This is a genomic window from Aliiroseovarius sp. Z3 (genome assembly GCF_029105185.1).
GTDB lineage: Bacteria > Pseudomonadota > Alphaproteobacteria > Rhodobacterales > Rhodobacteraceae > Aliiroseovarius.
On sequence record NZ_JAFMZK010000011.1, the window covers coordinates 1 to 181,350 of the forward strand.

168 protein-coding genes and 6 pseudogenes are annotated in these 181,350 nt (G+C 59.7%); 108 read left to right on the forward strand and 66 right to left on the reverse strand.

What is annotated here, in order from left to right; all coding sequences use genetic code 11:
- Window positions 1-518 (forward strand): IS21-like element helper ATPase IstB (gene istB, locus J3R80_RS16410; RefSeq protein WP_275394878.1); only part of this gene is annotated, 518 nt, incomplete at its 5' end.
- A 217-nt stretch (window positions 519-735) separates the two neighbouring features.
- On the opposite strand, the gene J3R80_RS16415 is transcribed toward istB, so the two are convergent.
- The 3 genes from J3R80_RS16415 to J3R80_RS16425 all read right to left on the reverse strand — a co-directional run bounded on the left by J3R80_RS16415 (window position 736) and on the right by J3R80_RS16425 (window position 4,790).
- Window positions 736-3,747: a lysozyme inhibitor LprI family protein gene (locus J3R80_RS16415; RefSeq protein ID WP_275394879.1), complete on the reverse strand. Its 3,012-nt coding sequence runs from the start codon at window positions 3,745-3,747 to the stop codon at window positions 736-738.
- A gap of 213 nt (window positions 3,748-3,960) precedes the next feature.
- The gene (locus J3R80_RS16420) at window positions 3,961-4,293 is read right to left on the reverse strand and encodes a TfoX/Sxy family protein (protein ID WP_084354084.1); all 333 of its coding nucleotides are present in this window, start codon (window positions 4,291-4,293) and stop codon (window positions 3,961-3,963) included.
- Between the two features lie 8 nt (window positions 4,294-4,301).
- Window positions 4,302-4,790 carry an SRPBCC domain-containing protein gene (locus tag J3R80_RS16425; RefSeq protein WP_179141525.1) on the reverse strand — a complete coding sequence of 163 codons (489 nt, stop codon included), beginning with the start codon at window positions 4,788-4,790 and terminating at the stop codon, window positions 4,302-4,304.
- A gap of 59 nt (window positions 4,791-4,849) precedes the next feature.
- Here J3R80_RS16425 and J3R80_RS16430 point away from each other — a divergent pair, with 59 nt between their 5' ends.
- On the forward strand, window positions 4,850-5,293 hold the full coding sequence (locus tag J3R80_RS16430) for a helix-turn-helix domain-containing protein (protein ID WP_275394880.1): 444 nt from the start codon (window positions 4,850-4,852) through the stop codon (window positions 5,291-5,293).
- 228 nt (window positions 5,294-5,521) lie between these two features.
- Here J3R80_RS16430 and J3R80_RS16435 read toward each other — a convergent pair whose 3' ends face one another.
- The gene (locus J3R80_RS16435; RefSeq protein WP_275394881.1) at window positions 5,522-7,021 is read right to left on the reverse strand and encodes a hypothetical protein; all 1,500 of its coding nucleotides are present in this window, start codon (window positions 7,019-7,021) and stop codon (window positions 5,522-5,524) included.
- Between the two features lie 156 nt (window positions 7,022-7,177).
- On the opposite strand from J3R80_RS16435, the gene J3R80_RS16440 reads away from it, so the two are divergent.
- Window positions 7,178-8,677, forward strand: coding sequence for a winged helix-turn-helix domain-containing protein (locus J3R80_RS16440; protein ID WP_275394882.1), 1,500 nt, complete (start codon window positions 7,178-7,180; stop codon window positions 8,675-8,677).
- A gap of 212 nt (window positions 8,678-8,889) precedes the next feature.
- Here J3R80_RS16440 and J3R80_RS16445 read toward each other — a convergent pair whose 3' ends face one another.
- Window positions 8,890-9,612 (reverse strand): hypothetical protein, encoded by a 723-nt coding sequence (locus J3R80_RS16445; protein ID WP_275394883.1) that lies wholly within the window; start codon window positions 9,610-9,612, stop codon window positions 8,890-8,892.
- A 207-nt stretch (window positions 9,613-9,819) separates the two neighbouring features.
- Here J3R80_RS16445 and J3R80_RS16450 point away from each other — a divergent pair, with 207 nt between their 5' ends.
- The 3 genes from J3R80_RS16450 to J3R80_RS16460 all read left to right on the forward strand — a co-directional run bounded on the left by J3R80_RS16450 (window position 9,820) and on the right by J3R80_RS16460 (window position 13,043).
- Window positions 9,820-10,698: a LysR family transcriptional regulator gene (locus J3R80_RS16450; protein WP_275394884.1), complete on the forward strand. Its 879-nt coding sequence runs from the start codon at window positions 9,820-9,822 to the stop codon at window positions 10,696-10,698.
- A 326-nt stretch (window positions 10,699-11,024) separates the two neighbouring features.
- Window positions 11,025-11,657, forward strand: coding sequence for a tyrosine-type recombinase/integrase (locus tag J3R80_RS16455; RefSeq protein ID WP_275394885.1), 633 nt, complete (start codon window positions 11,025-11,027; stop codon window positions 11,655-11,657).
- Window positions 11,658-12,410: 753 nt separating this feature from the next.
- Window positions 12,411-13,043, forward strand: coding sequence for a tyrosine-type recombinase/integrase (locus tag J3R80_RS16460; protein WP_275394886.1), 633 nt, complete (start codon window positions 12,411-12,413; stop codon window positions 13,041-13,043).
- A gap of 205 nt (window positions 13,044-13,248) precedes the next feature.
- Here the strand turns inward: J3R80_RS16460 and J3R80_RS16465 are convergent, their stop codons facing one another.
- Entirely contained in the window at window positions 13,249-14,013 is a 765-nt protein-coding gene (locus J3R80_RS16465) for a DeoR/GlpR family DNA-binding transcription regulator (protein ID WP_095587535.1), read from the reverse strand.
- Between the two features lie 258 nt (window positions 14,014-14,271).
- Here J3R80_RS16465 and glpD point away from each other — a divergent pair, with 258 nt between their 5' ends.
- From glpD to J3R80_RS16535, 14 genes and pseudogenes are all read left to right on the forward strand, one after another.
- Window positions 14,272-15,870 carry a glycerol-3-phosphate dehydrogenase gene (gene glpD / locus J3R80_RS16470; protein ID WP_095587536.1) on the forward strand — a complete coding sequence of 533 codons (1,599 nt, stop codon included), beginning with the start codon at window positions 14,272-14,274 and terminating at the stop codon, window positions 15,868-15,870.
- Window positions 15,871-15,883: 13 nt separating this feature from the next.
- A complete protein-coding gene (locus J3R80_RS16475; RefSeq protein ID WP_191285024.1) occupies window positions 15,884-16,972 on the forward strand; it encodes an ABC transporter ATP-binding protein in 1,089 nt (362 codons plus the stop codon).
- Between the two features lie 11 nt (window positions 16,973-16,983).
- A pseudogene (locus J3R80_RS16480) lies at window positions 16,984-18,118 on the forward strand (ABC transporter ATP-binding protein).
- 72 nt (window positions 18,119-18,190) lie between these two features.
- Entirely contained in the window at window positions 18,191-19,060 is an 870-nt protein-coding gene (locus J3R80_RS16485) for a sugar ABC transporter permease (RefSeq protein WP_191285025.1), read from the forward strand.
- 3 nt (window positions 19,061-19,063) lie between these two features.
- Window positions 19,064-19,915 (forward strand): carbohydrate ABC transporter permease, encoded by an 852-nt coding sequence (locus J3R80_RS16490; RefSeq protein ID WP_095587540.1) that lies wholly within the window; start codon window positions 19,064-19,066, stop codon window positions 19,913-19,915.
- A 24-nt stretch (window positions 19,916-19,939) separates the two neighbouring features.
- On the forward strand, window positions 19,940-20,212 hold the full coding sequence (locus J3R80_RS16495) for a DUF2160 domain-containing protein (RefSeq protein ID WP_095587541.1): 273 nt from the start codon (window positions 19,940-19,942) through the stop codon (window positions 20,210-20,212).
- An 88-nt stretch (window positions 20,213-20,300) separates the two neighbouring features.
- The gene (locus J3R80_RS16500) at window positions 20,301-22,013 is read left to right on the forward strand and encodes an ABC transporter substrate-binding protein (RefSeq protein ID WP_095587542.1); all 1,713 of its coding nucleotides are present in this window, start codon (window positions 20,301-20,303) and stop codon (window positions 22,011-22,013) included.
- 105 nt (window positions 22,014-22,118) lie between these two features.
- Window positions 22,119-23,597 (forward strand): glycerol kinase GlpK, encoded by a 1,479-nt coding sequence (glpK, locus tag J3R80_RS16505; protein ID WP_095587543.1) that lies wholly within the window; start codon window positions 22,119-22,121, stop codon window positions 23,595-23,597.
- A gap of 2 nt (window positions 23,598-23,599) precedes the next feature.
- Window positions 23,600-24,607 (forward strand): class 1 fructose-bisphosphatase, encoded by a 1,008-nt coding sequence (locus J3R80_RS16510; protein ID WP_275394887.1) that lies wholly within the window; start codon window positions 23,600-23,602, stop codon window positions 24,605-24,607.
- A gap of 15 nt (window positions 24,608-24,622) precedes the next feature.
- Entirely contained in the window at window positions 24,623-25,690 is a 1,068-nt protein-coding gene (gene fba, locus J3R80_RS16515) for a class II fructose-bisphosphate aldolase (RefSeq protein WP_275394888.1), read from the forward strand.
- Window positions 25,687-26,826, forward strand: coding sequence for an iron-containing alcohol dehydrogenase (locus J3R80_RS16520; RefSeq protein WP_095587546.1), 1,140 nt, complete (start codon window positions 25,687-25,689; stop codon window positions 26,824-26,826). The genes fba and J3R80_RS16520 overlap by 4 nt, the downstream gene beginning before the upstream one ends.
- A 318-nt stretch (window positions 26,827-27,144) precedes the next feature.
- Entirely contained in the window at window positions 27,145-27,741 is a 597-nt protein-coding gene (locus tag J3R80_RS16525; protein WP_275394889.1) for a DUF6088 family protein, read from the forward strand.
- A 2-nt stretch (window positions 27,742-27,743) separates the two neighbouring features.
- Window positions 27,744-28,751: a nucleotidyl transferase AbiEii/AbiGii toxin family protein gene (locus tag J3R80_RS16530; RefSeq protein ID WP_275394890.1), complete on the forward strand. Its 1,008-nt coding sequence runs from the start codon at window positions 27,744-27,746 to the stop codon at window positions 28,749-28,751.
- Window positions 28,752-28,963: 212 nt separating this feature from the next.
- Window positions 28,964-30,121 carry a hypothetical protein gene (locus J3R80_RS16535; protein WP_275394891.1) on the forward strand — a complete coding sequence of 386 codons (1,158 nt, stop codon included), beginning with the start codon at window positions 28,964-28,966 and terminating at the stop codon, window positions 30,119-30,121.
- Between the two features lie 84 nt (window positions 30,122-30,205).
- On the opposite strand, the gene J3R80_RS16540 is transcribed toward J3R80_RS16535, so the two are convergent.
- The 5 genes from J3R80_RS16540 to J3R80_RS16560 all read right to left on the reverse strand — a co-directional run bounded on the left by J3R80_RS16540 (window position 30,206) and on the right by J3R80_RS16560 (window position 36,159).
- The gene (locus J3R80_RS16540; protein ID WP_275394892.1) at window positions 30,206-31,930 is read right to left on the reverse strand and encodes a hypothetical protein; all 1,725 of its coding nucleotides are present in this window, start codon (window positions 31,928-31,930) and stop codon (window positions 30,206-30,208) included.
- Window positions 31,927-33,450, reverse strand: a complete 1,524-nt coding sequence (locus J3R80_RS16545) for a hypothetical protein (protein ID WP_275394893.1) — start codon at window positions 33,448-33,450, stop codon at window positions 31,927-31,929. The genes J3R80_RS16540 and J3R80_RS16545 overlap by 4 nt, the downstream gene beginning before the upstream one ends.
- 34 nt (window positions 33,451-33,484) lie before the next feature.
- Window positions 33,485-34,581, reverse strand: a protein-coding gene (locus J3R80_RS16550; protein WP_275394894.1) for an IS3 family transposase whose coding sequence is annotated in 2 segments (ribosomal slippage) — window positions 33,485-34,332 and window positions 34,332-34,581 — 1,098 coding nt in all. Because the reading frame shifts where the segments join, the coding sequence is not laid out codon by codon here.
- A gap of 454 nt (window positions 34,582-35,035) precedes the next feature.
- Window positions 35,036-35,746, reverse strand: coding sequence for an RES family NAD+ phosphorylase (locus J3R80_RS16555; protein WP_275394895.1), 711 nt, complete (start codon window positions 35,744-35,746; stop codon window positions 35,036-35,038).
- Complete coding sequence (locus tag J3R80_RS16560) at window positions 35,743-36,159, reverse strand: antitoxin Xre-like helix-turn-helix domain-containing protein (protein WP_241188390.1); 417 nt, start codon at window positions 36,157-36,159, stop codon at window positions 35,743-35,745. The genes J3R80_RS16555 and J3R80_RS16560 overlap by 4 nt, the downstream gene beginning before the upstream one ends.
- Window positions 36,160-36,759: 600 nt before the next feature.
- Here J3R80_RS16560 and J3R80_RS16565 point away from each other — a divergent pair.
- A complete protein-coding gene (locus tag J3R80_RS16565) occupies window positions 36,760-37,128 on the forward strand; it encodes a phosphoglycerate kinase (RefSeq protein WP_275394896.1) in 369 nt (122 codons plus the stop codon).
- A 124-nt stretch (window positions 37,129-37,252) separates the two neighbouring features.
- Complete coding sequence (locus J3R80_RS16570) at window positions 37,253-39,118, forward strand: ParB/RepB/Spo0J family partition protein (RefSeq protein WP_275394897.1); 1,866 nt, start codon at window positions 37,253-37,255, stop codon at window positions 39,116-39,118.
- A 280-nt stretch (window positions 39,119-39,398) separates the two neighbouring features.
- Here J3R80_RS16570 and J3R80_RS16575 read toward each other — a convergent pair whose 3' ends face one another.
- The gene (locus J3R80_RS16575; protein ID WP_275394898.1) at window positions 39,399-39,605 is read right to left on the reverse strand and encodes a DUF6429 family protein; all 207 of its coding nucleotides are present in this window, start codon (window positions 39,603-39,605) and stop codon (window positions 39,399-39,401) included.
- A gap of 400 nt (window positions 39,606-40,005) precedes the next feature.
- Here J3R80_RS16575 and J3R80_RS16580 point away from each other — a divergent pair, with 400 nt between their 5' ends.
- The 6 genes from J3R80_RS16580 to J3R80_RS16605 all read left to right on the forward strand — a co-directional run bounded on the left by J3R80_RS16580 (window position 40,006) and on the right by J3R80_RS16605 (window position 44,922).
- Window positions 40,006-40,344 (forward strand): DUF736 family protein, encoded by a 339-nt coding sequence (locus J3R80_RS16580; RefSeq protein WP_275394899.1) that lies wholly within the window; start codon window positions 40,006-40,008, stop codon window positions 40,342-40,344.
- A gap of 209 nt (window positions 40,345-40,553) precedes the next feature.
- A complete protein-coding gene (gene repA / locus J3R80_RS16585; RefSeq protein ID WP_275394900.1) occupies window positions 40,554-41,735 on the forward strand; it encodes a plasmid partitioning protein RepA in 1,182 nt (393 codons plus the stop codon).
- A gap of 2 nt (window positions 41,736-41,737) precedes the next feature.
- Entirely contained in the window at window positions 41,738-42,709 is a 972-nt protein-coding gene (gene repB, locus J3R80_RS16590; RefSeq protein ID WP_275394901.1) for a plasmid partitioning protein RepB, read from the forward strand.
- A 272-nt stretch (window positions 42,710-42,981) separates the two neighbouring features.
- Window positions 42,982-44,277, forward strand: a complete 1,296-nt coding sequence (repC, locus tag J3R80_RS16595) for a plasmid replication protein RepC (RefSeq protein WP_275394902.1) — start codon at window positions 42,982-42,984, stop codon at window positions 44,275-44,277.
- 55 nt (window positions 44,278-44,332) lie between these two features.
- Complete coding sequence (locus tag J3R80_RS16600; RefSeq protein WP_275394903.1) at window positions 44,333-44,590, forward strand: type II toxin-antitoxin system ParD family antitoxin; 258 nt, start codon at window positions 44,333-44,335, stop codon at window positions 44,588-44,590.
- Complete coding sequence (locus J3R80_RS16605; protein WP_275394904.1) at window positions 44,587-44,922, forward strand: type II toxin-antitoxin system RelE/ParE family toxin; 336 nt, start codon at window positions 44,587-44,589, stop codon at window positions 44,920-44,922. The genes J3R80_RS16600 and J3R80_RS16605 overlap by 4 nt, the downstream gene beginning before the upstream one ends.
- On the opposite strand, the gene J3R80_RS16610 is transcribed toward J3R80_RS16605, so the two are convergent.
- Window positions 44,917-46,035 carry a tyrosine-type recombinase/integrase gene (locus J3R80_RS16610; protein WP_275394905.1) on the reverse strand — a complete coding sequence of 373 codons (1,119 nt, stop codon included), beginning with the start codon at window positions 46,033-46,035 and terminating at the stop codon, window positions 44,917-44,919. The two genes, J3R80_RS16605 and J3R80_RS16610, sit on opposite strands and share 6 nt — an antisense overlap.
- Before the next feature lie 126 nt (window positions 46,036-46,161).
- Here J3R80_RS16610 and J3R80_RS16615 point away from each other — a divergent pair, with 126 nt between their 5' ends.
- The 6 genes and pseudogenes from J3R80_RS16615 (at window position 46,162) to J3R80_RS16640 (ending at window position 51,123) form a co-directional block, all read left to right on the forward strand.
- Window positions 46,162-47,034, forward strand: coding sequence for a DUF1403 family protein (locus tag J3R80_RS16615; RefSeq protein ID WP_275394906.1), 873 nt, complete (start codon window positions 46,162-46,164; stop codon window positions 47,032-47,034).
- Between the two features lie 2 nt (window positions 47,035-47,036).
- Window positions 47,037-47,631, forward strand: a pseudogene (locus J3R80_RS16620) (SMC-Scp complex subunit ScpB).
- A 191-nt stretch (window positions 47,632-47,822) separates the two neighbouring features.
- The gene (locus J3R80_RS16625) at window positions 47,823-48,287 is read left to right on the forward strand and encodes a helix-turn-helix domain-containing protein (protein ID WP_275394907.1); all 465 of its coding nucleotides are present in this window, start codon (window positions 47,823-47,825) and stop codon (window positions 48,285-48,287) included.
- Window positions 48,284-48,859 carry a PIN domain-containing protein gene (locus J3R80_RS16630; protein ID WP_275394908.1) on the forward strand — a complete coding sequence of 192 codons (576 nt, stop codon included), beginning with the start codon at window positions 48,284-48,286 and terminating at the stop codon, window positions 48,857-48,859. The genes J3R80_RS16625 and J3R80_RS16630 overlap by 4 nt, the downstream gene beginning before the upstream one ends.
- A 252-nt stretch (window positions 48,860-49,111) precedes the next feature.
- A complete protein-coding gene (locus J3R80_RS16635; RefSeq protein WP_275394909.1) occupies window positions 49,112-50,008 on the forward strand; it encodes a zincin-like metallopeptidase domain-containing protein in 897 nt (298 codons plus the stop codon).
- Window positions 50,009-50,292: 284 nt separating this feature from the next.
- On the forward strand, window positions 50,293-51,123 hold the full coding sequence (locus J3R80_RS16640) for an AraC family transcriptional regulator (RefSeq protein WP_275394910.1): 831 nt from the start codon (window positions 50,293-50,295) through the stop codon (window positions 51,121-51,123).
- Between the two features lie 180 nt (window positions 51,124-51,303).
- On the opposite strand, the gene J3R80_RS16645 is transcribed toward J3R80_RS16640, so the two are convergent.
- Window positions 51,304-52,029, reverse strand: coding sequence for a hypothetical protein (locus tag J3R80_RS16645; protein ID WP_275394911.1), 726 nt, complete (start codon window positions 52,027-52,029; stop codon window positions 51,304-51,306).
- Between the two features lie 331 nt (window positions 52,030-52,360).
- Here J3R80_RS16645 and J3R80_RS16650 point away from each other — a divergent pair, with 331 nt between their 5' ends.
- The 11 genes from J3R80_RS16650 (at window position 52,361) to J3R80_RS16700 (ending at window position 75,987) form a co-directional block, all read left to right on the forward strand.
- On the forward strand, window positions 52,361-52,561 hold the full coding sequence (locus J3R80_RS16650; RefSeq protein ID WP_152456230.1) for a hypothetical protein: 201 nt from the start codon (window positions 52,361-52,363) through the stop codon (window positions 52,559-52,561).
- 70 nt (window positions 52,562-52,631) lie between these two features.
- Window positions 52,632-52,991, forward strand: a complete 360-nt coding sequence (locus J3R80_RS16655; RefSeq protein WP_275394912.1) for a DUF2958 domain-containing protein — start codon at window positions 52,632-52,634, stop codon at window positions 52,989-52,991.
- 643 nt (window positions 52,992-53,634) lie between these two features.
- Complete coding sequence (locus tag J3R80_RS16660) at window positions 53,635-54,207, forward strand: hypothetical protein (protein ID WP_275394913.1); 573 nt, start codon at window positions 53,635-53,637, stop codon at window positions 54,205-54,207.
- Window positions 54,200-56,116 (forward strand): relaxase/mobilization nuclease domain-containing protein, encoded by a 1,917-nt coding sequence (locus J3R80_RS16665; protein WP_275394914.1) that lies wholly within the window; start codon window positions 54,200-54,202, stop codon window positions 56,114-56,116. The genes J3R80_RS16660 and J3R80_RS16665 overlap by 8 nt, the downstream gene beginning before the upstream one ends.
- A 14-nt stretch (window positions 56,117-56,130) precedes the next feature.
- Window positions 56,131-58,026: a type IV secretory system conjugative DNA transfer family protein gene (locus tag J3R80_RS16670; protein WP_275394915.1), complete on the forward strand. Its 1,896-nt coding sequence runs from the start codon at window positions 56,131-56,133 to the stop codon at window positions 58,024-58,026.
- A gap of 1,007 nt (window positions 58,027-59,033) precedes the next feature.
- Complete coding sequence (locus tag J3R80_RS16675; RefSeq protein ID WP_275394916.1) at window positions 59,034-70,286, forward strand: hypothetical protein; 11,253 nt, start codon at window positions 59,034-59,036, stop codon at window positions 70,284-70,286.
- Window positions 70,287-70,306: 20 nt separating this feature from the next.
- Window positions 70,307-73,726, forward strand: coding sequence for a hypothetical protein (locus J3R80_RS16680; protein WP_275394917.1), 3,420 nt, complete (start codon window positions 70,307-70,309; stop codon window positions 73,724-73,726).
- A 988-nt stretch (window positions 73,727-74,714) separates the two neighbouring features.
- Complete coding sequence (locus tag J3R80_RS16685; protein WP_275394918.1) at window positions 74,715-75,038, forward strand: metalloregulator ArsR/SmtB family transcription factor; 324 nt, start codon at window positions 74,715-74,717, stop codon at window positions 75,036-75,038.
- Complete coding sequence (locus tag J3R80_RS16690) at window positions 75,038-75,460, forward strand: SRPBCC domain-containing protein (protein WP_275394919.1); 423 nt, start codon at window positions 75,038-75,040, stop codon at window positions 75,458-75,460. The genes J3R80_RS16685 and J3R80_RS16690 overlap by 1 nt, the downstream gene beginning before the upstream one ends.
- Window positions 75,457-75,822 carry a DoxX family protein gene (locus J3R80_RS16695; RefSeq protein ID WP_275394920.1) on the forward strand — a complete coding sequence of 122 codons (366 nt, stop codon included), beginning with the start codon at window positions 75,457-75,459 and terminating at the stop codon, window positions 75,820-75,822. The genes J3R80_RS16690 and J3R80_RS16695 overlap by 4 nt, the downstream gene beginning before the upstream one ends.
- A gap of 18 nt (window positions 75,823-75,840) precedes the next feature.
- The gene (locus J3R80_RS16700) at window positions 75,841-75,987 is read left to right on the forward strand and encodes a hypothetical protein (protein WP_275394921.1); all 147 of its coding nucleotides are present in this window, start codon (window positions 75,841-75,843) and stop codon (window positions 75,985-75,987) included.
- Here J3R80_RS16700 and J3R80_RS16705 read toward each other — a convergent pair.
- From J3R80_RS16705 to J3R80_RS16720, 4 genes are all read right to left on the reverse strand, one after another.
- Window positions 75,964-77,454, reverse strand: coding sequence for an ISL3 family transposase (locus J3R80_RS16705; protein ID WP_275394992.1), 1,491 nt, complete (start codon window positions 77,452-77,454; stop codon window positions 75,964-75,966). The genes J3R80_RS16700 and J3R80_RS16705 overlap by 24 nt on opposite strands.
- The gene (locus J3R80_RS16710) at window positions 77,382-77,546 is read right to left on the reverse strand and encodes a hypothetical protein (RefSeq protein WP_008335458.1); all 165 of its coding nucleotides are present in this window, start codon (window positions 77,544-77,546) and stop codon (window positions 77,382-77,384) included. The genes J3R80_RS16705 and J3R80_RS16710 overlap by 73 nt, the downstream gene beginning before the upstream one ends.
- Window positions 77,547-77,796: 250 nt before the next feature.
- On the reverse strand, window positions 77,797-78,357 hold the full coding sequence (petA, locus tag J3R80_RS16715) for a ubiquinol-cytochrome c reductase iron-sulfur subunit (protein ID WP_088652793.1): 561 nt from the start codon (window positions 78,355-78,357) through the stop codon (window positions 77,797-77,799).
- A gap of 103 nt (window positions 78,358-78,460) precedes the next feature.
- Window positions 78,461-78,985: a hypothetical protein gene (locus tag J3R80_RS16720; protein ID WP_017468346.1), complete on the reverse strand. Its 525-nt coding sequence runs from the start codon at window positions 78,983-78,985 to the stop codon at window positions 78,461-78,463.
- 186 nt (window positions 78,986-79,171) lie between these two features.
- On the opposite strand from J3R80_RS16720, the gene J3R80_RS16725 reads away from it, so the two are divergent.
- On the forward strand, window positions 79,172-79,627 hold the full coding sequence (locus J3R80_RS16725; RefSeq protein WP_254702075.1) for a cyclic nucleotide-binding domain-containing protein: 456 nt from the start codon (window positions 79,172-79,174) through the stop codon (window positions 79,625-79,627).
- A 5-nt stretch (window positions 79,628-79,632) separates the two neighbouring features.
- Here J3R80_RS16725 and J3R80_RS16730 read toward each other — a convergent pair whose 3' ends face one another.
- The 7 genes from J3R80_RS16730 to J3R80_RS16760 form a co-directional block, all read right to left on the reverse strand.
- On the reverse strand, window positions 79,633-80,085 hold the full coding sequence (locus J3R80_RS16730; RefSeq protein ID WP_012187045.1) for a DUF411 domain-containing protein: 453 nt from the start codon (window positions 80,083-80,085) through the stop codon (window positions 79,633-79,635).
- On the reverse strand, window positions 80,082-80,993 hold the full coding sequence (locus tag J3R80_RS16735) for a sterol desaturase family protein (RefSeq protein WP_275394993.1): 912 nt from the start codon (window positions 80,991-80,993) through the stop codon (window positions 80,082-80,084). Before J3R80_RS16735 ends, J3R80_RS16730 begins: the two co-directional genes overlap by 4 nt.
- A gap of 6 nt (window positions 80,994-80,999) precedes the next feature.
- A complete protein-coding gene (locus J3R80_RS16740; protein ID WP_012187043.1) occupies window positions 81,000-81,986 on the reverse strand; it encodes a cation diffusion facilitator family transporter in 987 nt (328 codons plus the stop codon).
- Between the two features lies 1 nt (window position 81,987).
- Window positions 81,988-82,650: a VTT domain-containing protein gene (locus J3R80_RS16745; RefSeq protein WP_275394922.1), complete on the reverse strand. Its 663-nt coding sequence runs from the start codon at window positions 82,648-82,650 to the stop codon at window positions 81,988-81,990.
- Between the two features lie 3 nt (window positions 82,651-82,653).
- On the reverse strand, window positions 82,654-83,103 hold the full coding sequence (locus J3R80_RS16750; RefSeq protein WP_012187041.1) for a DUF6010 family protein: 450 nt from the start codon (window positions 83,101-83,103) through the stop codon (window positions 82,654-82,656).
- Between the two features lie 161 nt (window positions 83,104-83,264).
- Window positions 83,265-83,750 carry an ion channel gene (locus tag J3R80_RS16755; protein ID WP_275394923.1) on the reverse strand — a complete coding sequence of 162 codons (486 nt, stop codon included), beginning with the start codon at window positions 83,748-83,750 and terminating at the stop codon, window positions 83,265-83,267.
- 40 nt (window positions 83,751-83,790) lie between these two features.
- The gene (locus J3R80_RS16760) at window positions 83,791-84,264 is read right to left on the reverse strand and encodes a rhodanese-like domain-containing protein (RefSeq protein WP_275394924.1); all 474 of its coding nucleotides are present in this window, start codon (window positions 84,262-84,264) and stop codon (window positions 83,791-83,793) included.
- Between the two features lie 188 nt (window positions 84,265-84,452).
- On the opposite strand from J3R80_RS16760, the gene J3R80_RS16765 reads away from it, so the two are divergent.
- The 7 genes from J3R80_RS16765 to ccmI all read left to right on the forward strand — a co-directional run bounded on the left by J3R80_RS16765 (window position 84,453) and on the right by ccmI (window position 91,141).
- Window positions 84,453-85,175 (forward strand): response regulator, encoded by a 723-nt coding sequence (locus J3R80_RS16765; RefSeq protein WP_275394925.1) that lies wholly within the window; start codon window positions 84,453-84,455, stop codon window positions 85,173-85,175.
- Entirely contained in the window at window positions 85,175-86,641 is a 1,467-nt protein-coding gene (locus J3R80_RS16770; protein WP_275394926.1) for an ATP-binding protein, read from the forward strand. Before J3R80_RS16765 ends, J3R80_RS16770 begins: the two co-directional genes overlap by 1 nt.
- A complete protein-coding gene (locus J3R80_RS16775; RefSeq protein ID WP_275394927.1) occupies window positions 86,577-86,882 on the forward strand; it encodes an SHOCT domain-containing protein in 306 nt (101 codons plus the stop codon). Before J3R80_RS16770 ends, J3R80_RS16775 begins: the two co-directional genes overlap by 65 nt.
- A 65-nt stretch (window positions 86,883-86,947) precedes the next feature.
- Window positions 86,948-88,948, forward strand: a complete 2,001-nt coding sequence (locus J3R80_RS16780) for a heme lyase CcmF/NrfE family subunit (RefSeq protein ID WP_275394928.1) — start codon at window positions 86,948-86,950, stop codon at window positions 88,946-88,948.
- An 8-nt stretch (window positions 88,949-88,956) separates the two neighbouring features.
- On the forward strand, window positions 88,957-89,523 hold the full coding sequence (locus J3R80_RS16785; protein WP_275394929.1) for a DsbE family thiol:disulfide interchange protein: 567 nt from the start codon (window positions 88,957-88,959) through the stop codon (window positions 89,521-89,523).
- Window positions 89,520-89,993 carry a cytochrome c-type biogenesis protein gene (locus J3R80_RS16790; RefSeq protein ID WP_009807484.1) on the forward strand — a complete coding sequence of 158 codons (474 nt, stop codon included), beginning with the start codon at window positions 89,520-89,522 and terminating at the stop codon, window positions 89,991-89,993. Before J3R80_RS16785 ends, J3R80_RS16790 begins: the two co-directional genes overlap by 4 nt.
- Entirely contained in the window at window positions 89,990-91,141 is a 1,152-nt protein-coding gene (gene ccmI / locus J3R80_RS16795) for a c-type cytochrome biogenesis protein CcmI (protein ID WP_008327282.1), read from the forward strand. The genes J3R80_RS16790 and ccmI overlap by 4 nt, the downstream gene beginning before the upstream one ends.
- A 28-nt stretch (window positions 91,142-91,169) precedes the next feature.
- On the opposite strand, the gene J3R80_RS16800 is transcribed toward ccmI, so the two are convergent.
- A complete protein-coding gene (locus tag J3R80_RS16800; RefSeq protein ID WP_275394930.1) occupies window positions 91,170-93,299 on the reverse strand; it encodes a protein-disulfide reductase DsbD domain-containing protein in 2,130 nt (709 codons plus the stop codon).
- 283 nt (window positions 93,300-93,582) lie between these two features.
- Entirely contained in the window at window positions 93,583-93,885 is a 303-nt protein-coding gene (locus tag J3R80_RS16805) for a DUF2933 domain-containing protein (protein ID WP_106165395.1), read from the reverse strand.
- Window positions 93,886-94,042: 157 nt separating this feature from the next.
- Between J3R80_RS16805 and J3R80_RS16810 the strand changes: the two genes are divergently transcribed.
- From J3R80_RS16810 to J3R80_RS16840, 7 genes are all read left to right on the forward strand, one after another.
- Window positions 94,043-94,603: a L,D-transpeptidase gene (locus J3R80_RS16810; protein WP_106165396.1), complete on the forward strand. Its 561-nt coding sequence runs from the start codon at window positions 94,043-94,045 to the stop codon at window positions 94,601-94,603.
- A 28-nt stretch (window positions 94,604-94,631) separates the two neighbouring features.
- Entirely contained in the window at window positions 94,632-95,090 is a 459-nt protein-coding gene (locus tag J3R80_RS16815) for a cytochrome c (protein ID WP_007803401.1), read from the forward strand.
- 369 nt (window positions 95,091-95,459) lie between these two features.
- Window positions 95,460-96,053 carry a cytochrome c gene (locus tag J3R80_RS16820; RefSeq protein ID WP_007803403.1) on the forward strand — a complete coding sequence of 198 codons (594 nt, stop codon included), beginning with the start codon at window positions 95,460-95,462 and terminating at the stop codon, window positions 96,051-96,053.
- Between the two features lie 2 nt (window positions 96,054-96,055).
- Window positions 96,056-96,973, forward strand: coding sequence for a cytochrome c (locus tag J3R80_RS16825; protein ID WP_275394931.1), 918 nt, complete (start codon window positions 96,056-96,058; stop codon window positions 96,971-96,973).
- A 44-nt stretch (window positions 96,974-97,017) separates the two neighbouring features.
- Window positions 97,018-98,412 carry a multicopper oxidase family protein gene (locus J3R80_RS16830; RefSeq protein WP_275394932.1) on the forward strand — a complete coding sequence of 465 codons (1,395 nt, stop codon included), beginning with the start codon at window positions 97,018-97,020 and terminating at the stop codon, window positions 98,410-98,412.
- Window positions 98,409-98,891: a cytochrome c gene (locus J3R80_RS16835; RefSeq protein ID WP_275394933.1), complete on the forward strand. Its 483-nt coding sequence runs from the start codon at window positions 98,409-98,411 to the stop codon at window positions 98,889-98,891. The genes J3R80_RS16830 and J3R80_RS16835 overlap by 4 nt, the downstream gene beginning before the upstream one ends.
- 1 nt (window position 98,892) lies before the next feature.
- Window positions 98,893-99,624 (forward strand): DsbA family protein, encoded by a 732-nt coding sequence (locus J3R80_RS16840; RefSeq protein ID WP_275394934.1) that lies wholly within the window; start codon window positions 98,893-98,895, stop codon window positions 99,622-99,624.
- A gap of 42 nt (window positions 99,625-99,666) precedes the next feature.
- Here J3R80_RS16840 and J3R80_RS16845 read toward each other — a convergent pair whose 3' ends face one another.
- Window positions 99,667-99,867, reverse strand: a complete 201-nt coding sequence (locus J3R80_RS16845; protein ID WP_007803412.1) for a heavy-metal-associated domain-containing protein — start codon at window positions 99,865-99,867, stop codon at window positions 99,667-99,669.
- A 152-nt stretch (window positions 99,868-100,019) separates the two neighbouring features.
- On the opposite strand from J3R80_RS16845, the gene J3R80_RS16850 reads away from it, so the two are divergent.
- Window positions 100,020-102,530 (forward strand): heavy metal translocating P-type ATPase, encoded by a 2,511-nt coding sequence (locus tag J3R80_RS16850; protein ID WP_275394935.1) that lies wholly within the window; start codon window positions 100,020-100,022, stop codon window positions 102,528-102,530.
- 12 nt (window positions 102,531-102,542) lie between these two features.
- A complete protein-coding gene (gene cueR / locus J3R80_RS16855) occupies window positions 102,543-102,941 on the forward strand; it encodes a Cu(I)-responsive transcriptional regulator (RefSeq protein WP_038008399.1) in 399 nt (132 codons plus the stop codon).
- A gap of 21 nt (window positions 102,942-102,962) precedes the next feature.
- Here the strand turns inward: cueR and J3R80_RS16860 are convergent, their stop codons facing one another.
- Window positions 102,963-103,727 (reverse strand): glutaredoxin, encoded by a 765-nt coding sequence (locus J3R80_RS16860; RefSeq protein ID WP_012187037.1) that lies wholly within the window; start codon window positions 103,725-103,727, stop codon window positions 102,963-102,965.
- 12 nt (window positions 103,728-103,739) lie between these two features.
- Window positions 103,740-104,576 (reverse strand): DUF305 domain-containing protein, encoded by an 837-nt coding sequence (locus tag J3R80_RS16865; RefSeq protein WP_012187184.1) that lies wholly within the window; start codon window positions 104,574-104,576, stop codon window positions 103,740-103,742.
- A 179-nt stretch (window positions 104,577-104,755) separates the two neighbouring features.
- Between J3R80_RS16865 and J3R80_RS16870 the strand changes: the two genes are divergently transcribed.
- The 4 genes from J3R80_RS16870 (at window position 104,756) to J3R80_RS16885 (ending at window position 108,059) form a co-directional block, all read left to right on the forward strand.
- Window positions 104,756-105,337, forward strand: coding sequence for a L,D-transpeptidase (locus J3R80_RS16870; protein WP_275394936.1), 582 nt, complete (start codon window positions 104,756-104,758; stop codon window positions 105,335-105,337).
- Window positions 105,338-105,435: 98 nt separating this feature from the next.
- On the forward strand, window positions 105,436-106,725 hold the full coding sequence (locus J3R80_RS16875; protein WP_275394937.1) for a multicopper oxidase family protein: 1,290 nt from the start codon (window positions 105,436-105,438) through the stop codon (window positions 106,723-106,725).
- 140 nt (window positions 106,726-106,865) lie between these two features.
- Window positions 106,866-107,351, forward strand: a complete 486-nt coding sequence (locus J3R80_RS16880; RefSeq protein ID WP_100931433.1) for a disulfide bond formation protein B — start codon at window positions 106,866-106,868, stop codon at window positions 107,349-107,351.
- Window positions 107,352-107,393: 42 nt separating this feature from the next.
- Window positions 107,394-108,059, forward strand: a complete 666-nt coding sequence (locus J3R80_RS16885; RefSeq protein ID WP_275394938.1) for a L,D-transpeptidase — start codon at window positions 107,394-107,396, stop codon at window positions 108,057-108,059.
- 87 nt (window positions 108,060-108,146) lie between these two features.
- Here the strand turns inward: J3R80_RS16885 and J3R80_RS16890 are convergent, their stop codons facing one another.
- Window positions 108,147-108,704 (reverse strand): hypothetical protein, encoded by a 558-nt coding sequence (locus tag J3R80_RS16890; protein WP_343075834.1) that lies wholly within the window; start codon window positions 108,702-108,704, stop codon window positions 108,147-108,149.
- A 397-nt stretch (window positions 108,705-109,101) separates the two neighbouring features.
- On the opposite strand from J3R80_RS16890, the gene J3R80_RS16895 reads away from it, so the two are divergent.
- From J3R80_RS16895 to J3R80_RS16915, 5 genes are all read left to right on the forward strand, one after another.
- The gene (locus J3R80_RS16895) at window positions 109,102-109,713 is read left to right on the forward strand and encodes a calcium-binding protein (protein WP_228069711.1); all 612 of its coding nucleotides are present in this window, start codon (window positions 109,102-109,104) and stop codon (window positions 109,711-109,713) included.
- 141 nt (window positions 109,714-109,854) lie between these two features.
- Window positions 109,855-110,241 carry a DUF302 domain-containing protein gene (locus J3R80_RS16900; RefSeq protein ID WP_103911580.1) on the forward strand — a complete coding sequence of 129 codons (387 nt, stop codon included), beginning with the start codon at window positions 109,855-109,857 and terminating at the stop codon, window positions 110,239-110,241.
- Between the two features lie 96 nt (window positions 110,242-110,337).
- Window positions 110,338-111,258, forward strand: coding sequence for a prolipoprotein diacylglyceryl transferase (gene lgt, locus J3R80_RS16905; RefSeq protein WP_243614084.1), 921 nt, complete (start codon window positions 110,338-110,340; stop codon window positions 111,256-111,258).
- Window positions 111,259-111,336: 78 nt separating this feature from the next.
- A complete protein-coding gene (locus J3R80_RS16910; RefSeq protein ID WP_275394939.1) occupies window positions 111,337-113,682 on the forward strand; it encodes a copper-translocating P-type ATPase in 2,346 nt (781 codons plus the stop codon).
- A 48-nt stretch (window positions 113,683-113,730) separates the two neighbouring features.
- On the forward strand, window positions 113,731-115,056 hold the full coding sequence (locus J3R80_RS16915; protein WP_275394940.1) for an APC family permease: 1,326 nt from the start codon (window positions 113,731-113,733) through the stop codon (window positions 115,054-115,056).
- Between the two features lie 7 nt (window positions 115,057-115,063).
- On the opposite strand, the gene J3R80_RS16920 is transcribed toward J3R80_RS16915, so the two are convergent.
- Window positions 115,064-115,708, reverse strand: coding sequence for a hypothetical protein (locus J3R80_RS16920; RefSeq protein WP_275394941.1), 645 nt, complete (start codon window positions 115,706-115,708; stop codon window positions 115,064-115,066).
- Window positions 115,709-115,817: 109 nt separating this feature from the next.
- Here J3R80_RS16920 and J3R80_RS16925 point away from each other — a divergent pair.
- From J3R80_RS16925 to J3R80_RS16935, 3 genes and pseudogenes are all read left to right on the forward strand, one after another.
- Window positions 115,818-115,937, forward strand: a pseudogene (locus J3R80_RS16925) (IS5/IS1182 family transposase); the annotation flags it as partial.
- Window positions 115,925-116,647 (forward strand): annotated as a pseudogene (locus J3R80_RS16930) (cytochrome c biogenesis protein CcdA). The pseudogenes J3R80_RS16925 and J3R80_RS16930, both read left to right, overlap by 13 nt.
- Before the next feature lie 193 nt (window positions 116,648-116,840).
- Window positions 116,841-117,506, forward strand: coding sequence for a L,D-transpeptidase (locus J3R80_RS16935; protein WP_007803448.1), 666 nt, complete (start codon window positions 116,841-116,843; stop codon window positions 117,504-117,506).
- Window positions 117,507-117,553: 47 nt separating this feature from the next.
- On the opposite strand, the gene J3R80_RS16940 is transcribed toward J3R80_RS16935, so the two are convergent.
- Window positions 117,554-117,826: a hypothetical protein gene (locus tag J3R80_RS16940; RefSeq protein ID WP_012187176.1), complete on the reverse strand. Its 273-nt coding sequence runs from the start codon at window positions 117,824-117,826 to the stop codon at window positions 117,554-117,556.
- 192 nt (window positions 117,827-118,018) lie between these two features.
- On the opposite strand from J3R80_RS16940, the gene J3R80_RS16945 reads away from it, so the two are divergent.
- Window positions 118,019-120,373 carry a cation-translocating P-type ATPase gene (locus J3R80_RS16945; RefSeq protein WP_275394942.1) on the forward strand — a complete coding sequence of 785 codons (2,355 nt, stop codon included), beginning with the start codon at window positions 118,019-118,021 and terminating at the stop codon, window positions 120,371-120,373.
- On the opposite strand, the gene J3R80_RS16950 is transcribed toward J3R80_RS16945, so the two are convergent.
- Complete coding sequence (locus J3R80_RS16950) at window positions 120,367-120,630, reverse strand: hypothetical protein (protein WP_224888552.1); 264 nt, start codon at window positions 120,628-120,630, stop codon at window positions 120,367-120,369. The genes J3R80_RS16945 and J3R80_RS16950 overlap by 7 nt on opposite strands.
- A gap of 108 nt (window positions 120,631-120,738) precedes the next feature.
- On the opposite strand from J3R80_RS16950, the gene mntR reads away from it, so the two are divergent.
- The gene (gene mntR, locus J3R80_RS16955; RefSeq protein WP_275394943.1) at window positions 120,739-121,197 is read left to right on the forward strand and encodes a manganese-binding transcriptional regulator MntR; all 459 of its coding nucleotides are present in this window, start codon (window positions 120,739-120,741) and stop codon (window positions 121,195-121,197) included.
- A 261-nt stretch (window positions 121,198-121,458) separates the two neighbouring features.
- Here the strand turns inward: mntR and lnt are convergent, their stop codons facing one another.
- From lnt to J3R80_RS17005, 10 genes are read right to left on the reverse strand one after another with little or no spacing between them, the layout of a single operon-like run.
- Window positions 121,459-123,030: an apolipoprotein N-acyltransferase gene (lnt, locus tag J3R80_RS16960; protein ID WP_275394944.1), complete on the reverse strand. Its 1,572-nt coding sequence runs from the start codon at window positions 123,028-123,030 to the stop codon at window positions 121,459-121,461.
- The gene (lspA, locus tag J3R80_RS16965; RefSeq protein ID WP_275394945.1) at window positions 123,027-123,500 is read right to left on the reverse strand and encodes a signal peptidase II; all 474 of its coding nucleotides are present in this window, start codon (window positions 123,498-123,500) and stop codon (window positions 123,027-123,029) included. The genes lnt and lspA overlap by 4 nt, the downstream gene beginning before the upstream one ends.
- Before the next feature lie 4 nt (window positions 123,501-123,504).
- On the reverse strand, window positions 123,505-124,287 hold the full coding sequence (locus J3R80_RS16970; protein ID WP_054540603.1) for a ZIP family metal transporter: 783 nt from the start codon (window positions 124,285-124,287) through the stop codon (window positions 123,505-123,507).
- 22 nt (window positions 124,288-124,309) lie between these two features.
- Window positions 124,310-124,768: a DUF411 domain-containing protein gene (locus J3R80_RS16975; RefSeq protein ID WP_275394946.1), complete on the reverse strand. Its 459-nt coding sequence runs from the start codon at window positions 124,766-124,768 to the stop codon at window positions 124,310-124,312.
- A 3-nt stretch (window positions 124,769-124,771) separates the two neighbouring features.
- The gene (locus J3R80_RS16980) at window positions 124,772-126,145 is read right to left on the reverse strand and encodes a M23 family metallopeptidase (RefSeq protein ID WP_275394947.1); all 1,374 of its coding nucleotides are present in this window, start codon (window positions 126,143-126,145) and stop codon (window positions 124,772-124,774) included.
- The gene (locus J3R80_RS16985; RefSeq protein WP_007803468.1) at window positions 126,142-126,768 is read right to left on the reverse strand and encodes an SCO family protein; all 627 of its coding nucleotides are present in this window, start codon (window positions 126,766-126,768) and stop codon (window positions 126,142-126,144) included. Before J3R80_RS16985 ends, J3R80_RS16980 begins: the two co-directional genes overlap by 4 nt.
- Window positions 126,768-127,235, reverse strand: a complete 468-nt coding sequence (locus J3R80_RS16990) for a copper chaperone PCu(A)C (RefSeq protein WP_028288644.1) — start codon at window positions 127,233-127,235, stop codon at window positions 126,768-126,770. The genes J3R80_RS16985 and J3R80_RS16990 overlap by 1 nt, the downstream gene beginning before the upstream one ends.
- Before the next feature lie 25 nt (window positions 127,236-127,260).
- Entirely contained in the window at window positions 127,261-127,920 is a 660-nt protein-coding gene (locus J3R80_RS16995) for a thioredoxin domain-containing protein (RefSeq protein ID WP_054540605.1), read from the reverse strand.
- Window positions 127,917-128,339 (reverse strand): disulfide bond formation protein B, encoded by a 423-nt coding sequence (locus J3R80_RS17000; protein ID WP_007803474.1) that lies wholly within the window; start codon window positions 128,337-128,339, stop codon window positions 127,917-127,919. The genes J3R80_RS16995 and J3R80_RS17000 overlap by 4 nt, the downstream gene beginning before the upstream one ends.
- A 5-nt stretch (window positions 128,340-128,344) precedes the next feature.
- Complete coding sequence (locus J3R80_RS17005) at window positions 128,345-128,947, reverse strand: SCO family protein (protein ID WP_275394948.1); 603 nt, start codon at window positions 128,945-128,947, stop codon at window positions 128,345-128,347.
- Between the two features lie 177 nt (window positions 128,948-129,124).
- Here J3R80_RS17005 and J3R80_RS17010 point away from each other — a divergent pair, with 177 nt between their 5' ends.
- The 7 genes from J3R80_RS17010 to J3R80_RS17040 all read left to right on the forward strand — a co-directional run bounded on the left by J3R80_RS17010 (window position 129,125) and on the right by J3R80_RS17040 (window position 133,009).
- Window positions 129,125-129,553 carry a helix-turn-helix domain-containing protein gene (locus J3R80_RS17010; RefSeq protein ID WP_007803476.1) on the forward strand — a complete coding sequence of 143 codons (429 nt, stop codon included), beginning with the start codon at window positions 129,125-129,127 and terminating at the stop codon, window positions 129,551-129,553.
- An 82-nt stretch (window positions 129,554-129,635) separates the two neighbouring features.
- Window positions 129,636-130,256, forward strand: coding sequence for a cation transporter (locus J3R80_RS17015; protein WP_008327361.1), 621 nt, complete (start codon window positions 129,636-129,638; stop codon window positions 130,254-130,256).
- Between the two features lie 69 nt (window positions 130,257-130,325).
- On the forward strand, window positions 130,326-130,889 hold the full coding sequence (locus J3R80_RS17020) for a transglutaminase-like domain-containing protein (protein ID WP_007803479.1): 564 nt from the start codon (window positions 130,326-130,328) through the stop codon (window positions 130,887-130,889).
- A complete protein-coding gene (locus J3R80_RS17025; RefSeq protein WP_007803480.1) occupies window positions 130,879-131,844 on the forward strand; it encodes a cation diffusion facilitator family transporter in 966 nt (321 codons plus the stop codon). The genes J3R80_RS17020 and J3R80_RS17025 overlap by 11 nt, the downstream gene beginning before the upstream one ends.
- Window positions 131,816-132,127 (forward strand): STAS/SEC14 domain-containing protein, encoded by a 312-nt coding sequence (locus J3R80_RS17030; RefSeq protein ID WP_007803481.1) that lies wholly within the window; start codon window positions 131,816-131,818, stop codon window positions 132,125-132,127. The genes J3R80_RS17025 and J3R80_RS17030 overlap by 29 nt, the downstream gene beginning before the upstream one ends.
- Window positions 132,128-132,479: 352 nt before the next feature.
- The gene (locus tag J3R80_RS17035; RefSeq protein ID WP_275394949.1) at window positions 132,480-132,710 is read left to right on the forward strand and encodes a type II toxin-antitoxin system CcdA family antitoxin; all 231 of its coding nucleotides are present in this window, start codon (window positions 132,480-132,482) and stop codon (window positions 132,708-132,710) included.
- Complete coding sequence (locus J3R80_RS17040) at window positions 132,710-133,009, forward strand: CcdB family protein (RefSeq protein WP_275394950.1); 300 nt, start codon at window positions 132,710-132,712, stop codon at window positions 133,007-133,009. Before J3R80_RS17035 ends, J3R80_RS17040 begins: the two co-directional genes overlap by 1 nt.
- Window positions 133,010-133,265: 256 nt before the next feature.
- Here the strand turns inward: J3R80_RS17040 and J3R80_RS17045 are convergent, their stop codons facing one another.
- Window positions 133,266-133,934: a LuxR family transcriptional regulator gene (locus tag J3R80_RS17045; protein WP_275394951.1), complete on the reverse strand. Its 669-nt coding sequence runs from the start codon at window positions 133,932-133,934 to the stop codon at window positions 133,266-133,268.
- A gap of 182 nt (window positions 133,935-134,116) precedes the next feature.
- On the opposite strand from J3R80_RS17045, the gene J3R80_RS17050 reads away from it, so the two are divergent.
- Together J3R80_RS17050 and J3R80_RS17055 are read left to right on the forward strand one after the other, a co-directional pair.
- Window positions 134,117-134,803 carry an acyl-homoserine-lactone synthase gene (locus J3R80_RS17050; protein WP_275394952.1) on the forward strand — a complete coding sequence of 229 codons (687 nt, stop codon included), beginning with the start codon at window positions 134,117-134,119 and terminating at the stop codon, window positions 134,801-134,803.
- A gap of 144 nt (window positions 134,804-134,947) precedes the next feature.
- Window positions 134,948-135,148 (forward strand): hypothetical protein, encoded by a 201-nt coding sequence (locus tag J3R80_RS17055; RefSeq protein WP_275394953.1) that lies wholly within the window; start codon window positions 134,948-134,950, stop codon window positions 135,146-135,148.
- Here J3R80_RS17055 and J3R80_RS17060 read toward each other — a convergent pair.
- Window positions 135,142-135,642, reverse strand: coding sequence for a hypothetical protein (locus tag J3R80_RS17060; protein WP_275394995.1), 501 nt, complete (start codon window positions 135,640-135,642; stop codon window positions 135,142-135,144). The genes J3R80_RS17055 and J3R80_RS17060 overlap by 7 nt on opposite strands.
- Window positions 135,643-135,888: 246 nt before the next feature.
- Here J3R80_RS17060 and J3R80_RS17065 point away from each other — a divergent pair, with 246 nt between their 5' ends.
- The 15 genes from J3R80_RS17065 (at window position 135,889) to J3R80_RS17135 (ending at window position 147,773) form a co-directional block, all read left to right on the forward strand.
- The gene (locus J3R80_RS17065) at window positions 135,889-136,221 is read left to right on the forward strand and encodes a hypothetical protein (RefSeq protein ID WP_248411101.1); all 333 of its coding nucleotides are present in this window, start codon (window positions 135,889-135,891) and stop codon (window positions 136,219-136,221) included.
- Window positions 136,193-136,807, forward strand: coding sequence for a lytic transglycosylase domain-containing protein (locus tag J3R80_RS17070; RefSeq protein ID WP_275394954.1), 615 nt, complete (start codon window positions 136,193-136,195; stop codon window positions 136,805-136,807). The genes J3R80_RS17065 and J3R80_RS17070 overlap by 29 nt, the downstream gene beginning before the upstream one ends.
- Before the next feature lie 19 nt (window positions 136,808-136,826).
- Window positions 136,827-137,108 (forward strand): TrbC/VirB2 family protein, encoded by a 282-nt coding sequence (locus J3R80_RS17075; protein ID WP_275394955.1) that lies wholly within the window; start codon window positions 136,827-136,829, stop codon window positions 137,106-137,108.
- A gap of 42 nt (window positions 137,109-137,150) precedes the next feature.
- Window positions 137,151-137,429, forward strand: a complete 279-nt coding sequence (locus J3R80_RS17080) for a VirB3 family type IV secretion system protein (RefSeq protein WP_275394956.1) — start codon at window positions 137,151-137,153, stop codon at window positions 137,427-137,429.
- Window positions 137,419-139,794, forward strand: coding sequence for a type IV secretion system protein B4 (locus J3R80_RS17085; RefSeq protein WP_275394957.1), 2,376 nt, complete (start codon window positions 137,419-137,421; stop codon window positions 139,792-139,794). Before J3R80_RS17080 ends, J3R80_RS17085 begins: the two co-directional genes overlap by 11 nt.
- The gene (locus J3R80_RS17090; RefSeq protein ID WP_275394958.1) at window positions 139,785-139,979 is read left to right on the forward strand and encodes a hypothetical protein; all 195 of its coding nucleotides are present in this window, start codon (window positions 139,785-139,787) and stop codon (window positions 139,977-139,979) included. The genes J3R80_RS17085 and J3R80_RS17090 overlap by 10 nt, the downstream gene beginning before the upstream one ends.
- Window positions 139,979-141,085 carry a lytic transglycosylase domain-containing protein gene (locus tag J3R80_RS17095; protein WP_275394959.1) on the forward strand — a complete coding sequence of 369 codons (1,107 nt, stop codon included), beginning with the start codon at window positions 139,979-139,981 and terminating at the stop codon, window positions 141,083-141,085. The genes J3R80_RS17090 and J3R80_RS17095 overlap by 1 nt, the downstream gene beginning before the upstream one ends.
- Window positions 141,082-141,846 (forward strand): type IV secretion system protein, encoded by a 765-nt coding sequence (locus J3R80_RS17100; RefSeq protein ID WP_275394960.1) that lies wholly within the window; start codon window positions 141,082-141,084, stop codon window positions 141,844-141,846. The genes J3R80_RS17095 and J3R80_RS17100 overlap by 4 nt, the downstream gene beginning before the upstream one ends.
- Complete coding sequence (locus tag J3R80_RS17105; protein WP_275394961.1) at window positions 141,843-142,229, forward strand: hypothetical protein; 387 nt, start codon at window positions 141,843-141,845, stop codon at window positions 142,227-142,229. Before J3R80_RS17100 ends, J3R80_RS17105 begins: the two co-directional genes overlap by 4 nt.
- Complete coding sequence (locus tag J3R80_RS17110) at window positions 142,229-143,257, forward strand: type IV secretion system protein (RefSeq protein ID WP_275394962.1); 1,029 nt, start codon at window positions 142,229-142,231, stop codon at window positions 143,255-143,257. The genes J3R80_RS17105 and J3R80_RS17110 overlap by 1 nt, the downstream gene beginning before the upstream one ends.
- Window positions 143,258-143,262: 5 nt before the next feature.
- Entirely contained in the window at window positions 143,263-143,919 is a 657-nt protein-coding gene (locus J3R80_RS17115) for a type IV secretion system protein (RefSeq protein WP_275394963.1), read from the forward strand.
- A 3-nt stretch (window positions 143,920-143,922) separates the two neighbouring features.
- Window positions 143,923-144,642, forward strand: a complete 720-nt coding sequence (locus tag J3R80_RS17120) for a TrbG/VirB9 family P-type conjugative transfer protein (protein WP_275394964.1) — start codon at window positions 143,923-143,925, stop codon at window positions 144,640-144,642.
- Between the two features lie 2 nt (window positions 144,643-144,644).
- Window positions 144,645-146,054 (forward strand): TrbI/VirB10 family protein, encoded by a 1,410-nt coding sequence (locus J3R80_RS17125; RefSeq protein WP_275394965.1) that lies wholly within the window; start codon window positions 144,645-144,647, stop codon window positions 146,052-146,054.
- A 19-nt stretch (window positions 146,055-146,073) separates the two neighbouring features.
- On the forward strand, window positions 146,074-147,072 hold the full coding sequence (gene virB11 / locus J3R80_RS17130) for a P-type DNA transfer ATPase VirB11 (RefSeq protein WP_275394966.1): 999 nt from the start codon (window positions 146,074-146,076) through the stop codon (window positions 147,070-147,072).
- 275 nt (window positions 147,073-147,347) lie between these two features.
- A complete protein-coding gene (locus J3R80_RS17135; protein ID WP_343075833.1) occupies window positions 147,348-147,773 on the forward strand; it encodes an SOS response-associated peptidase family protein in 426 nt (141 codons plus the stop codon).
- A gap of 72 nt (window positions 147,774-147,845) precedes the next feature.
- Here J3R80_RS17135 and J3R80_RS17140 read toward each other — a convergent pair whose 3' ends face one another.
- The 8 genes from J3R80_RS17140 to J3R80_RS17175 form a co-directional block, all read right to left on the reverse strand.
- Window positions 147,846-148,697 (reverse strand): TniQ family protein, encoded by an 852-nt coding sequence (locus J3R80_RS17140; RefSeq protein WP_275394967.1) that lies wholly within the window; start codon window positions 148,695-148,697, stop codon window positions 147,846-147,848.
- Complete coding sequence (locus J3R80_RS17145) at window positions 148,694-149,575, reverse strand: TniB family NTP-binding protein (protein WP_275394968.1); 882 nt, start codon at window positions 149,573-149,575, stop codon at window positions 148,694-148,696. Before J3R80_RS17145 ends, J3R80_RS17140 begins: the two co-directional genes overlap by 4 nt.
- Window positions 149,576-149,587: 12 nt before the next feature.
- On the reverse strand, window positions 149,588-151,201 hold the full coding sequence (locus J3R80_RS17150; RefSeq protein ID WP_275394969.1) for a Mu transposase C-terminal domain-containing protein: 1,614 nt from the start codon (window positions 151,199-151,201) through the stop codon (window positions 149,588-149,590).
- 103 nt (window positions 151,202-151,304) lie between these two features.
- The gene (locus J3R80_RS17155) at window positions 151,305-151,589 is read right to left on the reverse strand and encodes a hypothetical protein (RefSeq protein ID WP_275394970.1); all 285 of its coding nucleotides are present in this window, start codon (window positions 151,587-151,589) and stop codon (window positions 151,305-151,307) included.
- Entirely contained in the window at window positions 151,586-152,938 is a 1,353-nt protein-coding gene (locus J3R80_RS17160) for an HlyD family type I secretion periplasmic adaptor subunit (protein WP_275394971.1), read from the reverse strand. Before J3R80_RS17160 ends, J3R80_RS17155 begins: the two co-directional genes overlap by 4 nt.
- Before the next feature lies 1 nt (window position 152,939).
- On the reverse strand, window positions 152,940-154,919 hold the full coding sequence (locus J3R80_RS17165) for a type I secretion system permease/ATPase (RefSeq protein WP_275394972.1): 1,980 nt from the start codon (window positions 154,917-154,919) through the stop codon (window positions 152,940-152,942).
- Window positions 154,920-154,943: 24 nt separating this feature from the next.
- The gene (locus tag J3R80_RS17170; protein WP_275394973.1) at window positions 154,944-156,986 is read right to left on the reverse strand and encodes a hypothetical protein; all 2,043 of its coding nucleotides are present in this window, start codon (window positions 156,984-156,986) and stop codon (window positions 154,944-154,946) included.
- Between the two features lie 92 nt (window positions 156,987-157,078).
- A complete protein-coding gene (locus J3R80_RS17175) occupies window positions 157,079-159,727 on the reverse strand; it encodes a hypothetical protein (protein ID WP_275394974.1) in 2,649 nt (882 codons plus the stop codon).
- 768 nt (window positions 159,728-160,495) lie between these two features.
- On the opposite strand from J3R80_RS17175, the gene J3R80_RS17180 reads away from it, so the two are divergent.
- From J3R80_RS17180 to J3R80_RS17190, 3 genes are read left to right on the forward strand one after another with little or no spacing between them, the layout of a single operon-like run.
- A complete protein-coding gene (locus J3R80_RS17180; RefSeq protein WP_275394975.1) occupies window positions 160,496-161,269 on the forward strand; it encodes a response regulator transcription factor in 774 nt (257 codons plus the stop codon).
- A 3-nt stretch (window positions 161,270-161,272) separates the two neighbouring features.
- Entirely contained in the window at window positions 161,273-161,794 is a 522-nt protein-coding gene (locus J3R80_RS17185) for a hypothetical protein (protein WP_275394976.1), read from the forward strand.
- 57 nt (window positions 161,795-161,851) lie between these two features.
- Window positions 161,852-163,756, forward strand: coding sequence for an AAA family ATPase (locus tag J3R80_RS17190; RefSeq protein WP_275394977.1), 1,905 nt, complete (start codon window positions 161,852-161,854; stop codon window positions 163,754-163,756).
- Between the two features lie 56 nt (window positions 163,757-163,812).
- On the opposite strand, the gene J3R80_RS17195 is transcribed toward J3R80_RS17190, so the two are convergent.
- Together J3R80_RS17195 and J3R80_RS17200 are read right to left on the reverse strand one after the other, a co-directional pair.
- Window positions 163,813-164,826 (reverse strand): TAXI family TRAP transporter solute-binding subunit, encoded by a 1,014-nt coding sequence (locus J3R80_RS17195; RefSeq protein WP_275394978.1) that lies wholly within the window; start codon window positions 164,824-164,826, stop codon window positions 163,813-163,815.
- Window positions 164,827-164,917: 91 nt separating this feature from the next.
- Window positions 164,918-167,041 (reverse strand): hypothetical protein, encoded by a 2,124-nt coding sequence (locus J3R80_RS17200; RefSeq protein WP_275394979.1) that lies wholly within the window; start codon window positions 167,039-167,041, stop codon window positions 164,918-164,920.
- Window positions 167,042-167,189: 148 nt separating this feature from the next.
- Between J3R80_RS17200 and J3R80_RS17205 the strand changes: the two genes are divergently transcribed.
- Window positions 167,190-167,447, forward strand: coding sequence for a hypothetical protein (locus J3R80_RS17205; RefSeq protein WP_275394980.1), 258 nt, complete (start codon window positions 167,190-167,192; stop codon window positions 167,445-167,447).
- Between the two features lie 17 nt (window positions 167,448-167,464).
- On the opposite strand, the gene J3R80_RS17210 is transcribed toward J3R80_RS17205, so the two are convergent.
- The 3 genes from J3R80_RS17210 to J3R80_RS17220 form a co-directional block, all read right to left on the reverse strand.
- Window positions 167,465-167,803, reverse strand: coding sequence for a hypothetical protein (locus J3R80_RS17210; protein ID WP_275394981.1), 339 nt, complete (start codon window positions 167,801-167,803; stop codon window positions 167,465-167,467).
- Between the two features lie 325 nt (window positions 167,804-168,128).
- A protein-coding gene (locus J3R80_RS17215) for an IS3 family transposase (RefSeq protein WP_275394982.1) occupies window positions 168,129-169,480 on the reverse strand; the annotation gives its coding sequence in 2 pieces (ribosomal slippage) (window positions 168,129-169,144 and window positions 169,144-169,480; 1,353 coding nt in all).
- Window positions 169,481-169,532: 52 nt separating this feature from the next.
- Window positions 169,533-170,258, reverse strand: coding sequence for an alpha/beta fold hydrolase (locus tag J3R80_RS17220; RefSeq protein ID WP_275394983.1), 726 nt, complete (start codon window positions 170,256-170,258; stop codon window positions 169,533-169,535).
- Window positions 170,259-170,340: 82 nt separating this feature from the next.
- Between J3R80_RS17220 and J3R80_RS17225 the strand changes: the two genes are divergently transcribed.
- Window positions 170,341-171,408 (forward strand): AraC family transcriptional regulator, encoded by a 1,068-nt coding sequence (locus tag J3R80_RS17225; RefSeq protein ID WP_275394984.1) that lies wholly within the window; start codon window positions 170,341-170,343, stop codon window positions 171,406-171,408.
- Window positions 171,409-171,769: 361 nt separating this feature from the next.
- Here the strand turns inward: J3R80_RS17225 and J3R80_RS17230 are convergent, their stop codons facing one another.
- The 6 genes from J3R80_RS17230 to J3R80_RS17255 form a co-directional block, all read right to left on the reverse strand.
- Window positions 171,770-172,141: an Hpt domain-containing protein gene (locus tag J3R80_RS17230; RefSeq protein ID WP_275394985.1), complete on the reverse strand. Its 372-nt coding sequence runs from the start codon at window positions 172,139-172,141 to the stop codon at window positions 171,770-171,772.
- An 11-nt stretch (window positions 172,142-172,152) separates the two neighbouring features.
- Window positions 172,153-173,136, reverse strand: coding sequence for a response regulator (locus tag J3R80_RS17235; protein ID WP_275394986.1), 984 nt, complete (start codon window positions 173,134-173,136; stop codon window positions 172,153-172,155).
- A gap of 229 nt (window positions 173,137-173,365) precedes the next feature.
- The gene (locus tag J3R80_RS17240) at window positions 173,366-173,755 is read right to left on the reverse strand and encodes a response regulator (RefSeq protein WP_191285328.1); all 390 of its coding nucleotides are present in this window, start codon (window positions 173,753-173,755) and stop codon (window positions 173,366-173,368) included.
- A 30-nt stretch (window positions 173,756-173,785) separates the two neighbouring features.
- Window positions 173,786-175,156 (reverse strand): HAMP domain-containing sensor histidine kinase, encoded by a 1,371-nt coding sequence (locus tag J3R80_RS17245; protein WP_275394987.1) that lies wholly within the window; start codon window positions 175,154-175,156, stop codon window positions 173,786-173,788.
- Window positions 175,157-175,608: 452 nt separating this feature from the next.
- Window positions 175,609-176,250: a thermonuclease family protein gene (locus J3R80_RS17250; protein ID WP_275394988.1), complete on the reverse strand. Its 642-nt coding sequence runs from the start codon at window positions 176,248-176,250 to the stop codon at window positions 175,609-175,611.
- A gap of 223 nt (window positions 176,251-176,473) precedes the next feature.
- The gene (locus J3R80_RS17255) at window positions 176,474-178,207 is read right to left on the reverse strand and encodes a glycosyl transferase family 90 (protein WP_275394989.1); all 1,734 of its coding nucleotides are present in this window, start codon (window positions 178,205-178,207) and stop codon (window positions 176,474-176,476) included.
- Between the two features lie 623 nt (window positions 178,208-178,830).
- Between J3R80_RS17255 and J3R80_RS17260 the strand changes: the two genes are divergently transcribed.
- From J3R80_RS17260 to J3R80_RS17300, 3 genes and pseudogenes are all read left to right on the forward strand, one after another.
- A complete protein-coding gene (locus J3R80_RS17260) occupies window positions 178,831-179,766 on the forward strand; it encodes a zincin-like metallopeptidase domain-containing protein (RefSeq protein ID WP_275394990.1) in 936 nt (311 codons plus the stop codon).
- Window positions 179,767-179,839: 73 nt separating this feature from the next.
- Window positions 179,840-180,229, forward strand: a complete 390-nt coding sequence (locus tag J3R80_RS17265) for a DUF3768 domain-containing protein (protein WP_275394991.1) — start codon at window positions 179,840-179,842, stop codon at window positions 180,227-180,229.
- A 154-nt stretch (window positions 180,230-180,383) separates the two neighbouring features.
- Window positions 180,384-181,226 (forward strand): annotated as a pseudogene (locus J3R80_RS17300) (ParB N-terminal domain-containing protein); the annotation flags it as partial.
- Window positions 181,227-181,228: 2 nt separating this feature from the next.
- Here the strand turns inward: J3R80_RS17300 and J3R80_RS17275 are convergent.
- Window positions 181,229-181,350, reverse strand: a pseudogene (locus tag J3R80_RS17275) (ATP-binding protein); the annotation flags it as partial.

Below are 181,350 nucleotides of genomic sequence, written 5' to 3' on the forward strand. Positions count from 1 at the left end.
CGTCGCTCAACAGGATGATGGTGCTGGAGCTGGCGCGCTGCGAATGGATCGAACGCAAGGAGAATGTGATCGCGCTCGGTCCCTCCGGCACCGGCAAGACCCATGTCGCCCTCGGGCTGGGACTGGCTGCCTGCCAGAAAGGATTGCCTGTCGCCTTCGTGACCGCCGCAGCCCTCGTGCACGAGATGATGGAGGCCCGCGACGAAAAACGCCTCCTGCAACTCCAGCGCAAACTCGCCAAGGTCAAACTGCTGATCATCGACGAGCTGGGATTCGTCCCCTTGAGCAAAACCGGCGCCGAGCTTCTGTTCGAGCTGATCTCACAGCGCTACGAGCGAGGGTCGACCCTGATCACAAGCAACCTGCCCTTCGAGGAGTGGACCGAAACCTTCGGCACCGAACGCCTGACCGGCGCGCTGCTGGACCGGCTGACACACCACGTCAACATCCTCGAGATGAACGGCGAAAGCTACCGCCTCAATCAAAGCCGCGCCCGCCTCGCCGCCGCTAACAAATGAACCTCACAGAATTGGCCTGACGGCCAATGCGCCTTGGACCGGGCTTGCTATATGAGGGCCGCACGCTCCAAGGCGCTCGCCCCAAACTGGCCGACTTTTGCTCCGCCACAATGGCCGAATTTTACTCCGCCGTTGACAAATGACCGTTTATTGCGCTCACACGAATGTCTCACACCCGGAGCACACAGGGCGAGGACGGATCATTTGCTGATGGAGCTTAGCGCATGTGCCGCAACCTACATTCGTTCCAGATCGATCCCGCCGGTGATCGCTCGCCGGAAGCACCTGGCACCAGACGCTCTCGGAACGTGTACCAGTCGTTCATCGCCAATCTCAGCTCAGCTTCCGGCAACCGATCGCGGAACCCGTTCGCGGTACAGTGGCACCGCGCCAAACTATCTCGCTCGTACAGGTTCGCGGCATAGCACGCGTCCTCCAGGCGCACGTAAACACCCGGCCCCGGCGATGGATCGCTCTCTGCCTCGAAGACACCTTGCGGAAGAGCCACCGGGGGCCGTTCCTCCACGCTGGCAAGCAGCACCTCCCGCAATTGTTGCGTCACCGGACCGTCGCATCCCCCGATGGCCACCAGTCGCGCAGCATCCGCCGCGGCCCCGGCACCGATAGCTGCGGCCTGCCCCAAGCTTATCCGCCCTGCCGCCAAGTCCTGCGCCGTTGCCATGAGCCCCGTCGCATTCCCTGCAGCCTGCTTGGGTTCCCGCGTCCATGCGTAGTACTCCGCGAACTCGGGCAGAAGCATGAGTGTGCTCGTCTCACTCGATCGACTAAACTCGACCCCGAGGAGGTTCCGCACGACTGTCACAGTCGTATCCGAGAACGGCACTGCATCATCTGGCAGAAATGCCCTGCACCGCTGCTCGAGCCCGATGTGGAACCCAGCCACGTAATCCCGCAGGATCGGCGCATCGCGCCGTAGCCGATTTCCCTCGAACATGGCCCGCGTCGCGCGCGAGTTTTGGAATTGCGCGTAGAAGCCCGGCTGCTTGTAGATCAGCCCGCGCTCGTACACCTCCGACGCACGCTTTTCTTCCCTCTCGCGACCTTCATCCGCACGGCGCTGGCGTTCCGCCAACCAGTACGCCGCCTGTTCCTGAGGTGTCATCCGCGCATTTATGTGTTCCTGAGCTTTATCAGCGATCTGCTGCCAAGATGCTTTCGGGCCAAGGTATGTAAGCGCAAAGGTTATCGGATCGATGGGACGCGGGCGTCGGGCTTCGACATTGTCTTCAACGATTCGCCACAAATTCTCCGGTATGGGGTGTCCCAGCCGAACGTGGTAGATTCTTGTCCCCCGCGTCCACTCTCTTTTCTTCGCAATCTCGGTGAACGCCGCGATGTCACTCTCACGATCATCAGGCAAAAGCGTCGCGGCATCTACGTCGTGGACCGCAAGCACATGGCCGGGCGACCGCTGATCCGTCGTCACGTCATAATACGCCGTATTCCCAGCGATATACATCAACGTTCCGGAGAAGCCGTGTGATTCGACTTCCGCTGTTGCTGCCGCTGGATCGGCGGCGAGCGCAGCGACAGCTTCGGTCGGAGGCGCCTCGGACGCAGGCTCCGGTGCACCTAGGCTCGCGAGGTACGCTTGGGCTTCCGCCATCACGCACGTCATATCCTTTTGACAAGCTGTGCGTCTGTCTTGCCAAGTGCGGTGACGCTCCCACGCTACCGCCTGCTCTGTTGGTGGCATTCCTGCTGTGGCTGCGTAATAGGAATCTGCGACGCGTCGATCAAACCGCGCGACCTCCGGATTCCGGCAGATTTCGCTTTCCACCACGCCACGAAACAATCCCTGACAAGCGTACGACGGTTCATCGGGGCCGGCAATGCCTCTGGCGCAGTGGGACATAATTTCGCGGAGCGGTCTCGACAAATTGGAAACCGGGATCGACCGAATGACCTTCGTGCCATCCGTCGTCACGTCAATTGAAGCATCTTCAGGCGGGCTCTCAAGTCCACGAACGGGGGCTCGCGGTAAGTGGACAGTCGAAATCCTCGCATGCCATCCTCGATCAAGTGGAAGCTTTATCCGATCCACGTTCTTAAGTGAGATCGCGTAATAATCGCCCGGCACCTCATCCCAGATCGCATCCGAGACATCCATTCTGAGCGACACGCTGCTACTACCACCCGCCTCTGCACATGAAAGGGTGAGTTCTCGAGTTTCACCGTCTCTGTAAGCTGTCATCGGACCATTTGGTCCGCCCGAGAAGTACCAGCCCAACTCGGGCACGCCCTGCGCCTCAGGGATCGGTGCGGCTTCGGCTTGCGCCTGTGTCTGCGAAGTCATCAGGGGAACCTGTTCTGCGGGTTTCCGGTTGGGCGTTACAACCCGCGCAGTCTCATTCTGTTCCAGCGCCGGTGTCGCTGCGGGCGCTACGACCTGCTCGACGCGCGCTGGCACCTCAGGCACCGGCACACCGGCAAAGGCCGCAAGCTGGCCGATCCGAGTACGCGTCTCGGCCTCGATGCAGAGAACGCTGCCGACGCAGGCCTCACGGTTCTCGATGAAAGACCGTTGCTGCTGCACTAACGTGTCCGGACTCTGCGCCTTGGCCCGTGCCGCGCGGAATACATTGGCCAGGGCACGGTCCTGCGCCGCCAGAACCGGATCAGCGCAGATCGCCAGCTCCACCGGCGTCGCCGCCTTAGCACAATCGAAACTCGGCCCCTCCGCCATGTCCTCCTGCCCGATCAGGCGCGTACAGAATTCCCGCAAGTCTGAAAGCGCCCGGCTCGATCCACTGAGCGAAAAGACAGCGACCGTCCCGTCACCCGAAAGCCGAACACTGCCCCCTGCGGCCAACCGGTCCAAAAGCGGCGAGTTCAACGCGACGTTCGCACCAAACGCTTCATCGGCGGGCGAATAAACCATCGGCGCTGTGCCCACGGACTGACCGTCCACAAAGATCGTCACCGGCACTTGCCCCGTCGCAGCTCCGCCCATCCCAAAGAAGAGGTTGAGAACGCCCGGCTCATGAGGCCGGATGCCTTGCCTGGCCGGATATGCCGCTAGATCGGCACCTGGCCGTGTGCATTCCAGCCGCAGCGATTTGCCATTCGCTGTCGCTTTTGCCGAACCGCGCAGCTGGTGCTCGCCGGTCGCGAACTCCCACACTTCCTGCGCAGTGGCTGTTTCCCAAATGAGACATGCAGCGAGCGCTGCTCCAAAAACTTTAAGTCCGCTCAAATTGTTCTCCATAATTCTACTGACAGCATGAAATTTTTCGTTATGCGGTGTAAAGTAGTCACTTGCGGGTTCTGAGGGCGGGGTGCGTCCCGTTTGACGGATACGCAAAATGCCAAAAAAGACCGTTTTTGGCGCATAGGTTCTGTCAGGGGGTTTGTGTCCGGCGAGCGGGACAGACCTTGCGTTGACCGCTATTGCAAACGACAGAACAGTTCAGCCAGCGGGCTACTTCGCGGGAAGCGTGGATACGAAGGTTCGACCGCGCCTGATCCACCGATGTAGTGCCTCATCGGTGCCGATGCCGGGAGGATCGACAAGCACGAAACCACGCGGTCTTCGCCCGCCGGTCATCTCCATGGGGCGAACATGCTCTTCCGCCAAGGCCGTATCATAACCATCCCGCCCCACTCGGACCATGAGCGCATTGCCGGTCACTCCGCAGCACATATGATCGCCGATCATGAAGCACAGCGCCCCCATCATCTTCTGCTCGCGCAGCTCGCCCGCGTCTGACAAAGCGTTCCGGACACGGGCAGCAAGGGCTTCATCATAGGCCATGCGCAGCTTCAACGTTTCTCGGCTGCGATGATTTCTTGAAGCCGCATCAGGCTGGTTTCCCAACCGGCGCGGGTTTTCTCGCATACTTCAGCGTTTGGCAGTCCGCTATGCCGTAGCGTTAGTTGCACACCGTCTGATCGCGGCTCCAGCTCGTAGGTCAGCATCGCGGGTTCAAAGGGAGCGCCGACAGCCTTCCAGGTCTGCACGAGCCTGTTTGGCTCTTCGAAGACCACGAACTCTCCTTCAAGCTGGTAAGGTTGACCTCCACCGACGCCTGCGGCAGCCCAACGGCCGCCTTCCCGGACATCGCCGCTCCATTCCTGAGTGTTGAATACGCCCGGTCGGACCCACCAGTTGCAGATCTCCTTGGTTGTGAGCGCTCGGAACAGGCGCTCAGGCGAGGTTTCGAAAACTCCAGAAGCTTCGATTTCGCCTGTCTTCGGGTCTGTTGTAGCCCTCACCTCATCTTGAGCGTCGGGTGCATCGGCATCTGCCATGTTCATTCTCCTTTTCGACATTGATTGCAGACTACAAGTGGTAGTACGGTTTCGTAAATATGGACAAAAAGGATAGTATGGGATTTCCTATGGCGCTTGATAGCGACACCCATAAGGGGCCAAGCGTGTCCCTTCTGACCGGTCTCGACATGACCCACATCTCGCTCTGCCCGGCCATCGCGTTCAACAAGATCGTGGGAGGGCGCTACAAGCTACACATCCTGTGCGTCCTCCATCGTGGGCCGCAGCGGTTCGGCGAGATCGGACGCTCATTGGTCAAGGGCGGCTTGGGCAAACCAGTGACACCGCGCATTCTGAGCCGAGAATTGAAGGACATGACTGAGCTGGGCCTGATCGACCGGCGGGAGTATCCGGTTGTGCCGAAGAAGGTCGAATACTCTCTCGCACCGAGGGGCAAGGCTCTGCTTCCAATCCTAGCGGAAATCGTCCGATGGGGAGCGACCGGCGTCCATGAAGAGATTCTGGAGATTCCGAAACAGTGACACTACACGACAGGCGGACTCCTTGCCACTAGCCTCGTTTCTGACCTTCGCCGCGCCGCAAGATGTGCCAAAACTCAACCGTTTCTGTCACCGGCGGAAAGGACCGCTTTTGGTGCATTGTATTGGCTAGGGGTTTTTGTCCGCACCTTGGGATGAAGGTGAGATTGAGTACGGCACCGGCCTTCAGACGGCAGGTGCGGTTTTGATAGCCGGGGCAAAGGTGATGCGTCAGTTAGCCGAGGCTTCTTCTATTCCATAAAGGGCCCGGCTGCGGTTTGGAGAGATGACCAGCGCGGCCTCGTAGGCCGTGACTGCGCCTTCTTGTTCTCCCAACATCAAAAGCATGTCCCCGAGCTGTTCGCGCACCGGCAGAACATGGCTGGGTGTGACCGGCGCCTTGCCAACAGAGTCCTCGGTATCGGCGGCGGCCTCCATCGCTGCACGTGCTGCGCCGCGATTGCCAGCTCCGTACGCCACCCAAGCCTCCACCGCTCCGATCTGGGCGTCAGCCAATGTGACCCAGTATCCCATTCCGAGCTCCTCCATGACAGCGCGCAGTTCGGCCAGGCGCGCCAAAGCGCTTTCTGGGTCGCCACCGCTTCGCGCTGCGCCAATTCCTTGCGCAAACGCCACGATGGCCAGCGCATGGGGATAGCGCTGCCATTCCAAGCCGTCATACGGGATGTCCGGCAGAGCGGCGGCAGCCTCCCAATTCTCCTGTTCCAGCGCCAACCTTGCTGGTGCCGCAGCAACGGCGTAGGCGGTACCGAATACGTCTTCCATGTCAGCAGTGCCGAGCAGTTCAGCGACAGTGTCGGCGGCCTCGTCGGCGAGGCCAAGCTGGAGTTGCGCGTATGCGAGGTAGTCGAGCGCATGGGGATAGTGGTTTGACACTGTCCCGTCGATTGTCGGTTGCGCAAGTACCGCGTCGGCAGAGCGGCGGTTGAGATCGGCCGACTCTTCCCAACGACCGAGGCGGGTCATGATGTGGGCAGGCATGTGGAGCGCATGCGGGGTCTCAGGCGCAAGTGCGAGATAAGCCTCGACGAAGGGTAGCGCGGCCTCGGCCATTAGCGGTGAGTCGTAGGCGTGGATCAAGTAGTGGAGTGCGCCAGGGTGCTCGGGTGCCTGTGCGTACAGGCCCTCCAACAACGCTCCGGCCTCACGCTGCGCCTCCAGCCCTTTCGGACCCGGCCTTGCCACGGCAAGCATCGCGAGCGCGGCGAAGGCAGCGGCATCTTCGTCCTCGGGGTGATCCTCATGGACCTGCCTCTGCGCCTCGGCCCAAGCAGCGCGGCGGTCCGGATAGGTCTCCAGGTTTGGATCGTAGAACCGTACTACGGCATTGATGTAGGCGCGCTCGCGTGCCGTACCGGGATCGAGCTCTGCTGCGCGTGCGATGGCGGCCAGTCCGTCTTCGCGCTCCGCGGGCGACTGAATGCCCGGCCAAAGCGGGTGGAAGTTGCTCATTGCGATGCCCCATTGGGCCATCGCACAGGAAGAATCTGCCACGGCAGCGGCTTCGAACCGCGCTTCGGCCATGCGATACATCATGTGATGAAGCAGCAGGAGCCCAGTCGCGAAGTCCTCTTCTGCAGCTTGTGTGCAACTGGTCTCGAAGGTCACCACGCCAAGGTCGGCGTTGGCATCCTGAGCAGCAGCGGGTTGTTGGAACGCCAGCATCGCCAGCAGGGAGACCGAGGCGAAAGGAAGTTTCTTGAACGTCATAATATGTATTCCCAAATTGCAGCCTTCCTACCTGAACGCAGATTCGACTGGGCCGAAGGCTTTGACAGCGACTACAAGACTGTAGGGGAGGCCTTTTGCGCGAATGGTAAAACTTTGGTAAAAAGCCGAGGGAGGACTGCACGAAAGGGTCCGACGATGGCACCGCTTCAAGTTGATCTTTCCGGGCGCAGCGTCGTGCTGCGCGGTCGCGAGATCGCGCTTCGCTCAAAGACCTTTGACCTCTTGCGCGTACTCGTTGAAAGTCGCGGCCAGGCAGTCCCGGCCGAAGACCTAAAGAATCGTGTTTGGCCCGACCGGATGCCGTCCCGAGATACCCTGAAATCGACGGTTCAGCAGCTTCGACTCGCCTTGGGCGAAACGGCACGCAGGCCGGTTTTCATCCAGACCAAGCGGGGCTTTGGGTATGAATTTGTCGGTTCAGTGTCACTGACTTCAAGCCCTTTAACAGGACGACCGGACCGTGCATTCTCTGTCGCCGTCCTCTTGGAATATACCGATTGCGCGGACTTGGGCGTCATCGGCATTCTCAAGACACGCCTCGAGGACGAACTGAACCGGTTTGAGACGCTCCAGATACAATTCTCAGACTGCGTGAACTCAAGGATTCGGACGTTGAGCGAACTGCGGTTGGCTGGTCACCGGGTCGGCGCGGATTTCGTCATTGTGCTGAGGGCTTTTCGCAATGACCCTGAGTATCCGGCGCATGAACTTTTCCTGCAGGTCGTGCATGGCCACTCCGGAACAGTCATCTGGAGCCACCGCATCAGGGCTGATTCTAACAGGCTGTGCGAAGTCTTTCCAAGCGGCGTAGTCGCTCAGAGAGTTGAGAAAGAGGTTGTTCAATACGCAAATAGCCGATCTTCGCGAAGAGCGCCGCGCACTGCGATGGACTACTGTCAAATCGGCTTTGCGGTACAACCCGACAACAAAGGATTGAACGAAGAAGCACGGTGTGCCTTCGAGATGGCCTTGTCTTTGGATAATGGCAATGTTCTTGCCTGGTGTGGACTGGCCGAAACGCATTTCAATGATGCGTTTCATCAATATACCGAAGATATTGATAAGTCACTCGATACGGCGCTGCGATACGTTCAGCGGGCGACACGGCTGGGACCCACGACGAGCCGTCCTGCGTGGATTATGGGAAGGGTTCTTCAACTACGGCATGAGTGGAGACTTGCAGAGAAGGCTTTTGCGCGCGCCATCTTTCTTAATCCCAGCGACTCTGACGCGCAGTCGATGATGGGCTCCTTCTTGCTGCATGCAGGACGATCAGCCGAGGCTGTTCCCTTTCTGCACCGGTCAATCGCACTGAATCCGATCCACGAAACTAGGGCGTTTTGGGCTTTAGGCGCTGCTTTTTACAATCTGGGCCGATACGAGACAGCAATCGAAAGCCTCGATTCCATTTTGATCCGGCGTCCCAACTTTACTCGTCCCTACAGGCTCGTCGCGGCGTCGTTCGCCATGATGGGAAGGCCCGGTAGAGCCAGAGAAGTTACACGAACACATCTTGGTATGGACCCGAGCAACACCCTCTCTTCTGCGGAAAGTTACATGGAACGGGCTACCCGTAGTCGACGTGATATCGATCACCTTCTGACCGGTTTTGAGAAAGCCGGATTTCCGACTTAGCCAGAGATATAATTCATGCCAGAACTCATACGTTTCTGGCACCAGCGATAACCACCGTTTTGGGTCATACCTTCTGGCAGGAGGTTTATGTCCGGTGTGCGGACGGAGCGGGCGTTCGCTGCGCTATGCACGAACGTCCGCTTGCACCGCTTGGCTATCACGTGCGACGTCCGCCGCTGGACGCCGGGCAACGCTTCGATGCGGGGTTGGCCCTATTTGATAGCGACGACGTCGAAGTTGCGGACGTTGGCGACGACGCCGTCCTCCCAGCCGCCTTCGACCAGCGTACCGGCCTGCTCGTTGAGCAGTGCGGCGACCTGTCCGGCGAAGTGGGCGGCGCGCCCGTCCTCGTCTGCGAAGGCGTCGAAAATGCCGAACGTGTTCGCGTCATACTGGACCGCGACCCAGAATAGCGTGCCCGGCTCCGTCTCTTCGACGATGGCGCCGCCCGACGTCAGCAAATCAGCCAACGCATCCGCCTGCCCCTCCGCCGCGCGCAGGGCGATGTGGGTCGCCGTCGTGACGTCCTCGAGATCGACCGGCTGGCGGGCCGACAGGATCGTGCCGTTGTTGATGTTGGGCACCACGCCGCCGTCCCAGCCGTCGACGACCCAGTCGGCAGCGTTCGCGTTGATCTCGGCCGCGACCTGCCCCTCGAAATGCGCTTGCTGGGCCGCGGCGTTCACGAAGACGTCGAAGATGCCGACGGTGTCGTTGTCGCGCAGGCCGAACCAATAGGTCGTTCCGGGCTCGCCGTTGCGCACGATCCCCGCCGCCTCGGGGAGGTAGGCCGTGAAGGCGTCGGCCTGCGCCGTCACGGCGGGCATGGGGATGTAGCTGACGGGCTGGCCGGGGGCGATTTCCTGGGCGTGGGCCGATATGGCAGCGGCGGAGACGGCGAGGGCGCCGAGCAGCGGCTTGATGCGGGTGGTCATGGGATCTCCTCTCGGATGGCGGACGCAGACACCTTTATGGCCTCCGTCGTCCTTGGCCCGAAGATGAGGCGCAGGCCCGCTCGGCGCCAATCCCGATGCCCTATCGTTCGATAATCAGAATGTATGGACGAAGTCGTCTTTTGCCTGCTATGTCACCTTGTAGCGCACCACACGACCGGCATTCCATAACGATGAACGAGACCGCAGATGGAGATGAACCAAGTCCGCTACTTCCTCGCCGTCTGCCGCCACCGCAACTTCACCCATGCCGCGCAGGCGTCGAACGTGTCTCAGCCGGCGCTGACGACGGCGATCAAGAAGTTGGAGGAAGAACTCGGTGGGGTGCTCTTCCTGCGCGACCGGTCCGGGTGCCGCCTAACGTCCCTCGGCGATCTCGTCCGACCGCGTCTGGAGCGACTGGTGGCCGAGGCCGCCGAAGCGAAGGCCCAGGCCGCGCGCCACCTGCATCTCGACCGGGTACCGATCGTCATCGGCTTGGGCGAGACGATCGGGCAGTCACGCGTCGTCGACGCGGTCGGCCGCTTCCGCCGACAGGTGCAGAAAGCGGATGTGGAGCTGATCGTAGACCGAGCGGACGCGCTTGTGTCGGGGCTGCAAGACGGCCGGATCGACGTCGCGATCACCTCCGGCGGCGAGGTGCCCGATCTCTACCGCGCCGACGACCTCTACGACGAGGGCTACCGCGTGGTGATGGCGGGAGACCATTCCCTCGCCGCCGACGCGTCGATCACCCTCGCGCAGCTAGCAGACGCCGATCTCCTTGACCGGCCCAACTGCGAGATGCGCAACGCGCTCCACGCGGCCGTGGCCGAGCGGGACCAAGACCTCTACGCCGCCTATCGGTCCAACCGGGTCGACTGGCTGCTGAGCTTGGCGCGGAAGGGCGCGGGCGTCGTCGTGCTGCCGGAGACGGCCATTCCCGACGAGCCGGGCCTTATCAGCCGCCCGATCGTTGACGCGCCGCTCACGCGCACGGTGCGCGCGTTGCGCTACCGCCATCAGCCGTCCCGCCCGGAGGTCGAAGGCCTCGTGCGGGATATGCGCGCGTCCCGCAAGGCTCGATAGGGATCAGCGGCTCGCGAAAATCTAGGCGCACCCGTGCTGTCCCATTCAGGTGCGCCCGTGTGCGACGACCGAGTCAAACGGTTCGTGCTTTGCACTAGCTTCCTTGCCGGTTTCCTGTACGCTTCGGCGTGCGGGTCCAAAGCCATATGAAACTTCATGCTGCATCGGCGGCATGATCCGCCGAAGGCGCCCCTCATACTCAGCGCAGCATCAAAGAAAGTGGGCTCTGACCGGACCTCGGAGACAGTGCAGCATCTTGTTATATGCTGGCCTGGTCAACGTCGGGTTGTCGTTTTGGGAGGGCATGGCGGATCGGAGGATCAGTCATGGAAACACCAAACTTACCTGCCATCCGCGCGCTTCGTCCTGCTTGGAACAAGGGCCGCATCGTCGGTCAAAAGCGCCCCCTAAAGCCGAAACATGTCTGGGCGATCCGCGTGAGACTTGAGCTAGCGGAGAACCATCGTGATCTAGCGCTATTCAATATGGCAATCGACAGCAAACTCCGAGGTTGCGACCTGGTCAAGATGAAGGTCGTGGACGTGATGGCTGCGGGTCAAATCAAAGAGCGCGCTTCGGTTCTGCAAAGCAAGACCCAGAAGCCAGTACGCTTCGAGATTTCGGAAGGTACTCGTGCCTCGGTCGAGAAGTGGATGGAAGACGAGCTGATGGTTGGGTCCGAATACCTTTGGCCAGGCCGCTTTCACGAGCGGTTGCACATCTCAACACGCCAATATGCGCGGATCGTCCGGGATTGGGTCACATCGATCGGACTTGAGGCAAGCGCCTATGGGACCCATTCGATGCGGCGGACCAAAGTTACTCAGATATACAAGAAGACGGGTAATCTGCGTGCCGTTCAGCTCCTTCTAGGCCACACCAAGATGGACAGTACAGTCAGATACCTCGGCGTCGAACTTGAGGATGCCCTAGCCATAGCCGAAGCCATTGAAATCTAGAAACTTGGGGTCGCCTTCACAGGCGGCCCAAAGCCGACCTTGACCGGCGTTATCGTAGCCGCATTGCAGCTTCCCCAGAGCAGCCATTCATGTACCGCGCAGTATCCTGCAGGCCTGGACGGTCACTTTGCGGGACTTTGCTGCCGTTCATCCACCTCGCTCAAATGGCTGCTTTACGAAGTCGGGACAGCAACGGTCGCTCTCGCCGCCGGTCTAAACGTTTGAGTTTTTGCGTTTAAGGCGCTCCAGTAAGATACTGCACTGGCCTCATCCTGTTCGTGGAAGTAGGAGTTTGTGTATGATCGCTATCCAATCCTTGAGTCAGACTATCTTCCTTTTTTTAGCATTCGGGCTCCCTGTGCTCGCAATCGGATTGGGACTGTATATGCAGCCACGTTTGTTGGCCGCGGCATTTGTTGGCCAGTTTGCGATAATGATCGTTTACCTGAGCACGCTCTATTACTTAGTCGAAACTGGAAGGTATCCCAGAGCTACTGGGATGGAGGGCATTGCCTTGTTTGTTGTGCCAGCAATTTACATGGCATCTGTATTTGTAAGCACGGTTGTTTACTTTGTCGCAGCTTCAATTTCACGGCGACGGCGAGGCCGATGATCGCCATTCGGGCAACACGCAGCATTTGTGACTTTGGGCTCTCTCCTGCCATCCGAGGCAGCGCAGCATCCTGTGGTACACTATTTCTGTCAACGTCGGGTTGTCGTTTTGGGAGGGAATGGCGGATCGGAGGATCAGTCATGGAAACACCAAATTTACCTGCCATTCGTGCATTGCGCCCTGCTTGGAACAAGGGGCGCATCGTCGGACAAAAGAGACCACTGAAACCGAAACATGTCTGGGCGATCCGAGTCAGACTGGAGCTGGCGGAAAACCACCGCGACCTCGCACTGTTCAACATGGCGATCGACAGCAAGCTGCGAGGCTGTGATCTGGTGAAGATGCAAGTCGTCGATGTTATGGCGTCGGGCCAAATCAAAGAGCGCGCTTCCGTTCTGCAAAGCAAAACCCAGAAACCAGTACGTTTCGAGATTTCAGAAGGCACTCGAGCCTCGGTGGAGAAGTGGATGGAAGACGAACTGATGGTCGGATCCGAATATCTTTGGCCAGGACGGTTCCACGAACGTCTGCACATCTCAACCCGTCAGTATGCTCGCATTGTCCGGGACTGGGTCACTTCAATTGGACTAGAAGCAAGTGCTTACGGCACGCATTCCATGCGGCGCACCAAAGTCACCCAAATTTACAAGAAGACAGGCAACCTTCGCGCTGTTCAGCTCCTGCTGGGCCACACCAAGATGGACAGCACAGTCAGGTATCTTGGAGTCGAACTTGAGGATGCTCTTGCCATCGCTGAAGCCATTGAAATCTAGGGCAGATGGGCCGCCTTCATGAGCGGCCCATAGCCGCCCTAGTGCACCTCCTGAAAATGCTGCGGTGGCAACCCGCTTTCCTGCCATTCGCTGCATATGAGAAGCTATAGATATGCCAATGAAAAACGGAAAGCTGCGGCCGCAGCTGGCCACGTCCCGCGTTGCGGCGCCTTCCCGATTTCGGGGCGCGCTATGGCATGCGGCGTTACTGATCAGCGACGACGATCTTTGTCCGCCACGCGTCACATGACGCAGCCAAATCTCTGGGCAGCGGCCTATCCGTAAAAAATGTGTCGATATCGGCGAGCGACGCAATCCGCGCCGGGGCGCTGCGCGACAGCTTTGACTGGTCGGCTACCAGATAGGTTTTGCGGGATTGGCGCAGGATGGCCTGGCTGACGGTCACTTCCTGAATGTCGAAATCCAGCAAATCGCCCTCGACGTCGAGCGCGGAACAACCAATCACCGCCAGATCGAATTTGAATTGGCGAATGGTCTCCGTGGCCAGATTGCCGACCAGACCGCCATCGGCGCGCCGCAGCTGGCCACCTGTCACGATAATTTCGCAGTCCCTGTTGCCGGCAAGAATGTTGGCCACGTTCATATTGTTCGTGACCACCATGAGGTTTTCATGATGCATCAGTTCCTGTGCGACGGCCTCGGTTGACGTGCCGATATTGAGAAACAGCGAAATGCCGTTGGGGATCTCGGCGGCACAGGCGCGGGCCATGGCGCGTTTTTCTTCAGCTTTGAGGGCACGGCGCTCTTCATAGCCGATATTGGTCGTGCCTGACGGCAAGACCGCCCCGCCATGCACCCGTTCCAGCCGACCCGCATCGGCAAGGTCGGTCAAGTCTCGGCGAATGGTCTGCAGTGTAACGTCAAAATGCCGGGCCAGCCCTTCGACCGTCACCTTGCCTTCACGACGCGCGATCTCAAGAATTTCGGGATGGCGGAATGTTTGCGACATGATCTTCCTTTTCACCAATGTTCGTTTGTGGCCGGGTCCATGCCGGTTTGGGGTAGGAGAATCGCGAAAAACGAGTGAAAAGGCAATAAAAATTCTTCTGTTTGGCGCTGTGCTGGCTGTAATCGCTCGGATTTACGCCAGATAAGCCTTTGATAAACGGGTAAAAGTGTAAAACCGAACACAAACGAAAAAATAGTTGTTGCGATATGTCGGTGATTTCGCCACAAATGTGGCACAACGCGCTTGGAGGAGAATCGCGTGGAACACCCGAACGATACGGAAATCACTGACCTGTTCATCATTGGTGGCGGCATCAATGGCTGCGGTATCGCCCGGGATGCGGCGGGCCGTGGGCTGACGGTGGCGCTGGCCGAGATGAACGACCTTGCTTCCGCCACATCTTCGGCGTCGACCAAGCTGTTTCACGGCGGGCTGCGCTATCTCGAATATTTCGAATTCCGGCTGGTGCGCGAGGCGCTGATCGAGCGTGAAACACTGTTGAAGGCGATGCCGCATATCAGCTGGCCGATGCGTTTTGTGCTTCCATATCATAAGGATATGCGTTTTGAGTCGGATACGCCAACCTCGAAACTCCTCAGCCTGTTCATGCCCTGGATGAAAGGGCGTAGGCCCGCATGGCTGATCCGGCTGGGGCTGTTCATGTATGACCATCTGGGCGGACGCAAAATCCTGCCCGGCACGGCAACGCTGGATTTGACCGGCACCACCGAGGGCGCGCCGCTGCAGGATCGCTTTGCCAAAGCCTATGAATATTCCGATTGCTGGGTCGAGGATTCGCGCCTTGTCGTGCTCAATGCCCGTGACGCCGAAGCGCGTGGTGCACATATCATGACCCGCACGCAGGTGGTCAGCGCGACCAACGAAAACGGCATCTGGCGCATCGAAACGCGCAATACCGAAAACAACCATCTGCAAACCTTTTATGCCCGGATGCTGGTAAATGCCGGTGGTCCGTGGGTTGGCGACATCATCCAGACCAAAGTGCGGCTGAACTCGCGCGAAGGTGTGCGGCTGGTGCGCGGCAGCCACATCGTGACCCGCAAACTCTACGATCACGACAAGTGCTATTTCTTTCAGGGCACCGACGGGCGGATCATCTTTTCGATCCCCTATGAGACCGATTTCACCCTGATCGGCACCACCGACGCGGAACATGCCGACCCGTCGGTCAAACCGGAATGCACGCCCGAGGAACAGGACTACCTGCTGGGCTTTGCCAACCAGTATTTCAAACAGCAACTGACCCGCGATGATGTGGTCTGGACCTATTCCGGGGTGCGTCCGCTTTATGATGACGGCGCTAGCAGCGCCACGGCGGCGACGCGGGACTATACGCTAAAGGTCGATACCAGCGCGGGCGCGCCGGTGCTAAATATTTTTGGCGGCAAGATCACAACCTACCGCCGTCTCGCGGAAAGCGCGATGGACAAAATCGGGGAGCACCTGACGCTGGCCAAGGGCAAATGGACTGCGGGCGTTCCCCTGCCTGGTGGCGATTTCCCGGTGGATGGCGTGGCGGGCCTGATGGCCGATCTGCAATCCCGTTTCCCGTTCCTGAGCGATTTCTGGGCCAGGCGGCTGGTACGCGCCTACGGCACGGAAGCCTCCGACATCCTTGGCAATGCGGAGCAAGCTTCTGATATGGGTCAGGATTTTGGCGCCACGCTGACTGAGGCCGAGATCGCTTGGCTTATGACACATGAATATGCGCGCACGGCAGAAGACGTGATCTGGCGGCGTAACAAACTGGGACTGCGTTTGAGCAAAGAGCAGGTCCAGGCACTTGACGACTGGATGGCGCAGCGCCGCCATCCATCACCCGCGGCGGCGGAATAAGGAGGAGGACCTGATGACGCTGGAACTGAGAGGCGTATCAAAGACCGTCGAGGGGCAGACCCATATCTTCCCGACGGATCTGACGCTGGAAAAAGGCACGATGAATGTGCTGCTTGGACCGACCCTGTCGGGCAAGACATCGCTGATGCGGCTGATGGCCGGGCTTGATGTGCCCGCCACGGGGCAGGTCTTTTGGAACGATCAGGATGTGACCGGACAGCGGGTTCAGGATCGCAAGGTCGCGATGGTGTATCAGCAATTCATCAACTACCCGTCGATGAGCGTGTATGACAACATCGCCTCGCCGATGAAGCTGATGGGCGTGAACAAGGCCGAGATCGACACCCGCGTGCGCGAAACCGCGGAGTTGATGAAGCTCACCCCGATGCTGGAGCGCAAGCCGCTGGAGTTGTCAGGCGGTCAGCAACAGCGCTGTGCGCTGGCGCGGGCGCTGGTCAAGAATGCCGGTCTGGTGCTGCTCGATGAGCCGCTTGCGAACCTCGACTACAAGCTGCGCGAAGAGCTGCGGGTCGAGATTCCGAAAATTTTCGAAGCTTCCGGCTCGATCTTTGTCTACGCCACCACGGAACCCGAGGAGGCGCTTCTGCTGGGCGGCAATGTCGCCACCCTGTCCGAAGGCCGCATCACCCAGTTCGGCCCGACCCCGTCGGTCTACCGCCAGCCGGTGGATGCCACCACGGCGCGGGTGTTCTCGGACCCGCCGATGAACTTCCTGCCGATTTCCAAGACCGGCAACCGGATCATGTTCGGCGACGGTCAGAGCGCGGCGGCGACAGGCAAGCTCGCGGAACTGGCCGATGGCCGTTACACCGCCGGGTTCCGCCCGAACCATCTGGAAATCAATCAGCATTCTCCGGATGTCATGCAATTCGCCACCAAACTGTCGGTGACCGAGCTGACCGGGTCGGAGACCTTCGTGCATCTCGACCATTTCGGCGAGCGCTGGGTCGGTCTGATCCATGGTGTGCATGAGCTGGAGCTGGGCGCGCGGCTCGATGTCTGGCTGGACCCCCGCCATGTCTACATTTTTGGCGAAGACGGCAAGCTGGTGGCACCTGCCGCTTATGCGCTCGCGGCCTGAGGGAGGGAACCATGGCCAAGATCACACTTGATAACCTCGCGCATTCCTACCTGCCCAATCCGGGCAGCGAAGATGACTTTGCGCTGAAGGAACTGAACCATGACTGGACCGACGGCGAAGCCTATGCGGCTGGGCTCGTCGGGCTGTGGCAAGTCCACGCTGCTCAACATCATCTCGGGGCTTTTGCACCCGAGCCAGGGCCGCATCCTGTTTGATGGCAAGGACGTGACACACGCCCCCACCGCCGAACGCAATATTGCCCAGGTGTTCCAGTTCCCGGTCGTCTACGACACGATGACCGTGCATGACAATCTTGCCTTCCCGCTGCGCAACCGTGGCAGGGACGAGAGCTATGTCGCGGAGCGCGTTCAGGAAATCGCCCGCATGATCGGCATGGAAGACATGCTGCGCAAAAAGGCGCGCGGTCTCACCGCCGATGCCAAGCAAAAGATTTCGCTGGGCCGTGGCATGGTGCGCAAGGACGTGAACGCGCTCTTGTTTGACGAGCCGCTGACCGTGATCGACCCGCATATGAAATGGGAACTGCGCACCCAGCTGAAGCAGCTGCACCATGATTTCGGGCACACCATGATCTACGTCACCCATGACCAGACCGAGGCGCTGACTTTCGCCGACAAGGTTGTGGTCATGTATGACGGTCGCGTTGTGCAGATCGGCACGCCCGAAGAGCTGTTCGAGCGTCCCGAGCATACTTTCGTCGGCTATTTCATCGGCTCGCCCGGCATGAACGTGATCCCGGCGCGGATCGACGGCAACAAGGCCTATGTGAACGGCTCCTATGTCGAGCTCGCGCAGGGCTACAAGCCGCTGGATGGCAAGGTCGAGATCGGCGTACGCCCGGAATTCGCGCGCCTGTCGCAGTCCGAAGGCCTGCCGGTCAAGGTGCGCCGTGTCGAGGATGTGGGCCGTCACAAGATCATCCGCGCCGAGTTCTTTGGCAGCGATATCAATATCATCGCGGGCGAAGACGACCATATCAGCGCTGATATGAACCGGGTCACATTCGATGCGAACCGCGTCAATGTTTACGCCAATGACTGGCGCGTCAACGGGAGGCCGCGTGATGGAGGGCCGTCCGATCCTGACACCGCAACAGATCATGGAACGCCAGATCCAAATGGTTGACCGTTTCCTCGATCAGGCATCCGCACAAATCGCGCGCCCCGTGGCGCACTCGTCCGGGGAGGGGGCGAAGTAATGGAAAAGACAGTCAATCAAAAGGCATGGTTTCTCGTCTTGCCTGTGCTGCTTCTGGTGGCCTTTTCGGCGGTGATCCCGCTGATGACCGTGGTCAACTACTCGGTTCAGGACACGTTTGGAAACAACCAGTTCTTCTGGGCCGGGCTTGAATGGTTCGAAGAAATGCTGCGCTCGGAGCGCATGTGGGACGCGCTTGGCCGTCAGCTCATGTTCTCGGGCATCATCCTGGCCATCGAGATCCCGCTGGGCATCTTCGTGGCGCTGAACATGCCGAAATCGGGCTTCTGGTCGTCCTTCTGCCTCGTGCTGATGTCGCTGCCGCTGCTCATTCCATGGAACGTGGTCGGCACGATCTGGCAGATCTTTGGTCGCGTCGATATCGGCCTGCTGGGCTACACGCTGGACGCGCTTGGCATCAACTACAACTACACGCAGGACATTCTAGCGGCCTGGGTCACGATCATCGTCATGGATGTATGGCACTGGACCTCGCTTGTGGCGCTGCTGGCCTTTGCCGGTCTGAAGTCGATCCCCGACGCCTATTATCAGGCGGCCAAGATCGACCAGGCGTCGCGCTGGAAGGTGTTCCGCTTCATCGAACTGCCCAAGATGATGGGCGTGCTGATGATCGCGATCCTCTTGCGCTTCATGGACAGCTTCATGATCTATACCGAGCCGTTCGTCGTCACCGGCGGTGGCCCCGGCAACGCAACCACGCTGCTGTCGATCGACCTCGTCAAGATGGCGCTGGGACAGTTCGACCTTGGACCGGCCGCGGCCTTCTCGATCATGTATTTCCTCGTGATCCTTCTCATCTCCTGGGTGTTCTACACCGTGATGACCAACCTCGAAAAGCGGGAGGGCTGATCCATGGCCGATATGACCGTAAACCAATTCTCATCCCGCGGGCTGTCTCTGCCCAAGATCAACAGCAGTCTCGTGGTGATGACCCTCTATCTCCTGTTCCTTCTGCTGCCGATCTACTGGCTGCTGAACATGAGCCTGAAGACAAACACCGAGATCCTGAACGAGTTCACTCTGTTCCCGCGTGACCTGACATTCGCCAACTACGCCACGATCCTGACCGATCCGGCCTGGTACATGGGCTATGTGAATTCGCTGATCTACGTGACGCTGAACACGGTGATCAGCCTCGCGGTGGCGCTGCCTGCAGCCTATGCCTTCTCGCGCTATCACTTCATGGGCGACAAGCACTTGTTCTTCTGGCTCTTGACCAACCGGATGGCACCGCCCGCGGTTTTCGCGCTGCCGTTCTTCCAGCTCTATTCGTCGGTGGGCCTCTTTGACACCCATATCGCCGTGGCGCTGGCGCACTGCCTGTTCAACGTGCCGCTCGCGGTGTGGATTTTGGAAGGCTTCATGCGCGGCGTGCCCAAGGAGATCGACGAGACCGCCTATATCGACGGCTACAGCTTTGGCGCCTTCTTCGTGAAGATCTTCACGCCGCTGATTGCCAGCGGAATCGGGGTCGCCGCGTTCTTCTGCTTCATGTTCTCATGGGTGGAACTGCTCTTGAGCCGCACGCTGACCACCGTGGATGCGAAACCCATCGCCGCGATCATGACCCGGACCCAAGGGGCATCGGGCATCGACTGGGGCGTGCTGGCGGCTGCCGGTATCCTGACCATCGTGCCCGGCGCGCTCGTGATCTACTTCGTCCGCAACTACATCGCCAAGGGCTTTGCCCTGGGTCGCGTGTAAGCCTGAAGAAAGGGAGGATTTCCAATGGACTGGATGGCATGGACCTGGCCGACCGCGATCTTCTTCGCCGTCATCGCCTCGCTGCTGATCACCTTCACGGTGTTGGCCATTAAATTCCCGGAAACGCCCCGCACGGGCATTCTGCGGATCGAAACCACGAGGGGCGACCGGCTCTTCATCACCCTTCTGGGCTCGGCCTTTATCAATCTGGCCTGGCTCGGGATCGTTGGGGCGCAACAACCTTACGCCCTCATCGTCTGCCTGATCTACGCCGCCGCGGTGTTCCGCTGGGTGTAGCCACAGGCACCCGTGGCCGGGACAGGAGGAGACCCGTCCACGTCTCGAACTTCCTCATTCATCGGTTCAAAATGGGAGGACAAAACCAATGAACCTCAACCTCAAATCCACCACAGCGGCGCTGCTGGTCCTTGCGGGACCTGCCTTTGCCGACATGGACGCCGCCAAAGCGTTCCTCGATGCGGAAATCGGCGATCTGTCGTCGATCAGCCGCGCCGAGCAGGAAGCGGAGATGCAGTTCTTCATCGACGCTGCCAAGCCGTTCGAGGGCATGGAGATCAAAGTCGTTTCCGAGACCATCACCACGCATGAGTACGAATCTCAGGTGCTGGCCCCGGCCTTTACCGCGATCACCGGCATCCAAGTCACACATGACCTGATTGGCGAAGGTGACGTGGTCGAGAAGCTGCAGACGCAGATGCAGTCGGGCGAAAACATCTATGACGCCTATGTCAATGACTCCGACCTGATCGGCACCCACTGGCGCTACCAGCAGGTGCGCAACCTGACCGACTGGATGGCAGGCGAAGGCGCGGCGGTGACTCTGCCGACCCTGGATCTGGAAGATTTCATCGGCCTGAGCTTCACCACCGGTCCGGATGGCAAAGTCTACCAGATGCCGACCCAGCAGTTCGCGAACCTCTACTGGTTCCGCTATGACTGGTTCAATGACCCCAAAAACCAAGAGGACTTCAAAGCGGCCTATGGCTACGATCTCGGCGTTCCGGTCAACTGGTCGGCCTATGAGGACATCGCGGAATTCTTCACCGGGCGCGACCTGTCGCATCTGGGTGTCGAAGGCGAAGTCTTTGGCAACATGGACTACGGCAAGAAAGACCCCTCGCTAGGCTGGCGCTACACCGATGCGTGGATGTCCATGGCTGGCATGGGAGACGTGGGTGAGCCCAACGGTTTGCCCGTTGACGAATGGGGCATTCGTGTGAACGAAAACTCCCAGCCGACCGGTTCCTGTGTGGCCCGTGGCGGTGCAACCAACTCTCCGGCAGCTGTCTACGCAGTGGAAAAAGCCATCGAGTGGCTGAACAAGTACTCGCCGCCCGCCGCCGCAGGCATGACCTTCTCCGAGGCAGGCCCGATCCCGGCCCAGGGCAACGTGGCCCAGCAGATGTTCTGGTACACCGCTTTCACCGCCGACACGGTCAAGCCGGGTCTTCCGGTGATGAACGAGGACGGTACGCCGAAATGGCGCATGGCACCCAGCCCGCATGGCGTCTACTGGAAAGAAGGCCAGAAGGTCGGCTACCAGGACGCTGGCTCCTGGACGCTGATGCAATCCACCCCGGTGGATCGCGCGCAAGCCGCGTGGCTCTATGCCCAGTTCGTCACCTCCAAGACCGTGGACGTAAAGAAATCCCATGTGGGTCTGACCTTCATCCGCGAATCAACCGTGCAGCATGACAGCTTCACGGAGCGTGCCGACAAACTGGGTGGTCTGGTGGAATTCTACCGTTCCCCGGCACGTGTGGCATGGTCCCCGACCGGCACCAACGTTCCGGATTACCCGAAGCTGGCCCAGCTGTGGTGGCAGAATATCGGTGATGCTATGTCCGGTGCCAAGACCGCACAGGAAGCACTGGACAGCCTTTGCGCCGACCAGGAGCGAGTTCTTGAGCGTCTGGAGCGCGCCGGTATCCAGGGTGACATCGGTCCCAAGCTGAACGAAGAGATGGATGCGGAGCACTGGTTCGCCCAGCCCGGCGCCCCTTACGCCAAGCTTGAGAACGAGGACGAAGAGCCCCAGACCGTCAGCTACGATGCGTTGATCGCGTCCTGGAAGTAAGCCTTCCTCCCCGGTCGGGGCCCTACGGGGCCTCGGCCAATTCAATCCCCCACAAACTCCGCACCGGTTCGGTGCATCGCTACATCGCTTTAAGGAGAGGCGGTCATGACCCATATTCTGGCCATTGATCAGGGCACGACATCGACGCGGGCGATTGTGTATGACGCGGCAATGCAGGCCGTTGCTTCGGCGCAGGAAGAATTCCCCCAGTATTTCCCCGACAGCGGTTGGGTCGAGCATGACCCGGACGATCTCTGGGCGACCACGGCGGCGACCTGCCGGGCGGCCATCGAGAAATCCGGCGGAGCCGATATTGCCGCCATCGGCATCACCAACCAGCGCGAAACCACGCTGGTCTGGGACCGCGCCACGGGCAAGCCCATCCACAATGCCATCGTCTGGCAGGACCGGCGCACCTCGTCCATGTGCAAGGCGCTGAAAGCCGATGGGTTCGAAGAGGTGGTGACAGACCGCACCGGGCTGTTGCTGGACCCGTATTTCAGCGGCACCAAGCTGGCGTGGATACTCGACAACGTTGAAGGTGCCCGCGCCCGGGCCGAGGCCGGAGAGCTGGTCTTTGGTACGGTCGATACATGGCTGGTCTGGAACCTGACCGGCGGCAAGCAGCATGTCACCGACGCCACCAATGCCGCGCGCACGATGCTGTATGACATCCGCAAAGGGCGCTGGTCACGGACGATTTGCGACCGGCTGAACATCCCCATGTCCATGCTTCCCGAGGTGCGCGACTGTGCCGCCGATTTCGGCGAAACGCGTGCCGATCTTTTCGGCCACCCGATCCCGATCCTGGGCATCGCGGGTGATCAGCAGGCGGCCACCGTGGGTCAGGCCTGTTTCGAACCGGGGATGTTGAAATCCACTTATGGAACGGGCTGTTTCGCGCTGATCAACACGGGCGACACGCCCGTTCGGTCACAAAACCGGCTGCTCACCACCATCGCCTATCAGCTGGACGGCAAGCCGACCTATGCGCTGGAAGGCTCGATCTTTATCGCCGGTGCCGTGGTGCAATGGTTGCGCGACGGGCTGAAGATCATCCGCGAGGCCAAGGAAACCCAACCGCTGGCAGACGTCGCAGATCCGGCTCAAAACGTGGTGCTTGTGCCGGCCTTCACCGGGCTGGGCGCGCCTTATTGGAACGCCGAATGCCGCGGGGCGGTGTTTGGCCTGACCCGCGGCTCTGGGCCTGAAGAGTTAGCCCGCGCGGCGCTGGAAAGCGTGGGCTACCAGACCCGCGATCTTCTGGCAGCGATGCAGGCGGATATGGGCGGGGCAAGCGACGCGGTGCTTCGGGTCGACGGCGGCATGAGCGCCTCGGATTACACGATGCAATTCCTCTCTGACATCATCGACGCCCGCGTGGACCGGCCCAAGGTGCTGGAAACCACCGCCCTTGGCGCGGCCTGGCTCGCAGGCAGTCGCGCCGGGATCTATCCCGACATGGACGGCTTCGCCGCGACCTGGGCGCTGGAGCGCAGCTTCGAGCCGTCGATGAGCTCCGAGGACCGCGACCGAAAATATGCCGCCTGGCAACGGGCCGTGAGCGCGACGATGAGTTTCTGATCATGTCCGAACCGATCACCCTGCGCCGCTTCCTGACCCGCTATGCCGAGCCCGGCGGGCTTGATCCCAATCTCATTTTTCTGATCGAGGATATCGCCTCGGCCTGCCGTGTGATCGGCAACCGGCTGCGCAGCGCGGCGTTCGAAGGCAATCACGGCCTTGCCGGGGACACCAATGTGCAGGGCGAAGATCAGAAAAAGCTCGACGTGATCGCCGACGAGGTCTTTGCCCGGATCTGCGAAAGCTCGCCGCGTCTTGCCGCGCTGGTCAGCGAAGAGCGTGAAGACGCGGTCTGGCTCAAGGAGCCGGAGGGCGGCGATTATCTCCTGTTCTACGATCCGCTGGACGGATCCTCGAATATCGACGTGAACCTGTCGGTCGGCTCGATTTTTTCGATCTGTACCGTGGGCACGGATGGCGACCGCGATGTGCTCAAGGCTGGGGACGCGCAGCACTGTTCGGGATACGCGATCTATGGCCCGACCATGATGCTGGTCCTGACCGTGGGCAGCGGCGTCTACGGGTTTTCCTGTGAATACGGCACCGGCGATTTCCGCTTGACCCATCCGCGCATGACGATCCCGGCGGAAACTTCCGAGTTCGCCATCAACGCCTCGCGCTATCGTCTATGGGACGCACCTGTGCGGCGCTATGTGGATGAATGCTCGGCTGGGATGACCGGCCCGTGCGGGCGCGATTTCAACATGCGCTGGACCGCGTCGATGGTGGCCGAGGTGCACCGTATCCTGACGCGCGGCGGCGTGTTCCTCTACCCGGTAGATGACGGCAACCGCGCAGCAGGTGGAAAACTGCGTTTGCTCTACGAGGCTAGCCCGATGGCGCTTTTGGTGGAACAAGCGGGCGGCGCCGCCACGGACGGCCATAGTCGCATTCTCGATCTTCAGCCCACGGGCCATCATCAGCGCGTGCCGGTCATCCTTGGTTCCGCCAACGAGGTGGACCGAATTGCACAATATCATACTGCGGACGCCGGTTCGGCCGCGTCCTGAGGAAAGGACCCTCCCATGGCTCTCGTATCCCTTTGTCAGCTGCTCGATCACGCGGCGGAACATGATTACGCGCTGCCCGCGTTCAACGTGAACAACATGGAGCAGATGCTGGCCATCATGGCAGCAGCGGACGCCACCCAAAGCCCGGTCATCATGCAGGCCAGCCGGGGGGCGCGCGCCTTTGCCAATGACATCGTGCTGTCGCATCTGATCCGTGCCGCGATCGAGCTTTACCCGCATATCCCCGTCTGCATGCATCAAGACCACGGCAACGCGCCAGCCACCTGCCTGTCGGCGATCACCAACGGATTTTCCTCGGTCATGATGGATGGCTCGCTGAAAGCCGATGGCAAGACACCGACCACGTTTGAAGAGAATGTCGCGGTGACGGCCAAGGTGGTCGAAATGGCGCATCTGGTGGGTGTGTCGGTCGAGGGGGAGATCGGGCATCTGGGGTCGCTCGAAACCCTGCGCGGCGAGGCGGAGGACGGGCACGGGTTCGAAGGGGCCTTGTCGCGTGAACAGCTCCTGACCGACCCGGAAGAAGCGGCCAAATTTGTGCGGCTGACCGGCGTCGATGCGCTGGCCGTGGCCATCGGGACATCGCACGGAGCCTACAAGTTCACCCGCAAACCCGATGGCGAGATCCTCGCGATTGACCGTTTGCGCGAGATTCATGCACGCTTGCCGGACACGCATCTGGTGATGCATGGCTCTTCCTCGGTGCCGCAGGATTTGCAGGATATCATCAACGCCCATGGCGGCGAGATTGCCCCGACATGGGGCGTACCGGTCGAGGAAATCCAGCAGGGCATCCGCTATGGCGTGCGCAAGGTCAACGTGGATACGGACCTGAGGCTGGCGCTGACCGGCGCGATCCGCACAGTCTTTGCCAAACATCCCGGTGAGTTCGATCCACGCAAATACCTCGCCCCCGGGATCGAGGCCATGTCCGCCGTCTGCCGCGACCGTTTCGAGCAATTCGGCAGCGTGGGCCATGCGCCGCGGATCAGGCCCATCGCCTTGTCAGACATGGCAGCGCATTATGTGCGCCAGGAAATCGGGAGCACCACCGCCGCATGACGGGTTTTGCGCTGACCGCTCCGAACCGCACGATTTTCGGTCGTGACTGTCGTGTTACGACCGCGGATGAGATCGCACGGATAGGATCCCGTGTGTTGCTGGTTCGGGGAAGGTCGGTCTCCTGGGTTGACGAACTGGCAGCGGAATTGACCCGCTTGGGCGGTTCCCTGAAGATTGTGTGTTCAGCCGGAGAACCGGATCTGGACGACGTCCGTGATGCCGTTGCCATCGCCCGGGATCACAGGGCGGAGTGCATTGTCTCGGTCGGAGGCGGAGCGATAATCGACTTGGGCAAGGCAGTTGCCGGGCTCTGCGTGAGCGAGGGCGATCCCGCGGAATATCTTGAACAGGGCAACGCATCCCCGCGACAGCTGAACGAACCGTTGCCTTTCATTGCCATGCCGACAACCGCCGGAACCGGAGCCGAAGCGACGCGGAACGCGGTGATTGGCGTTCCTGAACTGGAGGCAAAGATCAGCCTTCGCGACCCGCGCCTCGTCCCGGACCTGGCGATCGTGGATCCCGCACTGACTGACGGGTCCCCCAAAAGTCTGACGCTGGCGAGCGGGCTGGACGCGATCACCCAGTTCATCGAAAGCTATCTGTGCAACCGGGCCAATCCGGTGACGGACGCCCTGTGCGAGGCCAATATCCGACCGGCCATGGCCGCATTGCACAGGCTGATGGAAGGCGAAGATCCTCAGGCACGGGACACAATGGCGCGCGCAAGCTTTCTCAGCGGCATTGCGCTGGCGAATTCCGGCTTGGGGATCATACATGGTCTGGCCTCCGTCATCGGTGGGCGCGGTGCCCCCCATGGTGCTATCTGTGGCCGACTTCTGGCCCCTGGACTGACCGTAAATGCCGAAGCCCTGACGCGCCTATCCGCGGACACTGTGCGTTTTGACAAAGTGAACGGGTGGCTGGCCGATGGGCTTGGCGACCCCGGCGGGAGCGGAGCATCGGCCCTGCATTGCTTTATCGAGTCCAAAGGATTGCCGAGTTTGTGCGATTTAGGCATTGCCGAGTCAGAATTCGATAGTATCGCAAAGCTGAGCGCGTATGCTTCATCCACCAAAGCAAATCCCGTTGCGCTTGAACACGCAGACATCTGTCGCATCTTGCAAATCGCCTGAACGATGGGATCAAAAAGCAGCCCGTGAAAATTCGCATTGGTATGATTGTTGTCTCGGTCTGCTTCACGGGTCAGCCCGACATTCGAATCCCATTTCATACCGAAGTCACCGTGAATGATAACTTGCCTGACGAACGCATCCGAGTAATGGCGATATAGATCTCCCGGGAGATCAATGTCTGCTTTGACGATCCCCTCAGGTGCATGCTGCGAAGCGGCGAACGACCGGATTCCGCCCGTTCGAGACGGTTTTGGATGAACTTCCTCCAACATTGACTTTCAGAAAAACATATATTAGTTTCTGACAAGGAGGTAAGTCATGATCACGTCGAAGATCAAACAACGCATCATCGGAAAAGGCCGCGGCGCAATCTTTGCACCGTCAGATTTTCTGGACATCGGGTCCCGCGCCAGCGTGGATCAGGCGTTGTCGCGTCTGGCGGATCAGGCGGTGATCCGACGCCTGACGCGGGGGCTCTATGACTATCCCAAGAAAAGCTCGCGCTTTGGCTATCTGTCGCCGTCCGCGGACGATGTCGCGCAGGCTGTGGCTCGCAAGGACAACCAGGTCCTGCAGCCCTCCCCTGCTATGGCGGCCAACCAGTTGGGGCTCTCCACCCAGGTGCCGTCCAAACCGACCTATATGACCGATGGCCCAACACGGGTCAAAACAATCGGTCGGCAGGTGATCCAGTTCCGCAATGCCTCCTCCAAGACGCTAGTTGGTGCCGGCCAGAAAACCGGTGCCGTGTTTCAGGCGCTGCGTTATGTCGGCAAGGACCGGGTCGACGATCAGGTGATTGGCAAGTTGGCACGCTTGCTTGATGACAAGGATAGAGCTTTGCTTTCCAAGCAAAGCAAGCATGTGCCCGCTTGGATGCATCCTGTCGTGCAGCAGATCGTTGCGCACGCCTGAGTATGGATCAGTTTGCCAACGACACCCCTGAACAACGAGAAGAGGCCTTCCAAGAGGCCGCGGCGCAGCTCGGGATGTCCAAGGCTATCATTGAGAAAGATTTCTGGGTCTGCTGGTCCCTGAAACAGCTCTTTGCCCTGCCCTCCTTTGGCGATCACATGATTTTCAAGGGAGGGACATCTCTTTCCAAAGCCTATGACGTGATCCACCGCTTCTCGGAAGATGTGGATCTATCCCTCGATCGCGCACAGTTGGGTTTTGAAGGTGACCGCGATCCTGAAAACCCGGATTTATCCGGAAAGAAACAGAAACAGCTATTGCAAGAGTTGCAGGATGCGGCCGAGGCGGAAGTCTCCGGGCCACTTTTGGCTGAAATACAGGCCGCTTTCGATGCCGGTCTGGATCAGGGTTTCTCCCTGACAGTTGACCCAGGCGACGCACAAACCCTGCTTTTCGCCTATCCATCCTTGTCGGACAGTGCCGGCGGTTACGTCAAACCCATTGTTCGCTTTGAGTTTGGGGCGCGGGGCGTCCATCTTCCCGCCGAGGTCAGAGAGATATCGTCTTATGTTCATCAGGCCTTTCCCGACCTGCTGGGATCAAGTGGGGTGGATGTGAACGTGTTGGGTGTCGAGCGGACCTTCTGGGAAAAGGCAACGATCCTGCACATGCTATATCATCAGGATGCTGCTAAACCCCTCGCTGACCGGATGTCGCGCCACTACTACGACATGGCTCAGCTCATCGGTCATGAGGCCAAAGAGAGTGCTGTCGGCAGCCTTGATTTGCTGCAACAAGTCGCGCATCACAAATCGGTTTTCTTCAAAGCCGCTTGGGCCAACTACGAAGACGCCAAACCAGGGTCCCTGAGATTGATGCCGAATGCGGAACTTACCGCCGCTTTGCGACGGGACTATTCCGGCATGCGGGAGATGATCATCGGACGCGCGCCGGCCTTCGATGACATACTGGGTGCAATTGAAGCTTTTGAGGCTGAAATCAACAGCTGAACAATTGGTCTGAATTTAGTCTGGGACAATTGGAAAGGAGCCTTGACGAAGGTGGGGATATCCTGCAGGTTGAATTCGGCCTCTAGTGCATGCCAGTGTGCCCGCCACGCAAAGCTACGCAGCACTTCATTCATAAATGAACAACCCAGACCAATTTCGGGATCTGGTTAGTAGCGGGCACCTAGTCGGATCCCTATTTTGGGAACTGAACAATGACTACGAAAACTAAAATCGATCAACTGAAACTCCTGGCTAAACGCTATGCGCATGCCACGCGCTCTAACCACCGTGAGGCGCTTGATGCGATTGCCTCTGAATTGGGCTTTCCGCATTGGAAGGCGCTCACGGTCAAGGCCAAGCAAGGCTGGATGCCGAGCGAAGAAGAGCTTGCCAAGGCCGATACCTTTGTTCGTGAATTCTTCCCCTCACTTGGAGGCAAGCCGCAATTCATTGAGCAAAGCATGTTGCGACCAGTCAGCGAGCCGATCAAAGCCGGCGAGATTGATGGGCATGCCTATCAACTCTTTGAATCCTTCGGTGACATTCGCATGGAAGGCAATGGGTGGCGCATCCTTATCGGAGAGGCGGATTTCTCGCAGCCCGTGGTAGAGATCGAGACGACACACAAAGAGGCCAGCCCAGCCAATAACCCGGGCTTTGTCGAGAAAGCGCTTGCGATTGCGGAAGCACAGGCCTTGAAAATTCGTGCAGCCATAGCGTCTGATTGGCCTCGGCGCTCGACCAGACCAAACGCCAAAGGCGAAGTCGTTCACCCGTTAAACGATGACCGGGCCGCGGAATGGTATTGTCTTCACTGCGATGGCAAAATCACGGGGGCTCAAATTGCTGAAAACCTTTGGCACTGCCCGAGTTGCGGTGCGTCTCCTCTGAATATCTTCACATCGCCGTGGTGGTTGGAAGAAAGCGATGAGGAGCCAAAAGCTGTTGAATGGGTTGATGGTCGGACGCTGCCCGAGCCTAGGATCGACGTGGTGGATTCCAGACCAACTCTGAGGTTGGATGAGGAGAGTATTTCCTTGCTTCTACGGATCGCGCTTCTTGAAGATGCCACCAACTCGGGAGAGCGGCTCGGTGCTTTGTTGGCTGAGATCAGTGTCGATGATGAGAACGACGCTTGGATCACCTTCGATGAAGATCTTTGGCCTGAAGACAAGGACCCCGGTGCGGCCATAGCGGTTGCCGACAAGCTTGGCATCGAGCTCGAGCTTGCGATGACCTGTATGACGTTTCCGTTCACTTGGCCGGGTTTGGGACACGTGACTGCCAGCACCAGCGAGTATCTCGGGCATCTTCTGGATGCGTACGCAGAGCATGGGGTGATTATTCGTAACAATGATGATCACGAGTGATTGAGCGTCACTTAGCTCCACCGGCTCTGTCGGTGGAGCTTACAGGATCCATCTCGGGTCCGCATTGTGAGGTTTTGTTTTTCTCTACGCCTGAGGTTTTGTCTCGCTTTCCCTCTCGGTGGCGTTCTCAGCTTGAAACCAAAGATGTGGCGGAAGTGGGAGCCGGTGGTGACGGCAAGCCATCAGCAACAAGGGTACCAACCCCCGCTGAATTGCCGACATTTCATTGAGTGCTTTGAAGTTATCGACGATCTCGTCGATCTGGCTTCCCAAAGAACGACTCTGCCCCTCCAGCTCCATCATCGGAACGGGGATTGCGATGCCCTGGCTTGTTCCCTGCCGCCAGAAAAACTCTTCCGACCCATCTCGCGGAACCCAGACTTGCTGTGTCATGTCAGGAAGCTCCTCTGCGATGGTTTTCTCCAAAGCGGCCAGTTGTTCAATTTCTTGAATTCGCTCCAAGGAAACTTTCAGAAAAGGCACAAGAACGCTGCCCTTGGTGGATTTCTTGAAATACTCATCGCTTAAATTGACCGGATGGCGAGCCAACTCGCGATAGTCCTGAAAATGGGTGGGCCACGATTTCCTGAGCCGATATCGGTAGTTCAGGCGCGTTGCGATCTCCACCACATAGCCAGAGACATTCGGAACATCCCCTCCCCCTTGGGCCAACAGCATGAGCATGCCGATTTCGATATGGTGATCATCGCGGAGCGGTGTTGTGAGTGTTGGGTTTTGATTGATCAGCGACACAGCAATGTTCTGACATTGGTCTCGTAGTCTCAGGTGCTGCTCACGTTGTTTCCCATCCGATTTCACACCTATGAAGTGATGCCATAGCCCAAGGAGTGCGGAACGCCCCATCGCTTCAAAAAGTGCAAGGTTGATATCAAGCTCCGAACCCGACCGTACTGCGCTTGATACCGCGTGCTTTTTATCCGCATGCGGTCCAATTTTCTCAACGATCAGTTTCTGACCGATCGTTAGGTAGAGTGAAAGAACATGATCGACGATTTCAGAGCGTGCTTTGCGTTCCTTTTTCTTGGCACTAGCACTCCGATTGAGCACATCCCAAGAGTACAGTAAGGCAAGTTCACTGCACCGGTAGGGCGCTTCCAAGTTCTCAGCCTCAACACCGTTGCTTACCAAAATCCAGAGACAGATAACCAGTTGGCGAAGGCGGGTTGTGCCTCGGTGGTCGTCCTCGATTTCTTCGGTCAGCTCATGTATCAGCTCTCGGAAATGTCGATATGACGTGTCCGGCTCGCTGACCATTGCCACGGCCTTCTGAAAGGCCACTCGGCGATCTACATCCAGAAGTTCTCGATTGAGAAGTCCGGACAAAATCAGGTTCGCCAAGCGATCCCCATTCCATTCGCGGTAGCGTATCGTGTCCGTTGTGTTCTTTTCGACGTAGCCTCGCCAATACGACCGAACGACTTCCTTGAGCTCACCTCCCATGCAAATGCAGATCGAAATCGGGAGCTTGGAGTACTGTTCGGGGATACGATTTGGAATATAGTCGTAGCGTATCTCATCCAATGAGGGCATGACATCCTGAGGCTTGCCTCCGTTCCAATCCGTTCGCCCCAAATCGCCAGACTTTATCAAGAAGAGGTGCAGCGCTTTCTCGCCATCTGCGTCCGGGTCGGGGCCGACTGCCGCAACATCAACGCCAGCCTGTTTCGTTCCGCGTCCAGGATGATGAATGACCTCGTACCCGATTTCACTGAGCAGCTGCGGCAGCAGCACATCAAGCTCATCTCTTTCCTTGAGACCTTGAACATATTGCCGAACGATCAGCTTCATTGTTCAACCATCCGTTCGTTGCGAAACTGATGTAGCAGCATGTCCAGCCCAATGGGATCAACAAATATTCCCTTTGGTAGCTCGGAGCTTATGCTGATCTCTGAAAAGGGCATGGTCTTTTGTTCCAGTTCTTCGGCACTCGTCATGATGTTGAAGGCAGACCTGTCACCATAAAGCAGGTGCTGCGTTGTAAATAGATCAGCGAAAATAGACCGTCGTCCGGCCTCATCACGCGTGCGTTCAGCTTCTTCCATCTTTTGGAAATCAACCACTGCACACGCGCTTTCACTTGGCTCAAATTCGACAATTTCGCGGGCTTCCCTGCAACCGTCCCAGACTATTTGTGCGCGTTGCAAAACCTTCTCGATATCTGTGCGGCTGGTTTCATTGTCTTTGGCAAATGCCTCGAGCCAGTCCTTCAGAGTACCACTGTAGCTCAGCAGCAATGGATCGTAGAGAAGGTCGATTGCATGTTGCTTGGCTTCAGGTTGGCCACGCTCCAAAACGGCGACAGAGAAGGCCGCTGCCGTCATTGGATGGATAAACAGATAGCCAATTGCTTTTCGGCACAGAAAGATCTGCTCATCAGCGGTTTCCGGAAGTGGAATTTCATCGACTGCGAATACAGGGGCAATTTGGTTGATTTCAGAAATGGCTTGGTTAAGGGCGGCACAGGAGAAAAAGCTACCCGAAGACAACCAGTCCGTCGTCAACCGAGCAAGTTGTTCTGAGTTTCCTTGGGTCAGTTTGTGAAAAAATGAGTCCAGCGCATCACTACCAATGGCACCTTTAGAAATGTCGATGATCGCGCGGGCGGCAGAACTCGCACTCTGAATCTCGTTTCTATCGACTAGCTTCGACAAAGCCATGTCGATTTCATCAATGGTCCCCTTGTTCTCGGGCTTCACGGAAGCGAGTTGTCGCAAGCACTTGCCTGTCTCATCTTCGCTCATCTCCACTTGGTGCCAATTCAACAACGACGCTGCTAAATGGATAACGTGGTCATCGATTGAGGCGAAGAGCTTGTCCAGAACGGGGAGGAGCAATGAGCGATCTACGTCTTTATCTTTGGCGACAATGTCGTAGATGGCTCTAGTGATACCACATGATGTCTTAATGTCCGCTGCCAATGCTAGGGCAATGGTTTGTTCTACGGCGGCGAGGACTTGGTCCGCGTTCAAGTGCATGCGCGACAATGCCAGGACACCAGCTGTTTGTTCTTCTTCGCTACGATCAAGGCAAGCGACTGCCTCGTCGAAATCTGCCTTGGCTTGCAATGCGAACACCAGGTGAAGGCGGGCCAGTTCGTTCCCGTCTTTAGCTAGCTGAATGACTTCGTCTGATCGACTCGGGTCCACTTCACACCATTTTCTGAAGGCAGCGTTCGGTTGATTGGCGGCAAGGTCAGCGCCGCCTGTTTCGACAAGAAATTGAACCAGTTCAGTTAATTCGGATGGTGCTGTTTGAAGAAGGGGAATGACCTCACACAGGATCTGACCTGAGCCCCAAGTTTCCTCCACCTCACGGAGAGTCCTTGGGTTTGATTTGATGGCCTTACGCGGCCCGTTTGTCCATGTTCATTTTCTCTGCAAATTCCGTCGGTGTCAGGTTTCCGAGCGCCGAGTGTGGTCTGTGGGTGTTGTAATCCTCCTGCCATGCTTCCAACACTTCCCGAGCTTCGGCCAGTGAGCTGAAGAGCGTTTCGTTGAGGCATTCGTCGCGCAGCTTGCCGTTGAAGCTTTCGATGAATGCGTTCTGGGTTGGTTTTCCCGGCGCGATGTAATGCCAGTCGATCCCGGTGTCCTGAACCCACCGCAGGATGGCCATGCTGGCGAACTCGGTGCCGTTGTCAGACACGATTGTTCCCGGCATCCCGCGTTCGGAAATGACCCGGTCCAGTTCCCGCGTGACCCGCAAGCCCGACAGGGATGTGTCGGCGATCAGTGCCAAGTTCTCACGGGTATGGTCGTCTACCACGGCAAGGATGCGGAACCGGCGGCCGTCGGTGAAGGCGTCTGAGACGAAGTCCAGGCTCCAACGCTGGTTCTCACCATCCGGCACAACCATCGGCTTTCGCGTGCCCAGAGCCCGCTTCCGACCGCCCCTGCGAAGCACTTGTAGCTTCTCTTCGCGATAGATCCTTCTGAGCTTCTTGTGGTTCACCTCGAAGCCTTCACGCTGGATCATGACATGGATGCGACGATACCCGAACCGGCGGCGCTCTTTCGAAACCCGCTTGATCGCATCACGCAAATCCGCGTCTTCGGCCCGGCGGGACTGATAGCGCACCGTCGACCGATCCACGTCCAGAGCAGAGCACGCCCGACGCTGGCTCACCTGATGGACCTCCACCAGATGCGCCACCGCCTTCCGCTTGGCATCGGGCGTTACCACTTTTTTGAGTTCACATCCCGAAGCATGGCGTTGTCCAACATCTGTTCCGCCAGCAGCTTCTTCAGCTTGGCGTTCTCTGTCTCAAGCGCACGCAGCTTCTTGGCATCTGACGGCTCCATCCCGCCATATTTGGATTTGTATTTATAGAACGTGCCCTGGCTAATCCCATAGCGCCTGCACACGTCAGCAGTCCGCTCGCCTGCTTCCTGCTCCTTGATCATCTGGATGATCTGTTCGTCGGTGAATCTCGTCTTCATTTATCCGTCCTTAAGTTGGGCGGACTCTACACAAAACTGGAGGAGATTCAGGGGCTCAGGTCAGATCGTTTGAACTTCGAAGAATCTCGAGCCTTCGAGCCCTGCCAGAAGCTCTCGGTCCTCCTGGGTAAACAATCGGTTGCGCTTTGATGCAGCGACCGCGATCGCATCGACTAGCTGCTCGTCTTGGTATGCCCCCAGCGAAAGCTGGCAAACAAATCCCATAAAGCCGTTTGTGCCGATTTCGGCTTCAACTTGATTAGGCTTGAACTGTCGGTTCCTTCGCAACCGCGATATCTCCTTAGATTGTGTATTGGAGTTCTACTGCACCCTAGGTGTAGTTCCGCGGCCTATGGGTGGCAACTGTATTGGCGGGCCTGTTGATGCTGCACTGCTTCGGCTACCGGCAAGTTCACGAGGTTGCCTCACCTTTGAACTACAGATCAATTTACGGCTAGCGTTTGGTCATGACGGGCGCGGGATCGCCATCCCACACGAAATCCCAAGTCGCACCTTGCCGGACATTCTGCACGAGATGCGGGCGTAGTGCGACAAGGCATTGTCCATCTGGCAGCCGTGAGGACGGGTAGAGGATTCCGTTGCCGTCGGAGCCGAGAACATCGCGGGCCAAGATTTGGCCTGCCGGGTAGGCGACTGCTGGGTCGGCGTGCAATGCGGCTGTGTCTGTGTCTGTGTCTGGTGCCAGCTCGTGGAACTGAGATGTGAAACCGGCAAATAACTCCCTGTACGACGTGAGGTTGTCGAACACACCGGTCGCCTCAAGTTCGCGTGTAAGATGCCAGGACACCTCTGCTTGGGCCGTCTCGACCGCACACTCGCCGTAGGACGCATACCACGCCCCCCGGTCCGGGCCATTGAACCTGTTGCCTGTCGGGCGGGTATAGCAGAATGCCGCATTCACCAGCGTCCAACCATACCCGGCGGCCTCGGTCAGAAGTTCACCAGGATGAAGGCCGCCCGGGATCGGCAAGGTAACGGACCGGCGCGCAGATGTCAGCCCTTCGATTTCCTCGAGAATCGCTAGGTCATCGTCATCATCCGCCAGTGGTGCCATCGCGGGCTCGTCGATATAGGCAGTGGAAATCAGCCGGACAGTATTGGGATCTGTGAATTCGACCTGTGCCAGGTCACTTGCTCTGATCACACGCCACCTCGGAGCGCATCGATATGCTGGCGCATTTTCATCATCGCCGGAATGCCGCCTTCGCACATGATCTGAACCGGGGTCTTGCCGTTGAAGCCCGGGCCCGCGTTCGCAGTCTTTGGCCAGCCAAATGTGAGAGGGCCGTTAAACAGCAGTCTCAATCCCTTGAACAACCCGATCAGCAAGCTTGCTCGGGTGACCTTGTCTTGGTCCAGCACACCCTTGTAGGTGCCAGCCTTCATGCGCCCCCAGGTGGCTGTCGGGACATCGAACAGCATTGCTGCTTCCGCATTCGACAACCCCCAGGCATCAGCGGTCCGCACAACGCCTTTGATAATCGCGGCGATCTTGTCTTGTTGGTCAATTGGTTGGACATATGCCGGTTGAGGCGCATTTTGGATGGGTTCAAGCATGAGTGCCTCCATATGAGTAGAATATACATATCATATGATGAGGTATTGTCAATATCATTTGTAGTGCGTGCGTTGCCTTATGGGTTTGGCACGCCAGCGCTCTGGCGCTGACCAGGCTCTTGGCTGCGCCCGGAGCCGCGTGACTCGCGTCTTCGCCATTCGGTAGCGATCCTTCGTGCATGTCTCGGATGAGATCGCGGGTAAGGCCGCGATCGCTTGAACCAACGGTCAGCCAGGTCTCCGCTCCGCCCTGACCGGGCTGGCAGGTTTTCAATGTTGAATTCCGTCTGCCATCCGGCCGGCGCCCCGAACAGGGGCTCTGGTGTCGCGTTCCGCGCCAGCCTTCACGGGAGAAATCCGGTGCCTCCCACGCGGGGCGCGCGGGTCCCTCCCGATTTCACCGCTCCGGCCCCCTGTGTCGGGCCGCCGTCCGGCCGCCGGAGGGCTGCCGCCCTCCCCTGCTCTGCCCAGCCGAAAAGCACGGGGGCTTTTCGGACTGACAGATCAGTCGAGGTCTCCGCCACTGGCGGAAGCGGATAGGGCCGAGAGGTCACATAAACAAGATGCCGCGCCGCTCCCACTTTGAGAAGGAGACTGGCCATGGGCCTTGATCAATACGCATATGTCAAAACCCCCGAGAGCGGCGAGGAGGGCGAAAGCCCCAAATTCGTCTGGCGCAAGCATTCCAAGCTGCAAACCTTCATGGAAGCGCTCTACACCGAGCGGACCGGGCTTTCGGCGTCCGATCTCAATTGCGGTGAGTTGAAACTGGAAACCGCCGACATCGACACGCTGGAACAGGCTGTGAAGGAACGCGCCCTGCCCCATTGCGAGGGCGGGTTCTTCTATGGCCACCAGTTCCAAGACGAGCAGGCCTCCGAATACCGCGACTACGATCTGGAGTTCTGCGCATGGGCGCGGGCTGAAATCGCGCGAGGGTCAACCGTGATCTATTCTTGTTGGTGGTGACGCCATCGAGGCCGGAGTCTCGCGCGTTCCGGCCCCCCCTCCCCTACCCCATCTAGAAAACCAGCCGCCGAGCGCCTGTGCCGCGCTCCGAGCGGGCCTGATTTCCATCCAAAAGGACAACCCAATGACCAAGCAACAACCCATCCAAGCAGACACCACCACCGCTGTGATCCTGCAAATCCCCTTGGAGACGCTCTACATCTCCAATCTGAACCCGCGCAAAGCCGTTTCCGAGGCGCATATCGAAAGCCTTGCTGACAGCATCGAGCGCTTCGGCCTCATCCACAATCTCGCTGGTCTTATGGACGAGGACGGTAAAGTCGGGATCGTTGCGGGCGGGTGCCGCCTCCGCGCAATCCAGATGATTGCGGAGCGGTCCAACACCCATCCCTTCGCCACGGTGCCGGTCAAGCTGGCCGCTGATGTTGCCGAGGCCGAGGACTGGTCCAGCGCCGAGAACGCGGCCCGCGAGGACATGATCCCCGCAGACGAAATCCGCGCCTTCGGTCGCATGAAGTCGCGCGGGGCAAGCGTGCCGGAAATCGCCCTTGCCTTCGCCGTGACCGAGGCTCGGGTCTATCAGCGACTGGCATTGGCGGGCCTGCCCGCGCCCGTGCTGGACGCGCTGGCGGCTGGCGAGATCAGCCTCGGCATCGCCAAGGCCTTCACCCTCTCTGACGATGAAGCGCTCACCCTGAGCCTTCTGGATCAGGTCAAAGGCCAAGCGATCTCAGAGAGTGCGATCAAGAACGCGCTGCATCCCGATGCGATCAAGGCCAGCGACCGCCGCGCCAAGTTCGTTGGCATCGACGCCTATGAGGCCGAGGGTGGCACGGTCACGTGCGATCTTTTCTCCGAAGAGGCCTTCCTCGTCTCCCCTGCCCTTCTGGATCGCCTGTTCACCGAGAAGCTGGAAACAGCCCGGGCCGATCTGGTCGAGACGCAAGGTTGGGCATGGGCCGAGGCCCGACCCGAGGCCTGGCTCAACTACTACGAGCTCGATCAGATGAAGCTGGCCCGTCTCTATCCTATCGAGGGCGATCTGACTGAGGAAGAGACGCAAGAATACGACGAACTGGCAGAACTGGCCAATGGCGGGGTTCTGGACGAGGAGGGTGAAGCACGGCTCTCCGAATTGCAGGTCCTTCTCGACGGTGACTATTCCGAGGATCAGAAAGCCCATGCGGGCTGCATCATTCTCGTGAACGGCTCGGGCAAGGTTGAGATCACTGCCGGGCTGGTCCGCCCGGAAGATAAGAAAGCCGCCATCGAGGCCGGTGTCCTGCAAGCGCCACAGACGACCAAGTCTGACACCCCGAAATCCCCTTACTCGCAAAGGCTGGTAGCGGATATGCAGGCGATCCGTCTGGCCTCGGTGCAAGCGGCCCTTCTGACCAAGCCGGAACTGGTTCTGGACCTGTTGGGTTTCGGGTTGTCGAAGGCATCGGGCAGTTTTGAGAGCGTCTTCGGCCTTCGGCTGGATCGACCCACCAACGTGCCGAGTGTGGTGGATGGCTTCACCCACGAGCCGCGCCTTGAGCATGGGATCGATGCCAGCGAATACTGGCAGAAAGGCAGCCGCGTTGATGACCTGTCCGAGGCCTTCACCGCTTTTCGCGAGGACGGCAAGAAAGCCCGCAATGCCCAGATCACAGAAGCGATCGCCCGCACCCTGCCCTATCGGGCCGGTGGCGCGGAGTTCTTTGACCTGATCGCGGACGAAGCCGGGGCCGAAATCCGCCAGCACTGGACGCCCACGGCGGAGAATTTCTTCTCGCGGGTGTCAGCCGGTCGTCTGGTCGACCTGCTTTGCGAGTTCCTCGACTGCGATGCCCGCGATGAACGGGTTGCGGGTTTCGCCAAGCTCAAGAAGGCGGAAAAGGCCCAGAAGATGGATAAGCTCGTGAGCGACCCCACCACCCAGAAACTCATGGGGCTGACCCCCGACCAAAAAGCCAAACTCGACAAATGGGTGCCCGACTGCACCTGACGGCTCCTTCGTGGGGAGACCCAACTGGCCCCGCATCACGCGGGGCTTCTTTTTTGCCAAGTGATTGTCCAGGAGCAGGGTCTGGAAAATTGTCCGGCGGCGGGGCAAAGAGACAAGCCCCCTGCCCCGCCGCCGGACCGGCGCTGTCCGCGTGGGAGCACCGCCTGGGCGGTGCGGTGGGTCAAAAGCCTCGTGTTTTGAGTGCTGATCTTTCTGTTCTGTTGCTCGAGAGCTTGAGCGATTCAGTCAATGCTCTTGTTCAGCCTTTGCCGAATTGCTCTTACAGTGCACGTTTGGCCAGTTCCAGGCCCTGCTCTGTCAGAACGAGAGACTTTGCTTTACTTGCCGGGTTTTCAATCAGGCCTTTCTGAAAGAGCCGATCCGAGATGTCCCAGTCTATCCCCTTCCAAACCCGCGACCCGTCATGAAGTGTCAGGCTGAGAATGGCCAGTGCGGCAGCATCCAGTTTGTCGATGTCTATGTCCATGGCCTCCACCCGTTATTCACCATTGTCATCGCATTTGATGGCGAAACCGGTGTTGGCGCAACGCTACACATTCGACGCCTGGTCTCGTTCCGTAGGTTGTCGCGCTTTTGACGCGGCGACTTTCGGCGCCTTTAGCGGCCTAGTCATCGAAGCCGTTTCTGGCATGAAGTGTGGTGTCTGCGAAGCTCCTTTGTCCTGTGTTGCATGACATGCTGGTCGCAAGGTCTGTCCTGAACACAAAGGGCGGTTGCCGGAATTGTCCCCTGCCCCTTCGGGTCATTCCTCGCGGAACAAAATTCAGGCCCCCTGCCCTTCTCCGCTGCGCGCCGCCATCGGTGTGTTCAGGCCTTTGGCCCTTGCCGGGTGACCATCATTGCAACACCAGAAAAGGAGCAAAGCAATGACCCCCAACTGCATCAAATTCGAAAGCGCCGATATCGAGTCCGCCAAAGGCGTCGGGTCGATCTCCACATTGACCTTTGACATCGACATCACCGTCGAGCCCGTCGCGAGCGACAATCCGATGGCGCCCACGCACCGTGTTCTCGGCCGCTCGCCACGCGGTCGTCTGGTTGAATGCGGCGGTATCTGGAAGAAGCAGAACCGTGACACCGGTGCTGACTACTTCACCATGAGCATCCGAGACTTCGGCTTCAACGCCAATCTGGGCAAGGCCGCAAACCAGGGTGATGACACGGTTCAGGCGGTTATCCCTTGGGGTCCGAAGGAGGCTCAATAAGCTCTGCGCCGGGCCTTGTGAGGCCCGGCGGTCCTGTCTCACGCGCGCTGTTAACAGCTGTTAACTCCGCATTGAGGCCATAGCTTCCCTAGTGCGCGGTCTCTTGCGAAGCACAATCTGTGGACAAAATCCTTGACTTAACAAGGTGAATCACGGCCTTTAGAGTCAAGTTGCGCAAATAAGCGCGTTCGAGCAGAGAAATAGCAACCATGTTCCAGACGGCACCAATCGAAGCGGCGTCTCAATCCGAGCTTACAAGCCAAATAGCAGCACGTCTACACACTGCGCTTACGACGCATCTTCAACAAGCTTATGCTCCTGATCAGCGCAAGGATTTGAGATTATTCAGTGCTACAGAGACTGCCGAACTCCTTGGCGTGACGGGTCAGTTTTTGCGCAAGTGCCATAGCGACGGGTCTTTGCCTGAGCCTCAAGTGATCAAGAACGGGCGGCGCTTTTATTCCGGCGAGGAGATCTTGGAAGCACGTCAATCACTGGAGGCAAGCTCTCGCAAGCCCGGCAAGTACCTCCCTGGCCGTCGAGAGAGTGACAAGCTTCAGGTGATTCAGTTGATGAACTTCAAAGGCGGGTCTGCGAAGTCTACATCTGCCATCCATCTTTGCCATTACCTCGCTCTGAGCGGGTATCGTGTACTGGCAATTGATTTGGACCCGCAAGGAAGCCTCACTGGCTTTTGCGGAATTCAGACGGAGTTGGAATTCGAAGGCGCTTCGATCTATGACGCATTGCGCTATGACGATCCGGTACCGATGTCTGAAGCTATCGTGGAAACCTATTTCCCTGGATTGCATTTGGCGCCTGCCCGTCTCGTGCTGAGCGAATTTGAGACTGAAACCGCGGTCAATGCTGGACGTGGCGTTGCGTTTTTTGAAAAGCTCGACCAGGCGATTCAGTCCGTTGAGGGCGACTACGATGTGGTGGTCATCGACAGCCCGCCAGCACTTGGCTTTCTGACGCTGACAGGTCTTTACGCAGCGACTTCCGTGATCGTGCCGATGACGCCGAGTATGCTCGATCTTGCCTCGACACAGCAGTTTGTCGAAATGACGTCGGCTTATCTCGGTGTGATCGAGGACACCGGCGTCAAACTTGATCATGATTTCTTCTCCTTTCTCATTACACGAGATGATCCGAGTGACATACCCAGCCAGCAGATCGTGAGTCTTATGCGCGCGCTCTTCCAGGATCGTGTCGTAGGCGCGACTGGCCTGCGAAGTACGGCAATCGGCGATGCATCGATGCTCAAAATGTCGATCTATGAGGTTTCACGATCCGAGATGACCCGGTCAACTTATGATCGGGCAAAGAACAGTATGGATGCAGTCGGTGCGGAGATCGCAGGGATGCTACAAAAGGCATGGGGACGGTAATCATGGCGATGGGGAAAAACAAAACCGGCATAATGGCAGCGATCACAGCGGCAAGTGAAGCAACTAAAGAGGGCGGCTCAGAGAGAGCCCACCGAACCTTGCCGAAAGGCACTATCGGGTCTGTCCGTGCTGGACTCGGCGGGATTCAGGAAATCGACACGAACTTGATCCTGGCCTGGGGCCCAAAGGACCGTTTGGATATCGAGTTAACAGCTGTTAACAGCGAAGCCCCGCACGATTCCATTCAGGACCTCGCAACCAGCATCGCCGAAGCCGGACAGCAAGTCCCAGTGCTTCTGCGTCCATCAAAGGATCGTGACGGGCATTTTGAAGTCATCTATGGCCAGCGCCGCATTCTTGCCTGCCGTCATTTGGGGATTCCCGTGCGGGCCTTGATCCGGACGCTCGATGATTCCGACGCCTTGATGGCGAAGGGCCTCGAGAATGCGGGCCGTGCTGAGCTGAGTTACTATGAGCGTGTTCGGTTTGCTCAAGCGATCTTGGAGCAGGGCTACTCGCGAGCTGAGGCATGCCAAGCTTTGGCGATCAGCAAGAACACCCTTTCGCAGCTAGAGCGCATCAATCGCTTGGTACCTGTTTCAGTTGGGGAAGCCATTGGCGCGGCTCCTGGGGCGGGGCGTCCGAAATGGACCACGCTCGCAACCGCGTTTGAGAAAGGGCAACTCTTGGAAGAGAGTGTGCTGGAAATTCTTGAACAATCTGTAGAGCTCGACTCCGACGGACGCCTGGAGTTCGTCCTCAAGGATATTGGCAAACGAGGCAAACAGGAACGTTCAGTTGAAGAGCGCTCCCCCGTTCCCGGTGTGCAGATCAAGAGTGGAAAATCGGGTCTCTCAGTGACCGTCAAGCGGGTAGGGGAGAACACAAGATTCGCGAATTGGCTGGATCAGAATCTGGACCAGCTCATTCAAGATTCCTTCGATCGGTTCCAATCAGAGAACCACGAAGGATAGTGGCGGTTAACAACTGTTAACCGCCAAGATGGAGGCTCTGAGCAGAAAGGAGGACGGCACAAAAGAAAAACCCTCGAAACCGAAGTCCCGAGGGCTGCTGCGCACAAGGCGCGATTTGTTTTGACACTACAATCCTAGCAGCCTGCGATTCGCTAAACAACGAAAAACGTCTTCGGGCGAACAGGTTTTCTGTGCCTAGACAAAAAATGAAGAAATTCAACAATGCTCCGCATGGAGTGACTGGGACAGTCATGCCTCAGAACGGTGGAGGTATGTCCAATATCAACCAACCCTCGGGATGGCGCAAAGCGACGGCCGGACTTGCTGTCGCTGAACGGCACGCGCAGGCGGGCGAACAAGCAGCCGTGCCCAAGACACAGGCCTTTGTCGCCGTGAAACGCGTTGGTGCGCATATAGGCCTCAAGGCCGGCGACATGCTGCTTCTCGATACGCTTGGGGCGTTCACGCAGGCCCAGGACTGGGAAGAGGGGCAGCGCCCGATCGTTTGGGCATCCAACGCCTATCTGATGGAGCAAACAGGCTTCTCGCTCTCGGCGCTTAAGCGCCATGCGCGGCGCCTGGCCGAGATCGGCGTGATTTCCTTCAAGGACAGCCCCAATGGCAAGCGATGGGGTCACAGGGACGCGGACGGGCGCATCATCGAGGCCTATGGCTTCGATCTGTCGCCGCTCTCGGCGCGTGTCGAGGAGTTCGAGCAGCTCCAGGCCGAATTGCAGGCCGAGCGCGAGCTCTGCCAGCGCCTGAAGCGGCAGATCACGGTCGCGCGCCGGATGATCCGCGCCCGGATCGAGGCGGCGTCTCACGCGGCGCTGAGAGGGCCCTGGGCGCACCTGTCAGGGATGTTCGAGGATCTTCTGGACCGTCTCCCACGTCGGAACACGGGTTCTGGGACGCTCGAGCGGCTCCTGACATGGTTCCAAGAACTCCAGGAGCGCGTCGAGGCGGCCTATCTCAAGGCTGTTCGTGCGGATGAGGTTGTGGAAAACACCGCTGAAACTACCAAACAAGCCAGTGAAAAGACTCAAGAAATGAACCCCAGGGAGGTCAATTCTGAACCACATATACTAATTACAACCAAACTTAATCCTGTAACCTGTAATCGCTCAGAAACTGAGCAAGCGGCGGGCGTGGTGCCCAATGCGCCACCGGAAGAGCAGGTGGATAGGGAGTTGGAAGATTGGGTTGCCGAGACGCGTAAGAAACGCGGTGCAGCGCTCGATTTGCCGACCGTGATGCAGGCTTGTCCTGAATTCGCGTCCTGGGCCCGCAATATGGGCGGATATTTGAAGGATTGGGGTGACCTGCACCGTGTTGCTGGGCAGTTGAGGCCGATGATCGGGATCTCGGAGCATGCCTGGAACCTCGCTCAGGACCGGCTTGGGCCCCAGATCGCGACAGCGGCGCTGGTTCTGACCTTCGACAAGCATTGCGCCGGCGAAGTGGCGTCCCCGGGTGGATATCTGCGGGGCATGGTCGAAAAGGCTGGGGCAGGGGAGCTGCACCTCGAGCGCAGTTTCTATGGCAGGCTCAGTGGACAGGCAGCATGAAATATTGATCGGCAAAGAGCGTTGGCATATATTGCCAATAAAGGAGGCCCTTAACATGGTAACGCGAAACGTTGTTCTGACCGAGACACAAGACCAGCTTGTACAAGCTCTGGTGGCCTCTGGGCGTTATCAAAATGTGAGCGAGGCAATGCGTGCCGGCTTGCGACTGCTCGAACAGGACGAAGCACAACTCGCCGATATCCGGAACGGACTGCTTGAGGGTTTGTCGCAGGCCAAGGCGGGTGATCTGGCCGAAGGAACCGGGGAAGACGCGGTGCGTCGGGCCTTCGCGAAAGTGCGCGCTTCCTCATGAATCGATCCTTCCGGCTGACGCGCCGCGCGGAGGCTAGTCTGATTGAGATCGCCAGATGGACGATCGAGAATTTTGGACCCAGACAGGCCGATCTTTACGAGGTGGCACTGCTCGATCGCTGCCAGTTGATCCTGGAGGGGCGGGCGCATAGCCGGAGTTGTGCGGTTCTGGTCGATGATGCTGCAGACCTTCGGTTCACGAGGGCAGGGGAGCATTTTCTGGTCTTTCTAGATCGACCGGAGGAAGTGATCATCGTTGATATCCTGCATTCCCGCAGCGAACTTCCACGCCATGTCGCGGCGCTGGTGGCATTGAGGAATGACATATCATAGTCCTGCGGCCTTGGTCAGGTTCACCCGGAAGCGGTCACGGCGGCGTTGATAGCGGCGGGTCATCTCGGCAGAAGAATGTCCGAGCTGCTTCTGGACATAGCGCTCATCGACCTCGGCCGAAGAGGCCAGCCCGGCGCGGAGCGAGTGACCGGAAAACAACGCTATTCGCTCTTTCTCGGGGAGTTCCGCGCGGATGTCGGATTTCAGGACGGTGCTCTTGATGAGGCGGGCGACGTGTTTGTCGGAGAGGCGGGTGTCCAGAGCCTTTTTGCCATCGCGGGACGTGCGGGTGAAGACCGGCCCGAAGTCGATCTTGGCGAAGTGCAGCCATTGTTCCAGCGCGTGGACGGGGCAGGTCTGTTCCGAAGATCCACGGCTGATCTCAACCTCGCGCCAGCCGGTCTTGGCGTTCAGCGTCAGCACCGCGCTTTCCTCGAGGATCTCAATCCAACCGCCGCTGTCGGGAGTATCGTCCTTGCCGACATCCAGGCTGACGATCTCGGACCGGCGCAGCCAGCCCGCATATCCAATGAGCAGGATGGCCCGGTCCCTGAGCCCGCGCAGATCGAAGCCGAGCGTGCCAATCATCGCCAAAATATCTTCGGGCAGGATCGCTTCCTTCTGAACCGGCGGGCGCGCGTGTTTGCGTTTGATCCCGGCCAAAACGGTGGCGATGTGACGATCCTTGCGGTCGAGCGTGAACCCGCGCTGTGCGTAGTTCCAGGCGAGACCGGATAGACGCCGATCGATCGTACTGACCGACAGGGCAGGGGAGCCATTGGTTGGCGCTGCCAGGTCGGTCAGGTAGAGCCCGATCATTTCCGTTGATAGGGGCAGGGGATCGGTGCCCTTCAACCTGCACCAGCGCGCGAAATGCTTCCAGTCCGCGGCGTAGGCCTTGTCGGTGTCCTCGGCCGTCGTGGCCTTGGCGTAGTCGCGGGCGGTGTCGATCAGCCGATCGAGAGTGCCGGAGCCGGCGACATGAAAGGGCAGAGCGATGGCATCGCGGTTTGAGCGATCTCTCTCGTCGACCTGAGCATCATTGATCGTATCGGAGGGCACTGAGCTCGGTTTCTCGGCGTCTGAGGGCTGATTTTCGGGTGTTTTGCTCATGCTTCTGAGCCTAGCGCTAAAATGACCGATAAGGCAATCTTATTGGACGTAATGAGGCGCTGTAGGGTGGGGCGGTTTGCACATCATATTGTGGACGAAAGCGCCGCCATGAGATAGTGCTGTGGCATGACCTATGCGCTCGGCGACTTCGATACCCTACAGCAGATGCCCTCCTGGGTCACCTCGGCGCGGGCTGAAACCCTTGAAGATGCGGCGTTTTTGTCGGGCGCAGCGCTGAGCCATCTGCATCTTGTGTTGAACCGGGAAGAGGTCCCCCAGAGCTTGTTGCGCTCGCGGCTGGCCCTACGCGCGGCGGAGGCCTGTGTTGCGCGATCAGGGCGCTCGGAAAGGGCAGGGGAGTTGCGCGATGCGATTGCGTTCCTGCAACCGGGGGATCATCCGGGTCCGGCCGGGGAAACCTACCTGGCCTGGCGGCGCGCAGTGGAGCGACCGATCTCGGTCAAGGCGCTGCATCGGGCATTGCCCGAGGTCGAGGCAGGGCAGATTGCCGAATGGTTGGATGCGGGCCACGGCGCGCCAATCAACCGCGCGGCATTGGTGCTGGAGACCGTTTTGACCGATGCGCCGCGACAGGAGGTTCCGGCATTGATCCTGGCGGAGGCTGCATTGGCACCGGCACTGGGTTGGGATCATGTGGTTTCATTGCTGGCCACCGGTTTGAAACGCGCCGATTTGAGCAAGCGTGGTGAGGATTTACGGCTAGCCTGTCATCACGCCGTGATGACATCCGCCATCGACGCTGCACGCTTGGCGGCAGATTTGGCGCGCCGGACCGCGTATTTGAAAGCGGTCGCGCCGAAGCTGCGGGCGAAGGGGGCAGGAGAGTCCGTGCAGATGTTCCTCACGAGGGACGCGGTTGCGCCCTCGACGCTGCCTTTACCAGATCGGGCTGCGCGGCGGCTCTGTGATCGGTTGGTGGGCCTCGGTGCGATACGCGAATTGACTGGGCGCGATACATTCCGGCTCTACGGGGTTTAGAGATGGCCAAGGATCGTCCCGAGCCAGAACTGGATCGCGAGTTGGGCGACCTGCCGCCAGAGCTACGCTGGCGCGAATGGATGCGCCGGATCGAGGCGGTGCTCTTTGCCAGTGCGTCGCCAGTGCCGCGCGAGGACTTGGCAAAAGTTGTAGGGCAGGGGGCTTCGGTCGATCTTCTGGTCGAAGATCTCACCGACGATTTGGAAGGTCGCGCCTTTGAGATCGCGGAGGTGTCCGGCGGATGGATGCTGCGTACGCGAGCGGCTTATGCCCCGGCTATCCGCGCTGCGGCAGATGTGGGTGAGCAGCACTTTGACCTGAACGAGTTCGATGTCGCCGTGCTGGCCGCCATCGCCTATCATCAGCCGATCACACGAGACGGGCTGAAGGACATCTTCGGCAAGGAGATCAGCCGCGATTTGTTTGGGCGGCTGCATGCGCGTGGGTTGATCGGAACCGGGCCGCGCGCCCAGACGAGGGGCACCATATACGTTCGTGACGACCGAGCAGTTCCTGATGGCCTTCGGTTTGAAAACCCTCGCTGACCTCCCAGACCGGGAACAGCTTGAGGATGCGGGAATGGCTGCGACTGGTTGAGTGCAAAGGCCCTCCAGAAACCAAGTTTGCTGTACAGTAAATTTGGCCGATACAGTGAATCTATCGCGATGTCGTCAGCGAGTGCTGCATTCATACAATGGCAACGAGTTTCGATTATTTCGAGTATTGCGATTGTTTTGAATAGTGGATACCCTATGTCCAAAGCTAGAAACCTAACCCGGAGAGACAAGATGAACGCCCTCAGGAAAGAGGCGTTCTTTGATCGCTTGCCCGACGAAGTTGAGATCAAGAACGCTGAACAACTCAGAACGATTGTAGCCTCCCAGATCAAGGAAGGTGAACCAACGACGCTTTCCCTCGCCCTCGAAGGTGGTGAGGTCCAAACTGTGACCCTGGCGCCAGCGCTGACGGCGTCTTTGCTCGAAGTGCTGCGACTCGTTTCCAGCGGTCGTGGGTTCCGGATGATCCCCGTTGAGGCCGAATTGACAACGCAACAGGCAGCTGACCTCCTCAACGTGTCGCGCCCGTTCCTGGTCAAGCTTCTGGAGGAAGGCGAGATTCCGTTTGCGAAGACCGGTCGGCACCGGAGAGTGCGCGCGGATGATCTCTTCGCCTACAAGGAAAAGCGAGATGCCTCCCGATCGGATGCGCTCGGCGACCTTGCCCGCATCGACGCCGAGGAAGGCCTTGTATGAGCCGATACGCGGACCGGTTCACGGCCCTTCTTGATGCATGTGTTCTGGGCGGTGCGCTCCGTCGCAACATGCTGCTCAGCCTGGCCGAGGCAGGGTTGTTCCGGCCGCGCTGGAGCAGTCGCATTCTTGACGAAACCCAGAAGGCGATTTCCGAAATCACCAAGGGTGCAACAGATGGGGCTCCGCAGCGGGGAGCAATTGAAGCGGCCTTCCCTGAGGCTCTCGTGACGGGCTACGAGGTGTTCGAAGACAAGCTCGACCTTCCCGATCCAAACGACAAGCACGTCCTCGCTGCTGCGATTTCCACATCGGCTTCGGTGATTGTGACGGACAACCTCGCGGATTTCCCAGCTGACGCTTTGATGCCGCACGCCATCGACGCAATCTCTGCGGATGATTTCATCGCAGACACGATCGAGCTTGATCCGTCCGAGGCGATCCTTGCCCTGAGACGCATGCGCGAGCGTTTCAACAACCCGGCCCTTGATGTTGCGGCGCTCATCCACAAAGCCGAGGCGCAGGGGCTGCTTCAGGTTGCGACCATCATGGACGAATACCAGGCCTTGCTTTGAGCAGCGGGCACACAGTTCGTGAAAGCCCATGGTCTACACTGACTTGGCTTTCAATCAGGCTCCTTACCATAGTCCTCCCCAGTCCCATCCCCGTGCGAGCAAGGGGATCGCGGGTCTGGCGGACGCCGCCGACCGCGCAATGGTCTGCCCGCTCCATTCGCTGACGCTCCCGTGTTGACCATGCCCGGGCGGCTCGTTGCGTCCGCCATTTCCTTCCGCGTCCCGCACAGGGACGAGACAATGGAGGATCACATGGCAAAACCTGACATCTACACCCGCATCACCGAAAAGATCATTGCCGATCTCGAGGCTGGCACCCGACCCTGGCACAAGCCCTGGAGTGCCGAGCCCCTCGCCGGTCGCACCACCCGGCCCCTGCGCCACAATGGCATCGCCTACCGCGGCCTCAACATCATCCTGCTCTGGGCCGCGTCCGTCGCTCATGGCTACGCCGCGCCCACCTGGATGACCTATCGCCAAGCACTCGAGCTTGGCGGGCAGGTCCGTAAAGGCTCCAAGGGTCAGCTCGTCATCTATGCCGACAAAATGCGCAAAACCGAGACCGATGATGCGGGCCAGGATCGTGAAGTCGAGATCCCCTTCATGAAGGGCTACACGGTTTTCAACGTCGATCAGATTGAGGGGCTGCCTGAGATTTACTACGAGGTGGCTGAGCCGATGCCCGAGTCCGCTGAGCGCGATGCCGCCGCGGAAGCGTTCTTCGCTGCGACCGAGGCCGATATTCGCCATGGCGGCAATCAAGCCTTTTATGCGGTCGATCCCGACTATGTGCGGATGCCGCTGTTCGAGACGTTTGAATCCCAAGAAGCGTACTTTGCGACCCTCGGACATGAGATCACACATTGGACTCGCCACCCGAAGCGCCTTGATCATAGCTTTGGCCGCAAACGTTGGGGCGACGAGGGCTATGCTCAGGAAGAGCTTGTCGCAGAACTTGGCGCCGCGTTTCTGGCTGCTGATCTGGGTCTGTCGCCGGAACCACGTGACGAGCACGCCGCCTATATTGCGCATTGGCTCGAAGGTCTGCGCAACGACAAGCGGTTCATCTTCCAAGCTGCCGCTCACGCTCAGAAAGCCGTTGATTACCTGCATGGGCTGCAACCAAACACGGAAGAGGTCGCCGCTTAGGCGGCCTCAACTCGGGCAGGTTCGCGATGTGTGGTGCCGGGATTGCGGACCTTCGCCGCGACGTGCGAGAACTGGAAAGATGCGCAACAAAGTGTGCATTCACTACGGTTGCCCCAATGTCTGCATTCGGGGTCATTGAGCTCACACAGTTGGCGTAATGGTAATCACACAGCGAGTTGATCGGCCAACGATATACTCACATGATGGTCGCTCAATATGGCAATCTCGATCAAGAAAAGGCTCAATCGGATCGGCATGGTTGGCAGGCATCGTGAGAGGTTTTCATGGATTTGATCGGGAAGGCAGTCTGGTACATTGAGACGCACTTCGAGGGTGAGCTGTCGCTTGACGAAGTGGCCAATGCCGCCGGTCTGTCCAAATTTCATCTCGTTCGTGCGTTTGGAACCCGCTCGGGGCAGTCCGTCATGCGCTACGTTCGCGCCCGAAGGTTAACCGAAGCGGCCAAGAAACTGATCAATGGAAACGACGGTATTCTCGATGTTGCAATCGAGGCCGGATATGGCTCTCACGAAGCGTTCACCCGGGCCTTTAGGGATCAATTTGGCGTCACGCCGGATGCGATCCGCAAAGCCCGCTGTCTCCAAAACATCGAACTTGTGGAGCCCATACGTATGACCGAAGAACCCATGGAAATTGCAGAACCCCGATTTGAAGAAGCTGACGCAATGCTCATTGTTGGCCTAAAGAGACGCTACAACGACACGTCTAGCGCCCAGATGCCAGCGCAATGGCAAGCCTTCTTGCCGCATATCGGTCAAATTGAAGGGCAGAAAGGCGATATCGCTTTTGGCGTGCTGTGCAACAGTGATGACGACGGCAACATCGACTACATGACCGGTGTCGAGGTCGCTGAATACTCCGATACCGCGAAGGAACTCGATGGTCTCCGCGTCCCGCCGCAGACCTACGCGGTTTTTCAGCACCAAGGACATGTCTCCGAGATCAGGCGAACCTGGAAATCAATCTTCGGTGAATGGCTGGCGCGAACGGAGCGCAAGCTCGTCGATGGACCCCAACTTGAGCGATACGGAGAGGGTTTTGACCCCCAAACTGGCCACGGGGACATAGAAATCTGGATACCTGTCGCTGAGTGACCCCGGCAAAACCATTGAGTGCCAAAACCTCACCCGGTTTAGTTGCTAGTGTGCCAAAACGCAGACGTTTGCGCACCATGCAGCATCAGTCACATTGGGCTCCTACCAGACCTTAGCCGCGCGCTGAACGAACGGCCGCTGTCGAGAACCAGCGTTCCGTGAGCAGTAGTTTGCGACGCTTCAATGACGCGACGGCGCGTCCACCATGTCATCGGTGCTGAGCAGGAGACATGCGCTCCAAAGCGGCGTCTTCCAGTAGGTCTTGTCGGACCGTTTGTCGCCATCACTGGCTTCAGCCAGAAACCCGATCCAGGTCAGGGGCCTTAAGACGTGGGTGAACAGAAACCCCGCGTGGTCGTAGTATTCCCGATCATAGACGCCTTGCCGTTCCAGCCCGTAAAGCGTTTTCACCAGATGCGGTTCTGTCAGGCCCTGTTCTGCCTCGACGTTGATGATGTTGAGGAAGATGTCCCAGTTCCCCGGCGCCGTGAATTCGGACCGGGCGGTGCGGGCGTGGTTGTAGCGGAAGAGATAGGTCTCGGCGAGGTCGGCAAAAAACGTACCTCGGTTCGAGGCCAAAGTCCTGGCTTTCTTTGAGACCTGGAACTTGCCCTTCACGTGTCGCCCGAGCTTCATGACGACCATGAGATCATGCACCACCATGGCTGGCGCGACATCCCATTCGTTCAGGACCTTGTTCAATCGCAGCAGTTCTTCAGCCCTGTAGTTCGGCCAGGGCGAGTTGTCCGCCATCCAGTGGGAGAATTTCCGGTTGAAGGCCTTGGTCTGTGTCAGTCCGATCCCACCGTGTGTGTCGGCATAGGTGAAGGCGAGCTCCATGACCCGCAGCAGCCGGGATTGGTCCAGGACAGGGTCTTCATCGGCAATGGGTCGAAGCTTGATCATGCCCCGCCATATCAGGTTGCGCAGGGACATGTCATTTCGGTTGTGGCAGGTTCATCCAACGTCAGGCGTCATCCATCGTGAACGTATCCAATCCTCTTGCGGTCTGGCGTGATCGGCACGCAGCCCGGCCACCTCTGTTCTCCTTCGTTTTCTTCCTGATGCAATCTCCGTGACCTGGCCCGTCTGGCGGGCGCGGCTTTCAGCCACCCCCTTCAAGCAGAACTTTCCCCTGCCTGCTTCGCAGCTATTCCTCGCGCAACAAAGTTCAGCCTGACAGCCGGTCCGGGCGGTCACGGTCTCTCGTTTGCATCGAAAACGAAGGAGAACCGATATGACCAAGTACTACACCGTCACCACCCCCGACACCGGCAAGGATGGCAAGACCCGCTTCCACAAGGTGGGCGTCGCCTTCCCGCAGAACGAAGGCGCCAAGTCCTTCATGACCATCCAACTCTTCGCAAACCCGGTGAATGGCGAACTCGTCCTCTTCGAGCCGAAAGCCGACAGCGACGACGGTCAGGTCACCGAATGACCCGGCCGGGGAGGGGCCTCGCGCCCCTCCCGCCAAACCTCACCGACATCTCACACGAAGGACAGACACAATGGAACTTCTGCCCCAATCCATACTAGACCAGCTGGCCGCCAATGGCCGCGCCAATCAGGCGCGCATCGAAGCCGGCGAGGACACCATCGACCATCACCCGGTCGTCAAGCTCTTCACACCTGACGGTGGTGCCACCTGGCTCCTGAGCGAAACCGATCCCGAAGATCCTGACATTGGCTTCGGACTCTGCGATCTCGGCCTTGGTTATCCGGAACTGGGTTCAGTTCGGCTCAGCGTCCTCAAGGCGCATCGCGGCCGCCTGGGACTGCCGATCGAACGAGACCTCCACTTCAAAGCCAACGCGCCCCTCAGCACCTATGCCGAGCGCGCCCGCGAAGCCGGAGGGATCGTCACATGAGCACCTAGTCGAATTGCTCAGAGAGGCATCGAAAAGCGCTGCCTCTCCCTTCGGTCGAACGCGCTTTCCGAGCTCCATTTTTGCTGAGACCAATTCAACTGAATTCACCCCGAACACATCAGCGCCTTTGAGGCGCTGACTTCGGGGGAGCACGAAAACTTCGCGCTGTTCTCCTGCTTCCTTGACGGCGAACCAGCGGATGCGATTGTTGCCGTGACGCCGCCTGAAAATGCGGAGGACGAGTACCAGATCATACCGCTCTTTGTCGGTATCACGGAAGGCATAGTGCTCACAGATCACGATGGGGATATCGCCTGATCGACTGCTGAATGCTGTCTCAAAACCTACAAGGTCACCCGTTTCGGGTGGCCTTTTCTGTGCCTGTTGCCCCTGGTTTTTCCCGTGCCTCAGGCAGAGCCGGTGGCTTCTGAATGTGCGTTGCTCCCAAGTCAACAAAGGCCAATTCGCTCAGCAAAGATTGGACCTTGAGGGTATTCTGAAACGCTCATTCGACTCCCAGACTCAGCCTGTTTCAGCTAAAGACGAATTGACATGAAGGTATGAAATATATAAAACATAGTAAGAAGAGACATTGGCAGGATATGGCCAATGTATACACATTTTGTCCGAGGGGTCTGAAGTGATGCGAGCCCGCAAGAACCTGACGCTCGAACAGCGCATCGAGATCGCGCGGCGGGCCCATGCGGGCGAGGCGGCGCGAGACCTCTCGGTCGAATACGGTGTCACCGTGCGGCACATCTCGCGGCTGGCGAAGGAGCATCGCGGCGAGGGCTTGGAGGTGCGCGATCCGTCCGAGATTGTGAGTTTCAGGGCCGCGCAATCCGAGCTCGAAGCCTTCGATGCGGAGTGGCGGACACGAGGCTTTTCCAATCGCAGCCAGGCCCTGAAAGCCGTCCTGCGGGCGCGCTGCGGCGTGCTGGACGTGACCGCGGATCGGCTCGACGGTTTCGTAGAGACCTGGCGTCAATCCCGCGATCTGACCGATGTCGGAATGGCGCTCGCCAAGGAGGTTCGGCGGGGTCGGCTGGGGCTGACGGAGGCCGACCGAGCCCTGGTGTCCGAGCTGGTCGATCTGGCGCAACGGATGACCCGTGAGCTCGGTGCGATGAAGGATCACGCACAGGTCCAGCGCGGCGCTGGGATGCCGGAAGTGGTGGAAATTCGGAACGCTGAGAGGAGGGTGGCAAGTGGCTGATCCTCTCGCTCTCTACACCGCCGTGATGGGTCGTCTCTGGGAGGACGAGCGCATCCGCGGCAAGGCCCAGGGGCGAATCGACGCGCGGCTTGCCGGACGCCGTCAGGGCCGCAGCTACGCACGGACCGGGCGGCTTTCGTTTCGCAACGTCGCCAAGGCGGCCTCCGGTCAGAGCCGGGCGGCGGTCTTCAAACGGATTAGGGCAGGGGGGTGCAAGACGAGGGGAAGTCTCGGCAGCCAGCTCTCCTACATCAACGACAAGGCGGTCTTCACCTACTCCACGATGACCAACCCGCTCGACGAACAGGCAGTGCTGTCGATCGAGCAGAAGGACGACATCATCGAGGCCTGGGCGAAGACCTGGCGCGGCACCACCAAGCTCGGCTTCACCTCTCATATGCTGCTCTCCTTCCCGACGGATGTGAGCACCGACAAGGTGCGCGACATCGCGCTCGACTGGGCCGAGCATTTCTTCGAGAGCGGCGAATATGACGATCAGTGGGATTACGTGCTGGCGGTCCATGATGACCGTGCACATCGTCACGCGCATATCGTTCTCAACAATCGCGGCCGCGAGCAGGGGACCTGGTTCTCCTGCTGGGCCGAGGGCGTGATGTCGCCCCAACTCATGCGCGAGAAGCAGGCGGAGATCGCCGAGGGCTATGGCGTGATGCTGGACGCAACCACGCGTCTGGAGCGCGGCATCTTCGCCAAAGCCCCCGGCATCGAAGAGATTTACCGGGCCAAGAAGGAGGCTCGCCTGCCGCGCGAGATCGCGATGACGCCGGTAGAATCCGCCATCGCCGAGGCCCAGGTCGTGGGCTTTGCCAAGGACTATGCCAAACTTGCCGATCTGCTGGATCGCATGGACCAACGCCATCTCGCGCGGGCCGTGCGGACCATGGCCAAGGGGCTCGGCACCAACACCCCATACAAGTTCACCGCAGGAGAGATCGACATGGACAATATCCGGACCGTCGGGGAGGCGATCGAGTATTCCGAACGCACCATCGAGGCGCTGCGTCTCAAAGCCGAAGAATTGGACGGGGAGGCGCGCGCCGGTTTCGAGGTGAAGGCCGCACCCATCATCCGCGACCTCTCGCAGATGGTGCCGGACCCCGATCTCAGGGCGCGCTTCGGGCGTGACCTTACTGAACCCTATCCGCCGGGCGCGGGCGATGCGCGTCTGATCGAGGCGCTGCAACCGGGCCGCGACGAGGCATTGGCCGACATCCTCTCGGAGGCCGAGGAGGCGGGGATCGACCGGGACGACCTCGTCGCCCGGATCGCTGCGGGCGGCACCACGAATTACGGTCTGGCGCAGGATTGGGTCGAACGCGACATGGGGGCCGTGCTCGCCAAGGACGGCCTCACCACCGAGACCGCCGATGATCGCGAGCTCGATGCCGCGCTCGGAAAGGTCGACGGCGTGATGGACCGGATCCTGGAACGGGCCCGGGAAATGGGCGTGCCCGTGGGCAGGGGGCTTGATGCCGAAGACGGACAGGAACTGACGCTGATCGACGACCGCGACCGGGGGCCGAACCCCTATCTGCAGGAGCTCGCCGAGATGCTGAAAGAGGGCCAGCTCAGCGAGCAGCAGGAGGAAGTGGTCGAGCGCACCCTGCAGGCGGAGCTCTTCAAGGAGCTCGGCGAGGAAGGTCTCGCCGAGCTGCGCCGCGGCAACTACACGGTGCTGGAAGAGGCGTTGCCCGGCAAGCTTGACCAGATCGCGGTCACGCAGGAATTCCTAGAGATGGCGCATGAGGAGACCGGCGACCAGGTCTTCACCGACCGCGCGGCGGCGCTGCAGCAGGTCAAGGCGACGGAGCTGGCCCGGCAGATGGAGGCCGAGCGGGATGGTGCCCGCGAGCTTGGCCTCGACCGCGACGACGAGCTCGGACTCTGAGCGGAGGCCCCCATATGAAACCCATCCCCCTCTGGGCCGCGGTGCCCTTCGGTCTGATCTGTGGCGCATTGCTTGGAACAATTGTCGCCAGCTTCTATCTGGCGCTGGCTTTGCGCACCGGGTTCGGTCAGTTCGACATGTTCGCCGTCTGGCGTGCCGGTGCAGGATTGCGCCTCGCGCATCCAGAAGCCTTCAAGGTGGCGTTTGGATCGGTCGGCTTCGGAGCACTCGGGCTTGGTCTTCTCGCCGCCGCCTGGACCTGGAAACGCGAGCAGGACGATTATGGCTCGGCCCATTGGCAGACCAAGGCGGAGCTTCGAAAGAACGGCATGCTGCAGGACCCCGGCAAGGGCTTCGTCTGCGGCAAGCTCGGCAAGCCGAAATCGAAATCCGAGTTCATCTCCTCGACCGAGATCCCCCACGTGATGATGGTAGCCCCGACCCGGGCCGGTAAGGGGGTGGGCTTCGTGATCCCGAACCTGCTGAGCTTTGCGGGCTCGGTCGTGGTGCTCGACGTCAAGGGCGAGAACTTCGACAAGACCTCGCGGCTCCGGGCATTGAATGGCGACGAGGTGTTTCGCTTCAGCCCTTTTGATTGGGCCAACAGCACCCATCGCTATAATCCGCTGGCCCGGATCGCAGCCTATCCCAGTTTCGCGCAGCGGTTCACCGAGGTGTCGATCCTGGCTGATCTCTTCCTCGACAAGTACAACAAGACCCTCGACACCTTCTCGGAAGCCGGCAAGTCGATCTTCGTCGCCGCCTGCCTGCTCGCGATCCAGCGCGGCACGCCGAACTTGGGCGCGGTAAACCAGATCGTCACCGGGGGGGATTACAAGAACGCCCAATACGGCGCCTATGCCGAAGAGGCGGAAGAACAGGTGGTCAAGGAGCTCTGGACCAATGCGGCGAGCGCCTCGTCGCGGCTCCTGACCTCGAACATCCAGGCGCTGATGACGGCCGGGCTCAAGCAATGGGACAACCCGGCGGTGCGTTCGGCAACGATGGCGAGCGATTTCGACTTCGCGGAGTTCCGGTGCAAGCCGCACTCTCTCTACATCGTGGTCTCGGAGGATCACATTGCCACGCTGGCACCGCTCCTGCGACTCATGTTCGCCGATCTCATCGCCTGCCTGCGCCTGAAGGAGCCGGGGCCGGGCGAGCCCTGGCCCGTCATGATGATGATCGACGAATTCCAGCAGATGGGCGCCATGCCCTATCTCGAACGCGCGATCCATTCGCTGGCGAGCTATGGCGGGCGCGTTGCCTTGATCGCGCAATCGCTCGCGGCGTTGGACCGTATCTACGGGCCCGAGGGCCGTGAGAGCTTGGAGAACGGGGCGGGGCTGAAGCTCTACATCACACCACGGGATCAGCGCACCGTGCGGGAGGTCTCGGCAGCTGTCGGCAGCACGACCCGCGAGGCGGTTACGCGCATGTACGGGCGCAACAAGGGGTTCCTGGGCGCGACCTCGACCTCGGCGCGGCTGGAAGAACGCCCGCTCCTCTCCGAGACCGAAGCGCGGCTCCTCGATCCGGATGAGGTCATCATCCTCGCCTCGCCCCAGCATCCGATCAAGGCTCAACGGATCAAGTTCTACGACGATCCGGTCTTCAGGGAGATGGTCGCGCGGCAGGAGGGCAGGGAGTTCCCCTATCCGCCGAGCGTGGAAGGCGCGGGGCCGTGGGTCGAGAGCGGCGATGGTCAGGAGGATGCAGAGAAACAGGAAACTGTCGGCACGCAGCGGTCACGGCGGCGCCAGGCTCGGGTTATGCGGGCTACGCCGAAGAAACTCAGTGCCGGCGATGTTCGCGCGGAGGACCTCGATCGGACGGACAGTGTGCCGCCTCAGTGGGAAGAGATGCTCGACCGGCAGGAGAGTTTCATTGAGGAGTTGTTGGGGGAATAGGATTACAACGGGCCGTGGAACAAAACGCGGCGAATGGCGGAAAGCAGAAGTGCGCCGCGGGTGTAATGTTCTAGTGGAATTCTGCAAAAGCAGACGTTCAACAGCGAGGCTGCAAAGCAAACAGAGAACACATTCGCAGCTTGCAGATCAGGTGGAATTCTTCGTCAGAAAGAGGTCCGATTTGTCAAACTTAATAGACTGAGCGGGCAGCAGAAAGGCACCCGCGTTGTCTGAGAAACGCTGGCGGAAAGCGCCGCAAGCTGGTGATCTGTCGGCGGCACACTCGCTGCTGGGCGCAATCTTAGCTTTTATCTCATGACGCACCATATAGGCTGTCCCGGATGCTGAATCGGGTCGCGGCACGCAAAGGGACTACGTCTAAAGACGTTTCTTTTTGGACTCATTCTCGTGCCAGTGGCACAATACCAGAAAGCTCTGCTTAATGTGTTTCGCCGGTCCACAACTGTACCGGCAAACGCGACCATGTGCGGCACTTGCGCCTGCCCAGAGATCAGTAGCGTTCAATCTCGCGTAGAATAAATATCACACCCAATACGAAAATTCCGTAGTTCATAGAGTGAATCGGTATAAGGTATTTGGTTTCCATCATCGTTAGGATACCACTGATGACAACTGGTTCGTCGGAGTTGGGTCAGAGAAACGCCAACACGTAGTGCGCAGTTTATTGAGGTTAGAGCTAAATGTTTGAATTTTGTACAACCCGGGCTGGCTCTCTCTCTAACAAGTTGTGCCGCGCTGCAGCAGCGATCAAAATCGCCGTACTCGCAATTTTTTTAGTGTCCAGCCTGGCCAGTGAGGCCAAAGCGTCCGACTTCACCCTGACATCCGTGCCCAACAACTTCACCGCTGTTCTTGAAGACGGCAACGGAAACTCAATCACAGTCACTGTTTCGCCGCAAAACACGTCTTGTGCGAGCATCAATGGTGCCGGGCGCATAACGCTGTTTCCCAGTCAGAGCCGTGCCGCGTGTAACCGTTCCGCGATTATGACCTATACAACGAATGGTTTCCTGCTGGATCGGGCTGTCTTTGAAGACATCGACGATATGGACGGCACAGCGCCACGCGATTCCTTTGCGGCAAACGTGCCGGGAACATGGACTTCACCAACCATCGAGATCTATCCGCTGGTCGGAACGCGCCCCCCTTGGTTGTCGGCCGCCGACGATCAGCGCGGTCGACTGATCGCCTCGGGTGCGGTCGGAAGCTTTCTGGCAAACGCGAGCGGCAACAATCCGACAAATGAGTCCGCAACATTTACGTTGGATACGCCAGCCACGTCTTTTTCGATCATCATGGATGATGTTCAAGGCTCACGGAATGCGCGTGTTCAATTTTCACTCGCAGCAATCACTGTGGATATTTCACCTGAGCTTACGTTGCAAAAGGTCGTCGACAATTCGCTTGGCGGCGATGCGGTGCCGGGTGACTTCACCTTGTCTTACACAAATGGCAGCACGGCATCCGGCAGTGGTGTCACCGGGTCTGCCGCTGTCACCGATGTCACGGTGCCGGTTGGCACATACACGATTTCAGAAACCAATGATCCGAACTATGCCTTAACGGCCACCTGTTCGGGCGGGGCGGACAGCAATCCGCTGGATGGTCTGGCTTTGGGGGATGCCGAGGATGTGACCTGCGTTCTGACCAACACCTTTGTTCCCGCCCCCGCGCTGGAGGTGACCAAGACCGTCCCGGCGACCAATCTGTCAAACCCTCCATCGGTGGGCGACACGATTGCCTATCAGGTGGTGGTTGAGAATACCGGCAACGTGGAAATGTCCAGCGTGGCCCCGGTTGATACCGGCCCGACCTTTGACGGAAATGCCCATGCGGGTGCTGATCTAAGTTGGGTGACGGGCGACAGCACGACACTTGCGCCGGGTGATACGGCGACGTTCACCGCGACCTATACGTTGGCGGCGGCAGATGTGGCGGCGCTGACCAGCGCGGCGGACCCAACCAACGCAATAGCCAACAGCGCGACCGCAACCGGCACGCCGGCGAACGGCACACTGCCCCCTGTGACGCCCAGCACGGCCACGACCGGATACAGCGCCGCGCCGGGGTTGAGCGTTGCCAAATCCGTGCCCGCCACCAACCTGTCGACACCGCCCGCAACCGGCGACACGATTGATTATCAGGTGGTGATTGAGAACACCGGCAACGTGGATATTGCTGGCGTGGCCCCTGTCGATACCGGCCCAACCTTTGACGGAAGCGCCCATGCGGGTGCCGATCTAAGCTGGACGACCGGTGACAGCACGACGCTGGCCCCCGGCGTCTCGGCCACGTTCACGGCAACCTATACCTTGGTGGCGGCAGATGTGACGGCGCTGACGGGAGCCGCGGACCCGACCAACGCGATTGCCAACAGCGCAAGCGCGTCCGGTACGCCGTCCAGTGGCAGCTTGCCTCCGGTGACGCCAAGCACGGCGACGACGGGCTATGCCGCCGCGCCCGGTATGAGCGTGGCGAAAAGTGTCGCTGCCAACAACCTGTCCACTCCGCCCGTCGCGGGCGACACGATTGAATATGAGGTGGTCGTCACCAACACGGGCAACGTGAACATCGACGGGGCAACGCCGGTGGACACCGGCCCGACCTTCGATGGCAATGCCCACGGCGGGGCGGATTTGTTCTGGTTTACGGTCGGCAGCACGACGCTGGTGCCGGGCGAGGCCAAGACCTATTTCGCGACCTATACGCTTGTGGCGGCCGATGTCGCCGCATTGACCAGTGCGGCTGACCCGACCAACGCGATTGCCAACAGTGCGACGGGGACTGGCACGCCGACCTCTGGCACGTTGCCGCCGGTGACGCCCAGCACCACGACGACCGGCTACACTGCTGCGCCGGGACTGGGTGTTGCCAAGTCCGTGCCCGCGACGAACCTGTCGAACCCGCCGTTGATCGGCGACACAATCGATTATCAGGTGGTTGTGACGAACAGCGGCAATGTGGATATCTCGGGCGTGGCCCCGGTGGACACCGGCCCGACATTTGATGGTACGGCCCATGCGGGCGCTGATCTGGTTTGGACAACGGGCGACAGCACGACGCTGGCCCCCGCAGACACCGCGACCTTCACTGCGACATATACGCTGGTGGCGGCGGATGTGGTGGCTTTGACCACGGCGGCAGATACGGCGACGGCGATTGCCAACAGCGCGACCGCGACCGGCACACCGATCAGCGGCAGCCTGCCGCCCGTGACGCCCAGCAGTTCGACCACAGGGTATACCGCAGCGCCCGGCATCAATGTTGAAAAGACCGCGAACACATCCGGGTTCAGCACACCTGTTACGGCGGGCGACCAGATCGCCTTTACGATCCGCGTGGCCAACACGGGCAACACCGCGCTGACCAATGTGTCGCTGAATGACAGTCTAACCCGGCGCGATGGCGCAACGCTGACCTTGTCGGTTCCCGGCACGCCCAGCTCCGGCGATGGGGGCGTGCCCGGCACGCTCGATATCGGCGAGACATGGGAATATCAGGCGACCTATACGCTGGTGCAGGATGATATCAACGCAGGTGGCGTCGAAAACACAGTGACCGGCACGGCGGATGTGCCGGGCGGCGGCACTGTGTCGGATGTCTCGGACGATGGCGATGATGGGGACGGCAACACCACCGACGACCCGACCCAGGTGAATATTGGCGCGTCGCCGACGATCACTCTGGCGAAAAGTCTGGCCGCCAGCAGCCCCAACCCGTTTGATACGGTCGGGCAAGTGCTGGCCTATGAGTTCCTTGTCACCAATACAGGCAACGTGACGATCACCGCGCCGGTCAGCATCAATGACCCGCTGATCGCGGGGCAGGGCACCGGACCTGTCAGTTGCCCGACCGGACCGATCCTGCCGACTGCCAGCATCACCTGTACCGGCAGCTATCAGGTCACCCAAGACGATTTGAACAGCGGAGAGGTCGTGAACGCGGCCACCGCCAGTGTCACCCAGCCTGTTGTGCCGGTGACGCCGGGCGGGCCGACCTCTGTCACCGCGACGGATGGGCCGTCGGGTGTGACGGTTCCGGCAGATGCCACCGCGTCCATCAGCTTCGGCAAGGCGCTGGCAGGCGCATCCGCCCTGACCTATGCGGCGGTTGGCGATCAGCTGACCTATGAATTCACCGTCACCAATGACGGCAACATCACTTTGGATGGGCCGTTCACCGTGGATGACGACCAGATCGGCAACGGGCTTGCCTGTGGCACCGGTCCGCTTTTGCCCGGCGCGAACGTGACATGCACCCATGTCTGGACCGCCGCGCAAGAGGATCTGGACGCCGGATCAGTGACCAATATCGCGTCCGCCGCGACAACGCAGGGTGGCAGCCCGGTTCAGTCGCCAACCGACACGCTGACCGTCAATGCCTCGACCAGCCCCGCGCTGACGGTTGACAAGACGCTGCAATCCGCCACGCCAGACGTCTTTGATGAAAACACTGAGCTTAGCTATCAGTTCGAGGTGACGAACACCGGCAACGTCACCATTGCCGGGCCAATCACCATCACCGACAACAAGGCGACGGGCATCACCTGTGCGCCGTTGACCAATGGAGAGTTGCTGCCCACCGAAAACGTCATCTGCACCGGTTCCTATACGATGGTTGCGGGCGATGTGGGCTTTGGGTCCGTCACCAACGTCGCCACCGCGACGGGTGATTATAACGGCACCGCTGTCACCTCGCCGTCTGATGATGCGATTTACCCGGTCACAGCGACGCCCGCGATCACCCTGACCAAAGACAGCGACCCAACGGACGTGACCTTTGTCGCCGAGGGCGATGTGATCACCTACAGCTATCAGATCACCAATGGTCCGACCGTCGCCCTGTCGGAAGACATCTCGATTGATGATGACAAGATCGGCGCGCCGTTCGTGTGTTACGATGCGTCGGTTAGTGGTGTGTTTGGGGTGAATGAAACCGCGACCTGTACCGCGCAATATACCGTTACCCAAGCTGACGTGGACGCCGGCGAGGTGACGAATATCGCCGTTGGCTCGACCACCTTTGCGCCGGGCACGCCGGACGAAACGCTGGTATTGTCGGGTCAGGCCACCAAGACCGTCCCGGCTGACACCGATCCGTCGCTGTCGATCAGCAAGACCATCACGGACGGCCCGCAACCTGATGCAGTCGCCGGAGATGTGATCGAATTCACCATCATCGCGACCAATGACGGCAACCAGACGATCGCAAACGCATCAGTGAGCGACCCGGATGTGGCCGCGCTGACCTGCACCCATCTTGGGTCGACCGTCACCGCACCTGTCACCCTGTTGCCGACCGAGACGATCACCTGCGTTGGTGACTATACCGTGACGCAAGCCGACCTTGATGCGCAAAGCAAGATCAACATCGCGAACGTGTCTGGCACCGATCCCACCGGGGCGACGGTGTCGGTCGACGGGCAGGTGACTGTTGCGCTGGTGGACAGTACCGCCGCACTTGAGCTGGAAAAAACCGTCACCCCCGCTGTGGCCCCCGGCACGCCGGTCTTCACGCAGGCAGGCGATACCGTCACCTTCTCGGTTCTGGCGCGCAACACGGGCAACGTGTCGCTGGAAAATGTGGTGATCACCGATGACCTTCCCGTGACGCCGACAAGCTGCACGGTGGGCGACCTTGCCGTCGGTCAGGCGCTGACCGTTTGCACCTTTACCTATACCGTGACGCAAGATGACGTGGATGCCGTGAACGGAGCCGCCCCGACCTATGGCGGGTTCACCAACATCGCGCGTGCCACGGCCAATGACGTGACGCCGGATGCCACGCCGATCACTGCGCAAGACGACGTGTTCGTGCGCGGCCCGGATCAGGCGCCCAGCTTCTCGCTTGCCAAATCGGCAGATGCGGCGCAGATCGCATCCGTTGGGCAGGTGGTGAATTACAGCTATCTGGTGACCAACACGGGCAATATCACGCTGACCGCCTTGCCGATCGTGGCGGACGACAAGATCGCCAGCGTTTCCTGCCCTGCGCTGCCGGGTGGAGAACTTGCACCGGGCGACGATCTGACCTGCACCGGCAGTTACACGGTGACGCAGGCCGACCTGAACGCAGGCAGCCTGACCAATATCGCGCGCGTGTCCTCGCCCGAAGTGCCTTTGCCTGTCACACCGGGTCCTGAAACGGACACCGTGACCTTGCCCGCCAACCGCACCGCGTCGGTGGATTTCGCCAAAACGGCCTCGATCACCTCAGGCGCGGCTGTTGGCGATGTGATCACCTATACCTACAGCGCGACCAACACCGGCAATGTGACATTGACCGATGTGGCGGTCAGCGACCAGCACACAAGCGCGGCTGGCACCGTGGCGCTGAGCGTCGGTGGTGATGCGATTGATACGGATGTCGCACCAGCCGGGGACAGCACAGATGCCGCCGCCGATGGCAGCTGGGATACGCTCGCGCCGGGCGACAGTGTGACCTTCACGGCCAGCTATACCGTCACGCAGGATGACGTGAACCAACAGGGGTCGCTGGACAACACAGCAAGCTTGACTGCCACACCGCCCGCAGGGCTTCCCCCTGTTAATGAAACCGACGGGCTGTCGATCCCGGTCACCGCCCCGACGCCGGGGATTACTGCGCTGAAGACGCTGGCGACCGGTGGGTTGTCTTCGCCCCCCGTGGCGGGCGAGACACTGGATTACACCATCACCGTCACCAACTCGGGCAATCAGGATCTGAGCAATATCAGCCTGATCGACGTGTTCCAACGGCTTGACGGATCGACCATCACCCCCGCCGCCCCGCCGCAATATGTCAGTGGCGATGTTGGCACGGCCAATGTGTTGGATGTGGGCGAGGCATGGACCTATTCCTTCCAACACGTGCTGACGCAGGCGGATATCGACGCAGGTGGCGTCAGCAACCAAGTCACCGCGCGCGGCCAGTCGCCCAGCAATGCGCTGGTGTCGGATGCGTCCGACGATGGCAACCCGGCCAATGGTGACGACAACCCGACCGTTTTGCCAATCGCCGTGACACCGGGGATCGAGGGGCAGAAAACCCTGACTTCGGGCAGCGGCGTGGTGGGCAGTCAGCTGGTCTTCCTGATCGAGGTGACGAATACGGGCAACGTGACGCTGACCAGTACCGGCATCCAATCTGACACGCTGACGCGAGTGGATGGCACACCGCTGACGCCCTCGGCCCCGTCGTTCGTTGGATCGACGCAAGGGTCTGGCGCAGGCACTCTGTTGCCCGGCGAGGTTGCCAGCTACGAGGTCCGCTATACGCTGATCCAAGACGATATTGACGGCGGCGGCGTGCGCAACAGCGCGACCGTCACCGGCACCCCGCCCAGTGGCGTGCCGATCACCGATGTAACCGATGACGGTGACGACGGTGACGGCAACACAACCAATGACCCGACCGAGGTTCTGATCACCCCGACCCCGGCGCTGTCGATGGTCAAGACGGTTGGGGCGGGATCGTCCAACCCCTATGACACCGTCGGCCAGCAGATCAATTATGACTTCGCCGTCACCAATGATGGCAATGTCACCCTGACCGATCCGATCACCATCGCGGATGATTTAATTGATGGGGCAGGGGGCAGTGTCACCTGTGATCCGCTGCCCGTGGGTGGGCTGACCCCCACCGCGACGCTGAATTGTGCCGGGTCTTATACGGTGACGCAGGACGATATCGACAACGGGTCGGTGACCAATACGGCGACGGCCTCCAGCGGGGCGACGACATCGGCACCTGACAGCGTGACGGTGCCGGCCGGCCAGACCGATGCGCTGACCCTGTTGAAAGTGGCAGACCCGGTGCCCGGCCCCGACTTCTTCGTCGGTGCCACGGCGACCTATACCTATACGCTGACCAATACGGGCAACACGACGCAGGTCGGGCCGTTCAGTATCGACGATAACCTGGTTGATGCGGGTGACATTACCTGCCCTGTCCCTGCGGGGAACGAACTTGCGCCGGGCGATGATCTGGTCTGCACCGGCACCTATACGGTCACCGCGACCGATGTGGATCTGGGATCGGTGACCAACCTTGCGACGGGTAGTTCGTCCACGACGACCTCGCCTCTGACGTCTGAAACAATTCCCGACCAAGGCGTTGCCGCCTTGTCGATCGACAAGCAGTTGGTCGCGGGCCCGGACTTCTCCGAAGTGGGCGATGTGATCGGCTATCAGTTCATCGTGACCAACAGCGGCACGCGGACCCTGATCGACCCGATCATCGTGCGCGACAGCATTCTGGGCGACATCACCTGCTGGACGCCCAACCCGCCCAGCGACCCGGATTTCCAAGCCGGGGAAGAGGCGATCTGTGTCGGTGACTACGTTGTGACGCAGCCCGATCTGGATCGTGGTTTCGTCTTCAACGAGGCTTACGCCGAAACCACCTATGGCCCTGGTGACACACCGGTGGTCAGCCCGCCGGACAGTGTGACGGTGGATGGCGACCTGACGCCGGACCTGACGCTGACCAAAACGGCGGCGACCTTGCCGGTGACGGCGGTCGGGCAGTCGCTGACCTATACGCTGATCGCCGAGAACACGGGCAACCAAACCCTGACGAACGTGTCGATCTCTGATCCGTTCGTGCCCGGCCTTCCCTGCACGACAGCAACACTGGCGCGTGGAACAACGCTGCAATGCACCTTCCCCTATACGGTCACGCAGGCGGATATCGACAGCGGCACCCTGTCAAACCGCGCTGATGTAACGGCGCAGAACCCGCAAGGCGCGCCTGTGACCACCTTTGCCACGCTGGACATCCCGATGCCCGCCGCCGCCCCGGCGATGGAGCTTGCGAAGGTTGCGACGCCGTCGCCCTTCGGCGCGGCTGGCAGCACGCTGACCTATCAACTGTCAGTCACCAACATCGGCAATGTGACCCTGTCCAATGTTGAGGTGAGCGATCCGATGGGCGGTGGCCAGATTTGCACGATCGCTTCGATTGCGCCCGGCGACACCACAGGCGGGTGCAGCTTTGATGTGACCGTCACCCAAGACATGGTCGATGCGGGCGAAGTTGTGAACAACGCCTCGGCCACCGCGACCGATCCGTCCAACACGCCGGTAAATGACACGGTCGAATTGACGACCCCCGGCCCGGCTCGCGGCCCCGCGCTTGAGGCGACGAAGGTCGTTCTGGGCGGGCAGTCGGTGGTTGGTGGGCTGGTGGATTACAGCCTGTCCATCGCCAATACCGGCAACGTCACGCTGCGCAATGTGAATGTCGTGGACCAGATGCAATCGCTGCAAGGCGCGGTCACGACGCTGGATGCGCCCTTTGCGCTGGACCCCGCCAGCGACACGGATAGCGATGGTGAATTGGATGTGGGCGAGGTCTGGACCTATACTGCCTCGGTCACGCTGCGCCAGATTGATCTGAACCATGCAGGGCTGTCCAATCAGGTCACCGTCACAGCCGATGGTCCCGCAGGTAGCGGGCAGGCGACGGATGTGTCTGATGATGGCGATGACAGCGACGGTAACACCGTCGACGATCCCACCATCTTCGATGTGGTCGTGGACCCGCAACTGACTGTTGTGAAAGCCGTTTTGACCCCGGGCACCCGTGCTGGCGATCAGGTGGTGTTTGAGATTACGGCGACCAACACCGGCAACCAGGACCTGACCGATCTAAGCGCGAGCGACACGCTGCTGCGCGCCGATGGCACACCGATCCCGGCAACTGCCACGCCGCTGTCTGTGCCCGCGACGCTGTCACCGACCGAGGACGCGGTTTGGCGCGTGACCCACACGCTGACCCAAGCGGATGTGGATGCAGGCGGGTTACGCAATAGCGCGGTTGTCAGCGGCCTGTCGCCCGATAGCTCTCCGGTCAGCGACCTGTCAGCCGATGATGATCCGCTGGACGGCAACAACACCGACGACCCGACCGAAATGCTGATCGCACCCGCACCGGGGATGGAGGTCATCAAGCGTGAAGTCTCTGCCGGAACTGCGGCAGGTGAGTCCGTTGTTTACGAGGTGACGGTTGAAAACACAGGCAATGTGACCCTGACGGGTATCGCGCTGACGGATCAACTGACCGCCATTGATGGCACCGATCCGCGCGCCCTAACGCCGGTGTTCAACAGCGCGGATGGCACGCCGCCGTCACCGGCTGGAACATTGCTGCCGGGCGAGACCGCGACCTATGACGTGTCCCACGTGTTGACGCAGGATGACGTGAACAAGGGCGGGGTGATCAACGTAATTACCGCAAGCGCCGCGACCCCGCTTGGCGGATCGACCTCGGATGTGTCCGATGATGACGGGGTGGGGACGGATGACCCAACCGTCACACCGATCGCCGCCGCCCCTGCGCTGGATGTGACGAAAACCGCCGGAGCGCCCTCGCGCCTGTTCCACACGGTCGAGCAATCGACCTTCACGATCACTGTGACCAACACCGGCAACATCACCCAGACGGGTATTCAGGTCGTGGACGATCTGGTGACGTTCCTTGCGCCTGCGACGCTGTTGTCCGCCGACTATCCGATCACGACCACGGCGGCAGATTTCGCGGGCGGCACCGCCAGTGCCACGTTCGATGGTGTGGGCGACACCGCACTTCTGTCCGGCGACCCAACGCTTGATCCGGGCGAGACGGGCACGATCACCGTCACCATGGTCTATTCCACCGCAAACGGCTTCCCGACCGCGCCGAACACGGCCAGTGCGACCTCGACCCAGTTGACCACGCCCAGCATCGGGCAGGGACCGCTGACGCCGAATGACAATGACGGCGACGGGATCCCGGATTATCAGGATTTTGACCCGACCGGCTATTTCTATTGCGAACAGGACGGGTCTGTTCTGACAGGCGGTCAGGTCAGCATTTCGGGTGGCGGGTTCACCCAAACCGGGGTGGGAACCAACGGGCCGATTGTCGTCACCGATGACGGCTCGACCGGGTTCTATCAGTTCTTTGTCACCGCGCCGGGCACATACACGCTGGCCGTGACCTATCCGCCGATTGGCACGCCATCGACGACGCGCACGCCCGGAGGCACGCTGGATACGACCACGCTGTTGCCGGCAAATCCGGCGCTGATCGGGTCGGGGACAACGGCGGACGGATTGACGCTGGCGGATTACACGGCCGGGGGCAATCCGTTCTACTTCACCTTTGATATCGAAGCGGGCGATCCCGAGGTTCAGAACAACAACATCCCGTTGATGGATTGCCGTCCCGGCGTGCCGCTTGTTGCCACCAAGGCGGCAGACCGCGACACGGCGGTGTTCGGCGAAACCGTGAATTTCACCCTGACGTTTGAGAATTTGTCCGGCGCGACATTCCGCGATACCCGTCTGGTGGACGAGCTTCCGCCGGGCTTGCTGTATACCCCCGGCACCGCACGGGTGAACGGCACGGCGTTGGAGCCGAACGTGACTGGCCGCCAACTGCGCTGGATCGAAACGCTTAGCGCGTCCGAGAAGGTGACGATCACCTTTGCCGCCCGCATCGCGTCGCGCGGAAACTTCGGCACGCTGACCAACCGCACATGGGCACAGGATGCGACCGGAAACGTGCTGTCGAACGTCGCGATGGCGGATATCGAAATCCGGCCTGAGCATGTGTTCGATTGCTCGGACGTGATCGGCAAGGTGTTCGACGACAAGAACCGCAACGGCTATCAGGATGGGCCGGGCACGTTGCCGGAACCGATCTTTGACGACAGCTTGTATGACGGCAGCAAAGGTAAGCTTGCCCCGACCGTTGAACACCCCAACACGTCCGAGCCGGGCTTGCCGGATGTGCGCCTTGTGTCGCCCAATGGCACGATCATCACCACGGATGATTATGGCCGCTTCTCGGTCCCCTGTGCAGCACTTCCCCGCACCATCGGGTCGAACTTCATGCTGAAGCTCGACAAGCGCAGCTTGCCCACGGGCTATCGCGTCACTACGGAAAACCCGCGGGTGATCCGCCTGACTCCGGGCAAGATTGCCAAGCTGAACTTCGGTGCCGCGATTGGCAATGTGGTCGATATCGACCTGACCCGTGCGGCCTTCGCCAATGGAACGACGCAGCCGAGCGCGGGGCTTGCGCGGGCTCTGACCTCGCTGATCAGCCAGATCAGTGACAAAGAGACGGCGATCGAGCTGACATATGTGCTGGGCGCAGGTGAAGAGCCGGCCACGGGACGCGCACGTCTGAGGGCCGTCAAGCAGGCGCTTCAAATCCAGTGGCACGGAAACTATCGCCTTGATGTGGGCACCAATGTGGTGCGCAGACAATGAGCGCGGTGAGGTATAAGATGATGTATCGATTGACCAAATTCACCTTGGCCTGCGGCGCTTTCGTGCTGGCGCTGATCGGGGCTGCGCGCGCGCAGGACGGGTTCAGCATCACCATCAACGACGAACAATTCGCAGGCGATCCGGCGGTGCAGACTGCCGTGCGCAAGATCGACCGGTCGCTCGCCGCCGCAGATTTGCAGGTCAAGTTCGACGGGCTTGGTGTGGTGCCGCGCCTGACGCTTTTGGTGCTGAACGACACGCCGCCAAAACCCGGTGAAACGATCGCGGTGCGTAGCGAGCTGAACTATCCCGCCTTCGTCACCCGTGGCGAACTGCGCGTGATCGACCCAAGCGCCCTTGGCGGCGCGCGCACGGTTCTGGTTGCGCCGATAGCCCCCAATGGGGATGCGCGCTTCACCATGCCCGAGGGGCCCGATCTTCTGGTCGTGCATCGCGTTTATGACCAGTTCGGGCGCTATGACGAAACCAACCCGATCAACATTGCGCCACTGTCCGACGGCAGTGCGGAAACCACGGAAGCGGAGGCTGGCGTCGACAATGCCGCGCGCCGCCGCATTCCCGTGCGCGGGGGTGCCGTGACCGTCAGCGGCAGCAGCGTTGCCCCCGGTTCCATGGTGCGAACCCTTGGCGAAGAAGTTAAAGCCGACCGTTCGGGCAGCTTCGTCATTCAGCGTATCTTGCCCCCTGGCGATCACCCCGTCGGCGTGCGCGTCGCAGGCGCCGCGCCGGGCTATATCGAGCGCGAGATCTCGATCCCCAACACCGAATGGTTTGGCACGGGACTGATCGACCTGACTTTCGGGCGCAAGCTTCAAGGCGGGGTAGGGGCCGCAGGGGGCTCGTTTGATCGCGACTACGGCTATGGGCGCATCGCGGGCTATGTCACCGGCAAGACCGCGACCGGTTGGGATTTGACCGCGCGCATCGACACCGGCGAAGACGAGTTCAAAAACCTGTTCAGCGGGTTGGACAAGAAAGACCCGCAATCGCGTGTGCGCCGGATGCTGATCGAAGACGGCTATCCGACCTATGGCGATGACAGCACGCTGATTGACGGCGCGCCGTCGGATGGCAAGATTTATCTGAAGCTGGCCAAGGATGGCAGCCATATCCTGTGGGGCAATTATAAAAGCCAGATCGAAAACAGCACCTATCTGCGCAACGAACGCACGCTGTATGGCGCGCAGGCGCTGTATCGGTCGCAAGCGCAAACCCGCAACGGTGAAAGCCGTCTGGCCGCCGAAATCTATGCCGCCAGCCCCGACCGCTTGCCCGGACGCGAGTATTTCGACGGCACCGGCGGGTCGATCTATTTCCTGACGCGCGATGATCTGACGCTTGGCTCTGAAACCGTCTCGGTCGAGCTGCGCGACAGACGCACGGGGCGGGTGATCGCCACAACCCAGCTTGTCTATGGCGTGGATTACGAGATTGATTATAGCCAGGGCGTCGTCACCCTTTCTGCGCCCCTGAGCGGTTTTGGAACCTCCAGAAATCTGATCACGGAACCGGGCGGCGATCAGGTTTTGCGCCTTGCCGTGCAGTATGAATACACTCCCAGCGCCACCGAAATTGACGGTGTTTCCTATGGTGGACGGGTGGAAAGCTGGGTCAGCGACAGCGTGCGGGTTGGGCTGACGGGCATGGTTGAACAGACCGATATTGCCGACCAAACCGCGATTGGTGGCGATGTGCGTCTGCAATTCGGCGAAGACAGCTTTGTCGAACTTGAATACGCCGAAACCGAAGGTCCGGGCTTTGGCTCGTCGATCAGTTCGGATGGCGGGTTGATCGTGACGACCTCGACCACCGCGGGCACCGTGGGCGGCACCGGCGAGGCATGGCGGCTGCGCGGGCAGGCTGAATTTGCCGATCTGGGCGTGGATATACCCGGCCGCGCGACCGGCTATTACGAAAAACGCAGCGCGGGCTTTTCCACGCTGGACTACCAGATTGTCAATGACGAAGAGCTTTGGGGTGTCACGCTGGAGGTTGAACCGACCGAACGGCTTGCCTTCCGCCTATACGCCGACGACTACAAGGACAGCACCGGCAAGACATTGACCGAGGTCGGGGCAGAGTTGACCTTCAAGGCATCTGAGCGGATCACGCTGGATTTCGGGGTCGAGCATCTGGATCAAGTCACCCCCGGTGGCGATGCGGATGAAACCGGAAGGCGCACCGACGCGGCGGTTCGTCTGACCTATAAGGTCAGCGACGACCTAAGCTGGCATATATTTGGCCAGCATACGTTAAGCCGCGCGGGCGGGCTTTTGCGCAATGACCGGTACGGCGCCGGGGCCAGCCTGCGCTTTGCGCAAAACTGGACAGTCGAAGGCGAAGTGTCCGACGGCACCCGTGGCATCGGCGGCAAACTGTTGCTGACCTATCAAAGCGATGGCTATGACAGCGCCTATTTCGGCTATGAGCTTGATCCGGGGCGAGAGTTGTCAGGCATCGATCTGACCGGAGCCGACAGCGGGCGGTTCGTACTTGGCGGCAAGCGTCAGGTCAGCGATTCAGTCAAGCTTTACGGTGAAAATACCTATGACATCTTTGGCCGTCACCGGTCACTGGTCAGCGCGTATGGCGTCGAATACGCCCATAACGAAGCGCTCAGCTTTTCGGCGGGGTTCGAGACGGGTCGCATCAAAGATCGCACCGAAGGTGATTATGACCGCAATGCCTATTCCGTGGGCGTGCTGTATGACGACGGCAACGCGCTGAGCTTTGCGGCCAAGGCGGAATTCCGTCGCGACCGGGGTGTCAGCGCGGGCACGATCCGCGATGCGGATGCGTGGCGGGTCGCGGCGTCGGGGCAGTACAAGTTTAACGAAAGCCACCGGCTGGTCTTCTCAGCCGACCACACCAATGTGGAAAGCGTCAGCCCGACGCTGGACAATGGCGTCTATACCGATGCAGTGCTCGGCTATGCCTATCGCCCGATCAACCATGACCGCCTGAACATGTTGTTCCAGTATCGCTATTTCCACGACTCGCTGGGTCAGGTGATCGACCAGACCGGCGAACGCGGCCAGCGTCAGGAAAGCCATATTTTGTCTTTGGACGTGGAATATGACCTGAACCGCTTCTGGACAATCGGCGGCAAGCTGGGTTTGCGCAAATCGGTATCATCGCCCAGTGCCGGTGTCGCCTTTCAGCAAAATGATGCTGGTCTGGCGGTGTTGAATGCGCGGTATCATTTTGTGCATAAATGGGACCTGCTGATTGAAGCCCGCCATCTGGAAGCCAGGCAGGCGGGACTGTCGGAAACCGCATTCCTTGGGGCGGTCTATCGTCAGATCGGGGACAACGCCAAGATCGGTGTCGGGTATAATTTCGGCAGTTTCAGTGATGATCTGACCGACCTGACCTATGACGATGAAGGCGTGTTCATCAACGTCATCGCCAAGTTCTGACGGTCGGCAGTTGTACTGGTTCCAAATGATTGGGCAGGTTTTGTTGTTACTCAAGCTACTTTCTTCTCCTGCCGATTGGATTGGTTTTTTTGATTTTCAGCATATGTATTGCGGCTAGCGGTGGGCTAGCAAGGACGAGGTTTAGGCGTTTGCGATTGTAAAACTTGATCAACCTGCCGACACCAGCCTTTGCGTCAAGCCGTTTCGCAAACGTGCAAGCAGAAGAGTTCGTGCTTCAGCGCCCACCATAACCGTTCCACGAAGATGAGATCGATTAATCGACCATTTCCGGCGATCGAGAGAAAGCTGTATTGAAACGCTAAAGAATAAGGCTTGGTTGCTGACTTTTTCTTCGACGCTGTATTCGCGACCATCATAGTCTTGGTCTGCTTAGTCTGCGATGTGTGAGTTCGAAACTTAAATCGTAATGCACGCCTGATGAATGTCGGCAATGTGTGAGCCGGCGTTGCATTGAGCAGCTGTGGTTAACGACAGAAATGGGCCGGTCACGCTGGTCTGTCATGTGCATCGGTCGCTGCGTTGAGAGGCAAGACAACTGCCTATCACCGTCATGGTCGTTTCGTGCGAAATCAGTTTAAGGGTTCGAACCGGACATTCGCGGTTTGACCACAAACATCCGGTTCGTGGTGAATTGGGTCAGTTTATGACGCAAAGGTCAAGTTCGTCTGACGTCCTACAGAAAGTGTGGAACGTCACGAACCTTTGACTCTCTTGGAAGCCAAAACTTCAAGAAACCGGAAAATCACGCCATTCAATTCTGACCCAAACGTCAAGCATTTCTGACCCAGCACATAAAGCGGCCTTTCGTTGATGCTGCGGCGAAGGTCTCGACTGAGCCCCAGACCTACAAAATTCTGCAACGCGGTGAATGTCTGCTTTTAGACCCATAAACAGCTGCATCAGTTCGTGATTGACAGATTCATATCCCGCCGGTTATGAGTAAATCATAACTAAAGGGCTATTCGTCATGTCGCATCAACACGACACAGTCTTCCGATCACTCTCGGACCCGACCCGCAGGGCGATCTTCGAGCGCCTGTGTCTTGATGGCGCGCAAAATGTCCTGGCACTGACCGAACACGCCGGGATTTCCCAACCGGCCGTCTCGAAACATCTGGCTGTCCTCAAACAGGCAGGCCTGGTCAGTGGACGGCAGGAAGGGCGTCAAACCCGCTATGTCGCCAATGTCGAGGCACTGGCACCGCTTGTCGATTGGACGCGAACCATGAGCCGGTTCTGGGATGCCAAGCTCGACGACCTCGATGATCTTCTGAAAAGGATGGACCAGTGATGGAAACCGAAACGAAAACGCGCACGGTTGTCAAGGAACGCGTGCTGCGCCACGCACCGGGAAAGGTCTGGCGCGCGCTGACACAAAAGCACCTCATAGAGGAGTGGCTAATGAGAAGCGATTTCAAACCCGAGATCGGCCACCGCTTCGATCTGGAAGCCGAATGGGGCAAAGTGTCCTGTGAGGTTCTGGCCGTCGAACCTCTCAAGACTCTTTCCTATTCTTGGGCAGCGCATGGGCTGGAGAGCGTCGTGACGTGGACCCTGGCGGAATCCGCCACCGGCACGCATCTGAGAATGGAGCAATCGGGCTTCGGCCCCGGTCAGGACCAAGCTTATCACGGGGCCACTGCCGGTTGGACACAATTCCTTGACCGGTTGGAGGAGGTCATTGCCGATCTCGACAAGGGGGACGGCCAATGAACATTGTCCTCTGGATTCTTCAGGCGCTGCTGGCCCTGCACACGGCCATCGGTGCCGGATGGAAGCTCTTCAACTCTGAGCAGGCCGTGCCGACTCTGACCGCCCTGCCTCACTGGGTCTGGACGGTCCTGATCCCGTTGGAACTGATCTGCGCCGCTGGACTCGTCATTCCGGCTCTCGCACCATCACTGGGATGGCTGGTTCCGGTTGCAGCCATCGGAATCGCTCTGGAAATGCTGGTGTTCTCCGGCGTTCACCTGCGCGCTGGAGCCGAAGACAATGGACCGATGTACTACTGGCTGGCAGTCGCGACTGTCTGTGCGGTGATCGTGCTTGGACGACTGTTCGTCGCGCCGCATTGAGACTGAAGGACAACAGGCATGACAGGCGATCCCAAGGTCAACGACCTGCTGAGCAAGAAAAACTGGAAGGACGAACGGCGCAAACTGCGCGACGTCATCCTCGACTGCGGCCTTGAAGAGCGCGTGAAATGGGGCTCTGCCTCACTTTGTGTGGTCAAACGGTAGCATTCTTGCCCGCAACAATTCTGGGCCGGCCCGACCGTACATGGCGCGTTTGAGGGTTTTCAGGCGGTTGATCTGACCTTCCGCCTGGCCGTTGCTCCAAGGCATCTCAATCGCGTTTTTGACCGCATCGAAGTCCCGGTTCAATGTGCGGGCAAAGCGCACGATCGGCACCAACTCGGTTTCGATTGCGTCGTCGATCCATGCAGGGAGCGGGCCTGCGTCGCGCCCACGCATGATACCGTTGAACCGCATGGCGAGGCTGCGCATCGATACGAAGGCGGGAGAGCGGGTCTTGAGAGCATCGACTTTACGCGCCTGATCCGAGGTGAGCTTGCCGCGCGGTTTGATGCACAGCGCGGCCGCGATGACCGGGGAGATCGCGTGCCCCGTTTCCGGGTCCCGAACCGGCTCCAGGATCTTGTGTTCTACCTTGGGATCGCTCGCTTGCTGTTCGGCTCTGCGCCAACCCGCCAGCAGCCGCTGCAAATGCGACTGGCTCCCCTCGTAACCACGCTCTTGGATCAGACTGAAAAGGGCGCTGCCAGTTCGAATGCCCTCCTTCCAGCTTTGGCTCAGGAACTCTTCAAAATACCATGGCGAACTCGGCTTCAAAGCGGCCCGCCTGCGGTCCGGTGGTGTTTCGAACTGCAGCCATTTCGCGATGCTGCGACGCGGAAACCCTGTTCGCCGCCCGATCTCGCTGCAGGAAAGTCCCTGATTTCGGAGCGCATGGATGGTGGTGAAAATCTCTTCCCGGGACGTCCTGTGCGCAAGGCGGGACTTCAAAAGGCTTCCGGCTGCGGTGATGTTGTCGGCGTCGGACAGCAGCGCCCTGCCGGTGGCACGGCCGTGAAGGTTCATCTGCTCCTCGATGGCCTGCCGCAGGTTTTGCACGATATGGAACCGGTCGGCGACCTGCTTTGCCTGCGGTGCCCCTTGCCGGGCAGCCTTGGCGTAGAGACCGCACCGATCTCTGCTGATCACTTCCACCTCGGGGTGTCGCTTTAGCCAGTTGGTGCAGGTGACGACATCTCGATCCTCGAGGATGTCGATGACCACGCGACGCTCCAGATCCACGATGATCGTGCCGTAGGTTTGCGATTTCCGCCAGCTCCAATCGTCGATCCCGATGATTGTCGGCGCCTCGGTGGTGCCTTGAGCACACCTTTTCAGCTGCCTGAGCACCGTGTCATCGCTGACCCCAAGGCCCAAACGATGCAACAACCGCTCCGCAGGCCGTCCGCCTGTCGCATGCCCAAGATGGCCGACAATCTCCCCTACACGCGAAGTACGACGTGCAAATGGACGCGCAATCGAGCTGATCTGGTCCGAGAAAGTCCGGCGCGGGCAAGCAGGCGCCAAACATCGCCAACGGCAAACTGCGAGATCAACCGTTACCGCGTCTCCATGCGCGGGATAATCCTGCAGCCACCGACGCCGCCAGCCATGACGTCGGCGTGAATGCAATCCACAGTCTGGGCAAATGCCGTTGGGTGCCAAGACGCCAGATACAATCCACCCGCCGGATTCACTTCGTTCAACGCTTTGAACTGCAACATCGCTGCCCGGCGACCAGTGCTTCTTCGAACTCACAACTATCCCTCCTGAATTTTCCAGTTTCAGGATAGTTGCGCCACACAAAGTGAGGCAGAGCCGATTTAAGGGCAACGCGACACGAAGGGTCTAATCCGTGAAGTGACGGGGCAGGGACGGTTTCGGATGTGGAGTATTGCGATTTAGGCCGACCAGCGGCCAGTCGAAATCTGTTCCAGTTTCGAGCGCTCTGATTACAGATTATCCTTTATTGCATCACCCCAAAGTCAGCACCATCTCCTCCGAGAGCGACAAGTCCGGAATATGCAGGTTCTCAGGTGCCGGGCCTTTGCGAATGCGCCCAGCCGCGTCATAATGGGAACCGTGACAGGGGCAGAACCAACCCCCGAAATCCCCCGCCCCATCCCCCAGAGGGACACAGCCCAGATGGGTACAGACACCGATCATGACCAGATATGCCTCGTGACCCGCAATGGCCCGGTTCTCATCGCTTGCCAGCGCATCGTCGGGCAGATTTGGGTTGCGCGCCGAGCTGTCAGGCAGGTCAGAGACCGCCTGTGCCCGAGCCTGAGCCATTTCTGCCTCCGTTCGATGACGGATAAAGACAGGTTTTCCGCGCCAGTTGACGGTCAATTGCGTTCCGGGCGCGAGATCGGAAATATCAACAGTGATCTGTGCCAAGGCGCGGACATCGGCGGAGGGGTTCATCTGGTTCACCAGTGGCCAGAGCGCAGCCCCTGTTGCCACGACCCCTGCCCCGGCCGTTGCGTAATACAGGAAATCCCTGCGGGCGGTATTCTCTGACGCTTCCATCATCGGGCATGTGTCCGTGCCTCCCGCGCTGGAAGGTCAACACGCGAGATGTAACGTTTTGTCAGCGCACCTCTCTACGGATCATCAAACAGGCCTTGTCGGCGCATTAATGGTGCGGGCCCGCGCCTTTTGCCATCATGAGGTGGTGCTCCTGGTGATGCGCCCCGATGGTCATCAGACCAAAGAAACCAAGTCCCTGAATCTGCGCGGCATCGCCATCGACACTGAGCGCCACGCCATCTTCTAAGTCCTCTGTCACAACGTCCCAGCCGGTCTCGGCCGCGAGAAAGGGCGCATGGGCGGGCACCATGGCGCGGATGGCCTCGAGAACACGGGGGGTGCCCCGAATCTCGAACCGGGCCCCTTCCGGCCGCAGGGTGCGGGCGACCACGGCCTCTTGGGTCAGAAGGTCCATATCGACCAGATGGCGGCGCAATCCGTCAATATCGACCCGCTCCCAATCCGTCTCGGGATCGGCCTGCAGGATCGTTACGATTTCCGCCAAGGCGGCAAAGGCCGATTGCCCGGTTTCCTGCGGTCCGCCCATGTCGTGACCAGCCGCGGAATTGGCGTGCTGCGCGGCCACGGGTGCGGCCATCACTATGGCAAGGACGAAGGGAATGAGACGCATGGACAGGTCCTTCAATGGGGTGGTGTCATGTTTACGCTAGCAGGGGCGGATGCATCGTAATATGATTTCAATCATATGTTGCCAAACCCCTATGATCATATCCCGAGCTCAGCCCTGCGCCCAATCTCCGGCGCGGTTGGAGATACCGTATTTCACCAAGGCGACCCCACCCACGGTCTCTATGTCGTGCAAACCGGGCGCGTGCATCTCGAGCGGGTCGGTCCAGATGGCGAGCGGTTCATCATCCACCGTGCCCAAGCCGGAACAAGCTTTGCCGAAGCTTCGGTGTTTTCGGAGGTCTATCATTGCGACGCAGTCATTGTTGAGGCCGGGGCGCTGATCCGGATCGACAAGGCTTCCGTATTGGCCGCTTTTGCCGACCCGGCATTTGCCCGCGCCTATGGCCGTCAGGCGGCTCAACAGATACAGGCGCAGCGACAGATGCTGGAGATCGTCGGCATTCGGCGCGCAGAGGACCGGGTGATGGCAGGGTTGATCGCAGGCTTGCTCGAAGGCTCCATCGTCGAGTTTGCCGCTCGGTTACAATTGAGCCATGAGGCGACCTACAGGGCGCTGCGAAAGCTTGTGCAAGACGGACGGGTCATGAACCCGTCCCGCGGGATCTATCACCTGCACCCATGACCTGATCAGCTGTGGCTCGCGAAGACCGAGGTCGCGCCGTCGGAGCCAACAAGCAAGGTGTCAAAAGCGTCACCGGCCCCGGGACCGCCCATGCCGGGCGAACTCATCGGCATGCGGGGGACAGTCAAACCGCGCGCCATCGGTTGCTCTGCTAGCAGCCGCGTGATGTCCGCGGCAGGCACGTGGCCCTCGATAAAATAGTCGCCCACGACCGCCGTGTGACATCCAGCAAGTTCCGGTGCAATTTGCAGCCGATCTTTGAACGCATAAAGCGCATCCTGATCGACGTCCTGCGCCTCGACCGCGAAGCCCGCTTGCCGGACATGATCGACCCAAGCGGTGCAGCATCCGCAGGTGGGGGTTTTCAGGACTTTAATGACCGGTTCCGTGTTGGCCAGTGCTCGCAGGGGGAGTGTGGCAGCCGCTCCGGCCAGCAAGAACGTACGTCGTTTCATCATGTGTTCCTTTTTGAGTTACCCGAGACCCTAGAACTGTGTTTTCGAGAGTCCAGAGGCTGTTCCTGCTCTGTCGGCGTGAGGGTGGATGTATCCAGGGCGTGTCCGCTTGCTGGCCCGCGAAGGGGCTGGATCAACATCCTGTCGACCCAGAGGTCGCGCGTCGTGCGAAACTGCTCGATACTGATCGTCATTCCCTCGTGGCCCTTCGCGGGCTGGGCTACGTAAGTACCCATGAGGCGGTCCCACCACGGCAGGTTGAAGCCGTAGTTTGAGTTGGTTTCGCGCGGATCGACAGAATGATGCACGCGGTGCATGTCGGGTGTGACGACGATCCATCTGAGCCACCGGTCGACCGGTCTCGGCAGGTTGATGTTGGCATGGTTGAAGAGGGCAGTGGCGTTGAGGATGATCTCGAACAACAAAACCGCGACGGCGGGCGGACCAAGCGCTGCCACCAGGGCGAGCTTGATCGCCATCGAGATGAGGATCTCAATCGGATGGAAGCGTAATCCAGTGGTTGCGTCGAAGTCGAGATCCGCATGGTGCATCCGGTGCAGGCGCCACGGGGCCGGGACGGCGTGGAACATGACATGTTGCAGATAGATCGCCAGATCGAGCAGCAGCATGGACAGGATCACAGCCAACCCGAAAGGAGCCTCGATAATGTTGAACAGGCCCCAGCCCCGCTCCTCGGCCAGGACCGCCAGACCGACGGCCAGGATTGGGAAAGACAACCGGAGGATCGCCGTATCGATCACGACAAGTGCCAGGTTGTTCGACCAACGGATGACACGCGGAATGTCACGCCGCCGACGCGGGGCGGCGAGTTCCCAAAGCGCCATGGCGGCCAGCACACTCAAAAACGCCGTCAGACGAATCTCCGGCTCTGCGGCTAGTATTATGTCCATCACAGTCTACGGCCCTTCTGTGTTAGGGCTTGGGTGCGGATGCGCATCTCGCACATCAGTCTTTTCTTGCGCAGCCTTTGCAGCCGCTATCTGGACTATATCAAGATCCCGCGCGTGGCGCTCGTCGAGACACTCTGTTTCGAGCTGCAGCGTGACCATGTGAAACCCATGCTGTTCCGTCAGCCGCCGATAGGCCCTGTTCAGCAAATCCGCGGCCTCGGCGGGTGACTGATGGCGGATATGGGCGGAAAACGCGTGTTTGCCGCTGGTCAGCGTCCAGGCATGCACATGGTGAACATCCAGAACCCCGTCCTGCCCGTTCAGGTCCGCTGTTACAGCGTCGAGATCCGTTCCCTCGGGCGTGCCTTCCATGAGAATGTGGACCGCTTCCTTGATTACGCCCACAGAGGCCCAGAGGAGAACCACCCCGAACGCCATGCCGAGAATCGGGTCAATCGCCAGAAAGCCGGTGAACTCGATCACAAGGGCGGTGACGATGATCAGGAGGCTGCCGACAAAGGTCTGGATGATGTGCCAGAGCGCGCCACGGGCATTCAGATCGTCCTTGCTCGATTGCCACATCAGCGCCAGAGAGACCACTTCCGTGACCAGGCCCCCGAAGGCGACCCAAAGCATGGGGCCTGTGGCCAGGTGGATCGGGTCTCCGAGCCGCATCGCGCCCATCCAGATCACCAGAAGCGCCATGCCGAGAAGAAAGCCGCCATTCACCAGCGCCCCGATGATTTCGGCGCGGTACCATCCGAAACTGCGCGTCGAATCCGCTGGACGGCGCGCAATCCGCTGCGCGGTGATGGCCACGAGAACGCCGCCAACCGCCGACAGGGTGTGAAACGCATCCGACAGGACGGCAATCGAGCCAGTCCAGAGCCCGACGGCCAGTTCAATCACGAAGTAGACGCCGGTGAGCCAGGCCGAAATCACAAGGGCCTTGCCGGAACTCGGCATGTGCCCGGCGTGAGAATGACTGGCCATATCAGCTCTCCTCCCGTTGTGTACCGGTCTTTCGCGTCGCGGCGAAGAGAACCGACAGGCCGGTAAAGCCACCGAGCGCAAGCGCGGTCCATGTGGCAGTGCGGGCATCTCCGTTCAACGCCTGGCTGCCCATGTGAGCGAGCAAAAAACTCGCTGGAATAATCCCGGCCATCGTGGCCAGCGCGAACCTCCAAAGATGCAGCTTGCTCAGACCTGCGGCGTAACTGATCATATCGAAGGACAGAAACGGCAGCAGGCGACTGCCGAAGACCAAGAAGGTCAGAGTGTTCTGCGATCCGAACAGGCCTGTGTTAATCTTCTGACCGAGATGACGCTCAACGAAGGGACGACCGAGACCGCGGGCCAGACCAAAAGCGGCAAGCGCACCGAGTTCCGCGCCAAGAACGACAAAGAGTGTCCCGAACGTGTGCCCATAAGCCGCTCCGGCGGCGAGTGCGATCGGCGCCGAGGGCAGGGGGCTTGCGACGATAGCGATTGTCATAAGCGCCACGATAACAATTGGTCCGGCAAGACCTGCCGCCTCGATCCAGCGGTCAATTTCCGCGCGATCAGGCAGGCGAATGTCAACGCCAAGGACGTCCGGGAAGGCCAATGCGACGACTCCCATCAGGAACACCGCAATAAGAAGGATGCGCATCATCATGGATCAAAACACGGCATAGAGCAGAACGAAGAACGTCGCTGCCAAAAGGTCAAAGGCCACGCAGAATGGAATATACCAGTTCGGAATCCGGGCGAGACGATAAGAATTGTGGTGTGACATGTCCCAAAGGGCGTGCAGGGCCAAGCCCAAGGGAAGGAAAGCCCAATGCCATATCAGCCCCAAAAAGGCTGCCGAGCCGAACAAAAGGGCGACGGCGAGCTCTGCCCAGAACACGCGCGCTCTGCCGTCCGCGGCGCCAAAGCCGATATAGGCACCGCCAATCAAAGCAAGCGTGATCGAAGCAAGAGCTATCGAGCTCTTTTCATCCAAAAACAGGTGAGCCGGCATTGTGAGCAAGACAAACAACACACCAACCCATACGGGAGATTTCAAGATATCCCCGTGTCGATGGTGCGATACGTGATCGCCTGTCTTTTCGAAAATCTGTGCCATGGCTTTGTACCTAGGGATTCCAGCAACTGGAAGGTCAAGGGCTATTCATCCACGCGCGCAACGCAGCGCTCACTCAACCGTTCCACGGTGAGGTCAAAGGACCGATATTGGGGCGTATTCGACGCTGACGCCCGGCTCATGTCCGACGCGCGTGGCGATTTTTAGTCATCTTTCGCCTTCTGCCAGACTTGCTGGCAGGCTGAGTAAAGAAACGTCGCTGACCAGGTCAGCAACATGAAGCCCAAAAGCGATTGCAGCATCAGCAAAAGTCGAAAGGGCCCGACCACCTCTATGGACGAATAGCCAAGGGTCGAGAATGAGATGCCCGTAACATAGAGAACATCCTGAAACATCGACGGGCTGTTGCTGAACGATTGCTGCAGAACGCTTGCCACCACCATCGTGTTGAACACGGCGAGCGTCACAAGTTCCAATACGTGCAGCAACAGCAACGCGGAAAACATCAGGATGATCCGAAAGCCGGAGCCATCCGACCGCTGCGGGGAAAACTTCAGAATGCCCGACAACGCATAATGATGGACAATTCCCATCACGATCGCCGCGCATATTCCGACAAACATGGCCATCAACTCGGTCATACACCCAAACCCGTCTTCCTGTTCAAACAGGTCAATTTGACCATACATCAGGCGTTTAGCACAACGGGACCGATTGATTCTTCACAGGTCAGGCCAACGCGGAGGGCAACCCGTTCAGGGCGACATCCACTGGAACGGTCGGCAAGTTCGATGCGATCCAGCCAGGCCCTTCGCCTGATCCCAACATCCCTTCCGAGATATCGGCGTAGCCCGAATAGCCAGCTTGACTTAACGCTCGAAGCAGCGATGCGGAGCGTCCGCCAGTAGCGCAGATCAGTCCAACAGTGCGATCACCGCTCAGTTCCTTCGCCCTGAACAATCGGTCCGGAAAACCGGACGCGTGCATGCTTATCGGCCATACACCAGCACCTACGCCGGTTTCTTGCCACTCTTCATGCGTTCTGACATCGATGATCCGCGCCGTATCTGATAGAAGCGCGTCAAAGGCATTCTCTGCCGACCAGACAGATCGGCTCTGCGCCAACAGCGGTGACGCCGTGACGGTCAGCACCATCATATGAGCACCCAGAACGAAACGGCGCCGGTTCAAATCAAGAGCCATATTCGAAAACCTCATCCTTTGATCGGTTGCGATCCCAAAGGGCACATAACATACCCGCGACGCTACCCGGGAGCACGATACGGTGCAGGCACAGATTTGTATCCATCTGTAGCAAGGGACTGACCTGATACAAACGGCTACAATTCTACCCATGAAACACGGTGCAACGATGATCTAGGAAGGACGCCATGGGACCGCCACCTCATATCCTTATCGTGGACGACCACGCTCAGATACGCGAAAGCGTCGCGCGCTTCCTGGAGAAGAATGGAATGCGCACGACCGTCGCCAGGGATGCCGTGGAGATGGATGCCAAGCTAGCCACCGGTCACTTCGACCTCCTCGTGCTCGATGTCATGATGCCGGGCGAGGACGGTTTGTCGGTTTGCCGCAGACTTGCGCCAGAGGGTGATCTTCCGATCATCATGCTGACGGCGCTTGGTGAGGAAACGGATCGGATCGTGGGGCTGGAAATCGGTGCGGACGATTATCTGGCCAAGCCGTTCAATCCACGAGAACTGCTCGCCCGCATCAAGTCGGTTCTTCGGAGAAGCAACCGCAACGAACCTGTGGCCGGAAGCCTCGCTGGCAGGAAAGTTAGTTTTGCGCATTGGATACTGGATACCGACCGGCAGGTGCTGATCGATGAGACCGCCACAGAGACGCCATTGACGACCTCCGAGTTCAAATTGCTGGCGGTCCTGCTGGAACGCGCGAGGATGGTGCTCAGCCGTGACCAATTGCTTGACCTGACCGCTGGTCGGACGGCAGGCCCGATGGATCGCACCATCGACAATCAGATCAGCCGCCTCCGCCGCAAAATCGAGCCGGATGTACTTAGGCCCAGTGTCATCAAAACGGTGCGGAACGGCGGATACTGTCTGGCTGCCGATGTCGAGGATGCGCCGTGATGCGCCGTGCGATGAGGTCTCTGAGCGGCCAGTTGATCTTGCTTGTGGTCGCGGTACTTGTCATGGCCCAGGCGATCAGCCTGTTCCTGTTCGCTGACGAGCGCAGCCTTGCGATCCGTGCTGCATTGGGGTTTGAGGCCGCGGGTCGCGCAGCGAATGTCGCGCGGTTGATCGAGGAGGCTCCGTTGGATCTGCAGGACTCGATCCTTCGCGCGGCGAATTCGCCTCTGATCCGGTTCGATCTGTCGGACGCTCCGATCGTGGATCACACCGGTCACTCGGACGGCGGCATCGTGGAAGCGCGAATACGCGCCCTGATGGACGACAGCTACAGCCGGGACATTCGCATTGAATTGCACGAGGTCGAAGGCGAGTTGCGGCCCCTTCCCAACCTCTCGGACGAGATGACGGAAATGCATCTCGCGATGATGCGCGGAGAGTTGACGGCGGTTGAAATGAACCTGTCGATCGCCATCAAGGGAGCGCGCTGGCTGAATGTCGGAACGCGGTTCGAGCGTCCGCCAATCCAATGGCCTTTCTATTCGATGCTGACCTTCGGAATTTCCGCCGGACTGCTTCTGGTGGCGATCTTCTGGTTTGTCTTGACGCGCCTGACACGTCCTCTTCGGACACTGTCCAAGGCCGCGGACCATCTTGGCCGAGGCGAAGATGTGGGCGAATTGACGGTCGCAGGACCGACCGAGGTCAAGGACCTGACCGTCGCCTTCAACCGCATGCAACGACGGCTGACCCGGTTTGTCAGTGATCGTACACGTATGCTCGCAGCCCTTGGCCACGATTTACGCTCGCCGTTGACTGCCATGCGTGTCCGCGCGGAGCTGGTTGACGAAGAAGAGACGCGGGACAGCCTCATCGCATCGGTCGAAGAGATGCAGAGTATGGTCGAAGCGACGCTCACCTTTGCACGCGGCCTTACCGGATCCGAAGGTGCCGAAGTGGTCGATCTGCGCAATTTTCTGGACAGCTTGTGCAGCGATATGGCGGCACACTGCACCTTTGCCCCGAGTGATGATGTTGCCGTGCGGCTTCGACCCAACGCGTTCCGAAGGGCACTGAGGAACTTGCTTGAGAACGCCGTTCGCTACGGTGGTGCCGCAAAAGTCAGCTGGGCGACCCACGGTTCGAACCTCGTACTCAACATCGATGACAATGGGCCCGGCATTCCCGTCGACCAGTTGGAAAAGGTCTTCGATCCGTTCTATCGCCTCGAGCAATCGAGGTCTCTGGAAACGGGCGGTTATGGGCTTGGGCTCTCAATCGCGAGGACAATCGTCCAATCCCATGGCGGCGATATCCAGCTGGTCAATCAGAACAGCGCGGGTTTGCGCGCTGTTGTCACCATCCCGTTGGATGAAACCGAACTGATCGAAGGAGAAACAGATGAAACTGAACGCGTTGATCCTGCCGTTGCTGGCCAGCTTGCCCGCCAGCATGGCGCGAGCTGATGGTCCAGGCTCCTGGACAGGTCACATGTGGGGCGGAGGCTATGGCTTTATGGGCGGCTTCATGATGCTCGCCTTCTGGGGCGCCGTGATCGCATTGATCGTGTTTCTGGTGCTCAGGCTGCGGGACAATGGCACCCGTCCCCCGGACTCGGACGCGCAGGAAGCGCTCCGGCGCCGCTTTGCGAATGGGGAAATCGACGAAGAAGAGTTCCATCGCCGCAAAGCAACGCTCGACGAATAGACCCCGCCGCGGACGCCAAAGCCGTCCGACGCGACGCCCACCGACACTGGATAGGAAAGAACGCCATGGTCCCGGAAATTGGTCACTTCGCACTGGCCCTCGCGCTTGCGCTTGCGCTTGTTCAAAGCGTTCTGCCGATTGCAGGTGCGTCGCGTGGAAACGCCGTCTGGATGAAATCCGCCCAGGCGACGGCAATAGGACAAGTGCTGTTTGTGGCCATAGCCTTCGCAGCGCTGATGCAGGCCTTCATCGTCAGCGACTTCACCGTCAGGAACGTCGTCGAGAGTTCCCATTCGCTCAAGCCGATGCTCTACAAGGTGGCCGGGACCTGGGGCAGCCATGAGGGTTCGCTGCTGCTCTGGATTCTGATCCTCGCGGTGTTCGGCGCGGGCGTCGCCTGGTTCGGATCGAACATCCCCGCCGAGACCAAGGCGCGCACCTTGTCGGTGCAGGCGTGGATCAGTGTCGGCTTCCTGTCCTTCCTGCTGCTGACGTCGAACCCCTTCGAGCGGGTGTTTCCGCCGCCGCTCGACGGCAATGACCTGAACCCGTTGCTTCAGGACATGGGTCTCGCCATGCACCCGCCGCTCTTGTATTTCGGGTATGTCGGCTTCTCCATCGTGTTTTCCTTCGCCGTTGCGGCTCTTATAGAGGGTCGCGTCGATCCGGCCTGGGCCAGATGGGTCCGGCCATGGACATTGGCCGCCTGGATCAGCCTGACGGCGGGTATCGCCCTCGGGTCTTGGTGGGCCTATTATGAACTGGGCTGGGGCGGCTGGTGGTTCTGGGATCCGGTCGAGAATGTAAGCTTCATGCCTTGGCTTCTGGGCACAGCGCTGTTGCATTCGGCCATCGTCACGGAAAAGCGCGATGCGTTCAAAAGCTGGACCATCCTGCTTGCCATCCTGACTTTCTCGCTTTCACTTCTCGGGACGTTCATCGTCCGGTCAGGCCTGCTTACATCCGTACACGCGTTCGCCGTCGATCCAGAGCGCGGAGTTTACATTCTGGGTTTACTCGCGGTGTCCATCGGTGGGTCGCTGGCGCTCTACGCCTGGCGGGCGCCCGAAATGGAGCCGGGTGGTTTGTTTCGCCCGATCAGCCGCGAAGCCGGGCTGCTCGTGAACAACCTCATTCTGGCCGCCGCTACGGGAACCGTTCTGTTCGGGACGCTTTATCCACTGATCCTGGAGGCTGTCACCGGGGACAAGATCTCGGTCGGTCCACCTTTCTTCAACGCGGCCTTCATTCCGATGATGCTGGCACTGGTCGTGTTCATGGGTCTTGGTCCATTCCTGTCGTGGAAGCGGGCTGATATCGCCGGTTTGCTCGATCGCATCCAATTCGTGGCCGTGCTGGCGGTCATTGCAGCCTTGGCCGCATGGTATCTTCTGAACGGTGGGCCGATCATGGCCTATCTTGCCATCCTCGGCGCAGCGTGGCTGCTTTTTGCGACCCTGCGGGAATGGGCGCTACGCATCCGTCTGTTCGAGGTTTCCCTTGCAGAGAGCGCGAGACGCGTGCGCAACCTGCCACGCGCCTCTCACGGTATGACGCTTGCCCATGCCGGCGTCGCTGTGTTGATGATGGGGATGATCGGCTCGACCGGATGGAAGAGTGAGGAGATCGTCTTTGCCGCCCCCGGGACCGAAGTCACGATCGCCGGGTTCGACATCACCTTCGAAGGGGCCGCAAAGGTTCAAGGGCCGAACTACATCGCGGATCGCGGCACCCTTGTGGTGCGTCGGGATGGCGAATTGGTCACGACACTTTTCCCGGAACGGCGGTATTACCCGGTCGCGGAAAGCCAGACGACGGAGTCGGCCATCCGCTCCACATTGGCGGGCGATCTCTATACGTCGATTGCAACGCCAGCCTCCGATCAAGTGAACAACGCCGGAGCATGGACCCTTCGGATCCTCTATGAACCGCTCGTCAACCTGATCTGGATCGGCTCGATCCTGCTGGTGATCGGTGGCTGTTTGTCCTTGTCGGATCGCCGTTTGAGGGTCGGGGCGCCGCGCCGTGCCAAACAGCCAGCCACCGATGCCGTTCCTGCCGAGTAGGAGAGAAGATGAAACGTCTCATTGCCGGGCTGCCGTTTGTTGCGGCGGTCATATTCGGTGGGTTTTTTCTCTGGGGGCTCAATCCCGACCGGGATCCCAACGAGATCCCTTCCGTCCTGATCTCGCAACCGGCCCCGGCGTTCGACCTCGATCCCGTGCCGGGGTTGGAGACACCCGGCCTGGCCCGAAGCGATCTTGTCAGCAACGAACGACCGGTCGTGGTCAATGTCTTTGCGTCCTGGTGCGTGCCCTGCCGCGCGGAACATGCCGTGTTGACAAGATTTGTCGAACGAGAAGGCATGCGGTTGTTCGGAATAAACTACAAAGACAAACCTGAGGATGCCGTGAAGTGGCTCAATGACCTCGGCAATCCCTACGAGCGGATCGGGTCCGACCTGTCGGGCCGGACCGGGATCGAATGGGGCCTGTCGGGCGTGCCGGAAACCTTCATCGTCGATAGCGATGGCACCGTTTTGTTTCGCTATGTCGGGCCGGTCGTGGGTCCGGACGCCGTCGAACGGTTCACGCAAGCCCTGAAGCAGGCAGGCGCACTGCCAAATGGAGCAGGTTCATGAGACAGTTGATTTTCGCGTTTTGCATCGGGCTCCTTCCCTTTGCCGCCAATGCGGTGGAACCGGACGAAATGCTGACCGACCCGGTATTGGAACAGCGTGCGCGGGAGATTTCCAAGGATCTACGATGCGTCGTCTGTCAGAACCAGGACATCGACAGTTCGAACGCGGGTGTGGCGCGGGACTTGCGTCTGCTCGTACGCGAGCGCCTGGTCGTTGGAGACAGCGACGCGGAGGTGATCGAATACATACGGGCGCGGTACGGGGATTACGTGCTGCTGAAACCGCCTCTGGAGCCTGCGACCTACGCGCTTTGGTTCGCTCCGATCGCTTTCGTTCTGATCGGGGTTTTCGTTGGTGGCGGGCTACTGATGAGTCGGCGAAAGCAAGAGGCATTTGAAGACTTGGGCTCGGAGGATGAGAACACCGTGTCCGAAATTCTCAGGCAAAACGAAGCGGGGGATGCGTCATGATCTGGGGTATTTTCGTTCTTTTGACGCTGGTCGCAATCGGAATTGTCCTCTACCCGCTGCTGCTGTCCAAATCGAACACTCTCACCAGAGGGGATGCGGTACCGGCGATCCTCGCCGATCAGATGCGGGAAATCCAACGAGACATGGACCGCGGTTTGATTTCTGAACAGGAAGCTCAAGCGGCCAGACTCGAGATCAAGAAACGGATCCTCGCGACGACCCGCAATTCGGAAGAAAAAGCCGGATCATCCCGTAATGGTGGCAGAGTCACTCTCGTTGTCGCGGCGGTCCTCGCGCCGGTTATTGCCGCGGGCTACTATCTGACGATGGGATCGCCGGAGGTTCCTTCAATGGCCTTCGCTGCCCGTGCAGAGGAGCGGGCACAGACTGATGAAGTGACGGCGCTGGCAATACAACTTCGCGAAAGGCTTGTATCCGATCCGACCGGCGGCCCTAGCGAAGGGTGGATGCTGTTGGGCCAGACCTATCAGCGCATGGGCAGAGCAGCCGATGCCGTCGAAGCCTTCGAAGTCGTTGCCGAACGGGAGGATGCCACCTCCGCGACATTCTCCATGCTGGCAGAGGCTGTCGCGGTTGCCAATGACGGCGTTGTTATTCCACGGGCGAAATTGGCCATTGATCGCGCTTTGGACCTTGACCCATCCAATCCTGCGGCAACCTACTTCGAGTCTCTGTATTACTTTCAGCAAGAAGAGACGCGTAAGGCCTACGATCTGCTTGTTTCACGACTGAATCAGGAAGAGGCTTACGTTCCCTGGATGGAGACCTATGCAGCGCAGATCAACCGGATTGCAGCGGCAGCTGACCTTCCGGTCGTCAATCTACCCAGCGGGCCGACGTCGCAACCAGGCCCGAGTGCCGCAGATGTCGCGGCGGCGTCGGAGATGAATGACGCGGATCGCGCGGAGTTCATCCGATCGATGGTCTCGCGGCTGGCCGAGCGTCTTGAGGATGAACCGGACGATCTGGATGGTTGGATGCGGCTGGCAAATGCCTATACCGTCCTTCAGGAGCCCGATCGCGCCGTTGAGGCCTACCGCAAGGCTGAAGCGCTGTTGGAGCAGCAGCCCGCCAGTGATCCTCGGCGTGCGGCGGTCCGTGCCGCGCTTGAGCGGCTCGGCGGCTGACTACTGCTCGGTGTCCCGGTCGAGCAGGTCACTCCTGTCCGGCAACCTTTGCGGAAACATCCCGACCACTGGCTTGCGCCAAGGCGTTCATCACGTCCTCGGTTTTTAGCAATTCGGACAGCACAATGCCGTTCGGTGCCGATGGTCCGTAGACGGCATTGAAGGGGATGCCGTATCTGCCGAAACTCTCAAGGTAGCGGGAAATGCGCGTGTCCGGGCGTGTCCAATCTGCCTGCATCGCCGTGACTCCAGGCGCTTCAAGCGCGCTCCGGACTGGCTCCCGATCGATGATAAGTGTCTTGTTCGCTTTGCAAGTCAGACACCAGTCAGCGGTCACATCGACAAAAACGACCTCTCCTGCGGACACGCGTTTCGCTATTTCCGAACGATCAAATGCGATCCAAGCCATTGCCAACTGCGGCGTCGAACGCGCAGGTGCTGATTGCTGCAAGAGAGGACCTGCGGCAATGGCCAGGACAAGGCTGGCTATGGCAATAGACCACCTGAATTGGGACTGCACATTCGGGAGAGATAGTATCAGAACGGCGAGACCGGACAACGCCGCGACCGCGATGACAGACGCAAGCCCGGCGACACCGTCGAGCACCCAGAACAGCCACACGGCGGTTGCAAGCAACAAAACCCCCATGACGCTTTTGATGATCAGCATCCATCGACCAGGCTTGGGCATGAATGCGACCAGACGCGGGAACGCGGCGATGACGAGATAGGGCAGGGCGAGGCCGAGCCCGAGGCTCGTAAAGACGATGAGGATGTCCAAGCCACGCCCGGCCAAAGCAAAGGCCACAGCGGTGCCGAGGAACGGTGCCGAACAAGGCGTCGCCATGACGGCACCGAACATGCCAGTGAAAAAGTCGGCGGAATACCCGTTGCGTCCTCCGGCCCCTGCAAGCCGCGTCTGCATGCCGTGTGGAAGGGCGAACTCGAACGCTCCGAACAGATTTGCCGAAAAGACGAGCAGGACAGCGATCATCGCCGCAAGAAACAGCGGGCTTTGAAACTGCAAACCCCACCCGACGCTGAGGCCTGCCGTCTGGAGCGCCCAGAGGACGAGCGCCAGACCCCACATGAACGTCATGATGCCGGCGCTGGCAGCGACGAAACCGAACCGGACACGGGTTGTGTCGTGATCGGTGTGTTTGAGCACAGACGACACCTTGATGGACAGCACCGGCAGCACGCAGGGCATCACATTCAGGATCAATCCGCCCAGCAGCGCGATCGCGGCAATCCAGATCAGTTCCATCATGTCCGGTGTCGTGGCGGCCAGTTCAAAGGGTGGTGCTATTCCTTGCGCCACGCGATCCGCGATGATCGTGAAGGCCCGGTTCTCGCCGTCGGTGACGGTAATCGACGGAGCCACTGTCACATCCGTATTCGACGAGAGGATCGGCAAGCGCGCCCAAAGCAAACGATCCTCTTCTCCCAAACGGATATCGGGTTTGCCAAGCGCAACACCCATACCCAGTTCGGGAAACACATCCGGCGACTGGAGTGGTTCATCGACGCGAAGGCTGACGATCAACTCCGTGAGGTCTTCGTCGATGAAGGCATTTGCCTCGCTGACGCCGCTCGTCTTGGCCCCTTCGGGGACGCGCTCGGAAAACGTACCGATCAGCCCAGCCGAAGTGCTGTCGATGACGTTGCCCCGTCCGAGGCGAAGTGACAGGTCAAACTCTTCCGGGACACAGACATTGGAGCACACCAGCAGTTTGACCTGCGCGGAAAGAGTCACAGGTGCGCCGGGATCTTTGAGCGTTATGCGCAGCGGAAAGACGACTTCACCCGCATAACCAAAATTTTCGATGCCGAAGGCGGTGAAGCGCGTCGGGGCGGGCCACATGAATTCGACATCTGCGACGTTTTCGGAACCGCTCCATTCGACCGAAGGCGGTATTCCCACCTCGCCCGCCGACCGCCAATAGGTCTTCCAGTTTTCGTTCAGTTGAAGGTGAAGCCCGGCTGACAGAGTCTGTGTGTTCTCGGGAACGCCGTCCTGTACACTAATGAGATGCGCGGTGAGTGGCGCGCTCTGGTATTCAGCAGAGGTTGCTGCCGCGACACTTCCAGAGACAACGGCCAGGAGCACGAAGGGAATAAGCAAAACCCGTCGCAGGATCAAAAGGCAATCGATCAAGATACCTGCTTCCTTCCCATACTTTCCGCAGATTTCGCCAGGACGGCGGAAATTGCGTCAAAGTCCACCTGTGGCAAAACCCTGACGACCGTCCGCACAGACAATTCGCGCAACGCCAGTCGCAGAAGATGAAAGGGTTCGACACCCATCCGGCAGAAGGTCTGACGCTTGCTTCGTGGACACGATAGCGCCGCGATCCGAGCAGTCTTCAAGACTTCCTGCACATCCCCCAAGCATGAAACCCGACAACAGCAACGCGCCTACGCGTACCTTCCCGCGCACATCACGGCCTGTCGCGGACCACGACTGGAATCGCGGAGGTTATGGGCTCGGTCGTTTCCTCGATAGTGTCCTTTGCCTTGTCGGAATGGCACGATTTTCCCATGAACTTGTGCATCACGAGATGCGCCCCAACGCACAGCAGGAGCGGGGCGAAAGCCGCTGCATTGCCCCACATGCCCGCCAATGTGCCGCCGGCAAGAAAAAACCCCGCAACGGGCAGCAGCATGACGACGCAACACGCCATCATTCCGTAATGCATAAGCCTGTCCACGATCGGCTTTTTTCTGTGGTTTTGGTGGTCCATGATACCCTCTTTTCACCATTTTAAGTGTCATCTACGACCCTACAGTAGAGTAAGGTCAAGGATACAAATGGATACACTTCTCGCGGCCTTGTCAGGTTGTTTGATGCCGGTCTTCCCGTAAAAAGGGATGTAACAAAATCGAAGGCAGGAGTGTGTCATGACGACCTTGCGAGAAAACAAGATCAATCGGCGAGGCCTATTGGGATTTGCGGCCGTCGCTTTGGCCGCGCCCAGCGTGGTTCAAGCCGAGATTACTCGCCGTAACATATCTTCGTTCCGTACTCATGAGTGGCAAGACCATTTCGACACGCTCGGCAAGGGGATCATCATCTCAGATACCGTGACGATGGCGCTTCAGCATTGGACGTCTGATGGCGAAATGCGGATTTATCCAACATCAGTTCCGCTGACTGACGAACTCACCAAACGCGGTTACACGGAAGTGGTGGAAAAGCGCAAAAACCCCAGCTGGGCGCCGACGCCCTCCATGCGGGAACGCAATCCAGAATGGCCGGCACGTGTCGAGGGAGGCGATCCTGCCAACCCTCTGGGTACCCGCGCATTGTATCTGTCCTGGCAATACTACCGTATCCACGGAACACAGGACACGCGAAAGATCGGTCGTCGGTCGTCAAATGGCTGCATCGGTTTGTTCAACGAACAGGTTGAAGAGCTGTACGAGCGGGTGCCCGTCGGCACTCAAGTCAAACTCATCTGACCCAACGGGCAAGGCGGAAGATACAGGCATGGACAAATTAACTGCGCTGATTGGTGCCGTTTTTGTTATCGGCGGGGGTTTTGCCGTTTGGCAGTTCGTTGGAGCCGAAGATTTAGCGGTTGGCCACTCCATGACGCCACCTGACACAAGCGAGATTGCCGAAGGCGATCCGATCGTCCAGGTCCAGCTGCCTGACGCACTCTCGCAGCAGGCGGCGCTTGGGAAGAACATATTCGAGGCAAAATGTTCCGAGTGTCACGGCGAAAATGCCGCCGGTCGCAACGGTGTTGCGCCGCCTCTCGTGCACAAGATCTACGAACCGAGCCACCATTCGGACATGGCTTTTGTTCTGGCAGCTCAAAACGGCGTCCGTGCACATCACTGGAATTTCGGTAATATGCCTAAGATCGAGGGATTGACCCAAGGAGACGTCAAGATGGTGGCCGCCTATGTCCGCGAATTGCAGCGGGCCAACGGGATCAACTGATGCGTTGGTCGAAGACGAACCGATGGATTCTGTCGGCCGTTTTCGGCCTTTTCCTTGTAGTTCTCGGGGTGCCAGAGGCGCCGGTATATCATGGTGAAACGTCGTTGGGGCAGGAATACCATGGTCACGAAGACGCAGGGCCATCGACCGAGGCCTCTGGCCACTGCCATCCAGGCCTCGATTGTTCTGTCCCGGCAGCGTTATTGCTTCAGCCGAACATGGCGTACGAGCCTTCTTTTCTGAAAGCCGTCATGCAAGACGGCGCGATCCAACGAACCGAATTGCGCCCGATCAGCGATCCTCCACCGCCCCGACGGTGGGTCTGATTTCACATCGCTCGAAAAGCAGACCCAAAGAAGGATCGAAGACATGAAAAAGACGACTATCGTAGCGGCAGTGTTGATTGCAGGTACTGCGGTCACGGCATTCGCGCATAGCGGTGCCACCGGCATCGTGAAAGAGCGCATGGATGCCATGCTTGCAATGGGGAAGGCGGTCAAGACCGTGGCCCCGATGATGCGGGGCGAAACGGCCTATGACGCAGAAACAGTGCGCGATGCCGCGCGCCTGTTCCAGCAGCACGCCGGTGAGAGCATGACAAAGCTGTTCCCAGAGGGCACAGGGGGCATGCCCTCGGAAGCCAAGGACGAGGTGTGGACCGACTGGGAGCGCTTCGCGGCATTGGCAAGTCAGCTGGAAGAATACTCTGAGGGCCTGGAACGCGCAGCCGACAATGGATTGGGCGGCATGAGCGGCAATACCTCCATGGATGGCGCCTCGATGATGGGCGGCGGGTCAATGATGGGAGGCGATACAACCATGATGGGCGGGAGCACGATGATGGGCCGAGGCGACATGATGGATGCGGCCGCCATTGCCGAAATGCCCGCCGACGCAGCATTCGCGATGACGACCCAGGTCTGTTCCGCATGCCATGAACGCTTCCGGGCGGAAGAAGACTGACCATGCGCCGGTTCTTGACACTCGTCAGCGGGGCCGCCGTGCTGGGCGCGGCCAGCCTCGGCGTCGTGATTGCATGGCCTGTCGGCAGTGCAGTGACTACGATTGCAATAGAGGGCAATGTCGACCGGGGCGCATATCTGGCGCGCGCCAGTGGGTGCATTGCCTGTCATACCAATTTTGAAGCGGGCGGCGCACCACTTGCCGGAGGGGCGCCGCTCGAAACCCCGTTCGGAACGTTCTACCCGCCCAACCTGACGACAGACCCGGAACATGGCATGGGCGAATGGACGGCAGAACAGTTCGCAAAAGCCGTGCGGCAAGGCATCGGCCCCGATGGAACGCCGTACTATCCGTCTTTCCCGTACACCTTCTATGCGGATTTTTCTGACCAGGATATCGCTGACCTCTGGGCGGCGTTTCAAACCGTGCCGCCCGTGGACGAACCTGCACCAGAAAACGATGTCAGCTTCCCATTCGATCAACGATGGGGGCTGAAGCTCTGGCGAGCGGCGTTCTTCTACGATCCGGATACCGAACCGGTTGAAGGGCGAAGCGGCGCATGGAATCGCGGACGGGAATTGGTGCGCGGTGCGGCACATTGCGGAGCCTGCCATACGCCGCGCAATCTTGCAGGAGGTCGCGATATAAGTGCTTCCTTTGCAGGCAACGCCCAGCTTCCCGGTGGCAGCAAGGCACCCGCGATACGGCCAAAAGACCTGGCCAAAAATGACTGGACGGTTTCAAACCTCGCTTATGCGCTCCAGACCGGCATCACCCCTTCGGGCGATGCTTTCGGCGGCAGTATGGCGGAAGTGGTTCGCGAGGGAACACGTTTCCTGACGCCTGCGGATCGCGAAGCGATGGCGCTCTTTCTGCTGAACAAGGACACGGTCGAGGTGGAAAACTCCGAGTCGAACTAACATCACGCGGGGGCGAGAGGCCCCCGCTTTCTCGAGGATGAAAAATGAATCAAACGAGACGGGATTTCTTGCGCCATGCAACAATGGCGGCCTGCGCGGTGGCCATCCCGCGAACGGCTTTTGCCGAAATCCCGATCGAGGACTTGGTTGCCAAGGTCGCCCGCCAACAGCTTCTTCCAGACACCTACCCCGATACTGAGATCTGGAGCTATGGCGGCCTCATTCCGGCGCCGGAAATCCGAGTCGCGCAGGGCGATTGGGTGCGCCGCCGGTTCCGCAACGAGTTATCTGATCCCAGTTCGGTTCACTGGCACGGGATCCGGATCGACAACGCGATGGATGGTGTTTCAGGCCTGACCCAAGAAGCCGTGCCCCCAGGCGAAAGCTTTGACTACGATTTCATTGCGCCGGACGCCGGCACCTATTGGTATCACGCGCACAATCGCTCATACGAGCAAGTCGCGCGTGGTCTGCGCGGTGCCTTGATCGTCGAAGAGGTCGATGTACCGGACATCGACCGCGAGGAAGTCATCGTTCTGGAGGACTGGTTGCTCGACCCTGAGAGCGGGCAGTTGTTCGACAATTTCGAACAGCCTATGATGATGAGCCACGGTGGACGCATCGGCAATTTTGTCACGACGAACGGGCGCTATGACCTGACCTTGTCCGCGAAGCGCAACGAACGCATTCGTTTGCGGATCATCAACGCAGCAAGCGCGCGAATTTTCCCGCTGACGCTCTCGGGGTTGAGTGGCTGGACGGTGGCCGTCGATGGAATGCCAATCGGCCAACCCCAGCAGATTGACGGCGAGTTGATCCTCGGCCCGGCACAGCGCGTCGACCTAATTGTCGATGTGACCGAAGACGAAGGCGGCACCGCCCAATTGCTTCGCATCGGCGATGATGATCAACTGACCCCGTTGGTGAGTTTTCTGGTCGACGGCACAGCCAGTTCAGTACCAAGAGGCAAGCCACTGCCGTTGCCACCGAACCCCGCGGCACACGCCCCGGACCTTGCCGATGCGCGTGATTTGCGACTGGTCATGTCGGGCGGGGCAATGGGGCGGATGCAGTCCGCATTGCTTGGAGGGGAACGTCTTGGTTTCCGTCAGCTTGCCCAAGCGGGAAAGTTCTGGGCCCTCAATGATGTCGCCGAAATGACGGACACACCATTGGCCGATCTGTCCCTGAACGAGCCCGTGCGCTTGAAGATCGAGAACCAAACCGTTTTTCCACATGCGATGCACCTGCACGGGATGCATTTCCGCGAGCTGCGCCCCGACGGCGCGTTCGGGCCGATGCGGGACACGATCCTGTTGGCCGGCAACGAGTCCCGGGAGATCGCCTTTACGGCAGACAATCCCGGCAAGTGGCTATTCCATTGCCACATGCTCAGCCACGCCGCGTCCGGCATGACAACCTGGATACGGGTCACATGAGGTATTTCGTTTGGTCCATTCCGATCACTGTCGTCGCAGCCGCCCTCACATATTGGCTCTCGACCAGTGCATTCTCGGATGTCGGCAGCGCCACCAAGTCGGAGAGCTACGACATCGAAGAAGGCGCGTTGCTATATGCAGAAAACTGTGCGTCTTGTCATGGCGCGGGTCTGGAAGGCCAGCCGGAATGGCGAACGCCCGGCGCGGATGGGCGCCTGCCAGCACCACCACATGATGAGACGGGTCACACCTGGCATCATCCTGACAGCCTGCTCTTCGATTACACAAAACTGGGGGGTGCGGCGCTTCTGGCGCGTCAGGGCGTCGAATTCGACAGTGGCATGCCCGGTTTCGCAGACGTGCTGACCGACCAGCAAATTCACAACATCCTGGCCTTCATCCGGTCCACCTGGCCAGACCGCATCCGCGAAGTCCAGGCCGCGCGGACAGAAGCCGACGAACAACGGGGAGAGAACTAAAATGCGTTTCAGACAAGCCTTCACGACGGTCGCGATAGCTGCCTTGCTTCCGATACCGGCACTCGCGGACGAACTGTCAGAGTCCCGGGTCAAGGAACTTGTGCTCGAGGCAATCCGCGAGAACCCGGAGATTGTCATGGAGGCCGTGGCGATCCTCGAACAAAGGCAGGCGCAAGCGCAGGAGCTCAGTCAGGCCCAAGTTCTGAATGACCAGCGCGAACTGATCGAGAACGATCCGAATGCGCCGGTTCTCGGCAACCTGGAAGGGGACGTCACTGTTGTGGAATTTTTCGACTACAACTGTCCCTATTGTCGGCGGGTCAAACCCGAGGTGCGGGCTTTGATCGAAGACGATCCCAACATTCGCCTCGTCTATCGTGAATGGCCCATTCTCGGAGACGGATCGGTGTTTGCCGCGAAAGCGGCCTTGGCAGCGCGCAAGCAGGACAAATACGAAGAGTTTCACTGGGCAATGATGGGGCTGGAAGGCCGCGCGGAAGAGGCCTCCGTGCTGCGCGTGGCCGAGGAGATCGGCCTGGATATCGCGCAGTTGCGCAAGGACATGGAGGCCCCCGAGGTCGAAGAGCACATTGCGACCTCCATGCAACTGACCCAAGCTCTGGGCTTTAACGGCACGCCGTCTTTCGTGATCGGGGATGCGCTGGTCCCGGGCTTCGTCGAAAAGGCGCAGCTTGCCGACTTGGTCGAGGAAGCCCGCAAAGTCGAAGACTGAAATTCTGTGCCTGGACCACCCTTGGGTGGTTCAGGCACTGCATCAAGCGGCCGCAGGTTCCACGTTGTAGCCCGCATCCCGAATGATCGCTTGGACCTGATCGGCTGGTAACACGCTGTCGACATGCACCTGTCGGGCAGAAAGGTCACATTCTACGCCTGCATTCGGATCTGCGCTCTTCACCGCGCTTTCGATTGCTGCGGTGCAATGCCCACAGCTCATGTCCGGAACGCTGAACTTCATCGGAACCACTCCTTGATCTGATTTCTATCGGTGACATGGGGCTTCCCCCCGCTGGAAGGTCAAGTGAAGAAATTTATTTGGCGCCCTCCCATTGACCCTCCAGTAACTGGAAGCCTCATATTCCACTTCGAATGGAAAAACAGGTGACACATATGCCCGAACCCAAACAGATCAGCCTGCCGATCGAAGGCATGTCATGCGCGTCCTGCGTTGGCAGGGTCGATCGCGCATTGAATGCAATCGACGGCGTAGAGGATGTGTCGGTGAACCTTGCCTCGGAAACTGCTCGCATGAGCGTGGACGCGCTCAAGCGCATTCCCGACATCATCGAATCCCTTCGCGAGCTGGGCTACCCCGCGCGGAAGGCCAGGGCCGAACTCACGATTGCAGCGATGTCCTGTGCCTCTTGCGTCGGGCGGGTCGATAAGGCGCTTGCCGCGGTGCCCGGGGTGGTCGAGGTGAACGTCAACCTCGCCTCAGAGACGGCGACGGTCGTTTACGTCGAAGGTCTTGTCACGACATCCGATCTGATCGAATCAAGCGGCGCGGCAGGGTATCCAGCAACCGTGGCAACGGCCCAGGCCGGTGACGACAGAGTTGCGCGCAAGGAGGAAGAGGCTCAGGCGCTTGCCAAACGGGTCACCTTTGCGGCCATCCTCGCCTTGCCGGTCTTCCTGATCGAAATGGGTGGCCACGTCATTCCGGCCGTTCATATGCTGATCGAGACCACGATTGGCCAGCAGACGAGTTGGCTTCTTCAGTTCGTGCTGACGACAATCGTTCTCTTCGGCCCGGGCCGGACGTTTTACACCAAGGGTTTCCCGGCCTTGTTCCGGGGTGCCCCCGACATGAACAGCCTCGTCGCGGTCGGCACCGGGGCGGCTTACCTTTATTCCGTGGTTGCGACATTCGTACCGTCGGTCCTGCCTGACACGCTGCGCACCGTCTATTTCGAGGCGGCAGCGGTCATCGTCGTTCTGATCCTTCTGGGGCGGTTTCTTGAAGCGCGCGCCAAGGGGAGAACGGGCGCGGCCATCCAGAAGCTATTAGGGCTTCAGGCGCGGACTGCACGCGTGATGCGGGACGGAGAAAGCGTCGAGATCGAGATCGATGCGCTGGTTCAGGGTGACATCGTCATCGTGCGCCCTGGTGAACGCATCGCGGTCGATGGCGAGGTCATCGAGGGGACCAGCCGCGTCGACGAAAGCATGCTGACAGGCGAGCCGATCCCCGCTGAAAAAGGTGCCGGAGATACGGTGACCGGCGGGACGGTCAACGGCGCCGGAAGCCTGCAGTTCCTCGCCACGCGGGTCGGCGCCGACACGACCCTGGCGCAGATTATTCGCATGGTCGAAGAGGCCCAGGGCGCCAAACTGCCGATCCAGGGATTGGTCGACCGGATCACCTTGTGGTTCGTGCCTGCCGTGATGGCGATCGCGGCGGCGACCGTGCTGGTCTGGCTGTTTTTCGGGCCTGATCCGGCCCTGACGATGGCGCTGGTCGCCGGTGTGTCGGTGCTCATCATCGCGTGCCCCTGCGCGATGGGGCTTGCGACGCCGACCTCGATCATGGTCGGGACGGGACGTGCTGCGGAAATGGGTGTCCTGTTCCGTAAAGGTGACGCCTTGCAGCAACTTGATACCGTTGATGTGGTCGCCCTCGACAAAACAGGCACGGTGACCGAGGGGCGACCCGCACTGACTGACCTTGTGCTGGCGGAAGGGTTCGATCGCCCAACAACGCTCTCGAAGATCGCTGCCGTGGAGTCGCTCTCCGAGCATCCTGTCGCGGACGCCATCGTGCGGGCCGCGCGGGCCGAGGGCGCACCTCTTGTGGCGGCCGAAGGCTTTCAATCGGTCACAGGTTACGGCGTGCGCGCCGTGGTCGAAGACGTGGAGGTGTTGGTTGGGGCCGACCGCTACATGGCGCGCGAAGGCATTGACGTCTCGGCATTGGCTCCAGAGGAAACGAAGATCGCAAGCAAGGGTCGCACGGCGCTTTACGCTGCCATAGATGGGCGTGTCGCCGCCGTGATCGGCGTGGCCGATCCGGTCAAACCGGCAAGCCGCGCAGCCATCGCAGCGCTGCACGAAAAGGGTCTTGCGGTTGCGATGATCACCGGCGACAAACGCGAAACCGCCGAAGCCATCGCCCGCGAAACCGGTATCGACCACGTCATCGCCGGCGTCCTGCCGGACGGCAAGGTTGCGGCGCTCGACAGTTTGCGCCAAGGGAACAAGCGCATCGCCTTTGTCGGCGACGGGATCAACGACGCCCCGGCGCTGGCGCATGCCGATGTGGGCATCGCCATTGGAACCGGCACCGATGTGGCCATCGAATCTGCGGATGTCGTCCTGATGTCGGGCGATTTGCGCGGCGTGGTGAACGCCTTCGAAGTATCGCGGCGAACCATGCGCAACATCCGGCAGAACCTGTTCTGGGCCTTTGCCTACAACGTGGCACTTATTCCGGTCGCTGCCGGGGTGCTCTATCCGGCCTTTGGGTTGCTCCTGTCACCAATCCTTGCGGCGGGTGCGATGGCGTTGTCCTCGGTGTTTGTCCTGACCAATGCCCTGCGGCTGCGGCGCATCGCGCCTGCGATGGACGAGCAGCGCGCAATCCCGGCAGAGATGGCAGCCGCCACTCCTGCTCCAGCAGAATAACGGAGGTCCGACATGAACATCGGAGACGTTGCCCGACAATCGGGTGTGCCCGCCAAGACGATCCGCTACTACGAGGACATCGGTCTGATCCGCCCGAACCGTAGCGAGAACGGCTATCGCGCGTTCACCGAGAACCACGTTCACAAGCTGGCGTTTCTGGGTCGCGCACGGGCCTTGGGGTTCACCATCGAAGATTGCAGGACGCTCCTGTCGCTCTACGAGGATGAAAACCGCGAAAGCATGCAAGTGAAGGCGGTTGCGGAAGACCATCTGCGCCAGATCGAGGAAAAGATCGCGAAACTGCAATCCATGCGCGCGACGCTCGCCGAACTGGTGGAAAAATGTGCCGGGGATCACCGGCCCGACTGCCCCATCATCGAGGATCTGTCGCCGGAGCGGTTGGCCAAGTGACAGGCAAGAAGGGGCTGTACCTCAGAACCAGATCGCGCGGACCGGCATCCAGATACCCATGAAGATCATCATCAGGTTTTCCGTCAGCGAAATGAACCCCAGCGGGACGGAACTGTCACCGCCGACGCAGGCGCATTTCAGCTCTCTCTTGTCGATATAAACAGCCTTGAACACGCTGACAGCGCCTACCGTGCCGATAAACAGGGCGACAGGCGCCGAGAGCCACAGCAGCGCGCCGGCAGTCATCAGGACACCTGCCAACGCTTCGCCGAACGGGTAGACCTTGCCGTATCGCACCCATTTGCGCGCCAGCAGATCGTAGTTGAGGAACATCGTCGAAAACCCTTCGACATCCTGCAATTTCTGGATCGCGAGAATGGTCATGGACAGCGAAATGAACCATTCGAACCCCCGCAAGGTAAGGACCGACCCGTACTGGTGCCAAGACAGGCCCAATGCCAACAGCGCGGCAACGGAAAAGATCGCGATGACCGGCTGGTAGGTCGTGTCGCTTTGCTCTTCCTCGGGTGGGTCAATGTCGAAAAACACCCTGAGATCATCGTAACCGCCGATCCGTTCGTCCCCGATGAAAGTCTGCGGCGTCGTCTCGACCCCGTGCTTCTCCATGAAAGCATCGGTGTCTTCACGGGTGTCAAGCGGATGGTCTTCCACCTCGAAGCCTTGCCGCTCCAGCAGGTCTTTCGATTTCAGACCGTAGGGGCAGACATGGCCCGGCATGACCATGCGATAAAGCTGCGCGGATTTACTGTCTGTGTCGCGGGGCATGTCCTTTCCTCCTTATCCGCTGCACGTAAGTTGACCACGGAACCCGGCTTCGTAGTCGGTTCCCGCGCTGACGATCAGATCGGTCAGGTCACCGTTCGTCTCTGCGATCTCGGCCGACAGCGGGCCTTCAGAAAATGCATTTTCGCCCTGCGCATTCAGGCGCACCAGATCACCGCTGATCTTCATTGCGGCTGCAGACCCTTCGCCGGTTTCACCAGTCACCAGTACAGCCGGACTGTCCGAGGTGTAAGCAAAGCGGCAATTTCCGCCATTCGGGAACACCGCAGCGATTTCGTCTTCCGTCAGAAACTCAGGATCGACCTTCGACACGACCTCCGTTTGAAGCGCCTGTTGCGCATCCACAACCTGCGCCGGCGTTTCGCTTCGCGTGGCCGATGCTTCGCCGTTTGCTCCAATGTCAGCAATAAGGTAGCGCATTTCGGCGATTTCCTTGTCCTGCGCATAGATAATGTCGTCTGCGAGCCCCCGGACGCGCGGGTCGGTGATCTCGGCACGAGTCGACGTCATGATGGCGATCGAGTGGTGCGGGATCATGGCGCGCATGTAGGACCTGTCCTGCACCGTGAATTGCCCGCGAACCAGCCAGAGGCTCGCCGCGAAAAGGACTATTGCGCCAACGAAAATCGCGATGTTGGCTTTGGTGTTCTGATACATGGACAACATGTACGCCAACATGATCACGGCCATGGTCGCCCCCATCAGGATGGCCATGTAAAGGCGTGTCTCCGAAAAGAAGATATGGCCCCAAAGATAGGTGTTCAGGTACATCAGAACGAACATGACCACGGTCGATGTTCCGATCATCATAAAGAATCGTGAGTAGTGCATTTCCAGTCACCTCCTTGCAGTTCTCTGTAAAACAACAACATTCCAGCGCTGGAGAGTTCCAAAAGCACGAATTTTCGTAGTTTCAAGGCAACAAAGGCGCGTCGTTTGCCCCGGTTCACGGCTTCTTTTCTTTGCCCCTGACGCGCACTGAATTTTCATGGGTCCGAGGAGATCGCGCCATGCAGAATTTCACGAGACGAGAATTGATTTGTGCCGGAGCGATGGGTTGCTTTCTGCCCACAACTGCCTGGGCCCACAAAGTCAAATTGCCCGAACGGTTCGAACCACAATTGGTAAACACCCGTCGTGGTGACTGGGTTAAAGGCGATGTCCACGTCGTTCCCGACGATTTTTTCCTTTATTTCATGCTCGAGGACGGGATGGCGATCCGCTACGGGGTCGGGGTAGGGCGCAAAGGTTTGTACGAACCCGGAGAGTTCACGGTAGCGCGCAAGGCCAAATGGCCATGGTGGCGGCCAACGAACGCCATGATCCGGCGCGAGCCACGCAAATACGCAAAGTACAAGGATGGACTGAAAGGCGGGCCATACAACCCGCTCGGGGCCCGCGCGCTCTATCTCTACGATGCCGAGGGACGCGATACCTATCTTCGCATTCATGGAACGAACGCCCCGGAGACAATTGGGTCTGCCGTGTCGAATGGATGCGCGCGGTTGACGAATGAACATGTGAAGGATCTGTACGAACGCGTTGAAATCGGCGCCCGCGTCTTCCTGTATCCCAAAGTGACAACGGCGTGAGGAGTGTTCTGTCGCCTTGAAGTTCCTCTTCCGGAAATGGCACAAGTGCGGCAGTTGGCGAAAGCCAGTCTATCATTCATGAGGTGACGGAATTGTCTTTGAGCCGGAGGTCTTTCCTTGGCGGGATGACCGTTGCGCTGACTGGTACCCGCTTGCCAGCAGCGACACACGAGTTGATCCTCGCGCCCCAATCGATCAAGGCGCACCTTGCTGGGTACGACGTGTCGATGTTGGGCTTCAACGGTGGTCTGCCGGGCCCAGAAGTCAGAATGCGACAAGGACAAACCGCCCGCATTACCCTCGATAACCGATTGGAGGAGGGCGCTCTCGTTCACTGGCATGGGTTGCGGGTTCCAAATCGGATGGATGGTGTCAACGTCCTCACTCAGGATGTGGTCATTCCGGGCGACTCGTATCGTTATCAATTCGGCGTCCCGGATGCCGGCACGTATTGGTATCACTCGCATTACCTGTCTTACGATCAGGTCAGCCGCGGTCTTTTCGGCGCCTTCATCGTCGAGGAGCAAAATGCGCCGGCTGTCGACCATGACATCGTTGTTCAGTTCTTCGATGTCTTGTTGGATCAGTCCGGACAGTACGACGAAGGGTTCAACCCGGCTCATTTCGCGACCGAGGGCCGTATCGGCAATACGGTCACGGCGCTTGTTTCCAATGGAACCAGCAAGAATGTGAGACAAGGCGACCGCCTGCGCTTGCGCCTGATAAATCCCTCTATCGACAGGGTTTACCGTGTCGGGCTGGACGGTCTGGCAGGCAAGATCGTTGCACTGGATGGTATGCCCCTGGCGCATCCACGGACGCTCGAACCGATCCTTCTCGCTCCGGGGCAAAGATGCGATGTGATTGGTGATGCAACCGGGCCAATTCGGTTCGGCGACAGTTTTGGAGAGCGGACGTTGAGCCTTGGCGAAATCGCTGTTTCCGGTTCCCGTGAGCCTGCGAAAGCGCCCATCACCGCGTTGCCCGCCAACCGAATTCCCGCCCCGCAAGAGCCCGGCCAAACCGCGGAGCTGGTGCTTCAGGGAGGTGCGGGAAGCGCGTCCCACAACGGCACAGGGACGTGGGCGCTCAATGACGTATCGGGCCTGCCTCGAACCCCTTTCCTATCCGTCGCGCAGGGGACGACCGCGCGCATTTCGATCCGCAACGAAACCGGGTTTCCACACGTCATGCATCTGCATGGCCACCATTTCTGGGAACTCGATGCGGCGGGGAAAGCCGGTCCATACCGGGACTCGACCTATCTGGATATCGGCGAGACGCGGGATATTCTCGTCGTCTTGGGCAATCCGGGATCCTGGATGCTGCATTGCCACATGTTGAGCCACCAGGCCGACGGTATGGCAACGTGGATCAGAGTCGGCTGAGGGTCGAGACGGATACATACCGTTACAAATCTCTGAATGATAACAGGCCTTTCGCCGTCTACGTAACCTGACAAGCGAGAAACAGGTCCATCGACTGCCAATGGGAGCGTTCATTGACCCTGACACCAAAATCTCTCGGCATGACTGCGGCGGCAGGATCAGCCGCCTTGCTGTTGGGGGCCTTCGTTTTCCAGGCTCTTGGGTACGCGCCGTGCGCAATGTGCATCTGGCAACGCTACCCACACGCAATCGCCATTGGAATGGGCGCTCTGTTGCTCTTTGCTCTGCCGATTTTGCCAATCCTGATAATCGGTGCCCTGTCGGCACTCAGCACATCCGCGTTGGGAGTGTTTCATACCGGTGTCGAGCGCGGCTGGTGGGAGGGACCGACTTCTTGCACGGGATCCGGCCTCGATGTTTCCCAAATGTCGGTATCGGAATTGCTGCCCTCTGCCAGTTCAAATGCGTCCAATCTTGTTCTGTGCAGTGAGGTTGTCTGGGAATTTCTGACGTTGTCCATGGCGAGTTGGAACGCGATCCTAAGCGGTGTCCTTGCTTGCCTCTGGTTGGTCGCGATCGCAAGACATCAAAAGGTTCGGTGGCATGGGGTCGCGGACGTTTCTTGAATCGTCCCGCATTCATCGAAAACAAACAAAGGGCTTCGCTTCATGGTTACAAGACGACACTTCCTTGCACTTTCCGGCTCGCTGTTTTCAGCTTCTCTGAGTTCGCCAGCATTCGCTAAGACCTGGCCGTCAACAGCCGAAAAAGCAGCTTGGGATGCGCAGATCACGCCCGCCAACTATGACCCAGCAACAACCAACCCATGGGGGCTGCATCCCAGGCTGCTGCCGCAACGCGTGTTGGCGAATGAAGGTTTGCGCCCGGGTGACATTCACGTCGATGCGATCGCGCGCTATCTGTACCATATCGAGGAAGGTGGCACTGCGATGCGCTACGGGGTCGCGATTGCCAAGGGCGATCTCTACGAGCCCGGCACCTACACGATCCGCCGAAAGGTCGAATGGCCGCACTGGACGCCAACGCAGTCAATGATCGAACGCGATCCGGAGGCTTACGAGCGGTTTGCCGACGGTATGGAGCCCGGCCCCAACAATGCCTTGGGCAGCAGGGCTTTGTATCTATTCGTCGGAGATCGGGATACGTACCTTCGAATTCACGGAACGCCGAGCCCTCGCAGCATTGGCGGCCGGGCCAGTTCGGGATGCGTGCGCATGGTGCTGGCCCACATCAATGATCTCTATCCGAATGTCGCTGTCGGATCGACGGCGTTCCTTTACTCGGCCGAAGACAGCGTTACCGCTCGAAGCTGACCTATTCGTAGGACAGAGCATCTTTGGCTCACACGCCGAGGACAGCGTCGTGCAGGGACACCTTCCAATGAATTGTTGGACGAACACTCACGGCTGTGTCGCAAGTGAACTTTCGAACTGTGCGATCGCTACGGATTTGTCGTCCTCATCGTTCTCGAACAGCTTTGTGGTTCGCACGCCCGGCAACTTGCCAAAATCCGCCATCAGGCGCTTTGGAAAAAATGTGCGTCCGATGGATTCAAATCCTGGTAATTGTCTGAGTACCGCGGAGGTACTGGCACTACAAAAACCGGAAGCGGCTGGGCCGCTGGCAATTGCAAGCCGCAAGGCCTGCTCCGCGACTTCGGGGGACACATCGATCTCTTGCATGACGACGTGGTAGGTCTCCCGTGCATGAGCCCGTGCGTAAAAATCGGCCACTTGTGGAGTAATGCCATAAAGCACATCTCCCCGTTCCGGTACCGCGCTCAGCCGGACCGTTCCTGCCGGATCGAAGATAACGCGCTGCGACCCATTGATCATGACGCTGCTATGCGCACCCGCCCCGGATCTGTTGTTGATCATGGTGTACAGCGTCAGCGCGGCCGGTCCGTCGTGACGGTAGGATGCACTACTGATGACTTCGGCTGAAGCATCAGGGCGCATGTCGTTTCCTGCACCGCACCCCGCCAAAATCACCACGGTTAGAACTGAGAAAATGCGATTGGAAAAGCGCACCTTGCAGCCTCCTGCCATGAGTTGAATGACTGTATTTTCGGGATATTCAGGGCCTCTAGCAATCTCGACACCAACTCTTCCGGATTTCACCTCTACCGAAACATGGGTTCGGTTTCGGTTGGTATACGGATCCTCGACACCTTTTTTTCTGGATATCGCATGTTTCAGATGAAGAGGAGCGTTCGCCCCGAATTGATTTGTCGCAATTTGTAACAGACCCCGCCTTTGTGACCTCGCGATACAAAACACCGGCTCGCGTGGCATTCCGCATCTGCAGGTGCCCCCCATATGCTGGGTATCGCAACACTGACACGAGGTGATCGAAATGAAACGCAACACTTTACTCGCTGCAATGACCCTGGCTGCAACCGCCCTTGGCGGTGCCGCATTCGCGGACGCCAACCACGGGCGTGGGGGACAATTTGGCGCCCAGAGCGGACCAGGCATGATGCAGAACGGTGGTCCCGGTATGATGGGGAACATGGGCGGAATGATGGACATGATGAAGCGCATGCACGGAAACATGATGGGCGCAGGCATGATGGGCGCAGGCATGGGCAGTGGTATGATGAGCCCAGGCATGGCTGGCGGCATGATGCAAATGTTCGACACTGATGGAGACGGCACAACGACGCCGGAAGAAATGCGCACGCAGCTGGAGGCCAAGCTTTCCGAGTTTGACAGCGACGGGGATGGAAGCCTCTCGATTACTGAATTTGAAGCTCTCCACAGCGCGATGATCCGCGAAATGATGGTGGATCGCTTCCAACACCTCGATGCCGATGGCGACGGCGCGGTGACGCCGGAAGAGATGGCCGCTCCGGCCGATAGGATGGAACGGATGCAGATGATTCGGTCGAACATGGCAGATGACGCGCCCGTGCGGCCCGGCAATGGCCAGGGCATGGGCGACGGCACCATGATGCAGGACAACTGAGTCGTGGCGTGCCGGTTCTTTTACCGGCACCCTTTCTCGAAGCGCCAAAACCATACGCCGGTGGGACATTGAACCCAACAGCGGCATGAGGCGTTCAGCCTCCGTAGGCAGACAGTTTTAGAAACGGAAAGGAAACAACCCATGTCATATACCCATGATCGCGTCTTGAAAGATACCACTATCGATGACGCGGAGATGCGCGTCCGAGACGCTCTGTCAGACAAGGGATTCGGCGTTCTGACCGAGATCGACGTCAAGGCGACGATGAAAAACAAGCTGGATGTGGATATGCCAGCCTACCGCATCCTGGGGGCCTGTAATCCGGGCATGGCGCACAAAGCCATCGAGATCGAGCCTCGTATCGGCGCGATGCTCCCGTGCAACGTGATCCTGCGGCAAGTGGACGGCGGTACCGAAATCAGCGCCGTCGATCCTGTCGCTTCGATGCAGGCGGTACAGAACGAAGACCTGGCCGCGGTCGCCGGCGAAGTCCGCGATCTACTCCGGGACGCCCTCGACGCCGCGTGATGGGGATTGGATATCCTATCCCCGATTGAGCACCTTTGGCATTGCTCGATCAATGCCATTTGAACCCACATCTGTCTTTTATTAGGAACTCACCCAGTGTTGCCAGCGGCTTTGCCATTTCCGGACATCGGAACCGACCTCTTCTCCTTCGACATCGGGGGGGTCACATTTGCACTCCGCTGGTACGCGCTAGCCTATATCTTCGGTATCCTGATTGGCTGGCGCATTTGTTTGAGTGCCATAAGCCGTCCAGCGCTCTGGACGTCAGCTGGACCGCCGCTTGACCGAACGCAGATCGAAGATCTTCTGACGTGGATTATCATCGGCGTGATTGCTGGCGGGCGTCTGGGCTTTGTATTGTTCTACCAGCCCGCATATTATCTCGCCAATCCCTTGGAAATTCTGATGGTCTGGCAAGGCGGCATGTCTTTCCACGGGGGGTTCGCGGGCGTTGTCATTGCGGCCTTGCTGTTCTGCCTTAGACAGAACGCGTCATTGCTCAGCACTGGCGACTTGCTGGCTTTGGCAACACCACCAGGCTTGTTTCTTGGGAGGCTGGCGAACTTCACCAACAATGAGTTATGGGGGCGTCCAACGGACGTTCCCTGGGCGGTGATCTTTCCCGGCGAAGTCGCGCAGGCCTGCCCAGGGATTAGCGACCTCTGCGCGCGACACCCGTCGCAGCTGTATGAGGCGCTATTGGAGGGGCTCATTCTTGGAATGCTGCTCATTTATCTCGCTTGGGGCCGGGGCTGGCTGAAAATGCCCGGTGCCTTGGCTGGCGTGTTTCTGACCGGCTATGGTCTTGCCCGAAGTTTCGTCGAGATGTTCCGGCAACCGGACCAACAATTTGTGACGGCGGACAACCCGATTGGCCATGCGTTTCATTTTGGTGAGTGGGGTTTGACGATGGGCCAGTTGCTCTCCATGCCGATGGTGTTGGTCGGGCTGGCGTTGATCGTGTTCGCCAGGCGGGTATGGGGCCGGAAAGCGCCACCCCGCAGAGCCGCAATGTAATCTCCATACTGATCTCTCTTGACCTTCCTGTGGATGGAAGCCTTAGGCAAGAGAAGCATTCTCGGAAAGGACCGCAAAATGAGCACCCCCGACAGTTCTCAAACCACAGCGACTTCTTCGGTATTCGTTTGCCCCATGCACCCTGAGGTGCGACAGGTTGAGCCCGGCAATTGTCCGAAATGCGGAATGCATCTCGTGCCGGAATCGGAGCTCGATGTCCATTCAGCACATGATCATCACAACCACCACGCGGATGCCACGCCGGCCGATGGCCGTTATGATCTGGTTCCTACAGGGCATAATGGTCCCATTTACACCTGCCCGATGCACCCTGAGGTGCGGCAGCCTGATCCGGGCGCGTGTCCGATCTGTGGTATGGGATTGGAACTGGAATCCGGTGTGCCGGGCGATGAAGGTCAAAATCCCGAACTGGTGGATTTCACACGGCGGTTCTGGGTCGGCACAGTCCTGACGATCCCTCTCCTTGTCCTCACGATGGGGCCATTCGTCGGTTTCCCCGCAGTCCGGACTTTTTTTGGCGAAAGCACTACACAATGGATCGAATTGATCCTGGCAACGCCAGTGGTCTTGTGGTGCGGCTGGCCGTTTCTGGAACGCGGATGGATTTCGTTCCGCACGTTGAACCTCAACATGTTCTCCCTGATCGGCATGGGCGTTCTTGCCGCCTGGCTCTTCAGCGTCGTTGCCGTTCTCGCACCGGACATATTCCCTGATGGGTTCCGAGACTTCGAAGGCCATGTCGGCGTCTACTTCGAGGCGGCGGCGGTGATCGTGACGCTCGTGCTGCTCGGTCAGGTGATGGAATTGCGCGCACGTGAAGGAACCGGTAAGGCGATCCGTGCGCTTCTCGACATGGCCGCCAAGACCGCGCGGGTCATGCGGGACGATGGCTCCGAGGAGGAGATTCCGCTGGAGGACGTACAGGTCGGCGACCGTCTGCGCGTGCGGCCCGGCGATAAAGTGCCTGTCGATGGCGTGGTTCTGGACGGCCGGTCCTCGATCGACGAAAGCATGATCTCCGGTGAACCTGTGCCGGTCGAGAAGACCGAAGGCGACCCGGTAACTGGTGCGACGATCAACGGCACTGGCAGTCTGGTGATGGAGGCGACGCGTGTCGGGTCCGACACGATGCTGGCTCAAATTGTCGAGATGGTGTCGAACGCGCAGCGCTCGCGCGCCCCGATCCAGAAATATGCCGACAAGGTGGCGGGTTATTTCGTTCCGGCCGTCATCGGTATCGCGGTCCTGTCCTTCATCGCCTGGGCGATCTGGGGGCCCGCGCCTGCGCTGTCTTATGCACTCGTCTCCGCCGTCGCGGTTTTGATCATCGCCTGTCCCTGTGCGCTTGGCCTGGCGACACCGATGTCGATCATGACGGCGACGGGACGGGGGGCTCAGGCCGGGGTGCTGATCAAGAACGCCGAGGCGCTGGAGCGGTTCGAGAAAGTCGATACCCTGATCGTCGACAAGACCGGCACGTTGACCGAAGGCAAGCCGCGGCTTGTCGACGTACTCCCGCAACCCGGCCACGACGAAGCCGAGGTCTTGCGTCTCGCCGCATCGCTTGAGCGCGGATCGGAGCACCCCTTGGCCGAAGCGATCGTCAGGGGTGCGGAGGAGCGAGATGTCAAAATGGACGAGGCACGGGACTTCGAGGCGGTCACTGGCAAGGGCGTCAAGGGGGTCGTTGACGGCAAAGCGGTCGCGCTCGGCAATTTGGCGATGATCCGCGAATTGGGGCTCGAGGCGGGCGCGTTGACCGCCAAGGCCAATGCCCGCCGCGACGAAGGCGAGACGGTCATGTTCGTTGTGCTGGATGGCGAGATCGCCGGTCTAGTTGCTGTTGCCGACCCAGTGAAGGAGACCACGCCAGAAGCCATCGAGGATCTGCATGAACTGGGGTTCCGCGTCATCATGGCGACCGGCGACAACGAACGCACGGCCAAGGCCATCGGCACGCGGCTCGGAATCGATGAGATCCGGGCCGACGTGCTGCCGGAGGACAAGGCGCGGATCATCCTTGAGTTGCAAGAGGCGGGCCACAAGGTCGCCATGGCCGGGGATGGCGTCAACGACGCCCCCGCGCTCGCGCAGGCCGATGTCGGCATCGCCATGGGCACCGGCGCCGATGTGGCCATCGAAAGCGCGGGCGTCACGCTGGTCAAGGGCAACCTTGATGGTATCGTGCGTGCGCGGCGGCTCGCCCGGGCCACGATGCGCAACATCCGCCAGAACCTGTTCTTCGCGCTGATCTACAACGCCTCCGGCGTGCCGGTCGCGGCGGGAGTTCTGTTTCCCTTCTTTGGCATCCTCATCAGTCCGATGTTTGCTGCCTTCGCCATGAGCGCGTCGTCAATCTCGGTGGTGCTCAATTCGCTGCGCCTTCGCGGCGTGCGTATCTAGAAGCGCGCAACAGCGTTCGGACGAACCAAAATTAAAAGGGGGCCATTTATGCAGAGCGAAAAAGAAACGTACCGCGAAAATTCCATCAGTCTGGGCGGAGCCGTTGCGATGGGGACAGGCGTGATGATCGGCGCTGGAATCTTTGCGTTGACGGGGCAAATCGCGCAGCTCGCCGGCCCTCTGTTCCCGCTTGCATTCATCGCCGGCGCGGTCGTCACAAGCTTCAGCGCCTACAGCTACATCAGGATGTCGAACAAATGGCCGTCCTCCGGTGGCATCGCCATGATTCTGCAGAAGTGCTATGGCACCGGAGCTGTCGCAGGCGGCGCCGCGCTGCTGATGGCGCTCAGCATGGTGATCGCGGAAAGCCTCGTCGCCCGGACCTTCGCCACCTATGTCTTGCGCCCTTTCGACATCGAAGGTGGCCCACTGGTCCCCGCTCTGGCCGTGGCCGTGATCGTTTTCGCCTTTCTGGTGAACATCGCCGGAAACCGCTCGGTCGGGCTGTTCTCGCTGATCATGGCAGCGATCAAGATCGGAGGCATAGCTCTGTTCGGCATCGCGGCCCTGTGGTCCAGTGGTTTTGCGTTCGCCGCGGCCTCCGAGACGCCTCAATCCTACGGTATAACTGGTTTCATAGCATCCACGGCGCTGGCTATCCTGGCCTTCAAAGGGTTCACGACGATCACCAACAGCGGGGCCGAGATCACCGAACCCAACCGCAACGTTGGCCGAGCAATCATGTTCTCGATCGGGCTCTGCGTCGTCATTTACCTGTTGGTCGCCTTCGGGGTTGGTTCGAGTCTGACGATCGAGGAGATCATCTCCGCGCGTGACTATTCACTGGCACAAGCGGCGCAGCCCGCCCTTGGACAAACCGGCTTCATACTCACAGTAGTCCTGGCTGCTGTCGCAACCGCGTCAGGCGTTCTGGCCAGCGTCTTTGCGGTGTCGCGCATGTTGGCGATGCTGACCGACATGGAAATGATTCCGCACAGCCACTTTGGTATGTCCGGCCCAATCCAACGCCACACGCTGGTCTATACCGTTGTCATCGCTTCAGCGCTGGCCGTGCTTTTCGACCTGGGCCGGATCGCATCCCTCGGTGCCTTCTTCTACCTTGTAATGGACATGATCATACACTGGGGCGTGTTCCGCTATCGTCGAACAGATGTGGGCGCCTCCGGTATCGTGCTTTTGAGTGCCCTGTCGCTCGATGCGATTGTACTGGCAGCTTTCACCGTGATGAAGCTTCAAAGCGACCCGATGATCGTTCTCTACGCCGCTGTCGGGATGATCGCCGTGTTCGCCTTCGAGCGCGTTTACTTGTCGAAGTGGATGGCACCGCAAGCTGCACACGCCCACGGTGATTAGCCTGCCGTCACCTGGCATGAAGAGCTGCGATGGCTTGTGCGCCGATCGTGATCAGCCCGACCGAAAAGGCAAACGCAGCCAAGGCAAGCAACATCACGCCCGTGTTCATGGGTAAGCGACGAACAACCGGTCCAAGAAATTCCGACCGCCCGAGAGCCGAGACGTAGAGCGGCAACGCGCTTATCATAGTCGCATAGAGGTAAACGCCGGAGATGTTCTCGAAAAACGCCGAACGCGCAAGAGTCGGGGATACAACCGCCAAAGCGGTTGAACGATTGCCGCCGAATGACCCGAACCAGTCGGCAGATAGAACGTATATAAGCACGTGGAGACCTGGAAAGAGAAGGGCTCTGAGCAAGACATCGACCAGCACGAAAAACGCCGTGTCTCTTGAGCCCGCCTTTGGTTGCGTCGTCATGGCGAACAGGAAAAAACTGACATAGTTGACGGCAAAAACCACGGGCAAACCGTTGGTCGTAACCTGCCTTAGAAAGCGCATTACTGCCGGTCCGCCGGCAGCAAGAGCCGGAGCAAAGCCCGGAGCCAGTAAGACATAGAGCAACAGGACCGGCAGTAATGCAGCGAAGCTGAACAGCAGGACATTTCTAACAAACTGAGCCGCGGGCATACTGATAGAGAAAAATCTATCCATTGAAATAGCCTGCCATGTGGGCACCACTAGGTCGATGATACGGGGCGTTGTTGTACAAGTCTGACGCCGCAGGATTCTCTTCGCGAACCCATGCTGTTAGGCGCATTCCATGAGCAACCCATCTCCCGCCCGCTATCATACGACCAACTGGTCCAGCTACAACGCATCGCTGAGCAAGCGGGGGTCCCTGCTGATCTGGGTCGACGAAGACATCACTTGGCGCGCGCCCTCACCGCCGCCCTCCTAGCCGGTACGATATCATTACTGTCCCCCTGCGTGCTACCTCTTGTGCCAAGTTATGTCTCCTACATGGCCGGGCGCACAGCCGCTAAAGGCGGGGCGGCTGCGGCCTCGCCGTTGCGCACCGTTTGACTGAGTCTGTGTTTTGGCCTCGGCTTCTCCATGATCTTCATCGGGCTTGGCGCTTCAGCTACTGCAATGGGTCAGGCCCTACTTCGTTGGCGGTATGAACTCAACCTCGTTGGGGGCGGCATCATCATTGTCTTCGGGTTTTTCATGATCGGGGCCGCGCGTGTTTCGGTCATGGAACGCGACTTCCGATTCAATCTCAACATCCCCGGGGGCCAACCCGCTGCGTCCTATGTCCTCAGTCTTGCTTTCGGCTTCGGTTGGACGCCGTGTATCGGCCCTATCCTCGGCGCAATCCTGACAGCCAGTGCGGCGAGTGCCACGATGGGCGAAGGTATCATGCTGCTTGCCGTCTATTCCGCCGGCCTTGGAATACCGTTTCTGATCGTGGCCGGATTCACCGACCAGATCGCGGGACGGTTGCGGGCCATCGGCCGGGTTGGCCGCCGCCTCCACCAGCTTGCGGGCATAGTGATGATCTTGATGGGGCTGGCGATGATGACAGGGCAGTTGAGCGCGCTGTCATACTGGATGCTCGACGTATTTCCGGTTCTGGGACGGATCGGATAGCTCCATTAGTAGCAGCGTCTATTGATAACAGAAAATTTTCTTGAACCTCTAGTAGCTTTAGGAGTTAAGCCACCGACAAAGAACGGCACCATGGAGCAAGTTGCCAATAACGCCTCACTCCTTCCCGGGCGAACAACACTGCGTTCGGGGTAAGGTTCGGTTTGCCGTCCAATGCGTGAACGGAGCAATCTATATGCTGACAAGACGACATTTCATCCAGACGACCACCGCGCTGTTTTCGGCATCGATATCCAGCCCGCTCCTTGCAGACACGTGGCCTACCGATGCGCAGAAGGCAGCTTGGGACGCACAGGTTACACCTCCCGGCTACGACCCGGCCACGTCCAACCCTTGGGGCCTTCACCCTCGCTTCCTGCCACAGCGGGTCCTCGCGAAGGACGGACTTGTACCCGGTGATATCCATGTCGATGCTGTTGCGCGCTATCTCTACCACATCGAAGAAGGCGGCACGGCGATGCGCTATGGCGTGGCGATCGCGCGCGGTAAACTTTACGAACCGGGCACCTATACGATCAAGCGCAAGGTCAGGTGGCCGCATTGGCAGCCGACACAAAACATGATCGACCGCGACCCAGAGCTCTACGCCGATATCGCTGACGGTATGGAACCCGGACCTGAAAACGCGCTCGGATCGCGAGCCCTCTATCTCTTCGTCGGCGACCGAGACACCTATCTAAGGATTCACGGGACACCGTATCCAAGAAGCATTGGCGGCCGTGCGAGTTCCGGCTGCGTCCGAATGGTCATGGCGCACATCAATGATCTCTATCCCAACGTCGAGATTGGCTCGACGGCATTCCTGTACTCGGCGGAAGACAGCGTCACCCCGAGAAGTTGACTGGCGCATCATGTGTTACGCGTGGGCCTGACGCATCTATGGGCTGATCAGGACTGGCGCGAAGTGCAGATGGGGTTGCCACCTGCCGAGCGTAGCGGAACCAAGGTGTTTTCCACCGGACCGCTGTGTTCATACCAATAACAGCCATCCTCGGGACGAAGCCGCGCCGTGGTGAGATCCTGACCAGGCGCAGCAAGGGCAATGACGGCCTCGGGAACACTTCCCACTTCGTTGCGAGCGCCGCCGTCGTCCAGCGTTGGCACCGCACAGCCAGCAAGCACCAATGTCGCTGCGATAATTGGCGCGTTTCGTTTCTGCATGTCTACCTCACTCATTCTGATCGCTTCGTACCGGCAAGCGTTGCTCCAACCGCGTGGTTTCAAGGGGGCGGCTAGCTTCAAGCCTCCGCAGGGCGCCTTTCTTGCTGGACGAATATCCACTTTTTACCCTTGAAGCTCTAGTTACTGTAGGGGCTATGTCAATGTGGAATCAATGAATCCTGAGGTCAATCCATGTCTTCCGACGGCAACCGCAACGATCACTGCCATCCTAGTGATCAAGAGCATTCTGACCCAAGAGGCAAATCCTGTTGCGACGCCAGCAAGGACGTCGCGTCCACGGCGCCAGCGCCGTCCGGCGGAAGGAGCTTTCAGGTCTCCGGGCTCGATTGCGCCGAAGAGGTGGCGATCCTGAACCGGGTTGTCGGGCCGAAGGTCGGCGGTACCGAGCATCTTGCGTTCGACGTCATCAACGGACGGATGACGATCCTCGATTCCGCAAGAGCTTTATCCGAAGCTGAGGTCGTAAAACTGGTTGCAAGCACGGGGATGAATGCAAAACCATGGGATGCCGACAACGCAGCAGAGGACCAAGCGGCGCATCTGGCACGTCAGAAGCGCTTTACCTCGTTGAGCGGCGGCTTCTGGGCGGCGGGATTCCTTTTTCACATTGTCGAGACCGGCATGGGCGGCGCGCTCGGGCTCTTTGCGGGCCATGGCGAGGTGCCTATGCCTATGGCGGAAGCAGGGATCTTCGCCGTCGCGATTCTTTTTGGCGTCTGGCTTGTCGCGCCCAAGGCCTGGTCTTCGGCGCGGAGGCTTAGCCCCGACATGAACCTGCTCATGGTGGTGGCCGTCGCGGGCGCCATCGGCCTCGGCGAGTTTTTTGAGGCCGCGACGGTCGCCTTCTTCTTCTCGCTCTCTCTCTATCTTGAGAGCTGGAGCGTGGGGCGGGCGCGTAATGCGGTTTCCGCGCTCCTCGATCTGGCGCCGCCAACGGCGCGGGTTCTTTACGACGACGGATCTGAATCCGACGTTCCGGCCGCGGCCGTGGCAGTCAATGCAAGGTTTATCGTGCGTGGCGGCGACCGGATCCCCCTCGACGGTGAGGTCGTGGACGGGGCAGGGGCCGTCGATCAGGCCCCAATTACTGGGGAAAGCGCGCTAGTGCCCAAGGAACCCGGCGACGAGGTCTATGCCGGCACGATCAACGGCGAGGGCACACTGACGGTGCGGGCAACGAAGGCCGCCTCGGACACGGTGCTCGCGAAAATCATTCGCATGGTGGGCGATGCCCATGCCCGCCGCGCGCCGGTCGAACAGTGGGTGGCCAAGTTCGCGCGCATCTACACACCCATCGTGATGGCTCTGGCGATCGCCATCGCGCTGGTGCCGCCACTCCTGCTCGGCGGCGCCTGGGACTACTGGTTCTACAACGCTCTGGTCCTTCTGGTCATCGCATGTCCTTGCGCGCTGGTCATTTCTACGCCGGTTTCCATCGTTGCGGCGCTGACCGCGTCGGCCCGGGCGGGGGTGCTCATCAAGGGCGGCGCCTATGTCGAGGCGCCGGGGCGGACCACGGCACTGGCGATGGACAAGACCGGGACGATCACCATGGGCGAGCCTGAGGTGGCGGCGGTTCACCCGCTGATCGGCGTTTCCGCCCTCGATCTCATGGCGCTGGCAGCAAGCCTGGAGGCGCGGTCTTCGCACCCGCTGGCACGCGCCATCCTCGCGCGCGCCGAAGCCGATGGTGTTTCCGTGCCTGCCGCAGAGGACACCCGCACCGTGCCCGGGCGCGGTCTGGAGGGACGCGCCGACGGGCGCGCGATCTGGCTCGGCTCGGATCGGTTCGCCGAAGAGAAGGGGTTCGGCAATGCCATTCCGGCGGATCTGCGGGATCGGATCGAAGGGGCAGGGAGCACCCTCGTTGCCGTGGGTGACGAGACCGGCGTGACCGGCGTACTGGAGCTTCGCGACCGCATCCGCCCCGATGCCAAGGGAATCGTTGCGCGGCTGCACGCGCAGGGAGTGAAGACGATCGTGATGCTGACCGGCGACAACGAACGCACCGCGCGTGCCGTGGCGGCCGAGGTCGGCATCGACGAGGTGCGCGCCGAGCTTTTGCCAGAAGACAAGGTGACAGCCATCGAAGAACTCGTCGCGAACCACGACATGGTCGCGATGATCGGTGACGGTGTGAACGACGCACCGGCCATGGCGCGGGCGCATTATGCCATCGCCATGGGCGCTGTCGGATCGGATGCCGCGATCGAGACGGCCGACATCGCGCTGATGACCGACGACATCGGCAAGGTACCCTGGCTTATCGGCCATTCGCGCCGTGCCATGACGATCATCCACCAGAATATCGGCATATCGCTGGCGACCAAGGCGTTGTTCGTTGGGCTGACGGCGTTCGGCATGGCCTCAATGTGGGGCGCCATTGCTGCGGATGTAGGCGTGTCTCTGCTGGTGGTCGCCAACGCACTTCGGCTCCTGAACGGCCATCAGGTTGAGGCCGGGCCTTCAGGCGGAGAACCGGTGGGCGAGCAGATGGCGAAAGGAGCACTGGCGCACGGTCATTGATCCGGCGGTTTCGGTAGCTCGATATCGCTTTTGCGGTCCAGCCACGCCAGCGCCCCGACAGAGAATTCCGAACCCCGGTAGGGTTCCGTCCAGGCGGTCTCGATGTCGTCCCAGGGCAGAGGCTCGAGATTTCCAAGAAAGAGCGTCAGACGGTAGGCCGCTGCCTCGGGAAGCCAAGGCGCCTCCTTGGCCGGCGTCGCGGCGACAGGTCCGGACAGGAGGAGCGCACTTGCGAGTGTGGCGAGCAGCACTCTCATAATATTTCGCATCACCACGGCCTCCAAAGTAAAAAGTTAGACATGGCTAACTTATCTACCCGAAGCAAACAAGTTGTCAATCCCGCTGTTTCGCTGCAAAGTCCGGACATGCCGAAGCTGCAATCACATGGGCGTGAGCCATTCGAGGCTGTCGACAGGGCTCCCAAGGCGCAGGCCGAAGGCTTTGCGACCGTGCGTCAGGCACATGAAAGCGAGATGGCGGAGGATTACGTTGAACTGATCGCGGAACTGATCGAGACGCGAGGGGAGGCCAGACCGGTCGAGATCGCCGAGCGGCTTGGCGTGAAGCCGCCGACCGTGACCAAGAACATCTCGCGGCTCAAGGCTGCTGGCTTGGTGCGGCGGGAACCTTACCGCGCCATATTCCTCACCCAAGCAGGGCAGGATCTTGCGGAGATCTGTCGACGCCGCCACAGGGTCGTCGTCGCCTTTCTTCTGAGTCTGGGGATCGACGAAGAGACCGCGGAACGCGATGCGGAAGGGATTGAGCATCACGTCAGCGGGACGACATTGGAGGCGTTCGAGCGACGGCTCAATCAGAAATGAGCTGGCCGCGATGCACATTCGCGCGATTCTCTATCGGGACCTCAAGCTATCGGGTCTTCAAGCCACTGACACATTCGCGCAATTTCGAAGCTCGCTAGCCGAGAACGCGCAACAGCAGGATGGTTGCAAACAGGGCGACAAGTCCGAAGGCGATCGCAGACGCTACCGCATATTGGAGGATATCAAGGTGATTCCCCCTCCTCCGTCGTGCCAGATAGCCACCCCAGATCGCGCCTCCAATGGCGCCCACGATCACAAGCATCAGGATACATCCGTTCCAAAATGCCGCGCATCGCGATATCGTCCGAGCAAACCGGCCAGCCAAGTGAAGACCCAGCACCCAAAGACAAGCACCAGCAGGGTCCAGTCGCCGTAACGCGCATAGGGCGTTGGAGCACCCGCGCCCGGCAGGCCAGCATCAATGACGCCTGTTTCCCCGGTATCGAGACGCGCGACGACCTCGCCATTGGTGTCGATGATCGCGGATATCCCGGTGTTGGCCGCCCGGACCACGGGAAGCCCTTCCTCGACCGCGCGCATCCGCGCGGAGGCGAGGTGCTGCTCGGGTCCAATGCTGGTTCCGAACCAGGCATCATTTGTGGCGTTGAATATCCAGTCGGGGCGGAAAAGGTCATCGACCACTTGGCCCGGAAAAATGATCTCGTAACAGATCGCCACCGCGACCAGCGGAGCGCCCGGAACGGCCAGCGTGCGTGGCCCCAGTCCAGGCGTGAAATCGCCCAAACCTTCGGTCAGTCGCTCGATCGGCAGCCAGCCTCTTAGCGGCACATATTCCCCGAACGGGACGAGATGATGTTTTGCATATCCCGTCAGAATCTCACCGCTGCCATCGTATGCCTGAACCGTGTTGAAATATCTGGTTCCCCCATCGCCCTCCACTCGGTCAGGCACACCTGTCAAAAGGACTCTGTCGTCTGGCAAAGCTGCAGATATCCGCGCGCGTGCCGCAGCATCTTCGTCCAGAAAGCCGGGGAAGGCCGTTTCCGGCCAAAGCAACACATCGAAACGTCCGGGTTGCACGGACAAGCCCAGGTATTTTTCCAAGGTTCGCTCGCGGCTGCCCGGCGCCCACTTCTCGACTTGTGGCACATTGCCTTGGACGATGCGCAAACCAACATCTTTCGGCGGCAAGTCCTGCCCTAACCGAAGCGCACCGCCAACCCAGAAACCCGTCACAGCAACGGCGAAGAGCACGAGAACAGGCGCGCGTCTCTTTGGCGCCGCCACAGTCAACACACCTGGCAATATGCCGATGAAGACCGTGAGAAAGCCCAAACCGTAGCTTCCGACCCAGGCGGCGGGTTGGCGCAGGGCGGCATAATCGACAAGGGCATAAGCGGCAAGGTTCCAGGGAAACCCCGTCAGGACATGACCCCGCAGCCATTCCGTGGCCACCCAGCAGGTTGCAAACAGAAGGCCCGCCGCAATGCCGCCGTCAGCTCGGCGCTGCATGATGGCGGCAAAAAGCATCGCCGCCATGCCCGGGAAGATGGCAAGTCCGGCGGACAGACCCGCGACCGCCGGAATCGCCAGTGCGCCGAAACGTTCGGCATCGACGTAAAAGCTCTCGGCGATCCAGGAAATTCCAATCCCGAATTGGCCCAGTCCGAAAGCCCAACCGACAAGGAAAGCGCGCGAGGTTGAGATTTTCCGGAGAACGATAAAGAGCACTGAGAAGGCGACAGGGACCGCGATGAGCCAAGAAAACGGCGGAAGGATCAAAACCGTCAATCCGCCGCCAACAAGGGCAAGTCCCATGCACTGGAACAGGTTCGGGTCCTCGCCAACGAACCGCAGCAAACCCGGCTTCATGAATCGGTCTGAAGTCGAGCGCCAACCCACGGCGCAATGAGTAGCAGCCCCACGCCGCCAACCACAAAAACATCGGCCATGTTGAAGGCAGGCCAGTGCGCCGTCCCGATGTAGAAATCGAGGAAATCCGTCACCGCACGATAGCGCAGGCGGTCCAGAATATTGCCGAGTGCACCGCCGATGATCGCACCATAGGCAATGGCCTCGACCCGGCTGCTGGTACGGACCAGCATGAACGCCAGCCAGACGCAGATGCCAAGCGCCAGTAAGACAAGGCTCCACCACGGCGCGCCGCCGAGAAGCCCGAAGGTCACTCCGTCATTGCGCAGGTAGATGAGATTGAAGCCGGGAAAGACCGATACGCCGGAACTAAGAACAGTCGCATTGGACACAACGATTGCCTTCGTTGCCTGATCGACAAGAAAGGCGATCAGCGCAGCAAGCAGACCGACGAAGAGGCAAGTTCTCATCAGCTTATCCCAGCCAGACGTCGAGGAACAACATGATCACAAGACCAACGGCGAGGCCGAGCGTCGCCCTGTTCTGATGGCCGGATCGGTGGGTTTCCGGAATGATCTCGTGGCTGATGACGTAGAGCATCGCACCTGCTGCGAAGGCGAGACCCCAGGGCAGCAGCGGTTGCGAAAGACTGATAATCCCTGCGCCGAGAAGTCCACCGACGGGCTCGACGAGACCGGTCAGAGCGGCGATGCCCCAGGCGCGAAGCCTGGAATAGCCCTCGCCGAGCAACGAAACCGCCACCGCCAGACCTTCGGGGGCATTCTGTAATCCAATACCGATCGCAAGTGGCAACCCGCCCGACAAACCGTCAGCCCCGAACCCGACGCCGACGGCAAGCCCTTCGGGAAAATTGTGGATAGTGATCGCGATGATGAAAAGCCAGACGCGCCGCAGCGATGCGGCGTCGGGACCTTCCCGCCCCGTCTTGAAATGTTCATGCGGTAGCCGTTCGTTCATCAGAGCGACCGCGCCCATGCCAAGCAGGATCGCAACACATACGATGGCCGCCGGGAGAGCACCGTTGTCGAACTGTCCTTCAGCTGCGTCGAGAGCCGGGATGATCAGCGAGAAGAACGAAGCCGCGAGCATGACACCCGCCGCGAAGCCAAGCAGCAGATCGCGCGTGGCCCGGGACGGGATGCGCCCAAAAAGAACGGGGACCGCCCCGACCGCGGTCAGCGATCCGGCGGCCAGGCTTCCAAGAAAGCCAAGCGCTATGGGGGAGAGGGGTTCCAATTGTTAAGGTTCTGCCGCGAGTTCAGTCAGGAGCCGAGTAGCTGGTGTAGACCTCGGTCGACCCGTCTTCGCGGATCAGGAAGACATCGTAAGCCTCCCGGTCGTCCTCCGGTCCCATGCCAGGCGACCCGTAGGGCATTCCCGGCACCGCCAGGCCTACCGCGTCTGGCCGGTCCTCCAGCAGGCGTTGGATGTCAGCCGCCGGCACGTGGCCCTCGATCACATAGCCGTCGACCAGAGCCGTATGACAGGACACCATGCGCTGCGGCACGCCATTGTCGAGTTTAAAGCGCACAAGAGATCCTCCGAACATGTCCTCGCCCATCGGCGCGAAGCCATTCTCCTCGAGGTGCTTCATCCAGGACAGGCAACAGCCGCAGCCGTTTGTCTTCCGGACGTCGATCTGAATCGCCTCTGCGACGGCCTGCGCCGCGGGAAGCAAGGCAAATGCGATGGCAAGGGCGGGAGTAAATCGTTTCATGGATCAAAGCCTTTCGGTTGTCGTCTGTGCAAATTCGCTGGCGAGCCTCTCAGCCAGAAGTGAACGCGCCTCACTCAGCCGCTCAAGCGCGGCCGTGTCGTCCGCTTCACGCTCGGCCGCCTCTGCCAGTCGGTCGTCAGAGAGAGGGTCGGTTGGGCGACCGTCCAGCAGCACTTCGTAATGTAGGTTGGGGCCTGTCGCGGTACCCGTCGCACCGACGCGGCCGATCAAATCTCCGGCGATCACGCGTTGCCCTTGTGTGAGGCCGTCCGGTACAGCGCTGAGATGGGCGTAGCGCGTCAGGGTGTCGGAGCCATGCGCGATTTCAACCACCCGGCCATACCCACCGCGGCGGCCGATGAAGCTAACGCGGCCAGGCGCCGTCGCCTGTACCGGCGTGCCGCGCGCCGCCGCGAAGTCGACCCCTGTGTGCATCCGCACATTGCCGTAGACCGGGTGGGTGCGACGCCCGAACACAGAACTCAGCCGTGCGCCTTCAACCGGTTGCGCGAACACGCGCAGGACTTCTCCATTGACATAGATCGTCGCTTGACCGCTGCCGTCGTCCGGCCAGACGATCTCGTAGACCGATCCACCAAGATCCAGCTCAGCGAAGGCAAGCTCAGGCTGACCAATCCTCTTGTTCCCGTCTCGGGCCTCGCGCCAAAGGAGGCGCATCGTCTCGCCACCCGCAAGATCACGACGGAAATCCACGGTGCCGCCCAGCATCTGCGCCAGGTCCACCGCAAAACGGGCGGGGATGTCTGCCGTGTTCAGGGCGGCGAAAATCGAGCTCTCGATCACCGCCTCGCCGGCGAAAGTCACCAATTCGGGATCCGGGTCCAACACGCGGGCGGCAAGCTGTTCGCCGAAGACCGCCTCTATCCGGACACCGTCTTCGACGGCGAGCTCTACACGACGCGGGTTGTCGTCCGTTGTGGAAACCACCGTAATGATGTGACCCGGACGCAGACGGCGCAGATCGTATTCCGTGCCAATCGCCAAGGCGATTTCGGCGCGATCCGAAGCATCCAGCCCCGCATCGGAAAGGACCGCATCAAGCGTCTCGCCGGACGCAATCTCCCGCGACCAGGTGACCAGCGGGGGCTCGATAGATGGCAAGGAGGTATCAGCGGGGGAAACGGTCAGGAGCGGCCGGGGTCTGAACTCGAATGCGATATCCGCCTGGGCGAGTGTAGGGCGGACCGAATTGGTTTCGGTAATCCGAGGCGGCGCAAGCGGATTGGGAGTCCAGAGGGTCGCTTCAGCAATCGCAGGGGGCACCGGTTCTTTGGACAGAACGCCAGAGATGGCGATGGCGGTCACCGAAAATGCGCCTGCGACCGCAACGGCCGCCAATACAGTTCTTATCTTCATGTTGCCCCCTCTACGTCTTCTGTCAGTGCGCGCTGGATCTTCGGCACCGCGAATTCTCTTTGCTCGTGATAGTCGATCATGGTGACGAGCTCACCCTCGGCATCGAACAGGAATACGCTTGCCGTATGGTTCATCGTATAGCCGCCGCCCTCAGTCGGGACGCGCTCAAATGAGGCACGAAACCCTTCTGCAGCGCGGGCAATTTGGTCTTCCGGCCCCGTCCAGCCACGAATGACCGGATGAAAATAGCCGACATATTCGGCCATGGCCTCGACCGTGTCCCGCTCCGGGTCGACCGTGATGAAGACCACGTTCATCTCTGATGCTTCGTCGCCCAGTTCCTCAAGCCAGCCGGAAATATCCGATAGGGTCGTCGGGCAGACGTCCGGGCAGTAGGTGAACCCGAAAAACACCATTGTGGGACGACCGATCAGGTTGCCAGGCCCTACCTCATTTTCCTCGTGGTCGGTCAGCCGGAACTCCATCGCCGATAGGGGCAGGGGCCGCTGCCCTTTTGGTTCAGGCGCACCGGGCCCGTCCACCCGCCACCAGCCCACGAAGAGCGTCAGGCCAAGAACGCCGGCACCGGCTGCGCCGTATAGAAGGAGCTGCCGACGTTGCATCAGCCCTCCGGTCCACGCGCGGCGATTCCGAGGATTGGGACCTCGACCGTCACCTTGCCGCCATCCGAGAAGGTCAGTGTCAGCGGGAAATTCTCGCCTTCGGTCATCGGCTCTTGCAGCTTCATGAGCATGGCGTGCAACCCGCCCGGCTCCAATGCCACGCTTTGGCCGGGCTCAATCGTGATCTCGCCTGCAGGCGCCATGGAACTGACGCCATCGGAGTTGGTTTTCGACTCATGGATCTCGGGCATCATTGCCAGCGGTGTCGCAAGTCCGGTCAGCGTAACGGCGTCTTCACCCGTGTTGCGCACGGTCATATAGGCGGCACCTGGCCTGTTGACGCCGATCGAGGCGCGGGACCACGCATTCTCGACCACGACATCCTCCGAACCGGCCAGTGCGGGGGCCGACAGCCCTGCAACCGTCAAAAGCACGGCCAATGCATTGGTATATCTCAACTTCTTCACCACTCGTTTCTCCTGCCTCCGCAAATCAGCTTTGGCTTGCCGCAACTTCCACTGCCACCAGCCTCCGCAATTCGGCCTCACCGAACGGATCGAGAGGCTTGCCGTTCACGAAGAACGTGGGCGTTTGGCGGACCCCGACTGTCTCGACATCGGCGCGGTCCTGGTTGAGCACCGCCACAACACCGGGGGCCAGCATCTGTGTCCGGGCAGCTTCGACATCCAGACCTCCGCTTGCTGCAATCTCAAGGATCAATCCGGGTGCCGGGGTCCCGTGAGACGCCCATCTGGGCTGCTCTCGCAAGACTGCCTCGAGCACAGGTTCAAACACGTCCTGCATGCGCGCCGCCTCGAGCACACGGATCGCTTCTACCGACGCCTCGCCGTGAAAAGGCGTATAGCGGATTACAACGCGCACCGCGTCTCCGTGCTCCGCCATGATATCCTCGACGACCGGATAGAAAGCGCGGCATGCCTCGCAGGCCGGGTCGAAGAATTCAACGATGGTTACGGGCGCATCCTCGGGCCCGAGGATCGGGGAATAGGGTCGGATCAGCGCGTCGGCCATTTCAGGGTCGATGGGATCGGACGCGGCAATCGGGTCGGGGCGGGTGGCATACCAGGCGGCACCGCCGAAACCGGCGACCCCGAGCGCGAGAACGGACAGGATGAGGCCGCGTCGTTTCATTTTTGTGTTTCCTTCAGTGAGAGAGCCGACAGCAGACCGATCATCGCGAAGGCGACGAGCGCCATCAAAGGAATCGGAATGCCGAAGACCAGTTGATTGTCGTCGGTACAGGATGGGCCGGTCGCCGTGCAGGGCTGGATACGCTCGGGGATAACGCCGACATAGAGGCCCAAGTGCCAAAGCGCGACGGCGGCACCGCCCAAAGCCAGCGCGATCCCGTAGCGACCCACGCGCCGATCCTGCCACCACAGCCCAAGCCCGAGGATGATGGCCAAGGGGAACATGAAGGCACGCTGGAACCAGCAGAGCACGCAAGGTGTCTGCCCCAGAACCTCGCCGATGAAGAGCACGGCAAGCGACGCGGTGAGCGCGATGATCCAGGCCAGGCCAAGGGCCGTCTCTCCGGAAAGTCGGGTCATGACGATCAGATCCTCTGTCTCAGATCGGCGAGGATCTCTTCGGCGGGCGTGCCGTAGGGCCAGGAGTCCGCGAAGCCTGCTTGCGTGTCGAAAAGGAAAAGATGCGACGTGTGACCCATCGTGTATCCGCCCGGCGCAGTCGCCTGCTCGATCCGCTCAAAGAATATCGGAAAGGTTTCGGATGTCGCGGCGATCTGCTCCGGTGTACCGGTCAGCCCGATGATCCCTGCGTCGAACAGGGGCACATACTCGGCAAGTGCAGTCGGCGTATCCCGCTTCGGATCAATCGTTATGAAAATCGGCTGAACCATTGCTGCCTCATCGCCCAGGCCCTCCATCACGGCCGCGACTTCGGACAGTGTTGTCGGACAGACGTCGGGGCAATTGGTGAAGCCAAAGAAGACCAGCATCCAGCGCCCTGCGAAATCTTCGTCCGTTTGGACCATGCCGCGATGATCGGTCAGTTCGAAATCAGCAAGAAACGGTGGTTCACTCTCGGTGCGGGCAAGATCGGCACGGTAGTCGGACCATAGCAACAGCCAGATGAAAACGAACGCCGCCGCGCCCGCCAACACCCACAATACCTTCTGAAGACCTGAAAGCCTCACGCCGCTCCGCCCGAACCTGATTCTATATTTTGTGTGCGTTTACATCCTCTAGCTACTGTAGGTTCAAGCGTGATTGTCATCGATCGGCCAACAATCACCGATCTGTGAAACTCGGGTGAAGCTTGTGATGCGCACCGCATAAAGCTACACCCACTGTAGGTAATGTGGGGAGCGGAAATGCTGACGATTGGGACGCTGGCGAAGAAGACCGGAACAAAGGTGCAGACCATCCGGTATTACGAGCAGATCGGACTTATGCCTGAGCCCGGCAGGACCGAGGGGGGCCAACGACGCTATGGCGACGCCGAACTCGACCGCTTGTCATTCGTCCGGCACGCACGGCAACTGGGGTTCTCGTTGGACGCGATCCGTGAGCTCCTCGATCTCAGCGATCATCCGGGAAAGTCCTGCGCTGAGGCGGATGCAATAGCCCGTCGGCAACTCAAACAGGTCGAGCAACGATTGGCGCGGCTCGAGGCGCTGCGGACGGAATTGAAGCGGATGGTGCATGAGTGCAGCGGCGGACAGACTTCTGATTGCCGTGTGCTCGAGGTACTGCGCGACCATTCCGAATGCCTGACCGACCATGAAGAGATCGGCGCCTGAGCAATTTCGACGACCTTTGATCGGAACGCAAAAAGCCCGGTGTTAGTTACTCATTGGCAATTCACTAATTTGGATACCCGGCATGGCGGAGCAGAGAAACGCAACGGAAAGACGCACACTCTGGATCGTGCTGGGTCTCAACATCGGGCTGGCAGTCGCTTTCTTCGCCTCGGGCGCATTCGGCGAGTCAAGCGCGCTTATCGCCAATGGCCTCGACAATCTGTCGGACAGTTTCGTCTACGCGATCAGCCTCTTCGCGCTGTCCCGCTCCGCCAAGTGGAAGCGCGGAGCGGCGAACGTTTCGGGCGGCCTGCTGATCCTCTTCGCCCTTGGAATCCTGTATGACGCGTGGCGCCGCTACGTCGGCGGATCGGATCCTCTTGGCACGATCATGATTGTCATGGCGCTGGTAGCGGCGGCCATCAACGCACTTTGCGTCTGGCTGCTGGCACGGCTTCGCGATCCAGACGTAAACATCCGAGCGGCGAATACGTTCAGCTGGAACGACTTCGCGGCCAATCTCGGAATCGTCGTCGCAGGCGGGCTCGTAGCCTGGCTCGGAACGAATTGGCCGGACCTTGTCGTGGGCGTGATTGTCGCCGGCATCGCGGCCTGGGGTGGCGTCGGAATCCTGAGAGACGCGCATGGTGAACACCACAAAGCGGTGCACAATGACGATCAGGTAACCAAGGACTCGGCCTGAAATCGGGGCTTGAAGCTACAGTGACTGTAGCAACTACATATTCTCGTGAACGATTCGAGGAGATATCCCGTGAACCCCGCCGACCCTCATTTGGCCAAAACCCGGCTGCTGGATTTTGACGCGACCTCAATTGCAAAACTGATCGAGGAGCGCGGCTGGGCAGACCTTCCCAGCGACGACCGAATTGGGGCCATCTACGATTTCGTCAGGAACGAGATTACCTTCGGCTACAACCGCGCCGACGACATTCCGGCGTCCGAGGTCCTCGCAGATGGCCACGGGCAGTGCAACACCAAGGGCACGCTCCTCATGGCCCTGCTGCGTGGCGTGGGAGTTCGCTGCCGACTGCACGGGTTCACAATCCACAAGGCGCTTCAGAGAGGCGTCGTTCCGGAACTCGTCTATCCCCTCGCGCCGTCCGAAATCCTCCACTCCTGGGTAGAGGTGGACTTGGGCGACGGATGGGTCAATCACCGCCAGAACTTCGGATTTGTGCGCGACTTGCTCTATCGCCACGTCATCCGTCACTGGATGAATGCCAGGGTTCGCCGCATCCGCCGCGGAATCTTGCCGCCGGTCCCCGGATTCGATCGGCCGAACCACCGCCATGAGGAGACGAACCGTGCCGCATGATCACGGCCACGCCCACATCGATCCTCAATCCGGTGATCGTCGCGTCTCCATCGCCATCTGGGCCAACGGCCTCCTGACGGTCGCGCAGATCGTCGGCGGGATCCTTTCCGGCAGCCTCGCGCTGATCGCGGATGCCCTCCACAATTTCTCGGACATGGCGTCGCTGGTGATCGCCTTCTTCGCGCGTAAGATCGCTCGCCGCCCGGCGGACAAGCGCATGACCTTCGGCTATGGGCGGGTAGAAATCGTCGCAGCGCTCATCAACTACACGACACTTATCCTGATCGGCTTCTACCTGATCTACGAGGGTGGCATGCGCATGATCGACCCACCAGAGGTACAGGGCTGGACGGTGGTGATCCTGGGCGGTGTGGCACTGGTCGTCGACACGTTGACGGCGCTGCTCACCTATTCGATGCAGAAAGGCAGCGTGAACATCCGTGCGCTCTTCCTGCACAACCTATCGGACGCTTTGGCCTCCGTGGCGGTCATCATCGGCGGCTCGCTCATCCTCCTCTACAACATGCGGTGGGTCGACCCGGCGATCACCATCGGCATCGCTCTCTACATCCTCTACCTCGCATTTACCGAGATCGGCGGTCCGATTCGGACGCTGATGCTCGGCAGTCCACCGGACATCGATAATGAAACCGTCGTTCAGGCGATGCGGGGTGTGGATGGTGTCGCGGACGTTCATCACGTGCATCTGTGGCAGATGCAGGAGCACGAGGCGGCTCTGGACTGCCACGTCGTGCTGACAGCGGACGGCTGGGGTCAAATCGAAAAGATCAAGGCCGCGATCAAGGACCGGCTGAAGGACGATTTCAGCATCGGTCATTCGAGTCTGGAATTTGAGCACGAAGACCGCGCACACGAAAACGCTGACCTTTACGGTCACGGCAAACCGGAAAAAGAGGAGGAAAACCATGTTCACCGAGACACTGACAGCTCATGACGACACGATTGGCCTCGCCTGCGAGGGCAAGCTCAGCGAAAGCGACCTGAAACGGATGCACGCCCTGCTTCATGAGCGCCTGCAAGAGACAAGTAAGCCCGGCCTGGTTCTCGATCTCACGAGGTTCGAAGGCTACGATGGGCCGTCCGCTCTGCTCGAAGATCTGAAAATCGACACAGCCCATAGGAATGACTTCCGCCGCGTCGCTGTGGTGGGCGAAGGGGCTTTGTTGGAGTGGGGAACCAGGTTCGCCGACGTGCTGACCACGGCAGAACTCCGTTAGTTCGACCCGGCGGAAATGAAGGCGGCAATCGCCTGGGCAAGTGAAAGGTAGAGTAGCTTTCAATCAGATGCCTTCGCAGAAGACAGCATCTGTTCGAAACCATAAACAAAAGAACTACAGCAGTTGCGAGACCCAAGAGCAATCCGAAAGTTCTGAACATGGTCGCTCCTTTCGCAAAGGAGTAACTTTGGTACGGTGGCACTGCCCTTGCCGGGGCATTATCAAATCGTAATGTTTTAGCGGCTCAGGGCGCCAGTTGGTTAACATAAACTTCATTATGCGTGCGCATAATGTATGCGCACGATTGACGCGCATACATCCAAAGTATAACCTCTCCTTAGGAGGTGAGCTCATGAATTCTCATACTCGGAAGCCTACAAATCTGTCCCTGGACGTAACTTTGCTTACGGAAGCCAAAGCGTTGAAGGTGAATCTGTCTCGAGCAGCTGAGAACGGAGTTCGGAGTGCTGTTGCTGCAGCTAAAGCGGAACAGTGGAAAGCTGAGAATGCCGCCGCGATTCGGAGTTCTAACTCATACGTTGAGAAGCATGGTTTACCGCTCGATCCTTATCGTCAGTTCTGATGCCCAAGTATGACGTATTTCCCAATCCGTCCGGAGATGGTTATCTTTTGGATGTTCAAACCGACCTTCTGAGCGATCTGAACACCCGCGTTGTCGTGCCTTTGCTGCGACCAGCAAGCGCACCAAAACCGGCAACCAAACTCAACCCAATTTTCGAATTCGATGGTCGGCCGGTCGTGATGGTCACGCAGTTCATGGCGGCGGTGCCAACAGGCATTCTTAAGACGTCCATTGGAAACCTCGACAATGAATTTGAGAAAGTCACGACCGCGATCGACATGCTTATGCAGGGTTTTTAGACGATCAGAATCAATTCACTCCTCCTCATCTAACATAGCCTTGTGTCTGACATCAGCGCCAATGGAGCAGTTTATGCTGAGCTGATAAGAGAGCGTTCCTGGCTCATCGTAACCATCAAGGAACGAGATGAGACAGAAACCCTGACGACGGACATTTCATTCTAAGCCGACTGCTCAAAAATGTCTGCGCAGTAGTAATTTAGCGATGCTTCTGCATCCAATCATCGGCCTGCGACCGCCATCAAATCTTGCCTAACTACTTAATAAGGTTCTTCCTCAGCGCCGTCGCCACCAACTGATAATTCGTCTTGCAGCCGACCTTGCGTCGTGCGGAGGCCAGCCTTTCCTTGGCCGCCGATTCAGAAATCCCCAGATGCTCCGACGCCTCCTTGACGTTCTTGTCTTCTGACAGGCATTGCAACACGGCGATCTCTCCTTTCGACAGCCCGCGCCCATCTTCAAGCGACTCGAAGAACTCGGTTGCCAGCCCGGACAGGAACAACATCTCTTGCGGCAGCAACTCCCGGTCGGGGCGCGACACACTGAGCAGCGATCTGTTGGCGCCGGTTTTTCGGCTGAAGGCCGCCCCATAAACCAGACCATGTTTCTTTGCGGAATTCATGAACCGGCGCAGGTCGGGGATGGGCACCTCGGACCACTGCTTGTCACCAGTGGAGAAGAGCGACCAAACCAGAACAGGGTCAAAGGCATAGTAACGCCGCTTTTCATATTCTTCCTGCCAGGCCGGTGGGTAGGTGCTTTCAAAATACTCGTAGCCGCGCACATTCACGTTCACGAGGATGCTGTATCCGGAGATCGCGATCTCTTGGATATCAGCCCGGTAAGGCGCAAAGGCCTTGGCGACAGCATTCGTTGTCTCAAGCGCGTCGGGGTTTTGCTGAATACCCTTTTCGTAAATCTCCAAAACCGATTCCTCCACTCACCACTTACCGAACCTGACCTCAAGTCAGGTCTGCTCCGACCATGGGTCTGACCAAACCTTGGGTTTCTGGCCCCAGGTCAGTTTCTATCAAAGATTGAGCTATTTTCCTAGACCTGCCTTCCTGGGGTGTGGCTCATGGGATCAGCCGAATGCAGGAGCAGATCATGATACACGCACAAACGGTATTGCCGGAAAACCCGTCAGAAGACACCCTCCGCTGCGTGGTCGCTCAGATGCCACAGGAACTGTTTGCCCCGCGCGCGGCCTTCTCCTCGGATATGCGCTTGATCGGCCAGTTCATGGATCTCAGGAAACGCGTGTTCGCCTTGGGCAAGGGTTGGAAGGTCTGGATCTCTGGGCAAACCGATCTGGATCAGTATGATCGACCCGATACGATCTATGTCGTTGCGCTCAAGCAGGCCACGGATACAGTTGTTGGCGGGGCGCGACTGATCCGCACGGACAATGTGGCCGGTGCGGCAGGTCATGCCATGTTCTCCTACATGATCCGCGACGCCTGCCGTGGCCTGCTAGATGGATTGCCATTTGATCTTTGTACGGATGTCCCGCCTGTCGATAGCGGCGTCTGGGAACTCACACGTCTTGTCACCGATGGCACGCCCGGCGCCGGGGCAGCAGTGTTGCGAGCGGCGAACGCGTATCTTGCAACGCAGACGGCCGAACATTGCCTGTTCCTCGGCCCGGTCGGGTTTCAGAAGATGGCGCGATCCATGGGATTTACACCCAGGACCATCGGTCCGATCTGTGGCAACAGGGATGGTCGTTTCCAGGCCTTTGCCTGCCCTGTCCTGTACGGTGATCACCACGAATCCCGTGGGAGCGGCACTTGACCATACCTCAGGTGCATACGCGATCTGAAGATCAAGGCCTGGCTGGCACGGGCCATGACAATAGCGCTGGCATTGAAGCCCGCGCGCAGCTCGTTCGGGATCGGCCAGGCGTCATCGGCAAAACAAGCTGTCAGGCTCTGAACTATGGGTGAGAAGCTTCTATTCGCACGGCCTGTCGCCGAAGCTGTGATGCAGGACGCGTCGGCACCCCAAGCTGTCTGGCGGGACTATCTTTGGAACTCGGGGCGGATCGTCCGCCTGTGGTTTGTGGATCCCGAGACCATTGATGATGCAGAGATCGAGATAAAGTGCCTGCAAGATGATGACACCGCAACCGATCAATAGGCAAACCACGCCGAGTGTGCCATTACGCCTGCATGGTCGCCATGCTCGACCATCACCGCGCGATGGAAAGGCGCGAGGCGGCCCTCCGTATCAGGATACGGGATTGTCTGGCCGTTCTCGCTCACAAAACCGACGGGCCATCGCGTTCTTGACCTGTAGACCTGGAACAGAACGCGACAATTGTCGTTCTGGAAATCGCAAGAGTGAATGGACCAGTCCCATTTTTGCGGCCCAGAGTCATCCCTGTACGATGCACCGCGAAACCACAACACGCGCGTGCGCCTGAGCCAGCCATAGTCCGGGCTGGAGATATCGACCTCCCGTTCCCCGCCCGGTCCGCCAAGTTGGACCGGCATGGCGGCATAGGTGCAGATCCCAAAGGGCGGGCGTACCGGCCAAGGCGTGATTCGACGGATCATCTCGGCATAGGCCGCAGAGCAGACCGCGCCTGGTGGAAACCCTCCCGCCATACAGAGCATGATCGCACAATCCATGTCATAGGCGCGCGTGGCTTTGACAAAGATAGGCAATGTCAGGATGGACAGGATCAGGCGGAGGACGAGAATACGCATCTGTTTCTCCCAAGAGTTTGCTGGAACTGGTTGGAAACGAGCCCAATCTAACAGCGATTTAGCAAGCACTCCACATTTTTCTATTTTCTACGTTTTATATATATTGACTCTATCTATGCTTTTCGTGATGTTTGCATCATGTAAGAAGGTCTCTCAAAAGGAGAGACCATGCCGATCGCGAGACACCTGAGTCTGATCACACTGGATGGTGTGAAGGACCTCATTCAGAGGAAGGTGGACTTCACCTGTCGGTATGAGCTCGTAGGGGGCACAGGTGATGGCAAGCCGCTATACCAGTGCATCTATAGCGTCGGAGATGAGGAACTCATCCTGGTCGCTGCCAAGGTTCAGAAACACGGACCCAAGGTGCGTCACTTCGCGCTCTGGCCGGGGCTCGTCAATCACCACACCAATTTTGGTGACGGCCGCCCTGTCACTCTCGATCTCGATATCCGCAACGCCGAAGGCGGCGATGGCGGACCTGATGGTGATCGGGACTGAGGGCAGCGTCAGAACCTCCAACTGGACATTCCACGACCGACATCGGGATGATCCTCAGGCGGCATCCCTTGAAATACCCGTCCGGGCTGATCGCGCGGGCATACTCACCGCGATCCGCACCACGTCCGACCGACACACCGGGAACCGCGCCCTGACGGCGGTCGGGCTGACGCCCGCCGCGTGGCACATCCTGTTCCGGGCCATGATCGAGGCGGAAAGTGCCTATGATCCGACCGCAACGAGCCCCAAGGGCGCCTACGGTCTCGGGCAACTCATGTCGGCGACAGCGCGTGCCCTCGGCGTTGATCGCAACGATCCGGCACAAAACCTCGAGGGCGCCGCGCGCTACCTCCTGGCACAATTATCGACCTTCCGGGACATCGATCTCGCGCTGGCTGCCTACAATACCGGCCCTGATCGGGTCCGCGAATACAACGGCGTGCCACCCTTCGCCGAGACCCGTGACTATATCGCCCGCATCCACAACATCCGCCGCCGACTTTCCGGGCAACCCACCCTTCAGCCCATCATCCGTCTCTCCACCAGGGCCGAGACGCGCGTCCCGGTCGTGATCGACCTCAACTAGAGCCAGAGGACTTCCGCGCATGAGATTTCCCCGCCTCCGACATCTGTCATCCATCATCTCGATGCTGACAATCGCCTCGTCGCCTGCCCTCGCCCAGGACCTTTCGCCGATCCAGAACATGCTGGAGACCGTCGAGGCCGCACTTACGGGACCGATCGGGATTGCCGTCGCGACCCTCGCCGTCATTGGCACCGGCTTCATGTGCATGATGGGGCGGTTGAACTGGGGCTGGTTCGCCTCGGTCATCATCGGGATCGTGCTGATCTTCTCGGCCGGCACCATCGTTGATGGATTCACCTGATGTTTGTCTCACCTTTCTGGCTCCAATCGGTGGGATAGGCTGATGGCAGAACGATCCCCTTTGTTTTTGGGTCTTGCGAGGCCACCCAAATATCTCGGCCTCCCTGTTGGCTATCTTGTTATGCTGGCCATGGGGGTCGTTCTGCCCTTCATCTGGACCAAGTCGCTGGTTTTCTTGTCTGTAGGCATTGTCGCCTATCCGGTGCTCTGGGTTGTCGCCGACAAGGAGCCGCATTTCTTCGAGGTGCTGCGGGTCTCCTACGGCTCCGTTCGCGCGACGAAGAACCGGGCCCTGCACGGGGGCGACAGCTATGGCGCTTGATGGCACCCGGCAGAACACCCCTGCCCTCCTTGCCGCGGACGGCCGCGCGTTCTCGCGCGAAAGCACCCATGCCGAGCACCTGCCCTATTTCGCAGTGGCGGCGCCGGATGCCCTGATCACCCGCGAAGGCGATCTGATGGCGACGCTGCGCCTTGACGGTCTGAACCCGATGACGACACCGGACGGCGAGCTCGACGCCCTACGCCGCGCCGTCGCCGCGATCGTCGCGCAGACCGGCGATCTCTTCGGCTTCTATGTCCATCGCATTTCCGTGCCGCAGGACCTGCGCCTGCGCCCCATCGAAGGGGACGGGTTTGCCGCCGAGATCGACCGACGCTGGCAGCACCACATCGCCGGCCTGCAGCCGAAGAAGAAGCAGCTCTACCTGACGATCCTGCGGCGGCCCGAGCTTTCAGCACGGCTTCCCATCCTCAGGAGCTTTGCCACCCGGGCCTGGGTGAAGGATCGCGCCGCGCGGCTCCAGGAACTGAACGAGGTCACGGGCTTTTTCGAAGTCGCGCTCGCCGCCGCCCGGCCGGTGCGCCTCACCACCGAGGGCGGCGAATGGCTCGGCGTCCTGAACACATTGAACTCGGGCCGCTTTGCGCCCATTGCCATCGGCCGGAGTGCCCTGCCACTCGCCCATTCGCTCTCCGATATCCGCGCCACCTTCGAAGGCGACACCATCATCGTCACCGATGAGGTGACGGGCGAGTGCCGCTATGGCGCGGGGTTCAGCATCAAATCCTATCCCGCGCTGACCGATGTCACGCTGCTCGACGGGCTCGACCTACCGCTCGACATCGTGCTGACCAATTCCTTCACACCGATCCCGACCAATATCATGGCCGAACGCATCCAGCGGATCATCCGGCAGATGCACGCCTCGGACGACGCGGCCGTGTCGCTCCGGGAGCAGCTGGCCATCGCCGCCGACGATCAGGAGGCCGGGCGGATCGCCTTCGGCAATCATCACCTTTCCATCGCGGTCTATGCCGAGAGCCGCGAGATGCTCGAGCGCGCCGCCGCGCAGATCAAACGGGCGGGCCAGGAGATCATGGCGGTGATCGTACGCGAGAAGATGGCGCTCAAGGCCACGTATTTCGCGCAGCATCCGGGGAACTTCGGATACCGGGCGCGGCGCACGCCGATCTCGTCGGTGAATTTTGCCGACTTTGCCGCTCTCCATGGATCGGTCGAGGGACGTTCCGGTCGGGACAGCCCCTGGGGCGCGCCGATCACGGTGCTGCCGAGCGTTGGAACTTCCGGCTACCGCTTCAACTTCCACGAGGCTGGCGACGCGGCCAAAGAACCGACCGTCGGGCACAGCCTCGTTCTCGGTCGCACCGGGACCGGCAAGACGCTGACGACGGCCTTCCTCGCCGCGCAATCGCAACGGGTCGGCACACGACTTTTCTTCTTCGACAAGGACCGCGGTCTCGAAATGGCGGTGCGGGCGCTTGGCGGCACCTATCACGAGGTGCGCGCGGGCGTTCCGACCGGGCTCAACCCGCTTGCCTCCGAGGTCGACGAACGCGGGCGAGCCTGGCTCTCGGACTGGCTCGGCACGCTTCTCTCCACCCATGGGGCGCTCTCGGGCGAACAGTCCCGCCATATCCAGAGCGCGGTGCGCCAGAACGCCGAGGCTGGAACCTCGCTGCAATCCTTCGAGAGCTTCGAGACCCTGTTCCGCTCCCTCGACGATGGCGGCGAGCTCCAGGCCCGTGTCGCGGAATGGGCACCGGGCGGGCGCTACGGATGGGTCTTCGCCGCCACGAGAGCTGAACCGGCGCTCGCGCTCGACGGCGACATCGTCGGCTTCGACATGACCGAGATCCTCGACATGGCCACCGAGCGCATGGCGGTGCTCTCCTACATCTTCCGCCAGATCGAGCGCGTGGTCGAAGATCGCCGCCCCACGATCATCGTGCTCGATGAAGCCTGGAAGCTGCTCGACGATCCCTATTTCGGGGCGCGGCTCGAAAACTGGCTGGTGACGCTGCGCAAGATGAACTGCGTCGTCGTCATGATGACGCAATACCCGAGCCAGCTCTGCGACACCCGGGTCGGCAAGACCATCGTCGAGACGGTGCCCACGCAAATTCTCTTTCCCAACGACCGGGCCACGCCGAAGGATTACGAATTCCTGCGCGTCTCGGAGAAGGAAGCCGTCCTTCTCACCGAATCCACCGCCGGTCAGCGGATCGCTCTCGCCCGCTCCGCCGGCGAAAGCCTTTTCGTCGATGCCGATCTCTCCGCCCTCGGGGATTTGCTCCCGATCCTCGGCGGCGGCCGCACCGGCGAGGCGCAGGTCGGCGCCGACTGGCGAGCAAACCCCGAGTTCTGGAGACACGCATGCGCCTGATCCCCTTGATCCTCATCGCCCTCGGTCTTTCCGGCTGCGCCCGCTACACCGACAAGACCTCCCCCTGTTTCGGGCAGAACGGCGCGCCGGTCGTGTCGCGCAACGCGGTCTCGCCGTTCAGTTTCTCCTCCAAATCAGAGGTTCTCGCCAAGGACTGCCTCTTCGTGCCGGTGATGCAAGAGTGATGCGGCGCTGGCTCATAATATCCGCCGCGCTCTGCGGCCTCGGGCCGCCCGCAATCGCGCAGGGCGTGCCGACCCAGGACAATATGCGCGTAGGCCAACTCGTCACGCTCCTCGGATCCCTGGGCGAGGATCTGGGCGTGCAACGCGAGACACTTTCGACAGGCGACGAGCTCGCCCGGATCCAGGCGGAGCAGCTTCGCGTCCTCGAAGATATGACCGCCGCTATCACGGGACCTGGCTTCGACATCGCGTCGATTGAGAGCCATGCCAGCTTCCCGGCCTCAGGGATCTATCCGCCCGTGGATGCGAGCCCCATGGACAGCCGTCTCTTCGGCGAGGGCCGCGAGACCATCGAGATGATGATCGTCCGGGTCGCGGGCGAGTATGCCGGTGCGCCGGGGGTCGCGCGGGCAGGACTTTCCCCGACCCAGTGGCGCTGCCTCTTCCAGGCGCTCATCAAGCAGGAAAGCCGCTTCAGCATCACCGCCCAGAGCCCCGTTGGGGCCTATGGTCTGACCCAGCTGATGCCCGGCACCGCGTCGGACATGGGCGTCGACCGCTACGATGTCATGGACAATCTCCGGGGCGGCGCCCGCTACATCACCACGCAGTTGGGTACCTTCGGCAATGTCCCCCACGCGCTCGCGGCCTATAACGCGGGGCCCGGCCGGGTGACGGAATATGGCGGCGTGCCGCCCTTCCCGGAGACCCAAGGTTACGTGCGCAACATCTCGCGGTTCATGGGCGAATACCTCGCCGTGGTCGGCGGGGCGGACGCACTCGGCACGCTGACACCGGCCGACATGGCGCTGGCCGAATACTCGAACATCTCGGTTGCGAGCCTCTACTACGCGGCCGATGCCCATGCCACCACCGGGCAGGTCGTGAACCGCCTGGCCGCGATCATCCGGCAGATCGACGAACAGCCGAACGTCAAGGCGGCGATCGAACTCAACACCTACGCGCGGGTCGAGATCGCCCGCATCCTCTCCCTCCGTGTCCGGCTGATGGCCGCCAACCAGACCCGCGAGGCGGCCCATGCCCAGCACCTCGCGGTCGACCGGATCGATGAGAGGGAATTCATGGCCATGGAGGTGCCCGAATGAAACGGCTCTTGCTCGGCGCGGCGACCGCGCTCCTTCTCACCACATCCCCAAGCCTGGCCCAGGGCGTGCCGACCTTCGACGGACAGCAACTGCGCCAGCTCGTCCTGCAAATCGAACACATGGCCGAGGACCTCAACGTCCAGCTCGAACAATTGGCAACCATGCGGCAAGAGCTGGAGACACAGCTTTCTCAGCTTCTGAACCTCGAGGCCCAGCTGCGTTCTCTCGTCGACGGCAATGCCCTTGGCGAGCTCTTTGCCACCATCGAGGAGTTCGAGCGGCTCAAAGGCTCACTGACCGCCCCCATCGATACCCTGCAGGCTCTGGCGAGCGGCGACTTCCTGTCGGGGTTCAAGCCCGGCTCCGATCTCGCCGATGAGGTCGAGGCGGCGCTGACGGGAACCGGTCTGACGCAGGAGCGCCTCTCGACGCTCTCAAGCTCACCGGAACCGGCCGACAACCGGCTTGCCACGTCGGTCGGGGCCAGCGCGATGCTCTCTGTCGCCGCCCAGGAATCCCACGAAGAGGCCGGCGCCAGCCTCGACCGTCTGGAGATCATGGTTGGGCTCATCGACGACCAGGACGGGCTGAAGGCCGCGGTCGATCTCAACACGCGCGTCACAGCCGAGCTCGGCATCATCCTCACCCAGATCTGGCGTCTCGAAGCGGCCCAGGGCGTCAGCGCCGGCCAGCTCGGCGTGGTCGATGCCGCAACGCTCGCCGCCGAACGCAAGTTTCGCGAAATGGAGGTGGAAGAATGATCAGACGGATCGATCTCGCGCTTGGGGTATTGCTAGCCTTTGCAGGGCCGGGTTATGCCCAGTCTTCCGGCGGCTTTGAAACCATGGCCCAGCCTGAAGAAACAGTTGAGGCCTGTGTTGCACCGCGTCCGCCACGCGAACTGCATTCCTATGCCCTTGTCCGCAATGGCTACCGAGAAATCTTACGTATCGTCGCGGCGGAACAGGCCATCGAGACGCGCAACTGTGGCTGCCAGTTCGATGCGGTGTCATGGGATGACGCCGTCGTTGCGCATGAAAGGTTCCAGACGTCTGACAACCCAAAACTCCTCTTCGATGTTATCGCTCTGCGAGGGCAAGCCGACACTCTGGAAGCCGAGCTCCAAGAGGTTTGCTCTGAATAATGGGAATCATTCGTGACATACTCAGCGAGGTGGATGTCGCCATCGATTCCGTTGCGGAAGCCGGGTTCATCCAGGCTGCAGGCCAAATCGGCGGCGTGATTTCCATCGGTTCAGGCGTCTTGTTGGTTCTGCTCGGCGTCAATGTGGTGATGCAGCTTCGCCCGATGACATTCGGCAGCGGATTTGCTTTTGGGACCAAAGTGGCCCTGGTCGGTTTCTTCGCGCAGAGTTGGGACAACTTCTCTGTGATATACGGGATCGCAACGGACGTTCCGGATGCCATCGGGGCCCGCATCCTGTCGCTCACAGCATCCGGCGACGAGGCAGGCGTCTATGAAAGTCTCGATAGGATGGTAAACCGTATCACCGCCTATGGCGACGCGATCGGCGACCGCGCGGGCTGGGTCTTCGGCGCCGTTCTCGGCGCGATCTTCTTCGTGCTCTCGGCCGTCTTCGCCGCCGTCACGGCCGGGATCATCGCCTTCGGCAAGATCGTCTTCACCCTGATGATCGTGATCGCCCCCTTCATGATCCTGGCCTCTCTCTTCAAGCCGACCCTGTCGCTTTTCGAGGCCTGGAGCCGGGCCACCATCGGCTACGCACTCATGCCCATTGCCGCCGCGGGCGCGGCCGGCATCATCGTCGCGATCGCCGAGAGCATCGGCGACGCCTCGACCGATCCTGACAGCGTTGAAACCATCAGCCTCATTCTGCCCTTCCTCGTGATCCTGATCCTGAGTGCCGGCATCATGGCCGCCGTGCCCTCCATCGCCTCGAACCTCAGCGGTGTGGTCGCCGTCGCCTCGAACGCCATCGGCCTTACCGGTCTGGCACGGCGCGGCGTCGTCAACACAGGAGAATACGGCGTGGGCGGTGCCGGGCGGCTCGCCACGGGCAAGACACCTTATGAGCTGCGACGTGCCACGAGCGATGGTGTGGTTCGGACCGGTCAGGCGATCCGGGCGACGCCGGGCGCGCTTCTGGCCCGCAGCAAGGCGCTCCGCAGCCCCAACCAGACCAAGGCGTAGATGGCATGAGCAAGGAACGGGACGCCTTCGAGGCGGATTTCATCTATGGGCCAAGGCGGCGGGAACGCTTCGCCTGGTTCATCGCCGCCGCCGGCGTGATCGTCGGCCTGGCCGCGTTTCTTGGTGCGCTCACACTCTTCCCGCTCAAATCCGTCGAGACCTTCGTGGTCGTCGTCGACAAGGAAACCGGCGAGATGGACCGCGTGGCCCAGGTGGCCGCCCTCACCCTTGATGAGAGCGACGCCATCATCCAGGCCAGCCTCGTGGCCTATGTCGATGACCGCGAGACCTACGATCTCACCGATGGCGAAGAGCGTATCAACGCGGTGCTCGACCGCTCCGATGGCGATGCCGCCCGCACGCTCCGCGATCTCTGGTCCTCCTCGAACCCCGATTACCCGATCACCGTCTATGGTCGCGAGGCGAAGATCGACGTTGTGATCCGCTCGGTGAACCAGATCGAACCGGGCGTCGCCCAGGTCCGCTTCACCCGCACGCTCCGGCGCGAGCGCGACACCCGCACCGTGACACGGCCTTACGTCGCCACCCTCGCCTATGACTTCCGCCCCGAAACCCGTCAGCGCCTGCAGGACGTCTGGGCCAACCCGCTCGGCTTCGTCGTGACCTCCTATCGCGTCGATGCCGAAACCCTTGAGAACTGACCCATGAGACTGCTCGCCCCCCTCCTCTTGGCCTGCGCACTGCCGACCACCACCCTTGCCGAGGCCACACCCCAAGGCGGTCCTCTCGATATCCGCATCCGCTACGCCGTCTACAACGAGAACCAGGTCTTCCGGATCGAGACCGATCTGCGCCACTCCACCACGATCCACTTCGGGCGCGGTGAGCGGTTCGAGGCGGTCATCGTCGGCGACACCGAGAGCTTCCAGGTCGATCCGATCCCAGAGCTTGGCAACGTGTTGACAATCAAGCCCCATGTCGCCGGTGCCTCCACCAACATGACCGTGATCACCAACCGCCGGACCTATTCCTTCCACCTGCGCGAGGGCTCGATCCAGAACCGGACCGGCATGTTTTTCGAGGTGCGGTTCCAATATCCAGACGACGCGCGGCAGACGACCGGTACCACTCCGAAGGGTTTTGAGGCGCCGCGCAATTACGCCTATCTTATCTCGGGCGAGAGCGATTTCCGCCCCGCCTCGGTCTATGACGATGGCCGCTACACCTATTTCACCTTTCCCGAGAATGGCCGGCAGCCGGCCATCTTCAAGGCCGATGACCAGGGCCGCGAGCGCACCGTCAACTGGACCCAGATCGGCAACACCGTCCGGGTCCTCGGCGTGAACGACTACTGGACGCTGAGGATCGGGGACGAGGCGCTCTGCATCGCCCGCGACCGCTCCGCGATTTACGTGAGCAACTGACCATGGCGGATCCCGATCTCCAGAAGCGCCTCGAGACATTTGGCGAGGACAAGAAGAAATCTCGGACCGGCGGTCTGGGCGTCGGCGCGCTCGCCATCGCGCTCGGGCTGGGCGGCGCCGGTGTCGCCTATTGGCTGGCCAGCTCCGGGCAGGATGACCCGGGTTCGCTCGAGACCTCCGAGGTGGAACCGTTCCAGGATGGCCGGCCCGATGGCGGACGGCTGGAGTTCCCGCCCGACGAGGCCGAGCAGCGGGTCAATGATGCGCTGATCGCCGTCGAGGATGCGCTCGATGTGCCAGCGAGTCCGGCGCCGGAACCCTCCCGCGAGGTCCTCGATGAGATCACCCGGCTCCGCGAGGCGCTGGCGGCCAGCCAGTCCGAGCGCAATGCCGAGATACAGGCGGCGGTCAACGATCTGCGCGAGGCGTTCGATGCCCAGACCAGGGCGCTGGAAGCCCAGATCGCGGAACGCGAGCGCCAACTGACCGCGCTCGAACGCGAAAACGATACAAAGCTTGCGAGCCTTCAGGCCCTGCTCGAAGCCGAACAGGCGCAACGGGAAAGCCTCGAAGCCGAGCTGCAGAACAATTCCCTCATCGCCGATCAGGAACTGCTCGAGGAGCGGCGGCGGCAGGAAGAGGAACAGCGCAGGCGCGAGGCGGAGCGGGACGCGGCGGAGCTCTTGACCGCCCAGATCCGGTCGCCGGCGATCGTCTATGCTGATGGCCGTGGTGCCACCGCAACACCATCTGGTCCGGCGGGCACGGGCGCGACAGGACCGGGCGCACCGCTCGACGAGAACGAGGCCTATCTTCAGCGTGCCGCCCGACCGCTCGAGGTCGAGGAAGCCGCCCGCATGGAGTTCCCGGACCGGACCCTTGCGCAGGGCTCGGTCATCCAGGCGGCGCTCCAGACGGCGATCAACAGCGATCTGCCGGGCAATGTCGTGGCGGTGGTGTCGGAGCCGGTGCCGGCCTTTTCCGGTGACCGGATTTTGATCCCCCGCGGTTCGCGGCTCTTTGGCCAATACCGCTCCGGCATCGAAGTGAACCAGAAGCGCATCCTGATCCTCTGGACGCGGGTTCTCACACCCGACGGGACCTCAATGGACATCGCTGCGGTCGGGGGCGACCAGCTCGGCCGCTCCGGGCTCACGGGCCTCGTCGACACCAAGTTCGACGAACGCTTCGGCGGGGCAGCGCTGATCTCCATCATCGGCGCCGCGCCGTCGGTTGCGGCCGAGCAGGCCCGGGATGAGGTCAGAGGCGAGGTGCTGGAGAATATCGGCGAGGACCTCTCGGATGCGACCAGCTCGGTCATTGCCGACCAGGTCTCGATCGCACCCACGATTTACGTGGATCAGGGCGCCAGTGTGACGGTACTCGTAGACCGGGACGTGGTGATTTATTGAGCAAGGGGGGTGTCTTCTGATGGCTGACGCCCTGCCCGCGTCCTACCTGGAGCGCTACCTCGCACCGTTTGAACGGTGGCTTACCGATGACGAGGTCATCGAACTCGCGGTGAATGCTGACGGTCGGGTCTGGATCGAGCGACGTGGCGCGGATGCAATGGAACCTGTCGAACTGACCGTCGATCCGATGGCTGCGGTCAATCTCGGGACCGCGATTGTCGGGGACGCCAAGGCCAAGGTCTCTGAGAAGAACCCGCTCGTCTCCGGCAAGGTCGAGTTCCAGGGCAGACCCCTTCGCGTGCAGGTCGTGGTGTCGCCTGCCGTCGAGACCGGCGCGTCGATTACGATCCGGCTGTTCGGTCGGGCCGACATCCGCAGTTATCGCCCGGAATACCTGCTGGGAGAGGCCGTGTCGCTGTCGGACAAGCGGGCTGAAAACCTGTCCGAGATCGCCGAGCTGGCAGGCTCGGACCTGCCGGAGGCGCTGAAGCAACTGATCGCGAACCGTCTCAACATCCTGGTCAGCGGCGGGACATCGACCGGCAAGACCACCTTTGCCCGGCATCTCCTGACCCATGTGCCGGACGCCGAGCGCCTCATCACGATCGAGGACGCATTCGAACTCTTTCCCCACCAGCCGAATTCCGTCTGTCTCCTAGCGGATCGCGCCAAAGACAGCCCCCGCTCCGCCGGAGCTCTCCTTCAGGCGTCGCTGCGGATGCGACCGGATCGGATTGTCGTGGGAGAGTTGCGCGGCGCGGAAGCTCTCACCTATCTCGAGGCCATCAACACCGGCCACGGCGGCTCGGTCTCGACAATCCATGCCGAAACCGCCGAACTCGCCATCGACCGACTGGCGATCATGGTCCTGCAAGCCGGCACCCCGCTGACATTCGCAGAGGTCCAGACCTACATCCGGAAGTCCATCGACGTGATCGTGCAGCTTGGGCGCGTGGAGGGGCGCCGGGGGGTTTCGGAAGTGTTGGTGTTGAGTGGTCGTTCGGGTGAGTCGATCTAAAAGCCTGCTGCGCGGGATCCCATCCTGACTGCTGGTTCCGGCCCCAGCTTGGCTTTCATTTGGTGCAATATGAGGAGCCACCAATACCGAGGCGACAAGTTTACGCGGACTGTTAGACAAGCTTTCTCTACGCAATCGGGCAATGCATTCGCTTGGCGGGGAAGCGCGACAATTTCGGCTTTGACTGGGCTACCAACGTCGCTCAAGTCGATGCCCTTGCGAGGGTCGGGGCGCATGCCTAGTCTCAATCCTGCTAGCCATGGGAGATATTCCAAATGTGCGGACGCTTCATCGAACCTGATTTGATCGGCACGGACCAAGAGCACTCAGAGACAAAGATCAACCCGTTTCCGGGCCAACCTGTGATCATCCCGCCGCGTGGCCCGTGCCGTTACAACGTCGCACCGACGCAAGACATCTTGATCTTCGGTGGCTCACCTCTGGTCGCCATTGAAGCCCGGTGGTGGCTTGTCCCGTCTTGGCACAAGGGCGAGGTGAAAGACTGGAAGGCCACGACATTCAATGCGCGAATAGAGGATGCGAAAGACAAGCCGAGCTTTCGCGCTGTGTGGCGGCATGGGCGCTGCCTTATCCCGATGGGTGGGTACTATGAATGGACGGGAAAGAAGGGCCACAAACAGCCCCATGTGATCTTGTCTGGCGGGAATGAACCGACGCTCTGGGCGGCTGGTGTCGTTTAGCACTTAAATGTAAGAATGCGGTGGTTTTGGAAAATTTCGGCACTTTAAGTTGAGAATGTGCGATCCCAGATTTCATATCAGTTGCATTTGTCGGGGCGGTCCCCACTCGAGCACTGGAGAGATCAGATGGTCGGTCGCCATAGCAAATCGGTTCTTGTTGTCTCCCATCATGTGCCCTTGCAGCATATTCAGCATTGCGGGTCCTGCGCGGTCGATGATCGCCACGCCTGCCAGGAGTGCGGGACGGATGTGCAGCGGCAGGATGGGGTGCTTTGGCGAGAACGGAAACGTGGTCTCTTTGGCGAGTATGGCATCGAAATCGGGAACGATTGCGCCGAGGAGACGATAGCGCCAGAGATCACCATCGCGCGGAGGCGGCCAGGGGATGCGACGCATGAGCAGGAGTCGCGCGATCTCCAGAGCTGGAAACCATGTTTCCACGCCGCGCTCTGCGTGGTTGTCCAGCAAGGTCTCACCGCGCCATGCTGCTGCGCGATAAGGTGCATGCACCTGGGAGCAATCGCGGGCGGTCTTGCCCTGAAAAGATTCACCGCAAAGCGGGCAGGTGATCCGCCATCCTTGCAATTCGCTTCGAAGGACTGGCAGTGGGCCAGCACTGGTAGGAGCGCAGCGCGCGCAATGTTGCATTGGAGTTTTGGCGATAAACCGGTGGGCGGCTTTCGGGGCGCTTGCGAAGCTAAGGCCGCGTACAGCCTTCGGGCTGACGCCGAACATCGCCGCAATCCGGTCCGCCTGGGCTTTCGTCAGGGAAAGATCGATTGCCCCAAGCGATGTCGCCTCCGGCAATCCATGGCGCAGCATGGTCAACGGCGTGACTCCGTAAAAGTTTGCGTGGCGACTGATCCAGGATGACAGGAGTTCGCCGGGCAGGGGCGGCAAGGTGACGGGCAGGGGCCCCGTCATGCGAAGGCCGCTTCGGTATCAAATGCGGGCACCCAGGCCTCGACGGCGTTGTCGGTGATCTGTTCAGCCCCACTTTCGATAGCCTCGATCGCAAGGCTGCCGAGCATCTGGAAGATGGTGGCCGTGATGCCGTCCGTGATCTGCAGAATGCGCCGCAGGGATTTCGGCGTCAGCACAGAGGGTCGCTGCAACGGGGTATTGCGCAGGATCGACGCGATCAGCGTCTCGAAGTCTTCATTGGCGGCCCAGCGGTTCAGGGTGAGCTGCTCGAATCGGCGAGCAAGTTGAACGTCACCGCCGATGGCCTCCCGGGCGTCGTTCACACCAAAGCAGACCAGTGAGATTTGGAGCCGATTGCTGAGAAAGCGTAGCATGTTGAGCACGATCCGTTGCTCTCGATAGGTCCCGGCGAGGATGTTATGGACCTCGTCGATGACCAGCACCTGGACGCCAATGGCCTTCATGATCCGCAAGGTCGCCTGTTCCATCTGGGCAATATCTGCCCGCGGAGCCTGCGGGGCGCCGAGGAGGGAAAGTAGTTCGCCATAGAACCGCCGCTCACCGGGGCGGCTGACCATTTCCATGGCCAGAACAGGTGTTTTCAGAACACCGGTCCGGCGATTAAAATGTTGCGGATGTTGGTCGCGGAAGCGTCCCATGATCATCGTCTTACCCATCCCGCTGTCGCCATAGATCGCGACGGACGGCATGCGAGGGCATCTCGGATGATCAAGGAGCGCCTCGAGGCGATCGAGGGCTTGCTTCGCGCGAGGGTAGAGAACCCAGCGGTGCGACCTGATGGCGCGAATGCGTCCTGTCTTGGGTTCAGACAGCAGGGCCGCCGCGCTGGCGGTCAGGTGAGGGTGATTGTTCGTCATTTTGGCTCCAGCTCATTCGGTGTCCTCAACAGAAGGCACTGGCTTGCTGGAGTCGACACCACGGAGTGTGCCTGTGTCCCGGAGGTCGTCGGCTCGCCTCGGCTGAGCCTTGCCACGCCGCGCTGCTGCGGTTCTGTTTACGGCCTCATCAACCAACTTGCGCTGTTCAAGCGCGGTCCTCACGACCGCGCGGCTATCGACTTCCCGCCGCCCTTTTTCGCGCAGGGTGCGACGCGCCGTCAAAGCCTCCTGCAGGGAAATGGGCGCCAAGGTCAGGTCCGCATAGCGGGCTTCAACGAAGTTGCCTGATGGCCGACGCACGAACACGCGCGACATGTCGCGCGGATCATATTTCACCAGAAGCCGCCGCTCTGTCCGGCCGACATCGGCGCTGAGCGCAGGTGACCAGTAGCGCAGATCAAACAGATGAATGCCGGTCGGGCGCAAGGTTCGCTCCTGCTCTGGCAGGAAAGAGATCCAGAACTGCAGCCGATCCTCTGGCAGCCGCAAGGGGATCTCACCTTCGTGATCCAGCCAGACTGCAAGGGGCGGGCGGCTCAGCGAGCCGTGTATGGACTGATGATAGGACCCGACGATATCGAGCGCGATATAGCGCTCCAACTCGCGCAAGGTCAGCGCCGCGTGCCGCTTTGAATCGTATTCCGCGAGGTCCTGAGCGTTGCTGAAAGTCGTACCGGGCAGAAGGTGCAGCCGTCCCATTTGGGTGCCGATCAGACGCTCGATGTGCCCGCCGAACCGTGGCGTGCCCGGCGGTCGCCAGTCGATGGCAATGCCCGCGTTCTCGCACCCGCGTTTGAAGGCGCGACTCCGGAAATCCGCGCCGTTGTCCACATGAACCCGGTCCGGAAGGCCGGCCACGGGCCACGGTTCTTCGATCTCGCGCTCTTTCAACCAGGCCGTCTTGTCATAAACCGAGTGTAACAGGCACAGGCTGGTCGAGAGTCGCGACGGCGCCTCCATGGTGAGATAAAATCCCGTCACCATGCGCGTGAAGACGTCCATGGCCAAGGTCAGCCAGGGGCGGCCCACTGGTTCGCGTGACTCCTCGTCGACGATAAAGATGTCGGCTTTCGTATGATCGATCTGAACGATCTCAAGTGGACGAGAGGTGTGTAGTGCTCCCGGGACGGCAATCGTTGCTTTTTCTATCTTCTTCTCGCCACGACGTCGTGCTCGGTGGCATAGATCGAGATCGCCAAGACGCTTTTCGATTGTCCGACGATGCGGCGGCTTCAATCCCGCCACGGCGCAATCCGTTTCAATGTCCCGCACCAACTGTGAGACCGGTGGCTGGGTTGGCTTCAGATAGTATGTGCGGATCGCCTTCTGGATGATCTCTTCGCGCGGCGCATCCAGTGCGCGATGACCAGCACGGCGCCCGCGCTTCGTTTCAATGAGCGACATGACAGTTCCGTCCGTCCGGAACCGCCTCAACAAGCGGTAGGTCGTCGCTTGGCTGAGATGCAGTTCGGATGCAAGGTCGGCTATAGCGGCCACGGTAGACTGACCGGAACTGGAAACCAGGAACTTACGTATCGCGGCCGCACGGCGGCAGGCTTCTGCCCACAGGGCGTCGTCAATCTCGTCTGGGAGTGGTTCGGTCATGGCGAGGACCCGGCAAGAATCGGAGCCACGGTTATCAAATTAACTGCAAAAGTCCAACCGTCGTTATCAAGTTAAGTGCTAATTCTCATATTTAGGTGCAACGCTAAGCCATTGAAATATTGAAGATCGAATTATCGGATTTAAGTGCTAAGTCACAATAGACCTGGTTGCGCGCGGCGGGGTTGATCGCAATTGGCCCGCGTCCATCGCTTCGGCGCATTGCGGTATCCGGCCCTTCCTGTCCTGTCGGACTGATGCTCATCCCGCTGCAATCTGAGCTGAAGCCGGGCGATCCGCGTGCCTTCCAACGACCGATTTGCGGGCTGACGCGATTGCCACCGCGCGCACCAGCGGTACGTGCGATATCCATCACTGTCGCTTTGGTCACTGTTCGCGAAAGGCGCGGGCCATGCTGTCGGCAAGGGGGCGGGCGATGTATTGCGCGAAGGTCCGTTCGGCGGTCTGGATCATGACCTCGGCGGGCATGCCCGGGGTAGGGACAAAGCCTTTGACGCGGGCCAGTTCTTCGGGCGACAGGGTCACGCGGGCGACGAACACTTCGCGGGTGACGCCGTTTGCGTTGTCGGCAATCGCATCGGCCGAAACATAATCGACCGTCCCGTCAAGCACAGGCGTCGTGCGGGCGTTCAGCCCCGTCAGCCGCACGACGGCATTCTGCCCGCGATGCACGCTGTCGATATCGGTGCGCAGGATCAGTGTTTCGACGATCAGGGGCGCGCTTGACGGCAGGATTTCCGCGATGGGTTTGCCGGTCTCGATCACCCCGCCGGGGGTGAAATAATGCAGGCGCAGGATGGTGCCGCTGACCGGGGCCGTCACCTCGGACCGGGTCAGGACATTTTCCGCCTTGCGGTATTTTTCACGCACGCTTTCCAGTTCGGCCTGGATGACCTGCAATTCATCCAGCGCATTTTCACGATACAGGCTGCGGACCTTTTCGATCTGGGTCTGGTGTTTCAGCATGAGCTGTTCGTTTTCGTTCACCTCGGCTTGCAGGCGTCCGATCTGCCCCTGCGCCTCGATCTTGGCGCGCAACAGGGCGTTCACCTCGGTCTGGCGGATCAGGCCACCGTCGAGCAGCTTGCTTTTGTCGGCGTATTCCTGATCGAGCAGTTCGACCATTTTCAAGTGCGAGTCATGCTGGATCTGATAGCCGTTCTTGCGGATCTCAAGCGCGTTGATGTTGCGTTCCAACAGCGAGACATCGTTGTTCAGCGACGCGCGGGCGGTGCTGAAGGACAGCCGCTGCCCGTCGAGGATCGACGCGATTTCCATGTCTTCCTTGGCTTCGCGCAGAAGCTCTTGCGGGAAATCGAGCTGTTCAATCTCGCGGTATTCGGCGACAAGACGGGTCACGGTGGCCTCAAGCCGCGCCTTGCGGACAAACAGCTCGCGCCGGTTGGCAAGGGCAGCGGTTTCGTCCAGGGTCAGCAGGACATCGCCCGCCGCGACCTCGTCGCCTTCGCTGACCAGGATTTCGTGAATGATGCCGCCTTCAAGGTGCTGCACGATCTTGTTGCGGCCTGTGGCCACGAAACTGCCCTGCGCGATGACAGCGGCGGCAAGCGGCGCGCGAAAGGCCCATGCGCCGAACCCGCCGAAGGTCACGACCAACAGAAGCAGCCCGAACATCACGTGTTTCTTGATCGAGCGCGGCACCTTGTCATGCCATTCATGAAGGACGACGGCGTTGGTTGGCAGGTTCGACTGGGTCATGTCAGGTTTGCTCCCCCAATGGTTTGGGTGGCTGTTGGCGGGCGCGCTGGTCGTCGCGGATCCGCTGCAACACGGTGTCGCGCGTGCCAAACAGGGCGATCGAGCCGTCGCGGATCAGCATGATCTTGTCGACCACGTCCAACAGGGCGGGTTTCTGGGTGATGACGACCACGGTGATCTTGTTGCGCCGGGCGTGGTCGATGGCGCGCGCCAATGCCTTGTCACCGGCGGCATCGAGGTTCGAGTTCGGCTCGTCCAGCACCACCATGCGCGGGTTGCCGAAAAAGGCGCGGGCAAGGGCGATGCGCTGTTTCTGCCCGCCCGACAGGGGCGAGCCATCGGCGGCCACCATGGTTTCATAGCCTTGCGGCAGGTTGGCGATCATTTCGTGCACATCGGCCAGTTTGGCGGCTTCATAGATCTGTTCGTCGGTCGCGTCGGCGCGCATCCGCCCGATGTTGTCCTTGATCGAACCGGGGAACAGTTGCACGTCCTGCGGCAGATAGCCGATGCTTTCGCCGAACTGGCGCGGCTCCCAGTTGCGCAGGTCCATCAGGTCCAGCCGCACATTGCCCGAGGTGGGCAGGATCGAGCCGACCAGCATCTTGCCCAGCGTCGTCTTGCCCGCGCCGGAATTGCCGATGATCGCCAGGCTTTCGCCGGGATTCAGTTGGAAGCTGAGGCCGTTCAGAACCACATCCTTGGTGCCGGGCGGCACGAACAGCAGCCGTTCGACATCCAGCCGGCCTTCGGGTCGGGGCAGGCGCAGTTTCTCGAATTGCAGTTTTGAGTTTTGCAGAAGCGTGCGGATGCGGCCATAGGCGCCACGGGTCAGGATAAAGGCGTTCCAGCCTTCGATCGACCCTTCGATGGGCGCCAGCGCGCGGCCAGCGATGATCGAGGCGGCGATGACCATGCCGCCCGTAATCTCGCCCTGAATGGCCAGATAGGCGCCCCAGCCCAGCATCCCGATCTGGGTCAACAGGCGCACACCGCGCGAAAACGCGGCCGAGATGATGTTGCGATCCTGCGCGCGCACTTGTGCGGTCAGCGACTCGGCGGTGTCCTTGCCCCAGATCGACACGGCCTCGGGGATCATCGCCAGCGCATTGATGATCTGGCTGTTCCGCGACATCGAATCCAGGTGCATGTTGGCCTTGGACTGCGCCAGGTTGGCTTCGGCAAAGGGTTTTGCGGTGGCTTTCTGGTTGATCAGTGCAATCACCAGCAGCAGAAGCGAAGTCACGACCACGATCATGCCAAGCTGCGGGTGCACAAGAAAGATCGCAAGGATGAACAGGGGGGCAAAGGGCACGTCGAGGAACGAGATCAGCGTGCCCGACACGATGAAGCCGCGCAGTTGCTGAAGGTCGCCCAGCGTCTGGTATTCACGCCCGGTGCCGTTCAATGATGCCGCCGCCGCCGCGCTCAGGATCGGGGTGCCGAGTTTCGCGGCAACTTCGACCGCCGTGCGCATCAACACGAAGCGTCGTACCGCATCAAACACGGCTTGCAGGATGACCGCGCCCGCGATCACGATGGTCAGCATGATCAGCGTGTCGGTGGATCGGCTGGTCAGCACCCGGTCGGAAATCTGGAACAGATAGATCGGGATCGACAGGATCAGGATGTTGGTGGCGCAGGTCATCACCATCACGAACAGAAGGTTGCCGCGCACGGCGGCCATACCTTCCTTCAGGCTTTGCGAAAAATCCTGCGGCCCGATCCGTTTATGGAAACTGGCGCCACCGCCACCGCCACCGCCGTTACCGCCTCCACCACCGCCGGTGCGGTCCGGTGGGGGGGTGGACTTGTTTGAAATCGGCTGGTTGGCTTTCTGGTCGATGGTCACGCCCATCCCGGCGCCGTCCATCTTGGACGACGGTTGCGTCTTGGTTTCGACCCGGTCGACCGTTTTCAACACCAACCGTGGTTTTGAAGGTGTTTCCGGGTCGCGGACCTGCTTCGCCGCATTGGTCATAAAATTACTCGCTTTGAAAATGGATTAAGTTGTCATCGTCTGCATTACGTCCAGCGCCGTTCCACCAGTGTGGGCGTCGTTGGCGATGCCTGCCGCTTCCAGGGACTCGTTCACCGCATCGGCGATCATGTCATCGGCCAAAAAGGCCACGGCTTCACTGGTCAGGCCGGTCATGCCGACGCCGGTCGGATTGGCATCGGTGTCGATCAGTTCGGCCTGATACAAGAGGGCGTCGTTGTAATAATTGCCGCCCGCCATCACGTCCGAGTCAAAGCCCGTCTGGGTGATTGACGCGGTGTTGGTCAACAAGTTCGATCCGGTGGTGATGGCCACCGGAATGTCGTCAAGGGCAGATTGCACTGAATCCAGCGCCATATGCACCTGATCCATGTCGCCCATGTAATTGATCTGATCGACGATGTTCATCTGGGTCAGATGACCGTCGATATAAAGAACCCTAAGCTGGTCCAGCCCTTCGAAAAAGGCGCTTTGCGCCACTGTCGCCGACAGGTCGTCGACACCTTGTTTCAGATCCTCAAGCGCGGTCTTGAAATCGTCCAGCATGTCGACCTGTGTGTCGATGCCTTCCTGGTGAATGCTGGCTTCGTTGCGCAGAAGGTTGTCGTGACCCGAGACCGCGGCGTCGTTCATACCCGCGCCATAAAACTGATCGTTGTCCAACAGGACATTGGTCTGGTTGACCACATTCATGGACAGCATCGTGCCGCCAACGAAGATCAGGTCATACCCGAAGCCGAACTCGGCTGCGGAGCCAAGGTTGAAGGTCAGGTTCTCGCCCGTCACGATCGAGGTCGAGTTGGCCGAGAAGGTCAGGTCCAGCCGGTCGGAATCCATGACGAATGTGTGCTGCTGCATGTAATTCGTGACTGTGACATCGCCGTCCAGCCGCACGACATGCCAGTCCGAGGGCAGGTCGGTCGTGGCCGCTGCTTCGATTTCAAACCCGTCGGGAATGTCGCGGTTGTCAACCTGGGTCGAGGCGATGTTGTAGGCCTGCGACGGTGCGCTGGGATCGTTCCAGCTCGTGTCGTGATACTGATCCGTGTCATAAAGCATATTGACCTGAGACACGGCGTTCAGGTTGATTACGTCGCCCGCCACGGCGATGACGCCCGCGTCGATCCAGCTTGTTTGGATGTTGGCGTGGTTATGCGCCTCGTTCGCGCCGGCGCTGACATTGTGTTCGGCGTTGATGACGGTTGGCCAGGCATCGTTTCCGGTGTCCAGAATGGCCTTGTCCTTCTCGAACCCTGCCAGTTGGTCGCCGTCTTCGTCGTCGTCCAGCTTGTCGCGCTTTGCCTTGATGAAGGCAGGCAGTTGGTCTTCCAGCTCGGGCACTTCGTCGACCAGCTCGCCATTGACGAAAACACCTTCGGTCTCATCGTCTTCTATGATGGTGACGTTCAGCCCTTCGATGTCGGGGTCTTCAAGCCCGTTGATCATCTTGATAAAGGGCAGGGCGTTGCCGGGATCTTCCAGGATCTCGGCGACCAGCCCGTCGGTGGACCATGGCTGGATGGCCTCGGCCAGGTCGATGGCGGCCTCGAGCGCGGCATAAAGCCCGTCGAGCGATTGAAATCCCGCCGCAACCACATCGCCGATCACATCGTTGTCATCCAGGTGAATGGTTTGGATCGTCACCGTGATCGCCGATGAGGGCAGGGGGATGTAGGGCAGGATCGTGACGCTGCCCATGATGAAATTCACCATGGCCCCTGCATCAATCGGGACCGGTGAATCGGAATAGCCTGCGCCTGCGCTGACGCCGTCCAGCGATACAGTCTGCGCTGGAAAAGCAAGCGATCCGGTCGCGGCCACTTGTACGGGCGCTTCGGGGCCAGGTGTGTACTGTGAGTGGGGGTTGAACTTGCCCAGTTCAAAGGGGGCTTTATTTTCGACAGGTTTGAATTCAAATTCGCCTGTCTCGGCCAGTTTCTGCTTCAACTTGAATTCGTAGTAATCCGTTCTGAGCCGTGCTTCGTTTTCAGCGAGGTGAAACAAACCAATGAAATGCGCGATGGACTCGGTTGTCTGGTCAAGGCTCATGGCTGCGTCAACTCCTTGCTGGAAATCATCAAACAAACGAACCAGGCACTGAACGTGTCCGGGGCCGAAACACGGCCCCGGACGTTGATTTGTTATGCGTCGTTCGAATCGTCACCGACATAGGTCGAGCTCATCGAGCCGCCAACAACGGTCATGTCGACCGTGTTGCCGAGCACGTTGGCGCCCATCACGATACTTTGATTGAACGCGGCGGTGTCCACCACGGCTGCGGCCGAGGCATAGGATTCGCCGGTGACGTAACCGTCGTCACCATTGCCCGAACCCCATGATCCGCCATCGGCCATACCGCTTGCGCCATTGGTGGCGTTGCCACCCATGCCGCCGGTCACGCCGCTGGCATCTGCCATGCCGCCGTTCGAGCTGCCGCCCGTGGCGTCACCGCTATAGCCTCCGGTCGAGGTGGCCGCGCCACCCATGCCACCGTCACCGCTGGCTGCGGTGTTGGTGCCACCGGACTGGCCGTCGGCAGTGGTCGACGAGGTCTGATCGGCATTCGCCGCACCGCCGTAGCCCGAGATGGCATCTGCCATGCTGTCGGCTGAACCGTCAGTGTCGGATTCCGAGAAGACATCGGCCAGGCCACCGTTGCCGGTATCCGCGGTCGAGCTTGCGGTTCCATCGACATCGTTCATGGAGTCGGCACGACCATCGGCGTCGCCGCCCAGGCCTCCGTCACCCATGGCGCCGTCGCCGCCGTCGCCCATGGCACCAGCGCCACCCGGGCCCTGGCCACCATCACCGGCTGCACCGACTGCACCAGCCCCACCGGGACCTTGGCCGCCAACGCCGCCCATACCGATGGCACCGTCACCGCCGGGGCCTTGGCCACCGTCAGCGCCATTTGCCGCGGCACCTGCGCCACCCGGACCCTGGCCGCCGTCACCGGCTGCACCGTCGCCACCGTCGCCGGTTGCGCCTGCGCCGCCCGGACCCTGGCCGCCGGTTGCTGCGGCACCGTCGCCTGCGTCACCGCGGGCGCCATTGCCACCGTCGCCGCCGTCGCCTGCGCCACCGGTGCCTGTTCCTCCGTCACCGCTGGCATCGGCGTCGCCGCTGCCGCTTCCGTCACCGTCTGCGTCGGCATCGCCGGCTGCGTCCGAAGCGCCGCCTGCGTCAGCAGGGCCGTTTCCGGAGGTCGCTGTCGGGTCGCCAGCGGTGGCGCCTGCACCGGCAAGGTTCAGCAGTCCAAGCCCGGCTGCTGCGCCGGCTGCGGCACCAGATGCTGCCCCGGCGTCACCACCGGTTCCGGTTGCATCGTTGTCGCTTGAGGCGTCGTTGTCGGTGTTGGCGTCATTGTCGCTGTTGCCCGAGTTGTTGGTCGCAGAGGTTGCGCTGCCGTCACCGCCGGGGCCATTGCCACCGTCGCCACCATCGCCGTCGCCACCGTCGCCGCCGTCACCGCCGGATCCGTTGCCGCCGACTGCGGCGCCGCCGGTGCCATCGCCACCGTCGCCACCGTCGCCGCCATCGCCGTCACCGCCGCCGCCGTCGCCGCCGGTGCCGTCACCGCCGTCGCCGCCATCGCCGGTGGTCGATGCGCCACCCGTGCCATCGCCGCCGTCGCCGCCGATGCCGCCGCCAGCATCGCCACCCTGGGCATTGCCGCCATTGCCACCGTCACCGCCGCCGCCGTCGCCGCCGGTACCATCACCGCCGTCGCCGCCGTCGCCGCCGTCGCCGTCACCGCCGTCACCGCCGGTGCCATAGCCGCCAACCGCGTTGCCATTGGCATCGCTGCTGATCGAACCGTCATTGGCATCGCTTTCGGCATAGGATTCACCGCTGTTGCCACCGGTTCCTTCGGTGTTGTTGTCGCTGTCGGCGTTGCCGCTGGCGTTGCTGTTGGCATCTGCGGCCCCGCCGTCGCCACCATTGGTTTCACTGGCATTGCCGCTGATCCCCAGGCCAAGGCCCAGACCCAGTGCGGTTGCCGCACCGCTGTCACCAGCGTCACCGCCGGTGGAATCGCTTTCGCCGCCGTCACCGCTGGTGCCGCCGGTTGCATCGGCATATCCGCCGATGGCTTCGCCGCCATTTGCTTCGCCGCCATTGGCCGTCGCACCCGAACCACCGTCACCGGTGTAGGTGTCATTGGCGATGCCGTCACCCGCCGAGGCGCTGCCGCCATTGGCGTTGCCGTTCTGGGTGAAGTCGCCGTTATTGGCAACCGAGGCGGATCCAAGGTGGTCGTCGTCGGACAGGTAAGCCTCCTGCACGTTGACGATTCCGGTGTCATTGCCTGCGCCGAAATTGGCGTTGGTCATGATGTCACCGATGTCGTCGCCGGGATCCAGATCAATATCGCCACCGGCGGTCACGACATTTTCGACCTCTCCGTCGCGAACGTCGATATCGACGACATCGTCGTCACGCGGGATCCACTCGCCACCACCGAAGTCGATGTTGACCGAGTTTGAGTTGTCGTTGCTGTCATCGCCGCCGTTGGTCTGGCTTTGATCGGAACTTGCTTGCTGGTTCTGATCCTGACCCTGGCCTTGATCCTGACCCTGGTCTTGACCCTGATCCTGACCCTGTTCGTTGGCGTTGTTGTTTTCGTCCGACGTATCGACTTTCTGCTGCTGCTGTTGCTGCTGCGCGTCAAGGTCGACATCGGCATGTTTGATGTTGACGTCTGCATCCACGTCGATGTCAGCGTTATCAACCTCGACTTCGCCGATGGCGAACTGGTTGGTGCTGGAATGTCCTCTGTCTCTAGACATGTCTAAAGTCCTTTGCTGATGCCCTTGGACGCCACCAGTCTGTCCAAAGTGGCCAATCTGCGGGCATGGTTGAGTTTGATGTTGTGAAGTTCGGATGAAGCGATTTGCGATGGCAAAGCAGGTTCATCCGCTGAATGCTGTATTCGCGTCCCCCCGTTATGCTGTGCCGGTCGAAACCAGTGTCTGATCCGAAGAAAAGGATCGCTGCCTGATGTTACTTGCCCGGCAAAGCGGGCCGTCGACCTGGCGGTTTCAATAAACTTGCTGAACCAATTCACACTACGGCGCCTGAAAATGCAGACGCACGTTTAGCCTGTATTGGAGCGGTCGCGAAAAACAGCCGGACAAAGGGTTTATCCACCCAAGACGCTGAAATAAGTCATTTTTCAGGCGCAGCAGACGGGAAAACGCGACATGAAGACAACTCTTGGTAGATATACCCAAATCAAACTTGCGATTCTTACTAAATCGAATTGTCAGGATTTACACGCGATGGGTGAATCACGCCTGCGCAGAGCGTTCATATTAATGCTAAGTGTCTAGAATTACGCGGGTTCGGACAGGATTGTGGCTAAAATTTGTTCAACTGCTTCAATTGTGTTAGGATGACCCATACAAAGTTACGATTTTAGACCAAATTGTTTAGCGTAATTGCTTTTGAGCAGGGGCAATTGACAGGAAATATTGCGACATCGCTTTTGTCGGCGGCCGAATCCACCGGGCAAGCCGACGAACAACCTAAGCGGTCGCGTGTTGGAGGAACCTGATTTGTTGCATCTGCAAGACGAAAACAGAAACCCGATTGTCAAAGCACCAAACACATTGACCCAAGCTGACCACACCATTCTGATCTTCCTGGGAAACAGCATGGTCTTTTCCGACCGGTTGCTGAGAACCTTGGAGTTCGAGTTCAAGGATATCACCGCATTGCGGCTGCGCGCCGTCCCCGATCTGGACGATCTGGACGACGCCATGAAACTGGCCGCGGACCTGATCATTTTTGACGAGCCTTCGATGGCGGCCTATCTGCGGACGCGGCATATGCTGGACCCGGTGTTCAGCGGTGTCGGCAAGGTGCTTGCCTATTCCTCGGCGAAGGTGGGGCGCGATCTTCGCAGAAGCGTGGCCGGCTCGGCGGAGGAAGAAAGCGTGCGATTTCTGCCGATGAAGGCGTCGCTGGATGCATGGTTCGCCGCGCTGCGCCTTTTGATCCTGGGCGAGACCTTCGTTCCCGCCGAGTTGCTGGCCCGACGTGATGCTGTCGCGGCCGAGGCCGAACCGCCCAGACAGATGGACCGGGCGACAGAGGATACGCCGCAAGCCCCCTTGCCAAACCTGACGACACGCGAGGTTGAGGTGCTGGGGTTGCTGTCCAGGGGGATGCCGAACAAGACCATCGCCGATAAGCTTGGCCTGTCCGAACACACAGTGAAGCTTCATGTCCACCATGTTTTCGGCAAGCTGAAGGTTCGCAATCGGGTCAGCGCCACGAACTGGTATCTTTTGCATGGCGATGCGTTGGAACGGGCGCGGGGCAGGTGATCCATGACCGCGATTGACCGACCCGGCGCAAAAGACAAGACGGCAAGCGATTTCGATCGCTTCCTGCTGCTGCTCGGTCGGCTGAATTACAGTTGGACCAACACGGAAAGTCTTTTGATCCACCTGATCGCAGGTCTGTCGCATACGGATAAAGAGACCGCGGTGGTGATCTTTCTGACGCTCAACACAACCCGCGCCCGGATTGATCTGGTCGAGCGGCTGTCGAAGCTTGAACGGGTGTCACAGGCGGAACGCGAGGCCGTGCTGGAAATCACACGCCGGGTCAAGCTGCTGTCCGGGCTGCGCAACAAATACAATCATTGCATTTATTCATTTGATTCAAAAAGCGGCGACATCTCGACCATTCGGATGCGGGTGGCTGACCGCAAGAACCAGATCAAGGTCGGCGAGATGACGGCGCTGGACGGGGCGACCATTGATGACATCGAACAGTCGCTGGACGATCTTAAGATGCTGAATTCGGATGTCTGGGTGCTGATCCAGAAACATGGCTATCCCGGCTAGGCGGAAGCACCGCCGCATGGGGGCGGTGCCGGAAAGTGATAAAAGGTGGAAGGTTGAATGTCTGAACCCGATATTGGCACGCCAGTTGATGCGTTTCAAAGCACGGCGCCAGAATTTGACTATTGGAGCAAAGTTCACGCGCTGGCGGCCGAGCGTCTGGCCTTTGCGGTCAACAGTGGCATACTTCTGACGGTGTTCACCGGCGCAGCGGGGTCGGGAAAGTCGACCGTTGTCCGCAAGGTGATGTCTGACGCGCAATCGACGCGGCTGATCGGCATGTGTTCCTATGGGCCGCGTATCAAGGTCGATCCGTGCCGCGCGCTTCTGGAAGCATTTGGTGCCGATCCCGGTCCGGGCGACAAGGCCCTGCATCGCCGTATTCTTGAACAAAGCCTTGAGGCCGCCCGGCAGGACATAGAACTGCCGACGCTTGTGCTTGAGGACGCGCATCTGTTGCATGACGAACATCTGTTTGCGCTGTTTGATATCGCCGGGTTCAATGACGGGCCGGAAAACGCGTTGTTGAAGATCGTTCTGGTCGGGCATCCTGCGCTTGAGGATCAGATGGATGACACCGCGGGCGCGCTGCCTGGGCCGTCGTTTGCGCTGGACCAAATGTCGAAGACCGACACGGCGGGTTATGTGCGGCATCGACTGGCGGTGGCGGGCATCGACGTGGTCTTTGACGATGCGGCGCTTGAAGTGGTTCACGAACGGACAGACGGCAACCCGCAACAGGTCAACCAATTGTGCAAGGCGCTGCTGGACGAGGCCCGGTCGCTGGAACAGCCCCATATCACGGCCAGCGCGGTGCAGAAATGCAAAGTGCCCACGACGAAGGCGTTTGGGCTGAAACTGGACGCTCCGGCGATGGACGCGCCTGCGACAGAGGGCGACGCCAAGACCGACCCGCCGCCGAGTTTCAAAAGCAATCGGCCTTTGTTTGCATCAGAGCCTGTTGCACCACCCGCACCTGCGTCAGGTGACGAGGCAAAGAAGGGTGACGCCAAGGTCGGGCCGACGAACCGTATGGCGCTTGATACAGCTGATCCCCGACCTGCGCCCAAGCCAAAGTCGGTGCAAAAGCGCGGGGCGCGATCCCCCGCGCGGCTGATCGCGGGACTGGCCGGTGTGGCCGGGATGGCCGTGGTCGCCTATGGCATGTTCGGGCCGGGGCGCGCGCCCGACGACGCGATGATGGTTGCAGGGCAGACCGGGGCCGTGCCTGAACCTGTGCCGGAAGTGACGGCCATGACAGATGCGGGCGCCGCGCCGGATCAGGGTGAAGGGGTCGGGGATATTGCGCCCGCTCCGGAATTGGTTGTTGCCCAACCATTGCCGCGACTGGCCGATACGGGGCCTGCGCTGGCGTTGCTGGACAGTTTCGGCGCCCCACCCAGCGAGGTTGACGATTGGTATCGGCTGGGGCTGAGTGTTGCCGACCAGAACCCGCAGGCCGCGGCGGTGGCGTTTGCACTGGCCGCCAGTCAGGGTCACGCGCGCGCGGCCTATTTCCTGGGTCAGATCTACGAACTGGGCGAAGGCATCCCCGTCGATCACCTACTGGCGCGCAAGTGGTATGAAACGGCCGCAACCCAGATCGACGGCGCGGCGGATCGGCTGACCACGCTGCCCGAACCGCAAGCGCAAGGTGCGCCCGCGCCACCTGTTCCGCTGATGTCATACCGGGCCGACGATCAGAAAGCGGTCATGGTCTGGACCAGCGCTCCAGGCACGGACCCCGATACCTATCTGATCGAATTTGCCGATGGTCAGGGCAACGTGGTGGGGTCGCAGGACGGGATCGAAAGCTCGGTCCTGCGGTATGCGGTGTCCGAACAGGTGGTCTTGTGGCGGGTGCGGGCGCGTGTGGGCGACACGGTGGCAAGCGATACGTCCGACTGGTTTCCATTGGACCTTACGGCAGGTGATGCGACCGAAGCCGCCCTGATCGACCGCTGAGCGGAAGATGACAGACACCACATCGCGGATCAGCGCGGTGTGGTGTCTGTCTGGCGTCAACAGCCGATCGCCGCGCAGATACGGGCGCGATAGGCTTCGTTGGCCTGGCTTTCCAGAGATTCGGATGTCGCCATGGGTGCAGCGGTGGCACATTGCATCTGATAGCTGTCGGCAAGCCCCGCATTCACGCATTCCCCAATATCCCAGCCCGGCGGAATATCGTTCAAATCCACGCTTTTCCATTTCGGGTGTCCGACCTCTTGCAACTGGCGGAAGTTTGTCAGGATCAGGTTCGACATGTCCGACACCGCCTTGCAGCTTAGCCTGTGGTATTCGTTCTTTTTCGCGTTGTAGTCATAGGTCATCAGCACCGCCTTGACCGCGACCACATCAATTGCATCGCTTTGAAACGGATAGGTGTTCGCCGCGATGCTGGTCGGCACATAGACCGAACTGAGCGTGGGATCGTCGATGGGCAGAAGGTGGAATTGCCCGGCGTCGATCTGGTCGGACTGGAACAGCTTGGTCGGTGCCCCGGCGACATAGAACATCGCGTCGATATCGCCTGCAAGAAGGCGCTCCATCGAATCCGTTGCATTGATCGTCACCCGTTCGGACGGTTTCACCCCCGCCAGGTCCAGCACCAGCGATGCTGTCAGGAAGGTGCCGCTGTCTTCGACCCCAACCGCGACCCGCTTGCCGTTCAGATCGCCCAGCGAGGCGATATCGCGGCGGGCCAGAATGTGGACTTCCTCATTATACAGCGGAAAGGCGATGCGCACGCCAAAGATCGCGCGGGCGATGTTCGGGTCGTCACTGGCATAGGTCTTGAGGTATTCAAGCACGTCGCTTTGCACGATCCCGAACTGGGTGTTTGACCGTCTGCGCACGCCCAGGAAGTTTTCCAGTGACCCGGCGCTTTCCTGAACCGCATAGGTCAGCCCACAGGCCCCGGCCACTTCGGCCAGGTCGCGGCCGATCTGGATATAGGTGCCGTTGGGACCGCCGGTCAGGATGTTCTTGCCGAACTCCTGCGCCGTGGCGGGTGTGCCGCCGAGCGTGCCAAACAAAAGGCAGACACCAAGGCAAACTTGTTTGATTACTCTGAAATTGAAATGTCTCACTTGCTTTCCCCTCTTCCTTAAATGCGTTTTTAAAAATTCAACACGGGCCGATCTCGCGCACCATGGCAACAAGGGTCTGACGATTGACGGTACCAAAGGCAGAGCGCAGGGCGTCGATGGTGCAGGCGCCGTTTTCCAGTTCCGCTCTCAGCTTGCTCAGCGCATCCGGTGCCGCATCTGAAAGACCGGGTGTTTGGGTCAGCAAGACCCTGATCTGGTCAGGTGTCAGCGGAACGGCGCGGCGACGTTGCGCGGCCTCGGTCCCGCCGGCTCTGCCTTGTGGCTGCACGCTGGCCGCGACAGTCACATCATCGGCTGGTTGCGATGCCGCGACCGGCGACGCTGGCTGCGGCGTGTTGGCGGGGGCAGGTGGGGCAGGGGTGGTGTCCGCTACATTGGCATTGGCGCCGATCAGGCCCGTCAGGGTCTGGGTCATGGTCTGAATGCTGTTGCGAACCGTTTCGCGGTTGGTGCGCAGGGCGGTCAGCTCGGTTTCAAGCTGCGCGATCTCATCGCTGCGTGCCAGTTTGGCCTCTTCGATTTTCGCCAGTTCGCTGCGGGCGGTTTCCAGCATCCCACGGGTGTCAGCCAGTTCCGCAGACAGGCGCTGGCCTTCTTCCTGCGTTTCGGCCTGTTCAGCCTGAGCAGAGGCAAGTTTGGCGTTCATTGCCGTGACCTCGTCCGACAGCGAGGCTTGCTTTTCGGTCAATTCGGCCAATTGCGCGCGGGTCTTGTCAAGTTCGGCCTGCTGCGCTTCGCCATCGGCGGTTTTTTCTGCCAGTTCCATCAGGGTGGCCTGGCTTTTTCCGATCTCGTCAGACAATTCGCCAAGGAACCGTCGCTGCGCTTCGACCGTATCATCAATCGTCTCAAGGTTCGCCTTGGCGGTGGCGACGTCGGATTGAAGTGCTGATTGCTGTTCCAGATCGGCGGCAATCGCGCTTGCTAGGTTTTCCTTTTGAGCCGTGGCCGCCCGGATGTCGGCCTGAAGCGCGGTCAGGGTGGCCTGTGCCTCGTCCGATTGCTGGACCAGGGCGTTGTGGTCGGCGATCTGTGCCTTGACCGTATCAAGCTGTTGGGTGGCTGTGGCCAGGTCCGCGGCGGCACTGGCGGTGCGCGTCTGCGCGGCGTCGGCATCGGCCAGAACGGTTGCAAGCGTTTCGCGGGCCTGCGCCAATTCGGCATTCACCGCCTGAAGCTCTTGTTCCGCCGTTTCGGATTGCCGGGTTGCCGCCTGAAGCGCCTGCTGTTTTTGCGCAAGCATGGTCTGGATTTCTTCGGTTTTTTCCATGGCCGATTGCTGGTCATCCAGAATGGCCTGCGCCGCGGCAAGTTCGGTGCGCAGGGCCGACAGGTTCCGGTTCTCGTCCGAAACCTCGTCGCGTCGGCTTGCAAGGTCGGCTTCCGCAGACTGGATCTGGCTGTTCAGGTCTTCCAATCGGCTTTGGCGGGTTTGGATATCGCCTGACAGGGCCGTGACCTGTTGTTCAAGCTCGCCGGTCTGGGTTTTCAAAGCCGCAATGCGTTCGGCGTCTTGTTCGGCTGCGGCGATGTCGCGGCGCAACCCGGCCAACTGCGCTTCGGCCGCGGCAAGATCGTCCTTCGCTGCGGTGCGCGCGGCGGTTTCTTCCGCGATGCCTGCCTTCAACGTATCAAGCTGGGTCTGGGCGCTGTTGATCTGTGTGGTCAACTGTTCCAGCGCCGTGGTGCCAGTGGCCTTCTGCTGTTCCAGCTCGGAAATGCGCGCTGCCATGGCGTCGGCTTTCTCGCCGTCCAGGCGAAGTTTTTCGGCGGCGGATTCCAGCTTCGCGATTTCGGCCTGCAACCCGGCCAGAGCAGTTTGCGCGGCCTTGGTGTCCGTGGCAATTTGCGCGGCCTTTGCCTGTCGATCGGTCAAATCTATCGACGCGGCTTCCGCCGCCGAGGAGTATTTCTCAAGCAAAGCCTGCGTTTCGGCAAGTTCGCCTTCCAGCGTCTTGCGCGTTCTTTCGATTTCAGCGGCCAGCAACAGGTTGGTACGTTTCTGGTCCTGCTGCTGAACCATTTCTTCTTCAAGCGCGCGAAGCTCGTCCTCCGCAGCGGTTGTGGCTTCAATGATCTGGTCGCGCTTTTGCGTCGCCTGGTCGATCTCGTCTTCCAAAAGCGCCAGAATCTGGCGCAACGAAGCCGTGGACTGGCCTTGGCCGTCAGTTGTTTCCGATGACGTCTGGCCGCTTGTCTGAAGCGGCAGAAGAAGAACAGTCAGGCAAAAAAACGCTTTAAAAATAATCCCATGCAACGGCATCCCCTCAAACACCCTTAACATTATTATGCAGATATTATTGCACGAATCCGGCCGCGAGTCGATTCCCGCCCGGATTGCATCGGTTGGGGACGGTGACGCGACGGTTCACGATATCATCGGCGCCTGCCTGGTCGATAGCGATTCCGGCCTGGTGTTGACGGCTGAAGGCGGGGGCGGCGTCGTCGACCCGGAAACAATGGGTGCTGCCAACATGGAAGTCGTATGTGCAAAGAATACCGCACCGAAGGCCCTTGCGCTGAAAGGCTATACGAGGACAATCTGATCGCGTGCGGAGGGCGGTTAACCTGATCCGTTCGCTGGCATCCAACGCGGATGTCCCCGGTGCGTGATCCCTGTCCCTGCTGCGGTCTGTTCACGCTGTTGCTTGCCACCCACATGCTGTTCCAAATCGCCCGTGTCACCACGCGCCAACCTCTCGCGCGGTATATCCAGCACGGCTTCTGCCCGTTCGTGGCCCGTCGGCTTGGCCGCATCCTGATTCGCGGCAAAAGCCAGTTGCATGATCGAATGCCAATGTCGAACGAACCCGGCGAGGTAATTGTGGATTACGTCGGCAATGAGCGCCGGGGCCGGAAAGGGCACTGTCTGTTTTGGCCCGCCAATGGCATATATCGGCATATATGTTCTGCGGCACGGCCGTGCAGAAGATGGCCATCCACATTGCAGAGGCTGGTACTTCTTGCGGCACATTTCCGCTTTGGTCCCAAATTTCCAGATACTGCACGAAGCACTATTTGCTGATATGGCACCAAAGCAGCGATAAGGGAACGCGCACAATCATCGGGCTGTGGCTTCAGCTTTCCGATACGCCAGACAGTGCCAACACCAGCGAACGCACCTCTTCAATTCCGGATCGCTTCTTGAGATCACTGTCCGTCGTCATATAAAATGGGACATCAGAGCGGCTTGAACATTGGAGGCTCTGGTTCGGTTGCGTGATTGATTATGCTGCTTGTTTTTGATGTTGCAAGCGGCGGCTTTGGATCGTCATTTTCTTGATCTTTTCCCTTTCTCTGATGATGGCTTTGTCACGTCCAAAATAGACGTCAGCGGGTGTGACGTTGCTCAGGCTCTCGTGGTAGCGCTGGTTGTTGTAATAGTCGACGAAGGCCCCGATATGGCGTTCAAGATCGCCGGGCAGGTAGTAGTTTTCCAGTAGAAGCCGGTTCTTCATGGTCTGATGCCAGCGCTCGATTTTGCCCTGGGTTTGCGGATGGAACGGCGCCCCGCGAACGTGATCCATTTTCTGGTCCCCCAGCCATTTGGCCAGGTCGCCGGATATGTAGCACGACCCGTTGTCGCTGAGCAGGCGCGGCTTGTGTCGGACCACGGCCTGGTCGCAGCCAGACGCCGTAAGAGCCAGCTCAATAGTGTCTGTCACGTCCTCGGCCCGCATGGTCGTGCAGAGCTTCCAGGCAATGATATACCGGCTGTAATCGTCCAGGATCGTGCTGAGGTAATACCAGCCCCAGCCGATGATCTTGAAGTAGGTGAAGTCGGTCTGCCACATCTGATTGATCGCCGTGGTTTTGTCCGAGAACTCTTCGGCAGCCTTGATCACCACATATTCGGGTGCCGTGATCAGATCGGCAGCTTTCAGAATGCGGTAAGCCGATGATTCAGAGATAAAATACCGCTTCTCGTCGGTATATTTGACCGCCAACTCACGGGTGGTCAGCGCCTCATGTTCCAGCGCAAACTCAATCAGATCATCCCGCCGGCCCTGCGGAATACGGTTCCAGACCGACTTCGGCCGAGGTGCGCGGTCCGCCAATGCATCAAGGCCGCCTTCGACGTAGCGGTCATACCATCGGTAAAATGTCGTGCGCGGGATACCCAGCATATCAAGGGTCATTTTTGTGGGCAGGTGTGATCCCTCAACCGTGCGAATGATCTCAAGCTTCTCGGTTGCTGGATACCTCATTCCTCGAACTCCCCAGCCCCTGTCATGCTTTTTTTGAGCAGACGGTTCTCAAGGGTTAGGTCAGCCACGCATTCTTTCAGAGCCATGGCTTCGGATCGCAGATCCTTCACCTCAGGCGATGTCGCCTGACGCGCTGTGTCGCCGGAAAGACGACGCTTTCCAGCCTCAAGGAATTCCTTCGACCAAGTGTAATACAGGCTGTCAGAGATACCCTCGCGGCGACATAACGCCGAGATGCTTTCCTCCCCGCGCAATCCGGCCAAAACAATGCGGATCTTCTCCTCCGCCGAGTAGGTCTGGCGGGTCTTGCGACGGATGTTTTTAACCAGCTTGTCAGCTGCGTCTTTCGATGTTCCGGGCTTCTTGTTCATCTTCGCTCCTTAAAGGCTACGATGAACCAGAAACCCTCCGTTGTTCAAATCATCAAATCTGTTCCACAGGTGCTGACGTCAGACACCCGGGGTCAATGATTGCGGCTTGTGTGATACGAGGATCCCGCGCATCCGCCTCGTATCCGGGATAGTCTGCAAAACGCACATCCCCCAGCCGGAAGAACACGCAGTCAGCGGCATCGGGTCCCGTTGTGCAGTTCGCATCCTGAACTGAGCCATCGAAGCGAACACCGGCAAGGCCAAGCGCTGTCGCGCCGCCGAGGGAGAAACCAACGACCCCGATGCGTTCCTCGTCGATGAACGGTGAGAAGGCGGGATCTGCGAGCAGCATGTCAAGAGCCGCCGACAGGTCGTTCGCCCGCGCTTCAAGATCGACGGACCGGCGCGGAGAACTGTCCCCGCTGGTCGATCCGGGGTGGTTGACGGCCAGCACAATCGCACCCTGCGCCACAAGTCCACTGGTTAGCCAGCCCAGGCTATCCGAATTGCCGCCGGATCCGTGCGACAGCAGCACAAGCGGGTGCTCTCCCTCTGCTACGGCGGGACCGATGAAGGCAAAGGTGGGATCGAAGATCGGACCATCCCCGACCGGGGCCCGGTAAGTTGGGTTCGCGGCCGGATACCAAATCGAGGCCGCGACGGGCCGTGCGCGATGATCGGCCCTTAGGTCAAACCGGTCATAGCCCGGAAGCATGTCCGCCGCTGCAGGTGCGGCATGGGACAGCGCAAGGATTGAAAGAAGAGTAAGACGTTTCATGGGAACCTCCGTTTTTGAACGCTGCCCAACAGATGTGAAAAAAAGCACGTCCCCGCGTCCTGTTTTCGGGATTCAGGTCGTCATGATCCGGTTTTTGGACGATAGTCGCGCCATGCCCATGCTTCCGATCCCTGCCTTTGTCGCTCTTGTTCTTGGCTATCTCGCATTGCGCAGCTTCCTGTCCGGGGGGCGGCCGCTTCTGGTGACTTTCCTCGTCGCCTGCGCCTTGCAGTCCTCTCTTGTCACACTTGTCGGGGGCTATGGCATCGAATGGCTGCGACCCGTTCTACCGGTCAGCGCAACACTCGTTCCGGCGCTGGCGTGGGTCACGTTCCAAGATGCGCTCGTCAGCCGTATTTCCGTGCAGGTGATGGCGGGCCACCTTGCGGCACCGGCGTTTACCCTGTTCTGCAGGGTCTTTGCGCCCGAAACGACCGATGTCATCGTACCGCTTGTTTTTGCAGGCTACGGATGCGCGATCCTTGTCCAGTTGCGCGGTGCCTCCGACATGCCACTGGCGCGTTTGGATGCCGGGCACGTTCCAGCAGTGATCTGGCAGGTTCTCGGATGGGCTCTTATAGCTTCGGCTGTCAGCGATATTCTGATCGCAGTGGCATTTGCCACAGGGAACGCAGGGTGGACCGGCTGGATGATCACGGTGTCCTCATCGCTCGTGTTGCTCCTTGTCGGAATGCTCAGTGGCAGCCCGTCTGCATCCGGAACTGCAGGGGATGACGGGCCGGCGGCCCCTGATCCTGCACCTCAAACCAGTCAGGAAGATGTCGAGATCGTCACGAAGCTGGAGGATTTCCTGAAGCGAGAACGGATGCACCTTGATCCTAATCTAACGCTCGCACGTCTTGCCCGCCGTTTGCACCTGCCGGAAAAGCGGCTGTCCATGGCGGTCAATCGCGCGACAGGAAGCAACGTCTCGCGTTACATTAACTCATGGCGCATCCGTCATGCATGTGAAAAGATCGAAGCTGGCATGAGCATCACCGATGCGATGCTGGAAAGCGGCTTCAACACGAAATCCAATTTCAATCGGGAGTTCCTGCGAGAGACGGGCATCGCGCCAAGCAAATGGCCTAAAGCGGTGCAATCTTCCTCAAATGTGACCTCGATCGGAAAGAAGAAAATAGGGCCGTAGGGTGCCATCTGTCCCAAAATCCCTGACGACGGACAGGCTCAATGGCGTTTCTTCTCTATACCTTTGTTGCTCACTGAGAATTGTAAAGTCAGCAACCAGCCCGCGAGATTGGTGCATCACCTAAAACTCAGCCTATTTTCACGCAAGTTATTGGCCTACGAAGGCTCCTAAATATGAAACTCCAGAGCGCCTCACACCCAACAGGGAAGGCGGATCCACCGCTTCTCCGGAAAAAGGAATAGGCAGACCATCCTCATCATGTATTTAATCACCAACGTGTCACTAACAAAGTTGGAAGGATTGCTTTCGGTTGTGAAAGGGATCCGGTTCAACCCAGCACGTGCGCAATCCGGTGATACCTCTACTCAGGGGAAGAGGGGTCGAGATACCTGCGTTGAAGTTCCTTTATGTAATCGAGTAATGCTTCGACCAATGAAACCAACTCTTCAGTCTTGTCCCTGCTTCTTGTTGTCGCCTGATCCAGCTTCGCAGCCGTGATCTCCACTTGCTTTGCGTTCTCGCCCAATTGTTCAAGGCCTATCGTGCCAGCGAGGCCATATATCCTGTGTGCCCTTTCCTTTATCTTGACGATGGCATGGGCAGCATCTTGATCAGTGTCGATACAAATAAGTAGGTTGCTGAAGTGCTCGAAGTGTTGGTCGAGACTTCGCAGATACTTCGCTTGGATGCTGATGATTGCGTCATTTAGCGCGGTATGATCTGTCGATTCCATATTTGACACTCTTATCTTAGGGTAAACAGACCGTTAATTCGGTCCCAGATACTTGGCTTGGTTGAAGTTGGTTGAGCAGTGCGGCCATTTTGATCTGCGGATGCAATGGCGTCATCAATCAACTGCAAGGGATTTCGGGAAGCCAGGATCGACATCGTAACCGGCTCTCCCATGATGACTCGGATTTTATCGTGGTCTACGGCCTCAAACTCATCAACACTTGCCTGTATTCGCTGCGCGAGATCATCAAGCGCACTCGAAATGATACGCTGGGTAACGCAAACAAATCGGCCGCGCCCACAATAGGCCAAGAGATAACTTCTACTCTTCATATTGAGTGCTATCGCGTCTGCCACGTCCACAAGTGTCATGTAGATGTCGCTCAAGCTGGAACGCGACCAAAGCCCCTCAAAATCACGTATAGCGAACCCGATAACCGTTGATTGGAAGATTTTGCCGCGAGACAATTGCAGGAGATAGTTTTCCAGGACCAACCTATCTATTGCCCCTGGCACTTCGTCGATGGTTACCGCATCGTCAATCGAGAATCTGAATGCCTCACCGACCTTGTTTCTAAGCGATTGAAGCTCGCGTGCCGATCCGGTTGCAATCCGTTGCTCCTTCACCAGTTTCTCGGCCAAACGGATTCTTGTGCCAAGCTCCAACGGATCGAATGGTTTGCTGATGTAGTCTGTTGCACCTGCGGCAAACGCACGATCAATATAGGATCGGTCTGTCATCGCCGTTATCATGAGTATCGGGCATGTCTTGTAGTGAGGCAGTGCCCTGATAACACCACAGAGTTCAATACCGTCCATTTCCGGCATCTGAATATCTAGCAGAATGCAGTCAAATGGAGACGTTGCATTCGAGATTTCCCGTAGTGCAGCCGTGGCTGAGTTCACGAGAGTATGCTCGACAAAGCCGCCAGCCTTGAGAATTGCATCGAGCAGTTCCAGCACATACTTGTCATCGTCGACGGCAAGGATTTTCAATTTCTCGTCTCCCAGTCGTTCCTACGAAACTCTCAAATCTCGCATGGGTGGTTCCTAAGTCCAGTATTCGGAGTGGCTACCACTTTTCCATGTTAGGTTGTAGATGGGAATTGAGGCTGCAATTTGGCAGTGAATAATGTTTGAGGGAGTTGAGGTCGCTATTTTTGAGAACCTTAGCCGGGTTCAGAAGCTGGTAGACCCAGCAGTTGGAAATTCCTGATTGCTGACGCTATTCAGCGGCGGCTCGATGCCAAGCTGCGTGTAACAGGGTGGGCAACCCAACCGGATCAAAGGGTTTGGCTATTACGTCGAGCGCACCCAATTGTTTGAGCATCACTGAAACGTCGTTTTGGACTTTAGCTGTCATGAATATCACCGGCACTTGTTCAAGGCCCGGTAGACGACGCAACTCCGTCCAGGTTTCTTCCCCGGTCATCCCCGGCATCATCATGTCCAGGAGGAAAAGGTCTGGCTGGAAGGCCAATGCACTGGCTATTGCTTCTTTGCCAGAACTACATGACTGCACAGTTAACCCACCTATGGAACAGAGAGACAACTCCACAATCGTTCGAATATCCGCGTCATCATCGACGTGCAGGATTCTTTGCAGCTCGGTCATATCGGAGTTGTTCCTGGGTTGTTTTAGCGCTCAGTCGGGCAGTGTCTCAAACTCAAGTAAAAACGTGGTGCCGACGCCAACAACGCTTTCAAAGTCTATATTCGCACCGTGTTTGTCGAGGATGCGTTTTGTGATGTGCAATCCAAGGCCCGTTCCCCCAAACTTCCGAGTGTCGGAGGCATCGAGCTGTGAAAACGGTTTGAACAGTTTATCCCTTGCCTCTTGAGGGATTCCTATACCTTGGTCCGCGACGCGAATAATGGCCATTCCGCCTTCCTTCTCTGCCGAGACGCGGATGATGTCTCCTTCGTCAGAGAACTTAATCGCGTTCGAGAGCAAGTTCGCCATCACCTGGAGCAGGCGTGATTTGTCACCAAGGATCATGAGCACTTCACCAGAGGTTTCGAAAGCAACCTCGATCCGTGAATTCCGCGCATAATGCGAAATGGCATCAACTGCTTCCTGGACTATTTCTTCGAGATTCACCACTTCTAACTGCAGGTCAATCTGACTGGCTTCCATCTTTTGAAGATCCAGAAGCTCACCGATAAGAAGAAGCAGACGATCCGTGTTTCGCTGCGCCATGTCCAGCAAAGGCGATAACTCGGCAGGTATCTCGCTCGCCGCGCCACTTCTCATCAGGTCAAGTGACCCCTTGATCGACGTTAACGGCGTGCGCAGTTCATGGCTCACGGTAGAGAGAAATTGCGACTTCGCTTCGGACGCTCTCATGGCCCGGTCGCGTTCCAGCTTCAAACTCTCGAACTGGCGCATATTCTTCCTGTAGAGATCAACAAATATCCGCGAACAATCCACAATGAAATATAGAACAAAGCCGACCGTGATGAACTGCAGCCAAAGATAGGAGTCAATTGGTGGTCGGACGACAATCAGGTCGCGCGCGGGAATGAAAATGAAAGCAAGACCGTAAATCACCAGCTTAATGAGAAGGAGTTGTGGGATCTGGTGATTATTGACGGCGGCAAAAAGCGCTGCGGCAAACAACAGGAACAGGGGCGTGAAATGTAGGGCTGGACCCTCTGACCATGACATTACTATTGCAAATGAAGCGATTGCCAGCGTGCTTAGAATCTGGCTCATGATGACCAGAGCGAGATATTTCCGAGTCTCTCGCACGCTGCCACCTTTCCAAACGATCACCTTCTTGGAAATGCAAAGGTCTGTTGCTTCCGCAAGCAGGAGGAACAAATAGCACATAGAGGCAAGGAAGAAGTCGAAGTAGTAAGCCGTTAAAAGGGCAACGCCCGCGAACATCGCCTGCCGTTGCCAGAACAGGTTCATACCAACTTTGACAAAGTCTTTCAGCTGATGCTCTGACCGGATTTTCTGGAGCCGCTTTCCACTGCCAGGCTTGTCCGCAAGCACGACAAAGTCACGCATGGGTATACGCTTTACCAACCAGATCAACGGCGCTTTCAATGAGATATTCATGCTGCTGACCGGTCCTGCAGAATGTTCTCTAAGCTGGGCGCAAGAGCTTCCCGTTTGATATCGATTGGCAAGTTCGCGCCCTCCTGAGTTCAGCGGTCGATTTGGACACCCGACGTTTCAACCTGGCAACGCTCTGCGACGATGCGGGGCGAGTCACCGCATGAGCATGGTGTCAGACAAGGAGGCTGTTTCATGCGTCACTTCACAGCTTGCGGTTCATCCGCACTATATATGATAAATTGTGGGTAATGTCGTCAATACAGTTATGGGTTGATTTCTCCATCTGTGCCGAATGTGCTTCCGTCTAGGGATCGAGTTCCTGTATCGGCCATTGTATTGCCTGTGGAAATCAGTACTAGCACCACCACAAGTAGCTTTAACTTAGTCTTTATCACCTTGCCTCAATGCCAGTACGGTTGCCGCCACCCGGCTTCTTTGGCTTCTGCTTCGCTGCAAAACCAACGCTCGCCCTTCGCGGTGTTGATCTTCGTGCGCCTATACCAAGGCGACCAAGGTGCATGATAAATCCGCCCGTTCTCAGAGATATTTCCTTTGATCGGGCACCCTTCCGGTGCAAGTGGATCCCCGTTCTTCCATTGCTCATCGCGGAATTCCCAAGGCGTTTGATAGTTGCCAGACCAGATTCCGCGGCGCGCTGATCTGGCTTCACTTTCTTGGGAAACATAGACATCAGTAAAGCGAACAAACGCCCAAGCCATGCCTTGCGAAACCATCTCGGCCCCAAGGTCAATACCGTTTGCATGGCAGGTCGCAATCGTGCGTCCGTATCCGTCCTTGGTGATTGCATCACACTCAACGGCTCTCCCCTCGGCCAGATTTACAAGGGTGTCGGTCGCCTCTTTCCCGCATGACCACTTTCCACATTTCTGGCCGTGTTCGGGCGCGTCGATACCATTCAGGCGATAGACAGTGCCGTCTACTTCAAGCGTATCACCATCGAGAATTCGCGTCTGTGCGAGAGCAAGCAAGGGGCTGGTGGATGTAAGCGCTGCGACAATCGCAGCGGTAAAGAACTTGGTCATGAAATGCACTCCGCGCTGCGCCAACCACTCGATGTAAACAATCTACGCATCTAACATTCAACCCGTATCAAGGCGCGGGCTATTCGGAGACCGGGCGAATTGATCAAGCAGATTGAACATTCATGAAAGGGCGAGGGCGACCATAGCGTCTTAAGCGCCGCTCGTGAGGTTGGCATGTCCAAACATCAACAGGTTCTGTCCACATATTGCCACCTGGCACCAACTATTCATGCGCTGGGTATCTGGCTTTATAGTTCTCGAAAACTGCTGATAACGCACTATTGCGGATGAGAGTGTTTGCCAACAGGCTGCAGACTGCGGAGGAAGCACGTACCATTTCGCGGCATTTATCCTGGTTTCGGCGAGCCCAATCGAGTTTCTGTTCCAGATCCGTAGCCCCTCGCTGAAGTGGAATATAGTGCTCCCAAGGTCTAAAGCATGAAGAATAGAAGACCTCCCACCCATCTTCCTCTTTCAGGACAACAGAGTTTGAATTTGCGGCAACGAGGAAGTTCGAGCCTGTGTCGTATCCGGACAGGCTGATGATATACTTGAACTGGAAGAACCATTGCAGTTCTTCTTTCTGTTTCACAAAGCGTCCCAGTGCGGATATGGCGGCTTTTGATACAAGTGGTTCTTTTTGCACCAACCCCAAATCAAAGTCGTCGTTGTCGATCAGCCTTTCCAGTACACGGTACCGGGTAAGCCCGCTGAGTTCTTCAAGCAGATGATCTGTCGCATCGGTCCCCGGTTCAACAGATTCCAGGTCCTTCACAATCATATGCGCAGGTCGTCGTTCCGAAAGATCTGGAGCAAGGACAGACTTCTGGTCAAACTCCAGTTGGTCCCATGATTCATGGTGCACAAAATCTCTTAGTCCTGGAGTATGATAGCCAGGCAGGGGCCATAGAACCATGTTCTTTGCGCCGACCCTACGATTGTAGGTGATCAATGGGGTGCCGGGCGGTGGATTTTCTCCACTACCGTAGCGTCGCCCATCTTGCATGTCATAGCGGCTTGGTGCTGCCTGCCCCAAACTTAGTATCTCATTGATCGTGGCTTGGATTCTGTGCATCTTCCGCATACCCGGCGGAGCCAGGAAAACCTCTCGTCCGTCCAGAGAACTGCGTTCAAATGGGAGCCGTCGTCCGTCGCGGTCGACTACACGATCCTTGCCATCCCACTCAGCGAAGATACCGCTGGTTTGCTCATAGTCGAAATCGAGATGGCTCTCCGAGATGCTGCCAGAGCAGAAGTCTATCAATTCCTGGACAAACCTGGGGTTTTCATTTGGGCCATGGCGTGGTTGTCCTATGACCCCGTGGGGTTGAATGCCTTCAAAAACGCTACCCAGTTCTAGAAGTTGGGAATGCTGAACTGTAGTTTTCTTTTCTACAGAGCGGTATTTGAAGTGAAACCAAGGTGATAGTTTATCAATCAAGCAATCAAGTCCCTGCCCTTCTGTTTCACACGAGAAGAAATGCTCATAACCCTGAAAATACTCGTTACATTGGGATTGATGCTCTTCCCAATCGGTTATCCAGACTTCGGGTAAATCGGTTAAGTGTACTCCAAGCCTATGAGCTTGTGATACGGCATACTCGCCGTTTCTGATCGCAAAACGGCTGGCTATCAGGTCTTCGGGATAACACTTGTCGAGAATGAAGATTGCATCAGGAAAACTCTCTTTCAGGAAGCGAAACTCTCTGAATGCTTCGACCTGTGGGAGTTGGATCCTGTGAACAGATTCCAAGCCCGAGAAAAAATGCGCCCTTGGCCAAGCCTGAAGCGGCTCAGCCCCCACTGCTTTGCTGTACATGATATCTTCAGCAAGGGTACCGTTCAGCCAATGCCGTGCTCGATACCCATTTCTATCAAAAAGTGAGGCCAGTATCCTGGCGCTCTTGGTATTGAAGCCAATCTGAAAAACAATTGGCTCAGGGTTCTCTCGTTTCACTTGTTCAAACCTTGAAGGAAACCGGACGGGGCTTGTTGTCTGTTCTGCCAACAACCGTAGCGGCATTTACAATGGTATGTTCGCACTGTTCCCTCTTTGATCGCTCTGGTTTTTACGAGTGGTAATAGGAAAGTCGGAAACAGTATAAAGCAACCTTAAAACCAATGCGGATACGTGTAGGGCAAGCACTTAGTTCGTGCGGAAAACTGAGTTGGTTCAGTTTCAAATATTGCTTTCTGATCACCGGTGCAGCCAGTTGATTATATCTCGGTCATTGGCAGATCGATTATGGAGATGTACCAGCACCTCTACAGGATCAGATGTTAAGTTGCGAGTCGATGCGGTTTGACGGGCCGAGGGGCGTTTGCCCGTCGCAAAGACAAGGTAAGCAGCAGCAACCAAACGCTGCCAACTGATCGCCCTGGCATTGACGCAGCGGTCTGACGGCGTTCCGCTTGAAAGTGAAAGCGGGCCTTGGGTCCGGTTGGATCCGGAGAAGGCGGGAAAGGGGTCAGGCGGGGTTCCGGAGGGATCCCGCTCCCCCGCCGGGAAACAGCTTTCCAAAACCGTTCTCCGATCCGCGCACGGCTACCGTGCGCTCCTTCTGACATCGGAGACCACCCATGGCCAAATCCAAACCCAAATTCAACGCCGCCGCGTCGATCACAAACGAGCTCATCTGCATCATCGAACGCGGAGTCCTGCCGTGGCGCAAGCCCTGGACGGCGGGTGGCAGTTCCCGGCCTCTGCGCGTGAGCGGCGAGCCGTACCAGGGCGTCAACAACTTCCTGTTGACCATGCGCACGACGATGGCGGGCTACCGCTCGCCCTTCTGGATGACGATGCCACAGGCCAACGCCATGGACGCCAGGATTCGCAAAGGCGAGAAATCCTCCCTGGTGGTCTATTACGGGCAGAACCGGAAACAGGGGGCGGGGGGTGACACGGCTGACGAGGGCGAGACCGACGACGCCCGGGTCTTCCGTTTCCAGAAGTCCTACCGCGTCTTCAACGCTTGTCAGATCGAAGGGCTCCCGGACAGTTTCGATCCCGACCCCGAGCCCGTGCCCGTGCCGGATCATCCGGCCGCAGAGCCGATCGCGCATATGCAGGCCCTCTTCGAGGCCATCGACATCACCACGGTGTTCGCGGGCGACGAGGCCTATTACATGCCGGCGGTCGACAAGGTCTACATGCCGCCCATCACACGGTTCCAGGACCCGCGAAACTTCTACGGCGTTTGGGCGCACGAGTATTCTCATGCCACCAAGGCGCCGCATCGCCTGAACCGCAACTACGGTCTGTCCCGGTTCGGGAACACGGCCTACGCACGCGAAGAAATCGTCGCCGAGCTGACGTCCTGTTTCCTGGGCCAGCAGCTCGGTTTCACGGCGCATACGCTCGAGATGAACGCGGCCTACCTCTACAACTGGCTCCGCGTCCTGCGCTCGGACACCAATGCGATCTTCAAGCATGCGGCGGACGCGCAGCGGGCTTGCGACTATCTGATTGCCCGGTCGGAGGCGGGCAGGGCGAAGGATGCCGATCGGGCCGCGTGAGGGGGTGTCTCGGGGCAAAGGGAAAGAAGGCTTCGGGTCTGGTGGTTTCAACCCATCCGGAAAGGACAGACCCATGAGCAATCCAAAACCCGCCGAGCTCTCCCCGCCCGACGCCGCAGCTATCGCCGCGCAGAACGACGCCTTCCGCAGGCTTGCCTGTCTCGGCGTCGCGCCGGATCAACCGATCCAGGGGCGCATGCACGTGACGCGTTCCTTGATGGAGGCCGGCGACGGCTTCATGGCCGAGGCCGTGAAGGCCACGGGGGAGTTCGCGACCTTCGAGCCCGAGAACGACCCCGAGGGCTGGCACGATTTCGGGGCGGTCACGATCCGCGGCGAGACCGTGTTCTGGAAAATCGACATGTTCGAGGCTGACTCGGACTTCCGCTATGGCGCGGAGGCGCCCGACAATCCTGAAACCACGATGCGCGTGCTCACGATCATGATGGCGCGCGACTGGTAGGGCAGGGGACCCTTCCCCCGAAAAATCGCAACGACAGGCCCACTGACCTTCCAAAAGGAAAAGTGGGCCTTTTGTCCTGTTGGTTCCCGAATCCGGGGATCGGTCAGGCCGCCTGGAAAGTCCGGGTGGCGCAGAACCCAGAGAAGGACATGTCATGACCCAAGCGCTCAAACCCGTTTCCGTCGCCATCGGCGATCTCGTCGCCCATCCGGCCAACGTGCGGACCAATTCCCCCGAAACCTATGCCTCCGAGAACATTGCGCACCTCAAGGCCAGCATCGCTGTTCTGGGCCTCCTGCAACCGCTGCTGGTCCAGAAGATCGATGGCAAGTTCGGCGTCCTTGCCGGCGGCCGGCGCCACGCGGCGCTCCTCGAGCTGGTCGCCGACAAGACCGCCAAGGGGTTCACCAACCGCACCAAGATCGACTGCCGCCTGGTCCCGGATGATTGCGATGTGACCACCGCGCTGTCGCTCGCCGAAAACATCACCCAGGCGCCGATGAGCGCGATCGACGAGTTCGAGGCCTTCGCGCGGATGATGGGGGTCGACGGCCAGACGCCCGAGACCATCGCCAAGACCTTCGGCACCACGGTCGCTGCCGTGAAGGGCCGGCTGCGCTACGGGCTCATCCATCCCGACATCCGCGCCGCGGCACGGGCGAAATCGATCACCCTCGACACAATGAAAGCCTTCGCGGATCATCCGAGCCAGGAGGTGCAACGCGAGGTCTTCGAGGCGCTCACCAAGGAGGACAGTTACCTGCAGGCCTATACGGTCCGCAACGCGCTGAAGTCCCGCGGCGTGCAGGTCAGCGACGATATCGGGGCCTTCGTGCGGAAGGACTACGAAGCGCGTGGCGGCGTCATCGCGGCCGATCTCCTCGAAGAGCATTCGGTGCTAGAAGATTCCGAGCTGGTCGAGACGATCCTGCTCGAGAAGCTGGCGGCCGCCGCCGAGGAGACCCGCGCGAAGATGGGCTTTGCCTGGGCGGATGCCAGTCCCAGCCCGAGGGCGACATGGGTCTTGCCGGTGCCGGAGGGACCGAGCGCGATCACATTCTCCTTGCGTTCGATCCATTCGCAGCGCGCCAGCTCCAGCACCATCATCCTGTTGAGCGACG

What these genes read in the sequence shown, in the direction of transcription:
- J3R80_RS16415 (WP_275394879.1), bottom strand. Translation starts at nt 3,747, where the DNA reads ATGGAGAACAATTTGAGCGGACTTAAAGTTTTTGGAGCAGCGCTCGCT.
- J3R80_RS16420 (WP_084354084.1), bottom strand. Translation starts at nt 4,293, where the DNA reads ATGGCCTATGATGAAGCCCTTGCTGCCCGTGTCCGGAACGCTTTGTCA.
- J3R80_RS16425 (WP_179141525.1), bottom strand. Translation starts at nt 4,790, where the DNA reads ATGGCAGATGCCGATGCACCCGACGCTCAAGATGAGGTGAGGGCTACA.
- J3R80_RS16430 (WP_275394880.1), top strand. Translation starts at nt 4,850, where the DNA reads ATGGACAAAAAGGATAGTATGGGATTTCCTATGGCGCTTGATAGCGAC.
- J3R80_RS16435 (WP_275394881.1), bottom strand. Translation starts at nt 7,021, where the DNA reads ATGACGTTCAAGAAACTTCCTTTCGCCTCGGTCTCCCTGCTGGCGATG.
- J3R80_RS16440 (WP_275394882.1), top strand. Translation starts at nt 7,178, where the DNA reads ATGGCACCGCTTCAAGTTGATCTTTCCGGGCGCAGCGTCGTGCTGCGC.
- J3R80_RS16445 (WP_275394883.1), bottom strand. Translation starts at nt 9,612, where the DNA reads ATGACCACCCGCATCAAGCCGCTGCTCGGCGCCCTCGCCGTCTCCGCC.
- J3R80_RS16450 (WP_275394884.1), top strand. Translation starts at nt 9,820, where the DNA reads ATGGAGATGAACCAAGTCCGCTACTTCCTCGCCGTCTGCCGCCACCGC.
- J3R80_RS16455 (WP_275394885.1), top strand. Translation starts at nt 11,025, where the DNA reads ATGGAAACACCAAACTTACCTGCCATCCGCGCGCTTCGTCCTGCTTGG.
- J3R80_RS16460 (WP_275394886.1), top strand. Translation starts at nt 12,411, where the DNA reads ATGGAAACACCAAATTTACCTGCCATTCGTGCATTGCGCCCTGCTTGG.
- J3R80_RS16465 (WP_095587535.1), bottom strand. Translation starts at nt 14,013, where the DNA reads ATGTCGCAAACATTCCGCCATCCCGAAATTCTTGAGATCGCGCGTCGT.
- J3R80_RS16475 (WP_191285024.1), top strand. Translation starts at nt 15,884, where the DNA reads ATGACGCTGGAACTGAGAGGCGTATCAAAGACCGTCGAGGGGCAGACC.
- J3R80_RS16485 (WP_191285025.1), top strand. Translation starts at nt 18,191, where the DNA reads ATGGAAAAGACAGTCAATCAAAAGGCATGGTTTCTCGTCTTGCCTGTG.
- J3R80_RS16490 (WP_095587540.1), top strand. Translation starts at nt 19,064, where the DNA reads ATGGCCGATATGACCGTAAACCAATTCTCATCCCGCGGGCTGTCTCTG.
- J3R80_RS16495 (WP_095587541.1), top strand. Translation starts at nt 19,940, where the DNA reads ATGGACTGGATGGCATGGACCTGGCCGACCGCGATCTTCTTCGCCGTC.
- J3R80_RS16500 (WP_095587542.1), top strand. Translation starts at nt 20,301, where the DNA reads ATGAACCTCAACCTCAAATCCACCACAGCGGCGCTGCTGGTCCTTGCG.
- glpK (WP_095587543.1), top strand. Translation starts at nt 22,119, where the DNA reads ATGACCCATATTCTGGCCATTGATCAGGGCACGACATCGACGCGGGCG.
- J3R80_RS16510 (WP_275394887.1), top strand. Translation starts at nt 23,600, where the DNA reads ATGTCCGAACCGATCACCCTGCGCCGCTTCCTGACCCGCTATGCCGAG.
- fba (WP_275394888.1), top strand. Translation starts at nt 24,623, where the DNA reads ATGGCTCTCGTATCCCTTTGTCAGCTGCTCGATCACGCGGCGGAACAT.
- J3R80_RS16520 (WP_095587546.1), top strand. Translation starts at nt 25,687, where the DNA reads ATGACGGGTTTTGCGCTGACCGCTCCGAACCGCACGATTTTCGGTCGT.
- J3R80_RS16525 (WP_275394889.1), top strand. Translation starts at nt 27,145, where the DNA reads ATGATCACGTCGAAGATCAAACAACGCATCATCGGAAAAGGCCGCGGC.
- J3R80_RS16530 (WP_275394890.1), top strand. Translation starts at nt 27,744, where the DNA reads ATGGATCAGTTTGCCAACGACACCCCTGAACAACGAGAAGAGGCCTTC.
- J3R80_RS16535 (WP_275394891.1), top strand. Translation starts at nt 28,964, where the DNA reads ATGACTACGAAAACTAAAATCGATCAACTGAAACTCCTGGCTAAACGC.
- J3R80_RS16540 (WP_275394892.1), bottom strand. Translation starts at nt 31,930, where the DNA reads ATGAAGCTGATCGTTCGGCAATATGTTCAAGGTCTCAAGGAAAGAGAT.
- J3R80_RS16560 (WP_241188390.1), bottom strand. Translation starts at nt 36,159, where the DNA reads ATGCTTGAACCCATCCAAAATGCGCCTCAACCGGCATATGTCCAACCA.
- J3R80_RS16565 (WP_275394896.1), top strand. Translation starts at nt 36,760, where the DNA reads ATGGGCCTTGATCAATACGCATATGTCAAAACCCCCGAGAGCGGCGAG.
- J3R80_RS16570 (WP_275394897.1), top strand. Translation starts at nt 37,253, where the DNA reads ATGACCAAGCAACAACCCATCCAAGCAGACACCACCACCGCTGTGATC.
- J3R80_RS16575 (WP_275394898.1), bottom strand. Translation starts at nt 39,605, where the DNA reads ATGGACATAGACATCGACAAACTGGATGCTGCCGCACTGGCCATTCTC.
- J3R80_RS16580 (WP_275394899.1), top strand. Translation starts at nt 40,006, where the DNA reads ATGACCCCCAACTGCATCAAATTCGAAAGCGCCGATATCGAGTCCGCC.
- repA (WP_275394900.1), top strand. Translation starts at nt 40,554, where the DNA reads ATGTTCCAGACGGCACCAATCGAAGCGGCGTCTCAATCCGAGCTTACA.
- repB (WP_275394901.1), top strand. Translation starts at nt 41,738, where the DNA reads ATGGCGATGGGGAAAAACAAAACCGGCATAATGGCAGCGATCACAGCG.
- repC (WP_275394902.1), top strand. Translation starts at nt 42,982, where the DNA reads ATGTCCAATATCAACCAACCCTCGGGATGGCGCAAAGCGACGGCCGGA.
- J3R80_RS16600 (WP_275394903.1), top strand. Translation starts at nt 44,333, where the DNA reads ATGGTAACGCGAAACGTTGTTCTGACCGAGACACAAGACCAGCTTGTA.
- J3R80_RS16605 (WP_275394904.1), top strand. Translation starts at nt 44,587, where the DNA reads ATGAATCGATCCTTCCGGCTGACGCGCCGCGCGGAGGCTAGTCTGATT.
- J3R80_RS16610 (WP_275394905.1), bottom strand. Translation starts at nt 46,035, where the DNA reads ATGAGCAAAACACCCGAAAATCAGCCCTCAGACGCCGAGAAACCGAGC.
- J3R80_RS16615 (WP_275394906.1), top strand. Translation starts at nt 46,162, where the DNA reads ATGACCTATGCGCTCGGCGACTTCGATACCCTACAGCAGATGCCCTCC.
- J3R80_RS16625 (WP_275394907.1), top strand. Translation starts at nt 47,823, where the DNA reads ATGAACGCCCTCAGGAAAGAGGCGTTCTTTGATCGCTTGCCCGACGAA.
- J3R80_RS16630 (WP_275394908.1), top strand. Translation starts at nt 48,284, where the DNA reads ATGAGCCGATACGCGGACCGGTTCACGGCCCTTCTTGATGCATGTGTT.
- J3R80_RS16635 (WP_275394909.1), top strand. Translation starts at nt 49,112, where the DNA reads ATGGCAAAACCTGACATCTACACCCGCATCACCGAAAAGATCATTGCC.
- J3R80_RS16640 (WP_275394910.1), top strand. Translation starts at nt 50,293, where the DNA reads ATGGATTTGATCGGGAAGGCAGTCTGGTACATTGAGACGCACTTCGAG.
- J3R80_RS16645 (WP_275394911.1), bottom strand. Translation starts at nt 52,029, where the DNA reads ATGATCAAGCTTCGACCCATTGCCGATGAAGACCCTGTCCTGGACCAA.
- J3R80_RS16650 (WP_152456230.1), top strand. Translation starts at nt 52,361, where the DNA reads ATGACCAAGTACTACACCGTCACCACCCCCGACACCGGCAAGGATGGC.
- J3R80_RS16655 (WP_275394912.1), top strand. Translation starts at nt 52,632, where the DNA reads ATGGAACTTCTGCCCCAATCCATACTAGACCAGCTGGCCGCCAATGGC.
- J3R80_RS16660 (WP_275394913.1), top strand. Translation starts at nt 53,635, where the DNA reads ATGCGAGCCCGCAAGAACCTGACGCTCGAACAGCGCATCGAGATCGCG.
- J3R80_RS16670 (WP_275394915.1), top strand. Translation starts at nt 56,131, where the DNA reads ATGAAACCCATCCCCCTCTGGGCCGCGGTGCCCTTCGGTCTGATCTGT.
- J3R80_RS16675 (WP_275394916.1), top strand. Translation starts at nt 59,034, where the DNA reads ATGACCTATACAACGAATGGTTTCCTGCTGGATCGGGCTGTCTTTGAA.
- J3R80_RS16680 (WP_275394917.1), top strand. Translation starts at nt 70,307, where the DNA reads ATGTATCGATTGACCAAATTCACCTTGGCCTGCGGCGCTTTCGTGCTG.
- J3R80_RS16685 (WP_275394918.1), top strand. Translation starts at nt 74,715, where the DNA reads ATGTCGCATCAACACGACACAGTCTTCCGATCACTCTCGGACCCGACC.
- J3R80_RS16690 (WP_275394919.1), top strand. Translation starts at nt 75,038, where the DNA reads ATGGAAACCGAAACGAAAACGCGCACGGTTGTCAAGGAACGCGTGCTG.
- J3R80_RS16695 (WP_275394920.1), top strand. Translation starts at nt 75,457, where the DNA reads ATGAACATTGTCCTCTGGATTCTTCAGGCGCTGCTGGCCCTGCACACG.
- J3R80_RS16700 (WP_275394921.1), top strand. Translation starts at nt 75,841, where the DNA reads ATGACAGGCGATCCCAAGGTCAACGACCTGCTGAGCAAGAAAAACTGG.
- J3R80_RS16710 (WP_008335458.1), bottom strand. Translation starts at nt 77,546, where the DNA reads ATGTTGCAGTTCAAAGCGTTGAACGAAGTGAATCCGGCGGGTGGATTG.
- petA (WP_088652793.1), bottom strand. Translation starts at nt 78,357, where the DNA reads ATGATGGAAGCGTCAGAGAATACCGCCCGCAGGGATTTCCTGTATTAC.
- J3R80_RS16720 (WP_017468346.1), bottom strand. Translation starts at nt 78,985, where the DNA reads ATGCGTCTCATTCCCTTCGTCCTTGCCATAGTGATGGCCGCACCCGTG.
- J3R80_RS16730 (WP_012187045.1), bottom strand. Translation starts at nt 80,085, where the DNA reads ATGATGAAACGACGTACGTTCTTGCTGGCCGGAGCGGCTGCCACACTC.
- J3R80_RS16735 (WP_275394993.1), bottom strand. Translation starts at nt 80,993, where the DNA reads ATGGACATAATACTAGCCGCAGAGCCGGAGATTCGTCTGACGGCGTTT.
- J3R80_RS16740 (WP_012187043.1), bottom strand. Translation starts at nt 81,986, where the DNA reads ATGGCCAGTCATTCTCACGCCGGGCACATGCCGAGTTCCGGCAAGGCC.
- J3R80_RS16745 (WP_275394922.1), bottom strand. Translation starts at nt 82,650, where the DNA reads ATGATGATGCGCATCCTTCTTATTGCGGTGTTCCTGATGGGAGTCGTC.
- J3R80_RS16750 (WP_012187041.1), bottom strand. Translation starts at nt 83,103, where the DNA reads ATGGCACAGATTTTCGAAAAGACAGGCGATCACGTATCGCACCATCGA.
- J3R80_RS16755 (WP_275394923.1), bottom strand. Translation starts at nt 83,750, where the DNA reads ATGTATGGTCAAATTGACCTGTTTGAACAGGAAGACGGGTTTGGGTGT.
- J3R80_RS16760 (WP_275394924.1), bottom strand. Translation starts at nt 84,264, where the DNA reads ATGGCTCTTGATTTGAACCGGCGCCGTTTCGTTCTGGGTGCTCATATG.
- J3R80_RS16765 (WP_275394925.1), top strand. Translation starts at nt 84,453, where the DNA reads ATGGGACCGCCACCTCATATCCTTATCGTGGACGACCACGCTCAGATA.
- J3R80_RS16770 (WP_275394926.1), top strand. Translation starts at nt 85,175, where the DNA reads ATGCGCCGTGCGATGAGGTCTCTGAGCGGCCAGTTGATCTTGCTTGTG.
- J3R80_RS16775 (WP_275394927.1), top strand. Translation starts at nt 86,577, where the DNA reads ATGAAACTGAACGCGTTGATCCTGCCGTTGCTGGCCAGCTTGCCCGCC.
- J3R80_RS16780 (WP_275394928.1), top strand. Translation starts at nt 86,948, where the DNA reads ATGGTCCCGGAAATTGGTCACTTCGCACTGGCCCTCGCGCTTGCGCTT.
- J3R80_RS16785 (WP_275394929.1), top strand. Translation starts at nt 88,957, where the DNA reads ATGAAACGTCTCATTGCCGGGCTGCCGTTTGTTGCGGCGGTCATATTC.
- J3R80_RS16790 (WP_009807484.1), top strand. Translation starts at nt 89,520, where the DNA reads ATGAGACAGTTGATTTTCGCGTTTTGCATCGGGCTCCTTCCCTTTGCC.
- ccmI (WP_008327282.1), top strand. Translation starts at nt 89,990, where the DNA reads ATGATCTGGGGTATTTTCGTTCTTTTGACGCTGGTCGCAATCGGAATT.
- J3R80_RS16805 (WP_106165395.1), bottom strand. Translation starts at nt 93,885, where the DNA reads ATGGACCACCAAAACCACAGAAAAAAGCCGATCGTGGACAGGCTTATG.
- J3R80_RS16810 (WP_106165396.1), top strand. Translation starts at nt 94,043, where the DNA reads ATGACGACCTTGCGAGAAAACAAGATCAATCGGCGAGGCCTATTGGGA.
- J3R80_RS16815 (WP_007803401.1), top strand. Translation starts at nt 94,632, where the DNA reads ATGGACAAATTAACTGCGCTGATTGGTGCCGTTTTTGTTATCGGCGGG.
- J3R80_RS16820 (WP_007803403.1), top strand. Translation starts at nt 95,460, where the DNA reads ATGAAAAAGACGACTATCGTAGCGGCAGTGTTGATTGCAGGTACTGCG.
- J3R80_RS16825 (WP_275394931.1), top strand. Translation starts at nt 96,056, where the DNA reads ATGCGCCGGTTCTTGACACTCGTCAGCGGGGCCGCCGTGCTGGGCGCG.
- J3R80_RS16830 (WP_275394932.1), top strand. Translation starts at nt 97,018, where the DNA reads ATGAATCAAACGAGACGGGATTTCTTGCGCCATGCAACAATGGCGGCC.
- J3R80_RS16835 (WP_275394933.1), top strand. Translation starts at nt 98,409, where the DNA reads ATGAGGTATTTCGTTTGGTCCATTCCGATCACTGTCGTCGCAGCCGCC.
- J3R80_RS16840 (WP_275394934.1), top strand. Translation starts at nt 98,893, where the DNA reads ATGCGTTTCAGACAAGCCTTCACGACGGTCGCGATAGCTGCCTTGCTT.
- J3R80_RS16845 (WP_007803412.1), bottom strand. Translation starts at nt 99,867, where the DNA reads ATGAAGTTCAGCGTTCCGGACATGAGCTGTGGGCATTGCACCGCAGCA.
- J3R80_RS16850 (WP_275394935.1), top strand. Translation starts at nt 100,020, where the DNA reads ATGCCCGAACCCAAACAGATCAGCCTGCCGATCGAAGGCATGTCATGC.
- cueR (WP_038008399.1), top strand. Translation starts at nt 102,543, where the DNA reads ATGAACATCGGAGACGTTGCCCGACAATCGGGTGTGCCCGCCAAGACG.
- J3R80_RS16860 (WP_012187037.1), bottom strand. Translation starts at nt 103,727, where the DNA reads ATGCCCCGCGACACAGACAGTAAATCCGCGCAGCTTTATCGCATGGTC.
- J3R80_RS16865 (WP_012187184.1), bottom strand. Translation starts at nt 104,576, where the DNA reads ATGCACTACTCACGATTCTTTATGATGATCGGAACATCGACCGTGGTC.
- J3R80_RS16870 (WP_275394936.1), top strand. Translation starts at nt 104,756, where the DNA reads ATGCAGAATTTCACGAGACGAGAATTGATTTGTGCCGGAGCGATGGGT.
- J3R80_RS16880 (WP_100931433.1), top strand. Translation starts at nt 106,866, where the DNA reads ATGACTGCGGCGGCAGGATCAGCCGCCTTGCTGTTGGGGGCCTTCGTT.
- J3R80_RS16885 (WP_275394938.1), top strand. Translation starts at nt 107,394, where the DNA reads ATGGTTACAAGACGACACTTCCTTGCACTTTCCGGCTCGCTGTTTTCA.
- J3R80_RS16890 (WP_343075834.1), bottom strand. Translation starts at nt 108,704, where the DNA reads ATGCGCCCTGATGCTTCAGCCGAAGTCATCAGTAGTGCATCCTACCGT.
- J3R80_RS16895 (WP_228069711.1), top strand. Translation starts at nt 109,102, where the DNA reads ATGAAACGCAACACTTTACTCGCTGCAATGACCCTGGCTGCAACCGCC.
- J3R80_RS16900 (WP_103911580.1), top strand. Translation starts at nt 109,855, where the DNA reads ATGTCATATACCCATGATCGCGTCTTGAAAGATACCACTATCGATGAC.
- J3R80_RS16910 (WP_275394939.1), top strand. Translation starts at nt 111,337, where the DNA reads ATGAGCACCCCCGACAGTTCTCAAACCACAGCGACTTCTTCGGTATTC.
- J3R80_RS16915 (WP_275394940.1), top strand. Translation starts at nt 113,731, where the DNA reads ATGCAGAGCGAAAAAGAAACGTACCGCGAAAATTCCATCAGTCTGGGC.
- J3R80_RS16920 (WP_275394941.1), bottom strand. Translation starts at nt 115,708, where the DNA reads ATGGATAGATTTTTCTCTATCAGTATGCCCGCGGCTCAGTTTGTTAGA.
- J3R80_RS16935 (WP_007803448.1), top strand. Translation starts at nt 116,841, where the DNA reads ATGCTGACAAGACGACATTTCATCCAGACGACCACCGCGCTGTTTTCG.
- J3R80_RS16940 (WP_012187176.1), bottom strand. Translation starts at nt 117,826, where the DNA reads ATGCAGAAACGAAACGCGCCAATTATCGCAGCGACATTGGTGCTTGCT.
- J3R80_RS16945 (WP_275394942.1), top strand. Translation starts at nt 118,019, where the DNA reads ATGTCTTCCGACGGCAACCGCAACGATCACTGCCATCCTAGTGATCAA.
- J3R80_RS16950 (WP_224888552.1), bottom strand. Translation starts at nt 120,630, where the DNA reads ATGAGAGTGCTGCTCGCCACACTCGCAAGTGCGCTCCTCCTGTCCGGA.
- mntR (WP_275394943.1), top strand. Translation starts at nt 120,739, where the DNA reads ATGCCGAAGCTGCAATCACATGGGCGTGAGCCATTCGAGGCTGTCGAC.
- lnt (WP_275394944.1), bottom strand. Translation starts at nt 123,030, where the DNA reads ATGAAGCCGGGTTTGCTGCGGTTCGTTGGCGAGGACCCGAACCTGTTC.
- lspA (WP_275394945.1), bottom strand. Translation starts at nt 123,500, where the DNA reads ATGAGAACTTGCCTCTTCGTCGGTCTGCTTGCTGCGCTGATCGCCTTT.
- J3R80_RS16975 (WP_275394946.1), bottom strand. Translation starts at nt 124,768, where the DNA reads ATGAAACGATTTACTCCCGCCCTTGCCATCGCATTTGCCTTGCTTCCC.
- J3R80_RS16980 (WP_275394947.1), bottom strand. Translation starts at nt 126,145, where the DNA reads ATGAAGATAAGAACTGTATTGGCGGCCGTTGCGGTCGCAGGCGCATTT.
- J3R80_RS16985 (WP_007803468.1), bottom strand. Translation starts at nt 126,768, where the DNA reads ATGCAACGTCGGCAGCTCCTTCTATACGGCGCAGCCGGTGCCGGCGTT.
- J3R80_RS16995 (WP_054540605.1), bottom strand. Translation starts at nt 127,920, where the DNA reads ATGAAACGACGCGGCCTCATCCTGTCCGTTCTCGCGCTCGGGGTCGCC.
- J3R80_RS17000 (WP_007803474.1), bottom strand. Translation starts at nt 128,339, where the DNA reads ATGACCCGACTTTCCGGAGAGACGGCCCTTGGCCTGGCCTGGATCATC.
- J3R80_RS17010 (WP_007803476.1), top strand. Translation starts at nt 129,125, where the DNA reads ATGCTGACGATTGGGACGCTGGCGAAGAAGACCGGAACAAAGGTGCAG.
- J3R80_RS17015 (WP_008327361.1), top strand. Translation starts at nt 129,636, where the DNA reads ATGGCGGAGCAGAGAAACGCAACGGAAAGACGCACACTCTGGATCGTG.
- J3R80_RS17030 (WP_007803481.1), top strand. Translation starts at nt 131,816, where the DNA reads ATGTTCACCGAGACACTGACAGCTCATGACGACACGATTGGCCTCGCC.
- J3R80_RS17035 (WP_275394949.1), top strand. Translation starts at nt 132,480, where the DNA reads ATGAATTCTCATACTCGGAAGCCTACAAATCTGTCCCTGGACGTAACT.
- J3R80_RS17040 (WP_275394950.1), top strand. Translation starts at nt 132,710, where the DNA reads ATGCCCAAGTATGACGTATTTCCCAATCCGTCCGGAGATGGTTATCTT.
- J3R80_RS17050 (WP_275394952.1), top strand. Translation starts at nt 134,117, where the DNA reads ATGATACACGCACAAACGGTATTGCCGGAAAACCCGTCAGAAGACACC.
- J3R80_RS17055 (WP_275394953.1), top strand. Translation starts at nt 134,948, where the DNA reads ATGGGTGAGAAGCTTCTATTCGCACGGCCTGTCGCCGAAGCTGTGATG.
- J3R80_RS17060 (WP_275394995.1), bottom strand. Translation starts at nt 135,642, where the DNA reads ATGGATTGTGCGATCATGCTCTGTATGGCGGGAGGGTTTCCACCAGGC.
- J3R80_RS17065 (WP_248411101.1), top strand. Translation starts at nt 135,889, where the DNA reads ATGCCGATCGCGAGACACCTGAGTCTGATCACACTGGATGGTGTGAAG.
- J3R80_RS17070 (WP_275394954.1), top strand. Translation starts at nt 136,193, where the DNA reads ATGGCGGACCTGATGGTGATCGGGACTGAGGGCAGCGTCAGAACCTCC.
- J3R80_RS17075 (WP_275394955.1), top strand. Translation starts at nt 136,827, where the DNA reads ATGAGATTTCCCCGCCTCCGACATCTGTCATCCATCATCTCGATGCTG.
- J3R80_RS17080 (WP_275394956.1), top strand. Translation starts at nt 137,151, where the DNA reads ATGGCAGAACGATCCCCTTTGTTTTTGGGTCTTGCGAGGCCACCCAAA.
- J3R80_RS17085 (WP_275394957.1), top strand. Translation starts at nt 137,419, where the DNA reads ATGGCGCTTGATGGCACCCGGCAGAACACCCCTGCCCTCCTTGCCGCG.
- J3R80_RS17090 (WP_275394958.1), top strand. Translation starts at nt 139,785, where the DNA reads ATGCGCCTGATCCCCTTGATCCTCATCGCCCTCGGTCTTTCCGGCTGC.
- J3R80_RS17095 (WP_275394959.1), top strand. Translation starts at nt 139,979, where the DNA reads ATGCGGCGCTGGCTCATAATATCCGCCGCGCTCTGCGGCCTCGGGCCG.
- J3R80_RS17100 (WP_275394960.1), top strand. Translation starts at nt 141,082, where the DNA reads ATGAAACGGCTCTTGCTCGGCGCGGCGACCGCGCTCCTTCTCACCACA.
- J3R80_RS17105 (WP_275394961.1), top strand. Translation starts at nt 141,843, where the DNA reads ATGATCAGACGGATCGATCTCGCGCTTGGGGTATTGCTAGCCTTTGCA.
- J3R80_RS17110 (WP_275394962.1), top strand. Translation starts at nt 142,229, where the DNA reads ATGGGAATCATTCGTGACATACTCAGCGAGGTGGATGTCGCCATCGAT.
- J3R80_RS17115 (WP_275394963.1), top strand. Translation starts at nt 143,263, where the DNA reads ATGAGCAAGGAACGGGACGCCTTCGAGGCGGATTTCATCTATGGGCCA.
- J3R80_RS17120 (WP_275394964.1), top strand. Translation starts at nt 143,923, where the DNA reads ATGAGACTGCTCGCCCCCCTCCTCTTGGCCTGCGCACTGCCGACCACC.
- J3R80_RS17125 (WP_275394965.1), top strand. Translation starts at nt 144,645, where the DNA reads ATGGCGGATCCCGATCTCCAGAAGCGCCTCGAGACATTTGGCGAGGAC.
- virB11 (WP_275394966.1), top strand. Translation starts at nt 146,074, where the DNA reads ATGGCTGACGCCCTGCCCGCGTCCTACCTGGAGCGCTACCTCGCACCG.
- J3R80_RS17135 (WP_343075833.1), top strand. Translation starts at nt 147,348, where the DNA reads ATGTGCGGACGCTTCATCGAACCTGATTTGATCGGCACGGACCAAGAG.
- J3R80_RS17140 (WP_275394967.1), bottom strand. Translation starts at nt 148,697, where the DNA reads ATGACGGGGCCCCTGCCCGTCACCTTGCCGCCCCTGCCCGGCGAACTC.
- J3R80_RS17145 (WP_275394968.1), bottom strand. Translation starts at nt 149,575, where the DNA reads ATGACGAACAATCACCCTCACCTGACCGCCAGCGCGGCGGCCCTGCTG.
- J3R80_RS17150 (WP_275394969.1), bottom strand. Translation starts at nt 151,201, where the DNA reads ATGACCGAACCACTCCCAGACGAGATTGACGACGCCCTGTGGGCAGAA.
- J3R80_RS17160 (WP_275394971.1), bottom strand. Translation starts at nt 152,938, where the DNA reads ATGACCCAGTCGAACCTGCCAACCAACGCCGTCGTCCTTCATGAATGG.
- J3R80_RS17165 (WP_275394972.1), bottom strand. Translation starts at nt 154,919, where the DNA reads ATGACCAATGCGGCGAAGCAGGTCCGCGACCCGGAAACACCTTCAAAA.
- J3R80_RS17170 (WP_275394973.1), bottom strand. Translation starts at nt 156,986, where the DNA reads ATGAGCCTTGACCAGACAACCGAGTCCATCGCGCATTTCATTGGTTTG.
- J3R80_RS17175 (WP_275394974.1), bottom strand. Translation starts at nt 159,727, where the DNA reads ATGTCTAGAGACAGAGGACATTCCAGCACCAACCAGTTCGCCATCGGC.
- J3R80_RS17185 (WP_275394976.1), top strand. Translation starts at nt 161,273, where the DNA reads ATGACCGCGATTGACCGACCCGGCGCAAAAGACAAGACGGCAAGCGAT.
- J3R80_RS17190 (WP_275394977.1), top strand. Translation starts at nt 161,852, where the DNA reads ATGTCTGAACCCGATATTGGCACGCCAGTTGATGCGTTTCAAAGCACG.
- J3R80_RS17205 (WP_275394980.1), top strand. Translation starts at nt 167,190, where the DNA reads ATGCAGATATTATTGCACGAATCCGGCCGCGAGTCGATTCCCGCCCGG.
- J3R80_RS17210 (WP_275394981.1), bottom strand. Translation starts at nt 167,803, where the DNA reads ATGCCGATATATGCCATTGGCGGGCCAAAACAGACAGTGCCCTTTCCG.
- J3R80_RS17220 (WP_275394983.1), bottom strand. Translation starts at nt 170,258, where the DNA reads ATGAAACGTCTTACTCTTCTTTCAATCCTTGCGCTGTCCCATGCCGCA.
- J3R80_RS17225 (WP_275394984.1), top strand. Translation starts at nt 170,341, where the DNA reads ATGATCCGGTTTTTGGACGATAGTCGCGCCATGCCCATGCTTCCGATC.
- J3R80_RS17230 (WP_275394985.1), bottom strand. Translation starts at nt 172,141, where the DNA reads ATGGAATCGACAGATCATACCGCGCTAAATGACGCAATCATCAGCATC.
- J3R80_RS17240 (WP_191285328.1), bottom strand. Translation starts at nt 173,755, where the DNA reads ATGACCGAGCTGCAAAGAATCCTGCACGTCGATGATGACGCGGATATT.
- J3R80_RS17245 (WP_275394987.1), bottom strand. Translation starts at nt 175,156, where the DNA reads ATGCGTGACTTTGTCGTGCTTGCGGACAAGCCTGGCAGTGGAAAGCGG.
- J3R80_RS17250 (WP_275394988.1), bottom strand. Translation starts at nt 176,250, where the DNA reads ATGACCAAGTTCTTTACCGCTGCGATTGTCGCAGCGCTTACATCCACC.
- J3R80_RS17260 (WP_275394990.1), top strand. Translation starts at nt 178,831, where the DNA reads ATGGCCAAATCCAAACCCAAATTCAACGCCGCCGCGTCGATCACAAAC.
- J3R80_RS17265 (WP_275394991.1), top strand. Translation starts at nt 179,840, where the DNA reads ATGAGCAATCCAAAACCCGCCGAGCTCTCCCCGCCCGACGCCGCAGCT.